This window comes from Thermosynechococcus sp. GLH187, from assembly GCF_031583395.1.
Lineage (GTDB): Bacteria > Cyanobacteriota > Cyanobacteriia > Thermosynechococcales > Thermosynechococcaceae > Thermosynechococcus.
Map to the genome: position 1 here is coordinate 171236 of NZ_CP134175.1, position 230686 is coordinate 401921.

The following is a 230686-nucleotide window of genomic DNA, read 5'->3' on the forward strand; positions in this document are numbered from 1 at the left end:
GGGCATTGCCGATCTGCGGGACGAAAGCGATCGCGAGGGGCTGCGGGTGGTCATTGAACTGAAGCGGGATGCCTCAGCGGCACAACTCTTGGAGCAACTCTACCGCCTGACGGCCCTACAAGTAACCTATGGCATCAACTTGATGGCACTGGTGGGCAATCAACCCCGCCAACTCTCCCTCAAGGAGATTCTCAGTGAGTTTCTGCAATTTCGCGAGCAGACCCTGCTACGGCAATATCGCCATGATCTCGAAACGGCTCAAGCCCGCCAGCATGTGGTGACGGGACTCTTAATCGGCCTCAATGCCGTGGATCAGGTGATTGAGATTTTGCGATCGGCAGCGGATGGCAGTACTGCTCAGCGGGAATTGATGACCCGCTTGGGTTTGAGCGATCGCCAAGCCAGTGCCCTGATTGCCATGCCCCTACGCCGCCTCACTCAACAGGAGCGCCAAGACCTAGAACGGGAACAGGCGGAGCTACAAGCGCGGATTGCCCAGTTGGCAACCCTGATTAGCCAGCGTCCTGAGCGCCTCAAGGCACTGAAGAAAGAATTGCGGCAGTTAAAGAAAGCCTTTGCCGATCGCCGCCGCACTCAAATCCTCACGGCAGCGCCGCCGCCCCCCACCCCCGTGGAGACCAATGATCGTGACGATACGTCCCTCTGGGTCGAAGTGAATCATCGCGGTTACGGGCGCTGTCTGTCCCAGCGCAGTCGGGGGAGTCTCCAGTGGCAAACGTGGCTACCGTGGTCAGAGCCATTGCCCTTGGCCTTCTCGGTACAGGCTAGGGATCGCCTGTGGGTGTTTACGGAAAGTGGCAAGGTCTATCCGCTGCCCGTAGAGCGATTACCCGTTACCAGCCGCCGTGAGAGCGATCGCGGTCAACCCCTACTGACTCTCTTGCCGGAGTCGGCGCAAGGGGAAACCCTCCTGACGGTCTTGCCCAGTCAAGCCCCAGCAGAGAAGCTGATTTTGCTGACGCGCCAAGGCCGCATTAAGGTCATTCCAATCTCAGATCTGCAAGACCTGAGCGGGCGGGGTCTGCAACTCACGAAACTCAAGGCGGGGGATGCCCTCGGTTGGGTACTGCCTGCAGATACGGATCACTTAGTGTTGGCCACCTCGCGGGGGCGGGTCTTTCACTTTTTCATCTCCAACATTCCCGCTTTAGGGCGGCTGAATCAAGGTCAAGCGGCGGTGCGCCTCAGTGTGCGAGAAACCTTGGTGGGGGCGATCGCCCTGTCGGAACTGGAGAATGTGATCCTCGTTACCGCTTCAGGCCTTGGTAAACAAGTGCCGCTGCCCCTAATGGAAGTTGTGCCCCTTGGTCATTTAGGCCAGTTGGCGATGCCTCTGCGGCAAAAAGCGGATCGCTTGGCGGGCATTGGCCGCGGCGGTAGCCCCCTGGCACTGGTGACGAACCAAGAGCGAGCCTGGATCACCAACGGCGAAGAGATCCCCATCCTCAATAAAGAGGCGGTAGGGGTGGCGATCGCTCCCCTTGATCCGCAGGAACAGATTCAGGCGGTGGTGCCGTTGGCCTGATCAGTTCAAGCCACTGACCACAGACCCGCAGGTGGTACCCCCCCGGCAGCGTTGAGGTTTGGCTGCCATTACCTGCCGTGATCAGAGGACGCACCGCTTCAATTAGGCTGAAATCAATGCCCCGTTTCAGGTGCTGACGCAAAAATCGCTGGATCAAGCGGCGTTGCAGCGCAAGGGGCAATTCCCGTAGGCGCAGCCGCTCCAAGGCAGGGGGATGCTCGCGGATCACGGTGGGGGCAAGACGCTCCACCTCAGCCTCGAAATAGGCGCGATCGCTAGCCAGCAGTTCAGCGGTTTGGGCAAGCACCTCTTCCACATTCGGATTAAAGTGCGCTTGCAGATAGGGAATTAACTCCAAACGCAGCCGATTGCGGCGATAGTTGAGATGGTGGTTCGTTGCATCCTGCCAGACGGGTAACCCGTAGGTTTGGCAAAAGGTAGCCGTTTCCGCTCGCGTCATCCCTAGGAGTGGACGTACTAACTGAATCGCACCCAAAGCACGGCTAGGTAAGAGGGTGGCTAGGCCATCGGGGCTGGTGCCGCGCAGTAGATGTAGTAGGAGACTTTCGGCGCGATCGCTCTGGGTGTGGGCGGTCACCACATGGGTGCAATCCAACGCCTTGGCCACGGTCTCAAAGACTTGGTAACGCCATGAACGGGCTGCCGCCTCCGTTTTGGACATCTCAGGGGCACTCACCACCTCACAGGGCAGGTGCCATTGCTGCGCTAGCGCTTGGACAAAATTTGCATTGGCAGCGCTATCTGCCCGCCAGCGGTGATCACAGTGGACAGCCGCCAAAAACCACCGCCAGTAGGGCTGTAGATCCAATAGCAGGCGCGTTAAACAAACGGAATCTTGCCCCCCCGATAGAGCAATCAGAATTCGTGCCCCCCTAGGGAGCCATTGTTGGGTTTTTAAGGTGGTATGCAGGCGGGCGTGGTAGATGCCCCACACGGGCAAAAAACCGCTAGAAAAACCAACCGTAGGAGTGCAGACCTTTCCCCAGCAGGTTCACCCCCAAGTAGCACACCCAGACCACCCCAAAGCCAACGGTGGCGAGAATCGCCGGCTTGCGCCCCTGCCAATCACGGGTCATGCGGGCATGGAGATAAGCAGCATACACCAGCCAGACAATCAGTGCCCAAGTTTCTTTGGGATCCCAACTCCAAGGCGCCCCCCAAGCCTCATTTGCCCAGACCGCACCAGAGATAATGCCGATGGTTAGCAGTGGGAAGCCAAGACCAATCATGCGGTAGCTCAAGTTATCGAGGGTCTCAGCCAAGGTGAGGCGTTGCAAACTCAATTGCAGGGTGGGTTGGGTCAGTACCGTGGTGCCGCCGCCCCCAGTCGAGGGTTCTAAGGAAGGTTCTGGCGCGCGACTGCGGAAGCTGCCTGTGCCCACAGAGCTGCCCTTAAGGCTGACGGGTTTGCCCCATGTGACCACTAGGAAGGCGATCGCCAGCAGTGACCCCACCATCAAGGTGGCATAGCTGAGCATCATCACACTGACGTGCATCATTAACCAGTTGGACTTCAGGGCAGGCACCAGAGGCGCTGACTGCTGCATTTCCGGGGGGAGCGAGAGAGCCGCAAAAGCCGTAATTCCCATGGCAACGGGTGCAGTAACAACCCCCACAAGGCGCTGGCCACTGATGGACTCGGCGACAAAGTGCATGGCTGTCAAACCCCAGCACAGGAAAAAGAGGGATTCATAGAGATTGCTGATGGGAAAGTAGCCCCCCTCAATCCAACGCGCCGCCAGCAGGCCCGTAATACAGAGATTGGCGATCGCCATCCCCGTGCGACCCGCAGCCGTGAGAACAGGCCATTGGGGAAACGCTGCCCCACACCAGTAGAGCAACATCGTGATCAAAAGCACCGCAAAGGCCGTGTTATCGAGCCAACCTTCTAGGGTTAATAAATCCATAGCTTTTTATTTTGCCAGCCTGCTACTCTTTTGTATTGTACTGTCCGAACCGTGCTTTTCTGGGATAGTGGCGCATCTCCCATTCTTGTGAAAAGGGCTGTACCACAATTTCAGCCTGAATCCCTATAATCAGGGGTGAAGAATCATCATGTTCTATTGTGCTGCTGCTGGAGCGAGAACCCCATGAACGAGCTACGGGCTGCGCTGGAATTGGCGACGGAGGAGGAGTTGCAAGACCTAACAGAAATTCTGTTTCGTCGTCGGCTCAATCCCTTGGACTATCTCACAACGCCGGATCCCATTGCCGTCCAAGCTCAGGATCGCCAAGCATGGCTCGATGATATTGAGGAGCGGTTTCGCTTTTTGGCGGCAGATGGTCTGACAGTACTCAAGGGCAAAGCACAGCAAATCAGCTATCGGCAAACGTTGATGCGGGTCTGTCGCTATCTGAAAATTAAGTTTTCCCCCAGTTGGACAGTCCCCGAACTGGAAATGGAAATCTTCTTGAATGTGTTGCAGCGGATGTGGAAAAAGCTGGGGGATGAGGATCGCAAGGTCTTGGCTGCCCAAATCCAAGATAGCTTGCCCGAACTGCGCAACGGCCACCCGATTTCTATGGAAACTGTACGCCTGATCCTAGAGGGAGGCGCGGCGATCGCCATCAGTTCTGTTGTCCGCTCCATGGTGGTGCAGCAGGTGGCTCGTCAATTTGCCATTCACTTTGCTGGGTACAAGCTCTCCATCACTCCCTTGGTGTCTCGGGGCGCTGCCGTGGGAGCCGCTAAATTTGCCCTCGGTCGCAGCGTCTTAGCCTTTGCCAGTACCGCCCTCTGGGTTTGGTTTATTGCTGACTTGGGTTGGCGTGCCATTTCCACCAACTATGCGCGCATTATTCCCACCATTTTCGCGATCGCCCAAATTCGCCTCCTACGCGGTGAGCAGGCATCCCAGTGGGCAATGGCCTAGAGTGTGATCACCCGCTCTTTGTCCAGGGTGAGCAGTTGCCGCAGTTGATCGAGGTTGAGTTCGGTTAACCACTGTTCGCCACTGCCCACAATCATGTCCGCAAGCGCTTTTTTCTGCTCAATTTGCTCGTGGATCTTTTCTTCAAGGGTACCCGTGCAGACAAATTTGTGGATTTGGACAGTGCGGGCTTGGCCAATGCGGAAGGCGCGATCGCTGGCCTGATTTTCAACGGCAGGGTTCCACCAGCGATCGTAGTGAAAGACATGATTGGCACGGGTGAGATTTAAGCCCACGCCCCCCGCTTTTAGGGAAAGAATAAAGACCGTGGGTGCCTCAGGATCGTGCTGAAAGCGTTCCACCATGAGTTCTCGCTGGGCTTTGGGGGTGCGTCCCGACAGGAAAAAGATCTCCTGCTGTAGCGCCTTTTCGAGATAGGTTTTCAGGTGGGTGCCAAATTCGGCAAATTGGGTAAAGACAAGGGCGCGATCGCCCACTTCCTGAAGCTCTTGGAGCATTTCTATCAGGCGTTGCAACTTGCCTGAGCGATCGGGGGCATAGTCTTCCTGCTTGAGATACTGCGCCGGGTGGTTACAGATTTGCTTCAGCTTGGTGAGGGTGGCTAAGATATTCCCCCGCCGCTGGATACCTTCACTATTTTCAATGGCAGCAAGAGAGTCTTCCACCACCGCACTGTAAAGCTGCATCTGCTCTAGGGTGAGACCGCAATAGACCAGCATCTCCTGTTTTTCGGGCAGGTCTTGGATAATGCTGCGGTCAGTTTTCAGGCGCCGTAGAATGAAGGGCTGAACATAGGTGCGCAGGGCGTTGAGGGAGGTAGTGTCACCATAGCGTTCAATGGGTCGCATATAGCGGTGCTGAAAGTAGGTGCGATTGCCCAAGTACCCCGGATGCAGAAAGTCCATAATCGACCAGAGTTCAAGGAGACGATTCTCTAGAGGGGTTCCCGTCAGGGCAATGCGAAACTGGGCGGAGAGTTCCCGTGCCGCTTGGGACTGCTGGGTGTTGGCATTTTTGATGTTTTGGGCTTCATCGAGGACCAGATGCTGCCATGACACCTGTTGCAAGGTGGCGCGATCGCGCTGGAGAAGGGCATAACTAGTGAGAATCAGATCGTGAGTTTCGACGTTTTTCAAAAACGCCTTGCCCTTGGGGCGATCGCTGCCGTGGTGGACGTAGGCACGCAATGTCGGTGCAAATTTTTGGCACTCCCGTAGCCAGTTGCCCAGTACCGAGGTGGGACAGATCAACAGTGTCGGTCGGTAGGCACGTCCTGCTTCCTTGAGGTGGAGCAAAAAGGCCAACAGTTGAATCGTTTTCCCTAAGCCCATATCATCGGCCAAGCAAGCCCCCAACCGCCAGCGTTCCAAGAAACTCAACCACGCCACCCCTCGCGCTTGGTAGGGACGCAGTTCACCACAAAATTCCTGCGGTGTCGGCACTGGATCAAGGGTTTGTTTACCCGTGAGGCCATCGAGTAGTGCCTGAAGGGCATCATTGGCGTCTAAACCAAGAATGGGTAACTTGGCCACCGTTACCGTATCCCCGGTGGCAATGCGTAGCGTATCGGCAAGGGAGAGCTGGGTCTTTTGGGGAGACTGGAGAAACTCTTGAGCGGCCTTGATCTCTTGGGGACGCAGCAGCACCCACTCACCATTGAGATAAACAAGGGGACTCTCTTGGCGGCGCAGTTGATCAAAATCTGCTTCCGAGAGGGGATGCTGCCCCAACTGTAATTGCCACTGAAACTGCATCAAGCTCTCAATACTCAAGCCGCTGGTGGCGGTGGGCGGCAATGAAGCAATCATCCTCAGACCCAAGCGATGCTGGGCGCTATTGCGGCGCAAACTCGGTGGCACAATAATTGCAACCCCCTGCTGCTCAAGGAGCGGAATGGCACTTTGCAAGAAGGCATAAACTTCCGTGGTTTGCAGCGTCAGACCCACAGGGGAGGGTTCTTGGAGACTGCGATCGAGGGGACGATAAATGCGTGAGGCCAAACCCAGTCCCCGCAGCAGGGTTTCTTGGGGCTGCCAGAGCACTTGTCCGTGATAGAGGAGGGACTCTTGCGTACATTGCCAAATCTCGGCCGCCGCCAGCATCGTTTCCGTTTCGCCCTCCGTTTGTAGGCCAAAGGCCAAGCGCCAATCACCCTCGGCAGTATCTGGGGGCACCAGTTGCAGTGCCAAGCGCCATTGGGGGCGCAGATCCAACTGCTCGCGGTAGGGTTCTTGCCAACGTTGGAGCCGTTCCACAAAAGAAGGCGGCAGTTCCGTTGCTTGCCCTGTTTTGAGGAAAGTCAGCCAGTGACTATGCTCCTTAGCCAAGCCCACTTTGGGTAACTCTAGGGCGGCAAGGGCAGTGTGGAGATAGCCCTGCAAGGTGTGGTGCAGAAAATCTGCCAATAGATCGGTGGCATGGGGCGGAAACCGCAGCGCCGTGGCATCAGTTTGATAACAGCGACATAAATGCGGCATCCGTTGGCTAAATTGGCGAAAGCGATCGCGATCGCCCCCGTGGGTGAGCAGAATCCGCCACCCTTCAGCCGTAGGCAAGTATTGGCCGCGCACAATTAAATCCAGTAACCAGCGACTAACGTGCAGCCAATAGCGCAGATCATCGCCAATAGCAGCGCTTTCGCGACCCTGAAGACCCAGTTGATGTAGTTGCTCTAAAACCCCTGAGGCAGGAATCGCCCAACCCGGCACCTGCCAGAGAAACAGCGGTTCGCCGTTGACTTCCGCTAGGGGAGGCGGTAATAGGTGATGCTCCTGAATCTGTGCGGGCAAAGCAGCATAGGCAACACTCGGACTGGCCTTGACAAGCGGAGGTGTCTTCAGTTGGGTGGCATAGGGATAAACAGGCACAGCAGTCGGAACCCAAGGCGTGATTGCCTGAGTGAGCGATCGCCATTCTTCTGCCCATGCAAAAAAGCGCGGCGTCGGCGTTGCCAGCCACGTCCCATGGAAAACAGCCATGCCAATATTTTAGTGGGCTTTCAAGAGGGATGCGAGTGCTTCAGCAGGCATGGGTCGGGCAAAGAGATACCCTTGCCCATAATCACACCCCAGTCGCTGCAGGATGTGCAGTTGGTCGCGGGTTTCAATCCCTTCGGCAATAACGCGGTAGCCCAACTCCTGAGCAAGGACTAAAATCATCTTGGTAATTTTGAGGTTGCGCTGGTTGTCTTCCAATTGCTGGACAAAGGCGCGATCCACCTTGAGGTGGTGAATCGGTAGGCTGTGGAGATAACTCAGGCAGGAATAGCCCGTTCCAAAATCGTCAATACTAATTTCAATGTGGCGCTCCCGCAGTGACTCTAGGAGACTCAGCATTTCACTGCCCAATTCAAGGGCGATGCTTTCGGTGAGTTCTAGAACCAACTGTCCTCTGCCCAAGGGATACTGTTGCTGAATGCGGCTAAGGTGGTGGAGGAAACTGGGGTGCTTCAGTGTCTTGGCCGAGACATTCACACTCAGGATCAAGTTGGCTGCCCCTTGGGACTGCTGTTGCCACAACCAAAACTGTCGACAAGCCTGCTCCAAAACCCACTTGTCAAGGTCAACAATCAGCCCTGTATCCTCAGCAATTGAGATGAAAGCACCCGGCAGAATCAGTCCGCGTTCAGGATGTTGCCAACGCACTAGGCTCTCCATGCCCACCAGTTGTTGATCTGCCAAATTAAAAAAGGGCTGATAAAACAGCTGCAGTTCTCCATGGCTGAGGGCATGGCGCAGATCGTGTTCAAGGTGGAGGCGCTCTAGCACCTGTTCGTACATCTGGGCGTTAAAGATGGCGTAGCGTCTTGTGGAGTGGGCTTTTGCTTGATACAGGGCAATATCGGCATCCCTGAGGACAGCAAAAGCCGTTTTATACTCATTTTGGGCAAAGACGACACCAATACTACTGCTGAGGAAAATTTGCCGCTCCTCTACGACCAAGGGTTCTTGGAGGCAACGGGTAATTTGCTCGCAAAGAGCAATGGCACTCTCCAAGTTGGGTAAAGCGGTTGCCAAAATCACAAACTCATCTCCGCCGAGGCGAGCCACAATATGCCTATTTTCGATGAGACGCCGCAGCAAAGTGGCAAAGGCAATGAGCAGGCGATCGCCCACTGCATGGCCGAGGCTGTCATTGATCACCTTAAAGCGATCCACATCCAAAAACAGCACGGCATAGTGAAGCTCAGGATTCCTTTGAGCTGCGGCAATTGTGGCTGCCAACTGCTCCATGAAGTAGAGGCGGTTGGGCAACCCTGTCAGGGGATCGTGATAGGCCTCATGCTCTAGCTGCAATTGCACCTGTACCCGACTGGTGACATCGCGGGAACTGGTCTGCAACTGTTGCAATTGTCCCTGACTGTCGTAGCGGGGCTTGAAGAGGGTTTCTAGCCAGAGCAACTCCTGATTCGCTGTACAGGCTCGATGGGTGATGGGCCAAAACCGCTGCTGCTGAAGCATCTGTTGCAGTTCCTGCTTGACCCGCGATCGCTCATCGGGATGGCACAACTGCGTAAAATGCTGACCAATGAGCCTCCCAGAAGACCAACCCAATAGGGTTTCATAGGAGGGACTAACATACAAACACCGGCCTTCCCGATCTAAAAGGCACACAATATCGGTCATGTTTTCCGCCAGCAGTCGATAGCGTTCTTCGCTTTCGCGCAGCGCCAGTTCAGCAGCTTTGCGGTCTGTAATATCAATATGGGTACCCACCACCTTAGAGGGGCGACCTTGGGCATCCCGAATTAACACGGCATTGCTGTGGAACCAGCGGTAGGTTCCATCGTGGTGGCGCAGGCGAAAATCAATGTCATAGTCCGCTTCACCGCGCAGAAATTGCTCGTAGGCCGCAAGGGCGCGATCGCGATCCTCGGGATGGAGTTGCTCCTGCCAATCTGCGCAACTGAACGCTTCAGTCCTAGGCAGGTCGCCCAGCTGGGCTCTGTGGGTTGGCGAAACAAGCATGGTTCCCGTAGAGAGGTCATGAAAATAAAAGCCAATCTTGGAAGCACGGATAGCCACCTCTAGCTGGGCCTGCTGCTCCTTGAGGCGCTCTTCGGCCAAATGGCGCTCAGTGACATCCAAGATCACGGTGTACCAGACCACGACCCCATTAGCTGCCAAGGTGGGCTGTCCGGCGCCCTCTAGCCAGCGCACTTCGCCGCTGGTGGGATGAATAATGCGCCATTGCCAAAGCCATGGCGTCAAATTTGCCGCAGAACAGAGAACCGATTGCCATGTGGCTTCCCGATCCTCTGGATGTACCAGCTGCCACAAACTTTCACCATCCTCAGCAGCCACCGCCGCCGGGATGCCCCAAAGACGTTCGCACATTGGATTCAGATAAAATACCCGATTGCGACCATCGGGGTACTGTTCATAGCGAAACAGGGCACCAGGTAGGTGAAGAGCTGTCAAACGAAACCGTTCTTCACTCTTGCGCAATGCCGCGGCAAGACGGGAACGTTTAGCCAGTTCTTTGCGGGCTTGGGCGTATAGATTGGCTTGGTAAACCGCCACCTCCAGTTGGGTGGCAATGGTACGCATAAAATTGATTTCCACTTCTGACCACGCATGGGTTTGGTGCGGCACAAACAAACTCAGGCTGCCCCAAGGGCGCTCTTTAACAATCAAAGGCACCAGTAACCATGCCCCCGGCAATTGTTCCGCAAAGGCTCGATTCACTGCATCGGTCAGTTGGCAGGTGTCGGCGATGGCAACCACTTCTCCTGCCTTCAGCCGTGTGGCCAAGGGATTGTCCTGATCTGGGATTTCAAAGCCAAGAAACCGCGGCGCATTGGCATCGCTGTGATATTCAGCAACCGGCTGCCACACCTGCCTTTCCGGAAGGTAGCGAACCACACAGGCATCCCATCCCAGCCCTATTTCCACAATTTCCCGCACCGCGGTGTCAAAGATGGTTTCAAGGTCAAGGGAGTTGCGGATGGCTTGGATGACACGATTGAGAGCCTGCTCGCGCAGTAGTTGATTTTTGAGCGTGGTCACATCTCGGCCAACGGATTGAATCCCACTGAGGGAACCATCAGCCGTAAAAACCCCTGAATTCAGCCACTGGATCCAGCGACTCCCTTTTTGGGGATGAGGTAGGCAACTTTCGCAGGTAAATAGGGGCGCAGCGGGCGTAAGCTGCATCACCTGCGCTTGGAGACAAACGGCATCTTCACAGCAGACCAACTCCCCTAAGGGGCGACCAATGACTTCAGCAGCAGAACAGTTAAAGAAGCGGCAAAAGGCCTCATTGGCAAATAGGATGGTGGTATCTGGGTACAGGGATAGAAGAAAATCACCTTGGTCTTGGAAGATGCCGGAGTCACACTGCCCAGAATCAGGCTGCTGCTGACGAGAACAGGCAAGCCCTTGGGGCTGTATTTTCTGAGGTTGGCGCCCAGTAATGTCCTGAAACGTGAGCACAATGCACTGCAGATTGCCGCTGGGATCAACAATGGGGCGGGCTTGGATTGCTAGGGTTAATCGCCGATCGCTCAACAGCAGATCTACGTCCACAGAACAGGGTTCTAAACGCTGGTGGACTTGCCTATTGGGCAACTCTTCCTTGGGATAGGGGCGATCGCTACCGCAGTAGTAAACCTGCAGATTTGCCCAAATGTCGGCTGCCGCCGCTTGGGGATCCGTCACCGTCAAGAGTCTTTGGCCAAAGGGGTTAATGTAGCTAATTTCCCCCGCGGGATCAGCAAGAGCCACAGCAATTGGTAACGCCCCTAGGATTGCTGTTAGGTAGTGCCCCCCATCACTTTTCCGCATTCCATCTGACCGGTCGATCACTGAATCTGCACCGCCACTGGCATTGGGGGTGGCAGGCCTTAGGAAAGTGGGGAACAAACTATCCATAGGATTAATCGTAGGAAGTTACTGGGGCTCCTGACTAAAGCTAAGCGCAGCAGCTTTCTGATTACATATTCGTAATAATTACGATGGTACTTGCTATTATTTTTTTTTTTTTTGACATATAACTGATTTATAACTGATTTTCTTAAGAAGTATAAAGTAATTTCCTATTCTCCTTCCTTGGTTTTGAGTGTGGCTTCCCGCTGAGCCAGCCAGCGCGCATACAGATCTGGGCGGCGTTGGCGAGTGCGTTCAATTTGCTGTGCCCGCCGCCAAGCAGCAATTTCCCCATGGTGACCAGAAAGTAAGACCGGCGGTACCGTCCACCCTCGAAACTCTGCGGGTCGAGTGTAGTGGGGATAGTCCAATAAACCGTCCTCAAAACTGTCTTGATGCAGGGAAGCCGCTTTGCCCACCGTGCCGGGCAGCAGTCGCAGCACACCATTGAGAATCACCAGAGCTGGAATTTCCCCACAAGTGAGAACAAAGTCGCCAATGGAGATCTCTTGGGTCACCAAATGCTGGACGACCCGCTCATCCACGCCCTCATAGTGACCACAGAGAATCACTAGTTGATCTCGCTCCTGCGACCAATGCCAGAGGTGCTGTTGGGTCAGGGGTTGCCCTTGGGGGGTGACATAGATCACTTCACGGCGGGGCAAGGAGGGCAGCGATTCCACCGCCGCAAAGAGGGGTTCAGGCTTCATCACCATGCCCACACCCCCCCCGTAGGGTTCATCATCCACCCGCTGGTGCTTATCAGTACTAAAGTCACGCGGATTCGTCAGGACGACCTCGGCAATCCCGCGTGCCAAGGCTTTGGCCATTAAGCCACTGCCGAGGGGGGAGGCAAAGAACTCTGGAAAGAGGGTAATAATATCGAAACGCATTACTGACGGTGGCAAGAGAGGGAACCATAGTAGGCAAGGGCGCGCAATTGGCTGAGGGCACACAGTTGCTCTTGTTTCCACATTTGCTGGGTTTCTGGTGCTGGGGGAGGTGACTGGACACCAAAGAGTTGATTGATCAAAGGGGAGCGATCGCGCCGAAAACGGACAAGGGCATATTCTCCTTCCTTGAGCTTGGCAGCACTAGCAAGGGCACTGAGGGTGTCTGGACGGCTGCGGGTGCCATCAATGAGGCGATAGCGCTGCGCCTGCTCGTTACTGAAAATCATCGCTCCCATGTCGTTGCGAATAACGTTGGGATCAATGCCCCGTGCCTGCGCCACATGATTAATAAACTTGCTGTACTCCTGTTCAAGGCCGGCTTGGAAGACTTCAATTTCTTGGGGAGTGAGGCGACGGAAGGGATTGCCAATATCTTTGCTACGACCGGCGCTCAGTGTCCGTTCTTCAATACGGTTGGCAGTAACGCCTCCCATCAATAGGCCATTATCGAGACTGGTGGGGCGATCGTAGTAGAAAACACTAGGGCCGAGAATGCCAATACTGCCAATCATGCTGCCGTGATCAGCGTAGATCCGATCCGCTGTCACCATAGCCCAAACGCCACCGGAGGCAGAAATGCCCTCAATAAAGGCATAGACCGGTTTTTGGGTGGCTGCGCGGTAGCTCCTAATGCCTTCGGCGATCGCCTGCGAGCCAAAGATCGTGCCGCCGGGAGTGCTGATATTGACAAAGACAGCCTTAATCGTTTCGTCCTTAGCCGCCTCTGCCAACTGCCGCTGCACTTCATAGCCGTAGGTGACACCGACAAGGGGCGCAAAGAAGCTATCTTCTTCGTTTTGCGGGCTGCCGAGAATTGGCCCAGTAATGTCAATTCTGAGAATGCGATCGCGACTGCCCTCCTTGCCACTGACGTGCTCGTAGGGACTGGTTTCACTGGCGGGCGCCAACAAGACCCCGAGGAGGGCAAAGAAGATCGTGGCACTGAAGCCCACCACCCCCAATGTGAAAAAAAAGGTTAGCGTGCCAAAAAAGATCACACCGCAGCGGTGAAACACACTGGGCCAAAAGGGGGGAAGGGAGCGCGTCATAGAGGAGGAAAGGGTTGAGTATAATCTGAAAAGTTTTCAGTCAAATGTTTTACTTATTTTAGCCGCCCCCTGCGGTTTTCTCCTGTTTTTGCCCCTCACAAGCCACCCTTGCCGTGTTGACCTATCACGATCCTTTTGCGAGGTAGATTCTCTCCACTAATGAAACCCTCGATGACCGCTGAGCAGTATCTCAATCACCCCACCTTTGGCTTGCTTTATGGGGTGTGCCCTATTGATGAGCATCGGCAACTTTTTACCACGTTGTATGCACAGCGGCTGTTCTTCATTGTCAGCCAACGGCCGGCAGGGATGGCGTTTGAGTCTATTAGTCGCACCGATGCGCGGATGCTCATTGAACAGCGGTTGCGATCGCTGCGCCGTCTTGGCAAAACTGCTGAATACCAAGCCCTACAAGCGATTCATCGCCAAGCCTTCATGTAACCCGATCCAAATTTCGCTAGACTGAGGCTAGGTTTTGGGGAGCAAGGATGAGCTACGACTATGACCTATTTGTGATTGGTGCCGGCTCCGGTGGCTTGGCGGCCTCAAAGCGGGCAGCTTCCTACGGCGCTAGGGTGGCCATTGCCGAAGGGGATAAAGTGGGTGGTACCTGTGTGATTCGGGGGTGTGTCCCTAAAAAGCTCATGGTCTATGGCTCCAAGTTTAGCCACCTCTTTGAAGACGCTGTCGGCTATGGCTGGCGCCCCGTTGCAGCCAAGTTGAACTGGGAGCGACTGATTCAAGCAGTGAACCAAGAGGTAAATCGCCTCAGTCAACTGCACATTAGCTACCTTGCCAAAGCCGGGGTCGAACTGCTGCCCTTTTTTGCCCGCTTTGCTGACCCCCACACCCTAGAACTCCTGGATCGCCAAGGACAGGTGCAACAGCGAGTGAGAGCGGCGAAAATCTTAATTGCTGTCGGGGGCGAAGCGATTAAGCCCAATGTGCCGGGCATTGAACACAGCATTACCTCGCGGGAGATGTTTTTGTTGCCCAAGCAGCCAAAGCGCATGGCTATCCTTGGGGGCGGCTACATCAGTGTTGAGTTTGCCGGCATTATGCAGGGACTCGGCACGGAAGTCATTCACTTTCTGCGGGGCGATCGCCCCCTGCGCGGCTTTGATCAAGACATTCAAGATGGTGTCTATGAGGGGATGATTCGCCACGGCATTGATGTCCGTCCCCAGTGCCACATTACGGGCTTGAAGCTCACCAAGAAGGGCAATATCCGCATTCGCTACGAACAGCAGGGGCAAGCCTGTGAAACTAAAGTTGATATGGTGCTGTGTGCCGTGGGGCGTGCGCCCAACTTGCAGGGGCTAGGTCTTGATCAGGCGGGGGTGCATCTTACGGCCAATAGTCAAGGGATTGTCGCCATTGCTGTGGATGAATACTACCGCACCAATCAAGAACACATTTTTGCTGTCGGGGACTGCACTAACCGCGTCAACCTCACTCCCGTAGCCATTGCCGAAGGACGCGCCTTTGCTGATACGCAATTTGGTAATCTACCGCGCACCCTCAGCTATGAGAATATTCCCTCGGCGGTGTTTTCCCAGCCGGAGGCGGCTTCGGTGGGGCTGTCTGAGGCGCAGGCCAAGGCGAAATTGGGGGAAGAGAATGTGACAATCTACCGTGCGGCCTTTCGCCCGATGTACCACAGTCTCACGGGTCGAGATGAAAAGGTGATCGTCAAATTGGTGGTGGAGAAAAATACGGAGTGGGTGCTCGGTGCCCACATGGTGGGGGATCATGCGGCTGAGATTATTCAAGGGATCGCGATCGCCCTCAAAATGGGCGCCACCAAGAAGGACTTTGATGCCACGATGGGCATTCATCCCTCGACGGCGGAGGAGTTTGTCACCCTGCGTTAGTGGCCACTTGCACCGGACTGTGGAGCAGCTCTAGGGCCGCCAGATATTGGGGATCTGCTGCTGTACCCATAGCCATGAGACTCTCGGGAGCATCGAGAACCCGCCGATCTGGCTCAATCCCCACTTTGTTGATGTTGTGGTGATTAGGGGTTTCGTAGTGGGCAATGGTAACCGCAAGGCCAGAGCCATCACTGAGGTTAAAGAGGGACTGAATCGAGCCTTTACCAAAGGTGCGATCGCCCACCAGTCGAGCACGGCCATGATCTTGCAGGGCACCGGCTAAAATCTCACTGGCACTGGCGGTTCCGCCATTCACGAGGACGACGAGCGGATCATGGGTGAGGGCACCGCCACTGGCATTGAGGCTATCCACAATCCCTTGGCGATCGACGGTATAGACAATGACCCCCGAATCCAACCACAGTTGAGCAATTTCCACCCCCGCCTGCAACAGTCCCCCCGGATTATTGCGCAGATCAAGAATGTACTCCTCCGCTCCCTGCTGCTCTAGCATTTGAATGGCTTTGCGCATTTCTGTGGCCGCCATAGCGCTAAATTGACCAAGGCGAATATAGCCAATGGTGTGTCCCTGCACTTGGCGAACCTCAGCCATAACCGGATTAATCTCAATGTGTCCCCGTTTCAGGGTGATTTCTTGAGGAGCTTCACTGCCCCGTTGTAACAACAAATGCACAGCAGAACCGGCGGCTCCCCGCATTCTTTCGGCGGCTTCATCAAGGCTGAGCTGGGTGGTGGAGACGCCATCAATGGCAAGAATGCGATCGCGGGGTTGAATCCCCACTTGGGCAGCAGGGGAGCCATCAATGGGAGCAATCACTTCGAGGACACCGGTTTCAGGGTCAGTGCTAATTTGCAAGCCGACACCAGTGAGTTCCCCAGCCGTGGTGGTTTGCAGGCTACGAAATTGGGCGGGGCGCAGTAGCCGTGTAAAGGGATCCTCTAGGCTCGCCAACATGGTTTGAATGGCCTCATAGGTCGCCTCGCGATTGGGTAGGGGACGTTTCAGCGCCTTTTCGCGCACCAGCCACCAGTTTTGGCCATTAAAAGAGGGATCCACGTAGGCTTGGTTGACAATGCGCCATGCCTCATTAAAGAGTTTTTGTTCCTCCGTTAGGGCGATCGCCGAGTCAGTGGGGAAAATGCCCCAGACTCCCACCAAGACCACCAAACAACAAATGAGACGTTGCAGCCAACGAACCCCCATTCCTTCACCTGCTGATTGCTTCTTTTTCCTAAGCTAGCACTAGAAAAATGTTTCGGAAGACACCGTTATGCCTTGAGAACCACCTTGGGATGCAGGCGATCGCCCCCACTCACTCCGATCCCCACACAGGTAGCGGCAAAGGTGACGCCCACGAACCTCTCCGCCGGCGGTAGCCCCTCACCAATCACGGCGCGGCCATGATACCAGTCGTTGAGTTGTACTTCATTGAGTTCAAGCCACGGTAGATGTGAGAGAACCGCTTGGGGCGGGCGCAGTGGTAAATGCTCTGGCGAAATGCTTTCTAGGGAATGGCTCTCCTCAATCCTCAGGCCACCACTTTCAATCCGTTGCAGGGCTGCCAGCGTTCCCCCTACCCCCAGTGCCGCCCCCAAATCGCGGGCAAGGGCGCGAATATAGGTGCCACCGCCACAGGTAATGCGCAGGGTCAATACTGGGTAGCATCCTGCTTGCCAATCTAAGACATCAATGCTGTACACCTCAACGATCCGCGGCGGCACGCTCACGACTTCACCCGCACGGGCACGGGCATAGAGCCGCTGGCCATCCACTTGAATCGCACTATAGGCGGGGGGATATTGCTCAATCTGGCCAATGAATTGGGGAAGCTGTTCCTCAATGGCCTCAACGGTGAGGTGACTGGCAGATTGTTCTTGGCAAATGTCACCCGTAATGTCATCCGTGGTTGTGGTGATGCCAAAGCGCACCGTGCCAATATAGGCCTTGCGATCGCTCAAATAGGGGAGGAGTCGCGTCGCTGCACCAAGGGCGATCGGCAGCACCCCTGTGGCCATTGGATCTAATGTGCCCCCATGACCAATGCGCTTGAGCCGCAGCCGCTTTCGCAGTTCGTTAATGCAGTCGTGGGAAGTGCAGCCGGGCGGTTTATTGAGATTCAAAAAACCAAACATCAAGGCGTTGCCGTCAAGGGTAAGCCACTCACAAAGCGTTGCAGGGCAGCGATCGCTCGGTTGTAGTCAATGGTAGAACTCAACAGGTTGCTCTGGGCTTGAATCAGAGCCGTTTCTGCATTGCTCACCTCCGCTTGGGTGCCAATCCCTGCTTGGAAGCGCAGACGGGCAAGGCGCAGTCCCTCGGTGGCTTGGCGCACTGCCACTTCATTGGTGCGGATATTTTCCTGACTGGATTTGAGCGTGTAGTAGGCCTGCTCCACTTGAAAGCGAATTAAGTTGCGAAAGGCGGCATACTGGGCTTCAGCGATCGCGGCAGCGCTTTCCTGCTGGGCGGCACTGGCACGGGAGACCCCGCCATCAAAGAGGGTCAGGTTCATTTGACCCCCAACCGTATATCCCCAACGGGGTGCCCTCCCATCTGTGAGGCTATCAAGGGTGTTAAAACTTCCGCCGGCCACCAACTGCGGCCCTAGATTCCCCAAGGCCACCCGGCGCTGCTGCAGTGCTGCATTTCGTTGTGTCAGTTGCTGTTCCAATTCCACACGATTCCGAAACGCCAAGGCAATGCTCTCCTCAAGGGAGAGTTTCCATTCCCCAACTACCCGAATGGGGTCAGCCGCCCGCACATTGGTTTTGTCATTGAGACTGAGCAGCTGTGCCAGTTGGCGTTGAGCCGTTTGCAGTTGGCTTTGGGCTTGCACGAGTTGCTGTTGGTTATTGGCCAGTTGTACCTGTGCTGTGAGGACATCGAATTGCGTGCCTAAGCCAGCCCGTTCGCGGGCGATCGCATCCCGTAGACTAATTTGCGAGTTTTGTACCGCTGCTTCACCAATGCGCACCAGCGCCTCCGCCTGTTGAATGTTGTAGTAGGCATTGGTGACATCCTGCCGCAGTTGTTCAAATTCTCGCTGCAGATCCAGTTCGGCATTGCGCACCTGTTCCTGTGCTGCTTTGATACTGCCATCCCGTTGGCCAGAGGTGAAAATGTTGTAGCCCAGTTGCACCGTGCTGGTCCAAGTATTGCTGGTGGGATTGGCCTGCAAGGGGGGTGGTAGTTGGGCATTTTGCAGGCGAATCGCCGCTGAATCCGTGCGACTAATCCCCAATTGCAAGGAGATGCTGGGATAGAGAGCCGCCTCCGCTTGGCGCAGAACCGCCCGACTTTGTTGCAGTTGCGCCTCAAGGATTTGCAGTTGGCGATTATTCCGCCGCGCCAGTTCAATCGCTTCGTTGAGGGTAATGGGGCGATCCAAATCAATTTTTACTTGATCGGGACGACTCGGGAGATAGAGGGGATCGGGATTGGGATTGAAGGGCAGGAGATCGGTGGCCGTAGGGTTGGGTTGGGCGATCGCCCCCCCGCTCATGGTGATCAAGACCGCCACAAGGCTCCCCAGCAGCAGACTGCTTTGTTGGCAGATGGATGGTTGACCCATGCTCACTCCCGACACCGTTACAACTACGGATTCTTGCTACCACATAAGACTATAACAGTCCTTTCTCAAGGAATCGTTGCCAAAAAGGCGGTACACTGACACTGAACTGGTTCCAATTCTGCAAAATTCAAGGCTTGATCCAGCGCTGTGGCAACCATTTTACGCACTTGGAGCTATCAATATCCGTGGCTCTACGACACCATTAGTGCCCTCGCAGCAATAACGGTGGGGGGGAGCGATCGCCTGCATCGGTTGGCTTGGCAAGATTTGGACTTACCCCGCAGTGCCGTGGTTTTAGACCTTTGCTGTGCCCATGGCGTGGTGACTCAAGCCTTAACTCAAGCCTTTGATCAGGTCACGGGACTAGATGCTTCCCCGAAGGCGATCGCCCGTGCTCGGCAGCGCGTGCCCCAAGCCACCTATGTGGAAGCCTTTGCGGAGAAGATGCCCTTTGCCGATGCCACCTTTGATCTGGTACACACCAGCATGGCGCTGCACGAAATGACTGCGGAACAACTGCGTGCCATTGTGGCGGAAGTGTGGCGGGTTCTCAAGCCCGGTGGCTGGTTTGCCCTGATTGATTTTCATCGTCCCCAAGTGCCTCTCTTTTGGCCGGGGATGGCTCTTTTTTTCTGGCTCTTTGAAACGGAAACCGCTTGGCAACTGCTGCAAACGGACTTAGCTGAGCAGCTACGGTTACAGGGCTTCACTGTCGAGCGGCAGACCTACCACCTCGGGCGCAGCTTGCAGGTTCTCCATGCCCGCAAACCCTGCCCAAAGAATTAAGATATATGAACGATTTGCAACACGAGTGCGATAGCGATGGTAAGTTCACTGCCCCAACTGGAGATCAACTTAGAGACCGATGCCGAATTTGTCGCGCGGCACATTGGCATTACGCCCACCGATCTACCCAAAATGTTGAGCCTGTTGGGGTATGGCAGCCTCAAGGAGCTGATCACTGCCGTCATTCCCCCGGAAATTCGCTTGCAACGCCCTCTCGCTCTGGGTGAAGGTCTCAGTGAAACAGCAGCCCTGCAAAAATTACGCACCCTTGCCCAGCAAAACCAAGTTTGGCGCAGCTACATCGGCATGGGCTATTACAACTGCATTACGCCAGCGGTGATTCAGCGCAACATTCTGGAAAACCCCGGCTGGTACACCCAGTACACCCCTTACCAAGCGGAAATTGCCCAAGGACGCCTCGAAGCCCTCCTCAACTTTCAAACCCTTGTCAGCGATCTAACGGGCTTGCCCATTGCCAATGCCTCTCTCCTTGATGAGGCGACGGCTGCCGCTGAAGCCATGACGCTGAGCTTGAATGCCTGCCGTCAAAAGGGAGCCAACCGCTTCTTGGTGGCGCAGGATAGCCATCCCCAAACCCTAGCAGTGCTGCGCACCCGTGCCCTGCCCCTTGGCATTGAGATTGTACCCATTGACCCGATCGCCAGTGAATTGCCTTGGGAGAATGCCTTTGGCCTGCTCTTGCAATATCCCGCCAGCGATGGTGCGGTGCGATCGCCCCAAGCCCTGATTGCCGCTGCCCATGAACGGGGACTCTTGGTGACGGTGGCCACTGATTTGCTGGCCTTGACATTGCTGACACCGCCGGGAGAATTGGGGGCAGATATTGCCGTCGGCAGCTCCCAGCGTTTTGGTGTGCCCTTGGGCTATGGGGGGCCTCACGCCGCCTTCTTTGCCATCCGGGAAGACTTTAAGCGGCAATTACCCGGCCGACTAGTGGGGGTTTCCCACGATGCTCTTGGTCAAAAAGCATTGCGCCTTGCCCTGCAAACCCGTGAGCAGCACATCCGCCGCGAAAAGGCCACCAGTAACATCTGCACTGCCCAAGTTCTCCTCGCAGTTGTTGCCAGTATGTACGCCGTCTATCATGGAGCCGCGGGGCTGCGGCAAATCGCTGAGCGCATCCATCAACGGGCAGTGACCCTAGCAGCAGGCTTAGCAGCAGCGGGCTATCCACTCTACCATTCTGAGTTTTTTGACACCCTACGCATTGGCTTGGGGAACCTGCCAGTACAGGTGCTCAAGGAGCGAGCAGCAGCGGCGCAAATCAACCTGCGTTACTTTGAGGATGGCAGTGTCGGCATCAGCCTCGATGAGACCACCACCGAGCAAGATGTGGCGGATTTACTGGCGCTCTTTGGCACAAGTCCTGCGGCAGTTGCCGCGGGCGATCGCCTACCGCCAACCCTAAAACGCCAATCTGCTTACCTGCAGCACCCCGTCTTTCAGGACTACCACAGCGAACACGCCCTGCTGCGCTACATTCACCGCCTTCAGGCCAAGGATCTCTCCCTCACCACCTCGATGATTCCCCTTGGCTCCTGCACCATGAAGCTCAATGCCACGGCGGAAATGCTGCCCATCAGTTGGCCAGAATTCAATCAACTGCATCCCTTTGCCCCGGCTGAGCAAGCCCAAGGCTATCAGCAGCTGTTCCGTGAGCTAGAGGCAATGCTGGCAGAAATTACCGGCTTTGATGCCATTTCCCTACAACCCAATGCCGGTTCCCAAGGGGAATATGCGGGACTCCTAGTGATTCGCCAGTACCACCACAGCCGCGGCGAAAGCCAGCGCAATGTGTGTTTGATTCCCACCTCTGCCCATGGCACCAACCCTGCCAGTGCGGTCATGGCTGGCATGCAGGTGGTGGCAGTCAATTGCGATGCCCAAGGCAATATTGATGTGGCAGATCTGGCGGCCAAGGCCGAAACCTATGGCGATCGCCTAGCAGCCTTGATGATCACCTATCCCTCGACCCACGGCGTCTTTGAAACGGGAATTCGCCAAATTTGTGAGATCATCCATCGCTACGGCGGTCAAGTCTATATGGATGGTGCCAATATGAATGCCCAAGTGGGGCTGTGCCGTCCGGCGGACTTTGGTGCCGATGTCTGCCATCTCAACCTCCACAAAACCTTTTGTATTCCCCACGGCGGCGGTGGGCCGGGGGTGGGACCCATCGGGGTCAAGGCGCATTTAGCCCCCTTCTTGCCAACCACGCAGCTGATTCCCCAAGGATCGGAAATTGGCCCGGTGACTGCCGCCCCTTGGGGCAGTGCCAGTATTTTGCCGATTTCGTGGATGTACATTACCCTGATGGGGGGGGTGGGGTTGACACGCGCCACCGCAATTGCCATCCTCAATGCTAACTACATTGCCAAACGCCTTGAACCCTACTACCCGGTTCTCTACAAAGGCGCCCACGGTTTGGTGGCTCACGAGTGTATTCTCGATCTGCGTCCGCTGAAAAAATCCGCGGGAATTGAGGTAGAAGATATTGCCAAGCGGCTGATGGACTATGGCTTCCATGCCCCCACCATTTCTTGGCCGGTGCCGGGCACGCTGATGATTGAACCGACAGAAAGTGAAACCAAGGCGGAATTGGATCGCTTTTGTGAGGCGATGATTGCCATTCGCGCCGAAATTGCTGAAATTGAGGCCGGCGTCAGCGATCGCCAGCAAAACCCCCTGAAAAATGCCCCCCATCCCGCCCTGATGCTGGCCACAGAGCCATGGCCTTACCCCTATTCACGGCAAGTGGCCGCCTACCCCGCCCCTTGGCTGCGGGAGTACAAATTTTGGCCAGCGGTTGCCCGCATTGACAATGCCTATGGCGATCGCCACCTCGTGTGTAGTTGCTCAGTGCCCATGACCCCGCCAGACTCTTAAGCAAAGCTGAAATTTTTGCAGCGGTTCGCCATTCTCCTTGTCACCGCTCAAAGGGGGTTGCTAAAAGTAAGGCAGATCAACCCCTAGGGTGGTGTTATGACCTTGGCTAGTCTCGATACCGTTGTTCTCTCCCGTTGGCAATTTGCCCTCACGGCCATTTTCCATATGCTCTGGCCGGTCTTGACGACGGGCATGAGTATTTACCTCGTGGTCATTGAGGGGCTATGGCTGAAAACCAAGAACCTGACCTACTATCACCATGCTCGCTTTTGGTCAAAGCTGTACATCCTCAACTTTGGTATTGGCGTGGCTTCGGGGTTGCCCATGGCCTTTCAATTTGGCCTCAACTGGGCACCCTTCTCGGAAGCAGTGGGGGATTTCTTCGGCACTGTCTTGGGGTTTGAGGGCACCATGGCCTTCATGCTGGAAGCCAGCTTCTTGGGCATTATGATTTTTGGCTGGCAACGGGTACCGCCAGTGATGCACTGGATTTCGACCATCTGTGTCGCCTTTGGTGCCAATCTCTCCACCTTCTGGATCCTCTCGGCCAACTCATGGCTCCAGACACCAGCGGGGGGCGTCTTTGTCGAGGGTAAGTTCCGCGTTCAAGACTACTTCCAAGCCATTGCCAACCCCTTCATGGTCAAGAGTTTTTTCCACATGTTCTTTGCCACCCTAGAAACCTCGCTGTTTGTTATTGGCGGCATTAGTGCTTGGTATCTACTGCAAAATCGCCTGCCCAATTTCTTCACGAAATCCCTGAAGGTGGTGTTGGTGATGGCCTTGGTGATTGCTCCCCTACAGGTGTTTGTTGGCCACCTCAGTGCTGAGCAGGTCTATCATTACCAACCCGCCAAATTAGCCGCCATGGAAGCCCTGTGGGAAACGATACCCGCAGGCACCCCTGCCGATTGGAGTGTGATTGCCTTACCCAATGAGGCCGCCCAAGCAAATACCTTGGAAGTGAAAATTCCCGGCCTGCTGAGCTACCTACTGGAGTTGAAACCGCAGTTAGACACACCGATCTTGGGCTTGAAGGAGTGGAACGCTAGCGATCGCCCCCATTTGATTGGCCTGATTTACTATTCTTTTCGCCTGATGGTGGCCATTGGTCTGTACCTCGCGGCTCTCGCGATCGTCACCGTTTTTGTCTGGTGGCGCACAGGCCTCGAGGGCGATCGCCTACGCAATTACCAGTGGCTCTGGTGGGGCTGGATCTTTGCAGGACCCTTGGGATACCTTGCCGTCGAAGCCGGTTGGATTGTCCGCTGTGTCGGGCGTCAACCGTGGATTGTCTATGGCCAGTTGCGGACGGCAGAAGCGGCCTCCAATTTACCGCCCCAAGTGGTGCTCTTTTCCCTTAGTGGCTTGGTTGCCCTGTACACCATTTTCTTCTTTGCTGCCCTCTTCTTTGGCAGTCGCATCATCCAAAAAGGCCCCAATGTTGCCTTGCCGGTGCCGGGGCTGCACAATGCAGAAGAACTGGAAATCCGCATCAAACTAGCGGAGCACCAACCGGATCGCCGTCCCCTAGAAACTCAACAATAAGGGAGTACACCATGGAACCGAATCCCCTTGCACCCTTGGAGCACTTTTTGCCGCAGGTATGGTTCTTTATCCTAGGGTTGTTTCTCTTTCTCTACATTCTCCTAGATGGGTTTGACCTGGGCATTGGCATTCTTTCTCTCACCAGCAGTAACGAACGGCGCCGCAATATCCTCATGACCAGCCTTGGCAATGTTTGGGATGCCAATGAGACGTGGTTGGTGCTGATGGGGGGGTCGCTGTTTGGTGCTTTTCCCTTGGCCTATGCCACCATCCTCAATGCCCTTTACCTACCCGCAGTGATTATGGTGGTGGGGCTAATTTTGCGGGCAGTGTCCTTTGAGTTTCGCGAGAATGCCAATAATAAACGGGTGTGGAACCTTGCCTTTGGCATTGGCAGTTTTTTGGCTGCCTTGGGGCAGGGCTTTGCGGTGGGCACTGTTTTTGAGGGCATCAAAGTAGATGCTGCGGGTCACTTTGCTGGAGGCATGTGGGATTGGTTGACGTGGCACTCGGTGTTAGTGGCACTGACGCTGATTCAGGGCTATGTGCTGATTGGGTCAACCTATCTGATTTACAAAACCACGGGTGAGTTGCAGCAAACCCACTACCGCACGGCCACGATTGCAGCTTGGACAACGTTTATCGGTGCTGTGTTGATTACCATTAGCGCCCCCATTTTCCATGAGCACCTGCGTGCCCAACTGTTTCAGCCACCGCTGTTCTACATTTTTGCCGCCATTCCCATTTTGGGTATCTTGCTGATTTTTCTATTGCTGCGTAGTTTACAAAAACGGGAAGAAGTCATGCCCTTAGTGTGGACGTTTTTACTGTTTCTCCTGTCATTTATTGGCTTGGGCTTTGTCATTTTTCCAAACATCATTCCCCCCAGCGTCACCATTTACGAAGCCGCCGCCTCTCCTAGCGCCCAAGTCTTTATGCTGATTTTCGTCGCTTTCTTAATTCCAATTATGCTGGCCTACAATCTCTACAATTACTTAGTGTTTCGTGGCAAAGTTGTGGCCTAGGTATTGAAAAAATTCAGGCCTAAAACACCCTAGCAGAGGAGGCAAAACAAGGCACAATAGCAACAGATAGCCTTTTTCTCTCGCTTGAGGACGCATCAGCAGAATTAGCGGCAAGCTTAGCGGCTTTCAATGGTTGTGAAAAGGCTGTTAACTTCCTTTGCTGCTCATTTCCGTCCATGTCCTGTTGGCAAGTTGATCTTTACCGCCGGCCGTTGCGTACCCCCAGTGGTCTTGATCTGTGGGAACTCGTGATTTGTGACCCTGAGGAAAATTTTTACTACACGGCTTTTTGCCCAGAACCCCTCGTGAGCAGTTCATGGCTGGCCACAGAGTTTAAAAGTTGCGGGCAGCCCCTACCGCAGCGAGTGCAGGTTTTTCGTCCCCAGAGTTTAGGCCTCGTGGAAGTGGCTTGCCAAGAACTCAACCTTCCCCTCGAAGCCACCCGCCGCACCCCGGCTCTAAAGCACTACCTGTGCCAACGCACTCAGGAATACCAAAGCCTGAAAACCTACACCGGTGAAGCCTACGATCCCTTGGCCATTGAGCAGCCGCCGCCATTGCCCCTGCCCGAGGATATTTGGGGAGATTCTTGGCAGTTTGCAGCAATTACTCCCCCCGACTTGGCACAACTGATGCAATATCCGCTACGGATTCTGGCCTTTGAAATGGCAATGTTGCCAGAGGCTTTGGGCTTGGCTCCCGATACGTTGATTCCGGGAATTATTCTCTATGGCGGTCGCAAATCCCTGAAGCTGGCGCGGTGGTTCCAAGAGCAACTGCCCTATCGCTTAGAGTTTGTGCCGGGGCAACCCTGTGGGGTGGTGTTGCACAGTGGCTTGCGCGATCGCTGGGTCTTTTTGACGTTTGACAATGCTGAGATTTCCCAAGCGGGAGAACTCTTTCGCGATCGCCTGCGCTCCACTCAGGGTCTGCACTTTCTCCTCATTCAACCGACTCCCAATGACACCACCTACACGGCTCTCTGGCTGCTCCAACCTCTTGAATAGCCTAAGGTTTGAGCCGTCCCTGTTCTAAGCTTTCCTGCAGGGCACGGGTTTCATCCAAAACCGTTTCAATGCCTTCAATGTGGGTCTGCCGCACAAAATTAATTTTGATTTCCTCTAGCCACATCACCAACAGATCTTGAATCACCTTGCCCACCTGTTCCTCTTGGAGTTCGGCAGTCAGGGTTTGGCCAAATTTTTGCGCCAGTTGACTCACCAGTAATGCGCCTTCGCGGGGTGGATTGCCTTGGTGTTTGCTCGCTTGCTCCAATAGCAGAAAGAGGCGATCGCTAATCTCCTTGGCAAGGGATTGGTGCCAGTGGCGCGGTAAGGCCTCAAGGGATGGAATTTCCAATAACCGCCGATAGGGGGGCGCTTGCCGTAGGACTTGATCGACACTGTAGGCCACTAAGCCTTCCACTTCTGGTCGCAGTTGGGGGATCACGCGGTAAATGACTACCTGCACAACTAAGGCTGCCAGTTCCCCCAGTTCATCAATGTCATTGAGCGTCTTGCTCCCTTGGCCGCCAGAGACACGCGGTAGCCAGCGACTCAATTGGCCGCGACGGATTGCTTTTTGCAGTTGGGTGAGGACTTGCAGGACAACCACTTCCGAAATATCGGTGGCGATCGCTGCCACTAAGCCCTGAGAGGCCTGTCGTTCAAGACTATCAAGGCAAATAATATCCGCTTGATCAAGGCGAATCGTGACCGGGATAATCCGTAGCCACGCCCAAGTGGGTGCCAGCCACCAAAAGGGGAAAAAGAGCAGCACATCGTACCAGCGCCAGAACATAGCATCCCGCCAGCGGGCACCGCGATATTGGCGACTCAGCCAAAACGTGCGTCCCAAGAATTCCACAAAGAAGAGGAGATTAAAGGGAATATCAATGGCATCAAAGCGGTCAATAAAATTCCCATCCTCACCGTAGCGGCGCCAATAGTTGGTAGCCATCAGGGGAATGATCTGCGCCTCAAACCAAGCAAGGCTGGTCTGCCAGTCCCGTTCATTGATGTACTCCGGACTCCAAAAGCGCTCAAAGGACTGTTTAGAGGAGGCATTGCGATCGCCAAAGACCCGCAACCGCATCAGGTTCTTGATTCGCTCAAGGGTGCCGGTTTTATTGGCAAGGGCAAAGGGGTCGGTGTCCACCATAGTTTTACTCTGCTCGCGCAACTGAGCTAGGAGTGCTTGCGTCGCCGCGGCATCCACCCCTTCAGTGGTAATCGTTTGCCGGAGTTGGTTGACCGTGTTGATGTACCGCTCCGTTGTCCGGTGGGGTTCGATTCCCTTAATGGGGTCATAAAGGGGAGTAATCGGCAAGGGCTGGGGCAGATAAATCACCCGCTGAATCAGGGGAATGCGGACCTTTCCCAAAAGCCAGAAGTCCCGTAGGGGAATATAGGTGAGATCAAAGAGCACCAACAGAAAATTGGCGCTGGCAATGGCCACCATGATCCGCTCATAGGTTCGATTCAATGGTTTATCAAACATCTGGCTCCCCTAGCGCAAGCGGACATAGCCGGCTTTTTCAATTGCGGCTTGACCCTGATCCGTTAATAACAGGGCTGCATAGGCACGACCGGCTTGGGCATCCGGGCTATTGTCATCCTTGGCAATGACAAACAGGCGACGGGTAATGGGGTAACTGCCCTCCTGAAAGGCACGATAGTTCAATGTATTCCGCCGCTGTGGACATTGGGCAGAATCCACATAGGGTTCCTGATAGGGAGGAACGTACTGATTGGGCTGCCGCCCCAAGGGCAAGGGTCGCACACTACACTGACCAACAATTTCCGGTGCCGAGGCATAGTAAATGCCGCCGGGGGTCGCCCCCACCCGCCGTAGGGCATCTGTGGTATCCCGCACCATCACCACCTTGGGACTGAATGGCTGGTTCCCCAAGACATCTTGGACGAAAAACTCTACCGTTCCGCCATCTTCCAGCCGCCGTGAAAAGGGAGTAATGGCTAGATTCGGACCGCCCACTTGGCTCCAGTTCGTGAGTTTTCCGGTATAAATATCAACCACTTGCTGTACCGTGAGGCCAGGAATCTGGAGGTTGGGATTGACAGCGATCGCGATGCCATCGATCGCCACTGGTAGTTCCAGCAATTTTATCCCTTGGCTCTGCGCCTGCTGCCGCTCCTGTGGATTGAGGGAGCGCGAGGACTGGGCAAAGGCAAGTTGATTATTGAGAACCATGCGAATGCCACTGCCCGAGCCTGGCGTGCCGGTGGGGGGATTGGTGTAGCGCAGGCGAAAATTGGGCCAAGCTAACTGAATCAGGGGATCGACATCGCGGCGAATCGGTGCCCACGTCGTACTGCCCCCGTATTGAAACGTACCACTGGGAACATTGCTGACATCGCTGAAATTCGCAGCCGCCATCTCTGGCGTACTCTGGGGCACCCCCAAGTTTTCAGTCACCTGTTCAAGGGGATTTTGATTGCCCAGTAACCGAATCACGAGCACCGCCCCCACCCCCAATAGACCACAGGTGAGGACAAGAGACACCAGCAAAGGCAGCAGGTTGCTATTGCGAGACATGGCAGAACCAGTCAAAACTCTGACCCTAGCCTAGCTCAAGGTTGTCCCCGCACGGATCTTTTTTTGGCCAATGTTTAGGTTTAGACGCCGTGGTGCACGGTTTTTACCCACTTGAGACGCTTCGCCCGTACGGCCATACGCAGCGTCGTCGTACTCACCACAGGCAACCAATGGAGCATATAGAGGGTTCCCCGCAAACTTTGCCAAAAGAGTTGCCAGATGCTCACCGATTGTGCCTGCGGAATGCCCCGCAACATCCCCATCATCGAAATCGTAAAGCTCAGTGTCGTCAGGGGTACTAGCATCGGGCTGCGGTGACGCAGTAGAGCCATCAGCAGGTCGGGAATTGTGGCCGTGGGAATGGCGTATTTGATCAAAAACCAGCAGAGCACATCCCAACTTTTTTGCCAGCCAAGGCGATTGCGCAGCAGCGGTTGCCAGTAGTCCAAGTAGCTTTGATAGCCCCCTTCAGCCCAGCGGTTGCGTTGGTGCCACAGCGCCACGAGTGTGGTCACCCCCTCCTCCTGTACCGCTGGATTCATCAGCACGTCAATCTGCCAGCCATGGAGATGCAGCTTCAGACTGAGATCCAGATCGTCAGTAATGGTTTCTTCATTCCAGCCGCCACAGCGCTCTAGAGCTTGCCGCCGCACAAATTGGCCATTGCCCCGCAATTCCCCCATACCCCCGCAGGCGACCCGCTGCTGTTGATAGTAGGCATCGAGGATCATTTCTGCCGCTTGGCCTTGGGTCAGCAAATTGATATTGGCATTACTGATGGCTTTGCGCACTTGCACCGCGCCAACGCTGGCCACCTGAAAGCGGTTGACCACCTCTTGCAATAAATCTTGGGGTACCGTGGCATCGGCATCAAAGACACCAATAATCTCCCCCCGCGTCAGGGGCAGGACTTGATTGAGGGCACCGGACTTACCCCCGCCCGCCCCCGGCAGCCGCCGCAGCACTTTGAGGTGAGGATATTGCTTTTGTAGTTCACTCAAAATATCGGGGGTGCGATCGCTACTGTTGTCATCAATAATCCACACCTCGTAGTGGGGATAATCCAAGCGGCAAAGGTTTTTGACGAGGCGACCAATCACCGCCTCTTCATTTTTGGCAGCCACCACTAGGGACACCATTGGCTGCACACTTTCTGTGGCCTCTAATGCAGGTAGCGTTTGTGGCTTGGCTCGCCAGTAGCGCAGTGTTTGCAAGCTCATTAGCAGCGTTAGGGCATAGATCAGCCAAATGCCACCCACAATCAGATGCAGGGCGATCGTGCTCCCCCAAATCAGAGAAAGCGCTAGGAAAGCCTTGCGACGGCGACCCTCAGAACGCGGTTGTAATGGAGGACTCTCTGGGGCATCAACCCACTCCGACAGGAGTTCGTCGAGGGGATCGGCTTCGTTGTAGAAACTGTTTTCGGGCCAGGAATTCTCCGGCATAGGTCACCTGATTGAGAAACCAGTACTTATCCACTCCCTTAAAGAAGCTGGGAATGAGATAACACCACACTGTGCAGCCTTCGCAGACGGAGAGTCGGCCTTGGGAGCGGCGATACTCCTCTACCACCTCGGAGGACTTGTACAGCTCGTACAGGCGACCGTTGATGGGGACTCCCTTCTGCGCAAAGTGGTAGCAGGGTAGAAGCAACTCATCATTGGGGGAAATGGCAATCACCGCATCCACCGCCTTGCAACGGGGATTTTGGGTATTGTTTCCCCCCGCACGGATGAGGGCTAATGCTGCCTTATTGTAACCAACATTGTTATACTTCTTCGCATTTTGTTCAATGTGGTCGGCAATTTCAGGGGTGGGGTTCTTCTTGTCGTTGTAGTGTTCATGGGCGGTAAAAGCGGGATTCAACCAAACCCGTACCCCTAGACTTTGGGCAAATTCGGCCACCTCACCAATCCGTTCATAATTTTGAGCAGTGACGGTGTGATTCAGCACTGGATATTCACCAAGCTCAAGGGCAATTTTGACGGACTCCACCAACGTGTCAAAAATTTTCACGCCCCGCGACTGATCATGGGTGGCCGCATCAGGCCCATCGAGGGAGAAGTTCAAGAAATCCACCAAGCCCTGAATTTCCCTAGCACGGCGGGGATAGAGAATCGTGTTGGTCGTCATGCTGGTGATGAAACCCAGACGCTTGGCTTCACGGTAGATGGCTGGGGCATCGGCACGCAGCAGCGGTTCACCCCCCGTAAAGTCCACATATTTGACCCCCAAACGTTTCAAATCGCGGAGATTGGTTTGGATGGCGCTAAAATCAGCTTCTTTGCCCGGTTCCAGTGCCCAAATGTCGCAAAAGTGGCAGCGGGCGTTACAGCGGTAGGTCAGGTAGTAGTTAGCAACCAGTGGACGCATTGAGTCTCTTCCTTAACGAATTCAAGCAAGGCCAAAATGAATAAAGCAGTCAATGAGTTTATGCAAGCAATTGAAAAATTTCTAGACAAAACTTCATCAGAGTTTGAGTTGCTGAACAGTTTAGCACTCTGCTGAGCTGAGGAATGGAGATCTATCCCTGAAGCGGCTGCAAGTTTAGCAATGCTTATTATTGATAAATATTTTTTATATTAAAAGCGTATTGCTATTTGCCTAGATTATCTTTTACCGTGAGGGTATGCGCAATTGTGAGGATAGCCCCATGAATCAACGCCTTGCCCAACGCACGTCTACTTCATTTAACGACCAAAATCCGTCAGTGGCTAATGACTTATCCGATCACAACGCCAGCGATCGCCCACCGCATTTGCCGCCTTATTCCAGCCCAATCTCCCTTTGCCCGCACCCTCTGCTTCTTGGGTCGGCCAGTCATCACCATTCCCCTCTGTGTAAACTCAATCCCTTTTATGAAGAAGTCGTGATGCTGCGGTTTCGTGCCCTCACCGACCTCAGCAATGTCTGGCAAGAGGACATCAGCCAATACGTCTAGGCAGCGAGGAACTTGCAGTTGCTATACGATTAAAATGTATAGCTTTGTATCCATGGTGCCCGTCCCATGCTGAAAGCCCTCTTTGGCGATCCCAATCAGCGCAAGATTAAAAAGTATCAGCCCCTTGTGGTCGAAATTAACCTGCTGGAGGAACAAGTTCAGGCTCTCAGCGATAGTGAGCTACAGGCAAAAACGGCTGAGTTTCGGCAGCGACTCGACAATGGCGAGACCCTCGATGATTTACTGCCCGAGGCCTTTGCCGTGGTGCGCGAAGCCTCACGACGGGTACTGGGGATGCGCCACTTTGATGTCCAGCTCATCGGTGGCATGATTCTCCACGATGGCCAGATTGCCGAAATGAAAACGGGGGAAGGGAAAACCCTCGTGGCCACGCTGCCGGCCTACCTGAATGCCCTGACGGGGAAAGGGGTGCACATTGTTACAGTCAACGACTATCTGGCACGGCGGGATGCGGAATGGATGGGGCAGGTGCATCGCTTTCTGGGTCTGACGGTCGGGCTGATTCAGCAGCACATGGCTCCCCAAGAGCGGCAGAAAAGCTATGCCTGCGATATCACCTATGCCACCAACAGCGAAATTGGCTTTGACTACCTGCGGGACAATATGGCTACGTCCATGGCTGAGGTGGTGCAGCGTCCCTTCAACTACTGCATCATTGACGAGGTGGATTCGGTACTGATTGACGAAGCCCGCACGCCCCTGATTATTTCAGGTCAAGTGGAGCGTCCCACCGAGAAGTACCTCAAGGCGGCTGAAGTTGCCCGCCTCCTGAAAAAGGACGAGCACTACGAGGTGGATGAAAAGGCTCGTAATGTCCTCATGACCGATGAGGGGTTTATCGAAGCTGAAAAACTATTGGGGGTGAGCGATCTCTATGACCCCCAAGACCCTTGGGCACACTATATCTTTAATGCCATCAAGGCCAAGGAACTCTTCCAGCGGGATGTGAACTACATCGTCCGCAATGGTGAAGTGGTGATTGTCGATGAATTCACGGGACGAGTCATGGTGGGTCGCCGCTGGAGTGATGGCCTGCATCAGGCGATTGAAGCCAAGGAAGGCCTAGAGATTCAAAATGAGTCCCAAACCCTCGCCACAATTACCTACCAAAATCTCTTTTTGCTCTATCCCAAGTTGGCGGGGATGACGGGGACAGCCAAGACGGAAGAGGCGGAATTTGAGAAAATTTACAAGCTGGAAGTGACGGTAGTGCCCACCAATCGCCCCAGCCAGCGGCGGGACTTTCCCGATGTGGTCTATAAAACGGAGCGGGGTAAATGGCTGGCCGTGGCCTCTGAATGTGCCGAGGTTCACGCTACGGGTCGCCCAGTGCTCGTGGGTACCACCAGTGTTGAAAAGTCCGAGCTATTGTCCCAACTGCTGCGGGAGTTGGACATTCCCCATAACCTGCTGAATGCCAAACCTGAAAATGTGGAGCGAGAGTCGGAGATCATTGCCCAAGCCGGCCGCAAGGGCGCAGTGACGATCTCAACCAATATGGCAGGCCGCGGCACCGACATTATCTTGGGGGGGAATGCCGACTACATGGCACGCCTCAAGGTGCGGGAATACTTTATGCCTCGCATTGTCATGCCCCCCAGTGACGACCCGATGATGCTGTTGGGGCTGAAAATGGATCGTGGCGGTGGCCAAGGCTTTAGTCAGGCGGCGCAGAAAAACTGGAAAGCTTCACCGGGACTCTTCCCCTGCGAAATTAGTAAGGAGGCGGAAAAGCTGCTGCGCCATGCGGTGGATGTGGCAGTTAAGACCTATGGTGAGCGCAGTCTGCCGGAGTTGCAGGCGGAGGATATGCTGGCGATCGCCTCGGAGAAAGCACCGACCCAAGACCCTGTGATTCAAGCCCTGCGGGATGCCTTTAACCGTATCCGCGAAGAATATGAGGTGGTCACCAAGAAAGAACATGAAGAAGTGGTCGCCCTCGGTGGTTTGCACGTGATTGGGACAGAACGCCATGAATCGCGGCGGATTGACAACCAGTTGCGGGGACGGGCAGGACGCCAAGGTGACCCCGGATCCACGCGCTTTTTCCTGAGCTTGGAGGATAACCTACTGCGCATCTTTGGGGGCGATCGCGTCGCCAGTATCATGAATGCCCTGCGCGTTGACGAGGATATGCCCATTGAGTCGGGACTCCTTACCCGCAGCTTGGAAAATGCCCAGCGCAAGGTGGAAACCTACTACTATGACATCCGTAAGCAGGTCTTTGAATACGACGAGGTGATGAATAACCAGCGGCGTGCCATCTATGCTGAGCGGCGGCGGGTGCTGGAAGGGGAAGACCTCAAGGATCGGGTGCTGGAGTACGCCGAAAAAACCATGGACGACATCATTGCCGCCTATGTCAATCCCGATCTGCCGCCAGAGGAATGGGATTTAGAGGGCTTGGTGGCCAAAGTACAGGAATTTGTCTATTTGCTGTCGGATCTGCGCCCTGAGCATCTGGCTCATCTCAGCGTACCGGAGATGCAGGCCTTTTTGCATGAGCAAGTGCGCACCGCCTATGAGCAAAAAGAGGCGGAAATTGAGCGCATTCAAAGGGGTCTGATGCGACAAGCGGAGCGGTTCTTTATCCTACAACAGATTGACCTGCTGTGGCGGGAGCACCTACAACAAATGGATGCCCTGCGGGAGTCGGTCGGCCTACGGGGCTATGGTCAAGAGGATCCCTTGGTGGAGTACAAACGGGAGGGCTATGAATTGTTCTTGGACATGATGGTGATGATTCGCCGCAATGTCGTGTATTCTCTCTTCCAGTTCCAGCCCCAAGTGGCACCGCCCCCAGAGGAGGTGTCCTCGTCCTCAGATCAGGCCTAGCCGAGTTGCCCAAAATTGATCCTTGTTGCTCTGGAGCAATCTGTAGCGCTACGGGGTCAACTATACTGGCAGAGTTTCAGTGGGCAGGGTGTGGCGTTAAGCGTGTTGGCAAGATCGGCTTCTCGGGTTGTTGGCAGTGGGATTGCACTTGCGATCGCTAGCTCCAGCGCCAATATCGCATTACCTCAGGAAATTCAAGGCGATCGCCTGAACTTAAATGGCCGCGACTACCCCGTGGCTTGGCAGCAGTGGCGCGATAACCAAAATCAACTGCGCACAGGGATTAGCGATGGTGGCCTTGCCAATCGCTTGGGGGTGCTCCTTGGGGATACTACAGACCCGTTTCAGCAACCAGTGGCTTGGTTTCAGCCGCAATTTAGCCCCTTGGCGGTGCGCTTTAGCCCCAACGGCATGTATCGCTACTTGGACATTACACCGTGGATTGAGCAATATCAGTGGCAGGTGCAACCCCAAGGGAATACGCTCCAGATCAGTACCCCCCCGGCACGGATTCTCAGTTGGCGGCAGGGACGACAACCGTGGGGCGATCGCTGGGTCTTTGAATTAGACCGCCCCACCCCTTGGCAAGTGAATCGGCTCACCTTTAGCCGCACAGGTCTTACCCCTCGCGATCTCAGCCTGACGATTGAGGCGACGGGACAATTGGCCACGATTCCCAATGTCAAAATTACCGCTACCCCCAATCGCACAGTACTGGAAACACAAATTCCCGGCACGGCTCGCCCAGTGGCCTCAATGCTGCTCAATCCACCGCGTCTGGTGATTGATTTTCGCAGGGATGCGCCCCCCCCGCGTACGATTCAATGGGCACCGGGGCTACGTTGGCAACAGCAAACCGTGACCCTCGGCAGTCGTCAGTTTCCTGTGGATCTGCTGATCATTAACCCTCAGCAGCCGGGGCTGCGTCTGCGTCCCCTCGGCATGACCCCCACAACCTTGGTGGGCTTAGCAACGGTGCCCGAACTGGCTCAACGCTGGCAAGCCGCCGCCGCCATTAATGGGGGATTTTTTAATCGCGATCGCCAAGCTCCCTTGGGGGCCATTCGCAGTGAGGGCAACTGGCTCTCAGGCCCGATTCTCAATCGCGGTGCCATTGGCTGGGACGATCGCGGCCAGATGGTTGTCGGTCGCCTGAGTTTGCAGCAGCGGGTGAGGACGCCGGCCGGTACGGTGCCCATTGTCACGTTCAATTCTGGCTATGTCCAAGCCGGTCTTGCCCTTTATACCCCCAGTTGGGGCGCGAGCTACCAAGGGAAAACGGGCAGCGAAGTGGTGATTACGGTGCGCAATCAGCAGGTGGTGGGGCAGCAACCGATCCATAACAATCAAGCGATTCCTATTCCCGCAGATGGCTTTCTACTGGTGGCGCGTAACTTTAATTCCGCCTTGGCCAACTTCCCACCGGGAGCTTCCGTGCAACTGGAAACCACGGCTGTGCCCGCTGTGTTTAATAGCATTCCCAATATTGTTGGTGCAGGTCCCCTACTGGTGGATCAGGGGCGAGTGGTCTTGAATGCGGCACTGGAGCAATTTGGAGCAGGTTTAGATGCGCAGGCAGCCCCCCGCAGTGCCATGGGCAACCGCAGTGATGGCAGCATTGTCTGGGTCACCACCCACAACCGTATTGGGGGTATGGGGCCAACCCTCGCCGAATGGGCACAAATTGTGCGGCAGTTGGGCTTGATCAATGCCGTCAATCTGGATGGTGGCAGTTCCACGGCTCTCTACATTGGTGGGGTCTTGGTGGATCGCCATTCGGTGACAACAACGCGGGTCAATAATGCCATTGGGGTCTTTTGGCAGCCAACCCCCTAAAGATAGGCCAAGGGATCGCTGGGTTCGCCATTGAGGCGCACTTCAAAGTGGAGGTGGGGGCCTGTTGAGAGTCCCGTCGAGCCAACTTCAGCAATGGGCTGCCCCTGTTGCACGAATTCACCTTCTCGTACGAGCAATCGCTGGGCATGGGCATAGAGGGTCGTCATGCCGCCGCCATGATCCAAAATCACGGTTTGGCCGTAGCCCCCTGACCAACCGGCAAAGATCACGGTGCCCGCTTCAGCAGCAAAGATGAGGGTGCCAAAATCTGCCCCAAAATCCACCCCAGCATGAAATCGCCGTGTGCCTAAAATTGGGTGAATCCGCCAACCAAAGGGACTGGTCAGCGGTGCTTGAATGGGGTAGGCAAGACGACCACTGCGGGGAAGGGGTGGGGCGCCCCTAGGGACATAACCGAGGCGTTGGTTAATGAGCTGCTGAATGGCGGCACTATCACGGGCGAGTTGGGCTTCAATGGAGGCAAGGGCTTGGCGATCGCTCCGTAGGCGAGCAATGAGTTGCCGTTGGTTTGCAGCTTCGCGCTCATAGATGGCCTGTTGCTGTTGCAGTTGTTGGCGTAGGGCTTGAATGAAGCGCTGTTGCACTTGAATTTGTCGCTCCTGCTGCTGAAGTCGCTGGCGATCGCGAACCAAGGCGGCCAAGTGCTGGCGATCGCGCTCATAGACCTGACGCAGACGCCCCTGCTGCTCAAACCAATCGTTAAGGGTTTCCGCCTCAAAGACCATTGCCCACTGCGGAATCTCGCGGTAGCGTTGGAGCCGCCGCAGGCGATCGCTAATCACGGCCACACTGGCTTCGTAGCGCTGGCTGAGGGTTTGTTGCTGTTCCTTGAGGTCTTTGAGCAGTTTTTCCGCTGCTTGCAGGCGATCGCTGGCCGCCATTAATTGCTGCGTTGTTGTGTCCACATTGGTTTCCAAACTCTCAAGGCGATCGCTCGCCGCTGCCTCAAGGCGTTCGAGTTGTTGACGCTGCTGACCCACCGCCTGCTGGTGCTGCTGATGTTGTTGGATCACCCGCTGCCAATACGCCAAGTTTTGGGAGGGCGCCGTTGCCCAAGCCACTAAAGTGGCGCTGAGGGTCACAAGTACCCCAAGGCAAACGTAGAGGCTATAGCGGTATCGCATCGGCATTGAGCGCCCTCAAATACTGCAAACATTACGTTGCCGTGAGTGGCATTATCCAACCTTTGCTGCCTGCTGCAGAAAGCGAATCGCCCACTGTGGATGGCCGCCCCAATGGAGATGGAGATAACTGGCGTGGAGTTGAGAACTGCCCCAGCCCTCGGCTTGACCGTCCAATTGCCACAGCGGCGTTGGCGGCGGCACACTCAAACAGGAATAGTGAAATTCATGGCCTTGAACCGTCTCTCCTGCCCGCAGACACACCGTTGTTTGTAAAGCCGTGGCTTGGCGATAGCCGAGGGTGAGTTTTTTACCCATGCGGGCAACCGTCGGCAAGTATCCCACCAAAGGATAGTAGTGTCCCTCGCAGGTTTGGATGCCTTGGCTGAGGTACATGAGGCCACCACACTCGGCATAGAGAGCTAAGCCCCCTTCAATGGCCTGCCGCAGTGATTCAAGAAACGAGTGATTCGCCGCTAGCTCTGGGGCAAACACCTCTGGAAAGCCACCCCCCAAGATCAACCCCTGTAGACCGGTGGGCAAGGGGGCATCCCGCAGGGGTGAGACCGGAATTAACGTTGCCCCTAAAGCGTGGAGCAGATCAAGAGTGTCAGTGTAGTAAAACTGAAAGGCGGCATCTTGGGCAACGCCAAGGGTGACTGGGGTCAGGGGGGAAACGCTAAAAGGGGGGGCTGCGGGGGTGGGGGCTGGGGCAAGGAGTGGCGTGAGGCGCTCCCAGTCAAAACAGGTGTTTCCTAAATGGGCAAGGCGATCGCCGAGGTGCTGAAATTCCCCTGATTCGTGGGGCGGCACTAAGCCGAGGTGGCGACTGGGGAGTGCCAAGGCCTGATCGCGATAGATGATGCCGAGAATGGGCACCCCAAGGGGGACAAGGGCAGCTTCTAACATTTGCCGATGGCGATCGCTGGCCACCCGATTCAAGACCACGCCGGCAATCTGGAGGGAGGGATTATAGTGGCAGAAGCCATAGACCAAGGCCGCCACGGAAGCCGCCTGTTTTTGCACATCCACAACCAGTAGGATGGGGGCCTGCAAGAGTTGGGCAATGTGTGCCGTACTGCCCTCATGGCTGCCCCCTCGGCCATCAAATAGCCCCATCACTCCCTCAATGAGCACTGCATCCATCCCCTGACTGTAATAGCCCACACAGGCGCGGACATAGTCAGCACTGGTCAAGACCACGTCAAGGTTACGGCAAGGCCGGCCACTGATAGCACTGTGAAACAGGGGATCAATGTAGTCAGGACCCACCTTAAATGTTTGGACGCGCTGCCCCCGTGCCGTTAAGGCTGCATTCAAGGCCAAAGCAACCGTTGTTTTGCCGACACCACTGCGATCGCCCGCTATCACCAATGCCATCGTTAATCCCGTTCCCCAAGAAAAATCAATCTATGGCCACAATCCATCGCAATGCCTGCATTCCAGGGAGATTCCCTGCCCCAGCCGCCGTGAGAGCGCCCCCCACCCCTGTAAGATAGGAGACTAAGCGTGCAGTCAACAGTTGGGTCAAGGTCTATGACAGCGGTAACTTCGGTGCCCAGTTTCTGTGAAGGAATCCAGTATTTTGGCGACGATTGGCCAGACTGGGATCGCTATGGCCAAACACCGCTTCTGAATGCCCAACAGCCTGCCCTTACCGACTTAGACGCCACCGAGGCCGCCTATCAAACGCTGCTCTATGCCGATGCCCTCCGCTATCTGATCTTACAGATGACCGGCAGTAAAGCCTCAGGTCACCCCGGCGGGTTTGCCAGCCAAGCGGAAGCCTATGCCGCCCTAGTGATGTTGGGGCACAAGAATATCATCACGGAAGTGGGGCACCATGCCCCCGGCTTCTATGCCGCCATGTTCTTGGATCGCTCCCTCGAAAAGATGGGCATTTATACGGTTCAAGACCTGCGCGATCGCTTCCGCGAAAAACATGGCCTTCTGGGTCATCTCTCTGGTTATATTCCGGGGATTCTAGCGCCCGCCGGTCCCCTCGGACAGGGACAGCACTTTGCCATGGCCGCTGCTTGGTTGCACCGCCAGACCCTCTTTCCCTTCACCTTAGGCGATGGCGGTCTGGGGGAACCCTACGTCATGAGCAGTATGGCCCACTTCCACACGGCTTTCCCAGAGGTGACCAACTTCCTGCCCGTCCTCGTATGGAATGGCTTTAGCCAAGAGCACCACAGCATGGTCTCCCGCAAAACCAATCCCGAAATGATGGCCTACTGGCACGGCAATGGCTTCCAAGAGGTGGTGCTGGTGGATGCCAAGGACTTTGATGATAGCGACCAAGAAGGGGATTACGTTGATAGCACGCTCTTTTCCTTTGGTCAGCGATTGGCCTTCATGCAGGCGGTGCTCAAGGGGGTACAGGAGGCGGCGCGATCGGCTCTCTCCGGCAAGTTAACGGTCTTTATCCTCAAGCAACTGAAAGGCGCCGGCGTGCATGCCAAGGGGGCAAAATCCCACAATCTCTACGCCCAGCACACCCTCGACAACCCTGATATTGTCAATGCTCTCAAAGCCCGTGCCCTTTCCCCCGCTGCTTGGGAACTGGTGCGCCAAAACTGTGTTGCTGCGGCCGGTGGGTCTGCGGCTGAGGTGGTGGTTACTGAGCAGGTCTTAGATTTACCGCCCCTTGGGGAGATTGCCCTTGAGGCCTATGCCTTGGGTGAAAACAAAGTAGCCACAACGGCGATGGGGCGCATGGTGGCAGAAGTGGGACAGCGCGATCGCCGCTATCTGGTCACGAATGCCGATGGCAATGAGGCCTCTGGCATTGGCAACATCAACCAAGCCCTGAAGATCATTCACCCGACCACCGATCCCCTCTACAATCAAGTGCCTAATGGCCAAGTCTATGAACCCCTCAGCGAAGATGCCTGTGCCGGTCTAGCGGCAGGGCTGTGCTTGATGGGCAGCCGCAGTCTTTGGTGCTCCTATGAGTCCTTTGCCATTAATGGTCTCCCCATTTGGCAAACCGTCACCCAAGCCATGGCAGAGCTGCGCCGTCCGACGCCAGCCACAGTAACCCTCTTTACCGCCGGTGCCCTTGAGCAGGGGCGCAATGGCTGGACGCACCAACGCCCAGAAATCGAAGCCTACTACGCTGCCCTATTGCGCAATGGCAATGTCTTTGTCCTCTTTCCGCCGGATGCAAACAGCATTCAAGTGTGCTACCGCTGGGCACTCACAGCACAAAACAAGGGGATTGCCATCTTTGCCAGTAAAACACCGCTGCCGGTGCGCACCACGTTTGCCCAAACCGAACAGGCCCTTGATGAGGGCGCAGTAACCCTCTACGAGTCTGCTAGTGGTCGTGCCACATTGGTGCTAGCGGTGCTAGGGGATATGATTTTGCAGCCCGTGTATAATGCCCTACCCCAGTTGGAACAGCTCGGCTATCGGGTGCGCATTGTCTCGGTCATTAACCCCCGCCGCCTATATCGGCCTATGGATGTGGCTTGGCAAACCTGTGCCGAACCCGATGGTGGCTTTGCCGATGAGGCCACCTTCCAACGACTTTTTGGTGGTGATGCCCTTTTGGGAGTCACGGGCGGGCCTGCGGCACTGTTGGAGCCAATTCTTTTGCGTGCCACCTGTCCCCGCGATGTCTTGGCTTGGCAACGGGGAGAAACGACGGCTAGCCCCGCCGAACTCATGGCCTACAATGGCCTCACTCCCGAAGCGATTTGCGATCGCGCCCGTTCACTGCTGAAGTAAGTGCCCATGACTGCTGCCCATCAAAAAGCCCGTGCCCTCAAGCCCGGCAGCCCTCGCCCCGCCAAAGCCCTCTGTAGCGAGTGTGGTCTTTGCGACACCTACTATATCCACTACGTCAAAGAGGCCTGTGCCTTCCTCAATCAGCAGTTTGAGACTCTCGAGCAGCAAAGTCATGGCCGTGCCCGTGATCTTGACAATTGGGATGAGTGCTACTTTGGCGTTCACCAGCAGATGATGGCGGCTCGCAAAACCGAACCCATTGCGGGGGCGCAGTGGACGGGCATCGTCAGCAGTATTGCCATTGCCATGCTGGAGTCGGGGCGGGTTGAAGGGGTGGTCTGCGTTCAAAATAGCGAGAGCGATCGCTTTACCCCCAAGCCCGTGATTGCCCGCAGCCGTGAAGAGATTCTCGCTGCTCGCGTCAATAAACCGACCCTGTCTCCCAATCTATCGGTTCTCGAGCAGGTGGAACAATCTGGACTCAGGCGGCTGTTGGTGATTGGGGTTGGCTGTCAAATTCAGGCGCTGCGAGCGGTACAGGACAAACTGGGTCTTGAAAAGCTCTACGTCCTAGGCACTCCCTGCGTGGACAATGTCACCCGTGCCGGTCTGCAAAAATTCCTAGAAACCACCAGCCGATCGCCCGCAACCGTCATTTACTACGAGTTCATGCAAGACTTTCGGGTGCATTTCAAGCACAGCGACGGCTCCACGGAAACCGTGCCCTTCTTTGGCCTCAAGACCAATCAACTCAAGGATGTCTTTGCCCCCTCCTGCATGAGTTGCTTTGACTACGTGAATGGCCTTGCCGATCTGGTCGTGGGCTACATGGGCGCCCCCTTTGGTTGGCAGTGGCTGGTGGTGCGCAACGAGCTTGGCCAAGAAATGCTTGACCTCGTGCGCGATCAGTTAGACATTCAGCCTGTTACGAGTGCCGGCGATCGCCACGCTGCCGTGCAACAAAGCATTCCTGCCTACGATAAAGGCGTCACGCTCCCCATGTGGGCGGCGAAACTGGTCGGCCTAGTAATTGAGCGCATTGGTCCCAAAGGGCTTGAATATGCCCGCTTTTCCATTGACTCCCACTTCACCCGCAACTATCTCTATGTGCGGCGCAACTATCCCCAAAAACTGGCCGCTCACGTGCCCGCCTTTGCCAAAAAAATTGTTGATCAGTATCAACTCCCTGCCCAATAATCCCGACAAAAAAAGCCCCCCCTGTGGGGAGCGATATTTGGACTTATCACTAGAGCGGTTTAGGAGCGACCTGTTTAGGCTTCAATGCTTGGGGCAATCATCGCCACAGGAGCCGATTCACCGCTTGCCAAGTCGAGGGGGAAGTTGTGGGCATTGCGTTCGTGCATCACCTCAATACCAATGTTGGCGCGGTTGATGATGTCGGCCCAAGTATTGATGACATTCCCTTGCGCATCCACAACGGAGTGGTTGAAGTTGAAGCCATTGAGGTTAAAGGCCATCGTGCTAATGCCAAGGGCAGCAAACCAGATGCCCACCACTGGCCAAGCAGCGAGGAAGAAGTGCAGCGAGCGGCTATTGTTGAAACTGGCGTATTGGAAGATCAGCCGACCAAAGTAACCGTGAGCTGCCACGATGTTGTAGGTTTCTTCCTCTTGACCAAACTTGTAGCCATAGTTGGTGGATTCGGTTTCGGTGGTTTCACGGATCAGGCTGGAGGTCACCAGAGAACCGTGCATAGCGGCAAACAGGGCACCACCAAAGACACCCGCCACACCCAGCATGTGGAAGGGGTGCATGAGGATGTTGTGCTCAGCTTGGAACACAATCATGAAGTTAAACGTACCGGAAATGCCCAGCATCAGGCCATCGGAAAAGCTGCCTTGACCAATGGGGTAGATCAACAGCACAGCCGTTGCCGCTGCCACGGGAGCTGAGAAGGCCACGGGAATCCAAGGCCGCATCCCCAGACGGTAGCTGAGTTCCCATTCCCGACCCATGTAGCAGAAAATGCCGATCAGGAAGTGGAAAACAATCAGTTGATAAGGACCACCGTTGTAGAGCCACTCATCGAGGGAAGCAGCATCCCAGATCGGGTAGAGGTGTAGCCCAATGGCATTAGAGGAGGGCACCACTGCCGCTGTAATGAGGTTGTTGCCATAGAGCAAGGAGCCAGAGACAGGCTCACGGATACCATCAATATCCACGGGGGGTGCCGCAATAAAAGCAATGACAAAGCAAATCGTTGCGGCAAGGAGCGTCGGGATCATGATCACCCCAAACCAGCCAATATAAAGGCGGTTTTCTGTGCTGGTAATCCAATCGCAAAAACGCTCCCACAGATTCGCTGTCTGACGACGTTGCAGAACTGTAGTCATAGTCGTTATGAATCTATGAATAACAACAGAACTTAAGCAGCAGCAACGAACGCTGCAAGCTCCTATTTATTGATTATATGGTTATATTTCTGAGCGGCAAGGGGTTTGAGGTCGGCTTTTATAGAATCAAAAGACCTTTGTCTATCCATTGACTTTTATCAATCTTTTAGATTGACGTTGGGCGGGTAGCAGCGTCTCTGAGACGTGGTTTCTTACCGTGTTGAGCGTGTTAATGCCTGTGGGCTATAACGCAATAAAAAACCGCCCCTAGGGCAGGAGCGGCTGTGTCAAAGTTCAGCAGATGAGTGTTGCTTAGCTGTTGATGCTGGGAGCAATCATGGCCACAGGAGCAGATTCAGCGCTAGCCAAGTCGAGGGGGAAGTTGTGAGCATTGCGCTCGTGCATCACTTCCATACCCAAGTTGGCACGGTTGATGATGTCTGCCCAAGTGTTGATCACGTTGCCCTTGGCATCAATGACCGAGTGGTTGAAGTTAAACCCGTTGAGGTTGAAGGCCATCGTGCTGATACCCAGAGCGGTGAACCAAACCCCGACCACCGGCCAAGCGGCGAGGAAGAAGTGCAGCGCACGGCTGTTGTTGAAGCTGGCGTATTGGAAGATCAAGCGACCAAAGTAACCGTGGGCAGCCACGATGTTGTAGGTTTCTTCCTCTTGACCGAATTTGTAGCCGTAGTTGGTGGATTCCGTTTCGGTGGTTTCACGGATCAGGCTGGAGGTCACCAGAGAACCGTGCATGGCGGAGAACAGTGCGCCACCAAAGACACCGGCCACACCCAATTGGTGGAAGGGGTGCATTAGGATGTTGTGCTCAGCTTGGAACACAATCATGAAGTTGAAGGTACCGGAGATACCGAGGGGCATCCCGTCAGAGAAGCTGCCTTGACCAATGGGGTAGATCAAGAAGACCGCAAAGGCAGAGGCCAAGGGAGCGGAGTAGGCCACGCAAATCCAAGGCCGCATACCGAGGCGGTAGCTGAGTTCCCACTGGCGCCCCATGTAGCAGGAGGCACCCAACAGGAAGTGGAAGACAATCAACTGGTAGGGGCCACCGTTGTAGAGCCACTCATCGAGGGAAGCAGCTTCCCAAATGGGGTAGAAGTGCAAGCCAATGGCGTTGCTGGTGGGCACCACTGCACCAGTGATGATGTTGTTGCCATAGAGCAAGGAGCCAGAAACAGGCTCACGGATGCCATCGATGTCCACAGGGGGAGCAGCGATGAAAGCAATCACAAAGCAAATGGTTGCGGCCAGCAGGGTGGGGATCATAATCACACCGAACCAGCCCACATAGAGGCGGTTATCGGTGCTGGTCACCCAGTTACAAAACCGCTCCCACAAATTCGCGCTTTCGCGACGTTGGAGAGTTGTGGTCATAGTCGTGATAAGTCCAAATATATTTCCCGTTACAAACCCTTGAAAACAGTTATAAACTGCAAGGGCTTAAGCATTAACTTAATATTTGCCCCAAGGGATCGGGGAGAGGCCTAAATTATTGTTAATAAAGCTAAATAAGCAGTTGTATTTATTTATTTTTCTTAATGATTTTATTTTCATTGATTGCGAGCGATCGCCCCCCCCTGAGGACAAGCTCAAGGGTTAAGATATTTTAAGCAACCGTGTTTAGGGCAGGGCCTTCCCATGCGCGTAATTTTAATGACTGGCAAAGGTGGCGTTGGTAAAACCTCAGTGGCGGCAGCAACGGGGTTACGCTGTGCTGAGTTGGGGTACAAAACGCTGGTGCTGAGCACCGATCCCGCCCACTCCCTTGCTGATAGTTTTGACCTTGAATTGGGGCATGTCCCTGTGCCCGTCGCCGAAAATCTCTGGGGAGCGGAACTCGATGCTCTCATGGAACTGGAGGACAACTGGGGTGCGGTGAAGCGCTACATTACCCAAGTCTTGCAGGCGCGCGGGCTAGAGGGCGTTCAAGCTGAAGAATTGGCGATTTTGCCGGGGATGGATGAAATTTTTGCCCTTGTGCGCATGAAACGCCACTATGACGAAGGCCAATACGATGTCTTAATTATTGACTCTGCCCCCACAGGTACGGCACTGCGGCTGTTGAGTCTACCCGAGGTGAGCGGCTGGTACATGCGCCGCTTCTATAAACCCCTACAGCGGATGTCCGTGGCCTTGCGACCGATTGTGGAGCCAATTTTCAAGCCCTTGGTGGGGTTCTCTTTGCCCGATCAAGAGGTGATGGATGCGCCCTATGAATTCTATGAGCAGATTGAAGCCCTCGAAAAAGTCCTCACCGACAACACGCAAACCTCAGTGCGCTTGGTCACCAATCCAGAAAAGATGGTGATTAAGGAGTCGCTGCGCGCCCATGCCTATCTTAGCCTCTATAACGTGGCCACCGACTTAGTCATTGCAAACCGTATTCTGCCGAACACGGTACAGGATCCCTTCTTTGCCCGCTGGAAAGAAATGCAGCAGCAATACCGTCAAGAAATTCACGACAATTTCCGCCCGCTACCGGTGAAGGAAGTGCCCCTGTTTGCTGAGGAACTCTGTGGTTTGGCGGCACTGCACCGCCTGAAGGAGACCCTCTACGCTGATGAAGATCCAGCTCAGGTTTATTACCAAGAGCAAACGATTCGGGTGGTGCCCAGTGATGGCCAGTACAGCCTTGAACTCTATCTACCGGGGGTACCCAAGGAAAAAATTGAACTGAACAAGACGGCAGATGAGTTGAATATCCGCATTGGTAACCATCGTCGTAATATGGTGCTCCCCCAAGGATTAGCAGCACTGCAACCGGTGGGCGCGAAAATGGAGGCGGACTACCTGAAAATCCGCTTTGCTAGTGCCACCAGTAGCTAATTCGGCTAATCAATGACTGATGAGACTTGCCACTGTGACAACAACTGGGCTGGCGATCGCCACCACCAATCTGACTAAAGTTTATCGTTCTGGCCATCACGAGACCCCTGTTCTTCAGGGCATTAACCTGCAAATCCAGCGCGGTCATATCCATCTGCTAATGGGACCTTCGGGGTCAGGGAAAACCACCCTGCTCTCGATTTTGGCTGGCATTCTTGCCCCCACCAGTGGCCAAGTGGCTGTCTTAGGCCAAGAGATTACGCAACTGTCCAAGACTGCACTGGCAAAATTTCGGCTGCAAAATATTGGCTTTGTCTTTCAGAGTTTTAATCTTTTCCCCGCCTTGACCGCACTGGAAAATGTGGAACTGGCGCTCAATCTCAAGGGAATCAAAGGCAAACAGGCCAAGGAACAGGCGGCAGCCCGTCTAGAGGAAGTGGGGTTGGGTCATCGCCTCGACTTTGTGCCCGCAAATCTTTCTGGGGGTCAGAAACAGCGGGTGGCCATTGCGCGTGCCCTAGCGGGTGAGCCGCAGATCATTTTTGCCGATGAACCGACGGCTTCCTTGGATTCCCAAAATGGCCAACAGGTGATCAAAATTCTCTACAAGCTAGCAAAGCAAAAAGGCTGCACAGTGTTGATTGTTACCCATGATCCACGGATTACAGCCATTGCCGATCGCATCACCAAAATCGAAGATGGCAAAATTAGCGACGGTTAAGCCTGCTCCCGTTGTACCCAGCGTTCCCAAAGCAGTTGCAGCGTCAGCGCCACCAGACCCACGGCAATAATGCTAAAGACCCCCGTTGCGAGGGTACACAAGCCCACCACAAGGGTGCGCACGGCCACGGCCAAGCTATAAACCAGTTGATTGTGGTAGCTCACTGCGTGAGTGGCAAAGACGTAGGCGATCGCCCCTGTTAGCCGATAAAGGAGAATCCCAAGCGTGCCAGCAATCAGCGCACCAGTTAAACAGCGTAATGGGTTAGTTTTTGGGGGGAGGAGGGTCATGGATGGTATTCACCTTTGTGAGCCGATGATTCCAGAATACGGTAGCCAATGTCACGACGATAGTAGCAGTCGGCAAATTCAATGGCGCTGACGCCCGCATAGGCCTTGGCTTGAGCCGTGGCAAAATCAGGAGCCAAAGCGGTAATGTTCAATACCCGACCGCCATTGGTGTACCATTGCCCCTCTTGCCAGCGCGTTCCAGCATGGAAAACGAGAACCCCTTGGGCGATCGCTGCGGGAATACCCTGAATCACATCCCCCTTGCGGTAACTCCCCGGATAGCCCCCCGCCGCCATCACGACGGATAGAGCTACCTCATTGCGCCATTGCAACGCTCCCAAACTGGCTAAGCGTCCCTCGACACAGGCCAAGAGCACCTCAATCAGAGGGGTTTCCAAGAGGGGGAGGACGACTTGGGTTTCAGGATCACCAAAGCGACAGTTAAATTCCACCACGTAGGGATCCCCTGCGGACGTCACCATCAGACCGGCATAGAGCACCCCACAGTAGTGGATTCCCCGATCCTGCAACGCCCCAAGGGCAGGTTCAAGAATCGTCTGTTGAATTCGTTGCATTAACTCTGGTGTCACCCAAGGGACAGGGGCATAGACCCCCATTCCTCCAGTATTTGGACCTGTGTCCCCTTCGCCAATGCGCTTGTGGTCTTGGGCGGGCAGCAGCGGCAGAATGGTTTTGCCATCCGTAACGGCGAGTGCGGAGACCTCTTGCCCCTCTAGTACTGATTCAATGACCACCTGTTGACCAGCGGCGCCAAATTCACCCCCAAAAATCCGCTCGAGGGCAGCGATCGCCTCCCCTTCGGTGGCCGCTACCGTCACTCCTTTACCTGCCGCTAAACCATCGGCCTTAATGACAATGGGTGCCCCTTGGGCTTGAACATAACGAGAGGCCGCCTCATAATTGTCAAACACTGCTGCTTTGGCCGTAGGAATCTGAGCCGCCTGCATGAGCGCCTTTGCCCAAGCTTTACTGGCTTCAATTTGTGCGCCGGCCTTGACCGGCCCAAACACAGGGATGTTCAACGCCTGTAGGTGATCGGCCAAACCCACTGCCAAGGGAACCTCTGGCCCGACAACCACTAAATCAACGTTATTCTCTTTGGCAAATTCACCAATACCCGTGAGGTCGGTGGCTGCAATGGCCACATTCTCACACCGCTCCAAGCAGGCTGTGCCCCCATTCCCCGGCAGACAATAGACCTGTGTCACGCGAGGAGAATCGAGTAATTTCCAAGTGATCGCGTGCTCTCGACCACCACTGCCAACGACAACGACCTTCACAGATGCACTCCAAAAAGATAAGCCATATTTTGAAATCAATCTTCAGGGGACTATCAAGTTTATCAGTCAATAGGCAACGTTCTCTCCAAAGGTAAAATGATTGGCTTATTCCTTTGCAGAAGTATTGAACAACAGTTTGAAGAGGTAGGAAAAAGAGAAGAAATATTGTATTCTTCCCTTAAAAGATTAAAAAACAGTCAATTTACTATGGCATCTTTTGGAGCTATTGTCAAGTCTATTCTCAGGCGCCTCAGCCCTTGCGACTATCCCGTCCTGAACTCACAACTGCTCTTCAAAATCTAGCTGACGTACATTTTGGACGCCAGCTTAAACAGTATGAGAGCCTTGTTTTATGGGCTCAATCAGTCAGGAATAACAGCCGTTTTCACAAGGATGACGAGAAACAGTAGTCTGGCTATGGCGTAAAGTTACGTCCTATCAAGATATTGACCCGAATAGGAAACGGCTGTTCAGGTAGATATAGCTATTTCGAACATCAAGCAAGGTGGCAAAATCAGTGAAGCGACTCAAATCTTTCAGGTCAGTCGCGCCACCATCCATCGCTGGCTGAAGCGAGAGGACTTAGCGCCCACGGTTGTCCCCCGTCGTCCTTGGAAACTGGATTGGGCGGCCTTAGCAGCGGATGTTGCTACCCATCCCGATGACCGTTTAATCGACCGTGCCCAGCGATCGAGTGGAGTCTGAGTATGGGTGGTCAGCGCGAGGCCAACGAATTTATGGAGAGCGAGCGGGGAAGCGTCAGAAAAGAGAGAGTTTAGTCGCAGGACGGTATAGACACCAGAAAGACTTCATCGCCCCAATGCTGTTTTCAGGATATTTGAATGCGTTATGTGAGTTGGTTGAGTCAGTACTGTTTGCCGGCGTTAAAGAGACCGTCGTTGTTGATGATGGATAATGCACCGATTCATCCGAAAGGGGCGATTCAGGCAGTGGTGAAAGCGGCGGGTCACGAGGTGTTATTTTTACCGAAATACTCTCCTGATTTGAATGTGATTGAGCACGACTTCAGTAATCTCACCGGGCGTCTTCGCTACTTCCGCGCGCCATCGCCCGAAGCCACCGTGCGCGTTCACAGCTTCGCACCACTCTGCAAGATACTGACGCTTCACCTCGTCCTGCTCCGCATCCTGACCCTTTGTTTCTAGAATCAGATGATCACCGTTCTTCAGCCGCACCAGGAAATCAGGCCGGTACTTGCGCACCACACCGCGATAAACGTAGAGCACTTCGAAGCCTAGGTGGTCATTCTTGGCCTAGGCAGCCACCGCGTCACTGTTGTCGAGCGCGAAGGCGTCGGACGCTTCCCATGTGCTGTCGTACACGCAGACGTTGATATGGGATTTCTTCGTGCGCTCGCAGGGCTTGCCCGTGTACCAAGTGCGCATCTCGCCTGTGGAGCGGATAGGATGATCGCGGTCGAAGACCGGCTCGATGCGATCGGTGTTCTCCTGCCGAACCGCCTCCCATATATGCTGCACCACCCGCGACAGGTTCAGCGTGATGATCAGCCGTCGGCGCAATTCGTCCTGATAAAAAAGCGGTGGCGTAATATGAATACGGTCGGAGCGGATGAATTGCTCGACGATGCGAATCAATTGCGCCAATAATACTTCGCGGCTGCCTTTCCAAGCGGTCTGCATTTGGTCAAAGACATCGCGCACCGTCTCAAATATGATGCGCTGGGTGCGGAATTTCCCCGCCAGCCGCTCCAACTTGATGCGGTTGATCCGGGTGACGTCTGGCTTGCCTTCGAGGATCGGCGCCAGCTCGGCGACCTTCGCTGTCTGCGCCGCGTCCAGTTCCAATGGTCGCACCTTCGACCAGTCCAAGGTCAGCGTCGGTTGAAAGACGCGCTCGATGCGCACCACATTCGGCCAGCGGATCTCGAGCTGTGCCTTGGCCGGGTCTGGCTCAACGGCGGTCTTGGGCGTGGGCGGCGGTGGCGGGTCGTTCTCGCCGCCTTCGTGGGGCAAGAAGGTGAAGGGCACGCCGAAGATGTTGACGTATTCCGGCTCGAACAGCCCCGTTTCCGGGTTGACTTCGTACGAAGTGCGCCGCAAGCCGCGACCGACCACCTGCTCGCACAGCAGCTGCGACGTGAACGCCCGCAGTCCCATGATGTGCGTCACCGTCTTGGCATCCCAGCCCTCGGAGAGCATGCCGACGGAGATGACGTTTTGGATTCTCTCGCCCGGCTGTCCCACCTTGCCCACCGTGTCCACCATCTGGCGCAAGCGCTGGCCTGCTGGGCCTTGGTGAGTTTTGCGTTTTGAGTTGCTGGTTTTGCGTTTTCTGCCGTTGCCTCGACCCCTTCTTCATCTTCGACAAACTGACCACTCGAAACGAAAAACTCTTCTTTCGCTTCCGCCTCATCGAGCACCTTCGAGTCGATATGCAGGATGCGCTCTGGGTCGCACAGTTCATCGATGTGGATGCGCCGCGAATCGAAGGCGTGCTTCACGCGCGCCGCGGTCTCGGTGCGGTTGCAGACGGTGATCATCACCGGCGGAACGGGCACTCCGGCTGTCTTCCATGCCTTCCACGTCTCGCACCAATCGTAGCCTAAAAGGTAGTAGGCGTTCAGCACTAGGTCGGGCAGCGGCTCCTCCGGCTGCGCCTTGCAGTTTAAGTCGTTCTTCACGTCCGGGTAGTTGTAGATGTGGTAAAGGTGCGACTTGTAGGTTTTAGCGTCGGGGACAGCATCGTCGCGCACCACCACGCGCGGGGTCTTGACTAGGCCAGACTCGATGGCGTCATTCAAGCCGAAGTCGCTAACGATCCAGTCGAAGAGCGCCTCTTCGCTGCTCTTTTTGCCCGAAGGCGTGAAGGGAGTAGCGGAAAAATCATAGCACCTGAGGATGCCCCGCGAGCGGTGCAGGCGATCCAGCCCACCGATCCACACCGTGGCCTCCGCGGCGCTATCCTTGAGATCCCGCTGCCGCAAATACTTTCCTTCCGCCTCCCAGTTCACACGCTAGGCGTGGTGAGCCTCGTCGTTGATGACCAGAAGGTTGCGCGCATTGGCCATCTCGCCCAGCACCTCGCGGGTATAGGCCTCGTCGCTTTTGACCCCGCGTTTGTCCACAGACTTGCGTTTCTTGATCTGTTCTTCGCTCTCCCAGGCGAGGGCGTGCCAGTTGCGCACCAGCACTTTGCCTTGGCGCAATTTCTCGAGCAAGGACGAGGGCTTCGTAGTAATTGCCGTCCGCGGCGGGGTAAAGCACTTCCAGACGCTTTTTGACCGTCAGCCCCGGGGCGATGACCAGCACGTTTTTGGAGAAACGGGCATCCTGCGGGTTGGCCACCTTGTTCAGGACCTGCCAGGCGATGACCAAGGCCATGACGATGGTCTTGCCCGAACCGGTGGCCATCTTGCAGCATTGGCGGATGTACTCGCCGCCATCGCCGGGGATTTCGATGCCGGTGCGCTCAGCGGGGGCGGCCTCGGTCAGCCAGATGAGCGTCTCCACCGCCTCCAGCTGGCAGAAGAAGAAGCGCCGCCGGTCAAAGTTTTCGGGGTCGGTCCAATGTTCCAGCAGCCGCTTGGTGATGCTGGTGACGCCCGGATAGCCCGCCTCGCGCCAGGCCTTGACGCGCGGGCGGATCTGGTTGACCAGCGGAATCTCGACGAAGATGCCCGGGTCATCGAAGGCTTTTGAGCCGGGCGTCGCCACCACGTACCCCGCCGGGCGGCGGCCCTCCACCAATTCGAAAATACGCGTCTCGCGGTCGTAACGCCAGTGCCGCTGCGGCTCCTCGTAGGGCGAGTTGATGATCAGGCGGTCAATGGTGGTGCTGGGCATCAATTTTCCTCTCTATTTTCATTCTTATTAGCAAACTCCATGATCTTATTGCAAAGCTTCTCGAGAGAATCCGATTTCTTGCCAGCATCCCAAGCTATCTGGAGTCTCGATGCAATGTGCAACGCGTTCTTCTGTAGATTCCCGGCAGACCCGTATTTAGCATCTGCCTCAGATCGAAACTCATCCCAGTTCTCTTTTCCAATCTCTTGCTCAACCACCTGCCCGATGTCTGAGGACCACATGACTACAGCGGCTCCCCAGAACGTACTGGTCGGGAACGGCTCAGGATCAGATACACCGCATAACTTGAGGATTGCGCTGTTGTCTCTGCGGTGTTGCTCCCTGCTTCCGTTTTTGTCCGGCTTGTCGCCGTCCGAATCCAGTACCGCGAGAGTCGGGATCTGCAGGCACCTGGCTACCGCGAGAGGTTGAAGCATCCGACTTTTTCCACCGGTGGGGACAATGTGACAGCCGAGTCGTCTGAACTCATCCCACCGGTTGAGCAAGTGAAGGTAGGTGGTCAAATATGCAGTATCCTCTAGCCCCTCGACGAATACGATCCTAGACGCGAAGAATATTTCGCTGAGCTCAGGCTGGAGTGCTTGATGGATCTTTGCCAACTGCTCGCTCGGTTCGACAGGTTGCTGGCCTTTCACAGCCGCAATTTGATTTGCCACCTCTTGATGGGTGGTCCTAGTAATAGACGAAGCACCATTGACCTTGCGGACCATCCGGACACTCTCGAATCTCTCACCTGATATGAAGTATGGACTGTGGGTTGTAACCAAGATTTGAGAGTTCTGTTCGCTCAGCTTCACGAGCACGTTATAAAGATGCCTTGCTTGTGGGGGATGCTGATAGAGCTCCGGCTCCTCACAGGCGAGAATCAGCCGTGGATCTGCGTCGTCTCTGTCAGAGAGTTCTTGGAGCAGTGCGAGAATAAACGAACGTTGAAGCCCGTGCCCGAAACGTGTAAGCTCCCCTTCAAACCCTGCCTCACCGAGAATGGCCTGAGCAAAAGGCTCATCAACACGTACCGCCTTTTCGGGGTCTTGGTACCATTGCACTCGAAGCGTTGCGTCTTGATGCGCCCACTGCACAAGCCGATTTCGCAGAGCTGTAGATATTTCGGTTAGCTGTGCCTGACTATCGGCAAGGAGTTGTCTGTACTTCTCCTGCATTTCCTTGCGGATGGGATCAAATGACTCCCTGAGGTTGACTTTGGACCGAACCGTGCGGCTCAAAAGCTTCCCTAGGGCTGTGTCCTTAGACTCTTTCTGCTCGCTAGCCGCTTCCTTCACTGCGGGCACGTACACCCACTGGATGTATTTCTCGAGAAGGTTTTTACCCTTTGATACACCATAGAACTCGTCCGCACTAGGGAGTTCTTCGCACAATTCCGGGTGCTTTTCTTCATACTCACGAAGTGCTTGGACCATTGCATCCTTTGTGCCAGGATGCGGAAGATCAGGGTACTTCTCTCGCACCCTGGTGTATATATCCTTCAGCTCAGCAACCTTTTTCCCAGCTTTTTCGGCTTCAAAAAACAGCGCGAAATCCTTGATAACCATCCGGCGACCGTACTGCTTTACTTCGGCTGTGTTTGCAACAGGATCAAATTGTGCCTCAACTGAGACAACCAATTGATCATGGCGCACATAATGCTGGAGTTCATTCTTAGCTTCCTCTGAGAAGTCTGTAAAAGTGATCGTTATCTCGATAGGATCCGTTGTGTTTTTGGCATGGAAATCCTCCTCACTGAGCGAACGCGTGTTGAGACCGGGTATCCCTGATTCACCAAAGAAGACGTTGAGGGCATGCAGGACACTTGACTTCCCTGAGCCGTTGGCTCCGACGAAGCACGTGTAGTCATCAAGTTCGATAGTCTGTTCCTTTATCGAGCGGAAGTTTCGAATGCGGACGGATTTGATCTTCATGTGTCAATCTCCATAATCTTCAAACTCTCGATCCCCCGGTCGTCCACGATCTTGACCGCGATGCGCTTGTGCTCGCCCGGCTCAAATGGCAGAGAAACCGTGCCGCGGTAGGCTTCGATCAGTTCCTCATCAATCTCGGCCTTGAGATTGCGCGCCAGTTTCGCCCAGCCTTCGCCCTCGCCCGCCATCGGGAAGAAGACTTGACGCGGGTAGAGGCTGCGCCCATCATAGTCGGTATCCAGCATCCAGACGGCAATCTTGTCCGCCCCGCCCCATTCGACCCCGCCCGTTTTCGTGTTGTAGTAGTCGAAGCCATGCACGGCTACGACGTACTTGCCGTCTTTCTCCTTGCGCACCTCCACATCCGGCTGGCCGATGAGCCAGAAGGAGTCGTTGCTGGCGCGCTTCTTCTTGAGATCGTCGGTGAGCAGATCGGCGTTCATCTGCACCTTGAGCAGCGTCACCCCTGGCCAGTGGGTCTCGTCAATGTCTTTGGCCGCCTCGGGGTCGAACTGGAAGGCGGCGAAGACGATGAGCTTCGGCCTGGGCACCAGCGTATGCGCTTCTTCGATGGCCTGGGCCACCTGCCGCTGCTCCAGCGGTGCGTGCTCGGAACCAAAGGAGACCACCACGCGCATCGGGCTGTCGGCCGGGCCGGTCTCGCGCACCGAATCGGCACCTTCGTCGCTGGGGCGCGTCTCGCCGTCGGCGTGCAAAAAGCGGCAGCCGGGCAGCGGCTCTAGGCGCGCGAAGCGGATGTACTGCCCCGCCTTGCCGCGGATGCCGGCGCGCAGCAGTTCGTCGCGCCATTCGGCCTGGCGCAGCGTCTCGCCCGAGCGGGCGATGGATGTGTCGGCGGGTTCCGGCTTGGGTTCTAGGATTTCATCTACCGATTTGACTGCCGGCGCGGGCACCGCCTCCACGGTGAACGGGCCAGTGACGCGCACCTTCTTGCGGTCCACCAAGGGCTGGTCGTAAAGGGTTTCCTGCGGCGCATGGCGGGCGATCGCCTCATTCATGGCCTTTTGCATCGCGCGGCGGGCGGCATAGAAGGCGTCAAAAGGCTTGCGGGCCGCTTCGGGCCAGTCGGCAGGGAACTCAAAGGGCACCTCCCACTCCACCAGCTCATTGACCTTGACCGCCTGGCCGGCGGGCATAGTGAAGGTGGCGCTGTCCGGCGCGGCAAAATCCACGAATTGCCCGGCGCGGCCGCCTTGCGTGACCTTGAAACGGGGATAGCCCTCACCCCCGGCCCACCTGCCCCCGTCAGGGGGTCTCCCAGCGGGAGAGGGGAGACGGAGCGCGGCGTTGAGGTCTGCCAGCGCCTGTTCGATGGCCGGGTGCATGCGGGCGTAGATGCCGTCGATCTCTGGGTTGTTGGCGATGGACTTGAGTGTCACATGCGGCACGGTCTTGTACTTGAAGCCGCTGCCCACCCCCTCTTCGGGATGCGCCAGCTCGTAGTAGTCGAAGGCCGCGGTCATCAGGCGCTGGCGGGCGAGGGTGAGCGCCACGCGCGAGGTGTCGCAGGTGATCCAGCGCCGGCCCCACTGCTCGGCCACATAGGCCGTCGTGCCGCTGCCGCAGTTGTGTACGGCGCAGACTTCCGTTATAAACGAGTGAGCGTCCTCTACTTCTAAATCGTAAACCTCTTCCTCGGACAAGTCTCTAACCACCTCCACAAGGCGCACGGGAACGCGGTCGGGACCGTGGAACAGGATGTCTCCCTCTTGTATCTGCTCTGCCTCCATCCACTGGGCATACTCTGGCGAAAGTTGCTCTTTACACGCCTGTTCAATAGCAGTGCAAACCCCTTCGAGATTATGCTCTACTTCTGCGGCGGGAACACGCAGCACTTTTAGATTCAGCGCGTGCATGAACTCATCGCGAACACGGTCATGTTCCATGGCGGCCGGAGTGCCATGAGCCATGGCGCCGTCCACTTCTACCACTAAGGCAGCTTCACGGCAATAGAAATCGGCGATATAGGGGCCAATAGGGTGCTGACGTCTGAAGGTAAAGCCCAACCCATTGCCTCGCAAGACTTTCCAAAGTTTCCGTTCAGGCGGAGTCATTTCCTTGCGGAGTATTTTGCTTCTGCCGCGCAGCGCTTTGGGAATACCTGACCAGTCGGAATGTCCACCCAGGCTGTGCGGTCGTCTGTGGGCCAACACCCTGTGATCGGGCGTAAGCCATAGGGTTTGCCCGCTAAGGTCGTGCCGGATGCCGATCATCACGCCGCGATACATTCGCCGTATCGTGCGCACGACGCGATGGGGCAAGCCATCATGCGCCAGCAGGTAGTCGCCGGGGTGGATGTCTTCGATGGCGATGAGGGTAGCCCCCCTGTCATCCCCCCGCACGCGGGGGGATAGGGCTTCTCCCTCCCCACGTGTGGGGAGGGTCGGGGAGGAGCCGCAAACCCACACCCTCGTCCCCTTCCGCACACAGGTCGGGTCGAACACCAGGTCGCCAAGGTCGGTGGTCAGCGGCAGTATCATTCCAAAGGTTGTCAATCTGCTGGAGAGGAAAATCATCAAAGCATTGCTTGTATCTTGGAATGTTGCCGGTGTCGTATAGTCTGCAAGCGGTAATAAGGCGTTGCATTCCCTCCCTATGTGTGCGCCAGCTTTTCCTTTGTGCGGATATGATCCTTCCTGAGAACTCAAAGTCATAGGTGCAAGACTCGGTGTAACCAGAAGACTTGAGGTCACCCAAAGCCAGCCTCTTTGATCCTTCAATTTGGTCAAGCTCGGTTGACAATGCACGAATTGGTTTTACCTCTCCACTCGGCAACTCTACGAATCCAAACCAGGATTCATCAAGACTCTTCTCCGTGTAAAGCTGCCTATATTTCACGCCCTCCCTGTTTTTCGCATACCAAATTAATGATATCGTGAACTCTCGGTAATTCTCCAAACCCAAGAGGCGATGTTTTGCGGAAAGATATTTGTCTTACAAAATTCCCCGCCCCGAACACCTCATCCATCAACTCCCGCACGTGGTGCACGTTCTCGTCACTGATCTGCACGAAGATGCTGCCGCTCTCGGTGAGCAGTTCCCGCGCCAGAAGCAGCCGGTCGCGAAGATACGTGAGGTAGGAGTGGATGCCCAGCTCCCAAGTATCGCGGAAGGCGCGGATCTGCTCCGGCTCGCTAGTTAAGTCCTCGTCCTTGCCGTCCTTCACGTCGCGTTTGTTGACGAAGGGCTGGAAGTTGGAGCCGTAGCGGATGCCGTAGGGCGGGTCAATGTAGGTCATCTGCACCTTGCCGGCCATGCCCTCCTTTTCCAGCAGCGAGTTCATCACCAGCAGCGAATCGCCGGCGATCAGGCGGTTGCTCCAGTCGTGCTTGTGTTGGTAGAACTCGACGGCCTTGTGCAAGGGTTCTTGGTGCTCGACCTCGAACAACCCCAGTTGCACCGGTTCCTGTTGCCCATTTTTCTTGCGCACCGCCTCGATAATTGTGCGCGGGTCAATGCGCTCGTGGACGTGCAGGGAGACGGTAGGAACTTCAAACGAGGTATGCTCGGCTTTGCCCGCCCAGACCAGTTGCGGGTCGAGGTGCGGGTCGTAGGCGTAGCGCTTTTTCTGCTGTCCGGTGTCGGGGTCGGTTTCGGGCGTGACCAGCCCAACGGGCGGGTTGTTGACGCGCGCTTTGTCCCGATGCTCGTAGGGTGCGATCGGACGCTTGGTCTCGGTCTTCTTTTTTCGGGCCATCAAGTCCTGTCTGCAGATTGGTGGTTTTGAAAGCTAAACAGTAATTAAACTGCAATAGTAGATACGTATGCAAGGACTTAATTTGTAACGATAAACAGCATAGAGACCCCATACTTAACCTGCTATCTAAGCAAAATACCCAAACAGAACAATGGCCTGAGTATCGAAAGTGAGTGCGCTTTTACCTGCATTTCTGCAACAAGTATGAGTCGGATTCTGGCAGCCTGCACTAGCTTCCAAGAGACAGACGGTGAAATAACAGGCTGAAGCCCAGCAGTCGATTGGTTATTACAGACCCCTCCTCTCGCCATTTAGTCAACCAAGGGGAAAAGCCCACTCCGAAACCATGGAATCTGTCACTGCTGATGAGAAATCAGGTGCTCCCATTACGGAAGTAATACCAATTAAACTATCTTTCAACGTTTCTGCGATGAAAGTTAATCAGGAAACAGTTTTTGCAAAGCCTCCTCTAGGGTAGGTGCCATCACAATCCGCTGGTTATCCATAACAATGACCCGTGCCAAGGTGGGCAGTTGATTTTGATCGGCTTCGAGGTAAATGGGTTCGACGTAGAGGAGCGATCGCTCGATGGGGATAATGAGGAGATTTCCCTGCACCGATCTTGACCCTTGGCGATTCCAGAGGGAAATTTGCTGTGAAATCATTGGGTCTTGATTGATCCGCGCCTCCATTTGTTCAGGGCCAAAGACCAGTTCTTGCTTGGGAAAGACGTACAGCAGGAGCTTGCCATAGTTTTGACCATCGGAGCGAGCCGCTAGCCAACCAATGAGGTTGGGACGATTCACGGGCGTAAAAGGAACAAGCAGAATAAACTCCTCAGTGTAGCCAATGGGCAGCTTGGTAATCAGATAGTAAGGGGCAACGGCTTGGGGCTTTTCGCGGTAAATCTCCTTGGGAATTTGCCAGAGGTCTTCGCGGTTGTAAAAGACCACGGGATCCGTCATGTGGTATTTCAGGAGTTGTTCCGACTGCACCTGCATCAAATCAATGGGATAGCGAATGTGGCGGTAGAGGCGGTGGGGCATGGCACTCAGGGGATGAAAGAGGGTTGGAAAAACCCGCTGCCACGTGCGAATTATGACATCGTCGGGTTCCACCACATAAAACGTGACATCGCCGTTATAGGCATCCACCACCACTTTGACAGAGTTGCGAATGTAATTAAAGGAGTGCTCGCCGGGATCGCCATAGGGATAGTAGCGACTGACGGTATAGGCATCAATAATCCAGTAGAGATAGCTCACCCCTGTGGCGCTAGGACTGGCGGCAATGTCCTGTTCAGAGCGTGGATCGGCGACCACAAGGTAGGGTTCACTGTCAAAACGTAAAAAGGGGGCGATCGCCCGCACCCGCTCTTGAATTAAGCGACGAAAAAGTACCCGTGAGTCCGGTCGTAAATTGGGGGTCAACAGCAGTTGCCAGTCACCAAAATAGACACCGTAGACCAAGCGCCGCCACCAACTGGCAATGGGAACCCCCCCCGTACCGTCGTAGTGGTTATAGACATTTTCGGCGCCACGGGGAAAATCCAGCTCTGGAACCGCCGAAGGGGCAAAGACATAGGTATGGGTAAGTTCACCGTAGTAGATCCGGGGGTAGAAAAAGGGAATGCTTTCACGGATTTGCGGCGGATCGACCAGTAGCTCACCCGTATCGCCAATATCGCGGACAAAGTATTTGGGCAGACCATTGGCTTCGGCGGTATTCACGGGACTCATGGTGAAGCCATAGCCGTGGGTAAAGACCAAGTGCTCGTTAATCCAAGTACGGGCAAAGCGCTGAACCGCACTGTAGTCCACTTCGCGAGCGGCAATGAGGACTTGGCGAATTTCTGATTGGTCTTGCTCAGGGGATAGTTTGAGATAGTAGCGATCCAAAAAGGCCGCTGGAAACCGATAGTAGGAGCGCAGTTGTTGCAGTTGCCGGTTCGTTTCTAAAAGGGGGCGGGTATCCCAAAGGCGGATATTGCGGGTGGTGGCGGCGTTGGCAGCAATGATCTCGGCGTTGAGGTTATTTTCCGGCTGAAAGGGTTCGACCCGCATTTTTTCAAGGTTAAAGCCTTCGCGGGTGTGGGTAATGGTGCGTTGAATGTAGGGGAGTTCCCGTTGCAGTTGATTGGGTTGAACAATGGCCGCTTCAATGGCTGTGGGCAGGAGCCAATCGGCAATCAGGATGACCACTAAATAGCCCAATGTAAAGCCAAAGAGGCCGGGGGCGATCGGTCCTAGCCGCCGCTGCCCTTCGCCGCCCCGTCGAATCGCTGACCAAGCCAGTAAACAGGCGACGCCAAAAGCCGAGGCTGAAAGCCAACCATAGAGGGGTAAGCGTACAGTGACGTCGGTATAGCCGGCGCCAAAGGCAGCCCCATTGGTCGAATAAAGAAGTTTGTAGCGTTCTAGCCAGAAGCTAAAGGCCACTGTGGCAAAGACAAAGGCACTTAAGCCCTGTAAATGCCGCCGTTGTGATCGCACGAAGCCGAGGAATTTGCCATGACTGAGACTTTCATTGGCAAGGAGATAACCCAAGGCCGTTCCCCCTAAGCCGACAACACTGAGGTTCACCAGCCATAGGCGCAACAATTCCCACAGGGGCAGCTGAAACAGGTAAAAGCTCATCGAATGGTGAAAGAGGGGCTCGGTGTGGGGATCACTGGCGGCAAACAGTCCCTTGAGCACCACCGGCCAGCTCAGGCAGGCGATCGCCCCCATCGCGAGGCTTAAGAGCATGCCCAATCCTTGAAAGAGGCGCACAGGCAACCACAGCCCCAGTAGCAATGCTGCCAAACTCGGCACTAATAGCCAAGGATTCTGCACCACTTGCAGTGATACCTCTGCCACCCGCCAGACACTCAATTGCGGCAGCAGAGGGCTGTTAAAGGTGATTTCTGAACGGTGTTGCCACAGTTGCAGCGCGATCGCCCCAATGTGGTAAGTAGCAACAATTAGCAGCCAAGTTAAACCGCTAGCACACAACAAAAGCCGCCACAGCCCCAGCCCCCGATAGGTACTCTGGGCGGTCAGGGTGGGCTCGAGGGTCACGGTGCGTTGCCGCAGGAGCCAGTGTTGCTGCCAGCCATAGAACAGTGCCGATGCCCCCGCAACCGCCAGAAACAGTACAGCTTGGACACTCCAGCGCTGCCAGACCACCGCCAAATAGCCCAGTTGATCAAACCAGAGACTTTCGGCAATGAAGCGACACAAGCCAACCCCAAGGGCGATCGCCAGCACGAGGCCAGAGAGCCAGCGCAACCAACGGGGCATAAACTGTACAGCGGAGAGGGACGGCATCAACCTCGAAAAATCGTTAAAACTACGGTACAGTGCAGCTAGATGCTTTCCTAAGGCCAGTTTAGCGATTTAGCCATGTTCTTGCGCTCACTACTTGTTGCCCTCTTGAGTTTGGTTCTGTTTCTGAGCCCATCAGTTCCCAGTTGGGCTCTCGGGGGTGAATTGCCGCCCCTCAATGCCCCAGCACCCGACTTTTCTCTTCCCAGCAGTGTCGATGGCCAGCCGATTTCCCTGAAGGATTATCGCGGCAAGTGGGTGGTGCTGTACTTCTACCCCAAGGACTTTACCTCTGGCTGTACCCTCGAAGCCCAACGCTTTCAGCGGGACATTGAGCAATTTCATGCCCACAATGCTGAAGTCATTGGCGTCAGTGCCGACTCCGTGGACTCCCACGAAGATTTCTGTGACAGTGAAGGCTTGACCTTTCCCCTCCTCTCTGACCCCGATGGCCGCGTCAGCAAGGCCTATGGCTCTTGGTTGGGGTTTGTCTCGCTGCGCCACAGTTTCATCATCGATCCTGAGGGCATCCTACGGGAGCGTTATGTCAAAGTGAATCCCGCGATCCACAGTCAGGAGATACTGGCTCGCCTAGAGGAACTGCAACAGCAAGTTTAGGCCTCTATTGCTGTGGCGGGGGTTCAGGGGTTGCTGGAGATTCATTTTGCACCTGCTGCGCCGCCTGCTGAATGGCATCTTTATACTTGGCGGGTGCAAGTTCCACGGCTTTGGCATACAGAGGCGCAGCTTCTGTCTTTTTCCCCTGTTCCGTCAGTGCCATCGCTTGGGCAAGCACCGGGCGAAAATCGTTGGGGTTTTCTTTGCCCAGATTTTGGAAGAGGGTCAGCGCCTCATCGTAGCGTTTTTGCGCCATATAGACATCGCCAAGGAGAAGTTGTACCGCCGTGACATCGACGCTCCCTGGTTGGACTTTGTTGGCTTGCTCTGCCCCTTGGAGGGTCTCTTCAATGAGGCCAATGGCCGCTTGGGGACGATTTTCCTTCAAGTAGAGATCCACTAAGGCCCGCAGGGCATTGAGATTGCCGGGGGATTTGGCCAGAACCCCTTGAAAGGTTTGGGCAGCTCCCTCGCGATCGCCCGTTTGCTGCTGTGCCTGTCCCAGCAGAATCGCATAATCTGTTTGTTCGGGACGCTGAGCAGCTAAGCGGCGCAGGGGGTCAATGACGCTAGCAATTTCTCCTTTGCCCAGTTGAATCAGTTGCAGCCGAGCCAGCACCAAGCCTTCCAGTGCTGTGGCATTGTTGGGTTCACGCTCCAGCACCAGTTGGTAGCCTTTTTCTTGGGCTTGCAGTTCGGCAACTTTGTCAGTGGCGGCAGGACTGGTCACGGGGCTTGGCGTGGGTTGCGCTGGGCTGAAGGCACTGCTGAGCAAGGGCATCACCGAAATGGCAATGAAAGGAACCACGCCCAACAGCAAAACCAAAAGGGTGAGCCACTTCTTGCGCATTGTGCCTCCTTGAGGGTGCCCAGCATTTCCAGTGCCAGTATGATTCTAGCCTAGGAGCCGAGGGGAATCACGGCCAATTTTCAGGTCGGCCACCTTCCCCCTGTTAAAATTTGAGCAATTCCTCGGAGAGCTGCCATGGGTGAACTAACGCCAGAAACCATCAATTGTGCAGAGGCCTGTGTCAATGGCTGTGTCTTGGGCGATCGCTGTCCCAACCGTGAGTACATTGCTGCCGCCAGCAAGTTTATGAATGATACGCCCCTCGATCAAATTCTGCAAATTGCAGCGGATAGCTATCCCAAACGTCTTTTGGCCTCGATTGAACGCGATCGCCAGCGAGCGGCGAACCCACCTCAAGAATAACTCGAGCAATTCATGTCTCGTCTGCGTGCATTGCAGGGGTACCTGCTCCTGCGGCTTTTACTTGCGCCGCTGATGCTGTGGACGATTGTCACCGTCGTCTTTTTGCTGCTGCGAGCCACGCCGGGGGATCCCGTGGATGCGATTTTAGGTCCCCGTGCCCCGGTGGCTGTCAAGGAAGCCTTGCGAGAACAATTGGGCTTGGCTCAACCCCTGTGGCAGCAATACTTGACTTACTTAGGGCAACTCCTGCGATTTGATCTGGGAACCTCCCTCACCAGTCAAGGGGAAGCCGTCACGAGTATCATTGCTCAGCATTTTCCTGCAACGGCAGAATTAGGCCTTGCGAGTCTGGCGATCGCCTTTGGTTTAGGGGTGCTCATTGGCAGTCTGGCTGCGGTCAAATCTGGCACTACTTGGGATATCGGAGGGCGTCTCTTTGGCATCATCACCTATGCCTTGCCCCTCTTTTGGCTGGGGATGCTCTTGCAACTGCTCTTTGCGGTGAATCTGCGTTGGCTTCCCTTGGGTACCCGCTACCCAATCACGGAAACACCCCCCCAAGGTCCCACAGGGCTGTACCTGCTGGATGCGCTCCTGAATGGTAATCTCCACCAACTGGGAACTGCTTTTAGTTACTTGCTCCTGCCTGCATTGACGCTGGCGATCGTCCTCAGTGGTATCTTTGAGCGCATTGTGCGGGTGAATCTCAAGCAAACCCTAGTGGCCGATTATGTGGAAGCCGCCCGTGCCCGTGGTATCCCTGAGCATCGGATTCTTATTCACCATGCCCTCAAGAATGCCTTGATTCCAGTGATCACGGTTTTGGGGCTGACCCTTGCGAGCCTCTTGGGGGGAGCCGTGTTGACAGAGGTGACGTTTTCTTGGCCGGGGCTGGGTCAGCGACTCTACGAGGCCATTGCTCTGCGGGACTATCCAACCGTACAGGGCATTGTGGTTTTCTTTGCCGTGATTGTCGTAGCGGCCAGTATTCTCATTGACTTGCTCAATGCTTGGATTGACCCCCGCATCCACTACTAATTTTTTGGCACCTGCCGATAAAATAAAGAACAAGCACGTAATAAAACTTAACATTAGGAGGTATCCCCCATGGCTTTAGCCGTTGGTACACCCGCCCCCACCTTTACTGCCAAAGACACCCATGGCAATACGGTGTCCCTCAGCGACTTTGCGGGCAAAACTGTGGTGCTCTACTTCTACCCTAAGGATGACACCCCCGGCTGCACCAAAGAGGCCTGTAGCTTCCGTGACAACTATGCCGCCTATCAGGGCAAAGAGATTGTGGTTTTGGGGGTGAGTACCGACGACGAAACCTCACACCAAAAGTTCACTGAAAAATACAACCTCCCCTTTCCCCTCTTGGCAGATGTGGATAAATCCATTATTAAAGCCTACGACGTGGATGGCGGCGGCTACGCCAAGCGAGTTACCTATGTCATTGACGGCAATGGCATCATTTCCCATGTCTATACCAGCGTCAAAACCGATACCCACGCCACCGACATTTTGGCGGATCTCGGCTTATAGGTGACTCTAAAAAGTCATCATTGGGTCAGGCGGCTGGAGAGGTTCTGGCTGCCTTTTTGTTGATTGAACGGAGAGAGAGGGATTCGAACCCTCGGTGACATCACTGCCACACTCGATTTCAAGTCGAGCGCATTCGACCACTCTGCCATCTCTCCCAGCATCCTATATTGTAACCTCAGCTAGGATAAGGTAGAGCCACAAGAAGTCGCTGCCGGAAATACTCCCATGAGTTTTAGTCCAGAGTACCTAATGACAACAGAAGCCTTAGCCCATAACCAGAAAAGAATGGACGGCTATTTTGGGGATTTTTTTGGCTTGATGCGGAAGGCACTCGTTGCTGGTGGCTCAGAACTGGGGTTGGGGATGACACTTTTTTCTCTGGCGGTGAGTATTCGTGCTACTCGCATCATTGAAATTGGCCGCTTTAAGGGATTTTCAACTCTCTGTCTAGCAAGTGCCCTACGATTCATTGATATTGGCTGGCAATAACCACAACAACATAAGCAGCGACCTGACATCAATTACAACGAATTTGAAGCGCCGAAAAAACGACAACTGCTTTCAATTGATCCATTTCCAACCAAGGAAGCTGAGGAATTAATTCTTGAAGCAAATCTTGAAAACTATGTTGAATTTATTAATACCCGCTCAGATGAAGTCACGATTGATGGTTTAGTTGATCTCATTTTCATTGATGGTGATCACAGTTATGAAGGGTGCAAAGCGGATGTCTTCAATTATGTACCGTGGTATTTACGACCGGGGGGATACTTTATTTCACACGACTACTATGGCTGGTATGATGCCGCAGGGAATAATAACTCACCCGTTAAGCAGGTCATTGATGAATTGATTGCAGAGGAACTATTTGAGCATATCTTAATTGATACTGGCTATCAATCTTTTACCGTTTTTAGAAACCCCAATCCTTAGTAGACCGCTTTCCTTAGCTTCTATGAGATCAACCCTAACTCTGAGATAGATATTCGTTAATGTTCAGTTCATCACTAACATTGATATTGGTATTTTCCTCATCGGGATAGAATACAATTTCTAATCGCACTCTACCCTTATGCCAACCCGTCTTATCGAGCATCATAACTCTTGCTGAGCAACCTCTAACTAATAGTGGAATCAATCTAGCATCATTAAAAATAAGATTTAGAAATTCTTCTGGATAAGTAATATCAGTATTGCGCTGTTTGTAAATAATCCTTGAGTTATCATCTTCATTCGGGATAAAACGAATGACCTCTTCGCGATCAAGAACATGGCAGTTTGTATTCATAAGTGCTGGTACAGATTTTATTGAGTCTTTCACTTAGTATAGCCTAATCCTTGTCAAAATTAGGTTTCCTGCCTCGCTGATGGCAACAATTTGGCGATCGCGCCCAAACAAGGCACATCCCACCTCTAATGACCGCCCCATGGGAGCAGCACAATGGGCATGGATATAGTTAATGGCGCGCTCATCAATGCGGTTGGCAATGTGGCTGAGAATCTCAGGTAAGGCTTGGGGAGCCATTGTTGCTAAAAATTTGAGGGCAGCCTCAACCGTTGGTGCTTGCCACACCTGATGCAGAATCTCTGGGTCTAAGCCTGCAAGGGCACAAAAGGCGGTGAGAATTTCTTGGCGAGCATCCGCAAGGTGGTGATGGGTATGGAAAATGCCGCCAGCGAGTTTAATTAATTTGCCGTGGTAGCCCAAGAGGAGCAACTGTTGAACCTTGTGTTGAGCAGCGGCCACCAGCATTGGCCCTAGCCAATTGGCAGTTTTTACACACAGGGAAGGGGGAATCTGGAGTTGCTGCGCCACCTGAAGGCCGTTCTCGCCAATACAAAAGACGAGGATGGGAGATTTTGCTGCTTTCTGGGCTAAGTCCTCGCGATAGCGATCCAGTTGCTCCGAGGCTGTGAGGGGTTGTGCTAAGGCAGTGGTTCCCAGTAGGGAGAGTCCCTCAACAATGCCAAAAGCCGCATTCGAGGTGCGCTCTGCCAAATCTCGCCCTTGGGGCAGGAGAATCGTGACGGCGATCGCCCGCTCCTTAGGACAATAGAGCAACAGGTTAGTGGTTAACAACAAGCGGGCATAGCGATAGATAGCTGCCTCGCCCGTGGCGCGATCGCGCCCCACCCCAAAGCCCCCCTCAATGTGAATTTTGGGAGCCGTTACAGGGTCTTGCCAGCGCACCCAAGCCCAGATCGGGGTATGGCGGGTGAGATCAAGGGGATCACTGGGTTCACTGTAGGTAATGGCTAAGGCCTGCTGATCATCTAAGGATGCCCCTTGGGCAATGGATAGGGTTGCACAGCGATTGGGGCGTAGCAGCGCAAGGGTGACTTCCTTAGGACAGGTTCCTTCCGTAAGGCAACGCAATGCCGCCACCGCCGCCGCCGCCGCAAAAACTGGTAGCGTATAACCCACGGGTGTTAAGTAGTTAACTGAGCCAAACTAGTGCGAGCCGCTTCGGCAACCGCTTCCGCAGAATCAGTGGTTAATTGTTCAAGCAGGGGGCGAGCCTCTGGAGTGCCAATTTGGCCAAGGGCGATCGCTAGCCGATGGCGGACTTGCCAATCGGGATACTCGACAAACTGCCGCAGGTGGACAATGCTTTCTGGTTGTTTCAGTTCACCCAAGGAACCAATGGCGGCTAATTTCACCAATTCTTGGGGATTATTGAGGGCTTCCGTGAGCAGCCCAACAGCAGCAGGATTGCCTAGGGCACCCAAGGCGGCAATGATACTAAACTGCAACAGCCAATCATCGGTACTGTGGTAGGCCGTTTCTAAATCTTCAAGGGCAAAGGGAACTTGTAGGGCAGCCATCGCATCCGCTGCGGCAGCACGGACATCCGTTTCGCTGTCATGGAGCAGGCGATCGCGCAACAGGTCATGGGCTTGATTGAGATTGACGTGCCCAAGGCTGGCAATTTGACTCACCGCAGCGTAGCGGACACGGGAATTTTCATCTTGGCTGAGGGGTTGAATGAGCCGAAAGGCATCGTTGGGGTCAAGGCTACGCAGTTGATTGATGCCCCGCAGGCGATCGCCCACATCCGCTGAGGTAATGAGTTCCTGAATTGCTGCTGTGTCCACGCCAATATTCTCCACCTGATTCCTTTGATCCTACTGGGTTGCGTCACCCACAGAAAAGGGCAGAGCGATCGCGGCTTCAATTCTCTGCCCTCAGCTTAGGCGTTGTCACTGGGTTGTGCACTCTAGGCCTGTTTTTCAGCCTCAGCAATTTGCAGCATCGTCCTCAGGACGGAGTCGGGGTTGAGGCTAATGGAGTCAATCCCTTGCGCTACCAAGAATTGAGCAAACTCAGGATAGTCACTGGGGGCTTGACCACAGATGCCAATTTTGCGCCCCTTGGCCTTCGCCGTTTGAATCGCTTGCGCCACCATGCGTTTGACCGCTTCATTGCGTTCATCAAACAGGTGCGCCACCAAGGCCGAATCGCGATCCAACCCCAGCGTGAGTTGCGTCAGGTCATTGGAGCCAATGGAGAAGCCATCAAAGACGTCGGCAAAGGCATCCGCCAACACCACATTGCTGGGGAGTTCGCACATCACATAGACTTGCAGACCATTTTCCCCTTGCTTCAGCCCATGTTTAGCCATCTCCGCCAGCACTCGCCGTCCTTCCTCTGGGGTACGACAGAAGGGAATCATCAGAATCACGTTCGTCAGCCCCATCTCATCGCGGACTTTCTTCATGGCGCGGCATTCAAGGGCAAAGCCTTCGGCATAGTTGGGGTCGTAGTAACGGGAAGCGCCCCGCCAGCCAATCATTGGGTTTTCTTCATGGGGTTCAAACTGGCGACCGCCCAAGAGGTTGGCGTACTCATTGCTCTTGAAGTCGGACATGCGCACGACCACAGGCTTGGGATAAAAGGCGGCAGCGATCGCCCCAATCCCCTGAGCCAACTTATCGACAAAGTATTCCGCCTTGTCGGTGTAGTTTTGAGTCAGCTCGGCAATTTTCAGCTTCGCCACCTCATCGGTCAACTCATCGTAGTGGAGCAATGCCAAGGGGTGCGCCTGAATGTGGTTGGCGATAATAAACTCCATGCGTGCCAACCCCACCCCATCATTGGGGATTGCCGCCAAGCTGAAGGCCTCTTCTGGGTTACCCACATTCATCAGGATTTGGGTGCGGGTTCGCGGCAGATTTTCCAGAGCCACTTCCTCCACATGGAAGGGCAGTAATCCTTGATAGACGTGCCCCTCTTCCCCTTCTGCACAGGAAACTGTGACCTCAACACCATTGGGGATGGTTTCGGTGGCATCGCCACAACCCACAATCGCAGGAATGCCCAACTCACGGGCAATAATCGCCGCATGGCAGGTGCGTCCCCCCTGATCGGTGACAATGGCACTGGCTTTTTTCATGATGGGCTCCCAATCAGGATCCGTGCGGTGGGTCACCAGCACTTCGCCCGCTTGGAACTGATCGATATTGCGGACATTGAGAATGACGCGGGCACGGCCTTGGCCAATCATTTCGCCAACTGCCCGACCTGTGGCAAGGAGCGTTCCTTTTGCTTCAAGATGGTAGCTGCGCAGCACGTTCGTGGCTTTTTGGGATTGGACGGTTTCGGGGCGCGCCTGCACGATAAAGAGTTCACCTGTGAGGCCATCCTTTGCCCACTCAATATCCATCGGGGTGTAGGTTCCCCGCAGAGCAGAGTAGTGCTCCTCAATGAGGCAGGCCCAGCGGGCTAGGGTGAGGATTTCTTCGTCGCTGAGGGCAAATTGTTTCCGCAGGGGCTCAGGCACGGGTTCATTGCGGGTGAGCTTCGTTCCGCCAAGGGCATAGACCATGCGGATTTCTTTGGTACCGAGGGCTTTTTTCAAGATTGGCTTATAGCCCGCCTTCAAGGTTGGCTTAAAGACCAAGTATTCATCGGGGTTGACGGCGCCTTGGACAACGTTTTCACCCAAGCCATAGGCGGCCGTGATCAGGGCAGTGTCCTTAAAGCCTGTTTCTGTGTCAATGGAGAACATCACCCCAGAGCAGGCCAAGTCGGAGCGCACCATTTTTTGCACCCCCACCGACAGGGCCACATTGAAGTGGTCAAAGCCTTTGATCTGGCGGTAGGAGATCGCCCGATCCGTAAAGAGTGAGGCAAAGCAGCGATGACAGGCATCGAGAACGCCCTTGAGACCATGGACATTGAGGTAGGTTTCCTGCTGACCGGCAAAGCTAGCATCGGGCAAATCTTCAGCGGTGGCACTGGAGCGAACCGCCACGTCCGTATTCGGGCCATAGCGATCGCACATTTTTTGGTAGGCGGCAGCAATCGCATCCGTCAATTCTTGGGGAAACGGCGTGTGCAAAATTAGCGAGCGAATCGCTTGCCCCACGCGGTGGAGTTCTGTGACATCCTCGACATCGAGACCTTCAAGGAGCCGCCGCAGTTGGGTATCAAGATTTCCCGCTTGGATAAAGTAACGGTAGGCATAGGCTGTGGTCGCAAAACCATCGGGGACATTAATGCCTTTGGGCGTCAGTTGTTGGAGCATTTCCCCCAAGGAAGCGTTTTTGCCCCCTACCAGTGGCAGGTCTTTGCAGCTCAAGGAATTCAGTTCTAAAACAAACGCTGTTTCCCGATGGGTCACTTCACTGGTTGGTCTAGGGATGGATTGAGTCATTGTTATGCTCCCAAACATTAAGTTTCATTGATTAAATTGCCGTTTGCTGTCCCTCTGGGGATGCAACAGCAGTGCTTGAGCCGTTAAAGTTTTGAGTGTCTTTGGCTCCCTTTGCTATCGTGAATCTGTGAATCACCTAACTGCACGCAATTCCCAAGTCAGACTTGTCCGTTGACAAACGCAGGCTGCTCCTTTGCTCAAACACTGGGTAAAGCACGCAACACATTTCCAACGGAGACTGGATAGGCAAAGTTTGCAGCGGTCATCATCTGCACGGTGGTTAAATCACTATTGCCCTATATCTCCATTCTGAAACAGAAAAATTGGCTTTGTTTGTTGCTTAACAATCCCTTAAAAACAATCCCTTAAATTCGTTAGGATTCCAAATCACGATGGGTAAAGGGTTTGGCATTGGCGCCGCTATAGGTTGCCACAATGTGGCCATTCCCCACCAGTTGGTATTTGTAGGTAACTAATCCCTCTAGCCCCACCGGGCCTCGCGGCGGTAGTTTGTGGGTACTGATACCGACTTCAGCGCCAAAGCCATAGCGGAAGCCATCGGCAAAGCGGGTGGAGCAATTGTGAAAAACGCCAGCGGCATCCACCTCTTGCAGAAAACGGGCGGCGGCGGCAGCATCCTCGGTAACAATGGCTTCAGTGTGCCCCGATCCATAGGTGGCAATGTGATCCAGCGCGGCATCGAGATCGGGAACAACTTTGATGGAGAGGATCAAATCGCAGTATTCTGTCGCCCAGTCGGCTTCACTGGCAGGGGTCATGGGCACAAGGTGGCAGGCGATCGCATCCCCCCGCAATTCCACCCCTGCTTTCTCAAGGGCAGCAGCCACTTTGGGTAAAAAGGCCTCGGCAATGCCCCGATGGACAAGAAGCGTCTCAATGGCGTTACAGGCAGCCGGGTACTGGGTTTTGGCGTCGAGGGTAATGGCGATCGCCTTCTCCAGATCCGCAGCGACATCCACATAGAGATGACACAGACCATCGGCGTGCCCCAGCACAGGAATCCGCGTGTTGTTCTGGATATAACGTACAAATTCATTGGAACCCCGCGGAATGATCAGATCAACCCATTGATCCAGTTGCAGCAATTCCGTAATTTCTGCCCGCCGCATCAGGAGGGCGATCGCCCCAGCGGGCACTGCCGACTTTTCTAGCCCTCTGTGAATGGCCTGCATAATCGCTTGGCACGAGCGACTCGCCTCCTGTCCTCCCTTGAGAATGGCGCCATTCCCCGATTTAATTGCCAAGGAAGCAATTTGCACGACGGCATCGGGACGCGCTTCAAAAATTACCCCCAGCACCCCCAAAGGGCAGGTGACGCGACTGAGAATTAAGCCTGTATCCAATTCGCGATGGAGTTGGCGCTGACCCAGAGGATCCGCAAGGGTCGCCACTTGACGCACCCCGGCGATCGCCGCCGCTAGTTTACTGGGACTCAGTTCCAACCGCGCATAGAGAGAAGGATTGAGCTGATTGGCCTTGGCCTGCTCACAGTCGGCAGCATTGGCCGCCAGAATCTCCTCCCGCGCCGCTTCAAGGGCACAGGCCACCTGCTCTAGGGCATCATTGCGGCCAGTGGCATCCAGCTGAGCCAACAGACGCGCCTGCTCATGAACTTCTTTGACCCGTTGCACGAGGGGAGAATCTGCCATAGGGGTTGCCAATTCCAAAGACGTATAAGAGCGATCGTACGCCAAATTGTCCCGCACTTGTGGTAGGTTAACGGCAATTGCGTTGCCCTAGAATTGGCCAAAAAACAGGTTCAGGAGGATCATGCGAATTCTATTTGTTGCTGCTGAGGCGGCACCGCTGGCGAAAGTGGGGGGCATGGGAGATGTGGTGGGTTCCCTGCCCAAGGTGTTACGCCGCATGGGACATGATGTGCGCATCTTTATGCCCTACTATGGCTTCTTGCCCGACAAGGTGGAGATTCCCAAGGATCCCATCTGGATTGGCCATGCCATGTTTCAGACGTTCCATGTCTATGAAACGGTGTTGCCGGGGTCGGACGTGCCCCTTTACCTGTTTGGCCATCCCTGCTTTAATCCCCGCCGCATCTACTACGGGGAGGATGAGGACTGGCGGTTCACCTTCTTTGCCAATGGGGCAGCGGAATTTGCTTGGAACTACTGGAAACCCCAGATTATCCATTGCCACGATTGGCACACGGGAATGATCCCAGTGTGGATGCATCAGGATCCCGACATCACCACTGTGTTCACCATTCACAACTTGGCCTATCAAGGGCCCTGGCGGTGGCGCCTCGAGCAAATTACTTGGTGTCCGTGGTACATGCAGGGGCACAATACGATGGCAGCAGCACTGCAGTATGCCGATCGCGTCAATACGGTTTCGCCCACCTACGCCGAACAGATTAAAACCCCCGAATATGGTGAGAAATTGGAAGGGCTGCTGTCGTTTATTAGTGGCAAGCTCTCCGGCATTCTCAATGGCATTGATACAGAGGTCTTTGATCCCAGTACCGATCGCGCCCTTGTGCAAAACTACACCGTAGATACCCTTGAGCGGCGTAAGGCCAACAAAATTGCGCTCCAAGAGGAACTGGGGTTGGAGGTGAATTCCGGTGCTTTCTTGGTGGGGATGGTCACCCGCTTGGTGGAGCAAAAGGGGTTGGATCTGTTGATTCAGGTGCTGGATCGCTTTTTGGCCTACACCGATAGCCAGTTTGTCCTCTTGGGAACGGGCGATCGCTACTACGAAACCCAAATGTGGCAAATTGCCTCACGGTTTCCGGGGCGCTGTAGTGTCCAGTTGCTCTACAGTGATGTCCTGTCGCGGCGGATCTATGGCGGTGCCGATGCCTTCATCATGCCGAGTCGCTTTGAACCCTGTGGCATTGCTCAGATGATTGCCCTGCGCTATGGCTGTGTACCAATTGTGCGCCGTACCGGTGGCCTTGTGGATACCGTCTTTCACCATGACCCCGAGAAGCAAACGGGAACGGGCTACTGCTTTGACCGCTATGAACCCCTTGACTTCTACACCTGTCTAGTGCGGGCGTGGGAAGGGTATCGCTACAAACGGGAGTGGCACACCCTCCAGCAGCGGGGTATGCGCGAGGACTTTAGCTGGACAAAATCAGCACTAGCCTACAATGCCCTCTATAACTCCATTTATGGCTTGCCGCCAGAGACCATGCCCAATCCTAGTCCAACCCTAGTACCGGCAACGACCTGATCCTCAGGACGATGTAATGTGTGGTCATTATTGCCTACGAGTACATTGATCCCCTCTGGCAGCCCCTCCCCGATCCCCAAGGGTGGGGGCAGGAGATTGACCACTGGGTACTGGATGTGGAGGCTGCTCGGCCGCAGTTGCGGTACTGGTTGCAGCGGTTAGCACCGGGCTATTGGCTGTTACACCAATTAAGTGCCCTTGGCCAAACGGTGATGGAAGTGAGCGATCGCCTGCGGCAACTGGAGGCAGCGGGTATTATGGTGATTGCCCTAGCCGAAGGCTACGTAAGCGATCGCCCCCCCAGCGGAGATCAGCTGCTATCCCTTTGGGATCAAGTAAAGCAGCAACTCCATCACCACACTCTCTGCCATGGCCATGCCCGCAATCGCCTCAAGCACCGTCCGCCGCCGGGTCGTGCTCCCTATGGCTATCGCCGGGGCAAAGAGCACTATGTCATTGATCGAGCGGCAGCCGTTGTCGTCAAGGATTTTGTCGAGCATTTTCTCCTCTATGGCTCCCTCAGTGCAGCGGTGCGCTTTATTGCCACCACCCACCACAAGCAGATTAGCGTAGCGACCGGTCGGCGCTGGTTGACCCACCCCGTCTATCGCGGCCATCTCTACTACCAAGGGAAAACGGTGATTCCTCAGACCCATGCCCCCCTGATTGCCCCCGATGAAGCGGCTCAGGTGGATCGGCTGTTGCGACGCCAACGCTCTCTGCCTCGTCGCAGTGCTAGTGCCCCCCATCCTCTGGCGGGATTGGTGATTTGCCGCCAATGTCAGCAACGCTTTGGCCGGACTCAGGTGCAGCCTTACCGCCAACCGAGCCAATATGCCTACTTGCGTCCCCTGCACTGTCCCCTCTCCCCCAAATGTCGCAGCATTCCCTACGACGCGGCCTTGGCTGCTGTGATTGATCAAATTGCTGAGCGCCTGCCGCCCGCGATCGCCCAACTGTCGCTGCCGCCGCCACCGTTGACGGCTCAACTGCAAGCAATTGAAACCCAACTGCACCGCCTTGCCGAACTAGAAGCCCAAGGCCTCTTGGATCCCGAAACCGCTCAACTGCGCCGCTATAAACTGGCTGGGGAACGGGCACAAATTGAGGCACAGCAGGCCCAATTGCCCCCTAGTAATCTTTTGCAACTGGCGGTGACCCTTGGTCAGCCGCAATTTTGGTACCAACTCTCGGCAGCAGAGCAACGGTTCTATCTACGGGAGTTTTTACATGCCATAGCGGTCACCAGCCGCCCGCCACAGCCTTGGTCGATCCATCTGCAATTTATTTGGGAATCCCCCATTGGCAGTACTGCTTAGCCATTTCTAGCTGAGTTTTTAGTCACAAAAGACCAATCGCCATAGCCGCAAGTTGCAACTCAGAATTGCTGAAATACAAAGGCTAGTTTATAGATAGATAAAAAACACAGATAACAAGTCACAGGTGTAAGGGGTTATGACGATTGAACTCAGCGATCGCCAAAAACAAATTCTTGGCGCCACGATTAACCATTACATTGCCACGGCAGAACCCGTCGGCTCAAAAGCGATCGCCACGGAATACAACCTCAACGTCAGCCCGGCCACGGTGCGCAATACGATGCTGCTCCTCGAAAAAAGTGGCCTGCTTTACCAACCCCACACCTCCGCAGGGCGGGTGCCCTCTGATTCTGGCTATCGCGTCTATGTGGATGAACTGATCCAGCCCATTCCCGATGTGGCTCGCAAAGCCGAGAGTCTCTTGAGTGAGCGGTTTATCTGGGGGCAACAACGCCTTGAGGTGATCTTGCGGCAAGCGGCGCAGTTGCTCTCGGATCTCAGTGGTTACATTACCCTGATTACGCTCCCCAATCGTTTGGAGCGGCAGATTCGGGTGATTCAACTGGTCGCCTTGGATTCCCAGCAGGTGATGGTGATTCTTGTGCTCGATACCTACGAAACCCAGTCGGCACTGATCCAATTGGGGCAAGGGGAAGAGGATCCTGAGCTGCGGGAGCGCACCCTCCAGGTACTGACCAACTTCCTCAATCATCAGTTGCAGGGGCGATCGCTGGTGGAACTCAGTGCCATTGACTGGCAAAAACTGGATTTGGAGTTTCAGACCTACAGTCAGCAGCTTCAGACCCTACTGCGGCAGTTGAGCGATCGCTACAGCCACCAAGGCACTTCCTTTGTCATCAGTGGTCTTGCCGATGTTCTCCAGCAGCCGGAGTTTTCCCAAGTGGAGCAGGTGCAAATGCTACTGCATCTTCTCGAAGACCAACAGGATCAACTGGCTCCCTTGATCAGTGGCGATAGCCAAGCCCCCTCGCAGGTGCAAATCCGCATTGGCAGTGAAAATACCTTAGCGCCGATGCAGTCCTGTACACTGGTTTATTCCTGCTATTGCTATGGGGACTCCCCCGTGGGCAGTATTGGCATTCTAGGGCCGACGCGGATGCCCTATGCACGGATTATTCCCCTAGTGGCCACAGCGGCAGATTATCTAACCGAACAGGTGAGTCGCCGCAAGTAAGAAAATCAAAACATCCGAGAATTCTTGTGCAGTCAACGGCCGGCTTTATCATGCACAATAAACTATTGGGCTTTCCCAGTTGGAGATATTGAAATGCCGACACCCGCCTTGCTGGTTCTTGCCGATGGTTCAGTCTTTCGCGGTTTTTCCTTTGGGGCACCGGGAACAGCCATTGGCGAAGTGGTCTTTAATACCGGCATGACGGGTTATCAAGAGGTACTCACTGACCCAAGCTATTGTGGTCAAATCGTGACATTCACCTACCCTGAGTTGGGCAATACTGGAACCACGCCCGAAGACGATGAATCCGATCGCCCCCAAGTGCGCGGTGCGGTTGCTCGCCATATCTGTGACATTCCCAGTAACTGGCGATCGCAACAATCCTTACCTGATTACCTCAAAGCCCATCGCATTCCCGCCATTTACGGGATTGACACCCGCGCCCTCACCCGCAAAATTCGTACTGTCGGTGCCATGAATGGCGGCATCTCCACGGAAATCCTTGATCCCATTGAACTGCTGCAAAAAGTCCTTGCCGCTCCCAGTATGCAGGGACAAAATCTAGCCAAGGTGGTGACCACCCGCACCCCCTATGAGTGGACAGAACCGACGCCCCCGGCTTGGGAATTTCGTCCCCAAACAGCCACTGAAGAGCCACCCTTGACGGTTGTGGCTATTGACTTTGGCGTGAAGCGCAACATTCTCCGTCGCTTGGCTAGTTATGGTTGCCGTGTGATTGTTGTGCCGGCGGATACCCCAGCGGAAACGATTCTCAGCTATGACCCCGATGGCATTTTCCTCTCCAATGGCCCCGGCGACCCTGCGGCAGTTCAGGAAGGCATTGAAACCGCACGCAAATTACTGGCGGCTCAGCGTCCCATGTTTGGCATTTGTCTGGGGCATCAGTTGTTGGGACTTTCTTTGGGGGCGGAAACCTTCAAACTGAAATTTGGTCACCGCGGGTTGAACCAGCCCGCTGGCCTGACCCGGCAAGTGGAAATTACCAGCCAAAACCACGGCTTTGCCATTACTGAAGAATCCCTTGCCCAAACCCCCGTTGAGATTACCCACTTTAACCTCAATGACAAAACCGTTGCCGGTCTGAAGCACCAAACATTGCCGATTTTCTCAGTGCAGTACCACCCTGAGGCCAGCCCCGGCCCCCACGATGCTGATTATCTCTTTGGCGACTTTGTGGCGCAAATGCGTGCCTATCGTCAACAACACCCCCGCAGCCAATGAAAGGGCGATTGCTCACCCCCTATCTCTTTCTTGCCCCGGCCTTGGGGTTACTCACACTGACGGTCTTTTGGCCAGCCCTACAGGCCTTTTTCCTGAGTTTCACCCGCTATGAGATGGATCTCCTGAGTCCGCCTGTGTGGGTGGGATGGGCCAACTTTGCGCAATTGTGGCGCGATGGTGTTTTCTGGAAAACCTTGGCCAATACTTTCCTCTATTTAGTGGTCGTGGTGCCGATTCTGGCGATCGCCCCCCTGCTGTTGGCGATTCTGGTCAATCAACCCCTGCGGGGCATCCACTGGTTTCGTGCTGCCTACTACAGCCCCGTGATTATCTCAATGGTGGTGGCGGGGATTGCTTGGCGCTGGCTCTATGCCCCCAATGGCCTCTTCAATCAACTGGTACAGGGTCTGCATCTGCGGGACACCCCGATTCCTTGGCTGACAAGTCCCCAACTCGCCCTCTTTAGTGTCATGGCCGTCACGATTTGGAAAGGCTTGGGCTACTACATGGTGATCTATCTGGCGGGACTTCAGGGGATTAGTGGTGAACTCTACGAAGCGGCAGCACTCGATGGCAGTGACGGCTGGCGACAGCATTGGGATATTACCCTACCGCTGATGCGTCCCTATATTCTTTTGGTGAGCATTATCTCAGCAATTTCTGCCACGAAGGTCTTTGAAGAGGTCTATGTCATGACCCAAGGGGGGCCCCTCAATAGCTCCAAGACCATTGTTTATTACATCTATGAGAATGCCTTTCAGCGCTTAGAGATCAACTACGCCTGTACGATGGGACTGGTCTTATTCCTATTTATCCTGTCGTTGTCTCTCTTGAATCTCAAGTTTGGCCGACAGGTGGAAATGCCCCTTAGCTAACCACCTGCATGCGTTGAATCAACCATTGATTGCCGCGACGGGTAAAGGTGTAAATGACGCGGTAGGGATCGCTATAGGAAATATCATTGCGTAGGGTTCCCTGTTCATAAAAACGGGCATCCTCATTGACTTCCACCAATACATCCACGCGATCGCTGCCTCGGGGACGGACTTCCTTCACTTCTAGGTTCCGCAGGGTATAGACCCAATGGCTACCCTCGGATTTTAAGCTCTGTGCCCGCGATCGCCAGCGGCTGAGTTCTGGCTCCGCCAAAATCGTTGCTAGTTTGTCCATCTCAAATGCTGTGCCAAGGGCTTGGGCTTTAATTTGCTGCCACCTGCGGAGGCGATCGCGTGCCATCTCCGGCGTTAAGGTGGTGGCTAAGGTCGTTGGTTGTGGCGTTGGGGTTGGCGTTGCCACAGGAGTTGGCGTCGGGGTCACTGGCGGTGGTGGTGGTGGGGCTTCAGCCGTTTTGGCTGGCCAATAGACTTTTGCCAAGGCGCCTAACCCAACAAGAACAACCCCTGCACCCATCCAAAACCAAGTCTGACGTTTTTTGTGGTGACTGGTTGGAGGGCGGCGCCGTTTGCGAGTGGATGCTGGGGGCGTGTCGGTCTGCGTGGCGGTTGAAGAGCGGGTAGCAGCCGCTGCCGAAAAGCCTTGACCCAGCCCAGTATGATACTCCAAGGGCAACGTTTCCGCTGTGAAGGAGACGGGCGGCGGCACGGCCACCGTTGGTCTAATGACTTCGGGGAGGGCAGAGGCAGTGGTGCTGGGCGGTTCAGGGGCAAAGGAGTCGTCACTGAGAGCCTCTAAGTAGGTTTGGATATTAGGATCTGCAAAGTAGGCATCCAAGGCCACCGGCGTTTCCCCCAAATCCCGAAAGGCAGGATAAATTTCTTCCCGTAGCCATTGCTCTGTGTAGTAGTACAGGCCTGGCAGCAGATCGCTGGAGTCATGGGAATGACGGCGGATAAAGGCGAGACTCTGCTGATCTTGAGATTTATCGAGAGCGGCCAAGGCCTCAGCAGGTTGTCCCAACAGCAGTAAACAACTGGCCAGTTCGAGGTAGATGTCTTGATTGGCAGAGAGCCGCTCTAGTAACTCCTTGGCACGGCGAATATAGCTTGGCTGAAGTTCCTGTACGCCCCGTGCCACCAGCGCATGCACTGCCAGATAGGTCGCTACTGCTGAGGGACGGCGGGATTCTCGTTCAAAGAGTTCCTGTTGCTCTGCTACGGTGAGATGGCTGCGCAGTTGCAAAATAAATTTGAGAAAATCCTCAACCCCTAGGCCAGAGTGATCATCATGACGACCTTCAATGCCCCCGCGATCGCTGAGCATCTCCCGCAGCAATAAAATACCCCGCTGCCGATTCACACTATCGGATAGAGGCAGTGCCAGTAACTCCAGAATGCGGTAGGGACGCAGCCGATGCAGTTCCGTCTGCAACTGCTCCTGGAGGTCGGGAAACAGGTTCGCCCGCTGAAGTACCTCTAGACCGGCTTCGAGGCGAGAGGCGGCGGCTTGGTAGGACTGCCGCTGCCATTCCTCGCGTCCCAACTCCAGATAGGCCAAAGCAACGGTGAGGGTAACGTCAGCAACGGCGGCAGAGAAAGTATAGGGGCGGTTGAGATCAAAGGCATCCCCTTTTAGGAATTGTTCTCCCAGTTTGACCACTTGGGAGTAGTTCCCCAGTTCATAGAGGAGAAGGAGCGCCCCCGAAAATTGCTGATCACTAATTTCAAGGTGGGGAGCGGTGGCATCGGGATCCAACTGGGCAATCAAATCATTGGGGTCAACGGCACGGCAGTGGCGATCGTAGGCATGGCGCTGCTCAGGTTCTCGCAAGACCGCATAGGCTTGCTCAATGAGTTCACGACGGGTGGCAACGGTGGTGGGGGAGTGTTGATGGGTGGGCAGTTGCAACAGCCGATCCTGAAACGCTTGCTCGATTTGCTCCGGCGTTGCCTGAATTGGCACACCCAGCACTTGGTAATAGTCGAGGGGAATGCGCACCTGAACCCAAACCTCTAGAGATAAACCAGTCCATCAACCGCAACACATGCCTTGATTTAGGAAGAACAGGGAACCCCTCCAAAAATGGCTAAGCGTTTAGAAATCACACCAGAACCCTTTGGGAATAACGCTACAGAGGATTCCCAGAAAAAGGGGAGCATCAAACGTTCTAGAGTATCACAATTTCTGCCCCTCAGTGCGAGTTTGCGCAGAGAGACTTGGTGGCTTAGCCGCGCACTTTTGCTGTAAAGCCAGAAGCCTTAAATTGCTCCAACTGCAAAGGTGTTGGTTGGTCGTAGGGCACGCTAATGCGGATTTCAAAATCGCTAATGCCGGGTGGAATCACATCAATTGCCCCAACCCGTGTGCGGTTTTGCAACACTGGATTGCCATTGGCATCGTAGATGCGGCCAAAGACATCGGCATCCACCACTGTTTTGCCGGATTTATTCTCTGCTTTGCCAGTAATCAGGTAGCAGTTGGCCTTGAGGGTCGTGCCCCCGGGTGTGACTGAACCTTCACCAATTTCTGGCGGGCATTCGTGGTAACTGAGGTCAAAGAGCCGCACTTGAATAGCGGCGATCGCCGGCAGCGGGGCGATACTTGACCAGCACAGGACACTCAGGAGCAAACACACCACTGTTCGACGCAGATATGCCACAAACCGATTCGCACTCATGGTCATCGCTCAGCACTTCAACACGCCCCTATTATCCCACAGTGGTCAAAATCCACAGATCAACCGCTCCCAATAGCAGCGTAAAGACGGCCAAAATACCGTACATCCAAGGCTGAGCAAGGGGCTTAATCACCTCTGTGGGCAATCCCGTATGAGCTTCAATGGCACGCATCATTTGGGCAAACCCCGCCACTCGCATTGGCAGAAGATACCCCTGACCTGTGGCAGTGACTAGATAATAGACCAAGCCCCCTTGGCTGGTACTGCGGGGCTGAAGCCCTTGAATCTCTGACCAAGCCAGTTGCCACTGCCGCCGCAGGAAGGGGGGCACCCAACCGGGATAGGTGAGGCGAATCCCTTGCGCGTCCAGTTCTACCCGCTGACTCAGTGCCCCCCAGAGCAAAATGCCCCCACAGGCGATCGCCCCCCAAAGCAGCAGGGGTGAAACAGGCGCCGCCGTCTGTGCCGCCAAAAAGGGGAGAGGAAGTGTGAGTGCGCCATAGAGGGCAATGAGCGTTCCAGAAATCAGGGGCGAGGTTTTGAAGCGCAGAGGTTCAGTCATGGTTGTTGCTGAGTTATTGCCTCAAGGGTTCATGATCATCCATCAATAGAATAGCCAAGTGGCAAAGGCATATTTAGTCCCCTGCACCACGGGCAAAGCCGTATGGGGATGGGTGTAGTAGGCGGGAAAGACAACGACATCACCGGTGCGGGGTGTGACCTTCACCCCTTGGCGATCGAAATAGGTTTCTCCCCCCTGAAAGTCCTCGTTGAGATAGCCCACTAAACTCACATCCCGTGTTGGGATACCTTGCGCCAGTTCCATTTGCCGACTGGCCAGCAGCAGGTTGTCCACATGGCGGCGATAGCCCTCGCCCACGCGATAGCGCAGGATCGAGAAGTTCTCAATTTCAGGAAAGCGAATGCCATAGTGCTGGTAGAGAACAATCTGAATCGTTTGTGTGGCTTGAAGCAGAATCTGCCGCATTGTCGCCTGTTGGGGATCTTGGGGATCAAAGCGGAGCAAACTGCCGCCGCGCACTGAGCGATCGACCGTTCCCATGAGAATTTGTGCATCCTCAAACCCCACCTTCTCAGCCGTAGCAATCACCTGCTGACACTGGTGAGCCGGAATCAAACGCTGAAAAAGGAGAATCTCACCCCCCAAGTCAAGAATTTGCAATGGTGCAGCACTCATAGGGCAAAGATTGTTGCTATCTCTACCATCGGTTTAGGGGAGGCGTAGTTGCAGCGGTACTTCACTTTGGACATTGCCACTGACAATCACCTCTTGGCGATCGAGCCACCCCTTTGCCCGCTGTCCCTGAATTTGAATGCGGGGATTGCGCTGGCGGTAAAAGACGCCCCCTTGGGCTTCCACTTCCTGTTGAGGAATCCGCCAAATCAGTTGAGCCGTGCGCAGGTGGGCATTGGGGCGCTGAATTTCCACTTGACCGCTGGCTTCCACCCGCTCTTGGGGAATCCACCAATTGAGGCGTTGGGCACGCAGTTGTGCCTGTTGAGGTTGGCTATTGATCTGGGCATTGTCAAAGATGGCGCGGTTTTCAGCCATCAGGAAGACACCACGATTGGCCTGCCCTTGAATGCCTTGAGTGGAGGACTGCACCCGCACCGGGCGATCGCTCACCAATTGCTGCTGCGGAATCAACCAGCGTACCGTTTCTCCTTCAACCCGTAGGGCAGGGTTGGGAAGCTGCACTTGAACACCCCCCTCAAGGGTAACTACCTGATCGCTAATCGACCAGATGGCCCTTTGGGCTTGCAGCCGCTGCCCTTGGCGATCGCCCGCCACACCGCGGACGGTGACCCCCCCTTGACCAATCACCCCTGCCAACAGTCGATTGGGTTGCTGCTGCCACACTAGACTCTCCGTACTGAGTCGCAAATCCTTGGCCTCCTTGGCTGACGAGGTCACCTGAACGGCATTGAGGGCACGCAGTTCTTGGCGTTGGCTATCGGCTTCGAGGCGCTTAGCAGTAACAGTGACTTGGGGATAGCGGGCTTGCAAGTTTTTCTGGGCAATGAGAACGCCGCGATCGCCCTGCCAGACCAATTGATCGGCCACAATCGTCCCCTTTTGCTGGAGATCAGTGACGGTGGTGCGGCCTGCAATCCAGAGTTGTCCATCCCGCTGCCGCACATTGACTGCCTTAGCTTGCACCTTGTAAGCAGTTTTGCCCTCTGCCTTTAATTCCCCCGTCAGGTTTTGAATCTCCAATTGCTGGCGATCGTCATCGCGATAGCGTGCTCCCGCCGCCTGCAATAACCAGAGGAGTTCACCTTTGGCGTTGGTCTGCCGTAGGGTCAGATTTTGCAGCTTGACACCCCCCGTGATTTCTGGTTCTGGTGAGGGCTCCTCGCCCACCCATTGATCCACCCAGCCACAGCCTGCCAAGGCCAGTACAAGGCAAAGGGGGAGGAGGGGCTTAGGCAGAGGCATTGTTGTCTAGGTTCTCTAGGGTCTCAGGTGACTCATGGCCAGCCGCTTCACCTTTCCTTTCGGCGGTATTCTGCTCCCAATGGGGAGTCACAATGGGGGGCGGCGTCAGGCTACCGGTGACGGGGCGATAGGTATAGGTTGGGCGGGGTGCTTTTTGGATTTCTTCGCGGATGCTTTCAAGATCAATGTAGCGATCGGCAACGTTAATCAGGCTATCGCTTGTCATCGATCGCAAGCTCACCACCTCGACCCGTGCCCCCCGATAACTCACAGCATCCACCGCATAGGCCAAATCCCCATCGCCGCTAACCAAGATGGCCGTATCATAGCAGCCCACCAGTGCCATCATATCGACGGCAATTTCTACATCAAGGTTGGCCTTTTTCGAGCCATCCGGCAGCTGCACCAGTTCCTTGGAGACGACACGGTAGCCATTGCGGCGCATCCACAGCAAAAACCCCTGCTGTTTTTCATTGGTGGGGTCAACCCCTGTATAGAAGAAGGAGCGAAAGAGACGGGAACCTTGGGTCAAGTAGCAGAGGAGTTTTGAATAGTCAATTTCAATGCCCAGTTGCAGTGCTGCATAGAAGAGGTTGGAGCCATCAATAAAAATGGCAACGCGCCCGCGATTTTGTAACACCTGTTCTGGCGTGTAAATAGCTGAAGACGAAGATGTAACCATGTAGAAATCATCTCAAAAAAAGTGTGTTATCGAAATATGAAGTCATACCTCTAGCGTATCGCGCGTCAAGGGGAATCGGCGACAGTTGCAGGCAGCGACAGTTTTTGGAAAATCGGCTCTGGATTGGCCAGAGGTTGTGACGCAGGTAAAACACCCCACTGGGCTTGGCGATCGCCCAAAAGGTCGGGGTCAACTGATCCGTTAAATTTAATACTATAGCCCAACTGCCCATAGATAGCCTCACTCAGTTGGGGGATAATCGGGGCAAGGACATAGGCCACAAGGCGCACTGACTCCAATACACAGTAGAGAATCTCCGCCACCGCTTGCGTTTCCCCAGCCTTATAGCGTTGCCACGGTGCCTCTTCATCAAGGAACTTATTCCCCGCCCGTGCCAGCGTCAGTGCCTGTTGACACACCTCATGGAAGGCCAGTTGCCGATACCCTTGGCCATAGGTTTGGCAGAGGTGCTCCGCCAGTTGCCGCAGGGGATGCTCGCGCGGAATCGCTGACCCTTGGACATTGGGTACTTTCCCATCGGTATATTTCCAAGCCATTTTCAGCGTGCGATTGAGCAAATTGCCCAGATCATTGGCCAGATCCGCATTGAGGATATTGACAAAGCGGGTCTCGCTAAAGTCACCATCGCGGCCAAACTCCACCTCTTTCATGAAGTAGTAACGCACGGCATCGGCACCGTATTGCGCCACCAAGGCAAAGGGATCAAGGGTATTCCCCAGACTTTTGCCCATTTTTTGACCATCCTTGGTGAGAAAGCCATGGACAAAGATCTGCTCTGGCAGTGGCAAACCCGCCGACATTAACATTGCCGGCCAAGAAATGGCATGGAAGCGAAGAATATCCTTGCCAATAATGTGCAGATCAATCGGCCACCAAGTTTTGAGGGCATTGGCTAAGGTTGGCTCATCTTCTGGTTCCAAGAGGGCAGTGACATAGCCCAAGAGGGCATCAAACCAGACATAGAGGGTCTGATCTGGATCCGTGGGCACGGGAAACCCCCATGCCAGATTCACCCGCGAAATGGAAAAGTCCTGCAGCCCCCGCTCAATAAAACTCAGCACCTCATTGCGACGGCTAGGGGGCTGGACAAAGTCAGGATGTTCAGCGTAGTAGTCCAAGAGCGCCGGCTGATACTTCGAGAGGCGGAAAAAATAGTTGCGCTCATCTCGCCATTCCACCGTCCGATTCACGTGGATCGGGCAGCGCCGACCCTCAAGCAGTTCGCGTTCCTCCTTGAATTCTTCGCACTCGACACAGTACCAACCCTGCTGCTGACCGAGGTAAATGTCGCCGTTGTCCCATACCCGCTGAAAAAACTCGTTGACAATGGCGTGGTGGCGAGGACTGGTGGTGCGGCTAAAGCGATCGTAGTGGATATTCAATTGTTGCCACAGGGCTTGAAAACCAGCGGCAATCTCATCGCAGTGGGCTTGGGGACTGAGACCCCGCTGTTGGGCGGTGCGCTCAATTTTTTGGCCATGCTCATCGGTACCGGTAATGAACCGCACCTGATAGCCCTGCAAACGATAGAAGCGAGCAAGCACATCGGCAGCAATGGTTGTGTAGGCACTGCCAATGTGGGGAAGGGCATTGACGTAGTACAGGGGGGTAGTGAGTGAAAAGTGCGGTGACAAGCAGTGTTTCTCCCTAGGAGGACGAGCAAATCGCGTTATTTATCATAGTGCCATCGGTAACAGCTTGGAGGCGATCGCCCACCGCCAGATCCACCCAAGGACTCAGGGGGCCTTCTTGCTCACTGCCATTGGCAGCCAAGTCACTGTGGCAAAGGAATAGGCGATCGCTCACCCGTGAACATAGATCCACCAGTAAATGCTCCAGACGTTCTGACTCCAATTGCCACACCCGTGCACTGGGACTCGCCGTTCCCTGCCGCAAAAAGATCGGCGCCTGCCAAAGGCATTGCAAGCCGCCATCCTGCCAACGCGGACTGCCGACATCTAACCAAAAATGCCAGCGATGAGCCAGTTGGGCACTGCGATATTGAAATGTGGTTGCCAGTAAGACCCCTTGGGGCTGCCGCAGGGGTGGAGCGGGATCAGCGGTTACAATTCCCCGCCGCAGTAGGGCGATCCATTCCCGTAGTCGCTCAGCCGTTGGCGTAGCTTGGTGTTCTGGGAGGTGATCATAAATTTGCCAGTAGGCGGCTGTGCCCTCAAGGAGCGATCGCAGGGGAGCCAATTCACTGGCTGTCAGGTTGTGTGGCCAGAGATAGCGTTGAATCGCCGCCTCTAGGAGATACACAGGCATTTGGCTAGGATCTAGTGTGCTCAGCCAATGACGCAAGTTCTCATAGGCGTCCGTGGCACGATGACCAAAGCGATCCCAATGGCTGTACTGGGTTGTACTCAGCAGTTCGGCTTTCTCCAGACCCGGCTGAAAACAATAGCAAGAGAGCAGGCCTGCCCGCACAGGATCAATCGCTCGCGGCAGCAAAACCGTTAACATCTCCGCAACCGCCGTTGCCTCTGGGATCATTCCCGTTCGCGGATAAACAAACAGCAACAGCGTCAAAAGGGCACGCACAAAGGGGGATTGAATCAGAGGGCGCTGCTCATTCCAGATCACCAAGGGAATGTCGCGTTTTTTTAACTCAGTGCTAAAGACATGGCGGGCAACGCTATCTAAACCGGGGGCAAGGATGGCGATCTCGTTTGGTTGCACCATCCCTTGATGAATGGCGGTGGCGATCGTTGCAACCACTTCCTGCAACAGTTGCATCCGCGAAGTGGTCTGAATAGCCGCGATGTTTTCGGGCAGCGTAGCTTGGGGCGTAGTGAGGCGTTCTTGAATCTCAGTTTGGAGAGGGGTGTTGCCAAAAATCGTTTCGGCAGGGCAGGGTTGCTCAATGACGGTGGCTTGGTTTTTCAGGCTGAGAAACGCATCGGGATCAGCTCCCAGACCGAGACGGACAGCGCCAATGGGTTGGTGAGTCAGGACAATTTTGATCCCCTGTTGGTTGAAGCGGGCGATCAAATCCGCCATCACCGCTGGATAGTTGTGGGTGTTGTCAGCCAAAAGACACTGAAACCGTTGCCCCAAGGAGGCTTGGTATCGAGGATGGTCAAGGAGAACTCGGCCAAATAAATCCGTGGTAATGCCGTAGGTGAGAAGGCTGTGGGCAGTACACCAACTTTGCCACTGTTTCAGGGCAGTGACGATCGCCCCCACGGTTTCTGAAGGCATCTCAAGCTGATGATCCCAAATGAGTTGGGGTAGATCATCGAGGCTGAGGCGGGCAAAGGCAGCCAATTGAAAAATATCAAGCAGATGGCGAGTGGCGCGATCGCGATTTTCACTGAGGACAGCAAACGTCTGGTTGGCAAGCCAAGGCTGCCACAACCGCTGTGCCCATACCAACTCCGTTTCTGGTTTCAGACGCAAAGGGGGATGCGGATCGACGGCCTTCGTCTGCACCAGAAGCGGCCAAAAAAGTTCCACCTCATCCTGCATGAAGCCCACTGGCGTGGTGATATAAGGTCTGTAGCCACTGCCCAACTGTGACTCAATTTCCCGTTGGATGACTTGGCGGCCTTCTACGCTATCCGTCAAAAAGAGGAGCGATCGCTCACGGGGAATCACGGACTTGTCCTGCCCGACCCACTGGGCAAATTCCCTTACCAGTGCACAGGTCTTGCCACTGCGACTACCGCCACTGATCCACTGCAACACCGCCAACAAAGCCCGCAAAGCCAATTTGCTACGATTCTATCTATCCTATCGATTTATTGCTGCTGCGGTAAGAGAACAATAGCAATGTCCAGCAACCCCTTTATTCGCCTCAGAGACTGGATCAAGCGTGCAGAGCAGTGGTATCGCACAACTCCGAACCGCGCCCTACAGGAAGCCTATGAAGCTGCGTTGAAAATTCGCGCCATTGAACTGGAACACTTTGACGGTCAACCGATTAGTCTCCTCAATCTACCCGTGGGAGAAGTCTCTAGCTACTTCGAGACAGAGCTAAAACAACTGCTAAAAACCATTCGTATGCGGATGACGGAGTTCCGCGCCAGCCGTCAAATTTTGCCCCTTGCTCCCCCCCAAAGCCCCCCCACTCCTGTCAACGATAGTGTCAATGGTGCAACGGCAACCTATACGGTGACGGCTACCGTCAGTAGCACGACTGAGGAACCCAGCGTTTATGAAAAGCTGCGGGTGATTGATGCCACCCTCAACCGCTATAAACGGCAGCGTGAAAAGGAACTCAATGCCCTTGCCCGTCCCAGCCTCAGTCGCCAAGATCCCCAACAACGCCAGCAGGCGGCTGCCCTCGACAAAATTGAGGATGATTCCCTTTATCTCTCGGAATATATCAGTGATGATCTCACCGATGATTCCAAGCTGGACAGCAGCAGCTTTATTCCGCGCTCGATTTTGCGCACCGCCGATCGCTTTCGCCGTGAACTCAATTCTGATGAAGCCACCGAAGCTGAAGTCGTTCGTGATTTTCGCACCTCAAAGCTGCGCACCCGTCTGGCGGTTCGTTTTATGCTCTTGCTGGTGATTTTGCCCCTGTTGACCCAGCAAATTTCCAAGGCGCTCATTGTCAGCCCCCTCGTCAACCACTTTAAGGCGGTAGGGCAGATTGAACGCATCATTAACTCCCAACTGGAGGACAACATTCTCGATGAACTGGCTCGCTTTGAAAATAAAATTCGCTTTGAAAGTCTGGTGAGCAATGTTCCTGTTTCTGCAGAGGAAATTCAAGCCCGCATCCGCGAGAAGGCGATCGAGCTATCCACGGAATACCAAAAGGAACTGATTGAACCCCTGAAAAACATCCTTTCCGATGCCTTGGGGTTTACCGTCTTTCTGGTGCTGGTTTTCACAGGTCAGCGGCAACTGGCCATTGTCAAGGTCTTTTTGGATGAAGTGGTTTATGGCCTCAGTGACAGTGCCAAAGCCTTTATCATTATCCTATTTACGGATGTCTTTGTCGGATACCACTCCCCCCACGGCTGGGAAGTGTTGGTGAACAATACCCTCGAGCACTTTGGCTTTCCGCGCAATGAGGACTTTATCAACATGTTTATTGCCACCTTTCCGGTGATGCTCGATACGGTATTTAAGTATTGGATTTTCCGCTATCTCAACCAGATTTCCCCTTCGGCAGTGGCCACCTACAAGAATATGAACGAGTAGTTAGGAGCACACCACTGGCTGGAGAATGGGACAGATCCTGCCCTTTTGGAGTTGCGCGGGCGATCGCCAGCCAGATAGGAGGCCTTGCAATTCCTGTTTAAGAATCTGCAACTGCTGAATTTGTGCCTCAATGGCCGCCAATTTTTCCTCTAACTTTTCCTTGATGTGATCACAGGGAATCTCACCGCGATCGTATACCTCAAGCAAGGCTTTGATGTCGCTCAGGGTGAGGCCAAGGGACTGGGCACGTTTGATAAAACTTAGGCGAGCAAAGACATCCTCAGCAAAGAGGCGATAGCCCCCACTGGTTCTGCCAACTGTTCGCAACAGCCCCAATTCCTCGTAATAGCGAATGGTCTTGACGGGCAGGCCACTACTGTGGGCAACGGTACCAATCAAGTAGGCAGCTGCATTCATGGCAGTTCTCCCAAGATCAGCGAGACAGCGATTTTAGAGAAGGGCACTTTAATTTTCTGCCATCGAGAGGCCAGATCACCACTTTCAGAAATTCAGCCATCTGCGCTATAATCATAAAGCTACGCGGATGTGGCGGAATTGGTATACGCGCACGTTTGAGGGGCGTGTGGCTTTGCCTTGCGAGTTCGAGTCTCGCCATCCGCATTTTTTATGGGTGAATAAAGAAGGCGATCGCTAGCACGAGGTAAGTCATTATCAGCAGGACGCCCTCTAGCCAATTGCTGCGCCCATCACTACTAATGGAGTTAGTGATCGCGACAGCAGCCACAACTGCCAGCAGCTCAAAGAGGTTAAAGCTCAGGTTCATCTCCCGTTGTCCCAAGAGCCAGCCCACCAGCACAAGCACCGGCGCCACAAAAAGAATAATCTGCAGGCTAGACCCAATCGCCACCGCCACTGCCCCTTCCATACGATTATTGAGGGCAAACTTGATACAGGTGATGAACTCAACCACACTGCTGAAAATGGGAATGAGAAACACGCCTGTAAACAATTGGGTCAACCCGATTTCACTAATGCTGTCCTGCAAACTATCCACGAGGATGTCGGAAACAAAGACTAGCAAAATCGTACCCACCAGCAGAATGGCAACGGGCACCTTGAGATTGACAGTGGGGGAGGGTTCCTGACCAGCGATCGTCTCATCCATCAGGTAGAGGTGACGATGGGTTTTCATGGAAAAGAGCAACATCAGACCGTAAAAAATCAGCAGCAAAATCGCCGACGCATAGGAGAAGTGATCAATCAAGTGAAGCGGCACACTGGGCGCCGCCGCCTGAATCGCGGTCGGGGTCATCAGCACAATCACCGATAGGGTGAGGGCAGAGGCATTAATGCGTGCCACAGGTGCTGAGAACTGCTGCTCTGGAAATCGGATGCCCCCAACAACAATGGCCAGACCCAATCCCAAAAGCAAATTGGCAATAATGGCACCGCTGAGACTGGCTTTTACCACCTCTGCCAGACCCTGACGCAGGGCGACAATGGCGATAATCATCTCAGTGACATTGCCAAAGGTGGCATTCAAGAGTCCGCCAAGGGCAGGGCCAATGACTTCGGCGATCGCCTCTGTGGAATTGGAAATCCCAGCCGCAAGGGGCACAATGGCGAGACCACTGAGGATAAAGCTCACCATTGGCGGCATTTTGACGATAAAGTTAAGGAGGGCAAGGGGCACAAAAATCAGTAAGCCCAGCAGAATTTTTTCCTGTGTTGTCATGGATCGATCCCCTTGAGCGAATCATCAACTGACTGTCTCCACCTCTCGGGAATTCGCTACTACGGCTATACGGGCGCCCTACCAGAGGAACAAATTCTCGGCCAGTGGTTTGAGATTGATATTAAGCTCTGGTTGGATATGGCACAAGCGGCGGCCAGCGATCGCCTTGAGGACACCCTTGACTATCGCCCCCTCTTGCAAGCCATCGAGCAGTTAATGCAGCAGCAACGCTTTCACTTAATTGAGACCCTAGCAGCAGCAATTATGAAACTGTGCCTAGCGCCCCCCCAAGTGCAGCGAGCTGCTGTGCGTGTAACCAAACTTGCCCCCCCCGTGCCCAATTTTACGGGTCAAATTAGTGTTGAAATGGTGCGCTGCCATGCCGAATCGCCTTAGCCAGTGCCAAAGTCTCTATTTGCGCAAGCATGCCGAAAACCCCATTGACTGGTGGCCGTGGTGTGATGAAGCCCTTGCCAAAGCAGCGGCAGAGGATCGGGTGATTTTTCTCTCGATTGGTTACTCCAGTTGCCACTGGTGCACTGTCATGGAGGGGGAAGCCTTTTCGGATCTGGAGATTGCCGCCTATCTCAATGCCCATTTCCTGCCGATTAAGGTGGATCGCGAGGAGCGACCCGATCTGGACAGTATTTACATGCAGGCACTGCAACTGATGACGGGTCAAGGAGGCTGGCCGCTCAATGTATTCCTGACGCCGCAGGATCGCCGTCCCTTTTATGGTGGTACCTACTTTCCTGTGCAGCCGCGCTATGGCCGTCCGGGCTTTTTACAGGTGTTGCAGGCGGTGCGCCGCTTCTATGACCAAGAAAAGGACAAGCTCGCTGCCCAACAGGCCACGCTCTGGCAATATCTCGCTCCCCCCCCTGAGATGGGAGAAGCCGTCCCCTTGACTGAAGAACTCCTAAGGGCAGGGATTCGCCAAGTGACGCCGATTTTGCGCGATCGCCCCCAAGGCACCTGCTTCCCCATGATGCCCTATGCCCAAATGCTCCTACAGGGGCTGGCGTTCAGTCCCGATCCCCCAGAACTGTTGCAGCTGTGTCAGTTGCGGGGACACAACCTCTTGCGGGGGGGGATCTATGACCATGTGGGCGGTGGTTGGCATCGCTACACCGTGGATCCCCAATGGACAGTGCCCCACTTTGAAAAAATGCTCTACGACAATGGCCAAATTGTGACCTATCTAGCGCGGCTGTGGCAGCAGGGCGATCGCGCCCCCCAGATTCCCGCTGCAATTGCCCAAACGATTCAATGGCTTGATCGCGAAATGACGGCCCCTGAGGGCTACTTCTATGCAGCACAGGATGCCGATAGCTTTATCAGTGCCAATGATCCTGAACCCGAGGAGGGCGCCTTTTATTGCTGGCAATATGCAGAGCTAGAGCAGACCCTAACCCCAACGGAATTGGCACAACTGCAAGCCCACTTTGACATCTCTCCCAGGGGCAACTTCGAGGGCAAGATTGTGCTCAAGCAAGTGCGCCCGCCGGCGAATCCTGAGGTGCTAGCACCGATTCTGCGTAAACTCTTTGCTCGCCGCTATGGTGCCGATACGCCCATGGATCAACCCTTTCCCGTGGCCACGGATAATGCAACCGCAAAGGGACAGGCTTGGCCGGGACGGATTCCGCCGGTCACTGATACAAAAATGATTTTGGCTTGGAATAGCCTGATGATCACTGGCTTAGCAACGGCAGCCCAAGTCTGGAGAGAGCGCACCTACTGGCAGCGAGCGGCTAAAGCGGCACAATGGCTCCACGAGCATCAATATCAAGAAGGCAAACTCTACCGCCTCAACTATGGCGGCACCGTGGCCGAAGTGGCGCAGGCCGAGGATTATGCCTACTGGATCCAAGCCCTGCTTGCCCTGCATCAAGCCAGTTTAGCGGTGGGGGAGGCGGCTCAGCCGTGGTTGGAATTGGCCACGCAGTATCAAACCCTCTTTGATCAGGAATTGGCGGCAACGGAGGGGGGCTACTACAATGCACCGGAGCGCGCCGATTTGATTGTGCGCCAGCGGGAAGGTCTCGATAATGCTACACCTTCTGCGAATGGGGTGGCGATCGCCAACTTGGTGCAACTCTTTTTGCTCACAGAGAATCCCGCCTACCTCGAACAGGCAGAAAAGGGATTGCGTTTCTTTAGCCCATTGATGAAGGAGTCTCCCCAGAGTTGTCCGAGCCTTTTGGCGGCGTTGCAGTGGTATCTGCGTCCTGTCTGTGTGCAAGCGCGGCCTGATCAGGTTACAACCCTCTGGGAGCGCTACTTGCCAACGGCTGTCCTCAAAGTTCGCGATGACCTCGAGCCAGTCGCCCTTGTCTGTGAAGGCTTGCGCTGCCGCGAACCGGCACTGACCCCCACCCAACTACAACAACAACTGGATAATCTCTATGGCTGAAGCGTTGCGTCGTACGCCCCTCTATTCCCTGCATCAAGGGGCACGGTTTACCCCCTTTGGCGAGTGGGAGATGCCCTTGCAGTACAGCAGCATTTTGCAGGAACACCAAGCGGTGCGGCAGCGGGTGGGGATGTTTGATATTTCCCACATGGGCAAGTTTCTGCTGCGCGGCTCTGAGGCGATCGCGGCACTCCAAGAACGGGTACCCACCAATCTCAGTCGTCTCCAGCCCGGCCAAGCGAAATACACCGTTCTCCTGAATGAGGCCGGGGGCATTGTCGATGATGTCATTCTCTACATAGGCGAGGGTCAAGTGCGTTGTATTGTCAATGCAGCCACCACTGCCAAGGACTGGGCATGGTTGCAGACCTATTTACCCGCCAGTATTGAGTTCATTGATGAGTCAGCGACACAGGTACTGATTGCCCTTCAAGGCCCTGCCGCGACAGCGACCTTAGCTCCCCTGTGCGATCGCCCCCTAAATGACCTCAAGGCCTATCGCCATGCTCAAGTGAACCTGCTGGAACAGCCCGCTTGGATTGCGCGTACGGGCTACACCGGCGAAGACGGTTGGGAAATTCTTGTGGCACCAGAATTGGGGCAACAGTTGTGGCAAACCCTGCTGGCGGCGGGTGTGACTCCCTGTGGCTTGGGGGCGCGGGATACCCTGCGCTTGGAGGCGGCCATGCTCCTTTACGGCCAAGACATGGATGAGCAAACCACCCCCCTAGAGGCGGGTCTCGATTGGCTGATTGATTGGCAAAAGCCCGATTTTGTGGGTCGTGCGGCCCTCTTAGCCCAAAAGCAGCAGGGGATTGAGCGGCAATTGGTGGGGTTAGAACTGGTGCGCAAAGGCATCGCTCGCCACGGCTATCCTATCTATGCGGGGGCACAGGCTGTGGGGGAGGTTACCAGTGGCACCCTATCTCCCACCTTGGGGAAGGCGATCGCCCTTGGCTATGTCTTTCTAGAGTTTGCCCACATCGGTCGGGAACTGGCGGTACAGGTGCGCGATCGCCAAGTCCCAGCCGTGGTGGTTCCTCGCCCGTTCTATCGCCGTCCTCGGTAGCCGCTGCAATTCCGCTAAAATTTGATTCATCAGTCGTAAAGTGCAACGAATGCTGGAAATTTGCCCTCGCTGTGGTGCTCGTTTAGGAAAGCCCTTGTCCTCTGGCCGCCAAGTGTGTAGTGCCTGCGGTTGGAGTACAGTGGTTATTGAGCGATCGCCGCCACCGCCCCCCACGGGATTGTCTCTCCTTCTCAGTCAAATCAGGCGGCTGATCAAGCGTTTTTTCCAGTATCTAGGAGGACAACTGCAACGCTTGTGGCGATCGCTGACCGCTCGTTCGCAGCAGCAAAAGCCCCGCCGCAATCTCTGGGAAAGCCTCGTCACCAAGCTCAAACACCTCGAGGAAAAAATTCCCACCGGTGATCCCAGTAAGGAGTGGCTGACTCCTGAAGAGGCCTTTCAACTCTTGGGCGGCAACCCAGATAACCCCAACTCCAAGGTGAGTACCCTCGATGGCAAGCGGCGGATTGGCTTATCGGCCTTTCGGCGACTGGTGAATACCGCCGAATATGCGGATTTTGGCTTTCAATACTCTAGCGATCGCCACCTGAAAAATTTACCCTATTTGCGCCGTCTGCCTCGCCAACCCTAGGGCGATCGCAAACCGAGAATAATCTGCCACTCCTGTTCGGTGACCGGTTGTACCGAGAGACGGCAGCCCTTTTGCAACAGCAGCATCCCCTCTAGGCCGGGCGTTTGCCGCAGTTCTGGAAGTGTAATTGGCGGTGAAAAATCGCGGCGATACTGAATATCCACCATGAACCAGCGGGGATGGTCAGGCGTACTTTTGGGGTCAAAGTAGCGACTGTCCGGATCCCAAGCAAAGTGGTCGGGATAGGCGGCCTTGACGACTTCGGCAATGCCCATGATGGCTGGTGGGTTGGCATTACTGTGGTAAAAGAGCACGCGATCGCCCACCTGCATGTGATCGCGGATAAAATTGCGAGCTTGGTAGTTGCGTACCCCTTCCCAACAGGTGGTTTGTTGTGGGGCTGCCTGCAAATCCTGCCAAGAAAAAACGCTTGGCTCCGACTTCAGTAACCAAATCCCTGCCATCAAAGATTCCGCAATGGTTAAGTTTAGAGGTCTGCCGTGCCCAAGCTACAGCGTAGCAAATCCTCAACGGTTGCACAGTAGGGAGTTAGCCCCAAGGTTTGAGGATTAAGCACGGTGTCATAGGTGAAGTTACGATAGTTCAAGCAAAAATAATCCCACGGCGACATTTGCACTCGAAATACCCGCACAAAGAAGTTGATCACTGGCAGCGTCAAGGGGACTTGCAAATAGATGGGCAGCTTTGCCGCAGCGCACAACTGCGCCAACATCTCATTGACAGTAATTGGCGGGTTACCCAGAGCCACCCGACGCGGTACGGGATACTCAGGATGCTGCAACAGGTAGAGAACCACTTGGGCAATATCGCGGGCATGGACAAAGTGAAAACTGGCATCAGCACGGAAAAAGCGAGCCAACCACAGCCACTTGAGCACTTCGCGCATGCCTTCGGTGATAAACGAGGGTCGCTTGCCATCGGCGCCACCACCAAAGACCATCGTGGGAAACAGTTCAATCACGCGATCGCCCACCGGCAACTGCTCAATGGCATGGAGACACTCATACTTAGAGCGAATATAATCCGTTCCCAAGGTGCCTGCTTCCGGCAGCGGTTCCATTTGATGATTGAGGATACTTGCCGTTGAAAAATAAAAGACCCGCTGGCAGCGTTGCGGATCCAGTTGCTTGAGGAGATGGCAGGTTTGCTCGTAGTTGATGGCAAAGACATTGTTCCCTCCCCAAGCGGTTGCCGTTAGGATTGCAAGATCGAGGGTGGGCAGTAGCGGTTCCAAGGGGGTCAAATCCATGAGATCCGCCTGAATCACGTTCACCCCGGCTCTTTGGTGAGGATCAATCTGCAACCGTGCTGGATGCCGCACCAGCAAAAAGAGTTCATGATCCGTCTCTTGGATCAGCGCCTCAGCGATGTACTGGCCAATGCAACCACTGGCACCCGTCATTAAGATGCGCATTAGCCGAGGGACTTCACCAGATCAAAGAGAAAACCCACATTCTCCTCAGGGGTTCCTTGGAGAACGCCATGGCCAAGGTTAAAGATATATTTGCCCTTGCGACCCGCTTCGATAATGGCTAGCGCTCGTTCCTTGAGCACTGGCTGGGGGGCAAAGAGCGTGACGGGGTCTAAATTCCCCTGCAGACCGACACTGGCAGGAAACTGCTGGCGAATCGTGCCGATGTCCACAGTCCAGTCAAGGCTGACAATATCTGCCCCAGTTGCTGCCATGCGATCGACCACTGCGGCACTGCCATTGATATAGAGGATGATTGGCACATCGGGATAGACGGCTTTGACCTGCTGAACCACCTGCTTTTGGTAGGGGAAGGCAAAGGTATCGTAGTCCTGACGGCTGAGTTGACCCGCCCACGAATCAAACAGTTGCACCACTTGGGCACCACAGTCAATTTGATAGCACAGGTAGTCGGCAATGGCAGTGGCCAAATGGTTTAAGAACTTGTGGAGCAACTCTGGCTCACGGTAGGCCATGGTTTTGATTTCAATGTAGTCCTTGGAGCTTTTGCCCTCAATGGCATAGGCGGCAAGTGTCCAAGGGGCACCGGCAAACCCCAGCACCGTGGCGCGATCGCCCACCTCTTGGCGCAGGGTCGAGAGAATTGGACGAATAAAAGGACAGGCCACTTCCGGTTCCAAGGGATGGAGTTGTTGCACCTGCTCAAGGGTACGGATGGGTGGATCAATGATCGGCCCTTTACTCTCGACAATGTCAAAGGGAATACCAATCCCCGGCAAGGGCGTGAGAATATCCGAAAAGAGAATCACACCGTCGGGGGCAAAGGCACGAAAGGGTTGGAGTGAAATTTCAATGGCCAGTTCGGGGATTTCCGATCGCTCACGAAACGAGGGATAGCGATCGCGCAGGTCACGGTAGACCTTCATGTAGCGTCCAGCTTGCCGCATCAACCAAATGGGGGGACGCTCAACGCTTTCACCACGGGCAGCACGTAGGAGTAAAGGGGTGGTCATCCTAAAATGTGTAATTCCAATCGTTTTCAATGGCTCTGGAAGACTCGCTCAGCAAGCCCTATTGAAGTCAGGTGTTGCCTGCGATTCACAGAGTTTAACCCTACAATCATACCCTAGGGGGCGATCGCTCCCACACCTCAGAGGAGAATTCCCTTGCTTTACCACGCGCGGGGCTGAAACTGCGGGTCGTTGAGAATTGCCACGCCATCTCCCGACTGTGCCAACACAAATAGACCCTGCCGATAGGCATAGCGAGCCACCTCAGGCGGCACAATCATCCCCGCCACGGCTCCCAAGAGTTTTGTACCCCGATACTGATGAGCCAAACGGCGAAATTTGGCAATCCGCTCTAGGTGTTCATCGACATCACTTTGGCTGAGCTTGGTTTTCACCTCAACGAGAACGGCTTCATCGGTGTTAACGACCAACAAATCAATCTCTAGGCTCTCATTCCCATCTTGGAGGATCACATCGCTGTAGAGTTGGGAGACAGCAATCCCCCGACTCTGAAATAAGCGCAGCACGGCTGGACGTACCTGCCATTCCACAAATTCTCCAAGACGGTTGCCCAGTTTGCCAATTTGTTGGTTAAGTTGGCGAGCTTCTTCTCGCAGTAACCGTTCAGTCTCTTGAAAACGCCGCTCAGTTTCTTGAAATCGGCGTTCTGTTTCCTTTTGAGCTTCCAGCAGCTCTCCCAATAACCGCCAAACATCCTCAGGGGTATGGGCTTGTGTCATGATCTGGGTCGGGTTTTCTAGGCTACAGCTAACCCTCTCATCATAGCCTAGGAGGCGCTCAGAGAATTTCCATCATAAACTGCGCAAGGGCACTGCCACTGTGCTTTACCACGCGCGGGGCTGAAACTGCGGGTCGTTGAGAATTGCCACGCCATCCCCCGACTGTGCCAACACAAATAGACCCTGCCGATAGGCATAGCGAGCCACCTCAGGCGGCACAATCATCCCCGCCACGGCTCCCAAGAGTTTTGTACCCCGATACTGATGAGCCAAACGGCGAAATTTGGCAATCCGCTCTAGGTGTTCATCGACATCACTTTGGCTGAGCTTGGTTTTCACCTCAACGAGAACGGCTTCATCGGTGTTAACGACCAACAAATCAATCTCTAGGCTCTCATTCCCATCTTGGAGGATCACATCGCTGTAGAGTTGGGAGACAGCAATCCCCCGACTCTGAAATAAGCGCAGCACGGCTGGACGTACTTGCCATTCCACAAATTCCCCAAGGCGGTTGCCCAATTTACCAATCTGTTGGTTGAGCTGCCGTGCTTCTTCCCGTAGTAAACGCTCAGTCTCTTGGAAACGTCGGTCAGTTTCTTGAAAACGCCGCTCAGTCTCCTGAAATCGACGTTCTGTTTCCTTTTGGGCTTCCAGTAACTCCCCCAATAACCGCCAAACATCTTCAGGGGTGTATGCTTGTGTCATTGAATTGATTATTGACTTGATTATTGACTTGATTGAGGATTGCCGCCAAGCTCAGGTATTTTCTATACGATCATAGCCTAGGGAATAGAACCCATGAATGATCCACTACTCGCACAATTTCTAAACCTCAGCCGCTGACAAACAGGAACCTGCATTCATGCCCAAACTATACTTACTGCGCCCAAGATGAGGCCACCCGTGTCATTTTTGGCATCCCCAAGCAGGCCATCGCCCTTGGCGCTGTGCAGGATGTTTTGCCCATTGGGCGCAGAGGTGCCTTTTTGCAGGCACTGGTCAATCCCTGATTAGCGTGATAGATTCGGGTAAATCCGCAGCCGCCGATTCGGCTCTTCACCAAAGCTACAGGAGGTCAACTGGTAGTGCTCAATCAACTCGTGTTGCATTCGCCGAATGTTGGCCGATCGCGGGAGTAGCTCCACTGCTTGCCCCTTGGGAATAACAATTTCTTCCACAGCTAAGCGCGCCTCCTCAAGGGCTTCCAATTCGTCATCACTGCCCGTTGGACTAAAGAGGGAAAGATCTGCTGACTCGGCTGGACTGGGGTCTTCAATGCCAAGCAAATGCCGTAACCCCCGCACAATTTGCGCCATACTATTTGTCTTAATGGCATGGACGGGGAGATGGTGAATATGGGCAAGGTGCCGCAGCTTGCTTTCCCCCTTGAGATGGGAGCGGAGCGTCAAAATCACATCCGCTTGATCAATATCCTTAGTGACAATAATGGGTAGGTTGAGAGTGCGAATGGCTTGCTCTAAATGATGGCGGCTGACGGCATAGGGAAAGACGTGGAGGGGGAGTTCTTCGCCATTCGGCCCAACCGTGGGGGCATCCAATGTGGCTTCGAGCAGTTGGGCAAAGTTGGCTCGCAGAGGTTCTTTGTTGGCATCGACGACGGGTAGCATCTGGCCACTCTCACGCCAAGAGGGACGCTGAGGCACAGATTTGACCTCCGATCGCTGGGAAGGAGGCTCAGGACGACTAATCACCACTGAGCCATCGGCAGCAACACTGCGAATTTCAGGTGAGGGTTGGCGACCCCGCAGTAGGAGATCCACACTGGCGGCCACATCGAGATGCACAACCCAGCGATCGCGCTCCAGCATTTCCACGGCTATTTGAAAAGTGGGTGGAGCTTTGCGTTCAAGAACACTCTTTTGGGTGCCCCGCCGCCGCGCTTCTTCATCCCCAAGGGTGACCGATTGAATGCCCCCCACCAAATCCGCGAGGGTCGGGTTTTTCATCAGGTTCTCAATTTGGTTGCCGTGGGCAGTACCAATCAGTTGTACGCCTCGCTCCGCAATGGTGCGTGCTGCTAGTGCCTCTAGTTCGGTGCCAATCTCATCAATGACAATCACTTGGGGCATGTGGTTTTCCACCGCCTCAATCATCACCTGATGCTGAAGTTCCGGGCGAGCCACCTGCATTCGTCGTGCCTTGCCAATCGCTGGATGGGGAATATCACCGTCGCCCGCAATTTCATTAGAGGTGTCAATAATCACTACCCGTTTGTGCAACTCATCGGCCAAGACGCGGGCAATTTCCCGTAGTGCCGTTGTTTTACCAACACCGGGGCGACCTAAAAGCAAAATAGACTGGCCACTTTCCACCAAGTCGCGAATCATACCAATCGTGCCAAAGACGGCTCGCCCCACCCGGCAGGTCAAGCCAATAATCGTTCCTTGGCGATTGCGCAGGGCACTAATGCGGTGCAGCGTACGCTCAATGCCAGCGCGATTGTCACCACTAAACTCACCCACCCGATCCACGGCATATTGCAACATCTCACGGCTGACGGGCGTCTCGGCAAGGTATTGGGTGCTGTGGATAAACCGTGCTTCCGGCAATCGCCCCAAATCGAGAACGATTTCTAAGAGTTCTTCCCGCTGTGGATGATCGGTGAGGGACTGTCCAAGGGGCGGCGGTAGGATCGCCAATAATTGATCGAGATCGTCAGTGACTTGGCGTTGTCCAGCAGTCAATTCAACCATAGGGTACAGAGGGTGACGGGACAGATTTCAAAGGAGACACAAGGGTAGCTGCTTCAGCAACAGCCGCTGCAAGGACGGCAGGAACAGTTTGCCAGGGTTGGTCGGCGATCGCGTGGAAAGGGGCAAGGCGTTTGCGAGCATAACTACCATAGGCAACACCAGCAATTCCCTGTGGATCTAGCAATCCCATTGCCCTGAGTTTAGCAACCGTATGGCCATTTGTGCCGCCCGCCAACTGCACAAATCCGGGTAAATTTGCCCCTAAAATGGCTTGACCCAATTGAATGGTGGCTCGTGTTGCACCATCGCCAATATCGCCACTCATGGGACGACCATCCGCCTGCCAAATGAGGGCACACTGCAACGGTTGAATCTGCCCATTGATCCAGCGCAAATAGTCAATTACTCCCTCGCCTTGGGGACAACTGATGGCTAGCACCTGCAAATATCGAACCCAGGGGCGGACGCGCTGCCAAAGCTGGGTAAAGTCATTGTAGCGCTGGGGTTGGGTGTGGATTTCTAGGGCTTGAATGGTGCCTTGGGCAATGAGGGGAGTGATCTGCTCAAACACCGCTGGCTGCTCATAGGTGGAAATCAAACCCAAGGGGCACAGGGGTAAACAGCGGCCACAACCATAACAGCGATCGCGCACCACCCCCTGCACCTGTTCATCAAAGCGAATGGCGGCAGCAGGACAAATGCGTTCACAGGGGCGATCGCACCTTGGGGGACAGCGACTCGGATCAAACGTGGCCTTACGAAAATGCGGGTCAGCCCCATCATTAATACTCACCATCAGCAGGGGGCGAGTGGCCCCAAGGCTTGCCGCAACTGTCAAAGCGTGATTAGCCGCGTAAATCACGGCAGGGTCGGCGGCCACATCAATACAATCAGCCCCTGCCAGTGCATAGGCCAACGTCAAGTTATAAATTTGGGCAACATCTTGGAAACTGGCACCGTTAATGAGTTTGAACCAACGATGTGCCGCTAAAGCCGCTAGGGGGGCAGCAAAATTAACCATAAATATATTTTATGCGTTTTCAGGATTCAGCGTCGTCGTGACTCATCATCCGTTGTAGGGCTTGCAGGCCTTTTTTAATCTGGCGAGAAACTGTGACCGCACTTAGACCCAAGAGTTCAGCAGTTTCTTTTTGACTCAAATCGTGCAAAAAGACAAATTCCAGAATCTGACAGGTGCGGGCTTCTAGTTTCTGCAGACACTGCTGCAAACGAATGCGATCTTCTTGGGCGAGTTGAAAACTTTGGTACCGTTGATCGGGCACGATGTCCCCTAGGCAAACACTGTCCTCTTCCCCTTCGAGGGCGGGGGCATCTAGGCTGACCGGGGTGGTGTGGTAGTTGGCAAATTTTGCCGCTTGCCATTCTTCAAGGGGAACATCGAGCGCTTGGGCAATTTCGTTATCGGTGGGGGGGCGATGCAGTTGTTGGCGGAGTTCTTGAATCACCCGCTTTCCTTGGCTTTGGAGGGCTTGCCAACGGCGGGGGACGCGAATTTGTGGACTTTTGTCGCGCAAATAATGTTGAATTTCACCGCGAATGTAGGGAATGGCAAAGGAACTAAAGGCCACGCCCTTACTGGGATCAAAGCGTTCAATGGCGTGAATGAGGCCAAGGGTGCCCACTTGCATCAGGTCGTCAAAGCTTTCTTGGGTGCACTGTACCCAGCGATGGGCTTCCTTGCGTACCAGTCCCATGTTCAACTCGACAAGGCGATTCCGCAATTCGCGTGCAGGGTTGTCTTGGTATGCCTGCAACAGCGAGAGGGTGGAATGCTTGAGGTCAGTATTGGCTGTCGTGCTGAACATAGAACACACCGTACCTTAAATCCCCCACAGCTTCAAAATGAGCAGATCAATGAGCACATCCTACGGTCTTCTTGGGTTATTGAACAACAACTTAAATAGATACCTGAACTAGATATCAACTGCGACTATGAAATCGCCTATTCTTACGATTCCACATCTAGTATGGCAAGGCATCCGTAGTTTCCCTGTGATCTCGACCACAGGTTAGATTAAATTTTGCTAAATGTTGTTCCTTAGGTTCGCAGACTACCGAGGGCGATCGCGCCCCACAATGCAGTTCCCAAGCCAATGCGATACCAGATAAAGACCCAAGTGGAATGGCGTTGCAGGAATCGCAGCAGCCAAGCGATCGCCAAATAGGAAAAAACCATGCTCGAGAGTGTGGCAATCACAAGAGGAATAAACAGCGTCCCCTCATCAAAAACATCTTTGGCTTGGACAAGGGTGGCGATCGTCAGTGTGGGAATGCCCAACAGAAAAGAAAAGCGCGCCGCTGTTTGCCGCTCCAGCCCTAAAAATAAAGCTGTCGTTAGCGTGGAGCCTGAACGCGAAGCCCCCGGCAGCAGGGCAATCATCTGGCCACAACCCACTAGAAAGCCATCTAAAATGCCAATGTCTTGATAGGTGCGTTTGCGGGAACCCCATTTTTCTGCGAATCCCAAAAGAATTGCCATGGCGATCGCCATCGTGGCAATGATCTGAGGCCGATCCAACTCAACTTTGGCCCATTTCAGAAGAAGTCCTGCCGCTAGTGCGGGAATCGTGCCCACCGTGATCCCAACCAACAGTTTCCATTCTTCCCGCTGCCAATCCCGCTGTTGCCATGCCTGCCAAGCCCCTTGGACAATTTGGCGAATATCCTGCCAGAAATAGCCAAAAACCGCGATCACGCTACCAAACTGCATCGCATCTAGGGCAGTTTTATGCCAGACACTTTTCCACCCCAAGAGGTCACTAAAGAGAATCAAGTGAGCGGTACTGCTAATGGGCAAGAACTCTGTAATACCTTGCACGAAGCCGAGGATGACTGCTTGCAGCCAGAGAATAATATCCACGTTTCTGTCTCACCTTTGCAACCCCACTATCTTGCCATGAGTCGGTGAACAGGCTATCCTCGCCAAGATGTTGTAATAGATTGTAGAAACAGTCTTCTTAAACGCAGCAGCACTGTTTTGCCAGTTAGGCGTGTATGTCGGGTAACTTAGAAGCCGTTGAGCGGGAAATTTTAGGGTTACAGGGGATGCTATTGGCCGCCTTGGCGGAAATGCGTCAGCTTTATGATGTTTATCTAGAAATGCTCGCCCCCATTGCCCGCCAGCAGTTGATCACCGTCAGTTATCAGGTGTGCACTCAAGTCTTTCCAGAGAAATTTTTGACCCTTGAAGACCCAGAGCGACAGGATCTTCAGCGTCAGATTGTTGAACTGGCGATCGCCTTGGAAACCACGATTTTAGGCCTACAGCCCCGTCGCCAAGAAGACTCAACTGCAAAGCAAGAGGCGACGAATGGGGAAGAAAACGCAACCAAGGAACAGGAACCCCCCTCCCTATCGGAGCAATTGAGCCAAGTTCTTTATCAAAGTTCGCTCAAGATAAACCATCTACTGCAACGGGCGGCTATCTTACCGCCTGCCCCAATCGCGGTCATTTTAGAGATTGCCAGTAAGGCGGAAAACCGTCCCCTTGGGCGGATTCCCCATTTGTTGACGATGATGCTAGATGAGCAGAAACTACAAGAGGAGGGCGAAGAGGAGCGAGACACCAGTGAGTCCCCAAGGGAATCTTCCAGTCATCACCCCATGGCAGCCATTTACCTGCAACTTGAGGAACTGGAGTTTCAGCATCCTCCCCTCGGCAATCAGCGCAGTCAAATTCGCCAACTGGAAGCACGTCTGGCCACCCTCCAGAAGCAACTGCATAAAAAACAGCGGCAATATCTGGTTCTCAAGGCCAGTCGGGCATGGTGGCAAACGTGGAAAGCCAATGAAGCCGCAGACGCGACCGCCAGTGTCCCCGAAGCAATGGATGGTGAGCAATAGGGAAGGAGGCCTGCTGTGTCCCTTGACTGGCCACGCCTACAACGCGCCCTTGCCATTGAAACGGAGCGGGGTTTTTGCAACCTTCAGGGCAATACCTATCGGTTTAATGAGTATTTACACGCAGCGTTAACGCAAGCCCCTCTGCAACAACTCCCCCTTCAGGTGCGCGATCGCTGGCAGGAAACGGCGGCAGCCTATGCCCACTACAACGATCTCTCCCCCAGCCAACGACAACACCTCGTGGTGAAAACGCGCCAACTGCTCCACGATGTCCACAAACAACTCACGAGTCCGCCCCCGCGCCCCCGTCCCCTCGATCAAGCGCTCAAAACAGTGAATGGGATTGGTGAGCGCACTGCGGCGAAACTGGAAAAACTTGGGCTTTATACGGTTGCGGATCTCATTTACTACTTCCCCCGCGATCACATTGACTATGCCCGCCAAGTGCCGATTCGGCAACTCCAAGCTGGGGAGACCGTCACCCTTGTGGGTAAAGTCCGCCGTTGCAACTGTTTTACCAGTCCCCGCAATGCCAAGCTGACGATCTTAGAAATTGTTCTTCAAGATCGCACCGGGCAAATTCGCCTGAGTCGCTTCTATGCGGGTGCCCGCTATGCCCAACGGGGGTGGCAAGAGCAGCAAAAACGCCTCTATGCCCCACAGACCATCGTTGCTGCCTCTGGCCTCGTGAAACTGACGAAGTATGGCCTTACCCTTGAAGATCCGCAGTTGGAAGTGCTGGATCATGCTGGGGCAGAAATAGACTCCCTCACGATTGGCCGTATTGTGCCGGTCTATCCCTTAACGGAGGGAGTATCTCCCGATGTGATTCGCCGTGCGGTCGATCGCGTTCTGCCCTTGGTGCAGGGCTATCCTGATCCCCTACCGCAGGCGCTGCGCCAACGTCATCAACTCATGCCCTTAGACATGGCGCTGCGGCACATTCACTTTCCCGCGGATCAAAGGCGACTGAGTCTGGCACGGCGGCGGCTGATTTTTGATGAATTTTTCTACCTGCAACTGGGATTGCTCCAACGGCGGCGCCAGCAGCAACAGCAGGCCAGTGCCCCCCTCAACCCCCAAGGGGAACTGATTGAGCAGTTTTACCAGGGGCTGCCCTTTCAACTCACAGGGGCGCAGCAGCGGGTGGTGGCGGAAATTTTGGCGGATTTAGAGCGCCCGATTCCCATGAATCGCCTTGTCCAAGGGGATGTGGGATCCGGCAAAACCGTTGTCGCTGTGATTGCGCTATTGGCGGCTGTGCAGTCGGGTTACCAAGCAGCTCTGATGGCACCCACAGAGGTTCTGGCGGAGCAGCACTACCGCAAGCTCTTGGAATGGCTCACCCCTTTGCATGTGCCGGTGGAATTGCTCACAGGATCGATACGTACAGCCAAGCGCCGCCAGATTCTGGATCAATTGGCAACGGGGGAATTGCCGGTGCTGGTGGGCACCCATGCTCTGATCCAAGAGGGGGTGACGTTTCAGCGCCTCGGTCTCGTGGTGATTGATGAACAGCACCGCTTTGGGGTGGCACAACGGGCAAAGCTGCAAGCCAAGGGACTCCTGCCCCACGTGTTGACTATGACGGCGACACCGATTCCCCGCACGCTTGCCTTGACCCTCCATGGGGATTTGGATGTGAGTCAAATTGATGAATTGCCCCCCGGTCGGCAGCCGATTCAAACAACCGTCTTGGGACGGGGCGATCGCTCCTGCGCCTATGATTTAATCCGCCGTGAAGTGGCCCAAGGGCGGCAAGCGTATATTGTCCTGCCTTTGGTTGAGGAATCGGAAAAACTAGATCTGAAATCCGCCATTGCCGAGCACGAGCGATTACAAACGGAGATTTTTCCCAATTTTCGCGTCGGGCTGCTCCACGGTCGCATGGCATCGAGTGACAAGGATGCCACGATTCAAGCCTTTGCCAAGGGGGAATTGGATATTCTGGTGGCTACCACGGTGGTCGAGGTGGGGGTGGATGTCCCCAATGCCACGGTGATGCTCATTGAACATGCTGAACGCTTTGGCCTATCCCAACTCCATCAACTGCGGGGGCGGGTGGGGCGGGGTGCCCAACAGTCCTATTGTCTGCTGCTCAATAGTTCTCGCAATGATGCTGCCAAGCAACGGCTGAATGTGCTGGCGCAGTCTCAGGATGGCTTCTTTATTGCAGAGATGGATCTGCGGCTGCGCGGTCCGGGGGAGGTTTTGGGGACGCGGCAATCGGGATTACCGGACTTTGCCCTCGCTAGCCTTGTTGAGGATCAAGATTGCCTAGAGGCGGCGCGATCGGCGGCCAGTGAACTGATCGCCCAGGATCCTGAGTTACGGGGCTATCCTCTGCTGCAAGCAGTTCTCCAGCAACGGCGCGATCGCCTGCTGGAGGGCATGATGAACTAATACTCCCCCTTTGGGAGGGATATGTTAAATTTAGTTAAGAACCTGATAAAAAGCGCCGCCAATGAAAGTCTCTTGGAAAACAGTTCTCCTTTGGTCAATCCCCCTACTGCTCATGGGGGTTCTCCTCTGGCAGGGGGCGAGCAACTTTATGCTCAATCAAAGTCAGCCTCCTCTGAATACTGCCAGTACGCGCATGAGCTATGGGCGATTCCTCAACTATTTAGATGCGGGTCGCATTAGTAAAGTGGACATTTTCGATAATGGTCGCACCGCCATTGTGGATGTCTCTGATCCAGAATTGATTAACGGTCGTCCCCTGCGGGTACGGGTAGATATGCCGGGGACGGCTCCAGAAGTCATTAGTAAACTGCGGGAGCAGCACGTAGAAATTGATGTCCATCCCGCTCGCAATGATGGTGCCCTGTGGGGACTCTTGGGTAATTTACTCTTCCCCGTCTTGCTCTTGGGGGGACTCTTTTTCCTCTTCCGCCGCTCCAGCAACGTGCCCGGAGGACCAGGTCAGGCGATGAACTTCGGTAAGTCTCGCGCCCGCTTCCAAATGGAGGCCAAAACGGGTGTCATGTTTGACGATGTTGCTGGTGTCGATGAAGCCAAGGAAGAACTACAAGAGGTGGTCACCTTCCTGAAGAAGCCCGAGAAATTTACAGCGGTGGGTGCTCGCATTCCCAAAGGGGTTCTCCTAGTAGGTCCCCCCGGCACGGGGAAAACGATGCTCGCCAAGGCGATCGCGGGTGAGGCAGGGGTACCCTTCTTCTCCATCTCGGGTTCAGAATTTGTCGAGATGTTTGTTGGTGTTGGTGCCTCCCGCGTCCGGGACTTGTTCCGCAAGGCCAAGGAAAATGCTCCCTGTCTCATCTTTATTGATGAAATTGATGCTGTGGGTCGCCAACGCGGGGCTGGCATTGGCGGCGGTAACGATGAGCGGGAGCAAACCCTCAACCAACTGCTGACCGAAATGGATGGCTTTGAGGGGAATACCGGCATCATTGTGATTGCGGCAACCAACCGTCCGGATGTCTTGGATGCGGCTCTCCTGCGTCCGGGTCGCTTTGACCGACAGGTGGTGGTGGATGCGCCGGATATTAAGGGTCGCTTGGCGATTCTCAAGGTGCATGCCCGCAACAAGAAATTGGCGCCCGAAGTTTCCCTTGAGGCGATCGCTCGCCGTACCCCCGGCTTTACGGGTGCCGATTTGGCCAACCTCCTCAATGAAGCGGCGATTCTCACGGCCCGGCGGCGGAAACCCGCCATCACCATGCTGGAAATTGACGATGCCGTGGACCGGGTTGTTGCTGGTATGGAGGGCACACCGCTGATTGACGGCAAGAGCAAGCGCCTCATCGCCTACCACGAAGTGGGTCATGCCATTGTCGGTACCCTCTTGAAGGATCACGATCCTGTGCAAAAAGTGACATTAGTGCCTCGTGGTCAAGCCCGTGGCCTGACTTGGTTCATGCCTTCAGAGGATTCCGGATTGATCTCGCGATCGCAACTGATGGCGCGGATGGCTGGTGCCTTGGGCGGTCGGGCTGCTGAATACGTCGTCTTTGGCGATGCTGAAGTCACGACTGGTGCTGGCAATGACCTGCAGCAAGTGACAGCGATGGCACGGCAAATGGTGACCCGCTTTGGTATGTCAGATCTAGGACCTCTCTCCTTGGAAACCCAAAACGGTGAAGTGTTCTTGGGGCGGGACTTGGTGTCTCGAACAGAATACTCCGAAGAAATTGCGGCTCGCATTGATGCCCAAGTGCGGGAGTTGGTGCAGCACAGCTACGAACTTGCCATCAAGATTATCCGGGACAATCGCGTGGTCATTGACCGCCTCGTCGATCTCCTAGTAGAGAAAGAAACCATTGATGGTGAAGAGTTCCGGCAAATTGTTGCTGAATACACCGTTGTTCCCGATAAAGAGCGCTTTGTACCGCAGCTTTAGATAAGCTAAATTAGTAGATTCAATCGCCCTAACCCCTCTCCCAGTGCGGATGAGGGGGATTTTATTTTGACTGCTTTTCCTCTGTAAATTCTATGCTCAACTAAACCGACTTTCATGTCAGTTTCCTTGACACCATTTCCACCAGTAAATAGAATGATAATCGTTATTATTTTTAGGTACCCTATGTCCCAGCAATCCCGTAACCAGTTGTTAACCGTGCAAAGCAGCCTTGAAAGTATACCCACCTGCGTCTCGACCCAGGTGTCAGATGCTGAGATGGAGCAGGCGGTTCGCACACTCCTCATCGGGCTAGGGGAAAATCCTGATCGCGAAGGCCTGCGGGATACCCCCAAACGGGTTGTTCAAGCCTTGAAGTTTTTAACCAGTGGCTACCGCCAATCCTTGGATGAGTTGCTGAATGGTGCCGTTTTTTACGAAGACACCAATGAGATGGTCTTGGTGCGCGACATCGATCTCTTTAGTTGTTGTGAGCACCATATTCTGCCAATCATTGGGCGAGCCCATGTCGCCTACATTCCCAATGGCAGGGTCATTGGCCTGTCAAAAATTGCCCGCATTTGCGAGATGTATGCGCGGCAGCTACAGGTGCAGGAGCGCCTGACCCAACAAATTGCAAATGCTTTGCAAGGACTCCTGAAACCGCAAGGGGTGGCTGTGGTTGTTGAGGCCACCCATATGTGTATGGTGATGCGAGGCGTACAAAAACCAGACTCTTGGACGGTCACCAGTTCAATGCAAGGGGTGTTTGCTGAAGATGCCCGCACCCGCCAAGAGTTCCTAGATCTGATCCGCCACCAACCCTCCTTCCGTTAGTCTGATTACCAGACGAGGGGGAGAGGACACCGTTCTGCTACCAGCGGTCGATAACGATCAGCTGAGTGCCGTAGCGCTTGCCCTTGTATGCCATTTGCCAGCGGCACAGACCAAAACCCACGTTGCTGATGGCGCGGGCAAGCCGCTCATTCGCCAGCATCCCCTTGATCCCCACCGCTGGGTTTTCGCGGCAGAGCCGGGGCGTGAGCTTGTGGCAGAAATCGGCTCGGACATTGGCGATGCGAGCATGCAGCCGTGCCAATGCTTCAGAGGACTTCCTGCGGTTGTTGGAAATGGGAAGCTTTTTCCCTTTTGGCAGTCTATCTTTCGGTGCACATCCAGCTGCGATTTTGGCCGACGCCATTTTGCGGCTCAAGCGCCTGCTCCGAATTCTGAGACGACGCAGCGCCCTTTTGAGAGGCTGCGGGGATTCGACGGTCTCACCCTTAGAAAGTGTTACCGCTGCTGTAACACCAAGGTCGACACCGGTTATTTCATCCGCTGTGCGCCAGCGATAAAACTGCGCATCGGGTACTTCCACTTGGATGGCCACATACCAGCGATGTGCTGTAGGGAAGACCGTTGCACCGAGAATCTTGCCGCTAAAGCGCAGTGCCTCAGCCATGGCAACCTCGCCGCTTGGGTAGGCGAATGGTTTTGCCCGAAACACAGAACTGGTTGTTGGCAACATCGAAGCTGTCGCGGCAACGCCCCTTCTTCTCATTCAGCTTCACCTTGCGTCAGTTCCTTTACTAAATTCCTAGGCCAGCTCTTGCTACCTGCCTCAATTATTTTCAGAATTTCTGCCTTTGAGTAAATTCAGCCATTCCTCAACTTGAGCCGCTGCAATTTGCCGGCATCCCAAGCCAAAGGCAAGGGCGATCGCCACCGCAATAGAACCAAAGAGCAAGCCAAAGGCTAAATTGACAATGCTCGTTGCAATGCCCATCTGCTGCAGAGCCATTGCCCCCACAAACGTCATCGTTGCTAGCCGTGCCGCCTGAGCGAGAAAACGCCCTTGGGAGGTGCCAGAACTAGCAACAAGCCGAAATACTAAATTGGCAAAGTACAACCCTACCGCTAAGATCAGCGTTCCGACCAACACCCGACCAATCACCACTACTAGGGCAGTGACAAAAGCACTGAGAGCAGGAATATCCAGTACATCAACGGCAGCGATCGCCCCAAATAACAAAACGCCAACAAGGGCAACGATGCCCATCACTTCTGAGGGCTGTCGCCAGCGCTGTTCGGGTGCCTCCGCAGGCTGAGACTCCTGAGAATCCACCATCGGACGCTCTAGACCTAGCCAGACCAACACTTGATCAAAGCCGATGGTTTGCAGGAAATTGGTAACCGTCTCCGCCACAAAGCGGCCAATTACATAGGCCAGCAGCAGAATAATGGCTGCAGTAAAAATTTTCGGCAATGCCGTCAGCACTTGGTTTAGCATTGCCGTTGCCGGTTCCGTAATGGCCACGATTTGTAGCGCATCAAGGCTAGCGATCGCCGTCGGAATCAAGATTAAGACATAGACAATCGTACCGATGACCGTTGCTAGGGATTCCCCTAAACTGGTTTGCCCTAGACCGAGGCGCTGACCAATGCGCTGAATTCCCATGGCCGTCATTAAGTTAATGACTAAACTGCGGACAATGCGGGCAATAAACCAACCGACAACCGCGATAATCACCGCCTTAAAGACAAAAGGCAGTGCGCCTAGAATATCATTCAAGAGATTTTGTACAGGCTGCAATGAGCCTTGCAGATCAAGCACCCCCAAAATTAGGGGCAGGAAGAAAAGAAAAACAAACCAATAGAGGGTATTTCCCAACATCTCAGCCACAGACATGGTGGCCGGCCCCTCTGAGGAACCATTCCCCTCAGATTCAAGGGGGAGTTGACGATCCAAATTCAAAGAACGGGCAGACTGAGTGACCACCATTTTCGATATAGTTGCTACTACCCAAGCTACATCCGCCAGCAGGATCGCTGCCCCCAGCTTTGGCAGGAAACTAAAAACTTGATTGAGAAACGCATTGAGGGGCTGTGACACTGTCGTCAAGCGCAGGGCATCTAAAAAGGCCACCACCGCCAGCAAAAGAATGACCCAGAAAACTACTGCTGCCAGAATCGCAGTCACTGATATGCTTTGGAGCGACTCATTTCCACCAAAGAATTGGGTCAATCGTTCATCAACCCGCATTCGTTTCAAAACCGAGCGTGTTATCTTTGCCAGAATAGTGGCAACAATCCAGCCAATGAGCAGCAAAGCAACTGCAATAATGACTTGCGCTAAAAGGCTCCCCAAATTGTTGAGATCAAAAGCTGGATTCACTGAATTTTCACCGACAATTTGGGAAGTTTCTTCAGTATTAACTTGAGCCAACAAGCCTTCAATAGGGTTCTTAGATGAAAACCTTAAAATAGCTAGGTTAAATGTATCACGCATTACAACCGTCCTCAATTCAGACACACCCTTATCAATGCAAAATTCAGTCCTAGGATATCTAAAAAGTAGCGTGATGTCATTGAAAAACGTTTTTAGGTACTGAGATATTGAGATATGTTAAAAAATCCTAACTGTGGTCACTAGCAAGGAATCAGTTGGCTCGCTCTAAAACAAGCAGCTACAACTTGTTATCAAACACAAAAATCCCCCACCTAGAGGCAGGGGAGCTGACAAAATTTAACTTAACTTAAGTAGATCAACCGAACTTGGCTGCGGTTGAGGCAATCAGGAAGGCCGCATAGGTCAAGATGTAGCCAACGCTGAAGTGTGCCAGACCCACCAAGCGGGCTTGCACAATCGACAGCGCCACCGGCTTGTCTTTCCAACGCACCAAGTTGGCCAAGGGAGTGCGCTCATGCGCCCACACCAAGGTTTCAATCAGCTCTTGCCAGTAACCACGCCAGCTAATCAGGAACATGAAGCCTGTTGCCCACACAAGGTGACCAAACAGGAACATCCATGCCCACACCGACAGGTTATTGGTGCCGAAGGGGTTGTAGCCATTGATGAGCTGGGAGGAGTTCAACCAGAGGTAATCCCGCAGCCAACCCATGAGGTAGGTAGAGTTTTCGTTGAACTGAGCCACATTGCCTTCCCAGACACCAAGGTGTTTCCAGTGCCAGTAGAAGGTAACCCAGCCAATGGTGTTCAGCATCCAGAACATGGCCAGATAGAAGGCATCCCATGCAGAAATATCGCAGGTACCGCCACGGCCGGGGCCATCGCAGGGGAAGGCATAGCCGAAGTCTTTCTTATCTGGCATCAGTTTGGAGCCACGGGCATCCAACGCACCTTTGACCAAAATCAAGGTGGTGGTGTGCAGACCCAAGGCAATGGCGTGGTGCACCAAGAAGTCCCCAGGGCCAATCGTCAAGAACAGAGAGTTGGTGCCACTGTTGATGGCATCGAGCCAGCCGGGTAGCCAGACATTGCCGTAGTTCGGCCAAGCGGTGCTAGCAATGCTATCGGGGTTCGACAGCAGCGTATCAAAGCCATAGAGCAGTTTGCCATGGGCCGCTTGAATGAACTGAGCAAACACCGGCTCAATGAGGATTTGCTTTTCGGGGGTACCAAAGGCGACCACGACATCGTTGTGGACATAGAGACCCAAGGTGTGGAAGCCCAAGAAGAGGGACACCCAGCTTAGGTGGGAAATGATCGCCTCTTTGTGTTGTAGTACCCGATCCAACACATTGCCTTTGTTTTGGGCTGGATCATAGTCCCGCACCAAGAAGATAGCCCCATGGGCAAAGGCACCCACCATCAAGAAGCCAGCAATGTACTGGTGATGGGTATAGAGGGCAGCCATCGTGGTGTGGTCTTGGGCAATGAAGGCATAGGGTGGCAGCGAGTACATGTGCTGTGCCACCAAGGAGGTGATCACGCCCAAGCAGGCCAAGTGCCAACCCAACTGGAAGTGTAGCGAGTTGTTATAGGTTTCATAAATGCCTTGGTGAGGCATGTTGAAGGGACCTTCCACCTTCGTGCCAAAGAAGTCCTTGGCATCCATCATCTCTTTAATGCTGTGGCCAATCCCAAACTGGGTGCGGTACATGTGACCCGCCACAATAAAGAGCACCGCAATGGCAAGGTGGTGGTGCGCCATATCCGTGAGCCACAGGGACTCCGTTTGGGGATGGAAGCCACCCAAGAAGGTGAGAATCGCCGTTCCAGCACCCTGTGCCGTGCCAAAGATGTGGCTAGCCGTGTCAGGGTTTTGGGCATAGACACCCCAGTTGCCCGTAAAGAAGGGCGCCAAACCAGCGGGGTGGGGCATGGTGCTCAGGAAATTATCCCAGCCCACGTGCTGACCACGGGACTCCGGAATGGCCACGTGAATCAGGTGACCCGCCCAAGCCAAGGAGCTAACGCCAAACAGACCGGCCAAGTGGTGGTTCAACCGCGATTCGGCATTTTTGAACCAAGAGAGGCTAGGACGGAATTTGGGTTGTAGGTGCAGCCAGCCGGCAAAGAGAGCCAGCGAAGCCAGAATCAGCAGGAAGATGGCACCTTGGTAGAGGTCACCGTTGGTGCGCATACCGATGGTGTACCACCAGTGATAGACACCGGAGTAGGCAATGTCCACAGGGTTAGCAGCCCCCGCTTGGGTAAAGGCATCCACTGCGGCTTTGCCAAATTGAGGATCCCAGATCGCATGGGCGATGGGACGGGTGTTGACAGGGTCTTGAATCCATTGTTCAAAGTTCCCCTGCCACGCAACGTGGAATAGGCTACCAGACACCCACAGGAAGATGATGGCCAGATGCCCAAAGTGGGAGGCAAAAATCTTCTGGTAAAGATTTTCCTCGGTCATGCCATCGTGGCTTTCGAAGTCGTGAGCCATGGCGATGGCGTACCAAATCCGGCGTGTGGTCGGATCCTGTGCGAGGTCTTGGCTAAACTTCGGAAATTTAGTTGCCATAGTTGGTTATCTCCTCCTCGCCCCTATCCTACAGAAATAATCCGAGCTAGGAAGAATGCCCAAGTAGTGGCAATCCCCCCTAGGAGGTAATGGGCTACACCGACGGCACGGCCTTGAATAATGCTCAGGGCACGGGGCTGAATGGCCGGTGCAACTTTCAGCTTGTTGTGGGCCCAAACAATGGACTCAATCAGCTCTTGCCAGTAGCCACGACCACTGAAGAGGAACATGAGGCTGAAGGCCCAAATGAAGTGAGCACCCAAGAACAACAAACCATAGGCGGATAGGGCTGAACCATAGGAGCCAATCACCTGAGAAGCTTGTGCCCACAGGAAGTCCCGTAGCCAGCCATTGATGGTGATGGCACTTTGGGCAAAGTTACCGCCCGTGATGTGAGATACCGTGCCATCGGGAGCAACAGTACCCCAGACATCCGACTGCATCTTCCAACTGAAGTGGAAAATCACAACAGAGATGCAGTTGTACATCCAGAACAGACCCAAGAAGACGTGATCCCAACCGGAGACTTGGCAGGTACCGCCACGACCGGGACCATCGCAGGGGAAGCGGAAGCCCAAGTTGGCTTTATCGGGAATGAGGCGAGAGCTGCGGGCAAAGAGGACGCCCTTCAGCAGAATCAGCACTGTCACGTGGATGGTGAAAGCGTGAATATGGTGCACCATGAAATCGGCCGTTCCCAGAACAATGGGCATCATGGCGACTTTGCCACCGACAGCAACCACATCACCACCAAAGGCAACACTAGCGGTGGCAGCAGCATTGGGAGCCGTACCACCGGGGGCTAGGGTGTGTAGGTGTTGTACCCATTGGGCAAAGACAGGCTGAAGCTGAATGCCAGTGTCGGAGAACATATCTTGGGGACGACCAAAGGCACGCATCGTGTCGTTGTGGACGTACAGACCAAAGCTGTGGAAGCCCAAGAAGATGCACACCCAGTTGAGGTGGGAAATGATGGCATCGCGATGGCGCAGTACCCGATCCAGAACGTTGTTTTGATTCATGGCCGGATCGTAATCACGCACCATGAAGATGGCACCGTGGGCAGCACCACCCACAATCAGGAAGCCGCCAATCCACATGTGGTGGGTAAACAGCGACAGTTGGGTTGGATAGTCGGTGGCCAAGTAAGGATAGGGGGGCATTGCATACATGTGCTGCGCCACAATAATGCTCAGCGAACCCATCATGGCTAGGTTGATCGCCAGTTGGGCATGCCAAGAGGTGGTCAGCACTTCGTACAGACCTTTGTGGCCGGCACCGGTGAAGGGGCCTTTGTGGGCTTCAAGAATCTCTTTGAGGCTGTGGCCAATCCCCCAATTGGTGCGGTACATGTGACCGGCAATGATGAAAAGGACAGCGATCGCCACGTGATGGTGAGCCGTATCCGACAGCCACAGGCCACCGGTAACAGGGTTCAAGCCGCCGTTAAAGGTCAGGAAATCCGAGTAGGCAGCCCAATTAAGGGTGAAGAAGGGAATGACGCCACTCAAAAAACCCCAATCCACTTTGGGATATAGGTCGGCCATCAAGCTGGGGTTAAGGATAAACTCGTGGGGCAAGGGAATATCCTTAGCAGCAACCCCTGCATCCAAGAGTTTGTTGATGGGTAGCGAGACGTGGATCTGGTGACCTGCCCAAGCCAAAGACCCCAAGCCAAGCAAGCCGGCGAGGTGGTGGTTGAGCATGGATTCCACGTTTTGGAACCATTCCAGCTTAGGAGCGCGCTTGTGATAGTGGAACCAGCCTGCAAAGAGCATTAAGCCAGCCATGACCAAGCCACCGATTGCGGTGCAGTAAAGCTGGAACTCATTGGTGATCCCAGAGGCACGCCACAGTTGGAATAGCCCCGAGGTGATTTGGATGCCGTGGAAACCACCGCCGACATCACCATTGAGAATGCCTTGACCCACAATGGGCCAGACCACTTGAGCACTGGGCTTGATACCGGTGGGATCGGCCAGCCAAGCCTCATAGTTTGAGAATTTTGCACCGTGGAAGTACATCCCACTCAGCCAGATGAACACCACAGCCAGATGGCCGAAGTGTGCACTGAAGATCTTGCGGGAAATATCTTCAAGGTCGCTCGTGTGTGTATCAAAATCGTGGGCAAGAGCGTGGAGGTTCCAAATCCATGTGGTGGTTTGGGGTCCTCTGGCCAAGGTGCGGTCAAAATGCCCGGGTTTTGCCCATTTTTCAAACGATGTGGACACCGGGTCATTGTCAACCACGACTCTGACCTTTGGCTCTCGCTCCGGTGGACTGATGGTCATCGAGTCTCTCCTCTCTCTTAGGCAAGGAAGGAACGAGGGCATTCACCTCGGCAATATAGAAAGATCTTTAGATCAATGATTGTGAAGAATCGTGAATCTAAAGACCCAGAATGGAACGATAAAGCCCGTTCAGGAGGCGAATGCTCAATTCAGCATTATAGAAGGGGAGTACAGACTTTGCCGATAATTAACATTATTTAAGATGCTTGAATTCTTGACATGATTGTGGGGGTATAAATGCATAATATATGCGCTATCATATCCATTGATTTAATACAGGTGGCCGTGGCTCAATTCCCTGTAGAATCGGCTTTTGGGGCGATCGCCCCCGACATGTAAATTGTTTTAAGTTTTATGACAAAAGTGATTATTTGTACCACTGATGCGCCTAGGCCGGTCGGCCCCTATAGCCAAGCCGTGCGGCAAGGGGAATGGGTCTTTCTCGCAGGGCAAATTGCCCTTGATCCAAAAACGGGTGAGATTGTTGGTGGCGAAGATGTCAAGGAGCAAACCCGCCAAGTGATGGATAATCTCAGTGCTGTCCTCAAGGCCGCCGGTAGCGATTGGTCACAGGTGGTGAAAACAACCGTGTATCTTGCAGACCTCAATGACTTCGCCGCCATGAATGAAATCTATGCTCAGTACATGGATGCTGAGACAGCGCCTGCCCGTGCCTGTGTGGAAGTATCGCGCCTGCCGAAGGGAGCCAAGGTCGAAATTGACTGCATTGCCTACTGTCCTACAACGGCCTAACGGCAATCACCGAGGCACGGAAATTATACTCTTTGCCCTCTAATTCTACGGGCGTTCCCACTTTGATGGCCATATTCCCTAGCACCGGGCCATTGTTCGTGATTTGGCCTCGGCCTTCGAGGGTCAGGAGCAAGTTGCTACTGTAGGCCATCTCTGGGCGGGGATCTGGCAGCGCTTTAACCGACCCATCGGGCTGGGAAACAGTAACTGTGCGCGGCAGAACCTGGACATTTTTCACAGTAATTTGGCCGTAGGGCTGGTTGCGAATAATAAAGTTGGCGGTACTGCTCTTGGGAATTAGGTCTTGGGGAGTGGGAGTACTCAGACCCAGAACGAGAACATCTACTTCAATAGGTTGGGCAGCGGTCATTTGTGCCAACGAGGTGCCCGATCGCCCCGGCAGGAGGAACAAGCCCGCCAAAACGCACAGGAGAACAAGCCCTGCCCCAAGGTCTAGAAGACTCAGTTTGCCAAAAAGACGGCCATAGCGATCAATGAGTTTCATCGGCACTCTAGCTTAAACCCGCAGCAACATCCTACCACACGGGTTCTCCCTAACCGGCTTGCCAAACCCAGAGTTCCCCTTGGGTGCCCCCGGCGGCTAAATACGATCCCTTGGGGTGCCAAGCAAGAGTTGTGAAGTATTCTTGGGCACCTTGCAGTAACTCCTGCGGTTGAGTTTGCTGCCAATAACACAGCCATCCCTCATCGCCACTGGACACGAAGCCTTGACCTTGGGGATGAATAGAGAGGGCGCGCACAGTGCCACGGTGCAGATCCAGCACTTGGGGTTGCCAGCCGCTTGCATCCTCGCTGAGGCGCCAGAGGATAATCCCCTCTTGGGAACTGCTCAGGAGCTGGGGGGCTTGGTTGGCGGTTTCCAACCAGTGAAGATGCCGCACTTTACCGGGAAAGCCCTGCATGTGCCACGGATACTGATCGCCCCAACGCCAGACAAAAAGGGTGTGATCCATGTTGCTGGCCGCGAAATATTCCCCTGTGGCGGACCAAGCTACGCCCACTGTCGCAGACATAAACCCTAATTCTTGGGGATCGGCATCCCAATCTTTAGCCGACCACACCCGCACACCGCCATAACCGGCAACGGCCAAAGCATCACCCGTAGGTTGCCAAGCCAAAGCGAGCACTGACGAGGCCGCAAAATCAAGGGTGGCAATGACATCGGCTTGAGCCGCATCCCAAATCTGGACGTAATGACCAAGACTAAAAGCAACCCAAGGCAATGTGGGATGCCAAGCCAGTTGATCAATCCAGTGGGAACCGTAGTGGAGCACCTGAAGATTCTCAGGGTGAGCTAAGGAACCCATGAGTACCCGTCCCTGCTCTCCCGCCGCTGCCCACCACTGGCGATCGCTGGCCACCGCGAGGATCGTTAAGCTTTGATCGGTCGCCGTTTGCAAGATGAGTTGCTCACCCACCTCTGGATCAATGTGATAGACCTCTCCTGCGGCGGAAGCGGCCAACAGATGGCGATCGCCCCACGCCAAGGCGGTGACGTACTCTTGAAGTTGGGTTTGTCCTAGTGGGATCAGAGAATTCACCAGTCACGCCCCTAGTGGAGGGTGTCGAAATAGATCTGAATGCCGACAATCATGGCAAACATGAGGACAATAAACAAGCTGATGATCAGCCAGTGCCCCGCCACATTCACGTCAAAGATCTCACCATAAATGCCGTAGAGCCGGTCAATAATGCCTTCCGCTTGGCCAATGGCTTTTTCCCGCTTCAGCATCCAGTTAGAATACCGTTCCTGCCAAATCTGCAGATCATCCTTGTAGTTGGTCATCTCCTCTTGGAAGGTGGCAAAGGCGGCTGGGGTGGTTGGCGTTGCTGGTTCCGTGGGCTTTTGCGGTTCGGCCTCATCAAGGGCTGGGGTGTAGTAGCCACGAACCCCCGGGAAGTAGCAGGTCTTAAAGAGTTGGGCACCCGTGCAACGACAGCTTTCGGGGGGATGGGTTTCATTGGGTTTCGTCCAGCAGGGATCCAAAGCGACATCCTTGCCCACTTTTGTAATTGTGACAAAGGCTTCAAAGGGCCACTTGGTTAAGGTAAAGACATTCATGACTTGGCCAATCGGATTCATCTGGGAGGGGGCAATAATCCCGCCCCCAAATGTGACTTGGGGAATAATAAAGAGAATTAACAACAGGGGGGCGATCGCTGTATTGGGTGACAGTGCCGACACCAACAGCCCCATCATCATGCCACTGAAGGAGGCCAAGAACATCGTCAGCCATAACTGCACTTGAGTGAGGCTATCGCCGGGAAAATCAATGGCAATGTTTTTGAATAGGAGAAAGGCCGAGGCCTGATAAAGTGACAGCAATAGCGCCACCGTTGTCTTAGAAAAGACATAGGCACCAATTTTCAGTCCTACGAGGTGTTCGCGGCGGTAAATCTCTCGCTCTTTGGCGATTTCGCGCATCGTAGTTAAATTACCCACCATCACCGCCACCAAGGCTGTGGCAAAGAGCATCGTAATCGCTGAGGCGGCATCCCCCTTGCGAATATCAAACAGGTGGCGATCCCAAACTATCAAGTCCAGTAAACCAATAAAGAAAGGGATCGAGAAATTCAAAATTAAGCTGACGCGATCGCGCATTAAAACGGCTGCTTCCCGCTGCAACAGGATCAGGTACTGCCGTAAGCCTGAGACAGGGTGGTACTGGGGAATTTTGCTGGCACGTTTCCCTTGGGCATCTGGCGTGCGTCCCTGATCGAGGTGGCAGACTACTGCCTTCTGGCGATCGAGAACATAGGTTTTGTACTGTTTCGACTGCAAATATAACTGCTGCCATTCTTCAGGGCTGCGCTCGCGCTCAACCAAGGGATAAATGTCATTAAAGGACTTGACACCAAAGTAGTCAGGAGCTTCATTGGGGAGGCCAAAATAGGCAATGCGACCGCCAGCGGCGAGAAACAAGACCAAATTACATAGCTTGATATTTTCTGTGACGTGAGTAATCAGGACAACAGTACAGCCACCATTGGCTAAGCGCCGCAATAGGGTCATGACATCTGCCTCGGTACCCGGATCCAGACCCGAAGTGGCCTCATCGAGAAAGAACAAACTGGGTTTGGTAATTAACTCAACACCTATGGAGACCCGCTTCAGTTGGCCGCCACTGAGATTTTTGATTGGCACATCCCGCCGTTGGCTCAGCCCCAAAATCTGCATCACCTCTTCCACGCGGCTGTGGCGTTCAGTAGGTGTAATATCAGCTGGCATCCGCAATTGGGCGGCAAAGTCGAGGGCTTCCTCAACGGTGAGTTCCTTGTGGACGATGTCTTCCTGAGGCACATAGGCAAACTGAGAGCGGTAGGCATCAAAGTTGTGGTAGAGATCGTTGCCATTCACCAGAACCGTGCCACTGGAGGCGGGGTTAAATCCCGTCAACGCCCGCAATAGGGTCGATTTGCCACACCCACTGACGCCAGCAATGACCACAAATTCACGGGGCAAAATGGATAGGGAGACATCGTGGAGGAGCTTTTTATTCCCTTTGACGACTTTCTCTAGGCCAAAGGCATCAAGGCGAATACTGCCCGTTTCATTATCAACGGTGATCGTTTCGTCAACATTGATTTGCAGGAGATAGGGGCCGATGCGAATTTTGTCGCCAATTCGTAGGGCATGGGGTTTGGTGAGGCGCTTGCCATTGCAAAAGACACCGTTGGAGGAATTGAGGTCTGTAATGACAATGGAGGTGCCTTGACGTTCAATCTTGGCATGGTGGCGGGAGACTTGGGGGTGATCAATTTGAATGTCATTGTCGTCACCCCGACCAATCCGCAGAACCGTCTTGCCCTGAAAGCTAATGGCTTTTTGCAGAAACTGAGCTTGGCTTTCACGGAAGGTGATCTTGACGTTGACACCGATGTAGAAGGTATCCTCGTCCTTGAGGTCTTTTTCCTTGATGGGGCGATCGCCATAGACCAGACCGAGCTTACTGTCCAAGTCACGGATGCGATAGCCAGTGTCCGTCTTAACAATTTCAAAGTGATGCCGCGAAATGGTCGGATAGGAAATCACAATTTCGTTGTGGGGCGATCGCCCTACCCGTACCGTGGGTTGCAAGAGTGGAAACTCCTCGACGGAAGCGGGCGTACTAATTTGCAGAAAGGGGGATGATTCTTGATCCGAGGCTAAAACCGTTGCCTCATTGCTATGGGATGCCATGGGACACAGGCTCAACACACCGACGGTTCCCCTTCACGATAACAAGTGCCCTTGAGTCTTGGGGAAGGCCTAGACTAAACCGTTACGAAGTGCAACAACCGCCGCCTGCACACGGTCATCCACCGCCAACTTGTTCAAAATACCCCGCACATGGGTCTTGATAGTATTTGGACTGAGAAACAGCTTACTGGCAATTTCAGGGTTACTATAGCCTTCCACCATCAGCTTCAGGACATCCAGTTCCCGCTGCGACAGGTGATAGTCCATTGTCGGTTGGGGCGGATGCAGGTGCTGGATCACATGGCGGGCAATCTGGGGATCAAGGTAGGTGGCTCCCTCTTGGGCAGCAGCGATCGCCATCAGTAATCGCTCAACGGTTTCTCCCTTGATACAGTAGGCATCGGCACCACTAGAAAGGGCAGCAACAGCTTCAAGAGCCGATTGGTGGGAGGTAAGCATCACCACATGAATGTCAGGAAATTCTCGCTTCAGCCGTTGGGTGGCGGCAATCCCGTCTAGCCTTGGTAGGCCAATGTCCATAATGACCACTTGCGGCTGCAACTGGCGTGTCATAATCAATGGCGCCATAGCCATCTTCGGCATAACCCACCACAGCAAACTGCTCTCCTAGGGCTTGTCCTAGCCCCAGTTGCATCATTGGATCATCTTCCACAATCAGGAGCCGCAGCTTGGGTGCCATGGTGGGCGGGGAAGTGCATTAACCGAGACCCGGAACGTTCAAGCCACCTGTTAACTCTTCCATCCGTTCCCGCATGGTAGCGGTGGATTTTTGGTAGGCATCGCGCATGGCGGCGGTCACCAAATCAGAGAGCACTTCAGCCCCTTCACTCAGGAGATCTGGGCTGATTTCGACGCGGCGGGGTTCTTGGGTACCACTCATAATCACTTTGACGGCACCCCCCGCTGCTTGACCCTCAATGTCCATTTTTTCGAGGTCTTCTTGCAGCTTCTTGGCGCCTTCTTGAACTTGTTGTGCTTTCTGGATGGCTGCGGCCAGCTCCTTCATTTTGCCAAGACCGAAGCCAAAACCCTGTCCCTGTGCCATAGTGTTCCTTCTATACAGTGCGGACTATTGACTGCTATCTTATCACTGTCTTGAGAAGGGATTAGCGCGCTGCACGGGCAAGGGCATTGTAGAGACCATTGAGGACGGGAGGGGAAGGGAGGGGGGGCGAGTTCTCAAAAATTTGCATTGGCGTCAGGTTAGGTCGGCCATAGAAGCGGGTACTGGCACTACGATCAAAACTAATATTGGCGCCCTCAAGGGCAACGCCGGCAAACAGACCCGCACTGCGTGTGTAGGAAAAGACTTGGGGACTCGGATCTGTAGGACTGACGACTTCGCCACCCACAGGGCCTGCCGCAACGGAGACATTGCCCCCTAGACGAAAGGACTGCGCCAAGCTGCGCATGACGACGGATTTATCCATGAAGGCCAGCACCACATCCGTGGATTGGGCACCAATTTGCAGGCCAAAGCTCCCGCCGGTCATTGTGATAAAGGCGGGCTTACTCCATTCATTATTTTCATTGCGCACAAGCAGAATACCGGCGCCACGGCGGCCCCCAAAGAGAAAGCCCGCTTGAACGACATTGGGAATAATGGCAATTCCTTGAGCGCGCTGGACAATCCTCGGTGGAATGCGGTTGTTGTTGTTAAATGTAAACTCGCCAAGGACAAATGTGGCATTCTCGACCCGTTGCACCATGCGAGAATCAGGGGCATTTTGGGCAAGGGTGGTATGGGGGATGAAAATCAGGGCGATCGCCCCTACAATTGCAGCGCCAGTTCGGTGAAATCGTGCCATAAGAAAACTCAATTCCATCGCAATTCCTCTTATTTGTGCGTCAATGTATTGTTAGACGAGCCAACCTTACCTGCCTGTTCCCTGACCTGTCATGCCTTGGTTGGTAGTAACAAACCTGAAGAAAACCTGTTTTTTGATTTTCTGCAACCGATTTCCGGCATCTGTTGTTAAAACGGATGTGGCAGAATGTAAAGGGTTTTGCCTGCACTAGTGATTCATACCTAGTTCGTTTTCCCAAGCAGGCAGCTCTCATGGAAAGTTAGGTGGCACGCATGGAACCCCTGTATCAATACGCTTGGCTGATTCCCGTTTTACCCCTCTTGGGAGCGCTGATTGTTGGCTTTGGCTTGATTGCCTTTTCAGAGACCACCTCGAAACTGCGGCGACCCAGTGCCATTTTCATCATGGCGTTGATGGCGATCGCCATGGTGCATTCTCTGAGCCTTTTCTGGAGTCAAGTCCAAGGCCACGCCCCCTATACGCAAATGATTGAATGGGCAGCGGCGGGCAATCTCCACATTGCCATGGGATACGTGATTGACCCCTTAGCGGCATTGATGTTGGTCATCGTCACAACGGTGGCCTTTTTAGTCATGCTCTACAGCGATGGCTACATGGCTCATGATGCGGGCTATGTTCGCTTTTTTGCCTATCTCAGCCTGTTTGGCTCCTCGATGCTGGGGTTGGTCGTCAGTCCCAACTTGGTGCAGGTCTATATCTTTTGGGAATTGGTGGGGATGTGCTCCTACCTGCTGATTGGCTTCTGGTATGACCGCAAAAGCGCGGCGGAAGCAGCACAGAAGGCATTTGTTACCAACCGTGTCGGTGATTTTGGCCTTTTGTTGGGCATGGTGGGGCTATTTTGGGCAACGGGTACCTTTGACTTTGGTGGCATGGGCGATCGCCTGACGGAACTGGTCAATACCGGCCTACTTTCCCCTAGTCTTGCCGCCATTCTTGCCATCTTGGTCTTTCTCGGTCCTGTGGCCAAATCTGCCCAGTTTCCCCTGCATGTGTGGCTACCAGATGCGATGGAAGGTCCGACCCCCATTTCTGCTCTGATTCACGCGGCAACCATGGTGGCAGCCGGGGTCTTCCTGATTGCGCGGATGTTCCCTGTGTTTGAGCAATTGCCCCAAGTGATGACGATCATTGCTTGGACGGGGGCCTTTACGGCCTTTATGGGGGCAACCATTGCCATCACCCAAAACGACATCAAAAAGAGCTTGGCCTATTCAACCATTTCCCAACTGGGCTATATGGTCATGGGGATGGGCGTGGGTGCCTACAGTGCTGGCCTTTTTCACCTGATGACCCATGCCTACTTCAAAGCGATGCTCTTTCTTGGATCGGGGTCAGTCATCCACAGCATGGAAGGGGTGGTTGGCCATAACCCAGACTTGGCTCAAGATATGCACTACATGGGGGGGCTGCGCAAGTACATGCCGATTACGGGGGCAACATTTCTAGTGGGGTGCTTGGCCATTTCTGGCGTGCCTCCCTTTGCTGGCTTTTGGTCAAAGGATGAAATTTTAGGCGCGGTTTTTCATGCCAACCCGGCAATGTGGCTGCTGACGTGGCTCACGGCGGGCTTAACCGCCTTTTACATGTTCCGCATGTACTTCATGACCTTTGAGGGCAAGTTCCGTAATGTGCCCCCAGAGTTACAGGAGCACTATGATCACAATGCCCACCACGATCAGCACGCTGCTGAACCCCATGAATCTCCTTGGACAATGACCCTACCCTTGGTGGTGCTAGCGATTCCCTCGACGTTGATTGGTTTTGTGGGTACCCCCTTCAACAATCTCTTTGAGGCCTTTATCCATGCTCCCGGTGAGGAGATGGTGGCGGAGCACGCGGTGGATTTGACAGAGTTTCTCATCCTTGGCGGTAGCTCTGTGGGCATTGGCCTGCTTGGCATTACCTTGGCCTCCCTGATGTATCTCAAGGGCACTCCCAGTCCGCAGGCGATCGCCAAAGCCATTCAACCGCTGTACCAGTTCTCACTGCATAAGTGGTATTTCGATGAACTCTATGAAGCGGTCTTCATTAAAGGCTGTCGTCGCTTGGCGCGTCAGGTCTTGGAAGTGGATTACAACGTGGTGGATGGCGTGGTCAACCTCACGGGCTTTGTCACGATGGTCACTGGTGAAGGACTGAAATACTTCCAAAATGGCCGTGCCCAATTCTACGCCCTCATTGTGCTGCTGGCGGTGTTGGGATTTGTCATCTTCTCGGTGCAAGCCTAACCCCGGTTATGGTTCTTTCCCAACTGCTGGAGGAGTAAACACGACTGCCATGAGTACGTTTCCTTGGCTGACAACGATTATCCTGTTCCCAATTGTGGCTTCCTTGGCGATTCCCTTCATTCCAGATGCCACAGGCAAAGGACGCCCAATCCGCTGGTATGCCCTGACGGTGGGGTTGATTGACTTTGCCTTGATTGTCTATGCCTTCACGAATTTCTATGACCTGAACACCCCCGGCATGCAACTGTGGGAAAGCTATGACTGGATTCCCGAAATTGGCCTGCGCTGGTCAGTGGGGGCAGATGGCCTCTCGATGCCGCTGATTTTACTCACGGGCTTTATTACCACGCTGGCGATTTTGGCGGCTTGGCCAGTGACCCTGAAGCCGCGACTGTTTTATTTCTTAATGCTGGCGATGTATGGTGGCCAGATTGCCGTTTTTGCCGTGCAGGATATGCTGGTCTTTTTCCTTGCGTGGGAACTGGAGCTGATTCCGGTGTACCTGCTACTGGCCATTTGGGGGGGGCACAAGCGTCAATACGCGGCAACAAAGTTCATTCTCTACACGGCTGGTAGCTCCCTCTTTATTTTGGTGGCGGGTTTGGCCATGGCCTTCTATGGCGACACGATTAGCTTTGATATGCAGACCTTGGCGGCCAAGGACTATGCCATTGGGTTTCAACTGCTGGTTTATGCCGGCTTTTTGGTGGCCTACGGCGTCAAGCTGCCGATTGTCCCCCTGCACACGTGGTTGCCGGATGCCCACGGTGAAGCAACAGCGCCGGTGCACATGCTGCTGGCGGGGATTCTCCTGAAGATGGGCGGCTATGCCCTGATTCGCATGAATGTCGATATGCTGCCGGCAGCCCATGCCAAGTTTGCCCCCGTTTTGGTGATTTTGGGGGTGGTCAACATCATCTATGCGGCGCTGACTTCCTACGCGCAGCGCAATCTCAAGCGCAAAATTGCCTACTCCTCGATTTCCCACATGGGCTTTGTGCTGATTGGGATTGCCTCGTTTACCAATTTGGGCATGAGTGGGGCAATGCTACAAATGGTCTCCCACGGCTTGATTGGGGCGAGTCTCTTCTTTTTGGTGGGAGCCACCTATGACCGTACCCACACGCTGATCCTTGAGGAAATGGGCGGTGTTGGCCAGAAAATGAAGAAGATCTTTGCCATGTTTACGGCCTGCTCCTTGGCCTCCCTTGCCCTGCCGGGGATGAGTGGCTTTGTGGCTGAACTCATGGTCTTTATTGGCTTTGCCACTAGTGATGCCTATTCGTTGCCCTTCCGCGTGATTGTGGTCTTTTTGGCGGCAGTGGGGGTGATCTTGACACCGATTTACCTGCTGTCGATGCTGCGGGAAATTTTCTACGGCCCTGAAAACAAGGAACTGGTGGAGCATGAAGCCCTTGTGGATGCTGAACCCCGCGAGGTGTTTATCATTGCCTGTCTTTTGGTACCAATTATTGGCATTGGCCTCTATCCCAAGCTATTGACGCAAATTTACGATGCCACCACGGGGCAGGTGATTGCGCGAGCGCGGGAAGTGGTACCGACGCTGGCTCAGCAGGTGGATCAACCCTTAGGGACACTGGTGGCACCGAGCCTGAACTCAAAGACTAAATGAGTTGGCTACAAGATTGGGTACTGGGGGAGTGGAGCTGGCTGCGCTTGGGGCGATCGGGACTCCTGATTTATCTGATCATTGCGGTCTATCTCTACTTTGGCGCCGATGCCCTGATCTTCCATCCACCCCGTCCTACCTACTCCCTTTCTGAGGAGATCCGGCTGATTCCAGTGGGGCAGGGCGATCGCCTTGCGGTGCGGTATGTTGCCAACCCAGACGCTCACTTTACGCTGCTGTTTAGTCACGGCAATGGGGAAGACCTCGGCATGGTGGAACCCTTTCTACAGACGCTGCGGCAGTGGGGGTTTTCCGTCCTCGCCTACGACTATCGTGGCTACGGCTTGAGTTCGAGTCGCCCTAGTGAGCGTCATGCCTACGCAGATGCTTTGGCGGCCTATACCTATCTCACAGAGGAACTGCGAGTCCCCCCAGAGCGGGTGATTCTCTATGGCCGTTCCCTTGGCGGTGGGGTGGCGACGGAACTGGCAACACAGGTTGCAATTGCGGGGTTGGTCTTAGAAAGTACCTTTACTTCCATCTTTCGGGTGGTGGTGCCTTTCCCGTTATTTCCCTTTGATCGCTTTATCAATCGAGATAAACTGCCGCAAGTCAAGGTGCCGCTGTTGATTCTCCACGGTACTGCCGATAGCATCGTGCCCTTTCGTCATGGCCAATACCTTTTTGCCATTGCCCGTGAGCCAAAATTTTCCCTCTGGGTCGAGGGTGCCGATCACAATGATTTTGTTGAGGTGGCGGGCGATCGCCTGCGGATAGCGTTAGAGGAATTTGCTGCTTTTCTGAAGGCACAATCTGCCTAGGGTGTTTATTAAGGGAAAGCTGATGTTCCCAGTAAGGGACAGTTGTTGAGGTACGCTGAGATCGTAGCGCGAAAAGATTTTCTTATGGATGCTTTGGCTCTTTGGCAGCATTACCAAGACTGGTTGTACTACCACCCTGAGTTAGAGTTCTATGTGGATGTCAGTCGTATGGGGCTGACCCTAGAAGTGGTACGTCGCCTAGAGCCAGCTTTTGAGCGCGCCTTTCAGCAAATGAAGGAATTGGAAGCAGGGGCGATCTCCAACCCCGATGAGGGCCGCATGGTGGGGCACTACTGGCTGCGGGATGCCGATTTGGCACCAACTCCAGAACTGCGTGCCGAAATTCGCGATGCCATTGCCCAAGTGAAGCAGTTTAGCCAGCAAGTCCACAGTGGCGCCATTGCTCCACCCCAAGGGGGTCGCTTTACCGAGATTCTCTCCATTGGCATTGGGGGGTCTGCCCTAGGTCCGCAGTTTGCGGCGGCTGCCCTTGCCCCTGTGAATCCGCCCCTGAACATTCACTTTTTGGACAACACCGACCCTGCCGGGTTTGAGCGGGTTTTTGCGGAACTAGGCGATCGCCTGCGGACGACATTGGTGATTGTCATTTCCAAATCGGGGGGGACACCGGAAACCCGCAATGGCATGCTAGAAGCCCAAGCCCGCTTCCAACGTGCCGGCCTTGCCTTTGCCGATCACGCCGTCGCCGTCACCCTGCCGGGCAGTGGCCTTGCCCAAGTGGCGGAGTCCAACGGTTGGCTGGCCATTTTCCCGATGTTTGACTGGGTGGGGGGGCGCACCTCGGAACTGTCAACGGTGGGTCTATTGCCCGCTGCCCTGCAAGGGATTGACATTGATGCCCTCCTCGCGGGAGCAAAATTGATGGATCAGGCAACCCGCGTGCCGAAGATTCGCCAAAATCCCGCTGCCCTACTCGCCTTGGCTTGGCACCATGCGGGCAATGGTCGGGGTGAAAAAGATATGGTTGTCCTGCCCTACAAAGATAGTCTGCTCCTGTTTAGCCGCTACTTGCAGCAGTTGGTAATGGAGTCCCTCGGCAAGGAAAAAGACCTCGACGGCAACATTGTCCACCAAGGGATTGCGGTCTATGGCAACAAGGGAACCACGGATCAGCATGCCTATGTGCAGCAGTTGCGGGATGGCCTACCTAACTTCTTTGTCACGTTTATTGAGGTGCTGCGGGATGGCCAAGAACCCGCCATTGACGTGGAGCCGGGGATTACTTCCGGGGATTACCTCAGTGGCCTACTCCTCGGCACGCGCCAAGCCCTCTATGAAAAGGATCGCCCTTCCCTGACGGTGACGATTCCAGAGGTGACGCCCAAAACGGTGGGTGCTCTGATTGCCCTTTATGAGCGAGCAGTGGGTCTTTATGGCTTCTTGGTGAATATCAATGCCTACCATCAGCCGGGGGTGGAAGCGGGGAAAAAAGCAGCAGCAGCGAATTTGGCGTTGCAACGGCAGATTGTTAAAGTCTTAGAACAAAGTGATGAACCCCTAGACTTGCAGGCGATCGCCGACGCTGTGAATGCGCCGGATCAACTGGAGCGGATTTACCTGATCCTACGGCACCTTGTGGCCAACGATCGCGGCATCGAGCAACTGGGGGATCCAGGGCAGCCAAGTCAATTGCAGTTTCGGTGGCAACGCTAATGCAGCGGCGGCAATTTTGTCAGGGGTTGTTTGCCTTGGGGGCGATCGCCCTCAGTGGTTGTCAAGCCACTGCCAATACAGGACTCACCGTCTATTTACTGCGAAAATCCTTACCCCCCCAATTGATTCAGCGCTTTCGTCAACAGGCCGGCGTGGGACTTCAGCTGCGGCTGCGGGAAACCCCCCAAGAGTTAGCCAACACCTTTGCAGCGGGAATCCTCGGGTCAGCCGTCCTCAGTCTCGGGGATGCTTGGATAGCTCAGGCCGTGGCGCAGCGACAGATTGCCCCTATTCCCAAACCACTGATTCAAAACCGGTGGGACTGGGCTGAACCGTGGCAGCCATTACTGCAACTCATTGGCAAAGACGATGCTCTCTGGGGTCTGCCCTATCGCTGGGGGGCAACAGTCCTCATTTATCGCCGCCAGTTCTTTGCCGATTTGGGCTGGGAACCCACAGATTGGGATGTCCTATGGCATCCAAGCGTTCAAGGCCACTATAGCCTGTTAAATCAGCCGCGGGAAGTGATTGGGTTGACGCTGAAATCCCTAGGGCTATCCTACAATGCCCCACCCACCCACCCCGAATTACGGCAACGCTTGCAGCGTCTCCGCCAAGGATGTCGTTTTTTTAGTTCTGACGCCTACCTGCAGCCACTGATGCTGGGCAGTACACAATTAGCAGTGGGTTGGTCAACGGATGTACTGCCGCTGCTGAAGCGAGATCCGCAGACCTATGCCGCCGTGTTTCCCGCCAGTGGGACAGCGCTGTGGGTGGATTTGTGGGTCTGTGGCCAAAACCCCGATGCGGCAGCCTTGGCTTGGTTGAACTACTGGTGGCAACCGGAAGTTGCTGAGCAACTCAGCCAGTTTAGTGATGCTCCCTCGCCGCTGGTGAGCGATTTAAGACGCACTCTCTTGCATCGCTATATTCCCCTAGCGACTCCCACCGCCTTTGCCAAGAGTGAACTCCTGCTCCCCCTCGATGTGGCTGCCCAAAAACGCTATGACACCCTTTGGCAGGAAATGTTTTTGCCCCTCTCCTAAGTGTGCCGCGGTTGCCTTGAACCACCTAGGATTTCTGCCACATAGGCGAGGGCTTGGGGGCGATCGCGAATTTCTCCCCGCGCTTGCGCCGCTTCCACAGCTCGCAACAATTCACCCACACGCGGCCCCGGCGAGACCTGAAACACTTCTACCAGATCGGCACCCCGCACCAATTGGGGGGGATGGGCAATGGCATCCTTGGGGTCTAACCACCCTTTGACCAAGGGCACTAGATGCGCTTTGGGGATGCCCCGGCTCAGGGCAAGGGCAACAAAGGCTGGAAAATAGCTACCCGCCGCGCGGAATAGATAGAAGGCTTGCTCGCGGTTCAGGGGGTGTTCGAGGGGGACTAGCCAGTGGTTGAGCAATCGGCACAGGACTTGGACAATGCGGATTTCATCGGTGGTGTAGGTGAGGGCAGTTAGTTCCTCGGCCGCTTGGCGATCGCTGGCATTCACGAGGCAGGTGAGCTTGGCCAAAGCCACTAGGGTTCGCCGTTGGGGTTCGCCGGGGGCAGTTGTTGCGGCAATAGATGTCGTTAGCGCCGGCCAAAGGGCTGGGAAGGGAAAATTCCCTAGGGTGGATTCAAGGGCATGGTAGTGGGTAATCCGCTCCTCGGTGACCGACGGCAGCCACACCGCCAACACGCCATCGCGAAAAGCAAGGGTGAGATAGGGGGCACTCTCAAGGGCACTGAGAAAATAACTGAGTTCCACCCGCACCCGTTCTGGGGCGACTCGTCGCAGTTGGGGGGCAAGGGTTTGGATCACCTGCCGCGTTTCGGGCGTAATCGTAAATTGCAGTTGGGCGGCTTGGCGATAGGCGCGTAGGAGTCGCAGGGGATCAGCAGCGAGATTTTCTGGTGCGACATAGTGAATTTGGCGGCGTTGCAAATCCAAAAGGCCACCGAGGGGATCGACAATGTGGTGGTGGTGAATGTCGTAGGCAATGGCATTGAGGCGAAAATCGCGATCGCTCAAATCGGTCAAGAGGGTTTCTCCGTGCCGCTGGGCAATATCCACCGTTGTATTAGCAAAGACTAAGCGGGCAATCTGCCGCTGCCGATCCAAAACCACTAAACCAGCCTTGTACTTATCCGCCAGTTTTTGGGTCAGGGCAATCGCATCCCTCGGCACAATAAAATCCAAGTCGGGGCACGAATTGATCCGGCCTAGGAGCGCATCCCGCACCGCTCCCCCCACGAGGTAGGTATCGGCCGGTAAATCACTGACCGCGATCGGCCAGCGACTAAAATCAAAGGGTTGAAGGGCGACCATTAGAGCTGGTTGAGAGCGATCGCTTGCCCCCCAAGGGTGACCCTCAAGTTTTCCCCCTGCACACAGACGAGCCCTGCGGCGGTTTCAATGGTGAGGCAGTTATTTTCAAATTTGAGTAAGCCGTTCCAAGGCGGGACTGCTGGGGCAGAGGTGGTGGGCAATCCAGACGGGACACTTTCTAGCCAAATCAGCGAGGCATCCCCAGAAAAGTGGCGATCGCCCATCGCCGTTTTGATTATCAGACCACCGCCCGCCGACGGTGAAAAGGCAATATCGCAAATGGGCTGCCACTCCTTGCCCACCAACAGTTGCAATTGCTGTGGCTCCTGAGGTGTGGCAGTGGACTTGAGCAGTAACCACCAAGTTTTCCAAAGTTGCCGTGCCGTTCCCCAACGCACCACCTGTCCCGACGGAATGGCGACCTGTTCGTAGTGCCACGCCGGTACGGGTTCACTGACGTATTGTGTGGGCAAGAAGGAATGGGCTTGGAGGACACTGGCCACCACATCGGCAAAGGGCGCCTCGGCAAAAAGGGTTACTTTTTCATTGGCCACACTCTCACCTTCTACCACCGCCACCACCGTTTCCGTGACCGTGCGCAATTGATAGCAGTGATTGCCGAGGCTAACCACCTTCAAATCAGCACTTTGGTAGGTACTGGGCAGGGGGTGTTGTTGCAGGATCAGCATTTGAATCACCTGCTCATTCGTCCACTCAATCACGGTGGTTTCGTTCGCAGTGGCCATTGGCTTAGCCATTGGCGTTGGGGCGGGCAACGGAACCTCTTCCATTTCCCCAGCCTCAAAGACCACTTCGCCATTGGGCAGGATAGTTCCTGAGAGCTTGGCTTCCTCTAAGTCTTGGCGGCGGGCGATCGCCCCGGTCAGATCCGCCTCTGACAGATCTGCCCCCACCACATTTGTATCCTTCAGATTACTGTCGTGGAGCACCGCCCCCTTGAGGATGGCACCACTGAGCACCGCCTGCTGTAAATTGGCGCGTGAGAGGTAGGCACCCACTAGGATGGCGCCACTGAGCATGGCTTCCTGCAAGTTGGCATCGGTCAGATTAGCACCACTCAGATCTGCACCAATCAGATTTGCCCCCCGCAGATTGGCATTGGCCAAGTTGGCCTTGATCAAATCCGCTCCACTCCAGTTGATGCCCTGAAGATCCGCCCCCGCTAGATCCACATGGCTCAGTTGCACCAGAGGGAACACACTGCCCGCCAAATTCACACCCCGGAAATTCCGCACCCCACGGGCAAATTCGCTTAACAAGGTTTCAAGGGTAATTGCTTTGCTCATAGCCGCTCACTAGCAGGGCACCACAGAGTTTTTCAAGCCCACTGCTATAGCTATTCTAGGTCTTGATTCCCATCCAGAGGAGCCAGTCAGCGATGCCATGGTTTGTCAAAATTGAACGCGGTATTGTGGACAAAGCCACCTTTGATCGCCACGTTCCTGCCCACCGTGCCTATGTGCGCGCCCTCATTGCCGCAGGGCATCAAGCCCGCACGGGATACTGGGCTGAGCGCGGGGGTGGCATGTTGTTGTTTCAGGCGGATTCCCGGCAAGCCGCTGAAGAAATTGTTGCCCGTGATCCCCTCGTCCAACACCAGTGTGTCCACTACGAACTCCACGAGTGGTGTATCGTCGAAGCCCCCGATTAGCCTTGGCGCAGTTTCTCCGCCCAGACACGGGTGGGTAGCCCCCACACGTAGATAAAGCCCTCGGCGGCCTTGTGATTAAATTGATCCTCGGCGCCATAGGTAGCCAAATCGGGCGTATAGAGGGAATAGGGAGAGCGTCGCCCCACCACCCGTGCGGTTCCCTTAAAGAGCTTGACGCGCACGGTACCCGTCACCCGCTTCTGGGTCTGTTGAATAAAAGCATCCAAGGCTTCCTTGAGGGGGCTATACCAAAGACCGTTATAGACCAAACGGCTGTAGGTCTCTTCAATCCCCCGTTTGTACTGCGTCACATCGGCGGTTAAGGTCAAGCTTTCCAAATCGCGGTGGGCGTCAATAAGCACCAAGAGGGCAGGGGCTTCGTAAATTTCGCGGGATTTAATGCCGACAAGGCGATTTTCAATCATGTCAATGCGACCAAAGCCGTGGCGCCCCACCCGCTCATTGAGTTCACTCACCAGCGTTACGGGATCGAGGGAGCGGCCATCGAGGCTAACGGGAATTCCGGCCTCAAAGCCAATATCCACATACTCCGGGGAGTTGGGGGTATTTTCAATGGCTTGGGTCATCAAATAGATTTCCTCAAGGGGTTCAATCCACGGATCCTCAAGGGGGCCGGCTTCAATACTGCGTCCCAAAAGATTGCGGTCAATGCTGTAGGGGGAAGATTTTTTCACAGGCGCAGGAATGCCAAAGCGTTCGCCATAGGCAATGGTTTCTTCGCGGCTCATGCCCCATTCGCGAGCGGGTGCCAGGACCTTGAGGTTGGGATTCAGGGCGGCGATCGCCACATCAAAGCGCACTTGATCATTGCCTTTCCCTGTACAGCCGTGGGCAACGGCATCGGCACCATACTCAGCAGCCGCATCCACCAAGAGCTTGGCAATCAGAGGGCGAGCAAGGGCCGTCGAGAGGGGATAGCGATTTTCGTAGAGAGCGTTGGCCTGAAGAGCGGGAAAGGCATAGTTGCGGATGAACTCAGCTTTGGCATCGACCACCAGCGAGGCACTGGCACCAGCATCAAGGGCTTTTTGGCGAATGGGTTCCAGTTCATCCCCCTGTCCTAAATCAGCGGCGAGGGTAATGACTTCCTTCACGCCCCACTCGTGCTTGAGATAGGGAATACACACGGAGGTATCCACTCCCCCCGAATAGGCCAAAATGACTTTTTCTGCACGCCCCATGATTCTTTCCTGAAATAAATGCGATCGCTACTATAGCGGATCTGTTTGCCAGAAACGTTATAGCAATAACCGTTTCGCCGAGCCTTACATCTGTTTCACTTCGTTTGCTAGGGGCAGGCCTTGCTCAAAACAGGTCAGATTTTCAATTGTCGTACGGGCAATATCTGTGAGGGCATTGCGGGTAAAGAAGGCTTGGTGAGCAGTAATCACCACATTGGGGAAGGATTGCAGGAGTTGGAAGGTGTCGTCTTGAATAATCGTGTCCGAAAGATCTTGGAAAAAGAGGGAGTCTTCCTCTTCATAGACATCAATGCCCAGATAACCAATTTGGCCACTTTTAATGCCCTCAATGACTGCTTTGGTGTCCACCAGCTTGCCACGACTAGTATTGATCAACATGACACCGCGCTTCATTTGGGCGATCGTGGTCGCATTGATCAGGTGTTCATTTTCGGGGACAAGGGGGCAATGAAGAGTGACAATGTCCGATTCAGCCAAGAGGGTTTCTAGGGTTGTGTAGGTGCCTATCTGCTCAAAGTCTTTGTTGGGGTAGGGATCATAGCCGTAGAGGTGACAGCCAAAACCATGCATAATCCGGGCAACAACACGCCCAATTTTGCCTGTGCCAATGATGCCGACCGTACAACCATACAGATCAAAGCCCATCAGCCCCTCTAGGGAAAAATTATCATCGCGCACGCGGTTGTAGGCACGGTGAAGTTTGCGGTTTAGCATCAAGATCAGCCCCACTGTATGCTCCGCTACCGAATAGGGGGAATAAGCACTGACGCGGGTAACTGTGATGCCCAAGCTGGCCGCTGTTGCCAAATCCACATTGTTGAAGCCCGTACAGCGCAGCGTCACCAGACGCACCCCCAACGCTGCCAGCCGTTTGAGGGTCTCTGCCCCCAGATCATCATTGACAAATACACAGACGGCCTCATGTCCCTCGGCAAGGGAAACTGTTTGAGGACGCAGTAGCACATCGTAGTAGGTGAGGAGATGGGGATGACCTTGAGCTTCATTGGCGGCATTCAGAAACTGGCGATCGTAGGATTTGGCACTGAAAACGGCAACTTTCATAGCATGGCTCTCCTAGCCCAAGTGACATTACAGCCCTTTTCACTAGGGTTGAACACTCTAGAATCCTGAGAACGTTAATGGCGGACAGCATGCCGATGTGTCCTGTCTGTTAACCCCATATTCCACAAAAGAGCTGTAGTTAGCTTAGCGAGTGTCAGCTTAAGGTTGTGTTAAGGGAGGACAAATACCCAGACAACTGCTTAGGGGATGCCCTTAGCGCTTGCGAAAAAACTGGCGAATGGTTGCGGCAATATGCTCAATGGTGGCATCGCTCAATTCAGGCCAAATGGGTAAGCTGAGAACCTCGCTGGCAAGGCGATCGCTCACAGGATTGGGTGGAGATTGCCCCTTATACATCGGAGAGTGATCTTGGGGAATGGGGTAGTAAATCATCGAACTAATACCAGCCGCCTTCAGGTAAGCCGCGAGCGCATCCCGCTGCCCATTGAGCACCCGAATGGTATATTGATGAAACACATGCCCTAGAGATACTGCTGGGGTCACCACCGCCTCAAGACCCGCCAAGGCTTGGTTATAGGTTTGGGCGACTCGCCGTCGCTCTTGATTCCAGCGATCGATATGGGGTAGCTTCACCCGCAGAATTGCCGCCTGTAGGCTGTCCAAGCGAGAATTGTAGCCAATCATTTCGTGGTGGTAGCGTTGACGGGAGCCGTGAACCCGCAGCATGCGCGATCGCTCGGCTAAATCATCATCATTGGTGGTAATCAGCCCCCCGTCGCCATAGGCACCGAGATTCTTGGTGGGAAAAAATGAAAAGGCTCCCATGGTACCGATCGCCCCCGTGAACCGATGAGCTAAAGCCTCTTGAGTTGCCGTTTCACATTGACAGTTCTCACAGGGCGGACAATAGCGGGCACCAAAGGACTGGGCACAATCCTCAAGAATGGCTAACCCATGGGCTTGGGCAATTTCAACAATTGCTCCCATAGCAGCTGGCCGCCCAAATAAATGAACCGGCAAAATCGCCTTGGTGCGGGGGGTAATGGCTGCGGCAACTTTATTGGGATCAAGGTTAAAAGAGTCCAGTTCCACATCCACAAAGACCGGGCGGGCACCCACCAAACTAATTGCCTCTGCCGTCGCAAAAAACGAAAAGGGGGTGGTAATCACCTCATCCCCAGCACCTATTCCCAAACTGCGCAGGGAAATCACCAGTGCATCTGTCCCTGAATTAACTGCTACCGCATGGCGCACCCCTAAATAGGCGGCTACCTCTTCCTCAAAGGCCTGTACCTCTGGCCCTAGAATGAACTGACCGGATGCCAGTACGCGGGCAACTGCGCGATCGATGTCTGCTTGCAGGAATTGATATTGGGCCTTGAGATCAAGAATAGGGATGGTATCCATGAGAGAGCGCAAGTCTTTATTATCATCCTCTCACGAGCGTAGTGTGGTTTTAGCGAATTAAGCTAGGCTTAGAGTGTAGAGCCGTTCTCAAGGGCGGGGTTCCAGACCCGTTTTTTTTGATGAATCCCCAAGAGTTGTTAAAACGCTATGCCAGCGGTGAACGGGACTTTAATCGTGCCAGTTTGACAAATGGCGAGTTTATCAACGCTGATCTACGGGGGATTATTCTCTCCCGTGCCGACATGGAGTGGGTCAACCTGAGCGGAGCCAATCTCAGTGGTGCAGTGCTGTGTGGCGCAGAAATTGTTAATGCCATGCTCATCAAGGCAGAATTGGTGGATGCCAACCTCGCTGGCGCAAACCTTAGCCGCAGTGATCTCAGTTGGGCAAACCTGACGCGAGCCAATCTCAGCCGCGCTGAACTTAGTGAAACCACCCTGCGGGGAACGGTGCTTCAGGGTGCCAATCTCTCTCGTGTGGACTTGGCGAATGCGGATCTACGGGGATTGACACTCGACGGCGTTAACCTTTCGGGGGCAAATTTACAGGGCGCGAATTTGCATGGCACGGATCTAAAGCAGGCGAACCTAACCCGTGTGGATTTAATTCAGGCGGATGTCAGCAATGCCAATCTCAGTGGTGCGAACCTCAGCGGTGCCAACCTGAGTGGCGCGAACTTAACGGCGGCGAATCTCACGGGAGCCAATCTCAGCCGCGTTGATCTCACGGAAGTCAAGCTCAGTGAAGCCAACCTTGCCAAGGCCAACCTTGTCGGCGCGGAACTGGCCAAGGCGGATCTGTCCTCCCTAGAACTTTCAGATGTCAACCTCAGTGGTGCCAATCTCAGTGGCGCGAACCTGAACCATACCAACCTTAGCCGTGCGGATCTCAGTGGGGCAAATTTACGGGGCGCCAACCTCAGCCATGCCAAACTGGTGGGCACCAATCTGCAGGGGGCGAATCTCCAAGGGGCAAACTTGCAGGGGGCATTGCTGGACAATGCGGATTTGAGTCAAACGGATCTACGCAGTGCCAATCTCAGTGGCCTCGTCTTTAATGGCGTGAAGCTGCGGGGTGCCAATCTCAGTGGTGCCAATCTTCGCGAAGTGGAGTTAACGGAAGCCAACTTTAGCCGTGCCGACTTGGTAGAAGCGAATCTCAGCCGTGCCCGCTTGGTGGGAGCCAACCTGAGTCGTGCTACTCTCTCAGAAGCGAATCTCAGCCGCGCCACCCTCAGTGGAGCTACCCTGAGCCGGGCAACGTTTAGTGGCAGCTTACTGGGAACTGTAGATCTCAGCGGTGTTAACTTGAGTGGGGCAGACTTAGGGGACGCCAACCTCTCAGGCTCTAACCTGTCGCGGGCGGATTTGACGCGGGTGAACCTGACTGCTGCGGATATGAGTGGTGCCAACCTCAGTGAAGTGGATTTGCGGGGTACGATTATGCCCGATGGCCGACGGCGAGCTTAGGCGGGGTCTTTTTCGGGGACGGTTTCTTCGGCAGCTTCAACCGGCTGGGGTCTCGGTGGTGCTTGACGGCCAAAGAGGTGCACCAAGTGCTTCAAATGAGCGGCAAGTTCAGGGGTAAGTTGACCCGCAGTTAGGCGCCACGCCCAGTTGCCTTCGCTCGTACCGGGGAAATTCATGCGGGCATGACTATCGAGACCGAGCAAATCTTGAACGGGAAGAATGGCTTGGTTGGCAACGGTTCCTAGGGCCATGCGAATCAAAGCCCAGTGGGGTTCGCTGGGGGTATAGCCCAAATAGTCAATGAGGCGCTGCTGTTCCCAGTCACTGAGGGTGCGGTACCAGCCGACAGTTGTGTCATTGTCATGGGTGCCAGTGTACACCACACAGTTGCGCTCTTGATTAAAGGGTAAAAAGGGATTATCCGAACCACCGCCGAAGGCAAACTGGAGAATTTTCATCCCCGGAAACTGAAACTGATCCCGTAGGGCAATGACATCGGGGGTAATATCCCCTAAATCCTCGGCGAGAATAGGCAGTCGTCCCAAAGCAGCTTGCAAGGTTTCAAAGAAGGCAGCACCAGGACCCAGTTGCCACTCACCGTTGACGGCTGTTTCCTCTCCTTCGGGCACTTGCCAGTAGCCCTGAAAGCCGCGAAAGTGATCCACACGGATAATGTCCATGTAGGAGAGCAGGGCACGGAAGCGCTCAATCCACCAAGAGTAGCCATCGGCAGCAAGGGCTTTCCAGTTGTAAATGGGGTTGCCCCAGAGTTGTCCTGTGGCACTGAAGTAATCTGGAGGCACACCGGCCATGAGGGCAGCCGCACCCGTTTCTGGATTGAGTTCAAAAAATTGGGGAAAGGCCCAGACATCGGCACTGTCGTGGGCAACATAAATGGGAATATCACCAATAATCTGAATCCCCTGTTGATTGGCGGCTTCCTTGAGGGCGTGCCACTGCTGGTAAAAGAGAAATTGCTGAAACTCGTACTCAAAAATGCGCTCTTTGAGAACGGCTTGGATCGCGGCAAGGGCGGTTGGTTCGCGATCGCGCAAAGGGGCGGGCCATTCATACCACGGCTGTCCCTCGTGGTGATCCTTCAGCGCCATAAAGAGGGCATAGGTGGGCAGCCAGTAGTGGGCAAGGGCTTGAAAGTCGCGAAAGGCCTGCCAGTCTTCTGGGGTGGCTTGATTCTGAAAGCGTTGAGCAGCAAGGCGGAGCAGGGGGAGTTTTTGGCTAATGACAGCCTCGAAATCAACGCGATCGCTATTCTCAAGCGTGAGTCCTGCCAAATCTGCTTCCGTTAACCAGCCCTCCTTGACCAGTTCATCCAAGCTGATCAGCAGTGGGTTGCCGGCCATCGCGGAGTAGCACATATAGGGGGAATTGCCAAAGCCCGTTGGCCCTAGGGGCAAGACCTGCCAGTACTGCTGATCACTGGCAACCAAAAATTCAAGGAACTCACGAGCTGCCGCACCCAAGTCACCAATGCCATGACCACCAGGCAGGGACGTGGGATGAAGCAGTAAACCACAGGAGCGGGGAAAGTGCATTATTAAGCCACGGGGAAACTTGAGCTAATTATCGCCCAATTCTGGATCGGCAATCTCGCTGGATTCCGCTAGAATTTCTGCTTCAAGGGCGGCTAGCTCCTCTGGCGACATCCGCGCAAGGCGATCGCTCATCACGGCCTCTTCATAGTCTTTAAGTTGCTGGTGGTAGGTCATCCGTCCTGTAAAGACCCGCAGGAGATAGGTGGAGAGCCAACCCAGAACCACCAAGACAAAAATGGCTTGACTCCAAATCCCGGCTTGAAGCGGCTCAACCCCCGCAATGCGCAACAGCAGATAAACCAAGCCGCCCGCAAGGAAAACACCAATACCAATCCCTAGAACATCAATGCGGCGCATAGCACCTAGGAATCGAGAGAGCGCGGTTGGGGACGAAAGTTAATAAAGGGAGCCAGCAGGAGTAATCCCGGAAAGAAGAACGTCACCAGAAAGTACATAAATGCCCGCTCAAAGGAGCCAGCCACATACCAGCGAGCATTCAAATAGGCATAGACGATCGCTGGCACCACCAGCAGATATAGCCCTGCCAAGGCGCCATAGACACCGAGTACCAAAAGCTCTGTTGAAACTGCCATCGATGACTACCTCTTCACCAAAACGACTAGATTATTCTGAAACGGTGCTGGTTTCCCTCACCGCTTCCCCAAGGGCAGGAACAGCAATTCCCATCGCTGCAGCAAGGGCAGGAGGAGGCGCTTGGCGACTGGGAGCATTGAGATATTGACCGGTGAGAATAGGGGGCACCGGCTTCATCTTGTGCTTGGCGGTAAAGAGGCGATGGGTTTGGGCAAGGTTGCCACGCTCACTGATATGCTCATTGGCAATTTTCTTGCGCAGCTTGACGATCGCATCCATGATCGCTTCTGGACGGGGCGGACAGCCGGGCAAATAGACATCCACGGGAATCAGCTTGTCCACACCACGCACGGCGGAATAAGAATCAGAGCTAAACATCCCCCCTGTGATCGTGCAGGCACCCATCGCAATCACGTACTTGGGATTGGGCATTTGATCGTAGAGGCGCACCAAGGCGGGTGCCATTTTCATCGTGATGGTGCCAGAGGTGATGATCAAATCCGCCTGACGGGGGCTGTTGCGGGGCACCAAGCCAAAGCGATCGAAATCGAAGCGCGAGCCAATCATGGCCGCAAACTCAATGAAGCAGCAGGCAGTGCCATACATGAGCGGCCAGAGGCTCGATAGCCGTGCCCAGTCATAAACATCGTTGAGGGAAGTAAGGATGATATTTTCCGCAAGTTCTTGGGGAACTTCAGGACGAGCAATTGGATTGAGGATGGCAGGCGAGGTCGTATTGGTCATAGGGTTCCCTCAAGGGACATCGGCCAAATGTAAAAACACTTAAAATTATAGGCCTTTACCCTAACAGATGCAGCCAATTGCATTGAGCTGGCAATAAAAAAACTTGACAGCAAGGATAAATTATTTTTGGCCGCCCACCTGCAGGCCGGGGGGTAGGTCTAAGGTGTCACCAATGGTGATGCCATTCCAGTAGGCCGCCAGCAGGACATCACAGGTTTTGCCCCAGGCGATCGCCCCTTGATGGTCGAGACCAATGGCGCCAAAATCCCGTTGCCGACTCGCGGCTTCCCGAAAGGATTTTTCAAAGGCCGCCTCAAGGGAAAGCCCATCGGTGACGCGCACCACAATCCGCGTGGCCAGCGCCTCATCCAGAATATCCTCACCAATGCCAGTACAACTGACTGCTGCTAAGCTGTTGGCATAGGTGCCGGCTGGCGTTGCGGAGTCACTGACCCGCCCAATACGCTCAAAGCCCTTGCCGCCAGTGGAAGTCCCCACGGCCAAGTGTCCCTGCTGATCTAAAACCACAACACCAATCGTGCCCCGCCTTGCCTCCTCGGCCACGACTCCGGCCATCGATGTTTGGAAATTGCCTTTGCGTTCCTCGAGCCACTCGTAGAGTCGCTGATCCGTGAGGGGTTGATACACAGGAAGCTGCAATTCACGAGCGAGCTCTGCTGCTCCCACATCGGACAGAATACGGTCAGGGCACTGTTGCAACCAATGCGCAAGGTCAATGGGATTTTTCACCCGTGAGACATTAATGACACCGCTGAGGCGCTGCCGCTGCCCATCCATGAGCGAGGCACTCATGCGAATTTGACCGTCGGATTGCAGCACAGACCCCGTGCCTGCATTAAAGCGCGGTTCATCCTCTAGGAGCCGACACCCCAAAACCACTGCCTCAATCGCCGTTGCCCCTTCTTTTAGGGTCTGAACCACTTGGCTGACAATGGTATGCAGGGATTGGCGGACGGAAATGAGACCGCCTTTGTCTTGGAGCGAGCTGCCGGCGCCGCCATGGAGAATCACAGTGGGTTGGGGCATCCTGAATAGGCGAGATAGAAATCAATAGACTAAATTCACGATACCCCGCGGCGAGGGTCTAAATCCACGGGCTGCCCTAAGCAACTGCTGCCGCTGGCATGGTCTCTGTCTGAGTCGTGGCTTCCTCAGTATCCAGTAGCGCTTGTAGTTCTTGGATGGCTTGTTGGGTATCCTCCACTTGACTGAGGAGCGATCGCGCGATTTTTTCCCCAGAGGCGGTGGACTCTACAACCTCGCGAATGTGATGGCGAAAATGATTGGCCATTTCCTCTACTTGTTGGTTGGCAAAGACCACTTGGTTGGCCAGTTTGTTAATTGCCTCACTGATAAAATCGAAACCAGCCATCTGCTGGCCACTGCGCCTGGCAATCAGCCCCGCCTGCACCGCAAGGTGTTTCACCTGACGGGTAATCTCAGCAATTTGATGGGTGGCTTGGTCGATAATTTCCACGTCCTGTTTCAGCCGTTCGCTGAGGCGATAAACCTCCGCTGTGTGACGGCTAATTTGGTTAACCCCGGTGAAGGTTTGCTGAAAGGCTTTGCGCCCCCGCTGGGAAAGAACTTGGCTAATGGAGACGAACCGTTGATTGAGTTGGGCAATCCGCTCCGCTTGCTCACGCACAGAGCGCTCCTGCTGCTCTAGGGCTTCGTTCATCTGTTGGGTGCGGGTCAGCTCGCTTTCAAGGCGCTTGGCATAGTCTTGGTTCCGCTCTTTTTCCAGCTTTAACTTCTCAAGGAGTTGCTGGGTGTGGAAGTGCTGCTGCTGAATGAAGAGATTTTTCTTGCTCAGCACTTGCGCTTGGGCAATCAGGATCAGCCGCATATCCACCAACACCAGTTGCTTGCCCTTACGCACGACCACGGGTTCGTAGACAAAGGCGGGGGGGCGACTCAAGGCCTGTTCCACAGTTTCTTCCACAGGAGTGCGTGCCATCAAAACAAGGGGAGGTACTTGGGGTGCAGCAACTTCTGGCAGCAATTTAATCGGGCGCGGCAAGTAGAGATCGCGACCAAACTGCTTGCTCATGCGCTCAAAAAACTTGACCTTGGAGATCATGCCGATGACGCGATCGCCTGCCACCACCAGTACCCCCGGTAGCTCAGGATAACGTTGAAATTCATCAGCCACTTTTTCAGAGATGGTTTCAGGGGAAACCTGATAGGAAAAATAGGGTAAGTCAGCCAACGTAGCGGCTGCAGACAGTTGGATATTGACTGTCTCATTCATTTGATTGTCCCCCAGAATGAGTATTCAATTGTTTTAGCGTGAAGACTGTACTCTGCTTTACCTCACTTAAATTATCTCGACTTAAGAGTAGGAGGAAATTATTTTTTGGTTATCTTTTGGTTAAGTTCGATTCCCACTAGATTTCAAAATACCCGAATTTTTCGTTTATTCCAGATTCACTGACTTCGGATTAAATTTAAGACGTATGGCAAATGAATGTTATGTAGAATACACTTTTTATTTTCGAGGCTATGAATTTTCAGCATACCACTGCTGCACCTGCTGTTGAATGGCTGCCGTTTCTGTGGCACTCAGTTTATCCAAATTTTTGAGGATAATGCTCATGCGTCCTTGGCGACTCAAGATTTTGCGGTGCCGGGCTAGAAAGTGCCAATAAAAAAAGTTAAAGGGACAGGCGCGATCGCCCACTCGTTGCTTGGGATCATAGGCGCACCCTTGGCAATAATTACTCATGCGCTGAATGTAGTTAGCAGACGCCGCATAGGGCTTGGAGGCCAAGCGTCCGCCATCGGCAAATAAGCCCATTCCCAAAACATTGGTTTGCATCACCCAGTCGTAGGCATCAATAAACACGCTGTGGAACCAGTTTTCCACTTCTTGCGGAGACAAGCCAGTAATCAGGGCAAAGTTGGCGAGGATCATCAGCCGTTGAATGTGGTGGGCATAGCCTGTGCGCTCAATTTGCTGCAGAACGTGGCGCAGACAGTTCATGGTGGTGCGATCGCTCTGCCAAAAGAACGTCGGTAAGGGGTGAGTGTGCTGAAAGAAATTATGCTGGCAGTAGTCAGCACCAAGGTAGTGATAGAGACCATACATATACTCACGCCAGCCGAGAATTTGGCGAATAAAGCCCTCCACACTGTTGAGGGGCAGCGGCCGTTCCCTATAGGCGGCTAAGACAGCATCGATCACTTCTTGGGGGTGCAATAGCCCTAGGTTCAAATAGGGGGACAGCAAACTGTGCCATAGGGTCTCTTCTCCCGCCACCATGGCATCTTGGTAGGGGCCAAACTGGGGCAAGCGGTATTCAATAAAGTTTTCCAAGACCTGCAGCGCTTGGGCGCGGGTGACTCCCCAGTCAAAGGGTTCGATGTGGCCGTAGGTGTCAAAGTTGCCTTGGCGCACTGTCTCAATGACTTCTTGGCTGATCTGATCGGGAGAAAAGCGCAGCGGTGGTGGCGGTTTGAGGCGAGTAGGCGGCGGTTGGCGATTTTCGGCATCGTAGTTCCACTTGCCACCCACGGGGGATTTACCGTCCATGAGAATTTGAAACCGTTGGCGACCGGCGCGGTAGAAATACTCCAAGACCAGCGTTTTGCGACCTTTCGCCCAGTCCTGAAATTCTGCTTCTGACCAGAGAAAGTGATTGTTGGGCAAGAACTTAATGGTACAGGGGAGATCGAGGGTAGCGATCAGATCCCGAAAGGGGCGATCGCTGGGTGCCATAATCCGTAGTTCGTGGATATGGTGAGCTTCAATCCACTGTCGCAAGGGGGTAGCAAAGTCGGGGGCGATCGCATAGGTCACCGGCCAACCGGCTGCCTCGAGTTCTTGGGCAAAGTGGCGCATGGCCGACCACACCAGCACGAGTTTTTGGGCATGGTAGCGGCGTTGTTGCACCCATTGGCGGGACTCAATGAGGATGACGGGCACAGGGGTTGGACAGCTTTGCAGGGCTGATTGCCCTTGCCACAGTTGATCGCCTAAAACCCAAACGCCAATGGCCATCCGAACTCAGATTGTAAATAAGGACTAAGGGAGAATGGTTTAGTACAGCCAATGTGATTTATCTTAGTGTTCAACTGTTGCAACTCCATACGACACTCATCATGCAAATTCGCCGGCGTCCCCCTAATCCCGCTGTAACCGTTCGCAACCTCCACTACCAAGTACCGGTGGCCGATGAGGCTCCCCGCAATATCCTTGAGAAAATCGTTTGGCACAAGGAACAGGAGGTAGAGCAACTGCGGGAAGTGCTCCCCCTGCCGGACTTGCAACGTCAGGTACTCGATGCACCACCCGTACGCTCCTTTTTCGCCGCGCTGCAAAACCCTGTCACCCAGCCAGCACTGATTGCCGAGGTCAAGAAGGCCTCTCCCAGTAAAGGGGTGATTCGCCCCAACTTTGACCCGGTGGCGATCGCCCAAGCCTATGTTGCCGCTGGCGCGACTTGCCTTTCCGTCCTAACGGACAGTGAGTTTTTCCAAGGCAGTTTTGAGTACCTGGCTCAAATTCGCCAAGTGGTGGACGTGCCACTGCTGTGCAAGGACTTTATCATTTACCCCTACCAAATGTTCTTAGCGCGGTTGCGGGGCGCTGATGCGGTTCTCTTAATCGCTGCCATTCTCTCGGATCGCGATCTGCGTTATTTCCTGCGCATTGCCCATGGCTTGGGGCTAACCGCATTAGTGGAGGTGCACAGCGCCGAGGAGATGGAACGGGTACTTGAGCTGGAGGACGTACAGTTGGTGGGCATCAACAATCGCAATTTGACGGATTTTAGTGTTGATCTAGCCACCACTGAACAGCTTTTGGCCACCTATGGGGCGCAACTGCGCGATCGCGACATCCTCGTGGTCAGTGAATCGGGCATTCATCAGCGCGCTGATGTTGAGCGGGTGACCCAAGCGGGAGCCAAGGCGATTTTGGTGGGAGAATCCCTCATGCGACCCCCAGCAGAGATGGCGCACCTCAGCGCTGCGGAGCAACTCCAAGCACGGATTCAGCAGTTATTCCCAGAGTTGGCACACAAGTAGCGCAGTTAACTATGCCCCTGAAGGCAGTCTTATTGGATTTCAATGGGGTGATCCTTGATGATGAGGCGATCCATGCCGCCCTCATTGATGAGATTCTGCTGCAAGAGAACTTGCGACCCCAGCGGGGGGAATACGATCTCTTTTGCTTGGGACGCAGCGATCGCGCCTGTTTGGATAATCTCCTCAGTCGCCGCGGCCGGGTAGTGACGCCGGCCTATCTCGACAAACTGGTGGCACAAAAGGCAGCTGCCTACCGCGCACGCCTAGCCAATATGGAGCCTTTTCCCTTCTTTGCGGGGGCGATCGCCCTGCTGGCGAAACTCCATGCTGCGCAATTGAAAATTGCCATTGTCACCGGTGCCCTGCAATCCGATGTGGACTTGGCTCTTGAGCGGGGAAACTTGACTGGCATTGTGGACTGCATTATCAGTGCCGAAAGCGTAGAACGCGGTAAACCCTATCCCGACCCCTATCTCCGTGCCATTGCAGCCTTGCAAGCCCTAGGGGGCGATCTCACAGCCGCTGATTGTCTGGCGATCGAGGACACCTTGGTGGGGGTGCAATCCGCCCGTGAAGCTGGTGTCAAAGTCTTGGGGGTCGCGCACACCTATCCCTTTCACATGCTCCAGCGTCGTTGTCAGTGGGTGCTCGATCGCCTTGATCAGTTTGACCTAGCAGAAATTGCCCCTGTTTTTGACCGTCGCGTGGCCAAGGCAACTGCCTAAAGGTGTTTGACCTCAGCAATGAGTTGATTGAGCACTTCCTTGGCATTGCCAAACAGCATTAGAGTTCTGTCCTTGTAGAACAACTCATTGTCAATACCGGCAAAGCCCGGATTGAGACTGCGCTTGATCACAATCGTGTGTCGTGCCCGATCCACATCGAGAATGGGCATCCCATAGACAGGGCTACCGGGGTTCGTGCGCGCGGCTGGATTCACGACATCATTGGCACCAATGACCAGTGCCACATCCACATGCTCAAACTCTGGATTAATGTCCTCCATGTCCTTGAGTTGGGGGTAGGGGACATTGGCTTCGGCAAGCAGCACATTCATGTGACCAGGCATGCGACCTGCCACCGGGTGGATCGCGTATTTGACATCCACACCCAGCCGCTCCAGTTGATCTGCCAGTTCTTTGACACTGTGCTGCGCTTGGGCAACCGCCATCCCATAGCCGGGAACAATGACCACAGATTTGGCATAACCCAGCATCATCGCACTTTCTTCGGGGTCAATGGTGCGCACTGACTTCGCGGTGGCATGAACACTACCCTCAGCACTGCCTGTGGTCGAGCTACCAAAGCCACTAAAGAGCACATTGGCCAAGGAGCGATTCATGGCCTTGCACATAATTTGGGTCAGAATCAGCCCCGCAGCTCCCACCAAGGCACCCGCGATAATCAGCATACTGTTGCCAACGATGAAGCCCGCAGCACTGGCAGCCAAGCCCGAAAGGGAGTTCAAAAGGGAAATCACAACCGGCATATCAGCACCGCCAATGGGCAGGACAAAGAGCACCCCCAAAATGCTGGCGATCGCCACTAGGCCCCAGAAAATCGGCATCTGACTTGGATGCAACCACACCCAGCCACTGGCCACCCAGAAAGCCACCAGCAAGCCGAGGTGAATCGCCTGCTGCATCGGGAAAATGATCGGGGTTCCCGAAATCAATCCCTGAAGCTTACCAAAAGCAACAAGGCTACCAGTAAGGGTGACACCCCCAATCAGCACCCCCAAAAGAATGGTGATCAGCGTACTGGGGGTCAGCGGTTCACCCAACGCAACGATGCGGCAAAATTCCCCAATGCCCACCAAGGCAGAGGCCGCCCCTCCTAAGCCATTGAGTAACCCCACCATCTGGGGCATGGCCGTCATTTCCACTTTGTAGGCAGCGATCGCGCCAATGACACTGCCGAGGCCAATGGCCGCTAGGATGCCCGTATAGCTAATAATCTGGCGATCGAGGAGCGTGACCACAATCGCAATCAACATCCCCAAGGCGGCAAGGCGATTTCCTTGACGGGCCGTGGCCGGAGACCCCAGTTTTTTCAAACCGAGGATAAAGAGCGCCGCAGCACCCAGATAGCTCAATTCTTCAATGCGTGTTAGCCAATCCATGGTTCCTACCGCTTAAACATCTGCAACATGCGATCCGTGACCAAAAAACCGCCCACCACATTAATCGTGGCGAGCACTGTCGCAATAAATCCCAAGACCACCGTTAAAGTGGTGTGCCCACTCCCCGCCATCAGTAGGGCACCAATTACGGCAATCCCCGAAATGGCATTGGAACCAGACATCAAGGGGGTATGCAGGGTGGGGGGAACTTTGTTAATCACCTCAAAGCCAATGAAACTGGCCAGCACAAAAATCATCAGACCGACAAGAATGGGATCTGTCATAGAACGAATCCTCTAGGGACATCTCTAAACCCTTGTTGCCAAGGTTGGGGCAGGATGCAGCAGTTGCAGTACCCGTGGGTTGCGAACCTGCCCTTCATGGGTGACACAGGCGGCATCAACAATGTCATCGCCAAAGTTCAAGACCAATTCCCCTTGGGGGGTGAGGTACTTCAGAAGGGTCGAAATGTTTTTGGCATACATTTGACTGGCATGCACCGCCATTGTCGAGGGCAGATTAATTGGGCCAATAATGGTGACCCGCTGATGACAAATAGAGCGCCCCGGTTCTGTGCAGGCACAGTTGCCCCCCTGCTCAGCGGCTAAATCCACAATCACCGAACCCGGTTTCATGCTGGCCACCATCCGTTCTGTCACCAAAAGAGGGGCAGGCTTGCCGGGAATTTGAGCAGTGGTAATGACCACATCGGCACTGTGGACATGGGCAGCGATCGCCTCTTGGGTTTTGTGCTTCGCCGCCTCAGAAACCTCTTTGGCATAGCCGCCGGCAGCAACCGTATCCTCCTCAAGGTTAACTTCGACAAATTTGGCACCGAGGCTTTGTACTTCCTCCTTGACCGCTGGGCGAATATCAAAGGCTTCAACCACGGCTCCCAAACGCCGCGCGGTGGCGATCGCCTGCAAGCCAGCCACCCCTGCCCCAATCACAAACACCTTGGCGGGGGGAATCGTACCCGCTGCCGTCGTCAACATCGGGAAAAAGCGCGGCAAATGGGAAGCGGCCAATAACACCGCCGCATACCCTGCCACTGCTGCTTGGGAAGACAAAGCATCCATACTCTGGGCGCGACTCGTGCGGGGAATACACTCGAGGGCAAAGGCAGTAATCTGCCGCTCTGCCAAGTGTTGCATCTGCCATGGATTGCCCAAGGGATTGAGAAAACTAATTAAGGTGGTGCCGGGTCGAATCCACTCCACCTCGCGATCGCGCAGCGGCGCCACTTTGAGCAGCACATCCACACCGCCCCAGACCTCTTCAATGGAGTAACCAATTTCCGCACCTGCTGCACGGTAGTCATCATCGCTGAAGTGAGCCATATCCCCTGCACCAGACTCCACACAGAGGTGATACCCCTGCTGCACCAGCTTGGCAACGACTTCGGGAATCAGGGCAACCCGTTGTTCACCCACTTCGCGTTCCTTAACGACCCCAACTTTCATAGGCACTCTTGGATAGGGTTTGCAGTCTTGACAGAACAATTCCTTGGTGTACTCATCCAGGCATTTTTATAACCGCCCGACACCGTCACAACACATTCACCTGCTGTCCTGTACTGATACTCAAGCTACTGCGATCCCCTTAGGAATGCGAGGAAATGTCAGCATTTGATGGGGATTCTCCACAAGTCTTATGATCCCCAGTAACGTTTGTAACAAATGTTGACATTATCATTGAGTACTTTTACTTAATTTCCCCTCGTCATCCTTTTGTATGCTCAAAGGAGCTATACCTCATTTGGGGTTGCCGATGGAATTTCCTAGTAATAGCGACTAATTGCCTTATCAAAGGGATTACGTTCAAAGCAAAACTTAAAGTAGTTATGCCAAATGTCGGGATTAATCGCGTTGTTAACTTCGGCAGCCGTGAAGTGATTGTTACACTTGCGCTTAGACCCCTGATAAAAGAGAGCGAGCCAGTCTGACAACCGATAGTCAACCAAGGGAGCACGAAAATTGCGAGGCTCTGGATAACCCAATTGACGACGGATGCGCTCATCCTGCCAGCGAATCGGTGTGATGACATCCTGACTACCACAAAACTGGGAGAGGGCAATTACTGGTGCCAGCAGTTTTACGAGTTTTCAGGAAAATAAACCGATAGGTGTGGTTAATAATCATTGCGAATAGCTATCCAGAAGGGCAGTTTGACCGCTACTTGCGCTCTTGTGGCAGACTAGGAGATTGCAAGTACAGAGTCACAGGCATGTTCAAAACAATTTTAGTGGCCCTCGATACCAGTGAGCTATCGGCACGGGTGATGGCAGCGGTGACCCAGTTAAATCTTGACCCAGATGCCCAAGTGATTCTCAGTCATGTGATCTCACCGGCAGAGGCGGGTTTTGGCGTCAGTGCCGATCGCCCCTCGTTGCATCCGCAAATGGGCACCTACCGCAGTATTGAACAGCATTTACAACAGTTCCAAAGCCACCTCCCCTGTGACTCGGAAATTGAAATTGTTACCGGTGACCCCGTCGAGGAAATTTTACGCTTGGCCAATATCTATGGGGCAGACCTGATTGTGCTGGGGAGTCGCGGCCTCACGGGGGTTGAGCGGGTTGTGCAAGGCTCAGTAAGTGGCGCCGTTGTGGCGGATGCCCCCTGTTCGGTGTTTGTGGTTAAATCAGCGGAAACTTAGGGTATGACAGCACCATTGACGGGTCTGACAGCGGCGGAAGTGGCGGAGCGGCAAGCCAGAGGTCGCATTAACCGTCAAGCGAGTGAAAGCAATCGCACCTATGGCGACATTTTGCGGGAAAACCTCTTCACGTTTATCAATGGGGTTTTTGCTTTTATTAGCGTCATTTTGCTCTTTTTAGGTCGTCCGGGAGATGTGGCCGCCATCATCGTGGTGGTGTTTCTCAATGCCATCATTAGCATCCTGCAAGAAATTCGCGCCAAACGGCAGTTGGATGAAATTAGCCTCCTCACCCGTCCCCGTGTCAAGGTGCTGCGCGATCGCCAAGAGGCCATTATTGATCCGGCAGAAGTCGTAGAAGGGGATATTCTCCTTTTGGAGCCGGGGGATCAAATCGTTGCCGATGGCACTGTCGTTGGTGATGGACAGATCCAAGTGGATGAGTCCTTGCTCACAGGGGAGTCGGATCTCATCTCCAAGCAAGCGGGCGATCGCCTGTACTCTGGGAGCTTTTGTGTGCGCGGCGCCGCTGCCTATGTCGCCGAACAGGTGGGGGAAGCCAGTACCGCCCATCAACTAACTGCTGCCGCCAAAACTTACCACCACAAACTGACCCCCCTGCAACGGGAAATTAACCTGATTATTCGCGTCATCCTTGCCCTTGCCATTTTCCTGTGGCTATTGGTGTTGCTTTCGCTGTTGGTACGCCTGACCACCCTACAAATGAGTGTGCAAACGGCGGCAGTGGTGGCGGGTCTTGTCCCCGTGGGCTTGTATCTCACCATTACCCTGACCTATGCCTTGGGGGCATTGCGCATCTCCCGTGCCAATGTCTTGGTGCAGCAGGTGAATGCCATTGAGTCCCTCAGTGGCGTCGATATTCTCTGCCTTGATAAAACAGGAACCCTTACAGCCAATGCCCTTGAACTCCATAGCTGGTACGCCCTCACCGAGACACAGGAAAAGACAAAAGCGGCTCTCGCCACGTTTACCGCCAGTGTTAGTGCTCCGAACCGCACCCTTGTTGCCCTCACAGAGGCCTTTGAGGGAACTCCCCAACCCCTACGCCTTGAGATTCCCTTTTCCTCGGTCTATAAGTGGAGTGCCGCAGCGTGGCAGGACTCGGAAACGTTTATCTTGGGGGCACCGGATGTTCTCTTCAAGGCTGAAGACCTCTCCCCTGAGGTGACTGAATTACTCCAGCGGGGACGGCAGCAGGGATTGCGAGTGCTTCTTTTTGCCCGTAGTCGCAGTGATCCGCAATGGGATGAGCGGCAGGAGACTGCCCTCTTGCCCCCAGACCTAGAACCCTTAGCAGTGATTTGGGTGGGCGATCGCCTGCGACCCCAATCCCGTGAGGTTCTAGAACGCTTTCAGCAAGCCGGAATTCAAATCAAAATTATCTCCGGCGACCACGCGGAAACCGTTGTTGCCCTTGCGAAACAAGTGGGTCTCGATGATGGGGCGATCGCCATCTCCGGCGCAGACTTGGCCGCCATGGATGATCCCAGCTTTGATCAAATGGCCGAGAAAGCCACGGTCTTTGGTCGCATTACCCCCGAGCAAAAGGCGAAACTCGTGACTCGACTACGCGCCCTTGGGCATCAGGTGGCCATGATTGGCGATGGTGTCAATGATGTGCTGTCCCTGAAGCAGGCCAACGTGGGAATTGCTATGGAAAGTGGCAGTGCCATTACCCGGAATGTGGCTGATATTGTATTGCTTGCGGATTCCTTTGCCGCCTTACCAGCCGCCTTTCGGGAAGGACAGCGCATCTACAACGGCATTCAAGATGTCACGAAGCTCTTTCTGGTGCGGGTGTTTAGCTTTAGTTTGCTTTGTCTAGTCACTGTCATGGCAGGGCGCGCCTTTCCGCTGTTGATTAAGCACAATAGCCTGCTCACCCTGTGGGGAGTGGGTCTGCCGACCTTGGCGGTGGCTTTTTGGGCAGTGCCGGGGCCGCGTCCCCATCGATCGCTGATTCGTTCATTGTTGCACTTTGTCATCCCCGCCACCCTAAGCCTCGCACTGTTGGCCATTTTCATGTACTTGGGGGTGTTAGCACGGGAACTGACGCCCCTTGTGGAATTGCTCCAAGGACGCTTTGATCCAACGCTGTTGAATGGCCGCGAGGTGCTCTTAGAACTGGGGCAGAGTGTGGCGATCGCCCGCACGGCCTTGGTGACGACCCTGATGCTGGCCTCCCTTTGTTTAGTCCTGTTTCTCAAACCTCCCCATCCCACATGGGTTGGCGGTTCGCCTTTAGTGGGCAACTGGCGTTATGTTGCTGTGGTTTTAGCTCTGCTGGCTGCCTTCCTGATCATCAGCTTCTCGCCGACCCTACGGGCAGTGGCCGAGTTGGAACCCCTGTCGTGGTCACTATGGGCATTGATTGTGCTGATTGTCTTGCTATGGGTGGTGGTCTTGCGGGCTTTTTGGCGCTATCGGCTTTTGGATCGCTTCCTTGGTGTCGATCTCAGTTAGGCATGGGGGGCGCGATCGCGCTGAATCGAGTAGAGATGGGCATACAACCCCCCTTGGGCGAGGAGTGTCTCATGGTCTCCCTGCTCGCGAATCGTCCCTTGATCCAAAACCACAATTTGATTGGCATCCCGAACCGTACTGAGGCGGTGGGCAATCACAATCATTGTGCGAGTGCCGGTAATGGAGCGCAGGGCCAGTTGAATTTCCCGCTCCGATTCATAATCCAGACTTGAGGTCGCTTCATCAAAAATCAACACATCGGGATCCGCCAAGAGGGCACGGGCAATCCCTAGGCGCTGCCGCTGTCCCCCCGAAAGCCGCAACCCCCGTTCACCGACAATTGTGCGATAGCCCAAAGGCAACTGCTGCACAAATTCATCCACCCGCGCAATGGCACAGGCCTCATAGACGGCGTCGGCACTGACCTCGGGGTTGGCATAGGTGAGGTTATCCCAGAGGGTGCCATTAAAGACATCCACCTCTTGGTGGACAATGGCCAAACGACGGCGATAGGCGCGGACATCGAGGGTTTGAATATCTTGGCCATCAATGAGAATCTGCCCCTGATCCGGCTGGAAGTAGCGAAAGAGCAGCTTGATCAAGGTGGATTTCCCGGAACCCGATCGCCCCACCAAGGCCACCGTTTGGCAGGGTTCAATGAGTAAGTTAATATCCCGCAGAATGGGACGCCCCGGCGTGTAGCTAAACCAAACGTGCTGAAAATCCACTTTGCCGGAAAACTTCAGGCTAGGAATCTCCTGTTGCTCCAGATCAATGGCATCGCGACCGGGGGGCAATTCCATAAATTCATGGAAGCGCAAAATGGAGGCATAGCGGCGGGCAAACACCTCCGACACCTGCGAGAGGGGGGTAATTTCGGCATAGGCCATACTGGCAAGGGTGTAAATCGTCATAAAGTGACCAATCGAGACCCGGCCGGCGATTGTGGCTGCTAGGGAAAACCCCAACAAACTGAAAAGACAGAACTGGACTACGGTTCCCTGCCAAGTAATCAGGTGCATATAGCCGCGATGGATGCGGTCAATGACCATCTTGAACTCACGATCGAGGCGCTGCTGTTGACGAGCGAGTTCACGGGCTTCCGTGGCAAAGGCCTTGACGGTTTTGATATTGGTAATGATTTCTGAGGTGCGGCTTTCTGTGCTTTCGATGTGGCTGTCGAGAATTTCTTCCTTTTGAATGATCCGTCGCAGGGTGCGCAGGGTCAGCACCAGAATCACAGTAAAGGAGGTCAACAACCCAAGGGCGATCGGCCAATCAAGCCACCAGACAATCACGCCAATCCCCAGCACCCGTACCAGTTTGGGAATCAGTTGACCGGCAATTTCGGGATAGCTCCACGTATGGTTGGAAATCCCTTTGCTAACACGATTGGCAATGCGACCCGGGTTGTTTTCCTCAAAGAATTCTAGGGGCAGCGTCAGAATTTTCTCGACGGCTTTGCGAGTGTGGTCGCGGCGGGCAGCCAAGGCAATCCACCAGTGGAACCATACCCCCAGCCACGGTTGAATTGGGGCACGCACCACAGTGGCCAAAAAGACAATACTGCCGAGAACGGTGAGATTGACGCCAAAGGCATTGTTCCAGCCCGTCCATGTTTGCAGCGTATGGGCGATCGCCACCACTGGCGGATCGAGGGGTTGTTGCGAGAGCAGGTTGAGAATTTGACCAATGGCATAGGGCACGAGCAAATCCACCAGTTCGCAGAGACTAGCTGCGGTCATACTGGCGATCGCCATCCCCCGATAGGCGCGATAGTAACCCAGAATGGAGCGAAACGTGGCCATAAAAACAGGACAAGCACTGTTCCTATTTTAAGATTTCTTAAAATTTTCTGCCGTCGCTCTTGGGTTGAGAATGCCCTTAGACCTTCACAGAGACTGGGGTGCGATTGAGGCGCGTTTCATAGGGGGCACTGGCAATCAGCGATCGCCCGGTCATCTCAGGGGGTTGAGGCAGCCCCAAAATTTCCAGAATTGTTGGCGCAATATCCGCCAGACACCCATCCTCTCGCAGGCTCACATCTGTAGCATGGCCGGGGATTTTGCGTTTCTCCCCTTCCACCAAGATGAAGGGAACGGGGTTAGTGGTGTGAGCCGTCCAAGGGTTACCGTCCTCGTCAATCATGTACTCAGCGTTGCCATGATCAGCGGTAATCAGCAGCGTGCCCCCCACCTTTGTTGTTGCTTCCACCAATACGCCTACACAGCGATCCACGGTTTCAATGGCTTGAATTGTTGCCACTAATTGCCCCGTGTGCCCCACCATATCGGGGTTAGCAAAGTTCACCACAATTAGGGCATATTCCTGTTTCTCAATGGCCTCCTTAACCGCTTCTGTGACGGCAAGGGCAGACATGGCTGGCGCTTGATCGTAGGTGGCCACCATTGGACTGGGGATGAGAATGCGATCTTCGCCGGGGAAGGGTTCCTCAAGGCCGCCATTGAAGAAATAGGTGACGTGGGCATATTTTTCTGTTTCCGCTGCCCGCAATTGCTTCAGGCCATGCTCGGCAATCACTTCCCCAAGGATATGATTGAGGTTTTGGGGCGGGAAGGCGACACCACAGTTAAAGTTGGCATCGTATTGGGTGAAGGTCACGTATTCCAAGGGCGTAATTAGCGTCCGCTCAAAGCCACTAAAGTCAGGGTCAATAAAGGCTTGGGTGAGCTGGCGGGCGCGATCGGGACGGAAATTAAAGAACACCACGCCATCGCCGGGTTCAACGGCTCCTTCAGCAATGCGCGTGGGGACAATAAATTCATCGCCAATATCTTGGGCATAGGACTTACTGGCGACATCCACCGCCTGCAGGGGTTGAATATTTTCATTGCTGGTCATGACGCGGTAGGCTGCCTCGGTACGATCCCAACGGCGATCGCGATCCATGGCATAGTAGCGACCACTCACCGTCACAATTCGTCCGCAGCCAATGGTTTTCAGGCGTTGCTCCAATTCCTCAAGGACACCTGCGGCATCGCGGGGGGGTGTATCGCGACCATCGGTAATGGCATGAATACAGGCCGGTAACTCATAGCGCTTGGCCAGTTCCACCAAGCCGTAGAGGTGATCAATGTGGGAATGCACCCCGCCTGCAGAACACAGACCGATAAAATGCAGCTTGCCCTTGCGCTCCTTCACAGTTTGGCAGAGCTTCACAAGGACGGGATTGCTAAAGAGGCTACCATCTTCAACGGCATCGGAAATGCGCACCAACTCTTGGGGCACAATGCGCCCAGCACCGATATTTAAATGCCCCACCTCGGAGTTACCCATTTGACCTTTGGGGAGTCCCACCGCCTTCCCAGAGGTATCAATCAACGTGTGGGGGTAGACTTGCCACAAACTATCCATCACTGGCGTATGAGCAAGGGCGATCGCATTACCGTAGGTCTCTTCGCGATAGCCCCAGCCATCCAAAATCATCAAAACAACGGGCGCAACAGGAGACGATGCCATGTGAATGCCCTACCTTAAACTTCTCTGGGAAATGGTGTAAATTGTACAACCTCGCAAATGATACCATTCTCCACCGCGAGAGACAAATTGGGTAGCTTCTGCTACAGTCCGCACGCTGGATCAATTCTGAATCCATAGATAGATCTATCCTAACGGATCAACGATGGCCAAATGTTGAAAACTGTTACAGATGCGGCTTTTCGGGATTAAATCCTTGAAGACAAAAAATTGCCGTGATAGTATCCAAACTGTTGTTTGTTAGCCAAAATTGGGAGTCGTCCGTTGTCACTTCGGGTAGCAGTGGTCGGTGGTGGTCCAGCGGGTTCCTCAGCCGCCGAAACCTTAGCCAAAGCCGGAATCCAGACCTATCTCTTTGAACGTAAATTAGACAATGCCAAGCCCTGTGGCGGTGCGATCCCCCTGTGCATGGTCAGTGAATTTGACTTGCCGCCGGAAATCATTGACCGCCGCGTGCGCAAAATGAAGATGATTTCCCCCTCCAATATCGAGGTGAACATTGGCCATACCCTCAAAGACCACGAGTATATCGGTATGTGTCGCCGCGAAGTCCTCGATAGCTTTATGCGCAATCGGGCGGCGGATTTGGGCGCCAACTTGATCAATGGCACCGTCTTTAAGCTGGAGCAGCCCGCCACCAGCGATCAGCCCTACACCCTCCACTATGTCCAAGAGGATGGCACAGCTCAGACCCTTGAAGTGGATGTGGTGATTGGTGCCGATGGGGCAAATTCCCGCATTGCCAAGGAAATTGATGCCGGCGATTACAACTACGCCATTGCCTATCAGGAGCGCATCCGCCTGCCTGAGGACAAAATGACCTACTACAACGAGTTGGCAGAAATGTACGTGGGGGATGACGTGTCCCCAGACTTCTATGCATGGGTTTTCCCGAAATATGACCATGTGGCCGTGGGCACCGGCACCATGAAGATTAACAAAGATCGCATTCGGGAGTTGCAAGCGGGAATCCGCGCCCGTGCTGCTGCCAAACTGGAAGGGGGGCAAATTATTAAAGTGGAGGCTCACCCCATTCCTGAGCATCCGCGGCCGCGACGGGTGGTCGGTCGCGTGGCTTTGGTGGGAGATGCAGCCGGTACGGTCACCAAGTCTTCTGGGGAAGGCATTTACTTTGCCGCCAAGTCAGCCCGCATGTGCGCTGAAACCATTGTCGAGACCTCCAACAGCGGTCGCCGTATCCCCACCGAAGCAGATCTCAAGCTCTACCTGAAGCGCTGGGACAAAGCCTACGGCATGACGTACCTAGTGTTAGATCTGCTGCAACGGGTCTTTTATCGCTCCGATGCCACCCGTGAGGCTTTTGTGGAGATGTGTAGCGATATTGATGTACAGAAGCTCACCTTCGATAGCTACCTCTACAAGACGGTGGTGCCGGCTAATCCCTTAGTGCAGTTGAAAATTACGGCAAAAACGATTGGTAGCCTGATGCGGGGCAATGCCCTTGCGCCCTAAGTGAGTTGCGGATCCGCCCTCGCCCCTAGAGGGCTTGGATCCACTCATGAATGCTGTACTCTATCCACACCTGATGCTGCCAGTAGGGGTCGTTTTCAATCAATTGGCGCACGGTCTCTTCGCTATCCGCCGCGTAAATGGCAAAAAAGTAGCGCAGGTCTTTCGTAGGACCAATGGTGATGAGCACCCCTTGGGCTTTTTGAGCCGCAAGGCCGTCGAGGTGTGCTTGGCGATGGGGGGCACGCCGTTCGAGGACATCCTCACAGTAGCGTCCCCAAGCCACAAATTTGGTCATTTGATCCTCCTAGGCTTGTTCGGCAGCCAGTTGTGCCAGTTGTTCCTGCTGATCACGGCTGATGCAGGCTTGAATAATGGGTTCTAGATCTCCTTCTAGGACACTGCTGAGGCTAAAGTTCTGTCCCAAACGGTGGTCGGTGACGCGATCGTCTTTGTAGTTGTAGGTGCGAATTTTTTCGGAGCGATCGCCCGTACCCACTTGGGAGCGACGCATTGAGGTAATGGCTTCCTGCTGTTCCCGCAGCTTCATTTCGTAGAGTTTTGCCCGTAGGATTTGGAACGCGCGCTCCTTGTTTTTCAGTTGGCTACGCTCTTCGGTGCAGAAGATGCGAATACCCGTCGGCTTGTGGAAGAGGTCAACGGCTGTTTCTACTTTGTTGACGTTTTGGCCACCAGCACCTCCGGATCGCGCTGTGGTGAGTTCAATATCCTTGGGATCAATTTCTACTTCCACTTCATCCACTTCGGGCATTACCGCCACGGTGGCCGTAGAGGTGTGAACTCGGCCCCCCGCTTCGGTGACAGGCACCCGCTGCACGCGATGGACACCGGATTCAAACTTCAGCTTGCTATAGACGCGATCGCCTTTGATTTCGAGGATGGCTTCCTTGAAGCCCCCCATTTCTGCAAGGGATTCACTGACTAAGCTCACCTGCCAGCCTTGGCTTTTGGCGTAGCGGGAGTACATTCGCACTAAATCCCCTGCCCAAATTCCCGCTTCATCGCCCCCAGCACCCGCTCGAATTTCGAGCATGATGTTTTTATCATCATTGGGGTCACGGGGCAGCAGCAGAATTTTTAGGCGTTCCTCCAGTTCGGTAATGCGGCGGCTGAGATCCGCGACTTCTTCTTCAGCCATCTGGCGTAGCTCGGGTTCATTGACTGCTTCTTTAAGCAGTTGGCGGGCATCCACCAGTTGCTGATTGAGGGACTGCCATTCGTGATAGGCGTTCACCGTCTCCTCTAGGGCAGCACGGGAGCGAGCCACCTTCTGAAATTCGGTTGGGTTGACCGCCACATCGGGATCCGCCAAGCGACGGGTAAGTTCTGTAAAGGTTTGCTCGACAGTGCGAAGTTTTTCCAGAAGATAGGCTTCTGCCATAGGAAGGGCGGCGATACTCTAGACTTTGCGGGAGTAGTACTCAACCACGAGGAGTTCATTGACTTGGAGAGCAACCCATTGCCGTTCGACAATACCAGTGACTCTGCCGGTGAGGGTGCTTTTATCCAGTTCCAAGTGGCTGGGAAGATTGGCAAGACCGGGATTTTGAAGGTTGGTTTCCACCAAGCGGCGCGATCGCTCATTATCGCGGACGGTAATCACGTCCCCCGGACGGCACTGATAGCTGGGAATAGATACACTGCGGCCATTGACCAGAATATGGCCATGATTCACCAGTTGGCGGGCTGCTGGAATCGTTGGTGCCATCCCAAGGCGGAAAACAGTGTTATCCAGCCGCATTTCCAACAACTGTAGAAGGGTTTGCCCCGTGGAACCACTGACCCGACGGGCTTTGCGCACATAGCGTACAAGTTGCCGCTCCGAGACCCCGTAGTTGAAGCGCAGTTTTTGCTTTTCGTCAAGGCGCAGGGCATATTCCGAACGCTTTTTGCGGGCTTGGCCGTGTTGACCGGGGGGATAGCTCCGCTTGGGGGCTTTGCGGGTGAGACCAGCCAGTTCACCCAGACGACGGACAATTCTCAAACGAGGGCCACGATATCGAGCCATGCAACTATACCCAACCTACAGTGATGATGGTGTCCAACCAAAAATGTGCAAAAAATACACTGATCTGCCGAGGGCAACTTAATCAGCTTGCCTAGTATATCAAGGGGATGGGCGCGATCGCAACCCTAGGACGAGGATTTCTAGGGCAAACGCATAGTAGAAAAGTAAGCCAATCGTTTGTGGGAATGCCACCATGCCAACCCTCTGCCCGTCTGCTCGACCACGTCAAAACCCTAGAAGACCCCCGCGCAGAACACTTGCTAGAGCATCAACTCCTTGACATCATTGGTCTGACCATCTGTGCCGTCCTCTGTGGTGCAGAGGTGTGGGTGGCGATTGAGGACTACATGACTGGACTGTAGTGTACGAAGTGTACGATAAAGACTTAATCTCGTCCCCATCGTAGCTGGCTTCCGCGTCGCGGTGGCGAATCGATAAGTGCGGGGAGTCCATGTAGCTCACCTTTTAGGTAGAGCGCGGGACTGATAGCTCCCTGAACCCCTCATTAAGTTAGAGCAACAGGTGTAACCCAATCTCTTCGATGGAACTGATCCAAGCTGCCCTGCCGGCCTTTTTGCGGGGAGCACTAAATACACTCATTTACTATTGTCAGTGTGATTGCCGGCGTGGACTTAACCTCAGTGATGCGGGTGTGGGTGATTCGCAACAGTAGCCAGCCATTTCCTCTGTATGCGCTGGCCTTAATTCTCTACCTGCTAATGAGTTTGCCGATCGCGTGGTGGGGACGGCGTTTGGAGCAGCAGCTAAAGGCTAGAATATCTTAAGGTTTGCACATTCTGGAGCCGCTTTCCCTGTGAGCGATCGCCTGCACCTGACCCACTTACCCAGTCTCGCCACAGAACGGGACGGCCAAGATGTTATCCGAGGTCTGACTCAGCAACCCAAGTCTCTTCCCTCCTACTACTTCTACGATGCTGCGGGATCACGCCTCTTTGAGCAAATCTGTGAGCTGCCGGAATACTACCCCACCCGTACAGAATTGGGCATTTTAGAGACCGCCGCCGGGGCGATCGCCCAACTCACGGGCGCCTGTGAACTGGTGGAACTGGGCAGTGGCAGCGATCGCAAGATTCGCCTTCTCCTATCGGCCTATGCCCACATACAACCTCGGCTGTACTATCGTCCCATTGATGTCAGTGGCTCGATCCTCAAAACCAGTGCCATGGCTCTTCTTGCCGACTATCCGCAGCTCAGTATTCATGGTCTTGTCGGTACCTATCAAGTGGGATTAGAGCACCTACCGCCCCCCTTGGCACCTCGGCGCTTGCTCTGCTTTCTCGGTAGCACCATTGGCAACCTCTCCCCCAGCGAATGCCAGACCCTTTTTCAACAGATTCATCGGGTTCTTAGGGACGGGGACTATTTCCTGCTGGGCGTGGATCTGATCAAAGACACGAGTATTTTGCTCCCTGCTTACAACGATGCCCAAGGGGTGACGGCTGCCTTTAACCGCAATCTCCTCCATCACCTCAACTGGCGCTTTCAAGGAAATTTTCAGCCCGCAGCCTTTGCCCATCGCGCCATCTATAACCCGATTGCCCAGCAAATTGAAATGTATCTCGATTCACAGCAGCGGCAAACCGTTACCTTGGCTGCCCTTGATTTTCAGTGCACTTTTACTGTGGGTGAACCGATTCTCACCGAAATTTCCCGCAAGTTTGATCTTGCTGCCCTCAAGGCGGCATTAACGGCTGCTGGATTTCGATGGATCAAGGCCTTTACCGACCCTCAGCAGTGGTTTGCCCTCTGCCTCTGCCAGGTTTAGAGCGAAGGCCTTTGGAATAGGTTAGAATCAGGGAGAAAAGCCGCCTTCATGGCTCAGGTTGCGGCATTGATAGCTCAGCGTGGAAGGATTCTATGCCCATCGGAGTACCCAAAGTCCCCTACCGGATGCCCGGTGAACCCTACACCCAGTGGATTGACATCTACAACCGTCTCTATCGCGAGCGGATTATTTTCCTTGGTAAAGAAGTCGATGATGAGATTGCCAACCAAATTGTGGCGGTGATGCTCTACCTTGACTCCGAAGATCCGGGCAAAGACATCATGCTCTACATCAACTCCCCCGGTGGCTCCGTCACCGCTGGCATGGCAATCTATGACACGATGCAACATATTAAATCCGATGTCGTCACCATTTGTGTGGGTCTGGCTGCCTCGATGGGGTCTTTCCTCCTTGCAGCCGGTACCAAAGGCAAACGGTTGGCATTACCCCACTCCCGCATCATGATTCACCAGCCCTCTGGTGGTACCCGTGGCCAAGCAACGGATATTGAGATCGAAGCTCGCGAAATTTTACGGGTACGGCGACAACTCAATGAGCTATACGCCCACCATACCGGCCAGCCCCTCGAAAAAATTGAGCGGGATATGGATCGTGACTTCTTCATGTCCGCCGAAGAGGCAAAAAACTACGGCTTGATTGATCGGGTGATTGAGGAGCGTCACAGCTAGTTTGCTGGCACATTGGCTGAGAGTTCAAATGAACATGAGGTTGAACATGTTGCAATTGCTCAAGTCGGCTATCGGCATTCCCCTTGTGATAGGTGGCATCCTTGTCCTAGGAGTAGGTCAACCAGCGCGTGCCCAAGGCGCCAGCCCGTTGCCTCCGGAAATGATGAAGACCATGGTTGAGCAGCTGAGTGATTCCTTGGCAAAATATGTGTCACGGGCAAGTTGTACAGATATCGCCCAGTTGCTCAAAATGCTACCCACCAATGGTACTAACCCAGCTCCCGATTCCGGTTCCATCATCGGTGCTGCTATCCTGTCAGTCAGAAATAATCCGGAGCTGCAAGGGATCATTGTCTCGCGAGTGGGGCCACCGCTGGTCAGTAAAGTTGTGGAATGCAACATGATTTCGGCGGATCTACTGCTGAAGGCCATGAGTCAATCCCCCTCCAACCCCTAAAAGGAGCAACCCATGACTTGGCGTGCCACAACCACTGCGTTAGATCGTATCTTTGCCAGCTTAGCGTATCTGCTGCCGCTCTTCTACGTCATGCCCTTTGGTGGCTTTTTGTTTGATTTGTTTCCACCACTGCAAGCACTGGTGTTAGTGGTTTTACCGGTAGCCTTGATCTACTCCATTCCCTTTGCTGGCCTAATCGTTTTTATGCTGTTGTACCTGCTGGTGGTGCGCAACAGTCGTATCAGCCTTTTTATTCGCTATAACACGATGCAGGCACTGTTGATGGGGATTGTGCTGTTTATTGTCCAACTACTGGTACAACTGCTGATCCGCGTTGCTAGTTTTGACCTGCTGATTAAAGTGCTCTTCAACTTTGTCTTTATTGCCACGGTGATTGGCGTCGTCTATGCGGTGGTGCAGTCTGTACGCGGCATCTATGCCGAAATTCCCACGCTGTCGGATGCCACAAAAAGCCAAGTGTTTTAGGGGATGCGAGGGAGTCCCTCATCCCGTATGATCAGAAGGTGACGCTACGAAAAACGACAACATCATGGAAACACTCAAAATTACCGTTTATATCGTTGTGACCTTCTTTGTCCTGCTCTTTGTTTTCGGGTTCCTTTCGGGTGACCCAGCTCGTAACCCCAAGCGTAAGGATCTCGAGTAATCCTCGCCAAAGGGGGTGGGCATCGGGTAACGTAACTAGGCAGTGGTCGTGAGGAAGTTTGGCCGTTGTTGTTTTTACCCCTTTTTGCTAGTCTGCCCCCCCCTGCACAACCCGCAGAAATGACTGAGGTCAGCGGCGCATCACCAGCGGAGCTACTTGGAACAACGGTAGCTCCTGATCTTAGCAGTACAACGCCGATCAGCCCTAGGCCAACACCGAATTTTACAGCCCCCCTCCGTCTTGGGGAGGCCAATGCTGAAACGCCCGTTGTCCGTGATCAACCCTTAGAGGTGACGGCCGATCGCCAAGAGTTCGATCTGATGCGGCGCTTGTTTAATGCCATTGGCAATGTTTTCCTCCGCTTCAAGGAAGCTGAACTCACCGCTGATCGCATTCAAACCGATATTGACGCCCAAATTCTGGTGGCGGAAGGTAATGTGACGATTACGCGCGGCGATCAAGTCTTGCAGGGCGATCGCTTGGAATATAACCTCAGACTCGATCAAGGCTCTCTCACCAATGCTCGCGGCGTCGTCAATACCGCTAGGGTGGATCAAGACCTGAGCCTGACCCGCTCTCCTAGCCCCCCACCCCTTAGCCCTCTCCCCGGTCTTGACGAACAGGGCACAGATCTCCAAGCAGAAGTGACAGAAACCTTTGATCGGTTGCGCTTTGAGGCCGATCGCCTAGAGTTTGATGGCCGCCGCTGGTTGGCGACAAACCTGCGAATCACGAATGATCCCTTTAGTCCGCCAGAGCTGGAGGCACGGGCTCAGGAAGCCACCGCCGAACCCCTCAGTGCCGATGAAACCCTGCTCAAGGTACGACGGGGTCGTGTGGTCTTTGATCAGCGGGTGGCCTTACCCATTGTGCTGCGGCGGTTTGTTGTAGGTCGTCCCTACGAAATTCTCCCCTTTGAGTTTGGCTATGATGAACAAGATCGCGGCGGCGTATTTCTCGCCTATCGGTACAGAGCAATCAATACCCCCAATACCCAAATCACCTTCCTGCCATCCATCTATTTAGAACGGATCATCAACAATGACTTTGATGTTTTTGATGCTAAAAGCTACGGGGCGGCGATCGAGCTAGGCCATCGGTTCACGCCGCAGACTCGTGTGCGCGGTTACGGCTTCTTGAATACGCTCAACCCTAACGACTGGCCGAGTACGTCACGCGCAGGGGTAGACTTGTTCCACAATTTTGATGCCCGCAATCTCCTAACGGTTTCTGCCCTTTATCGCCAACGGGTTTTTAATCGTTCCCTTGGGGAGCAGGAAATTACCAGTAGCTTTGGCGGCATGTTCAGTGGTACAGGTATTCCCTTAACTCAGGGCCTAACACTCAGTTATCTTCTGGGAGGTCAATACGTCACGGCAGCCAGTGATGATCCCTCCTTACCCCCTAAGCCAAGCCTAGGTCGTCTTCAAGCTGCCGCAAGTCTTAACTGGGTGATGCCCATTTGGCGGGGCACTCCCTTACCGCCGACGCGAACCCAAGGCCTGCGCTATAGCCCCCGTCCTGTACAACCCTTCTTGCAGTTCTATAGTCAGGTAGGCGGTGTAGCGAACTACTATACCAATGGCAGTACCCAACCCGCGTTAGTTGCAGGGGCAGGGTTTCGGGGTCAAGTGGGTCATTTTTCTCGTCATTGGTTTGACTACACCAGTTTTGATGTGGGATTTACACAGACATTGAGTGAGCCATCCTCGCCCTTTCTCTTTGATCGGATTACTGACTTTAGTGTGCTCAACGTGGGATTGTTGCAGCAGATTTACGGTCCGCTGCGAGCGGGTACCCAAATGCAAATTAATGTGGACACAGGGAGAGTTTTTGATACAAACATTATTGTTGAATATAGCCGTCGCACCTATGGGGTGGTGTTTCGCTATAACCTCGATCGCCAGTTGGCGACGATTCTTTTGCGCATTAATGGGTTTAACTGGCGCGGCAATGCTGATCCCTTTTCCAGTCCCGGACTGGGTACGGCGACCGATGGTGTGATTCGCTCCAATTAGGATGATGCTTCTATGCCAACACCCAATGTACGTGTTTTTCCAGATTTGGCTGCCCTGACGGCGGCGGCAAAGCAGTTTGTTCTTGAGCAGGCCACTGGGGCGATCGCCCAACGGGGGCAATTTATGCTTGCCCTTGCCGGCGGCAACACGCCTAAACCGTTGTATGAAAGCCTTGTTTGTGCGGATACTCCTTGGTCACGGTGGCACATTTTCTGGGGTGATGAACGCTATGTTCCCCTCGATCATCCCGACAGCAATGCGGGGATGGCCTTTCAGGCGTGGCTCAATCATGTACCGATTCCCAAAAATCAGATTCACCCAATGCCAACGGCGGATGCGGATCCGCAGACCGCTGCCGATCGCTATGAGCAAATCCTGCGCCAAACCTTTGGCATCCGTGAAGGAGAAGTTCCCAGCTTTGATCTGATTTTGCTCGGTATGGGACCCGATGGCCATACGGCCTCCCTGTTTCCCCACACAGCAGCCCTGACGGTGGGCGATCGCCTGATTACCGTGGGCAACAAGGATGGCCAGCCCCGCCTCACCTTCACGGTGCCCCTGATTAACCATGCCCGTCAAATTCTCTTTCTTGTGACGGGTGCCAATAAACAAACTGCTCTACGTCATATTTTCTCTGGGACGACTGATCCCCATCTCTATCCGGCACGGCTGATTACTGGCAATGCCCTTTGGTTTTTGGATGCGGCGGCGGCTGAGGGTGTCGTTGCAAACACCTAGGCTGTGGGTCTGCCCCGTTCGTGAATGGCCTGAATAATTGCAGTATTGGCTTTCGGAAAGGGAAACTGCTCCAATTCCTCAGGGGTCACCCAACGGATGGCATCGCACCCCAAGGGCTGAGGACTTCCTGAAAGATGCTGGCAGTAATAGACATGGAGCGTCACCCGAAAATGGGTGTAGGCATGATCAATGTCAATCAAATGCTCACCAACACTAATCTCAATGCCCAATTCCTCACGAATTTCCCGCTGAATACACTCCTGAACCGTCTCATTGGGTTCAATTTTGCCCCCCGGAAACTCCCATAGTCCCCCCAATAGACCTGTTGGTGGCCGCCGATCAATGAGAATCTGACCTGCCGCATTCCAAATCACCGCGACACCAATCTTTTTATGGGGTAAGGGGGAACGGTTCATTTTGCGAGGAATCTCATGGGTTAACTGCTGTTGGTAAGCGACGCAATGGTGTTGCCAAGGACAAGCATGACACAGGGGTTGGTGGGGTGTACAGATCGTTGCCCCCAGATCCATCAGGGCTTGATTAAAATCGCGGGGGGCTTGGGGACACAGCAGTTGCGCCGACCACTGCCAGAGTTGGGCTTCCGCTTGCTTGGGGGGGATCGTGAGTCCATAGAGACGGGCAAGCACCCGTTTGACATTGCCATCGAGAATCGGCTGGGGCTGATTAAAGGCAGCACTGAGGATCGCACCTGCGGTACTGCGACCAATTCCCGGTAATGCCACCACGGCCTCGTAGGTGCAGGGAAATTGCCCCCCATGATCGGCCATGATCTGTTGAGCCGCGCGGTGCAAATGGCGTGCCCGTGCATAGTAGCCCAATCCCTGCCACAGTTTCAAGACGGTTTCCAAATCGGCAATCGCTAAGTCGGCGATCGCGGGAAAGGTGGCTAGCCAACGCTGATAGTAGGGAATCACCGTGGCCACTTGGGTTTGCTGGAGCATGATTTCTGAGACCCAGATGGCATAGGGATCGCGCGTGTGCCGCCAAGGTAAATCCCGCCCCTGCTGCTGATACCACTGTAAAAGTGCAAAACGAAGGGCAGGTAGTGTATACCCGCCCCCACTGTCCTGTACCGTTGGCATGGGTTATTTGCTGTCTTCCGCTTGGGCAGCCGCTTGGAGCGATCGCTCGAATTCAAGACGTTGCTCGGCACCGCGCAAGAAGTAACCGCTCATCATTGCCGAAGCCAAGAGACGCCCAAGGTGCTCCCGATTCGTGGTAATGGAAACCTCAAACCCCTCCGGTGGCAAGTAGCCCAGCAGGTTACCAATGTGGCGTTCCATCACAATGGCCATTTCTGGCGACGCGGGACGGGACAGGCGAGCCACCACTTCTGCATCCAAACTTTGCAGATAGTTCCAGAGGGAATCAGCACTTTCTTGAAGATTGCGAGGGTTCATGGTTGGCTCCATAGAGTGTCCTCCCAAAAAGGTAGTCTGGCCAACAGGTCAGCGTGCCTGTGATAGCCTAGCTTTAATCTAGCAAGGGTGAATTTTAGGTGGGGGGTGGGAGAACCGATCTCCCAAGGTCTCATTTTCCGTCCCCGTTTTTATTATTATTTAGTTAATAAAAATAGGGTTGTTCTGGGTGAATTCCTATGACGGAACGTGATTTGTTTGACCTTGCGCCCTACATTGATCATACCCAGCTTGACCCCTTGGCAACCACAGCAGAGATTGAACGATGCTGTGCTGAAGCAGAACAATGGAAATTTACCGCCGTCTGTGTCATGCCCGTCTGGGTGAAGACGGCAGTCCAGTTGCTCCACCGCACACCCGTGAAAGTGTGTACCGTCATTGGCTTTCCCAGTGGTGCCCACACCAGTGCCACGAAACTCTATGAGGCGCAGGAGGCGGTTGACAGTGGTGCGACAGAGTTGGATGTGGTCATTAACTTGGGTTGGCTCAAGGAGGGCAACACCGAGGCCGTCTATCGCGATATTGCCCAAATCTGCGCGGAAACGGGGGTGACCGTCAAGGCAATTTTGGAAACCACGGTGCTGACAGAGGAAGAAAAACAACTGGCAGTGGATATTTGCTTGGATGCGGGGGTGGCTTTCCTGAAAACCAGCACGGGCTGGCGCGGTGGTGCCACGATTGCAGATGTGCGTCTGCTCAAGCGCCTGAGTCGCGATCGCGTGGGCATTAAGGCCTCTGGCGGCATTCGTACGCGGGAGCAAGCCCTTGAACTCATTGATGCCGGTGCCACCCGCTTGGGCACGTCCCGCAGCCTCGACTTGATGCAGGTCTAGCTATTCACCGGTAATCGCAAGGGGACTCACCCACACTGGCGGACAACAACCATAGGGGGTGACTTCAACTTCAGTGCCCAGATGGAGAATACCTTTCAGCAGGCTGCGAATATCGCCGGCCACGGTGGCCGCTTCAATGCTGATGGCTTCGCCGTTGCGCAACAGCCAACCGTCAAAAGGGAGGGAAAATGAGCCTTGAAGGGCTTTCACGCCCGCGTGGAGGGCATGGAGTTCGTCAATCCAGACAAGACCATCGGCGCGATCGCCCCCTTCACCCGCTGGGACATCGTAGAAGTGACCACTCACTGTCACCTTTGCCCCTAAGTTGGCATGCCCCGTGGGCTGGGTTTGAAAGCGACGCGCCGTACCGGCACTGTGGTAGAGACCCGTAAGAATCCCCTGCTCAATTAAAGGGGTGCGGCGGGTGGGGGTACCTTCGCCATCAAAGAGGGACTGACCCACATTCTGGGGATGGCGGGCGTCGTCGTACACGCTCAAAAGGGGGCTGGCGATCGCCTGATGGAGGGATTCTGGCGTCGAAAGGCTCTGGCGATCCAAAATGTTTTGGGCATTAAAGAGATTGCTAAAGGCACTGAGCAGGCTGAGGAATGCCGAGGGTGAAAAAAGCACTGGGTACTGGCCAGAGGCAATCGGTTCATAGGCCAAGTGGCGAATGGTTTTGTCGGCCACTTCATCAATACAGCCCGCAATGTCTAAGTGCTCAAGATCGGGACTGATGCGAATGGCACCCGCACTGCGGGGTTTGCGACCCGCCTCATCGGTTTTGCTGTAGAGATAGAGCGTGGTTGTGGTGCTGGTTTGCTGGCGATCGGCTCCCTCGCTGTTGAGATAAAACCGTTCTATGCGCCGCTGGCTGAGACCATTGTAGGGCACACTAGCGATCGCTGGATGTCGCCCCAACAGCTCCCGTTCAGCGGCAATCAGTTGATCTAGGAGGGTTTTTGCCGAGGCAAGGGGCAGATCCGCCGTTGTAAGTGTTGTGTCACCAAGGGGGGCGGTGGCCAAGGGACTAAAGTCGGGAATATCCTCTGTAACACCAAAAGCACTGGCTTCTTTGGCCATTTCTAGAGCCGTCTCTAAACCGCGATCGTCCAATTGGGTGGTGCTGGCAACCCCTAGGGGACCCGTTGAGTTCCACACCCGCACGGTAATCCCCGATCGCTGCGAGGCCTTCACCTGTTTGGGTTCCCCCTGCTGCACTTGGACACTCACCTCATCCACATGGGAGCCACCAAGGTCAAATTTTTCAATGCCAAGGCGGCGGGCGATCGTGGCTACCCGCTCATGGAGGGTTAAGGCAGGGGTCAGGGTTACCGTCATGGTGTTCGGATCAGTGCATTAACAAATCTTAAAACTATTCTAGCCCTATCCTCGGCGTGGTGGGCGATCGCCTAGGTGGGTTAAAAATCACATCGTTTCTCGCTAAGATTTTTGGAGCAATGTTGATCGCGAGAAGAAAGCCATGGTGCAACCATCCCTAGGGGTCGATGGTGACGGTGAATGGTTGGGGGGAAAATCGCCCCAGTGGTCTGAGCGCCGCGCCCGCCTTGAAGAATTAATTGTGACACTGCGGGTTGCCGATGAATTGGCGGCTGGTAAATACTTGATTACCAGTGGTGAATTGGCAGAATTGATGGATGTGCACGCCAGTGCCGTCACCAGTCGCGGTGAAGAATGGACATGGCGCAATTGGCAGATCTCGCGGGTGCGCCGTGAAAGCAACCAAATTCTCTGGCAATTGGAACGCATTGATGTCGCCAAAGAGCAGTCCTCAGAATTGCCCCCGACGTAGTTTGCGAGCGAATCATGGAGCTGGATTTTCCCCTTGAGTGTTTTGACCACGATTTAAGTGCGACGGCCTTAGCGCACTTTCTGAATGCGGATCAGTTGGCCGTGGATACGGAAACCATGGGCTTGAATATTCCCCGCGATCGCCTGTGCTTGGTGCAGGTGTGCGACCCAGAGGGACAAGTAGCAGTGATCAAGATTGCCCGTGGCCAGAAAGAGGCTCCCCACCTGCAGCAACTCCTCGAGCACCCCCGCATTACCAAAATCTTTCACTATGCCCGCTTTGATTTGGCCACGTTGCGCTACCACTTGGGGATTCGGGTTCACCCTGTCTTCTGCACCAAAATTGCCAGCAAGATTGCCCGTACCTATTCCCCCCGCCACGGCCTCAAGGACTTGGTCTTGGATTTGTTGGGCATAGAAATTGATAAATCCGCCCAAAGTTCCGACTGGGGCAATGCCATGGCCCTGCGGGAAGATCAACTGCGGTATGCGGCCAATGATGTGCGCTATCTGATTCCCCTGCGGCAGCAGCTCACAGCCATGCTGAAACGGGAAGAACGCTTTGAGTTAGTGCAAACGGCACTGAGTTGCCTGCCCGCGATTGTGGATCTGGATTTAGCGGGGTACACCCAAGTCTTTGAGCACGGCTAGGAACGGGTCAATGGTCGAAACAGAAGTTGGCTGGCCACGCTGACACCGTTCACAAAAGGGGCACTCATAGCAGTATTTCGACACTTGGGTCTCGGAAACTTGAGGGAGATTCTGCCCCTGCTCATAGGCTGGCAGCCATTGGCGCAGTTGGTTAAGGCACTGCTCTAGGGTGTGGTGGATTTGCTCGTGGATGGCCTCACTGTAGGGAAAGGCGTAGAAATTTGCTCCCTTCTCTCCTTGGGCAAACCAGTAGGTCATGGAAATCTGGCTGGGGGGGTAGGGACTAGTGGCTGCTAGGAGATAACAGTAAAGGCGAGTCTGCCAATGACGGGCTAAGGTGTCTGGGGCGGGTGGGTGGGCATAGGTTTTCCAATCGAGAATCTGCGCTTGCCCTTGGCCAAAAATCACGTAGTCATACACGCCCACAAGGGTGAATTCCTGCCAGCCCAGACTGCGGACATGCTCTGCTTCCCCTTGACCCTCAATCATGGGCGGTGGCATGGTTTGAAAGGCCGCAAACCACGGTTGTAATTCGGGCTGCGCCTCAAGAATTGGGCGGATATCGAGTCCTTGAAAGTGCTGTTGCATCAGGCGGTGGAAGTCGCGACCCTGCTTTTGGGCAGTGGTTTCCGTTAATTGTGTGGCCTCTGGCAGCATCAAGCTGTCAAGATAGCGGTACTGATATTGCCGTGCACAGGTTTGCAGGGTGCGCAGATGGGCTTGGGAAAGTTGCATCGTCTAGATCCAACCCAATAGTGTCATGAGGCCGTAGAGAATCCAGAGCGTGGCAATGGCGATCGCCCAATAGGGGGCAGCCCAAGATTGCTTTTGCTGTAAATCCGGGGAGTGCCACTCACTCAGCTCAACAAAGGGAACTGTCCCACGTCGAAACCAGCCGCGTACCACCAGCGATCGCCCCGCCAAGGTTTTCAGATAGGCTGGCTCAAGGATTGGCCAAATCGGCCCCCAAGCTCGATGGCAGCGCAGGGGAAACAAGCCCTGATCCGTCTCCAGCCACAGGTGCTGTCCTAGACCATTGCGCAAGCCCGTCACTGCCCGTAAATGCCCCTTTAGCTCGGCAACGGGACTATCAAGGGGCAAAAGACGATGAAGAAGCTGACCCAAGGTGTAGGTTTGCGGAGGCCGAGGCGGGTAGTAGGCATTCAGGCGTAAAAAGAGACCTAACCCAAGGCCAATGGGAATGAAGCCCCGTGCCAAGGTAGACCAATCCGCCAACCACCACAGAGGAAAGGCGATCGTCCCCGCCCGCAGTGCAAATTGACCAACGCCCGTGAGGATAATCGTCGTGATGACTCCCGCGATCGCCCCCCAGAAGGGAGCCAGTTGTTGCCCAGCCCGTTGACAGCGAAGGGAGGAAGTCGAGGGCAGGGAAAGCAGGGGTTCCAGTCGCCATTGCCGCGCATAGGTCATCAGGGCTTGCAGGCGTAGTCCAAGGGGACGATGGGAGGAGGTCAAGCGAAACCAATACCGCAGGGGATGGGCGGTATCCCAGCGGAGCAGCATTGGCCAATCGAGGGGTTGATTGCCCCACAGGGCAGCTTGGGTTGGATTTAGGGGTAGAAGCAGGCGCAAGGATTCTAGGGGGGCACCGATTTCCCCTTGGGCACACACCGTCGTTGCTGTGGCTGCCATGAGGCGAAACCAAGCCATCACAAGGGTATTGGGATTACCGATCAAGGCTGCCCCTTGGCGATCGCTATAATACTGCCGCAACTGATTGCTCCAGAAGCAGAGCATCTCCAGCCCACGAAAGAGAAGATAACTCCCCTGACCCACCATGGCGCAGAGGAGATAGAGGGTACCCCTGATGATCCGCCGTCTCCAGTGCTTGCCATAGGGAGGGGCAAAGCGATCGCCCCAACGGCTGCACCAACAGTACAAGTCATAGGGCAGTTGCAATAGCAGTACAAGGGGGGTCACTAGGGTATTCAGCCCCAGCCGTAGTTGGGCAATTTCACTGGCTATTAAAGCCAGCAGTTCCTCGCCAGAGAGCGATCGCAATAGACCTTCGCTGACAATAATGCGGCGCTGCCAGCGTCCATAGCTAAAAATGATCGGTGCTGCCGTCATCAAGCAGCCTATTTGGGGACGGGGTTGCCACCACGACCACGACAAACGCCCCAAGAGCATCACCGTTTCGGGGCTATACTCCTCAAGTTCGCCAAGACTCACAGGACGCAAACCATAGCCAGCTCGCAATCGCCATGACCACAGCCAACTGCCACCACTGAGTAACCCCAATCCCAAGCAGCCCAGCAAAAACCACGCCATCACCCCTTCCCAGCCCCGCAGGAGTGCCAGTGGATCATTGGCGTAGTTGAGGAGGCCTGCAATCAAAACCTGTAGCGGTTTTTGGAGTAGCCACGCGATCAGCAGCAGTGTTGCCCCCTGACTTAGCCAGAGATAAATGCGAGGCACCGGTCGCAGTTGCATAGGCGGCCTTGAACTCGGCGCTGAAACACACTCAAGGTAGGAGGAAGTGGGTTCCTCATCCAAATAGCGTTCTAACTCTGGCAGATGTTTTTGCGCCCAAGCCTGAATGGAGGGGAGGGGCGATCGCGCTAGGAGTTGACACAGATCAATGGCCTCTTGCCACTGGCGGGTGTGGGCATAGGCTTTAATCAGGTGCAGATGAGCCTTGAGACCTTCGCGGCGTTGACCGTGGCTGGCAATGACGGCTTTGAAGGCGGCGATCGCCAGTTGATAATCTCCGCGATTAAAGGCCGCTAAACCCGCAATATAGCGAGGATCTAAGCGAAAATCGGATTCTGGATCGGGCATACTTGAGTATTCCCCAGATCACGGTTGCTGGTTACCACCAAGGGCGTGGGCTTTCAAATCCTCTAGGGAGACATACTCAAGGGCACTGACATGGGTTGCTTCCAGAATTACTGGGGGAGCTACGTCAGCCTCTAGGGCTTCCCGCCAACGGGAGGCACACAGACACCAGCGATCGCCCGGTTTCAGCCCCGGAAATTGATAGGCGGGCACTGGCGTCGAAAGATCATTGCCCCGCGAACGGGTAAAGGTGAGAAATTCGGCGGTCATTTGCGCACAGACCACATGGGCACCGACATCTCCTGCCCCCGTCCGACAAAAACCATCGCGATAGAATCCTGTGAGTGGATTTTGACAGCAGCACACCAAGGGTGTTCCCAACACATTCATTGCCGTCATTATTGATGCCCCCAAGTTTTTCACCCTAAGTCTAGCTATAGCATAAGCCTGTGCCCAAGAGGCCTATTGCAGCCAGTCCCCGGCCAATGCGCTAAACTAAAACTCAGAAATAGTATTGTTGTTGTTTTGTTTGGCCTATGCCTAGCGTTGTTCCCCAAGAGCGGCAACAGGTTATTCGCAAGCACTACCCCAACTACAAAGTCATTGTCCTCAACGATGACTTCAATACCTTTCAGCACGTTGCTAACTGTTTAATGAAATATATTCCCAACATGACCAGCGATCGCGCGTGGGAATTAACGAATCAAGTTCATTACGAAGGCCAAGCCATTGTTTGGGTGGGGCCCCAAGAACAGGCGGAACTGTACCATGAGCAACTTTTGCGGGCGGGGCTGACAATGGCACCCCTTGAACCCGCATAGGCATTGCCCTTTGTAAAGCCTGTTATCACCGCTATTAAAAACTTTGAATCCTGTTACCTTTCTTCATGTGTCACTATAAAAGGTAGTTTCATAAGGTTGAGGAACTGCCAATGGCCGTCACGACTGCCAAGCGTCCGCCGCGCTTAACCCTGCAGGTGTTGGAGATCGCCGCTGATACGACGGCAATTCGCTGCCTAGATTGGGATCGCGATCGCTTTGATATTGAGTTTGCCCTTGAAAATGGCACCACCTACAATTCCTTTCTGATCAAAGGGGAACAGATTGCCCTCGTAGATACGTCCCATGCCAAGTTTGGCGATCGCTACCTCGAGCAACTTTGGCAACGGGTGAACCCCAGTGACTTGAACTATCTCATTGTCAGCCATACCGAACCTGACCACAGTGGCCTCGTCAAGGACGTATTGGCAAAAGCCCCCCATGTAACCGTGGTGGCCTCAAAGGTGGCGTTACAGTTTCTGGGGGATCTGATCCATCAGCCCTTTAGTCAGCGACAGGTGAAAAATGGCGATCGCCTTGACTTGGGGAAAGGGCATGTCCTTGAGTTTGTGATGGCTCCCAATCTCCACTGGCCCGACACCATCCTCACCTATGATCACGGCACCCAGACCCTCTTTACCTGTGATGTTTTTGGTGCCCACTTCTGCAATGATGATCCCTTTGACACAGAACCTGAACTGCTAGCGCCAGATTTCAAGTTTTACTACGACTGCCTCATGGGACCCAATGCCCGCTCCGTCCTCTCCGCCTTCAAGCGCTTGGAACCCCTGCCTCCCGTGCAACTAGTTGCCACAGGTCATGGCCCACTGCTGCGCCATCATCTCCCGCAGTGGCTAGATTCCTACCGCAACTGGAGTCAAGAGCAGGCCAAAGCAGCAACAACGGTGGCCATTTTCTATGCTGCTAACTATGGTTATGCCAATGCTCTGGCAGAGGCGATCGAACGGGGAGCCGCCAAAACTGGGGTTGTTGTTGAAAAAATGGATCTGCTCACCGCTGAACCCCAAGATATTCGCGAACTCACCGAGATTGCCGCTGGGATCATTATCGGTACACCGCCCACCACTGCCGTTGCTAAAACTGCCCTGAGTACGATTCGTGCGGCTGCCCATGCCAAACAGGCCATTGGGGTCTTTGAAAGTGGTGTGGCCGACGCTGAACCCGCCTATCCCCTGCTGAATCAGTTTCGGGATGCGGGACTGACGCCTTCATTTCCTGTGATTCGGGTCACAGCAGCGCCCACTGAGGCACTGTTCCAAGAGGCGGAAGAAGCGGGTACTGACATGGGTCAATGGCTGTTGCGCGATCGCACCGTCAAGCAGATGAAAGCCTTGGATACTGACCTCGATAAAGCCTTGGGTCGCCTGAGCGGTGGGCTATACATTATCACCGCCCAAAAAGGTGCCATTAACAGTGCCATGTTGGCCTCTTGGGTGGCCCAGGCCAGTACCGAACCTCTTGGGGTTTCCATTGCGGTGGCCAAGGATCGGGCCATTGAGTCCTTTCTACACGTGGGGGATACCTTTGTCCTCAATGTTCTTGAAGAAGGGAACTACCAGCCCCTGATGCGCCATTTCCTAAAGCGATTCCCACCGGGCGCCGATCGCTTTGCCCATGTGAAAACCTATCCAGCCAGTAATGGCAGTCCCATTTTGGCCGATGCCCTTGCCTATATGGAATGTACCGTTGTCAGCCGTCTGGATGCCCACGATCACTGGATTGTCTATAGTACTGTGGATAATGGTCGCGTCTCAAAGCCCGATGGCATGACTGCTGTGCACCATCGCAAAGTGGGGAACCATTACTAAACTTGGGCACTCCCTACCCAAAGTGCGCTAAACTAAGTTTGCTGCGGACGTGGCGGAATTGGCAGACGCGCTAGATTTAGGTTCTAGTACCGCAAGGTGTGTGGGTTCAAGTCCCTCCGTCCGCATTCAAAAGCTTAGCAATTGAGGGCACAGTTTGCAGTTCGCAGCCAAGAAAGCATTGGCAAAAACCTTTCCCTAGATCTTTTTGGGGACTTAACTGGGATGTTTTTCTTTGAAGTGAAGATTTTAGGAGGATGGACACAACTGGACTCGAACCAGTGACCCCCACGATGTCAACGTGGTGCTCTAACCAACTGAGCTATGCGTCCTCGGAATTCCTAATATAGCATACACAAGGCTAACCTTTAAGTAGTTTGACCGTCACATTTGTATCGGTGCGATCGCTCAACGAACGAGTGGCCACCCCTAAAACCACTGGCTCAGTCACCCCCGGTTCAGGATGTTCGATGGTTCGTGCAATCACGGTCAGGCGATCGCTCCCTCGGCCGAGCCGTCCCAAGGAAAATAAATCATTCGCTGCCTGTACCAGCGTTGCCTCAAGGGTACTGCTCTCAATGTCCGGGGGCACTGTGATCACAACTTGCGTTGCCCCGTTGTCATAGACGAGGGTGTATTTGCCGGCACCGGGCACTGGGGAGTGCACAATCGGTACAATACTCAGGGCAAAGAGTCCCACTGTCACAACACCGAGAAACCCCGTAATACCAACAAAGCGAAAGCGCACACCCCAGCGAAAAACAAATGTGAGTGCGGTTAAGCCAGCCATGACAAGGGTGGCAATGCCAGCCCAGCGGCTATAGGTGGCAAAATCGGCGGGGGTCAGCACTACTCTTCCTCCTCATTACTGACAAAACCATTCACAGGGGTTTGATCCTGCTGCAACCCTGCCCGGAGGGTATGCCATGTCAATGTCGCACACTTAATCCGCACCGGGAACTGAGCCACCCCCTGCATGACATTGAGCTTGCGAAACTCTCGAGGGAACTCAAACTGCCCCTTCATCATCGCTTGGAACTGCTCCACCATTTGGAGGGCACGACTCACGGGTTGCCCCCGCAGGGCATCGGCCATCAAATCCGCTGAGGCCATGGCGATCGCGCAGCCTTCCCCCTCAAACTGAATATCCTGAATGATTGTCTCCCCCTGCTCATTGGTGCCTAGGGCAACGGTTAAATCAATGGTGTCGCCACAGGAAGGGTTATGTCCCCGCTGCTGACGATCCACAGGCTGCGTGCGGCCACGGTGGCGAGGTTTCTTGTAGTGCTCTAGGATGACTTGCTGGTAGAGCGTGCGGAGATGATCAAGAGACATTTAGAATACTCTATGCTCAGTGCATTTCCTCAAGGATTTTATAAACTATATTAACGGCTAAGGGCGGTGAGACTTTGCCAAAAAAGCGTCAAGGTGGCTGCTGTGCCGACACCAAACATGAGGGAGCGACCAAGGGGAAAGTTGGCAATATAGCAGATGCTGTACAAAAAGCGAGCCGCGACAAAACTCAGGCTGGCGATCGCCACCGTTGCATTATCCACCCCGGCAAAAAGGGTCAGCAACACTGCTGCTGCAAAGGGCATAAAGGTTTCAAAGCTATTTTCGTGTGCCCACACTGCCCGCTGCGCAAAGGGGGGCAGTTTCTCAAAGAGGGCACGGGGAGCCGCCATATCAAAGCCCGCCTGCCAGCGCCCCACCACAACAAAAATGTAGGGGAAATAGATCAGCAGCGTTGCTGTCAGTAAACTGGCGGCTAGTAGCCAAGGGATATTGCTCAACATCACCTAGACTCGCTCCAACACTGGCAGCGCACCACTGAGCACCCCATCGCGAGGGGGCAATTCCTCACAGAGAATTTCGCAAGAGTTATTGGGACTTTCAATCAACTTCACCTTATGCAGCGTCGCCCCCAACTGGCGAATCGGTTCCTGTAACAACTGGGCAATGTAAATGGCGATGTTCTCTGCTGTGGGCACCACCGTCGCAAAATAGGGAATATCTTTATTCAAAAACGTGTGATCCAAAGGTTCAATCACCTGTTCCTTGAGCACCTCCTCGAGCTTGACCAAATCAACAATCATGCCCGTCCGCGGATGGATTGCCCCCTTGACCGTAATCTCCACGTGGTAGTTGTGGCCATGGCCGTGGGGGCGAGCACACTTGCCATAGATGCGGCAGTTTTCTTCGTAGCTGAGATCCTCAAGGGCTAGACGATGCGCCGCACTAAAGTGAGCACCAACAGAAAGATAGGCTTCCATAGGGTCTCCCGTGTAGTCCGCCCAAAGGCGGGGGTGTTCAAACAGTTGAATGCGCACAAGGGGTAAATGGGGAGAGAGTCGATCCCAAATCACCCGTGCAATATGTTCAGTCGTGGGTAATGTGGCTTGAAACTCTGGCCACACCTCATTGAGATAGGAAAAATTCAGGGGTTCAATGACTTCACGGCGAATGATGTGCTTGACATCCGATAGGTTCAACACCATGCCAAAGTCATCAACAACGCCGCCCATTGAAACAAACAACTCATAGTTATGACCGTGGCCGGGAAAGCGACTATTGGCACCAAACCGAGCCAAATTCTCTGCTTCAGACCATTCTGGCAACCAGTAGCGATGACTGGCGGCAAACTCAGCACGGCGGTGAATAATACAATTCATGTCAAGTTATGAAGATTTGCAACAATTCAGCAATCTCCCCCTATCCTAACGAATTCTGGTTCCCCCAACCATTGGCTTTTTTGGCACATTTCCCTAAAGTCCGCCAAGGATGAAAGGCTTTTGCCGTACTTGGCCAATCAGCCAGCGCAGACTGTGGTTACTGAGAATCGATAAAGGCCCCATGACCATCAGGGATTTCACCTCTGCACGGCTAATTTTAACTACCCCTCCCGGTTGCAGCATCGCCGTCGAGTGAGTGAGTTCCCGCAGGGTGGCATAGGCAAAGAGCAGCGGCAGCACGCAAAAGAGGCGAATCGGAATTGCCGCCTTGGGCACGGATAGCAAGTAGGCTTGAGCTTCATCGAGATCATGCCAAGCAAGGGCAATCAATTCCTTAATGGCGGCATGATTTTGCTGAAGATGCTCAGCACTGAGGATGGACTGGTGGCTACTGCCTTGGAGCAGCAGAGATTCATTGGGGATATAGATCGAGTTTTCGTGCTCCGCATCCCAAGCAATATCCTTGAGAATGTTCACCGTTTGCAGCGCTTCACCAAAGGCAGCGCAGCGCTTGAGGAGTACTTGGTATTCATCGGCACCAATGCTGGGGGAATGCTCGTACCACAAATCCGTCAGGAGATAGCCAACGGTACCCGCGACGTAATAACAGTACTCTTTATATTCATCGAGGGTTTGAATGCGAATGCCATTGGGATAGAGGTTAATAAACTTTTTCATCCCATGCACCATTTCGCTCACCCAGCGTTGGACGTGCTGTTGGGACGTGAGGGGCAAAGAACGGTAGAGGGCAAAGACGAGTCCCGTATTTTTCACCAGTTGCACATGGGCTGGCTCCCCCTGAACCCCCCGTGCGGTTTCACCATAGCTATTGGCTAGATCGGCACTGTCAAAACACTCCAGCAGGTGATCCAAGAGAGCGGTTTTTGCGGGGATACTGGCAACCGGATCATCCTCAACGGTATCGGCAATGCGACAGATGAGATAGGCCACCAGAACCGCCCGACCCAAATTTCCGGGGAGGAAGCGAATACTGAGGGCAAATGTGCGCGAGACTTGGGGGAGTATCTCTTGGCAAAAGCGCTCAGCATCCTTGACGGAAACTGGGTTCTCCAGCACCATTTGAATCATATGGGGGTTCACTCCTACACGCATTGATCGATAGTTGAGTCAATCCTCGACCGTTCCTCAGGCCAACACTCTAGGGCAGTCAATTCACGATTCTCCAAAAGGGTCTCGCGATCGCAACCCAGCAGGGGACGACTTCCACAAACAAGGATTGAGCAAAATCTATAGCTATCATACTCATTTTTGTTTGTCTAGGTGGCCTGTGACAGTTGCCGAGATTGCCTGAGGTAGAATGGTGGATAGCTCACAATTTGCCAGAACAATAACATAGCTTCAACAATTAACAACGGTATCAGATTTGGCGGAAAATGCCTCTCGTCCACCATAGCGGACGCTTGAGTGTGACACTCTTTCCATTGGTCAGTTTCTAAATTGCCCGCGATCGGTCTATCCAAAAGTTTAAGACGGTAATCAGCTCGAAAATGTGTACTCCCAGCGTAGCGGTTGTGTCAACAGGCCAGCACAGCAAAGTTCATTAACAATGACTCCATGCCTCGTCCTTGTGCCCCAAGGGGCAGAATATCAAGCGGTACAACGAGGGCTACAGGCGTCCAATGTGGTGATTATTCCGATCCGAGCGGGGGCAGCCACAGTGACCACACCGGCATTGATCAGTGCCCTTGAGGAATCGCCTGCCATGGTTCTCATTTTGGGGGTTTGTGGGGGCTTGCATCCCGATGATCGGGTGGGTGAAGTGGTTGTCTATACTACTTGTCAGGATGAAGCAGGGCAAATGTATTCTTTAGACCAGACGTTATCGGCAAAATTGGCGCCTGCGTGGCGACGGGTGAAAGGCATCACAACGGCGAAAACCGTTTCTAAGGCCCAGGAAAAACAAACCCTTGCGGCTCGCGGGGGGGTGGAGGTGGTGGATATGGAAGGGGTGCCACTCCTCAAGGCTTTAGCGGGAATGCCGGTGGTGATGGTGCGGGTGATCAGTGATGGTGGCGATCGCGACCTCCCCGATTTGAGTCAAGCCTTTGATGCTCAAGGCAATTTGCGGCCGGGGCCACTGGCTATCGCAATGCTCCGCAACCCCCGTGCGGCGGCACACTTGATTCAAGGTAGCCTCAAAGCCCTCAAGGTGCTCACAAGAATTGCCCCAGAGATTGTGCAGCAACTCAATGGCTAAGATAGGGGTAGCCAGCTTGGAGAACGCTGTGGCGCAGCTTATTGGTCAAATTTTGGGCGATCGCTATGAACTCCTGCGCGAACTGGGGTCTCATCCGGGGCGGCGCACCTATCTGGCGTTGGATCGGCGGCGCTATGAACAGGTGGTGCTGAAGCTGCTGCTTTTTGGTGGCGGCATGACATGGGACGACTTTAAGCTCTTTGAACGGGAAGCGGCTGTGCTGCAACCCTTGGATCATCCGGCCATTCCCCGCTATCTCGACTACTTTGAAATCAATACCCCTGATCTCAAGGGCTTTGCTTTGGTGCAAACCTACATTGAGGCAAAATCCCTCGCCACATGGCAAGCAGAAGGGAGAGTGTTTAGTGAAGAGGATTTGCGGTTACTGGCCGATCGCCTGCTGGATATTTTGATCTATCTCCATGGCCGTCAACCGCCGGTGATTCACCGCGATATTAAGCCGACAAATATTCTTTTGGGCGATCGCTCCGGTCATGATCTTGGCAAGGTCTATCTTGTGGACTTTGGGGCGGTACAAACGGCGATCGCAGGCAGCACCCGAACCGTGGTGGGTACCTATGGCTATATGCCCCCGGAACAATTCGGCGGTAAAACCCTACCCGCCAGTGATCTCTACGCCTTGGGCATGACCCTCATCTACTTAGCAACCGGCACTCCCCCCGATGAGCTGCCGCAAAAGGAACTGCGGGTTCAATTTCAACCCTTGGTCTCCTTGAGTCCCCCTTTTATCCGCTGGCTCGAAAAAATGGTCGCGCCCGCCCTTGAGGAGCGATTTGACTCCGCGACTGCGGCTCGCCAAGCCCTAAAGCAACTGGACACATCACCCCACGAGGCCTCACTCATAACAAAAACGCCGCCCTACGGTTCCCGCCTACAGGTGAGAGAAACACCCCAAGGGCTACTGGTGCAAATTCCCCCCGTTGGATTTAATGTCAGTCTCTTCTTCCTGATTCCCTTTGCAGTGGCTTGGAATGGGTTCTTGGTCGTCTGGTACAGTCTAGCGATTAGTTCTGGCTTTTGGCTGATGGCTGTTTTTGCTACTGGTCATCTTGCTGTCGGTTTAGGCCTCATTGGCGGCATTCTTTACATGCTATTGGGATGGCAGGTGTTGATGGTCACCCGTAAGGATCTGCGCTTCTATGAACATATCCTTGGTTTCCGCTGGCGTCGTCCTAAAGTCCTGCCGCTTGAAGTGATTGAACAGATTGAATTTCAGCCCCACAGCACGTACCGCGATCGCGAGGGCGATCGCCAAGAGCTATCGAGCAAACTGGTGATTCGTGCCGGTAGCCAAGCGATCGAACTGACTGAAAATGCCCTTAGCGTGACCTCAAGGGATCTGGAATGGTTGGCCTACACCCTTGGCCGCTATCTGGGGCGACGGGTCACACAGGCTTGTCAGGATGTCCGAAGTGCTTGAGAACATCACCACTGAGGCGGCAGATACGCCAGTCAGGTAGCACAGTCGCACCCATGCGCTCATAGAATTGAATCGCAGGAGTATTCCAGTCCAAGACGCTCCACTCGATACGGCCATAGTCGCGATCGCTGGCTAGCCGGGCTAATGCCTTCAGCAGAGCAGTGCCCACCCCTTGACGCCGATAGGCAGGAAGGACAAACAAATCCTCTAGCCAAAGGCCGGGGCGGGTGAGGAATGTGGAGTAGGTGGTGAAAAACAGGGCGTAGCCAATAACGTCTGTGGGGGTATGGGCAAGAAGTACCTCGGCGTAGGGGCGATCGCCAAACAAATGCTGCCGTAGCGCCTCCTCTGTGCCCGTTACTGCGTGGCTGAGCTTTTCATAGGCCGCAAGCGCTTGGATCAGTTGGAAGATGATTGGAACATCCGCCGGGGTCGCTGCACGAATCGCAAAGGAGAAAGACACGCTAACCCAAACTAAATTGAGCGCAGCCAACCGGCACTCAGAGCAACGGTAAGCGCCATAAACAACACTGTCAAAGTCCACGTGGCACGGTTTAAGGTCGCTTCTGCACTTTTGGTGCTGGTAAAGAGCTGGGCTTGACCGCCAATACCACCGAGGCCATCCCCCTTGGGACTGTGGAGCAAGACCAATACAATCAGGCCAACTGCTGAAAATGCCCACAGACCAATGGCAATTTTTTCAATCATCCTTAACCTCGCTGGCGATGCGAATCTATACAACTTGACCTCTCCCTCATCTTACCGCAAGCCTAGGAGCCAATGGCACAATACAAGATAGGCGTTTTGAACGTGCCCCATGAACCAGCAAAATCTGCTTCAGCAATTGCTTTTAATTGGTGTTGGCACCACCTCCCTTGTGGCCGAGAAGTTGCGTCAAGTGAGCGACCAATGGGTGAAAGAGGGACGCCTCAATGCCGATCAGGCCAAGGCAATGGTGGATGAAGTCCTTGCTCACCTCAAAGAAGATGCCGCCTCCCTCGATGAAGCGGTGCAACGACAAACGCGCCAGTTTCTAGAGAGCTTGGGTGTGCCACAACAGTCAGAAATTGATGAACTGCGGGGACGCATTGATCGCCTAGAACGGGATGTTAGGGAGTTAAAAAATCGCTCATGGTAAGACAACGGGTGCATCGAGCCTACGGCTGGCTCCTCTGTGGTATTGTCCTAGTAGTGGTATGGTTGGTGGCCGCTCCGATCGCGATCGCCAGTGTGCCGCTAGAGGCGTCAACGGAGGCTGCGGGACTTATGGGGAATCCAAAGGTGGTGACCACTCCTTCAGGTTTGCAATACGAAGATATGGTTGTCGGCTCAGGGGCGCAGCCTCAAGTGGGCGATCGGGTAACGGTGCACTACACAGGAATGCTCACCGATGGCCGCATTTTTGATAGCTCCCGCGATCGCGGTCAGCCCTTCCAATTTCAAATTGGTGTCGGTCAAGTCATCAAAGGCTGGGATGAAGGAGTTGGCTCAATGCACGTCGGGGGGCAGCGGCGGCTGATTATTCCCCCGAACCTAGGCTATGGTGCACGCGGTGCCGGCGGGGTCATTCCTCCCAATGCGACGCTGATTTTTGACGTTGAACTTTTGGGTGTGCAATAGGATTGAACTCGGCAAGGGATGCCCAAGGCCAAGGTACTGTACATCTGCCGCGAGTGTGGTGCCGAGTCTGTGCAATACTTTGGTCGCTGTCCCAACTGTGGTCAGTGGAATACCCTTGATGAGCAGGTGGTTAGCCCTGTAGAGACCGCTGCTCGACCCACAACCCCCCGAAAATCGACCACTCCCCACCCCCGCAGTGCCAAGGCTCTAGGAGAGATTAGCGAACAGACACAGAGCCGTTCTGCCTCCGGATTTGCCGAGTTGGATCGGGTTTTGGGAGGGGGGATTGTGGTTGGCTCCCTCGTGTTGGTGGCTGGCGAACCGGGAATTGGCAAGTCCACGCTTTTGTTGCAGATGGCAGCCACCTTAGGGCAACAGCAGCGGGTGCTCTATGTCTGTGCTGAGGAATCGGCGCAGCAGGTGAAATTGCGATCGCAACGCTTGGGCATTGCCGCCTCCCCCTCGCTCTATCTTTTGGCGGAGACGAATTTGGAGGTGATCCTGCAGGAGCTGACCCATCTGCAACCCCATCTGGCGATTATTGATAGCATCCAAGCGGTGTATCTGCCCCAATTGACGGCTGCCCCCGGCTCGGTGTCTCAGGTTCGTGAGGGCACAGCCGCCTTGATGCGCTTAGCCAAGCGGGAGCAGATGAGTCTCTTTATTGTGGGGCATGTTACAAAGGAGGGGGCGATCGCCGGTCCGAAGGTGCTGGAACATTTGGTGGATACCGTGCTCTACTTTGAGGGCGATCGCTTTGCCAGTCACCGCCTCGTACGCGCTGTCAAAAACCGCTTTGGTGCTAGTCAAGAAATTGGCGTTTTTGAAATGGGCGCGCAGGGCTTAGCCGAGGTCACAAATCCTTCGGCGCTGTTTTTGGGCGATCGCGAGCCAACCCCCGGTACCGCCACCATTGTGGCCTGTGAAGGCACCCGTCCGCTTGTGGTTGAGTTGCAAAGTTTAGTTAGCCCCACCAGTTATCCCTCTCCACGCCGCACGGCCACGGGCATTGAGTACAATCGCTTTTTGCAAATTCTCGCCGTCCTAGAAAAACGCCTAGGGGTGCCCCTCTCGAAGCTAGATGCCTATGTGGCGTCCGCTGGCGGGCTGAATGTGGCGGAACCCGCTGCTGATCTGGGGGTGGCAGTGGCTGTTGTGGCTAGTTTTCGCGATCGCTGGGTGCACCCCCAAACGGTGATCATTGGCGAAGTGGGCTTAGGGGGGCAAGTGCGAGCCGTCTCCCAGTTAGAAGTACGGCTGCGGGAGGCGCTGAAGTTGGGATTTCGCCGTGCCATTATTCCCGAAAACCAAGCCTGTGCGATCGCGGGGCTAGAGATTTATCCTGTACGTCGTGTCACCGATGCCATTGTGGCTGCCCTTGCCCCTATGACCACTGAGGAATCCCCCTGAGGGCTATCCTTGCGAGTCCAATTTATCCCTAAGATGTCTGAGACAGATACCCCATTGGTGGAGCGGCAGTGCAAAGCCAGTTGTGACAAGATACACTTCCGCCATCAACGGACTCAATTGCTGACACAGTTCGCCAAGGCGATCGCGAAAACAGCGACCACTGGCATAGGCAGGAACAACTCCCCAGCCCACCTCTTCAGCAACAAGAATGAGTTGAGCGGCACACCCTTGCACACTCGCTAGGAATTCAGTAACGGTTGCTTGCCATTGATCTTGAGATTGATCTAGGCAATTGGCCACCCATGTTCCCAAGGAATCCACAAGGGCGCAATGATCAGGCGGCAGGTCACGCAGCAGGGCAGCTAGTTCGAGGGGGCACTCCCGCAATTGCCACTCAGCGGGGCGGCGAGCACGGTGCTGTTCAATCCGCTGCAACCATTCTGTATCCTCTGGGGGGGCGATCGCCGTCGCAATATAAATCACCGGTTGCTCGCTTTGGGCGGCAACGGCTTCTGCCCATTCACTCTTGCCACTGCGACTCGGACCGGTCACCAAGACATGAGCAGGCATGATTAGGCACTGTTGGTTAACTCAACTGTCGGGGATCAAGACGTTCTCCCAAGCCCTCACCAAGGAGCGACAGACCCACGACCAGCAATGTCATGGCTAGACCCGGAAAGAGCGTCGTCCACCAGATGCCCACCGACAACCCATCCAAGGCCTGTCGTAGATCCTGCCCCCATTCGGGTACCTGCGGCGGCAACCCTAAGCCCAAGAACCCCAGCCCTGCCAAGGTCAGGATGGCATCGGCAGCATTGAGGGTAAAGAGCACGGGGATACTGGGAAGCACATTCACCAAAAGATACCGCTGTAGAATGCGGGGGGTCGAGGCACCAAGGGCGCGGGCAGCTTCGATAAAGACCTCATTTTTTAGGCTCACCGTGTGGTTGCGCACAACGCGATAGTACTGGGGAATATAGGCGACACTAAGGGCGATCGCGGCATTGAGCACCCCCTTGCCGACCACAAAGGCCACCGTCACCGCTAGGAGTAGCCCCGGCAACGTGTAAATCGTATCCATCAAAAAGAGCAACCCGCGATCGAGCCAGCCCCCGCGGTAGCCACTCAATAATCCCAAGGGCACCCCCACCACCAAGCTCAACAGCGTTGCCACCAAGACCACCTGCAAGGCTGCTTGGGCACCAAAAATCGTGCGGGAAAAGACATCATAGCCCAAGCGATTCGTGCCAAACCAGTGCTGCGGCGAAGGCGGCGCGTGAATCGGAAAGTCAAGAAATTCTTGGGGATTGGCAATCCAACCAAGAGCCTGAGCAAGGGGAGCAAGAACCGCCAGCAGCAGAAACCCCCCACAAATAATTGCCCCCACCAGCAACAGCCGATCCGAGAGGCTATTCATGCATGCCCTATCCCAACAAACTGGCTAGCAAAGCTTTCTGCGCATGGAGACGATTTTCCGCCTGCTCCCAAACGCGAGACTGCGGCCCTTCAAGGACACTGGCGGTAATTTCCTCCCCACGGTGAGCCGGCAGACAGTGAAGAACGATCGCCCGTGGATCCGCAAGGGCTAGCAGTTGATCATTAATTTGGTAGGGCTGAAAAATGGGCTGGCGATCGCCCGCTTCTGCTTCCTGTCCCATACTCGCCCAGACATCCGTGTAAAGCGCATGGGCACCCTTAGCCGCGGCCTGCGGATCCGTGAGAACAGTCACTTCACTCTTACCGCCACTCAATGCCTTGGCTTGCGTCACAATATCGGGCAAAGGCGCAAACGGCGGTGGCGAAGCCACACGAATATTCACCCCCAAGAGGGCACAGCCCAGTAGTAAGGAATGCGCCACATTATTGCCATCGCCAATGTAGCAGAGGGTCAGTCCCGCCAATGTGCCAAAGGATTCCCGTAGCGTCAGCAGATCCGCCAAAATCTGACAGGGATGCTCGCGATCAGTGAGGGCATTAATCACCGGTATTCGTGCATAGTCAGCAAACAGTTGCAGTTCTGCCTGGCCATAGGTGCGAATCGCCACCGCATCCAAATAGCGATCCAATACCCGTGCTGTATCGGGCAACGGTTCACCACGCCCCACCTGTGTGGATTGGGGATTCAGGTCAATGACTTGACCGCCCAGTTGGTACATCGCCACCGTAAAGCTGACACGGGTACGGGTCGAAGCCTTCTGAAACAGCAGCCCCAAGACCTTAGGACACTGGGGAGCCACCTTGCCGATTTTCATCTGTGCTGCTAAATCCAGCAGATATTCCGCCTCTGCCCGTGAGAGGTCGGCAATGCTCAGCAAATCACGCCCCCGCAGTGTTTCCATCACAAATCTCCCCACCAAAACTGGTATCCACTCATGGTAGCAACCTCAGAGGCCTTCCAAATGTACAAATACAACCCTTTTCTAAAATATGGGGGGCATTAAGGAACGCCGAACCCGTCCAAAAGTCACCTTCTAAGAGGTCTATCCTTCCGAGGCGCCCAACCGTGGCTCTGTCCCTGCAAGGAGGCGTTGGATATTACTCTGGTGTCGCCAAATCACAAAAGCACCTGCAATCACACTAAAACCGACAAACGGCCACGACTGCGTAAAGAGCCAAAACCAGAAGGGCAAGGAGATAGCAGCAGTGATTGAACTCAGGGAGACAATGCGGCTGGCCGCCAAGACCGACAGAAACACCGCAAAGGTGGCTAAGGCAGTGGGGGCATTGAGGGCAAGGAGCACCCCTAAACCAGTGGCAACGGATTTGCCGCCGCGCCAGCCCAACCAAATCGGCTTACTGTGAGCCAAAACCGCAATGAAGGCGATCGCCAGCAGGACAAATTCCAACCAAATGGTCGGTACTGTACTCCAAGATTGCCCCAGAACCCATCGCGCCAAAAGAACTGCCCCTAGTCCCTTGCCCACATCGACTAAAAACGTCACCAGTCCGGGGCCTTTGCCCACCACCCGCAGCACATTGGTCGCCCCTGTTGAGCCAGAGCCATGCTCACGAATATCAATCCCCCGCAGCGCTTTGGCCAAGAGGTAGCCCGTGGGAATTGAGCCGAGCAGGTAGCTAGCGAGCGCCAGCAGTCCAAGGATGAGTGCAGTGGTCACAGGAGCCTCCCTACTCAAAGAAATCAGAACTACGGCTAGGACGCAACTGGGGTTCAGGGGCAAAGCCCAAGAGCAAGGGATATTGCAGTAGTGAAAGGCTGACTTGGGGTTGGGAATCATCAATAAGAATCAGAGGGATGTAGTCCTCCTGCTCGAGGCGATCGGCACGAAAGGCCAAGGCATCCGCAGATTCAAAGAGCGCCACCCCCTGATCAGGGCCAAAATCTTGACGGCTAATCCCTAAGCAGTCCTGCAATCCCCGTCGCCAGTCCCCCAGTCGCTCAGGGGAATCAGCCAAAACCAAAACTCGCAACATATCGCCATAGAAGTCCCGTAGAATCGAGATGATTGCCGAGGCAACAAGGATATTTTGCAACCGACTGGGGAGCGATCGCAGGGCACCCCGTCCCCCGAGATCAAAGAACCAACTTTCTACCCGCTCAGCATGAACTTGCTCAAACGTACGTCGCAACTGCCAAGGAGGGCCATAGTAGTTGGGGCTACTCCGATATTGCTCTAGCAAACGGCGAATCCGATCCGCTTCCTCCTGAAATCCCTCATCAAGAACTAACTTGGGCGGCGTTGTCGCTGTTGCTGCTGGGGCAGAGGCAGTTTCCACGACAGCGGGCGTCGGGGGCAGCAATTCCATTTCCTCAACGGTGGCTGCCAACTCCTGCATGCTCTTGACGAGAAATTCCTTGAACCCCTGCACTCGAATCGCGAGTTCTTGGGAGGCACCCACAAAGTTGCGGCGGAGCTCCTGTTCGATGCGTTCCTTGCGCCGTTCTAGTTGCTCAATGGTGAGTTGCAGACTTTGTTGCCGCTCTTCAAGGGACTTGAGGCGATCGTGCACAAGACGATGAAACTCAGCATCAAGGGCTTGAATTTCAGCTTTGAGGGCATCCCGTTGAGCTTTGAGGGCAGTTAGTTCCTCTGGGGTAGGTTCAGAGGCATCAGTCACCGTAGGGTCATCCGTCATTGCGAACCGTGGAAATAAAGGCTGTGCGTGGGCAGCGTTCTTGGAGGCATTGTACTAAAGTTTTGGCGTCAAACAGAATCGGCAGAAAGTGGATATTCTTGACCTCCCGAAAATAAAAGAGCACGGGAAAGGCTGGCCAAAAGACCTCCCAATGCTGCCATTGCTGATAGGGAAAGTGGCGAATTTGTCGGCTGCCGCGATAGACATCTAGTGCTGTTGCCGTAAATTCTAGTCGCAGGGTAGCCGCCTGCACAGCCAAGAATAGCGCAAACAGGGAGATGGGCAAGCCCAGCCACCAGCGCAGCCACCACAGGGGCAGACTTAACAGCAGAACCCCCAGAGGAACAGCAAATGAGGGTTGAAGACGTACTGTGGCCAGTGAGGTTCCTTGCATGGTTTTACTCTACTCCTGAGGGGTCGTCGGTTCTTCTAATTGTGGCAAATCCTCTGGAGTGGGAGCAGCCTCCGGTTCAGTGACCTCAGGTGCAGTGGTCTCTAGAGTCGGTTGCTCCAAAGGTGGGGACGGCTTGGATGGAACTCGCGGGCTAACGAGAACAGAACGAGTCGGGCTTTCTGCTTTCTTGAAGGGATTCAGGCGCTGCCAGAAGGGCTTTTGCGGCGTGGGGGGCGGTGTCTCTTCAGCTGCTTTGACGGTGGGTTCTGGGGTTGGCTCTGGTGCAACGGGCGTTTCCTCTACAGGTTCAACGGTGCGTGTTGGTGCCTCTACTGCCGACGTTGGTGTAGGTTCCTCAGCAACGGAGGTCTGAGCGGCAGATTCTTCAACAACAGCTGTTGGCTCTGGGGTCGGCTCGGAGGGAGCGGCGGATTCCTCAACGACAGGTGTTGGCTCTGGGGTCGGTTCAGGAGGGAGGTTGCTGGGGAGATCCGGACTGAGGCTACTTTGAAGATTTTTGGCGGCCAGTTCTCCCCGCAGCAGGCGCGAGAGGACATCCTTGCCATTGGGTTGATAGGTCACGAGGCGGGTAATGGGATTGTAGGGAGAGGGAATACGCTGACCATTGCCATCCAGAAGTTCGAGCCGTACCCAGTTATCCCCCGGCTGGAGTCCAGTGAGATAGTAGGCCTGCCAGCGATCGACCGTGAAGGATTGACCATTGATCGTGCAGCGCACCTGCCAGACTTTCTCATTGTTTAATTGTTGATCCAACGGCAGGTTGCTGAGATAAAAATCAAGGAGCACTGGTTCAGCGCCATAGGTGCCGCTGGGCTGATTGTAGGTGATCAGGGGAAGACTAGCAGATCGAGTGTCCTCATCTGCAGTATAGAGATGAAAGGCCGTTTGAGCATAGGCAAGGGGATGTTTCAGACTTTCACCCCAAGGGTACACAACAAAAGCACGGAGAAGGTGCGTTCCCGGCTCAAGGTTCGTAAATTCAATGGGGGTGTTCAGGTCATAGACACTGCGGCTGGGCAGATCATCGAGCACCACCTCCACATGGGGGCCTAACCCTGTGCGCTGATCTTGAAACAGGCGTAGCCCTTGGACACTTAGCTTGACGGTGACGTTGCGGCTTTGGAGGGTTTGGTTGGCTTCGGGGGTGAGAATTTTCAGCCGCGGTTCATAGCGATCGAACCAATCCTTCATATCCTCAATGGCCACAGGAGCCGCCACCTCTGCCAGCGAGCCACTGGCTTTTGCCGCGGCGATGTCCCCCACTGACCACAGGAGAGCAATGCTGAGAACGAAAGCGATCGCCCGTTGCCAACAGACCTGCCAACCCTTCATGCACACCTCAGATGGTTGTAGTACCAAGGACAATTTTCGCAGATGGGCTACCCACTTCAGCAATCCAGATCTAGGGAGCACGATCGCTGCTGTAGAGGACATGGCCACTGCTAAATTCTCGCAACTCCCCATTGTTCAGACGTACTTGCAACGTCCCGCGATCGCTAATGCCCACACCGATGCCCTGCCACCTTTGTTCTCCTTGGACAAGAGTGAGCGATCGCCCCCGCAAAAAATCCTGCTGCGCCGTGATCTGAACCCCCTGGGACTGTTGCCAACACCACAGAAGCTCAGCGCGAATCGCCGCTAGCAGTTCCAGATCCGTAGGCACCGCTTGGGGAGAATGAAGCAGCGTGTGGAGGCTAATGGCTTGGGGAAGACCCATTGCCTCAACGTCAACACAGCGGTTCAGTCCCAGCCCCACCACCAGCCAAGGGGAACGGCCTTCACAGAGAATTCCCGCCAGTTTCTTGCCCTGAGCCATCACATCATTGGGCCACTTCAATTGCAGATGGCGTTCCACCGTTGGTCGCAGCCCACTCAACGCCCGCATCACGGCTATCCCGGCTTGGACACTGGGCGCAACGATCGCTGGCGACTGCGGCAGGATAAAGGAGGCTGTCAACACCCCCTTTGGGGATTGCCAAGTACGGTTGTACTGACCTCGCCCCCGTGTTTGTGCCTGAGTGTAGATGACTTGACCCCCATAGAGTTGATCGGCATGGTGCAATGCCCAGGTATTCGTGCTCTCACAGGTCTCTAGCCACACCAACCAAGGAAACTCCATGGCGATCGCTTACTTGGGTACAGAAACAGATGGCTCAACGAGTGCCCGCAACAGTTCTGGTTTCGGATGCGCCCCTACCCGTTCAAAAAACACCTGAAGGGTCTGATCTAGCCACTGCGCCAGTGCTGCATAGCTTGCGGGAAGGGTTGTGATTTTCGCAGCAACGAAATAGCGATCGCCACTGTGGGGAGCTGGCACAAGAATATTGGCCGCTTGGCAGTTATTCAAGGCACTTTCAATTTGACTGCGACCAATCTCCGCTGGGGCGGTTTGCTCAATCATGGCGGCCAGTTCTTCTAGGGTGGCAGCGCAATCGCGATGGTCAAGGAGCCACGCTAAAACATAGGCTAAGGCTGGGGGTTGGGCGATCGCCACCCGTTCGTGACTGAGCAAAGCGCGATAGGTTGCCAGACTATGGAGGGGACGCTTTTCAAAATTGGCCATCACCACAGCACTGGGGGGAAGATGCTCCCGTAGGCCAAGACGCAGTTGATTGGCACTGCCCTGCCGATGAAAGACGCAGAAGATCGTGTTTTTACAGACGTAGCGCAAGTATTCCGAGAACTTGACCATCCCCAACTGCAAAATGTCAAAGTTGGGCAGCAGGGCTTGTACCGCCCCTTGGACTTTACTAATGGGTAGCCCTTCCTCCCGCAGGAGCTTGCCACACTCCGAATCACGGCGGTACCAATCGAGAATCTGCCGCGTTTTGGCGATCGCCCCCTCGGCATGGCGAGCCAAACTGACACTCAAGTCCGCACACAAACGACGATTATCAGGATCTAAGGGAATGGCGGAGGGTGGGATGCTGGGCGGCGGCGCTTCAATGGGGGGAGCGGGACTGGCGACAGGTGGGCGGGGTTTTACGGTTGGATCAGGGATGTGGACAAAGGCATCACAAATGGCCTGAAAACTCTTGCCAGCCGCATCTTCGTAGGCGCAGCCAATGACTGTTTTGCCGTACTGCCGTAACTTCTTGGCAAGGGAGCCAAAGCCACCATCGCCGGAGACAATCACAAACGTATCAAAGCGGTCATCTTGAAAAATCAAATCCACCACATCAATCGCCAATTGAATATCAGCAGCATTTTTGCGATTTTCGTAGGAAAAACCAAAGACCTGTACAGGCTCAATGCCCAATTGGTGCATTTCCCGGCGCAGTGACCCAAGGCGAGCATCACTCCAGTTGGCATAGGCACGTTGCAGCAGCACCCGCTCGATGGGGTAGGCTTGGCGAATATGGGCTTGGATGGCAGCGAGGGAAATTTTGGCCACATCTGCGGCTTTGATGTTGTAGCCTTTGATCAGGTTTTCAATGTCGTAGAAAATAGCGGTACGACGCGAGCCATTCCCAGAAGTGCGGGTTTCAAGGTGTTGCAGTCTTTCCTCTAAACGTTGGAGGAGGTCTTCGATCTGGGGCGTTAGGGAATGACGTTGACGATCTTGTACCCAAGTGCCCACCAATGCCCCCGCAGAACTGACCGCCACCACAGGAAGCGGTTCACGGGTAAGGGCGACGGCGAGGGAACCCGCCACAATCGCTCCTAAAGGAGGTATGCACCAGTTCTGCCATGCCATAACTTATTTTACGAATTCTTGGAAAACTCCCTCTCAAACGCTGGTTTCTTGCAACAGTGCCATCCCGCGATCGCAAATCGTTTTTGCATAGTCTGTCCAGCGGCCACTGCCCCAATAGCGAAAACAACTGGTTTGCGATGTCAGCACATAGAGGAGCGCTTCGCGGTAGGCAGGGCTTTGGGTCACTTGCGGGTCAGCCGCCACCAAAGGATCATAGATGCGGTGAAACTCGGCACTCAGGCGTTCCATCGGTTGCAGAACGGTCTCATAGCCCTTGACCCAACTGAGGTGATTCGTCCAAGAGGCACCCTCCATGGAGAAGTGGGGATTGGTTTGTTCAAGGTGGGCGATCGCTGCCGCAACCCTTTCTGGCGTTATCGGGCTATCCCCTAAGGTCTGCCAGAGTAGATGTTGGTGTACCGCTTGACAGCGAGGAAAGCGATCGCTAGTCACTCCCTGAGCCGCCAAGAGGGCAAGGTACTCACTGCCATTGAGACCCACCACCCCCGCCTGCGGATTCGCTTTTATCTCATGCCACACCGGCATAAAATCGCGGGGATATTCATTCATCATCACACCACCGTTTTCACCATCGGCAATTTGACTCACACAGGGGGGACCGAGGGGAGCCTGCCAGTGAGTGGCCAGATGCTTAGCTTCGTGATAAGGCTGCATTTGCGCCACAAGTTTCGTATCCGAGCCTTGGGTTTTAATCAGCACCGTTATTTCCGCCACCTCTCCTTGGGAGTTGCGCGCCACAAGGACATTCGGTACATACTTGGCAGCGTAGGGTAGCGGCGACCCATCCAACTGTTCAACACTGTGCTCCTGTACCAGCAACCAACTGTATCCACAGCGTTTGAGGCAGGTCACCAAGGTAAAGAGCGTATCCGGATGGTTGGGCAAATGCATTTCTGGCAGTGAAAAGCCCTGTACCCTTTGCAGCGCTTCAACGCCAAAGAGGGCCACAAATTGATGCTGCCAAGCGCGAATATGCAACTCAATGTCAGCGATTGGAGTGGAGGGAATCACCGCATGTCCCCAGCAGGTGCCCAGCCATTCCACGTAGGGAGCATAGGCATCCACAGTAATCCGCCGCAGGGCGTCCAGTACCTCCTCCTGTCCCATCTGCTCCAGCCCCCAGAGGAGGTTGCCGGAGTAATCGAGCATAATCCGCGGTTGACAGCCCTCAGCCACCAACTGGGGAATCCAGTCCCCCATGCGCCGATAACACCAGAGAAATTGGGTCGCGTTGTGATTGTCCCCCTCGTGGGGATGCATCAGCATATACTGCAAGTGACTGATGAGGCTGCCGCCCTCCCCCGCTGGAATGGTCGGCTGGTGCATATGGAGGGCACAGGCAAAGGCGGCGCGAATAGAGGGGAGCATTTGGGGGGGCAAGGGGGGGCAACGGGGCACTTCACTCAACGCCTGTTCCCAACCACTGAGGACAGGTTCTCCTTGAGGCGGACAGGTTGACCAAGGGAGGGTAGGGCGGGGCATGATTCAAGCTCGAAAAACTTGGGCGGGATCAAGGCGCATCACTTTTTGAATCGCCAATAGGGAAGCACTGACACACATGGCGACGGTGGCACTAAAAACGGCGAGGGCAAGTTGGGGAGTAATGATAATTTGGATGGCACGGGCTTGCATGGTCCACATCCCCAGTCCCCAGCACAGGCCTAAACCGGGCAGATAACCCAGTACGGCCATCCACAGGGCTTGCTCAATAATAATGCGATACAAGTACCCGTCAGAAGCCCCCATTGCTTTGAGGGTGCCATACTCCTGTAGGCGATCGCTCACCGAAGAATAGAGAATTTGACTGACAATGACCACCCCTACAACCACGCCAACCCCTGCCCCCAGTCCTAAGATAAACCCCACACTGGTACTGGCTAGCCAATAGCGCCGCGTCATTTCAGTCAGGGCAGCACGACTGAGCACTTGATAGTTGGGAAAGGCTGCCCGTAAGCGTTCCTGCACCTTTGCTAAATCCTCCCCCGACTTGGCTTTCACCATGACATAGGTGATGCGGGTACTGGGGGACACCAACGGCAGAAATTCGGGTACCGGCTCACTGGTATCAAACCGAGGGAAGTTTAAGTAAAGGTTCGCAGTTTCCAGCGAAGTCAAGACATAGGGGCTAGAGACAATGGATTTGACACCGCGCGTCCAGCCAATGACCGTCGCTGGGTAGTTATTCACGCGACCTTGCTCCCCTAGAGCCGTAAGGGAAAGGGCATTGAGGTCAATGCGATCCACGATGACACTGTAGGGTTCTTCTAGCTCCGTCAGGGTTGCACCAGCAACTGTCGTCAAGGGCAGCAAGGTGCCTGTCGGTTCAATACCCACCACCTGCACTGGATCGATCGCCTCTGTCTCTGAACGGCGCCACATCGCTGACTGGATCAACAGAGGTTCTGCGGCTGCAACCCCTGCAACTGCCTGGGCATCGAGGACAACTTGATACTCAATAGGCAACGTTAAGCCAAAATAGCGCAACTCACTGGAGGCAATCCAGAAATCCGCTTGACTTTTGTTCACCAAGAGTGTGGCCGATCGCCCAAAGCCCTCAAGGAGTCCAGTTTGAACTGTGACCAGACTGACGGCAAACGTGATGCCTAGTTGAGCCACGAGAAAGCGGCTAAAGTCTTCTAAGAGATTTTTGCGGGCAAGGGAAACCATTTTTCTATCTTAAGTTTGCGATGGGGGCATGTCTAGACCGTGCTAGGCAGTTGGGGAAAAAACGGCCACCTTAGGCGGCTAGTAAAAAATCCCTAGTTAAAAACTCTGCTGGTACCTCTTGTTCTTGGGGCAAGTAAATAGCCACTTGAATCTGCATTTGTGAAAGATAACGACACATCAGTGGTCCTATTTCCCTCCAGTCTAGACCCCCCAAGCCACAGCCAAGAGCGGGAACAGCAAGAGATTGAATGCCTTCTGCTTGATAGCTATCCACTAACCATTGCAAACCTCGCTCAATTCCTGTAATGTCAGACGATTGTTTCCAGTGAGTTTTAGTCGGAAAGAGTAAAAACCATTTATTGGCATTCAAGTTGGGTAAGCTCAAAGGTTCATCCGCTAGATCGCTGTCTAGAGAAGCTTCACGTTTATACAAATATGGTTTCCCCATTGTAAGTTGCTTTTTCTTGCAGACATCTTGATAGACGACGTACATATCCGGAAATTGATATTTTGCCCGTGAGGCTAATCCCTTACCCATTACACCGACGGTATTGACACTGATTGTTAAGGTTTGCATTTGGGAGAAGAACATATCTCCATCCACCCAAGATAGATGACTCGTAATTGCAGCACGTCGTCGGGGTTGGAAAAACATGTGGGGTTCAACTACGACTTCAACAGAACTGAACTGTTGTCGAAGGCGCTCTGCCATCTCCTGACTTGCAACATAGATAGAATGAATCTCAGTGGGGGGAACCACTTTTGGAACCAAGCATTCCGCCATAATTTTTCGCTTTGTACCATCTTCAGTTTTCCACCAGTCATTATTGAGAATGCTCCAATAATCGCGATGGATGATTTGTAGTCCAGTTTTAGCATCGCGGATTTCAGTAACGGAGTGGGCTGCATTCCCTAAAGCAATGAAGGTTCCTTTGATATCTAGGACACGGGGTTTAATTCCTAAAATGACAACATTGTTTTTATTGATTTCACTTAATACTTTATAAAGCATGGGATTTCGGGGTTGAAAATAGAGGTTGGCATATTGCCATAGACTCTGACCATTTGGTGCGAGGCGGTGTTGCCGACGCACAACGATGTCTGCGTTATAGATAGGTGTCGGGGAAAGACCGCGTTCTACGACTTGCTCATGTGCAAGAATGCCGTGTTGGAATATAGAGGAGAGGTTGTTCACATGGGTAATGTAATATAAGCTTTTGATCTTGGGTTCAGGCATTCTTAACCTCTAGAGATTTTTTGAGTTTGTTCTTTGACCCAACTCAAGTAAGCAGGAGAACCGGCAATAATGGGTAGGGCAATGATTTCTGGAACTTCATAACTGTGTAATGCCAGCAGGCGATCGCGCACTTGCTCAAACAGGGCAGTGCGGGTTTTAATGAGCAGTTGCCATTCGGGATCGCGATGTACGGTTCCTTGCCAGCGGTATATTGATTGAATAGGCAGAATTTGCACACAGGCAGCGAGGTGCTCAGCCACGAGTTGATCGGCTAAAGAGAGTGCTTCAGTTTCCGTAGCAGTGGTAACCATCACCACACAGTACTCTGTTGCCGTTTCCAAGCCCGCTGTCCTCACGTCACGCTTGATGATGTCGATCATATCCTGAACAAATCTTGAATAAAATCGTGCAGTGAATGTTGTTATTACCGGTATTGGGCTGTGGACAGCTCTGGGGGAGAGCGCGATCGCCACGTGGCAGCGCTACTGTCAGGGGAAAACGGCACTCATCGCCACGCCTGACGGACTGGTGGGAGCAACGACCTTGCCAGTCGAGAAAATTATTGCAACGACAACGACTCAAGCGCTCAACGATGCAAAATTAACCCCTCCTCTAGACAGTGCTGGGGTAGTGGTCGGGTCAAGCCGTGGCTTTCAAGCACAGTGGGAAACATGGTTACGGCAGCCTTCTCTTTCGCGACAAACATGGTTACAAACCTTACCCGCCACTGTATCCCAGCAAGTGGCACAAATTGCCGGCACCCAAGGGATAGTTCTCAACCCCACAGCGGCCTGCGCGACGGGACTATGGGCGATCGCCCAAGGGGCACTGTTGATTGAGCAGGGTTATTGTGATCTGGTGTTGGCGGGAGGGGTCGAGTCCGCCGTCTCGCCCTTAACCTTGGCCGGGTTCCGCCAGTTAGGGGTGTTGGCTCAGGCGCGGGCGGCTCCCTTTGATCGCCAGCGGCAGGGATTTGGCTTAGCGGCCGGTGGTGCCATTGTCGTCCTAGAATCCGAGGCACGGGCGCGATCGCGGGCTGTTACACCCTATGCGCGAATTGCTGGGGTAGGTCTCAGTGCCGATGCCGAGCATATGGCTGCCCCCAGTGTCCAGCAAACCGGTGCTCTCCTAGCCATTCAAAAGGCCTTGGCTCAGGCGGGGCTAACACCGCACCAGATCGACTGTATCCATAGTCACGGTACGGGCACACGGCGTAACGATGCCGCTGAAGCCACTTGGATTCAAACCCTTTTTGGTCAAGGGGTTGCGGTCACCAGTCACAAAGGTGCCCTTGGGCATACCCTAGGTGCTGCTGGCGCGATCGCGATCGCCCTCTCCTGTCTGTCATTACGGGCACAGGAGATTCCCCCCTGTGTTGGCTGTGAGACTCCCGACTTTGACCTCGACATTGTCCAACACAGCCGCACTGCCCCTTTAGGCCACATTCTCTGCTGTAGCTACGGCTTTGGTGGTCAGAATGCCGTGATTGTTCTAGCGCATCCCTAGGAGGCAGTGACCACCCTTGGTTGAGCAACCCCAAACTTTTGCATGATCGTTTTAGCCATTTGTGGGGGTGTGAGTCCTAAGTCAGCTTTTGATTCCTCAGGACTAGCGTGCTCAACCAAGATATCCGGTACCCCCAAACGCAACACAGGCAGCAGAATATCCGCCTCTTGGAGTGCCTCGAGTACCGCCGAGCCAAAGCCCCCCATCAGGCAGCCTTCTTCTAAGGTGACCACGCGGCCAATTTGTTTCGCCAAAGGCAGAATCAACTCAGTATCTAGCGGTTTGGCAAAGCGGGCATTGATCACTGCGGCACTCATGCCGTGTTCCTTGAGGATTTCTGCCACTTGCATCGCCGGATAAACCATTGAGCCGTAGGCCACCAAGAGAATATCTTCACCGGGGCGCAGGAGTTCCCCTTTGCCGATTTCGAGGGGTTCCCAGCCTTCCTCCATGAGGGCGACACCATAGCCATTGCCCCGGGGATAGCGTAGGGCGATCGGGCCATCGGTGTAGTTGATGCCCGTTACAATCATGCGTTGCAATTCCGCTTCATCCTTGGGTGCCATCAGCACCATATTGGGTAGGCAGCGCAAATAGGCAATGTCGTACATCCCTTGGTGGGTCGGGCCATCAGCACCGACAATCCCCGCTCGATCCATGCAGAAGAAGACGGGTAGCTTTTGGATGCAGACATCGTGAACAATTTGGTCGTAGGCGCGCTGCAAGAAGGTGGAGTAAATCGCCGCTACGGGGCGCATGCCTTGGGTGGCCATGCCGGCGGCCATTGTTACGGCGTGCTGCTCGGCAATCCCGACATCAATGTATTGGTTGGGCACCCGTTTTTGGAGGATATCTAGCCCTGTACCCGTGGCCATCGCCGCTGTAATGCCAACAATGCGCGGATCGTTTTCTGCGAGTTTAGTCAGGGTTTCGCCAAAGACTTTGGAGTAGCTGGGGGGCTTGGGTTTGCTGGAGGGTTTGGCCTTACCAGTGACGAGATCAAAGGGGTTTTGCGCATGGTAGCCCACTTGGTCTTTCTCGGCGATCGCGTAGCCTTTGCCCTTAACCGTTGCCACATGAACCAAGACAGGACCGGGAATCGTATGGGCATGTTGGAATGTGGTAATGAGTTCTTCCAAATTGTGGCCATCCACCGGACCAACGTAAGTAAAGCCCAGTTCCTCAAAGACGGCGCCCACCTTAGGAACCGCAAGGCGTTTCATGCCCTCCTTGATGCGCTGCATCTCCGGGGTTAGGTTTTCACCAAAGAAGGGGATATGTTTGAACTGCTCTTCGAGGTTATCAGTAATAAATTGCACCTGCGGTGAGAGGCGGATTTTATTCAGATAGCGGGGAATCGCGCCCACATTGGGGGAAATGGACATCTCATTGTCGTTCAGCACCACCATCAGGTTGGTGTGGGGCAAGTGGCCGGCGTGGTTAATCGCTTCTAGCGCCATCCCCCCAGTTAGGGCACCATCACCAATAATGGCCACGACTTTGAACTTCTCTCCCTTGAGATCGCGGGCGATCGCCATCCCCAAAGCTGCCGAAATACTCGTGGAGGCATGACCAGCGCCAAAGTGATCAAAGGGACTTTCGCGGAGGTTGAGATAGCCAGCAATTCCTCCCTTTTGCCGTAGGGTATGGAAGTTGTTGTAGCGACCCGTCAACATTTTGTGGGGGTAGGCTTGGTGCCCCACATCCCAAATCACGCGATCTTTATCTAAGTCAAGGGTTTGGTAGAGTGCGAGGGTGAGTTCGACAACCCCCAAGCCTGGCCCAAGGTGTCCTCCCGTGGCCGCCACCGTTTCCAAATGTTTGTCGCGGATTTGGGCGGCAATTTGACTCAATTGGGCAATGGACAACCCATGCAACTGGTTGGGATGGGTGAGTTCACTTAAGTGCATAGAAACCCGACCTCGCAAGATACCTAGGAGCGATAGCCTACCGCTGACCACAGAAAAACTATCTGTTGACTGATTCTAGCAAAGTCCCCGACCGAAGTTGGGCATTATTTCGCCCCTAGACGCGGTGAAAAGCCGCAATAATCCCGAAACAGTTGATCATAAATTTCTAACGCTGTTTCATAGAGTTCGCTCAATTCACGAATTTCTTCCGTGGATTCATTGGTGTAATTTTCCACCAACCAAATCACCCATTGGTAAAATCGCTCCCGACCCCACTGTTGCCAATAGTTGGCGAGAATTCCCCGCGCAAGGTCAGTTCCCAACCGTTTGGGGTAACCGTGGCTTGTGGCCAAGTCTTGGAGATCCCCTAGGAAGCATTCGGTCATCGCACTGAGGTGACTCAGGGACATCTGAGCACATTGACAAGCCCGCTCAAAGGCGGCGTTGGTCTCTAGGGAACTGGGCTTGACCGTTTCAGCCATCAAGCGACCATGACTATCTACCTGACGCTCGACAGCGCAGTGGGGAACTTTAGTGAGGGGGTAGCCTTCACAGGCGAGATACACCCGAAAGTTTTTCTCTAAACAATCCACTTCCTTGGGACTGAGGTGGATGTCGAGTTCAAGCAGGAGTTGACCAAAGGTACGCTCATCAGTGGTGGTGGTGGTTTGCGAGTAGGTCATCGCGAAGTCCCTCACAGGTCGTCAAAAGATTATCCTGTGATCTTTTTTCCGTTATGCACCTCAGCCAAGAAGGCAGCCTACAAAGCTCCCAACACCGTGTCCTCGAAAGTCATTAGTTCATCGCGGTGTCCCTCTAGGGTGACTTGGGTACCGATCGCATGGGGTTGCAAAGAGAGTTTGACGGTTTCGAGCCGCTGGGCACCTCGCCAATAGAACCAAGGGGCAATGGGGGTTAGACCAATGAGACCAAAGGCCAAAATACCGCGATCGGGAAAGAGGACGGTCAACACAAGGGCGATCGCTGTGGCACCGGAGACGGCAAGGCCAAAAAGCAATGCGGCCAAAAAGGGACTAGCAGCAACATTTCCCTGAAACGTCACTTCACTGCCATCAGCACTGACACTGTGCAGGCGGTAGCCCCGCTGCTGGAAATACTGCTTGAGGCGGGGAGCCAGTTCGGCAATGGGCTGGGCAATGAGCCATTCTTTGGTTTCAATGCGTTCTTTGGTGGAGGCACGAATAAAAAACACAAAGCCGACGGCCAAGAGACTCGTGAGTAAGAGAGTGGAAGGATAAGTTAAATCGCTGGACATGTTGAGGGGGTCTGAACGGATGGGCTTGCTACCCTCATTGTCGAGGATTTGTTGTGGTCTGCAAAGAGATATTGCACCGCGATCGCCCCTTGGGGTTCTGCGGAATACTAAACCCTAGCCATTGTTGTTGTGTTGCGCCATGATGCGGTCTCACACGTCTCCCCGCGATATTCGGGCACCCCGCTGCCGTCGGATGTGGTTGCGCTCAGAAACGGTCTTTGCCCTGCTGCTATTGACCAGTGACCTCGTGGGGTTGGTGTTGGCTTGGAAGTTGGGCTTACAACTCAATCGCTTCTATGCGCCGTTGCCCCCTGATTTAGCAGCGTGGTACTGGCTGGGATTGCCCAGTGTCTTTTGGCTCTTTGCCACTGGTCTATTGTTTTTGATTGCTGTGAGTGGGCTGTATCACCCGCGCGGCCATTGGAAAAATTATCTGCGCCTTGCCAAGGTGCTGAGCTTGGGCTATTTGTTGGCGCTGGCGATCGCCTACTTCTATGACCCCACCGTAGATTTACCCCGCTCGCTGTTTTTTAGTGCTTGGGGTCTCAGTGTGGTTTTCGCGGTGATCTTGCGCTTAGCCGTGAGTCTGGCGTTCAAAATTTGCACCCTACGGCAACCGATTCGCGCTTTTCTGGTGGCGCCCCCGGAGCGACAGGAGCATCTCAGCCGCCTACTAGAGCAACGCTCGAACTATAAGATTGTCGGCAGGGCGATCGCCACCATGGCCAATGAACCCGAAACCGTGACCGAGATTCTCAACTGTCAAGCCCAAGAGGTGATTGTAGAAGGCCTCCCTCCAGCCCATCTCGCTTCAGCCCTCTATTGGCAACTACGCCAACATGGCATTGCCCTACGGTTGATCCCCTCCAGCTTGGAAATGCTCTACCGCCGCGGCACTCCGGAAATTGTGGCGGCTTTGCCCACCCTGCGGGTAGATATGACGTATCTCAATGGTTGGGAATATCGGCTGAAGCGCTATTTGGACGTGATTTTGGCACTCTTTGGCATCGTGGTGCTGGCACCCCTCTTTATTGTGGTGGCGATCGCCATCAAACTCACCTCCCCAGGGCCTGTCTTTTTCCGCCAAGAGCGGGTAGGACTCCACGGCCAAGTCTTTCAGATGTGGAAATTTCGCACCATGCGTGCCGATGCCCCGCAACTCCAAGCGCAGTTGGAAGCACAAAATGAATCCGCCGATGGTATTCTCTTCAAGCTAAAAAACGACCCTCGCCGCACGCGCCTCGGCAGTTTCCTGCGCAAGACCAGCATTGATGAACTGCCGCAACTGTTTAATGTCCTTTGGGGAGATATGAGCTTAGTGGGGCCGCGTCCGCTACCCCTGCGGGATGTTGCCCGTTTTCATTCTTGGCACCATATTCGCCATCAGGTGATGCCGGGGATTACCGGCCTGTGGCAAATTTCTGGCCGCTCTCAAATTGGCAATTTTGATGAAGCCGCCCGCCTTGACCTTTACTACATCGATAACTGGTCTTTGAATCTGGATTTGGAAATTCTAGTGGAGACCGTGCACATTGTGCTCTTTGGTAGTGGGGCGTATTAGGTGCGGCAACAATTGGCTGGCAAATAACTGTTCCACCTGTTGAGCTGAGAGGGGGCGGGCAAAGAAATAACCTTGGCCATAGTTACAGCCGAGGGCTTGGAGCACACGATATTGTTGACGGGTTTCGATGCCCTCCGCCACCACCTTTAGTCGCAAAGAATGCGCCAGCATGAGAATCGTGTGCACAATTGTCGCCGAAGATTTCTCACTATTGAGGGCGGAAATAAACGTGCGATCAATTTTTAGTGTATCAATGGGAAAACGGTGCAAATAACTCAGGGAAGAATAGCCCGTGCCAAAATCATCCATATACAGGCCAATGCCCATGGCGCGAATTTCCTCAAGGGTGGCGATCGCCACCTCCTTGTTGTCAATCAAGATGCCCTCGGTCACCTCAAGGCGCAGTCGCTCAGCGGGAAATTCTGTTTCTGACAAAATTGATCTTAAGTTGAGCAGCAGATCCGCTTGCTGGAAATGACGACCGCTGAGGTTGACACTAATGCTTAAACTGCGACTGCGGGGAAACACCTTTGACCAGCGTTGCATTTGCCGACAGGCTTCTGCCATCACCCACCAACTAATGGGTAGGATCAGACCCGTTTCTTCGGCGACAGTCATGAATTCACCGGGGGAGACGATTCCCCGTTCGGGATGTTGCCAGCGCAGCAGCGTTTCAAAGCCGACAATATTGAGCGTTGATAGATCAACAATCGGTTGATAGTACACCAAAAATTCATCGCGCTCTGCCGCCCGTCGCAGATCAGTTTCCATTTGCATCAGGGCAATGCTCTGGGCACGCATCGTCATGCTAAAGACTTCATAGCGAGCTTTGCCCAAGGATTTCGCGCGGTACATGGCGGTATCCGCATCCCGCAATAAGTCCTCAGCCGTTTTGCTTTCCTCGCTGGGGAAGGCGATGCCAATACTGGCACTGGTAAAGACTTCATGCCCCTCAAGGAGAAAAGGACGGCTCAGAGCCACTAGCACTCGTTCTGCCACTTCGATCGCTTGGGTGGGAGTCGTTAACTCCTCCAAGAGAATGGCAAATTCATCACCCCCAAGGCGGGCGATCGTGTCCTCAGCGCGGGTACAGGCCGTCAGTCGCTGGCCAATGCCAATCAGGAGTTGATCCCCAGCTAAGTGCCCCAAGCTATCGTTGATCACCTTAAAGCGATCCACATCTAAAAACAGCACCGCAAAGAGGGAGTTGGGACGCCGCACGTGGCGGGTAATGGCTTGCGTCAGCCGATCCATAAAGAGCACCCGGTTGGGTAGCCCCGTCATGGCATCGTGGAGGGCATCGTGGAGAATTTGCTCCTGAATCAAGTGGTACTCTGTGACATCGGTCATCGAACCGGCCATGCGATAGGGCTGCCCCTCTTCATTGCGCAGGGCTTTGCCCCGCGATCGCATCCAACGGTAACTGCCATCGGCGTGTTTAATCCGAAACTCACACTCAAAATGGGGACGGGTACCGAGAAGATGCTCCTTCATGCTCTGGCGTAGCCGCTCTAGGTCATCGGGGTGGACACGCCGCCACCATTCCTCGATGGTGGGTTGTAGGGTACCGGGGGTTTCGCCAACCAGCAGTTCCCAGCGGGGAGAATAATACATCGAGCGATCGCTAATCTGCCAATCCCAAAGGCCATCATTGGCGCCCTCAGCTGCCAGAGCATAGCGTTCTTCACTAATGCGCAGGGCGAGTTCAGAACGTTTGCGTTCAGTAATGTCAGTAATGTAGCAGCGAATTAATTGGCTCTCCCGCAGCAGATGGATTGTCACTTCGTAGGTGCGATCGCCAACGTTGATTTCTTCAACAGAAAATCGCTTTTCCTGCAACGACCAGCTTTTGAGGCGCGATAGCAGCGGATGCTGCACATCTGGTTCCCCAAGATCGGGAAATTCCTGAATGGCCGCTGGGTTGAGATAGGTAATTTGGCCATTGGGAGCCAGTTCAATGATCGGATAGGGACTTAACTCTGGAAAGGAGGACAACCGCAGCAGTTGGATTTCGGTCACCTCAGACATTTCACTGCTGACGAAGGCACCCCCCCAAGAGGCCACGTCTTGATCTGAGATACTTGATGCTTCGAGGGCGCGGGTGTAGCGATTGAACCCGGAGTCAGAAATATTGGCGATCGCGTGGTAGCGGGCGCGCACATCACCGCCAAAGACGATCAAATCCTTATGCTGAAGAATGTGGGATTGACAGGGCTTGCCATTGACCGTCAGACCATTGACACTGCGCTTCCCTTGTAAATCGCCATCAATGAGGCGAAAGAAAAAATTACCACTGCTGGGATCCAAAACCCGTAGCAAAACAGCGTGCTGACGGGAAACCATTGGCGACTTAAGAACAATCGTATTGCTAGGATGTCGCCCAATTGTATAGGTACTGGCTTCCAAGGGAATGGTACGCCGACCCTCCTGATCCTCAATAACGAGGAGATGGCGCCACTTCTTCGGCGGATCAGACTTCACATCAATGGCCTCGGCAAATTGTCATGAGGAAACGGTTTTCACTAGAAACTCCTCAATCAAACCGGTATTGATGAAGAGACTCACTTGCTATTCTAGGACGTGAGATTTTATCCTGTTTACAGAAAATTTACTGGGTTGCAGTGCAGTCTTTATCCTGACAATACTTAGAATAAGTTAAGGATTTCTTAACAGTGTAATGTGATTTTCATGGGTGGCAGTCTTTTTCACATCGATGGAACACACTTAAAACTGTGAAAGCTGCTCTGGGAGAGGATGATATCCCCCTCACATATCCCATAATTTGGAAAACCGTTATATGTTGGCTTCATCCTATCGGATTATTTTTATTCTTTTTCTCTCGATGGCTGTCTGGCTCCAAAGACGCCGTCCAGTGGGGCGATCGCTTTGCCTTGGACTCGTAGCGGCTCTCCTGCTATGGTTGATCCCACCCTCTTTGGCAGCAGCCATGACCCCCAAGCACTACACTGAGCTGACATTTCCCCCCTTACCGGAAATTCAAGTGCCGGCCTATGAACGCCGTCAGTTGGCCAATGGGATGGTGGTCTATCTCCTAGAGGATCACGAGTGGCCCTTGGTGCGAGGCACCTTAATCTTTCGGGCAGGTAGTCGTTGGGATCCGCCGGCTCAGGTGGGTTTGGCAGAAGTCAGTGGCGACCTGATTCGCACGGGTGGCACCCAAGTTCATCGTGCCGCTGAAATTGACCAATGGCTTGAGGATCGAGCAGCAGCCATTGAATCGGGTGTCGGCAAAAGTTTAGGGCGGATTAATTTCAACAGCCTCAAGGAACACAGTGAAGCGGTTCTAAGCCAACTAGCGGAGATGCTCCAAGCGCCAGCAGTAGAACCAGAGCGATTTGAACTGGCGATTCGGCGCCGACAGGGGATCATTCAACGCCGCGATGATCAACCCAATGCCCAAGCAGAACGGGAATTTTACAAGCTGATCTACGGTGCGGAGAGTCCCTATGCCCGCACCCAAGAGTTAGAAACCCTTGCCAAGATCACACCGGCGGATGTGCAGCAGTTTTACCGCAGGTACCTCGCTCCCTCCCGCTGTATTTTGGGCTTGGTGGGCGACTTTGATGCCTCACAAATGGGCGATCGCCTTGAAGCAATTTTTGGCTCATGGCAAGATCCACCGAACTTACCTCCTTTGCCCCCCTTACCTAGGGTAACAGTTGATACGTCGCCAACAACGGTGGTGATTAATCGCCCCCATCTCTCCCAAAGCTACATCTACACGGGGCAATTGGGGGGGACGCTCAAAGATCCGGACGTGTTTAACCTCTATGTTCTCAATGGGGTTCTCAATGGCTTTGGCGGGCGTCTTTTCAATGAAGTGCGATCGCGCCAAGGCTTGGCCTATAGTGTTTATGCCGCTTGGAGTCCCGAATTTGACTATCCAGGGGTCTTCTATGGGGTGGGACAAACCCAAACCCAGACTACAGCCAAGTTTCTCAGCGCCCTACGGCAGGAAATCCAGCGACTGCAACAGGAACCCGTTAGTGCCGCAGAACTGAACTACGCCAAAGACAGTATTCTCAACTCCTTTGTCTTTAATTTTCGCGATCGCCTGCAAATTCTCAATCGTCTCCTGCGCTACGAATACTACGATTTGCCCAAGGATTTTATCTTCCGCTATCAGCGAGCCGTTAAAGCCGCAACGGCAGCAGATCTGCAACGGGTGGCACAAACCCGCCTAAAACCAGAACAGTGGCGTACCCTGATTGTGGGCGATCGCATCCCCTGCCCTACGACAAATTGCCAGCAACGACAATCTCAATCCTAAGAGCAAGATGAGCTTTCGCATTCAGAATATTGCGCGGCTGCGCCAAATCAAGCAATCATCGTTAGACTAGCGATACAGACCTTTTCCAAAATCAAGTAACAAGTTGTGAGGAAACCCTATGTCAGCTTTGCGTCTCGCTCTTTTAGTCAGCCCTACCTCTTTGGCATCCGTCCTGAGCTTGGTCCCATTGATTGCACCTGCCCATGCCCAACTCAGTACCCCCATTCCCGTGCCACCTCCAGAAAGCAGTGAGTGTGTCACTAATCCCCACCAGAAGTTTCAACTGGTCTGTACTCGCCTAGGCGCTCAGGAAACGAAACTGCAAGCTAGCCGTGATAATGGTTCGCTGCCCCCTCCTGTACTAGAGTTTACTGAGGAAGAAAGTAATACCGCGATCGCGCTATTTGGCTGTGATTGTCCCCTGTGTCTAAATGCCCTACGGCAAATGCGTGGCCAGCCTCCCCTCAATCAACTGGGTTAATACTGGATACAAGGGAGTAGGATCCAAGTATGAGCCGCTGGATTAACCTGCTTGCCCTACTCCCTAATACCATCCTCACAATTTTATTTAGTCATCCCTCGCCCCACAATCGAGAAGTGAGGTTGAGAACCGTAGGGTCAGCGTCGGGAGGATGTCACACAATCCCAATTTGGGTCTGTTGATCATTCCATATTTTCCATTTTTCGTAGATGCGGCGTAATGTGCCGTCCTTCTTGAGGATGTCGATGGCTTGATCAACTTCTGTTTTGAGGGTTTCTCCTTTGGGGTTGTTCTTATTAAAGGCAATCACATAGTTATCCAAAAAGATCGGGACACCAATTGGGCGCAGGCTATTGTTCACTGTGCCCCCCGGACCGGCACCAAGAACGTAGTAGGCCACTATCGGGAAGTCGACGAGCAGAGCATCAACATGCCCGATGGCTAGAGCATTCATCAACCCCGTTGCATCATCATAGAGACGGGTTTTGATGCGGGGGTCTTTCTCTAGAATTTCCTGCGCCTTGTAGCTCATACCAGTGCCAACGGTCATGCCAGCCAGATTGGCTAGGGTAACTTCACTGGTGGCAGTGTATTTTTCGAAGCGGGGGTCATCTGCTCGCACTACAATCTGTTGGCCGTAGCGGTAGTAGGGCTGGGAAAACCATTGGATGCGCTTGCGATCAGTGGTGATTTCCCAACCGTTAAGAATCATGTCAAAGCGATTGGCGGCAAGGGCAGCGAACAGTTGATCATAGGACACCTCAAAAAAAAATGCCCTGACTCCCATCAGGCGTGCGATTGCTTCAGCAATTTCCACCTCAAAGCCAATCAACCTGCGGCGATCCGCTGGATCGTAAAAAACGTAGGGGGCACCCTCAATCGGATCCGCCCCCCAAGTCAATGTACCGGGACTGAGCAGGCCATTGCTTGAGATGATCCCTGTCGCCGTAGATCCAGACAAGGAATCCGCCTTCCCGCCACAGGCCGTCAGCAGGCTCTTGCTGGCTGTGGCAATTATAGATATCGCGATTCCTTGAGAGACATGGCGCAAAAAGGTACGACGCTGCCATCCCATACCGACTTTCATCTTTGCAGTTGATCGGGCTTGAGGCTACCCATTGCTCAACCCCAACTCAGTTTAGCACATCGGCAGGCAGCACCCCCCGCCAGAGAATCCATGGAGGCTAAGGGGTGCTACTTTTTATCGCTACTGCCGCCAAGACTACGACGTTTTGTTACTGTTTGGAAGGCGTAAATAATATCTCCTTCCTGCCATTGTTGAAAATCATCCAAGCGCACACCACATTCGTAGCCCGCCGCAACTTCGCGGACATCGTCCTTCATGCGTTTTAGCGAACTCAAGATGCCTGTGTGAATGACACTTTGCTGGCGCAGCACCCGTACTTTGCAGTTGCGCACGAGCTTGCCATTGAGGACATAACAACCGGCCACAGCTCCTTTGCTGAGGGGGAAGATAGCTCGCACTTCGGCTTGACCCAGTTCTTCCTCGACCAGTTCGGGTTCCAGCATCCCCTCCATTGCCCCTTGAATATCATCGAGGAGCTTATAGATGATGTTGTATTCGCGAACATCAACGTTGTGCTGCTCAGCCGCTTGGCGTGCCCCTGAGGCAAGGGTGGTATTAAAGCCAATGATGACGGCACTACTGGCGGCGGCAAGGTCAACATCGGTTTCAGTAATTTCGCCGGGGGCAGCCAACAAGACTCGCAACTGTACTTGATCTTGGGGCAGTTGGTTGAGGGCCGCCAAAATCGCCTCGACGGAACCTTGAACGTCGGCTTTGAGAATGAGATTGAGTTCTTTGAGTTCCCCTTCGCGGGCTTGACTGGACAACGAGGTAAGGGAGACCCGCCGGGCGGCTGCGGCTTGGGCAAGGCGGGATTGGCGTTGAGCGGCGGCTCGCTCCTCCGCAAGGGCACGGGCGGCTTTTTCATCGCTGAGGACTTCAAATTCATCCCCGGCAGCAGGGACATCCGCCAGACCCAAGACTTCGACAGCAAAGGAGGGGGTTGCTGCCTCGACACGCTGCCCGCGATCGTCAATCATGGCGCGAACCCGACCAAAACAGGCACCTGCCACCAGAATATCGCCGACCCGCAGGGTACCGTTTTGTACCAGCAATGTGGCCACAGGTCCCCGTGCCCGATCCAAGTGGGCTTCAATGACGGTGCCTTTGGCAGGGCGATCGGGATTGGCGTAGAGATCCTCCACCTCAGCCACCAGCAGGATCATTTCTAGGAGCGTATCGAGATTTTGCTGTTGCAGGGCACTGACAGGTACCATAATCGTGTCGCCGCCCCACTCTTCGGGCACCAAGCCGTATTCAGTGAGTTCCTGCTTGACCCGCTCCGGTTGGGCAGACTCTTTGTCAATTTTGTTAATGGCGACAATGATCGGCACTTTAGCTGCTTTGGCGTGGCTAATGGCTTCAATGGTTTGAGGTTGCACCCCATCATCGGCAGCAACCACGAGAACAGCAATATCGGTGACCCGTGCCCCCCGTGCCCGCATGGCGGTAAAGGCTTCGTGACCGGGGGTATCGAGAAAGACTACCTGATGTTTTTCGCCGTTGTGTTCGACATCCACGTGGTAGGCGCCAATGTGTTGGGTGATGCCGCCTGCTTCCCCTTGAGCCACTTTGGCATTGCGAATGGCATCGAGAAGGCTGGTTTTGCCATGATCCACGTGACCCATAATCGTGACCACGGGTGGACGCCGTTGCAGGTGATCGAGGTCGCTCGACTCCAGCATTTCGGTGACTTTTGTGGCCTCGGCTTTCTGCTGTGCCGTTTCCACCGTAATCCCCAATTCCTTGGCCACGAGTTCAATTGTTTCCACCTCAAGGGTTTGGTTGATGGTGGCGGCAATTCCCTTAAAGAAGAGAATTTTAATGATTTCCGCTTCGGGGCGACGCACTAAACTGGCCAACTCCTGCACTGACATCGGGCCTTCAATCGTAATGTGATCGGGCGGTGGTGCTTCGGCTGGCTCTTCGTGACGGCGATCGCGATGCCGGGGTTGTTTTTTCTCGCTGCTTTTTTCGGTTTTCGCCGCTGGTGTAACGGGACGGGCGGGACGAGGCGCCTTGGGCTTGGGTGGCCGTTGCAGCGATTGGCTGACATCAACGGTTACTTGGTGTACCCCGACCAAACGGCTGGTGAGTTCTAGTTCTTCCTCTTCGTCAATGACTTCTTCACGCAACTTGACGACGCGGGAGGATTTCCGTTTGTTCTCCTCATCATCAAAGTCTTTGTGACGGTGGCGGTCTTTGATGACTTTGCTAACGGACTTGTCATCGAGTACCTCAACGGTTTCGGTGACGGGCTTGGGTGGATTGGGTGCCCGCAGGACTGGCGCAACGGGTTTGGGTGGCGGTTGTAGCTCTGGTAAAGCTGGCTTGGGCGCCATTTCCGGGGGGTTGACGGGTGCCGGGGGAACTGCCCGCTGGACAATTTCAATGCGATCTTGACTGCTGGGTTTCGCAGGAGCGATCGCCACCTTTTCTTTTTTGGGGGGTTCCTTTAGCTCTTTGCGGGGTGGGGGAGCCGCAGCGACTTTTTCCACTTTCTTGGTGGGGCGGGCGGGCGGAGGGACTAAAGTAGGCGCTGGACGCGGTGGTGTCGGTTCGGGTTTTGCGGGAGGTGTAGGGGGTTTGGGCGCCACAGGTTCCACTGCCTTGGTGGCAACTGGTGCAGGGGGTGTGGGTCGCGCAGGGGGCTGCGGTGCTTGGGGACGAGCGGGAGGTTGTTGTAATTGAGGCTTGGGCGCTTCTGGCGTCTCAGAGCGGGGTTGAGTGTGGACAGCAACAATTTGCTGCGTTTTTGGAGGGGCTGGGGCTTTCTTCACAGGAGGAGGTGTTTTTGAAACTTTACGGGGTGAGGCACTATGGGGTTGATAGGTTTTGGCCGCTTCGCGAATGCGATCGGCATCGGCATCGGAAATTGTGCTGCTGTGACTTTTATAGGCAATTCCCAACTGTTCACAGATCGCCAATAAATCTCGATTATCTAGGTTGAGTTCTTTTGATAGGTCATAAATGCGAACTTTACCAATGCTCATGCTGTCTCTCAAAGGCTCTGAAATCTCTACGAAGGGGCAAACGGTAGGGCGATCGCGATCGCTCAGGTAAAGGCTACCGTCAAGGTGGAATTAATGGGTTTTAAGGGATGGGTTGGGGCAACTCACTCAACAACAATCTCAAGAGTCAGGGCTAAAAAAATAGAAGTATCCCTATTATTAACGATTTTGGTAGGGATTGATCAGGGCAACAGCCCCAAGGGGGGATCAATTTCAATTCTGCGGGCTGCTAGATCAACCACCGGCACGATGGCTGGCACAAAGGGAATATACACTGATCGGCGGGCTTCTTGCGCTGGGTCGAGTAACTGCACTTCTAGTAAGTCATTGCCGGCATTGACCAAGCCCACCACTTCGCCAACTCGCTCACCTTGGTGATACACGGCAAGTCCAATCAAGTCCATGAGGTGGTATTCATTTGCGGCAAGGGGTGGGCGATCGCTGGCGGGGACTAAAATTTCTGCCCCCTTGAGTGCCTCCGCTGCGGTGCGATCGCTGACTTCGGCAAAGGTAACCACAAACTGTTCGGCACGGGGTAAAAATCGCCCGCGCACGAGGGTAACCGCATGGGGTTGGGGCTGCCGGGGCGATCGCAACCAACGAGAACCCGCCACGGTAAAGCGTTCGGGAAAATCGCTAAAGGGCTTGACCTTAACCTCCCCCCGCAGGCCGTGGGCACCGACAATTTGGCCGATACAGAGCCATTCACTTGTCTCAGGGAAGGGGGTCACCATAGGCCGTCCAAGCCAACTTGAGTAAACCGTTCATAATTGCTGTGGCAACGCTCACGCCCCCCTTGCAACCCTTAATGGAGATGTGGGGCACCCAAGACTTTTGCAGGCGATCCAAAATGGGGGGGAGAAAATTGGGGGCAGCGTCAATAATCAAGGCAGGGCGAATTTCCTGAGCCTCCACTAAAGTCAGGAGGGGTTCTAGGGCTGAATGATCACTACTGAGGACAAAAATAGCCGTGGGATGGCGTCGTGCCAAGGTTTCTATGCCAAAAGCAATGCGGGACTTTTCCTGCTGCGGACGGGTGAAGGTTTCTGCCCCACAGTAAATGGGATTGCCAAAGGTGTTTTGGGTGTAGGAGAGCACCCCCACCTGCACCATCGTCACATCCACCACAATCGGGGTATGAGCGGCAAGGGCAGCCACACCGGATTGCAGGGCCTGCTCTGAGTAAATAATCAAATTCAGATACTCTAAATCCCCCGTCGCATAAATCACACGGCGCGTAATATCGTACTGTGCTGGACTCAGGTTGTGCCCGGCCAGCAACTGGTCAATAACCCGTAGTTGTGCAACGTCAGACTGGTGCCATTCCATCAAAGGTGCCGCAAGGGAGCTAGGGAATAATCAATATACCAACAAAATTTCTGCCCCACTAGGCGAGGTGGAGCCGTGACATCCTCTAGTGTACGAGGCGATCGCCCGATTTCATGCATGGTGTGGCGATCCACGATTTCAGCGAGACTGGTATGCTGGAAACAGCGTCCTTGAACTTGTGCCACTGTGTCTCAGATTCTCTGTCCTGTCCCGGCAGATCAACGACCGATCAACGAATATCGTGACCTCAAAGCCTCTTGGTTTTTTGAATGGTCGAGTTGGCCGCGGCCGCGTTTTCAAAGGCGTTTGCTACTGCTGTGGGGGATGGCTTGGCTCATTAGTGGTCCGGTGGCGATCGCCAGCTTTTCAGTGCAAGAGGCACCCCTACATGTTTTCTTCGCTGGGGTGCTAGGAGCAAACTTCCTGCTGTTGCTGATTCTTTTGCGCCTTGTACTCGGTTGGGCTTATGTGGGCGATCGGCTGCACCGTCCCACGGTCATTTATGAGGAAACGGGCTGGTACGACGGTCAGGAGTGGCAAAAACCCGAAACTGAATTGGCTCAAGATCGCCTGATCTATACCTACGAGTTGCGCCCGATTTTACAACGGTTACAGGTAACCCTTTTGGCGCTCGTGATCTTTTCTTTGGGACTGACCCTTGCTTGGGCACTCCTGTAGCTGCTGCTGATATTGTTGCTCATTGACCTGCATGACCGAACCTATGTCCAAACGCACCCAAGCCCCTCTGCTCGATGTTTGCTTACTGCGGGAAGGGATTGTTGAGTCGCGCCACCATGCCCATGCCGTGGTCTGTGATGCCCGGGGGCGAATTCTTGCCCTTGCAGGAAACGCGGAAACCGCTGCTTTTATCCGCTCTGCCCTGAAGCCCTTTCAAGCCTTGGCAGTGACCACCACGGGAACGATGGAGCGGTTTGACTTGAGCGATCGCGACCTCGCGATTATCTGTAGTTCCCACCAAGGGCGTATTGAGCAAGTCCGCCAAGTCTTTAACATCCTCTGGCGTGCCGATGTGGATCCCACTGCCTTGCAATGTCCCGTTCCCCCCGGCCGCCAAGGGGCACTGCAGCACAACTGTTCGGGTAAACATGCGGGGATGCTGGCGGTTTGTCAACAGCGCAATTGGCCATTGGCAAGTTATCTGCACAAAAATCACCCCGTTCAGGCTCTGATCCTCTCCAAGGTGGCGGAACTACTGAAGATGCCCGCCGCAGAATTTATCTGTGCCCACGACGACTGTGGGGCGCCCACGTATTTGATGCAACTGGTGCAGATGGCCACCCTTTACGGCCAACTGGCCTCGGGCAATGACTGGGCAATGGAGCGCGTCGTTCGTGCCATGACCCACCACCCTGATTTTGTTGCCGGTCCCGGTGCCTTTGATAGCGAGCTGATGCGCCTCACGGAGGGGGAAATCCTCAGTAAGTCCGGAGCTGAGGGGATTCAGTGTGTGGGTCGTGTGGGCGAAGGGATGGGATTGGCGATTAAGGTGAGTGATGGTGCGAAGCGTGCTAAATATGCCGTTGCTATTCAATTGTTGAAGCAACTGGGCTGGATTACTCCCAGTGTGGCGGAAGCTTTGGGGGAGCAGTTTCTGATTCCCAACCAATTTACCCGTCTCGAGGTGAATGGTGAACTGACCTTTGCCTAGGGGGCTAAATTCTAGCCTGAATAGGTTCTCCCTTGGGTTATGATTTGTATTCAATTTTAGTGAGCACGGAGGCTGTTGTGGCTGTCACAGCAAATGTCGGAACCATCTTTCCTGTGGTGTGGGCGGGCGATCGCGTGCAGTTAATTGACCAAACCCGCTTGCCAGAACAGTATGAACTCAAGGACATCACCACCGCAGCGGAGATGGCCACCGCCATTCGGACAATGGTTGTGCGCGGTGCGCCAGCGATTGGGGTTGCCGCTGCCTTTGGCATGGTCTTGGGGGCACGGGAATACACAGGGAGCGATCGCAAGGGCTTCTTGGCTCACCTAGAGAATGTCGCTTCCGAATTGCGGCAAACCCGCCCAACGGCAGTGAATTTATTTTGGGCCATCGATCGCATGCTTGGGGCAGCCCAGCAAGCCACAGCCAGCCTTGAGGAACTGCAGCAGCACCTTCTTGAAACCGCCCAAACCATTGCCCGTGAAGATGTGCAAACCTGTCAAGCCATTGGTGAAAACGGCCTTAGTGTCCTGCCGAAAACGCCCGAGAAGTTGCGCCTGCTTACCCACTGCAATGCCGGTGCCCTAGCGACAGCAGGCTATGGAACAGCGTTAGGGGTGGTTCGTGCGGCTTGGGCGGCGGGTCGCTTGGAGCGAGTCTATGCCGATGAAACTCGTCCTCGTCTTCAGGGAGCGAAATTAACCGCTTGGGAATGTGTGCAAGAGGGCATTCCTGTCACCCTGCTGGCGGATACGATGGCGGCGCACTGTATGCAGCGGGGGATGATTGATGCGGTGGTGGTGGGCGCCGATCGCATTGCCTTGAATGGGGACACCGCCAACAAAATTGGTACCTATAGTGTTGCCCTCGCCGCCAAAGCCCACAACATTCCCTTCTTTGTCGCCGCCCCCCTTTCTACAATTGATACTAAAATTGCTACTGGGGCGGAAATTCCCATTGAGGAGCGCCACCCCCAAGAAATTTATCAGGTGGGGTTTAGCCGCATTACACCCGCTGGGGTAGATTTTTACAATCCGGCTTTTGATGTCACCCCTGCCCATTTAATTAGTGGCATTATTACAGAGCTAGGGGTTTTTGCTCCTGCTGACCTTGCACAGGGTATTGGTGCAGCAGCAGGTTAACGGCGGCAGACTGCACGGGCAATATCACCCGCTATCGTACCGGGAGGATAGCTTTTGGTTCCCGTCCAATCCCAACCGTAATAATCACTCTTAACATCGTAGGGATTACAGGACGCCGTTGCCCGATGCCAGTAATCGTCGCCAAGGGTCGAGAGGCTAAAATCCACTTGGATAATGCCATTCCTATTTCTATAAAAGCGACGGGAATCCATATCCACAGTGTAAACACGGCCTCTACTGTCGCGAGCCACTTCCACTTCCATTTCTGCGAAACTAGGCGGGGCGATCGCCAGACTGAGGCTCAACGTTGCTGCCCCCACAAGGGCAACAGGTGTCCGAAACATGGTCACAAAACCTCTTTTTTTGCTAACACGATCGTAGCAACTGTGGTAGAAAATCGTTATTCCCAATTCAAAAAGCTTTATAGAAAAGATGATTTCCTCGCCATCCTCTTTAAGTACAACCGACCTCAACGCCCTTGCTGAACGGATCCGTATCGCGGCTGAGCGAGCCAATGGAAATGTCCATGACCTGTTGGCATTGCTGCGGCTTTTAGAGCAATTGCATCGCGAAATTTGTGACAATCAGTTTCAAGCGGCCTTGCCCACCAACCGCCAAGCGCTCTATCAACTACTGCGGGATATTGAAACCAATGGCGGCTGGCCCTACATTCCCCGCAAACGCCTAGAGTCTTTTTTGGGGGCAATTCAAGAGGAATCGGATAGTCATGAATTTTGAACGCTGGCTGATCCGCCAAGAGCCGCAGTGGCTAGAGCTAGAACACCTCCTCAACCGTGCTGAGACACAGGGGATTCAAGCGCTATCGGCAACGGAGATTTGCCGCCTCAGTCAGTTGTACCGCTTGGTTAGTGCGGATTTAGCGCGGGCAAAAACTCGCCGCTTGGGCAGTAGCATCGTCAACTATTTGCAGGGTCTCACCTTGCGGAGCTACAGCCAAGTCTATCAGGGTCAGCGCTCCCAAGATTGGCGCAAGGTCTGGGGGTTTTTCCAGCGGGGCTTCCCAGCGGTTGTCCAGCAAACATGGATCTATACGGCCTTTGCCTTGGGAGTGTTTCTGGTGGCGGCGGCGATCGCTTGGTGGTATGCGTGGAGCGATCGCCAGTTTTTGGAACTAGTGGTACCCGCAGACATCCTTTCCCTCGTGGAAGAGGAGGGCAAGCTCTGGATGGGATCGATCGTGGGGGTTGAACCCCTAGCCTCCAGTGCCATTATGACCAATAACCTGAGTGTGGCTTTTGCAATGCTAGCGGGAGGTATCCTAGGGGGACTAGGAACCCTCTATATCCTCTGGAACAACGGTCTGCACATGGGGGCGATCGCTGCCTTGGTGGCTCAAAACAATCTAGGGTATCCCTTTTGGGCTTTTGTCAGTCCCCATGGTGCTTTGGAGCTGCCTGCAATTTTTCTGGCCGGCGCTGCGGGTCTGTTGTTGGGGCAAGCGATTCTCTTGCCGGGGCGTTACCGTCGCCTGAGCGCACTCAAAGGCAATGGCGCCTTGGCAGCACAACTGATGTTTGGCATTGTTCCCCTCTTGGTGATTGCCGGTATTATCGAGGGCTTTTGGTCGCCCAATCCGCTAATTCCCAACAGCGTTAAATATCTTTCTGGCTTAGGGTTATTTGCGGCTTTAGTGCTCTATTTGGCTTGGCCGCTAGAGCGATCGCCCACGGGTGAGGGAAAATAGAAGGATGCTTTATTGACGTTTAGGCCGATCGCGAGAACACTATGGCAGAAAACTGGCGCAGTCGCATCATTACAGAAGGCGTTCAACGCACCCCCAACCGAGCCATGCTGCGAGCCGTGGGCTTTGGCGATGAGGATTTCAACAAGCCGATTGTTGGGGTGGCCAGTGCCCACAGTACGATTACCCCCTGCAATATGGGGATTGCTGCCCTTGCCAGTCGTGCCGAAGCAGGCATTCGGGCAGCGGGGGGAATGCCGCAGTTGTTTGGCACAATTACGGTCAGCGATGGTATTTCCATGGGCACGGAGGGGATGAAATACTCTCTCGTCTCGCGGGATGTGATTGCTGATTCGATTGAGACCGCCTGTAATGCCCAAAGTATGGATGGGGTGCTGGCGATTGGTGGCTGCGACAAAAATATGCCCGGCGCGATGATTGCCATGGCACGGATGAACATTCCCGCCATTTTTGTCTATGGGGGCACGATTAAGCCCGGTCATTGGCAGGGTCAAGACCTGACGGTGGTTAGCGCCTTTGAAGCGGTGGGTCAGTTTAGTGCCGGCAAAATGGATGAGGCGACGCTCCATGCCATCGAGCACCATGCTTGTCCGGGGGCGGGTTCCTGCGGCGGTATGTTCACGGCCAACACAATGTCCTCAGCCTTTGAAGCCATGGGCATGAGCCTAATGTACTCGTCAACAATGACAGCGGAGGATGCTGAAAAAGCCGACAATACAGAGTTGGCGGGCAAGGTGCTGGTGGAGGCGATTCGTAAGAATATTCGACCCCGTGATATTATCACCCGCAAATCCATTGAAAATGCCCTCAGTGTGATTATGGCGATCGGTGGCTCGACAAATGCCGTGCTGCACTTTCTGGCGATCGCCCACAGTGCCGAGGTTCCCCTCACCATTGATGACTTTGAAACCATTCGCCAGCGGGTGCCCGTCCTCTGCGATCTCAAGCCCTCGGGTAAATACGTGACTGCGGATCTACATCGGGCAGGGGGCATTCCCCAAGTAATGAAAATGCTCCTCAATGCTGGCCTACTCCACGGGGATTGCCTCACGATTACGGGGGAAACCATTGCCGAGCGGCTGCGGGATGTGCCCGATACCCCCGACCCCAACCAAGAGGTGATTCGTCCGTTTGACAAGCCTCTCTACGCCACCGGCCACCTGACCATTCTCAAAGGGAATTTAGCCACTGAGGGCGCTGTCGCCAAAATCTCTGGGGTAAAAAATCCGCAGATTACCGGTCCGGCGCGGGTCTTTGACTCTGAGGAGGCCTGTTTAGAGGCCATTTTGGCCGGTAAGATCAACCGCGGCGATGTCATTGTCATTCGCTATGAAGGCCCTGTGGGTGGTCCGGGGATGCGAGAAATGCTGGCTCCCACCTCTGCCATTATTGGTGCCGGTTTAGGGGATAGTGTTGGCCTCATTACCGATGGTCGCTTCTCTGGTGGAACCTATGGCATGGTCGTGGGTCACGTTGCCCCAGAGGCGGCAGTAGGTGGCACGATCGCCCTTGTGGAAGAAGGAGACTCGATCACCATTGATGCCCATCGGCGGCTGCTGCAACTGAATGTCAGTGAGGAAGAACTGGCAGCGCGGCGGTCTAAATGGCAGCCCCCGGCACCTCGCTATACCCGTGGGGTATTGGCCAAGTATGCCAAACTCGTGTCTTCTAGTAGTCTGGGGGCAGTGACTGATCGCTTTGTTTAGAGGTGGCTAATTCCTGCAAAAAGGCCTCGATACCGGCGCGATCGCTCGTTTGGCGCGGATAGACCAGAGCAGGGCGTTGCAGGGTAATCAGCTTCACCCCCAGCTCACGGGCAAGGGTCTGCTTGATCTGCTCACTCTCGGTACCCGAGGCCTTGGTCACCACCGTTGTAATCTGCCACTGTTGCCAGAGGGCACGCTCTAACTCTCGCGATACGGGGGGGAAAATGGCAATTAAGCGCTGGCGATCGAACCCCGCCGCCAAGGCAGCCTCCAGTGCGCTTGTTGTGGGCAAAATCCGTGCAAAGAGGGTAGCCTGACGCTGGAGGGGCGCAAAAGCTGCCAAATGTTTGACTCCTAGGGTCAGCAACACCCGCTCACCCATGAGGAGATCCCCTTGCAGCAGTGTTGGCAAATCAGTATAGATGCCAAGAGCTGGCGGAAATGCTGGGCGTTCAAAGCGCAGGTAGGGCAAGCCAAATTCTTGGCTGATGGCAATGGCAAGGGCAGAGATTGCCACCGCAAAGGGATGGGACGCATCCACCACGGCTTGAATCGAATGTTGCTCGATAAACTCACGGGCACGCTCAGGGGTCAAGCGCTCGATATGGCAACTCAACAACGGATGCGCGTCATAAAGATGGCAGGCCGCCGCTGTGGTCACGCTCACCCAGCAGGGAAACCCTTGGCAGACAATTAATTGGGCAATCCAGCGACTCTCTTGGGTGCCGCCAATCAGCCAAATCGCTCCAGTCACCTAGCCCAGCAACGCTCGGCGAAAGTTTTCTCGATAGGACTTATTCATCAGTAGCGGTAGCCACAGCACGCTGAGAACAAAGCGCGATTGTGTGTAGTAGGTGCGGTGAAACCCTTGCCAAAAGCGCAGCGCAATCAAGAAGTAGAGAACAATTGCACCCAGACCGAGGAGTTCCATAAAGACGTTAGTGGATCTGAACTACCACTTCCACATTACTGGATTCTCCGGATCAAGGGTAGCAATGACCGGCCGGCTAATTTCATCGAGCATGGCCAAAATGGACTTATCTAACTGAAGGTCAGCCGCTTTGATATTTTCTAGCACTTGTTCCGGATGGCGGGCACCAACAATGGCACAGGTTTGCGGTTGATGCAGTAGCCAAGCCAACGCCAAATTCCCGACACTGCTGCCCAAGCTCTGGGCAATCGGTTTCATCAACTCAATCGCTTCAAGGGCACGGTCGTAGGTTTCTCCCTGAAAGAGCTGGTTTTTAGCACGGTTATCCTCAGGGTCAAACTGGTGGCCGGGACCAAAGCGACCCGTGAGCAACCCTTGGGCGAGAGAGGAGTAGGCCAAAACGGTAATCTCATGCTCAATACAGAAGGGGATGAGTTCTGTTTCTGCCCAGCGCCAAAAGAGGGAATAGGGGGGCTGGACACTCTCAATGCGTCCGTACTGCATCGCCTCCGCCAGTTGAGCACGGGAAAAGTTGGAGACCCCAATGGCACGGATTTTGCCCGCCACTTGCAACTCCACCATGGCTTGCATGGTTTCCTCGATGGGCACGATTTCTGAGCCAAAGGAGCCGGCAGGCCAGTGAATTTGGTAGAGGTCAATGTAATCAGTGTTCAGGTTGCGCAGCGATCGCTCGCAGGCGGCAATGACCTCCTTGTAGCGCAAGTGGTTAGCAAACACCTTTGTTGCATAGACACAGCGATCGCGCAAATCACCGACCGCTGCGGCCACAATCCGCTCTGAATGCCCATCGCCATAGACCTCAGCCGTATCAATGGTAGTCATCCCTGCTTCCACAGCCGTGCGGATCGTGCGAATGGACATCTCATCTTCTATACCGACCCACCAACGCTTGCCCGCTTGCCACGTGCCAAGAATGAGTGGCGTAATTTGGATATCTGTACGACCAAGGGGACGAGTTTGCATACAATCCTTCTCTTAAAGGAACAGCTAGGGGGGATGGTGGGAGACTGCACAATGGGTTTGACGATGACGTGATTGCGCTCTTGGTGCTTGGCTTCATAAAGCGCCTAATCCGCTGCATTAAACAGCTCTAAGGGGGAATCATTTCCCCGCGGAATCAGTAAGGCCACCCCAAAGCTCAGTCTCCCACAGCAACCCGCTGAAGAATATTCATGGACAATGTATCTCGCTTGAATCGCCTCCTGCAACTGCCACGCCACCAACTCCGCACCACCAATGTCTGTAAATGTCAATTTTTGTGACAAACCAAGAAGAGTACTGTCGTGCTGCCATAGATTTTAATGCGTTGCTGCTGCCAGCCGATCGCCAAGATCGCCTCTAAATCTGGTGGATTTTTTGTGCGACACTCAACAGCAATTTCTCCCTCAGGGCTAAGACACTTTTGCTGCCAAATTAACTGGAGAACGGGTAGATATAAGTCACTATTATAGGGAGGATCAAAGTAGATGAAGTCAAACTGAGGCACAGGGACTTGGGTCAATTTCTGGCGCACATCTCCCCGCAAAACTAAAGTGTGCTGATGGGGCTGGGCAAGGGTTGACCAGTTTTGGCGGATGACTTGACAGGCTTGGGGAGACTGTTCGATCGCCACCACCCACTGGGCACCCCGCAGCAGGGCTTCTGCTCCCATGGCACCGGTACCAGCACACAAATCCAGCCAGCAACATCCTTGGAGGCGACCTTGCCAAATATTGAAAATGGCTTGGCGAACTTTGGCACGGGTGGGACGGGTACTGTGACCGGAAAGGGTTTTGAGCGATCGCTGGCCAGAAATTCGCAGAGGCATACGCTTAAGGTAACGGCTTTCGCCCAAAATAAAAAGCCCCGGGAGTCTTGCCGTGTTTCGACCCCAGGACTTTTGTTTGCGAATCACTCCTCACTACCTACAAGATACTCTGAGTCCTTGGGAACTCCTGTAGCGACACATGACACTTTCTGAAGCGGCACCCTTTTGGCTTTAGGCTGCGGGCGTTGACTGCATTGTCGTGGTTCCTTTGGTTTGGGCAAGCCTGCCAATTTCCTGATCAATAAAGAAGAGTCCTTGCCCCTCCGTGCCAATCAGTTCAATCTTGTCAAGGATACTCTTGAACAAAAACTCTTCTTGGTGCTGCTCGGCCACATACCACTGCAAAAATTGCAACGTCGCATAGTCAGGCTCCGTATCCGCTAACTGCACTAACTCATTAATTTTGTGAGTTACAAACTGTTCATGCTCATAAACTTTACTGAACATCTCCCGCAGGGACTGAAATGTGTGTGGGGGAGCTTCCATACCGCCTAGGATTGCCAAGGCACCGGTTTCATGCATGTAGTTCAAAAGCCGCCGCATGTGTGCCATTTCTTCATCAGCATGTTGACTGAGGAACGCCGCACAACCCTCAAGGGCTTTGTGGGCACACCAGGAACTCATCTGCAAGTAGAGATGTGCTGAATAAATCTCAAGGTTGATTTGCTCATTGAGCCGGTTGGTCATTGCTTGGGATAGCATTGTTGATTCTCCATTCGTAAAGTTCAAGAGGGTAAAAACCACACTGATGACAGCCGCCACAGTGGCTAGGGATGATTTTTTTCACCCGTCCTTTGCGGATGAGTTGGCTAAGGATCAGTTCAATCATCGCTGGCGGTACCTGAAAATGGGCAACCAATTCTTCCAAGGAAACCACGTGGTGCTTCTGAATATAGTCCTGCAGTTGCAAGAGCATAATTATGTCCCCTGTGGCGAGGAAAACCGCTGGCGATCGCCCCAATATTTCAAGGCCATGATTACCATCCCCATCACTGCCCCTAGAGCCAGTAACCAAATCAGCGAGAACATCGGATGCGCCGCAAAGGTCATGAGTTGGTAGTAAGCAGTGGCGACCCAGTAGGCCAATCCCGTTGTCCAAGCCGCTACAAAGATGGTCCAGCCCAAATTGGTTTCTCGATAGACGGCAGCAGTGGCCGATACACAGGGAAAGTAGAGCAAAACAAAGAGCAGGAAGGCGATCGCTGCCGTTGTCGTGCCAAACCGTTGTGCCATCTGGCCAAATGTTGTGTAGTGCACGCTCTGAAGTTCAGCTGCGGCTTCGGGGTTATCTGCCTCTTGCAACACATGGAACCCTAAAGGATCAAGCACCCGTTGCCCTAGCTCACTGAGATTTTTGGGAATGCTGAGCACTGCTTCCTTTAATCCCCCCCAAACTGAAAAGGGTTCTTCTGGTGTATCCCCAGCTTCAGTGCTTTGGGCTTCTTGGCGAGCTAACTCTGTATAGAGGGCATCCATCGTTCCCACCATCACTTCCTTGGCAAAGATCCCCGTAAAGAGTCCTACGGTTGCTGGCCAGTTGTCGGACTGAATCCCCATTGGCGAGAAAATCGGCGTAATTTGGCGACTAAAGGCGCTCAAAATCGATTGAGTACTATCCTTTTGGCCAAAGCGACCATCGGTGCCGACAGAGTTGAGCAGTCCGAGAATGACCACAAGGACGACAATCATCTTGCCCGCTCGACTAATAAAGGTTTTTAGCCGCTCCCAAGCCCGCAGGAGTACCCCTCTGAAGGTGGGTAAACGGTAGGGGGGCAATTCCATTACAAACGGAGCAATCTCTCCTTGAAAGAGGGTGCGCTTCATCAAGAATCCCGTGAAGATGGCTGCGGCAATTCCCACCATATAAAGCAAAAACACGATATTTTGGCCGCTGCGGGGGAAGAAAGCAGCAACAAACAGGGCATAGACCGGTAGGCGGGCACCACAGGACATAAAGGGATTCATCAAAATCGTCATCAGGCGATCGCGCCGATTCTCGAGTGTGCGGGTGGCCATAATGCCGGGGATATTGCAGCCAAAGGAAACCATCATCGGTACAAAGGACTTACCGGGTAAGCCCAGCCAGCGCATCAACCGATCCATGACAAAGGCTGCCCGTGCTAAATAACCAGAGTCTTCAAGAAGTGTGAGAAAAATAAAGAGCAAGCCAATTTGAGGAATAAATGTTGCCGTTGTTTGGATACCGCCCCCCACTCCCTCTGCCAGAAGACCAATGAGCCAACCGGGGGCATTAAATGTTTCCAGCACTTGGGTCGGCCAACCCACGACCAGCGTTCCGACACCAATATCAAAAAAGTCAATAAAGGCACCCCCCACGTTAATTGAGATGAGAAATATCAAGTACATGACGGCCAAGAAAATGGGAATTCCCAACCAGCGGTTGAGTGCAATGCGGTCAATGCGATCAGAGACTGTTGTTGTCAGGCGATCGCCCTGTTCCAGAACCTCAGCCATTAGGTGCTGAATCCAGCAATAGCGACTATCGGCAATCACAAGGTCTATGTCTTCTCCTAGGGTCTGGTGAATCCGCTCTCGCCATTGGCGCAGTGGTGCTACAACATCATTGGGAACTGATTCAATATATTGCAGCCAAGCCAAGGCCTGTGCCCGATTTTTGAGGCCTTGAGTCAGCAAATCAGCAATAGCCTCTTCAATCACAGGGGGTTGGGGCACACTAACGCTAGAAACAGGTGGTGCTGCCAAGGCAGTGCGAATAGTTTGCCGCAGTTGAGCAAAATGCTGTTGTTGTTTGGCACAAAAAGGCAGCACCGGTAGACCTAAGCGCTGGCTCAAGGCTGGGATATCCATCTTGATTTTGGTGGCACGAGCCACATCCATCATGTTGAGGACAAGGATGAGGGGGACTCCTAGATCAAGCAATTGTGATGTGAGGTAAAAATTGCGCTCTAAGTTAGCGGCATCCAGAATATTCACTACCAAGTCATATTCCCCCGCCAATAGAAACTTGCGGGCAATCTGCTCGTCTAAGCCAGTGCTATCCTCAGCATCGAGGGCATAGACCCCCGGTAGATCCACAACTTGGACAGTGATGTCGCGATCCCGATAGCGGCCTTCCTTGCGCTCAACAGTAACTCCTGGCCAGTTCCCTACCCGCTGATTTGCCCCCGTAAGACCATTGAAAATTGTTGTTTTGCCACAATTTGGGTTACCAATTAACGCAATTGTTGCTGCCATGTCACACTCCTTTGCTAGAGCAGATGGACTTTGAGGGCATCAGCTTCATCCTTACGCAAGCTCAAATGAAAGCCTCGCACCTTAATATCTGTGGGATCACCCAAGGGGGCATGGCGGACAACCTCAACTTCGGTGCCGGGGGTTAAACCCATGGCTAATAATTTGCGTTTGTAACTGGGGGTGGTAGGGGCATAGCCGATAATGCGCAGGCGAGCACCAAGGGGGGCACTGCGTAGGTTTACAGCTGCCAATTCCAGCTCTTTGAGCAAGATGTTTTGGGCTAGCTCGTGGTTCACACAAAACCGCTTTGAGTCAAGAGCCACCATGACTGCCCCGCGATCGCCCCGATGTAAGATGCTAATTATCGCCCCCGGTGCCAGACCCATCCCCAACAGTTGCTGGGTATTGCTGCACATTAACTTCACAATGCAGTAGCGATCGCCCACCTTAGCTTCAGCAAGGGAAATCAGATTAGACATGCCTCGTCTCCATCGCTGTCTTCGAGAATGGGGGTCGGCGATATAGGTAAAGGGTGGCCACAAAGGTGATGACATATTGCATTTAATGATTTTTTGAAAGCTAGTTATTGCATATAATTCTCAATTTATAGCACAGCTTTGCAGTGGCACCGTGACTTTAGCAAGTCTTAACCTATCTCCAATCATCCTAAGAGCTGAGCCTATTTGAAAGTTTTGGTGTGAATTTTGTCTTAAGTGAGATATTGAGACTTGCAATAAGTCTTTTATTAAGATATTTAATCTCATAAGAGATTTTACAAAGAGCGTTTTTTATGGATGCGCAAAGCTCCTGCAAGTCACGGCGATCAAATCCGCTCAAAACGACGAAAGTCCCTATGGGTTTAGAAATCACCCTTGCTCATAAAGGCAGCTTGAAAATTTGCCTAAGTTTTGTCGTTAGCCAAGTTTTGATGCTGTTTTTCTACGATTGGGTCATCTCCGCCTCGATAAAACAAATAAACAGGCCAGCGAGGTCAGAGCTTGTGATGTCCAAGTAGCGTTTGAACTCATTGGGTTTTTCAGGTCAGTGGGGTAAGGTGTCATCCCCCGTTCCCAGCGCTTTGGCAGCAACGATTAAATCGTAGTAATCGGTGTACCACACCTGCGGATCGTCCATGTCGGGAAAAAGCCGAGCGTTGTCAATCAGGTAAAGAAGAGCGACTAGGATCCTTTTTCTGGTGCGGTAGAGCTGTCTCGGCGGGCAATGTTCTGCTGTGAGCAGATGAACAAGACGAATCAGGGCAAACACGCGACTTAAGGTGATCTCGAAGTCTGACCGTACTTGAGAGGGGGGATGTTCTTCTCCTTAAGGTTTACAGTTGCCATCCCCAGAGACAAGCGTTGCTATTAAACCCTTGGAAAACGGCTCTACCTGACTGGTTCTGTTTGACCGATTGTGGGTGCCGCAATAGAGCAGATTTTTCAAACTCCCTTTTGAAGAGGGTTTTTACTGCCATAGTTTGAACTATGGACTAAAACTGGACTAAATTTCCTAGGTTGTGCCAACCGCTCCATCGCCATTGAGGAAAACCCCAGCAAGTGTTATCTTAGATAAGTTGTCGGGATGTAGCGCAGCTTGGTAGCGCACTTCGTTCGGGACGAAGGGGTCGCAGGTTCAAATCCTGTCATCCCGATTGGTTAGCCTTAAACTGTTAAGATAGGTAAGAAATACCCTTGGATTTTCTTGTGCTATGACCTCGGCTGCATCCTCAGTTGCCCGTTCTGACTTAGCAGAATTGCGTCGTCTCAAGTCTCTCTTGCCACCAGAGCTGCAAAGCTGGGTGACGATCGAACCGGCCAGTGGGGTGAATCCTCCCCTCATTACCTGCGAAGAAATTGGCAAAGATGAGGTGGAGATTCAAATTGATTTAGCCCGTTGGGATCAATTGGCCAAGGATCAGCGCAATCTCCTCTTTTGGCATGAGGTCGCCCGCATTCAAAATGACACGGTTCCCCGCGATGGCTGGGAGATGGCAGCACTAGCGATTGGTTTAGGGGGTGCTGTGGGAGAACTTTGGGTGCAGGATGGCCTGTTGCTGCTGCTTGCCCTTGGGCTGTGTGGCTTTTCGGGCTGGCGGCTCTACCAGCGCAATAATGGTGAAAAGGTTCTCAAGGAAGCCATTGCTGCTGATGAG

Annotated in this window: 202 protein-coding genes, 5 tRNA genes and 3 pseudogenes (2 of these 210 cut by a window edge); 84 read left to right on the forward strand and 126 right to left on the reverse strand. The window is 54.2% G+C overall.

Annotated features, from left to right (window positions below; all coding sequences use genetic code 11):
• On the forward strand, positions 1 to 1546 hold the 3' portion of the coding sequence (locus tag RHI63_RS00820) for a DNA topoisomerase (ATP-hydrolyzing) (protein WP_310821711.1). The gene continues 890 nt to the left of window position 1, outside the view; the window shows 1546 of its 2436 coding nt (coding positions 891–2436); its start codon lies off the left edge, out of view; the stop codon is at positions 1544 to 1546.
• Here the strand turns inward: RHI63_RS00820 and tilS are convergent.
• Together tilS and ccsB are read right to left on the reverse strand one after the other, a co-directional pair.
• A complete protein-coding gene (gene tilS / locus RHI63_RS00825; RefSeq protein ID WP_206200652.1) occupies positions 1467 to 2501 on the reverse strand; it encodes a tRNA lysidine(34) synthetase TilS in 1035 nt (344 codons plus the stop codon). The genes RHI63_RS00820 and tilS overlap by 80 nt on opposite strands.
• A gap of 13 nt (positions 2502 to 2514) precedes the next feature.
• Complete coding sequence (gene ccsB / locus RHI63_RS00830; RefSeq protein ID WP_310453114.1) at positions 2515 to 3474, reverse strand: c-type cytochrome biogenesis protein CcsB; 960 nt, start codon at positions 3472 to 3474, stop codon at positions 2515 to 2517.
• A gap of 183 nt (positions 3475 to 3657) precedes the next feature.
• Between ccsB and RHI63_RS00835 the strand changes: the two genes are divergently transcribed.
• On the forward strand, positions 3658 to 4440 hold the full coding sequence (locus RHI63_RS00835) for a YaaW family protein (protein ID WP_190278036.1): 783 nt from the start codon (positions 3658 to 3660) through the stop codon (positions 4438 to 4440).
• On the opposite strand, the gene RHI63_RS00840 is transcribed toward RHI63_RS00835, so the two are convergent.
• From RHI63_RS00840 to RHI63_RS00855, 4 genes are all read right to left on the reverse strand, one after another.
• Positions 4437 to 7436, reverse strand: a complete 3000-nt coding sequence (locus tag RHI63_RS00840) for a DEAD/DEAH box helicase (protein WP_310821712.1) — start codon at positions 7434 to 7436, stop codon at positions 4437 to 4439. The two genes, RHI63_RS00835 and RHI63_RS00840, sit on opposite strands and share 4 nt — an antisense overlap.
• Positions 7437 to 7445: 9 nt before the next feature.
• The gene (locus tag RHI63_RS00845; RefSeq protein WP_310821713.1) at positions 7446 to 11243 is read right to left on the reverse strand and encodes an EAL domain-containing protein; all 3798 of its coding nucleotides are present in this window, start codon (positions 11241 to 11243) and stop codon (positions 7446 to 7448) included.
• 251 nt (positions 11244 to 11494) lie between these two features.
• Positions 11495 to 12217, reverse strand: coding sequence for a tRNA (guanosine(37)-N1)-methyltransferase TrmD (trmD, locus tag RHI63_RS00850; protein ID WP_206200656.1), 723 nt, complete (start codon positions 12215 to 12217; stop codon positions 11495 to 11497).
• Positions 12217 to 13326 carry a S49 family peptidase gene (locus RHI63_RS00855; protein ID WP_310801278.1) on the reverse strand — a complete coding sequence of 370 codons (1110 nt, stop codon included), beginning with the start codon at positions 13324 to 13326 and terminating at the stop codon, positions 12217 to 12219. Before RHI63_RS00855 ends, trmD begins: the two co-directional genes overlap by 1 nt.
• Positions 13327 to 13485: 159 nt before the next feature.
• Here RHI63_RS00855 and pipX point away from each other — a divergent pair, with 159 nt between their 5' ends.
• Positions 13486 to 13767: a transcriptional coactivator PipX gene (gene pipX, locus RHI63_RS00860; protein ID WP_225901608.1), complete on the forward strand. Its 282-nt coding sequence runs from the start codon at positions 13486 to 13488 to the stop codon at positions 13765 to 13767.
• A 47-nt stretch (positions 13768 to 13814) separates the two neighbouring features.
• On the forward strand, positions 13815 to 15200 hold the full coding sequence (gor, locus tag RHI63_RS00865; RefSeq protein ID WP_310453881.1) for a glutathione-disulfide reductase: 1386 nt from the start codon (positions 13815 to 13817) through the stop codon (positions 15198 to 15200).
• Here the strand turns inward: gor and ctpA are convergent.
• The 3 genes from ctpA to RHI63_RS00880 all read right to left on the reverse strand — a co-directional run bounded on the left by ctpA (position 15187) and on the right by RHI63_RS00880 (position 18793).
• Positions 15187 to 16425: a carboxyl-terminal processing protease CtpA gene (ctpA, locus tag RHI63_RS00870; RefSeq protein ID WP_302678605.1), complete on the reverse strand. Its 1239-nt coding sequence runs from the start codon at positions 16423 to 16425 to the stop codon at positions 15187 to 15189. The genes gor and ctpA overlap by 14 nt on opposite strands.
• A 65-nt stretch (positions 16426 to 16490) precedes the next feature.
• The gene (truB, locus tag RHI63_RS00875; protein ID WP_310743233.1) at positions 16491 to 17354 is read right to left on the reverse strand and encodes a tRNA pseudouridine(55) synthase TruB; all 864 of its coding nucleotides are present in this window, start codon (positions 17352 to 17354) and stop codon (positions 16491 to 16493) included.
• Positions 17354 to 18793 carry a TolC family protein gene (locus tag RHI63_RS00880; RefSeq protein WP_310743234.1) on the reverse strand — a complete coding sequence of 480 codons (1440 nt, stop codon included), beginning with the start codon at positions 18791 to 18793 and terminating at the stop codon, positions 17354 to 17356. The genes truB and RHI63_RS00880 overlap by 1 nt, the downstream gene beginning before the upstream one ends.
• Before the next feature lie 147 nt (positions 18794 to 18940).
• Here RHI63_RS00880 and RHI63_RS00885 point away from each other — a divergent pair, with 147 nt between their 5' ends.
• The 5 genes from RHI63_RS00885 (at position 18941) to RHI63_RS00905 (ending at position 26066) form a co-directional block, all read left to right on the forward strand.
• Positions 18941 to 19579, forward strand: coding sequence for a class I SAM-dependent methyltransferase (locus RHI63_RS00885; protein ID WP_206200662.1), 639 nt, complete (start codon positions 18941 to 18943; stop codon positions 19577 to 19579).
• Positions 19580 to 19615: 36 nt separating this feature from the next.
• Positions 19616 to 22486: an aminomethyl-transferring glycine dehydrogenase gene (gene gcvP / locus RHI63_RS00890; protein WP_310821715.1), complete on the forward strand. Its 2871-nt coding sequence runs from the start codon at positions 19616 to 19618 to the stop codon at positions 22484 to 22486.
• Between the two features lie 96 nt (positions 22487 to 22582).
• Positions 22583 to 24034, forward strand: coding sequence for a cytochrome ubiquinol oxidase subunit I (locus tag RHI63_RS00895; RefSeq protein ID WP_310821717.1), 1452 nt, complete (start codon positions 22583 to 22585; stop codon positions 24032 to 24034).
• 11 nt (positions 24035 to 24045) lie between these two features.
• Positions 24046 to 25059 carry a cytochrome d ubiquinol oxidase subunit II gene (gene cydB, locus RHI63_RS00900; RefSeq protein ID WP_206200665.1) on the forward strand — a complete coding sequence of 338 codons (1014 nt, stop codon included), beginning with the start codon at positions 24046 to 24048 and terminating at the stop codon, positions 25057 to 25059.
• A 176-nt stretch (positions 25060 to 25235) separates the two neighbouring features.
• Positions 25236 to 26066: a Tab2/Atab2 family RNA-binding protein gene (locus tag RHI63_RS00905; RefSeq protein ID WP_310821718.1), complete on the forward strand. Its 831-nt coding sequence runs from the start codon at positions 25236 to 25238 to the stop codon at positions 26064 to 26066.
• A 1-nt stretch (position 26067) separates the two neighbouring features.
• Here RHI63_RS00905 and RHI63_RS00910 read toward each other — a convergent pair whose 3' ends face one another.
• From RHI63_RS00910 to RHI63_RS00925, 4 genes are all read right to left on the reverse strand, one after another.
• A complete protein-coding gene (locus RHI63_RS00910; protein WP_310821719.1) occupies positions 26068 to 27558 on the reverse strand; it encodes a hypothetical protein in 1491 nt (496 codons plus the stop codon).
• 9 nt (positions 27559 to 27567) lie between these two features.
• Complete coding sequence (locus tag RHI63_RS00915; protein ID WP_310821720.1) at positions 27568 to 28614, reverse strand: PstS family phosphate ABC transporter substrate-binding protein; 1047 nt, start codon at positions 28612 to 28614, stop codon at positions 27568 to 27570.
• Between the two features lie 80 nt (positions 28615 to 28694).
• Positions 28695 to 30059 (reverse strand): glycosyltransferase family 2 protein, encoded by a 1365-nt coding sequence (locus RHI63_RS00920; protein WP_310821721.1) that lies wholly within the window; start codon positions 30057 to 30059, stop codon positions 28695 to 28697.
• Entirely contained in the window at positions 29980 to 30987 is a 1008-nt protein-coding gene (locus RHI63_RS00925; RefSeq protein WP_206200669.1) for a radical SAM protein, read from the reverse strand. Before RHI63_RS00925 ends, RHI63_RS00920 begins: the two co-directional genes overlap by 80 nt.
• 344 nt (positions 30988 to 31331) lie before the next feature.
• On the opposite strand from RHI63_RS00925, the gene RHI63_RS00930 reads away from it, so the two are divergent.
• The 4 genes from RHI63_RS00930 (at position 31332) to RHI63_RS00945 (ending at position 36247) form a co-directional block, all read left to right on the forward strand.
• Positions 31332 to 31487, forward strand: a complete 156-nt coding sequence (locus RHI63_RS00930) for a Mo-dependent nitrogenase C-terminal domain-containing protein (protein WP_255521475.1) — start codon at positions 31332 to 31334, stop codon at positions 31485 to 31487.
• Positions 31451 to 31555, forward strand: coding sequence for a Mo-dependent nitrogenase C-terminal domain-containing protein (locus RHI63_RS00935; protein ID WP_255521522.1), 105 nt, complete (start codon positions 31451 to 31453; stop codon positions 31553 to 31555). The genes RHI63_RS00930 and RHI63_RS00935 overlap by 37 nt, the downstream gene beginning before the upstream one ends.
• 66 nt (positions 31556 to 31621) lie before the next feature.
• Positions 31622 to 34411 carry a preprotein translocase subunit SecA gene (gene secA, locus RHI63_RS00940; RefSeq protein ID WP_310744703.1) on the forward strand — a complete coding sequence of 930 codons (2790 nt, stop codon included), beginning with the start codon at positions 31622 to 31624 and terminating at the stop codon, positions 34409 to 34411.
• A gap of 102 nt (positions 34412 to 34513) precedes the next feature.
• Positions 34514 to 36247 (forward strand): phosphodiester glycosidase family protein, encoded by a 1734-nt coding sequence (locus RHI63_RS00945; protein ID WP_310821722.1) that lies wholly within the window; start codon positions 34514 to 34516, stop codon positions 36245 to 36247.
• Here the strand turns inward: RHI63_RS00945 and RHI63_RS00950 are convergent.
• Together RHI63_RS00950 and RHI63_RS00955 are read right to left on the reverse strand one after the other, a co-directional pair.
• The gene (locus RHI63_RS00950; RefSeq protein WP_206200672.1) at positions 36244 to 37398 is read right to left on the reverse strand and encodes a M23 family metallopeptidase; all 1155 of its coding nucleotides are present in this window, start codon (positions 37396 to 37398) and stop codon (positions 36244 to 36246) included. The genes RHI63_RS00945 and RHI63_RS00950 overlap by 4 nt on opposite strands.
• A 45-nt stretch (positions 37399 to 37443) precedes the next feature.
• A complete protein-coding gene (locus RHI63_RS00955) occupies positions 37444 to 38769 on the reverse strand; it encodes a cobyrinate a,c-diamide synthase (RefSeq protein ID WP_310821723.1) in 1326 nt (441 codons plus the stop codon).
• A gap of 156 nt (positions 38770 to 38925) precedes the next feature.
• Here RHI63_RS00955 and RHI63_RS00960 point away from each other — a divergent pair, with 156 nt between their 5' ends.
• Both RHI63_RS00960 and RHI63_RS00965 read left to right on the forward strand, forming a co-directional pair.
• Positions 38926 to 41124: a phosphoketolase gene (locus tag RHI63_RS00960; RefSeq protein ID WP_310821724.1), complete on the forward strand. Its 2199-nt coding sequence runs from the start codon at positions 38926 to 38928 to the stop codon at positions 41122 to 41124.
• Positions 41125 to 41130: 6 nt separating this feature from the next.
• Positions 41131 to 42321, forward strand: coding sequence for a Coenzyme F420 hydrogenase/dehydrogenase, beta subunit C-terminal domain (locus tag RHI63_RS00965; RefSeq protein ID WP_206200675.1), 1191 nt, complete (start codon positions 41131 to 41133; stop codon positions 42319 to 42321).
• A 74-nt stretch (positions 42322 to 42395) separates the two neighbouring features.
• On the opposite strand, the gene psbA (RHI63_RS00970) is transcribed toward RHI63_RS00965, so the two are convergent.
• Together psbA (RHI63_RS00970) and psbA (RHI63_RS00975) are read right to left on the reverse strand one after the other, a co-directional pair.
• On the reverse strand, positions 42396 to 43478 hold the full coding sequence (gene psbA / locus RHI63_RS00970; RefSeq protein ID WP_206200676.1) for a photosystem II q(b) protein: 1083 nt from the start codon (positions 43476 to 43478) through the stop codon (positions 42396 to 42398).
• 312 nt (positions 43479 to 43790) lie between these two features.
• Complete coding sequence (gene psbA / locus RHI63_RS00975; protein ID WP_206200677.1) at positions 43791 to 44873, reverse strand: photosystem II q(b) protein; 1083 nt, start codon at positions 44871 to 44873, stop codon at positions 43791 to 43793.
• Positions 44874 to 45137: 264 nt separating this feature from the next.
• Between psbA (RHI63_RS00975) and RHI63_RS00980 the strand changes: the two genes are divergently transcribed.
• Positions 45138 to 46325 carry a TRC40/GET3/ArsA family transport-energizing ATPase gene (locus tag RHI63_RS00980; protein ID WP_206200678.1) on the forward strand — a complete coding sequence of 396 codons (1188 nt, stop codon included), beginning with the start codon at positions 45138 to 45140 and terminating at the stop codon, positions 46323 to 46325.
• A gap of 19 nt (positions 46326 to 46344) precedes the next feature.
• Positions 46345 to 47046, forward strand: a complete 702-nt coding sequence (locus tag RHI63_RS00985) for an ABC transporter ATP-binding protein (protein ID WP_206200679.1) — start codon at positions 46345 to 46347, stop codon at positions 47044 to 47046.
• Here RHI63_RS00985 and RHI63_RS00990 read toward each other — a convergent pair.
• Together RHI63_RS00990 and purD are read right to left on the reverse strand one after the other, a co-directional pair.
• On the reverse strand, positions 47043 to 47336 hold the full coding sequence (locus RHI63_RS00990) for a DUF3082 domain-containing protein (RefSeq protein WP_206200680.1): 294 nt from the start codon (positions 47334 to 47336) through the stop codon (positions 47043 to 47045). The two genes, RHI63_RS00985 and RHI63_RS00990, sit on opposite strands and share 4 nt — an antisense overlap.
• Positions 47333 to 48637, reverse strand: a complete 1305-nt coding sequence (gene purD, locus RHI63_RS00995; protein WP_206200681.1) for a phosphoribosylamine--glycine ligase — start codon at positions 48635 to 48637, stop codon at positions 47333 to 47335. The genes RHI63_RS00990 and purD overlap by 4 nt, the downstream gene beginning before the upstream one ends.
• A 480-nt stretch (positions 48638 to 49117) precedes the next feature.
• On the opposite strand from purD, the pseudogene RHI63_RS13135 reads away from it, so the two are divergent.
• A pseudogene (locus RHI63_RS13135) lies at positions 49118 to 49710 on the forward strand (transposase); the annotation flags it as partial.
• Here RHI63_RS13135 and RHI63_RS13140 read toward each other — a convergent pair.
• The 5 genes and pseudogenes from RHI63_RS13140 to RHI63_RS01035 form a co-directional block, all read right to left on the reverse strand.
• Positions 49621 to 52461: pseudogene (locus RHI63_RS13140) on the reverse strand (BPTD_3080 family restriction endonuclease). The pseudogenes RHI63_RS13135 and RHI63_RS13140 sit on opposite strands and share 90 nt — an antisense overlap.
• A complete protein-coding gene (locus RHI63_RS01020) occupies positions 52461 to 54398 on the reverse strand; it encodes an AAA family ATPase (RefSeq protein ID WP_310453136.1) in 1938 nt (645 codons plus the stop codon). The pseudogene RHI63_RS13140 and the gene RHI63_RS01020 overlap by 1 nt, the downstream one beginning before the upstream one ends.
• Positions 54395 to 56935 carry a DUF559 domain-containing protein gene (locus tag RHI63_RS01025; protein ID WP_310821727.1) on the reverse strand — a complete coding sequence of 847 codons (2541 nt, stop codon included), beginning with the start codon at positions 56933 to 56935 and terminating at the stop codon, positions 54395 to 54397. Before RHI63_RS01025 ends, RHI63_RS01020 begins: the two co-directional genes overlap by 4 nt.
• A 311-nt stretch (positions 56936 to 57246) precedes the next feature.
• The gene (locus RHI63_RS01030) at positions 57247 to 58116 is read right to left on the reverse strand and encodes a DNA methyltransferase (RefSeq protein ID WP_206200688.1); all 870 of its coding nucleotides are present in this window, start codon (positions 58114 to 58116) and stop codon (positions 57247 to 57249) included.
• A 437-nt stretch (positions 58117 to 58553) separates the two neighbouring features.
• A complete protein-coding gene (locus tag RHI63_RS01035; RefSeq protein ID WP_310821728.1) occupies positions 58554 to 61424 on the reverse strand; it encodes a UPF0182 family protein in 2871 nt (956 codons plus the stop codon).
• Positions 61425 to 61499: 75 nt separating this feature from the next.
• Between RHI63_RS01035 and RHI63_RS01040 the strand changes: the two genes are divergently transcribed.
• Complete coding sequence (locus RHI63_RS01040) at positions 61500 to 62039, forward strand: peroxiredoxin (protein ID WP_310821729.1); 540 nt, start codon at positions 61500 to 61502, stop codon at positions 62037 to 62039.
• Between the two features lie 4 nt (positions 62040 to 62043).
• Here the strand turns inward: RHI63_RS01040 and RHI63_RS01045 are convergent, their stop codons facing one another.
• Positions 62044 to 62889 carry a tetratricopeptide repeat protein gene (locus RHI63_RS01045; protein WP_310821730.1) on the reverse strand — a complete coding sequence of 282 codons (846 nt, stop codon included), beginning with the start codon at positions 62887 to 62889 and terminating at the stop codon, positions 62044 to 62046.
• A 135-nt stretch (positions 62890 to 63024) separates the two neighbouring features.
• On the opposite strand from RHI63_RS01045, the gene RHI63_RS01050 reads away from it, so the two are divergent.
• The 3 genes from RHI63_RS01050 to RHI63_RS01060 all read left to right on the forward strand — a co-directional run bounded on the left by RHI63_RS01050 (position 63025) and on the right by RHI63_RS01060 (position 64797).
• Positions 63025 to 63252, forward strand: coding sequence for a hypothetical protein (locus RHI63_RS01050; RefSeq protein WP_310821731.1), 228 nt, complete (start codon positions 63025 to 63027; stop codon positions 63250 to 63252).
• A 12-nt stretch (positions 63253 to 63264) separates the two neighbouring features.
• The gene (locus RHI63_RS01055) at positions 63265 to 64290 is read left to right on the forward strand and encodes an ABC transporter permease (RefSeq protein WP_310821732.1); all 1026 of its coding nucleotides are present in this window, start codon (positions 63265 to 63267) and stop codon (positions 64288 to 64290) included.
• A 69-nt stretch (positions 64291 to 64359) separates the two neighbouring features.
• Positions 64360 to 64797: a peroxiredoxin gene (locus tag RHI63_RS01060; protein WP_310821733.1), complete on the forward strand. Its 438-nt coding sequence runs from the start codon at positions 64360 to 64362 to the stop codon at positions 64795 to 64797.
• Positions 64798 to 64865: 68 nt separating this feature from the next.
• Here the strand turns inward: RHI63_RS01060 and RHI63_RS01065 are convergent.
• Positions 64866 to 64952: transfer RNA gene (locus RHI63_RS01065), tRNA-Ser, on the reverse strand.
• A 163-nt stretch (positions 64953 to 65115) separates the two neighbouring features.
• Between RHI63_RS01065 and RHI63_RS01070 the strand changes: the two genes are divergently transcribed.
• Positions 65116 to 65286, forward strand: coding sequence for a hypothetical protein (locus RHI63_RS01070; protein WP_310828265.1), 171 nt, complete (start codon positions 65116 to 65118; stop codon positions 65284 to 65286).
• Positions 65287 to 65397: 111 nt separating this feature from the next.
• Entirely contained in the window at positions 65398 to 65730 is a 333-nt protein-coding gene (locus tag RHI63_RS13145) for a class I SAM-dependent methyltransferase (protein WP_399383712.1), read from the forward strand.
• A 34-nt stretch (positions 65731 to 65764) separates the two neighbouring features.
• Here the strand turns inward: RHI63_RS13145 and RHI63_RS01075 are convergent, their stop codons facing one another.
• From RHI63_RS01075 to RHI63_RS01095, 5 genes are all read right to left on the reverse strand, one after another.
• Positions 65765 to 66118, reverse strand: coding sequence for a hypothetical protein (locus tag RHI63_RS01075; RefSeq protein WP_310821735.1), 354 nt, complete (start codon positions 66116 to 66118; stop codon positions 65765 to 65767).
• Positions 66119 to 67222, reverse strand: a complete 1104-nt coding sequence (cbiD, locus tag RHI63_RS01080) for a cobalt-precorrin-5B (C(1))-methyltransferase CbiD (protein ID WP_310821736.1) — start codon at positions 67220 to 67222, stop codon at positions 66119 to 66121. It lies immediately after the preceding gene.
• A 5-nt stretch (positions 67223 to 67227) separates the two neighbouring features.
• Complete coding sequence (locus RHI63_RS01085) at positions 67228 to 67908, reverse strand: HEAT repeat domain-containing protein (RefSeq protein WP_206200698.1); 681 nt, start codon at positions 67906 to 67908, stop codon at positions 67228 to 67230.
• A gap of 107 nt (positions 67909 to 68015) precedes the next feature.
• A complete protein-coding gene (gene ppsA, locus RHI63_RS01090) occupies positions 68016 to 70454 on the reverse strand; it encodes a phosphoenolpyruvate synthase (protein WP_310821737.1) in 2439 nt (812 codons plus the stop codon).
• 374 nt (positions 70455 to 70828) lie between these two features.
• Positions 70829 to 72124, reverse strand: coding sequence for a glutamate-5-semialdehyde dehydrogenase (locus RHI63_RS01095; RefSeq protein WP_310821738.1), 1296 nt, complete (start codon positions 72122 to 72124; stop codon positions 70829 to 70831).
• 121 nt (positions 72125 to 72245) lie between these two features.
• Here RHI63_RS01095 and glgA point away from each other — a divergent pair, with 121 nt between their 5' ends.
• From glgA to RHI63_RS01120, 5 genes are all read left to right on the forward strand, one after another.
• Positions 72246 to 73670, forward strand: coding sequence for a glycogen synthase GlgA (glgA, locus tag RHI63_RS01100; protein ID WP_206200701.1), 1425 nt, complete (start codon positions 72246 to 72248; stop codon positions 73668 to 73670).
• 20 nt (positions 73671 to 73690) lie between these two features.
• Positions 73691 to 74989 carry a recombinase family protein gene (locus RHI63_RS01105; protein ID WP_206200702.1) on the forward strand — a complete coding sequence of 433 codons (1299 nt, stop codon included), beginning with the start codon at positions 73691 to 73693 and terminating at the stop codon, positions 74987 to 74989.
• 136 nt (positions 74990 to 75125) lie between these two features.
• Entirely contained in the window at positions 75126 to 76184 is a 1059-nt protein-coding gene (gene hrcA, locus RHI63_RS01110; protein ID WP_206200703.1) for a heat-inducible transcriptional repressor HrcA, read from the forward strand.
• A gap of 93 nt (positions 76185 to 76277) precedes the next feature.
• Complete coding sequence (gene carA / locus RHI63_RS01115) at positions 76278 to 77426, forward strand: glutamine-hydrolyzing carbamoyl-phosphate synthase small subunit (RefSeq protein ID WP_310821739.1); 1149 nt, start codon at positions 76278 to 76280, stop codon at positions 77424 to 77426.
• A complete protein-coding gene (locus RHI63_RS01120; protein WP_310744712.1) occupies positions 77423 to 78301 on the forward strand; it encodes a sugar ABC transporter permease in 879 nt (292 codons plus the stop codon). Before carA ends, RHI63_RS01120 begins: the two co-directional genes overlap by 4 nt.
• Here the strand turns inward: RHI63_RS01120 and RHI63_RS01125 are convergent.
• The 8 genes from RHI63_RS01125 to RHI63_RS01160 all read right to left on the reverse strand — a co-directional run bounded on the left by RHI63_RS01125 (position 78294) and on the right by RHI63_RS01160 (position 87878).
• A complete protein-coding gene (locus RHI63_RS01125) occupies positions 78294 to 80321 on the reverse strand; it encodes an IMS domain-containing protein (protein ID WP_310821740.1) in 2028 nt (675 codons plus the stop codon). The genes RHI63_RS01120 and RHI63_RS01125 overlap by 8 nt on opposite strands.
• A 226-nt stretch (positions 80322 to 80547) precedes the next feature.
• Positions 80548 to 81006, reverse strand: coding sequence for a hypothetical protein (locus tag RHI63_RS01130; protein WP_315863472.1), 459 nt, complete (start codon positions 81004 to 81006; stop codon positions 80548 to 80550).
• A 25-nt stretch (positions 81007 to 81031) separates the two neighbouring features.
• Positions 81032 to 81562: a hypothetical protein gene (locus tag RHI63_RS01135; protein WP_310743255.1), complete on the reverse strand. Its 531-nt coding sequence runs from the start codon at positions 81560 to 81562 to the stop codon at positions 81032 to 81034.
• 42 nt (positions 81563 to 81604) lie between these two features.
• Positions 81605 to 82198, reverse strand: a complete 594-nt coding sequence (locus tag RHI63_RS01140; RefSeq protein WP_206200709.1) for a 2OG-Fe(II) oxygenase — start codon at positions 82196 to 82198, stop codon at positions 81605 to 81607.
• Between the two features lie 33 nt (positions 82199 to 82231).
• Entirely contained in the window at positions 82232 to 83461 is a 1230-nt protein-coding gene (gene lptC, locus RHI63_RS01145) for an LPS export ABC transporter periplasmic protein LptC (RefSeq protein ID WP_310821742.1), read from the reverse strand.
• A complete protein-coding gene (locus tag RHI63_RS01150) occupies positions 83448 to 84143 on the reverse strand; it encodes an NYN domain-containing protein (protein ID WP_206200711.1) in 696 nt (231 codons plus the stop codon). The genes lptC and RHI63_RS01150 overlap by 14 nt, the downstream gene beginning before the upstream one ends.
• Positions 84144 to 84208: 65 nt before the next feature.
• On the reverse strand, positions 84209 to 85798 hold the full coding sequence (gene metG / locus RHI63_RS01155) for a methionine--tRNA ligase (protein WP_206200712.1): 1590 nt from the start codon (positions 85796 to 85798) through the stop codon (positions 84209 to 84211).
• Positions 85799 to 85811: 13 nt separating this feature from the next.
• Complete coding sequence (locus RHI63_RS01160) at positions 85812 to 87878, reverse strand: hypothetical protein (protein WP_310743258.1); 2067 nt, start codon at positions 87876 to 87878, stop codon at positions 85812 to 85814.
• A gap of 60 nt (positions 87879 to 87938) precedes the next feature.
• Here RHI63_RS01160 and pxcA point away from each other — a divergent pair, with 60 nt between their 5' ends.
• Entirely contained in the window at positions 87939 to 89324 is a 1386-nt protein-coding gene (gene pxcA / locus RHI63_RS01165; protein WP_310821743.1) for a proton extrusion protein PcxA, read from the forward strand.
• Here the strand turns inward: pxcA and RHI63_RS01170 are convergent, their stop codons facing one another.
• Positions 89325 to 89741 carry a heavy metal-responsive transcriptional regulator gene (locus tag RHI63_RS01170; protein ID WP_149821266.1) on the reverse strand — a complete coding sequence of 139 codons (417 nt, stop codon included), beginning with the start codon at positions 89739 to 89741 and terminating at the stop codon, positions 89325 to 89327. It abuts the gene before it with no gap.
• Between the two features lie 123 nt (positions 89742 to 89864).
• Between RHI63_RS01170 and RHI63_RS01175 the strand changes: the two genes are divergently transcribed.
• Positions 89865 to 89945, forward strand: a tRNA-Leu gene (locus RHI63_RS01175).
• Between the two features lie 4 nt (positions 89946 to 89949).
• Here the strand turns inward: RHI63_RS01175 and cax are convergent.
• Positions 89950 to 91020, reverse strand: coding sequence for a calcium/proton exchanger (cax, locus tag RHI63_RS01180; RefSeq protein WP_310821744.1), 1071 nt, complete (start codon positions 91018 to 91020; stop codon positions 89950 to 89952).
• A 12-nt stretch (positions 91021 to 91032) separates the two neighbouring features.
• Here cax and folB point away from each other — a divergent pair, with 12 nt between their 5' ends.
• From folB to RHI63_RS01200, 4 genes are read left to right on the forward strand one after another with little or no spacing between them, the layout of a single operon-like run.
• A complete protein-coding gene (folB, locus tag RHI63_RS01185; RefSeq protein WP_255521478.1) occupies positions 91033 to 91416 on the forward strand; it encodes a dihydroneopterin aldolase in 384 nt (127 codons plus the stop codon).
• A complete protein-coding gene (locus tag RHI63_RS01190; RefSeq protein WP_206200716.1) occupies positions 91400 to 93436 on the forward strand; it encodes a thioredoxin domain-containing protein in 2037 nt (678 codons plus the stop codon). Before folB ends, RHI63_RS01190 begins: the two co-directional genes overlap by 17 nt.
• The gene (gcvT, locus tag RHI63_RS01195) at positions 93429 to 94505 is read left to right on the forward strand and encodes a glycine cleavage system aminomethyltransferase GcvT (protein WP_310821745.1); all 1077 of its coding nucleotides are present in this window, start codon (positions 93429 to 93431) and stop codon (positions 94503 to 94505) included. Before RHI63_RS01190 ends, gcvT begins: the two co-directional genes overlap by 8 nt.
• A 49-nt stretch (positions 94506 to 94554) precedes the next feature.
• Positions 94555 to 95097, forward strand: coding sequence for a hypothetical protein (locus RHI63_RS01200; protein WP_206200717.1), 543 nt, complete (start codon positions 94555 to 94557; stop codon positions 95095 to 95097).
• Here RHI63_RS01200 and RHI63_RS01205 read toward each other — a convergent pair.
• The 9 genes from RHI63_RS01205 to RHI63_RS01245 all read right to left on the reverse strand — a co-directional run bounded on the left by RHI63_RS01205 (position 95094) and on the right by RHI63_RS01245 (position 103895).
• Entirely contained in the window at positions 95094 to 95561 is a 468-nt protein-coding gene (locus RHI63_RS01205; protein ID WP_206200718.1) for an EVE domain-containing protein, read from the reverse strand. The genes RHI63_RS01200 and RHI63_RS01205 overlap by 4 nt on opposite strands.
• 23 nt (positions 95562 to 95584) lie before the next feature.
• On the reverse strand, positions 95585 to 96532 hold the full coding sequence (locus tag RHI63_RS01210) for an NAD(P)-dependent oxidoreductase (protein WP_206200719.1): 948 nt from the start codon (positions 96530 to 96532) through the stop codon (positions 95585 to 95587).
• A complete protein-coding gene (gene hemE, locus RHI63_RS01215; RefSeq protein ID WP_206200720.1) occupies positions 96532 to 97563 on the reverse strand; it encodes a uroporphyrinogen decarboxylase in 1032 nt (343 codons plus the stop codon). Before hemE ends, RHI63_RS01210 begins: the two co-directional genes overlap by 1 nt.
• 158 nt (positions 97564 to 97721) lie before the next feature.
• A complete protein-coding gene (locus RHI63_RS01220) occupies positions 97722 to 98300 on the reverse strand; it encodes a hypothetical protein (protein WP_206200721.1) in 579 nt (192 codons plus the stop codon).
• 105 nt (positions 98301 to 98405) lie between these two features.
• On the reverse strand, positions 98406 to 99005 hold the full coding sequence (locus tag RHI63_RS01225) for a hypothetical protein (protein ID WP_206200722.1): 600 nt from the start codon (positions 99003 to 99005) through the stop codon (positions 98406 to 98408).
• Positions 99006 to 99310: 305 nt separating this feature from the next.
• Positions 99311 to 101014 carry a R3H domain-containing nucleic acid-binding protein gene (locus tag RHI63_RS01230; protein WP_206200723.1) on the reverse strand — a complete coding sequence of 568 codons (1704 nt, stop codon included), beginning with the start codon at positions 101012 to 101014 and terminating at the stop codon, positions 99311 to 99313.
• A complete protein-coding gene (gene ldpA / locus RHI63_RS01235) occupies positions 101007 to 102035 on the reverse strand; it encodes a circadian clock protein LdpA (protein ID WP_302678644.1) in 1029 nt (342 codons plus the stop codon). Before ldpA ends, RHI63_RS01230 begins: the two co-directional genes overlap by 8 nt.
• Positions 102036 to 102054: 19 nt before the next feature.
• Positions 102055 to 102840, reverse strand: a complete 786-nt coding sequence (locus tag RHI63_RS01240; protein WP_310743990.1) for an RNA polymerase sigma factor SigF — start codon at positions 102838 to 102840, stop codon at positions 102055 to 102057.
• 233 nt (positions 102841 to 103073) lie between these two features.
• Entirely contained in the window at positions 103074 to 103895 is an 822-nt protein-coding gene (locus RHI63_RS01245; RefSeq protein WP_206200726.1) for an undecaprenyl-diphosphate phosphatase, read from the reverse strand.
• A 134-nt stretch (positions 103896 to 104029) separates the two neighbouring features.
• Between RHI63_RS01245 and RHI63_RS01250 the strand changes: the two genes are divergently transcribed.
• The 4 genes from RHI63_RS01250 (at position 104030) to folE (ending at position 110072) form a co-directional block, all read left to right on the forward strand.
• Complete coding sequence (locus RHI63_RS01250) at positions 104030 to 104878, forward strand: hypothetical protein (protein ID WP_206200727.1); 849 nt, start codon at positions 104030 to 104032, stop codon at positions 104876 to 104878.
• Positions 104879 to 104893: 15 nt separating this feature from the next.
• Entirely contained in the window at positions 104894 to 107281 is a 2388-nt protein-coding gene (recG, locus tag RHI63_RS01255; protein ID WP_310453152.1) for an ATP-dependent DNA helicase RecG, read from the forward strand.
• Positions 107282 to 107342: 61 nt separating this feature from the next.
• The gene (ftsH2, locus tag RHI63_RS01260) at positions 107343 to 109238 is read left to right on the forward strand and encodes an ATP-dependent zinc metalloprotease FtsH2 (RefSeq protein ID WP_302677071.1); all 1896 of its coding nucleotides are present in this window, start codon (positions 107343 to 107345) and stop codon (positions 109236 to 109238) included.
• A gap of 183 nt (positions 109239 to 109421) precedes the next feature.
• Positions 109422 to 110072: a GTP cyclohydrolase I FolE gene (gene folE / locus RHI63_RS01265; protein ID WP_206200730.1), complete on the forward strand. Its 651-nt coding sequence runs from the start codon at positions 109422 to 109424 to the stop codon at positions 110070 to 110072.
• 37 nt (positions 110073 to 110109) lie between these two features.
• Here folE and RHI63_RS01270 read toward each other — a convergent pair whose 3' ends face one another.
• From RHI63_RS01270 to psaA, 4 genes are all read right to left on the reverse strand, one after another.
• Positions 110110 to 110697 carry an RNA-guided endonuclease TnpB family protein gene (locus RHI63_RS01270; protein ID WP_206200731.1) on the reverse strand — a complete coding sequence of 196 codons (588 nt, stop codon included), beginning with the start codon at positions 110695 to 110697 and terminating at the stop codon, positions 110110 to 110112.
• Positions 110698 to 110856: 159 nt separating this feature from the next.
• The gene (locus RHI63_RS01275; RefSeq protein ID WP_310821747.1) at positions 110857 to 112461 is read right to left on the reverse strand and encodes a mechanosensitive ion channel; all 1605 of its coding nucleotides are present in this window, start codon (positions 112459 to 112461) and stop codon (positions 110857 to 110859) included.
• 319 nt (positions 112462 to 112780) lie between these two features.
• Positions 112781 to 115006 (reverse strand): photosystem I core protein PsaB, encoded by a 2226-nt coding sequence (psaB, locus tag RHI63_RS01280; protein WP_206200733.1) that lies wholly within the window; start codon positions 115004 to 115006, stop codon positions 112781 to 112783.
• Between the two features lie 23 nt (positions 115007 to 115029).
• The gene (gene psaA / locus RHI63_RS01285) at positions 115030 to 117237 is read right to left on the reverse strand and encodes a photosystem I core protein PsaA (RefSeq protein ID WP_399373354.1); all 2208 of its coding nucleotides are present in this window, start codon (positions 117235 to 117237) and stop codon (positions 115030 to 115032) included.
• Between the two features lie 414 nt (positions 117238 to 117651).
• Between psaA and RHI63_RS01290 the strand changes: the two genes are divergently transcribed.
• A complete protein-coding gene (locus tag RHI63_RS01290) occupies positions 117652 to 118050 on the forward strand; it encodes a RidA family protein (RefSeq protein ID WP_302678649.1) in 399 nt (132 codons plus the stop codon).
• Here RHI63_RS01290 and RHI63_RS01295 read toward each other — a convergent pair.
• From RHI63_RS01295 to RHI63_RS01320, 6 genes and pseudogenes are all read right to left on the reverse strand, one after another.
• Complete coding sequence (locus RHI63_RS01295; RefSeq protein ID WP_206200736.1) at positions 118037 to 118555, reverse strand: DUF4330 domain-containing protein; 519 nt, start codon at positions 118553 to 118555, stop codon at positions 118037 to 118039. The two genes, RHI63_RS01290 and RHI63_RS01295, sit on opposite strands and share 14 nt — an antisense overlap.
• A gap of 49 nt (positions 118556 to 118604) precedes the next feature.
• Positions 118605 to 119612: a WD40 repeat domain-containing protein gene (locus tag RHI63_RS01300; RefSeq protein ID WP_225901612.1), complete on the reverse strand. Its 1008-nt coding sequence runs from the start codon at positions 119610 to 119612 to the stop codon at positions 118605 to 118607.
• Positions 119613 to 119623: 11 nt separating this feature from the next.
• Entirely contained in the window at positions 119624 to 122251 is a 2628-nt protein-coding gene (locus RHI63_RS01305; RefSeq protein ID WP_206200737.1) for an FHA domain-containing protein, read from the reverse strand.
• A gap of 69 nt (positions 122252 to 122320) precedes the next feature.
• Positions 122321 to 122951 (reverse strand): annotated as a pseudogene (locus RHI63_RS01310) (response regulator).
• 18 nt (positions 122952 to 122969) lie between these two features.
• Positions 122970 to 123317 (reverse strand): YbaB/EbfC family nucleoid-associated protein, encoded by a 348-nt coding sequence (locus RHI63_RS01315; protein ID WP_206200739.1) that lies wholly within the window; start codon positions 123315 to 123317, stop codon positions 122970 to 122972.
• Between the two features lie 61 nt (positions 123318 to 123378).
• Complete coding sequence (locus RHI63_RS01320; RefSeq protein ID WP_310744718.1) at positions 123379 to 124080, reverse strand: lipid-binding SYLF domain-containing protein; 702 nt, start codon at positions 124078 to 124080, stop codon at positions 123379 to 123381.
• A gap of 272 nt (positions 124081 to 124352) precedes the next feature.
• Between RHI63_RS01320 and RHI63_RS01325 the strand changes: the two genes are divergently transcribed.
• The 5 genes from RHI63_RS01325 to RHI63_RS01345 all read left to right on the forward strand — a co-directional run bounded on the left by RHI63_RS01325 (position 124353) and on the right by RHI63_RS01345 (position 131503).
• The gene (locus tag RHI63_RS01325) at positions 124353 to 126332 is read left to right on the forward strand and encodes an NAD(P)H-quinone oxidoreductase subunit 5 (RefSeq protein ID WP_310821748.1); all 1980 of its coding nucleotides are present in this window, start codon (positions 124353 to 124355) and stop codon (positions 126330 to 126332) included.
• Positions 126333 to 126381: 49 nt separating this feature from the next.
• On the forward strand, positions 126382 to 127965 hold the full coding sequence (ndhD1, locus tag RHI63_RS01330) for a photosynthetic/respiratory NAD(P)H-quinone oxidoreductase subunit D1 (RefSeq protein ID WP_206200741.1): 1584 nt from the start codon (positions 126382 to 126384) through the stop codon (positions 127963 to 127965).
• Positions 127962 to 128783 carry an alpha/beta hydrolase gene (locus RHI63_RS01335; RefSeq protein ID WP_310821749.1) on the forward strand — a complete coding sequence of 274 codons (822 nt, stop codon included), beginning with the start codon at positions 127962 to 127964 and terminating at the stop codon, positions 128781 to 128783. Before ndhD1 ends, RHI63_RS01335 begins: the two co-directional genes overlap by 4 nt.
• A gap of 84 nt (positions 128784 to 128867) precedes the next feature.
• Positions 128868 to 130457 (forward strand): glucose-6-phosphate isomerase, encoded by a 1590-nt coding sequence (locus RHI63_RS01340; RefSeq protein ID WP_310744721.1) that lies wholly within the window; start codon positions 128868 to 128870, stop codon positions 130455 to 130457.
• A complete protein-coding gene (locus RHI63_RS01345) occupies positions 130445 to 131503 on the forward strand; it encodes an extracellular solute-binding protein (RefSeq protein ID WP_286668755.1) in 1059 nt (352 codons plus the stop codon). The genes RHI63_RS01340 and RHI63_RS01345 overlap by 13 nt, the downstream gene beginning before the upstream one ends.
• Here the strand turns inward: RHI63_RS01345 and RHI63_RS01350 are convergent.
• On the reverse strand, positions 131500 to 132780 hold the full coding sequence (locus RHI63_RS01350) for a CCA tRNA nucleotidyltransferase (RefSeq protein ID WP_310743267.1): 1281 nt from the start codon (positions 132778 to 132780) through the stop codon (positions 131500 to 131502). The two genes, RHI63_RS01345 and RHI63_RS01350, sit on opposite strands and share 4 nt — an antisense overlap.
• Positions 132780 to 134087, reverse strand: coding sequence for a pentapeptide repeat-containing protein (locus RHI63_RS01355; protein ID WP_206200746.1), 1308 nt, complete (start codon positions 134085 to 134087; stop codon positions 132780 to 132782). Before RHI63_RS01355 ends, RHI63_RS01350 begins: the two co-directional genes overlap by 1 nt.
• A 92-nt stretch (positions 134088 to 134179) precedes the next feature.
• Here RHI63_RS01355 and RHI63_RS01360 point away from each other — a divergent pair, with 92 nt between their 5' ends.
• Positions 134180 to 134452, forward strand: coding sequence for a YciI family protein (locus RHI63_RS01360; protein ID WP_302677089.1), 273 nt, complete (start codon positions 134180 to 134182; stop codon positions 134450 to 134452).
• Here the strand turns inward: RHI63_RS01360 and RHI63_RS01365 are convergent.
• From RHI63_RS01365 to RHI63_RS01375, 3 genes are all read right to left on the reverse strand, one after another.
• On the reverse strand, positions 134449 to 135654 hold the full coding sequence (locus tag RHI63_RS01365) for an argininosuccinate synthase (RefSeq protein ID WP_206200748.1): 1206 nt from the start codon (positions 135652 to 135654) through the stop codon (positions 134449 to 134451). The genes RHI63_RS01360 and RHI63_RS01365 overlap by 4 nt on opposite strands.
• An 84-nt stretch (positions 135655 to 135738) precedes the next feature.
• Positions 135739 to 136737, reverse strand: coding sequence for a 2-hydroxyacid dehydrogenase (locus RHI63_RS01370; protein ID WP_206200749.1), 999 nt, complete (start codon positions 136735 to 136737; stop codon positions 135739 to 135741).
• Positions 136738 to 136950: 213 nt separating this feature from the next.
• Positions 136951 to 138105: a DegT/DnrJ/EryC1/StrS family aminotransferase gene (locus RHI63_RS01375; RefSeq protein ID WP_310437915.1), complete on the reverse strand. Its 1155-nt coding sequence runs from the start codon at positions 138103 to 138105 to the stop codon at positions 136951 to 136953.
• Positions 138106 to 138224: 119 nt separating this feature from the next.
• On the opposite strand from RHI63_RS01375, the gene RHI63_RS01380 reads away from it, so the two are divergent.
• Positions 138225 to 139574, forward strand: coding sequence for a pentapeptide repeat-containing protein (locus tag RHI63_RS01380; protein ID WP_206200751.1), 1350 nt, complete (start codon positions 138225 to 138227; stop codon positions 139572 to 139574).
• Here the strand turns inward: RHI63_RS01380 and malQ are convergent.
• From malQ to RHI63_RS01415, 7 genes are all read right to left on the reverse strand, one after another.
• Positions 139571 to 141127 (reverse strand): 4-alpha-glucanotransferase, encoded by a 1557-nt coding sequence (gene malQ, locus RHI63_RS01385; RefSeq protein WP_206200752.1) that lies wholly within the window; start codon positions 141125 to 141127, stop codon positions 139571 to 139573. The genes RHI63_RS01380 and malQ overlap by 4 nt on opposite strands.
• A 24-nt stretch (positions 141128 to 141151) precedes the next feature.
• Positions 141152 to 141484 (reverse strand): DUF3007 family protein, encoded by a 333-nt coding sequence (locus RHI63_RS01390; protein WP_206200753.1) that lies wholly within the window; start codon positions 141482 to 141484, stop codon positions 141152 to 141154.
• Positions 141485 to 141489: 5 nt separating this feature from the next.
• Positions 141490 to 141720 (reverse strand): photosynthetic/respiratory NAD(P)H-quinone oxidoreductase subunit L, encoded by a 231-nt coding sequence (gene ndhL, locus RHI63_RS01395; RefSeq protein WP_181495109.1) that lies wholly within the window; start codon positions 141718 to 141720, stop codon positions 141490 to 141492.
• 31 nt (positions 141721 to 141751) lie between these two features.
• A complete protein-coding gene (gene ndhK / locus RHI63_RS01400; protein ID WP_206200754.1) occupies positions 141752 to 142465 on the reverse strand; it encodes a photosynthetic/respiratory NAD(P)H-quinone oxidoreductase subunit K in 714 nt (237 codons plus the stop codon).
• 120 nt (positions 142466 to 142585) lie between these two features.
• Positions 142586 to 143512, reverse strand: coding sequence for an isoaspartyl peptidase/L-asparaginase (locus tag RHI63_RS01405; RefSeq protein WP_206200755.1), 927 nt, complete (start codon positions 143510 to 143512; stop codon positions 142586 to 142588).
• Positions 143513 to 143588: 76 nt separating this feature from the next.
• Positions 143589 to 144740: a hypothetical protein gene (locus RHI63_RS01410; protein ID WP_310821750.1), complete on the reverse strand. Its 1152-nt coding sequence runs from the start codon at positions 144738 to 144740 to the stop codon at positions 143589 to 143591.
• Between the two features lie 249 nt (positions 144741 to 144989).
• A complete protein-coding gene (locus RHI63_RS01415; protein WP_310743268.1) occupies positions 144990 to 146489 on the reverse strand; it encodes a cryptochrome/photolyase family protein in 1500 nt (499 codons plus the stop codon).
• A 101-nt stretch (positions 146490 to 146590) separates the two neighbouring features.
• On the opposite strand from RHI63_RS01415, the gene trpC reads away from it, so the two are divergent.
• A complete protein-coding gene (gene trpC, locus RHI63_RS01420; protein WP_206200758.1) occupies positions 146591 to 147517 on the forward strand; it encodes an indole-3-glycerol phosphate synthase TrpC in 927 nt (308 codons plus the stop codon).
• An 11-nt stretch (positions 147518 to 147528) separates the two neighbouring features.
• Complete coding sequence (locus RHI63_RS01425; protein WP_310821751.1) at positions 147529 to 148242, forward strand: HAD family phosphatase; 714 nt, start codon at positions 147529 to 147531, stop codon at positions 148240 to 148242.
• Here the strand turns inward: RHI63_RS01425 and RHI63_RS01430 are convergent.
• The 3 genes from RHI63_RS01430 to RHI63_RS01440 are packed head-to-tail and all read right to left on the reverse strand — an operon-like array spanning position 148239 to position 151102.
• Positions 148239 to 149639, reverse strand: a complete 1401-nt coding sequence (locus RHI63_RS01430; RefSeq protein WP_302677100.1) for an NAD(P)(+) transhydrogenase (Re/Si-specific) subunit beta — start codon at positions 149637 to 149639, stop codon at positions 148239 to 148241. The two genes, RHI63_RS01425 and RHI63_RS01430, sit on opposite strands and share 4 nt — an antisense overlap.
• Before the next feature lie 5 nt (positions 149640 to 149644).
• The gene (locus RHI63_RS01435; RefSeq protein ID WP_206200761.1) at positions 149645 to 149923 is read right to left on the reverse strand and encodes an NAD(P) transhydrogenase subunit alpha; all 279 of its coding nucleotides are present in this window, start codon (positions 149921 to 149923) and stop codon (positions 149645 to 149647) included.
• Between the two features lie 24 nt (positions 149924 to 149947).
• Positions 149948 to 151102 carry a Re/Si-specific NAD(P)(+) transhydrogenase subunit alpha gene (locus RHI63_RS01440; RefSeq protein WP_310821752.1) on the reverse strand — a complete coding sequence of 385 codons (1155 nt, stop codon included), beginning with the start codon at positions 151100 to 151102 and terminating at the stop codon, positions 149948 to 149950.
• Positions 151103 to 151865: 763 nt separating this feature from the next.
• Here RHI63_RS01440 and RHI63_RS01445 point away from each other — a divergent pair.
• Positions 151866 to 152297 carry a universal stress protein gene (locus RHI63_RS01445; RefSeq protein WP_310743271.1) on the forward strand — a complete coding sequence of 144 codons (432 nt, stop codon included), beginning with the start codon at positions 151866 to 151868 and terminating at the stop codon, positions 152295 to 152297.
• 3 nt (positions 152298 to 152300) lie between these two features.
• A complete protein-coding gene (locus RHI63_RS01450) occupies positions 152301 to 154781 on the forward strand; it encodes an HAD-IC family P-type ATPase (RefSeq protein ID WP_206200765.1) in 2481 nt (826 codons plus the stop codon).
• Here the strand turns inward: RHI63_RS01450 and RHI63_RS01455 are convergent.
• Positions 154778 to 156589, reverse strand: a complete 1812-nt coding sequence (locus RHI63_RS01455) for an ABC transporter ATP-binding protein (protein WP_310437919.1) — start codon at positions 156587 to 156589, stop codon at positions 154778 to 154780. The genes RHI63_RS01450 and RHI63_RS01455 overlap by 4 nt on opposite strands.
• A gap of 76 nt (positions 156590 to 156665) precedes the next feature.
• Complete coding sequence (gpmI, locus tag RHI63_RS01460; RefSeq protein ID WP_310821753.1) at positions 156666 to 158261, reverse strand: 2,3-bisphosphoglycerate-independent phosphoglycerate mutase; 1596 nt, start codon at positions 158259 to 158261, stop codon at positions 156666 to 156668.
• Positions 158262 to 158543: 282 nt separating this feature from the next.
• On the opposite strand from gpmI, the gene chlP reads away from it, so the two are divergent.
• Positions 158544 to 159752, forward strand: coding sequence for a geranylgeranyl reductase (gene chlP, locus RHI63_RS01465; protein ID WP_206200768.1), 1209 nt, complete (start codon positions 158544 to 158546; stop codon positions 159750 to 159752).
• Positions 159753 to 159777: 25 nt separating this feature from the next.
• Here chlP and RHI63_RS01470 read toward each other — a convergent pair whose 3' ends face one another.
• From RHI63_RS01470 to rpsD, 3 genes are read right to left on the reverse strand one after another with little or no spacing between them, the layout of a single operon-like run.
• A complete protein-coding gene (locus RHI63_RS01470; RefSeq protein WP_302677106.1) occupies positions 159778 to 160047 on the reverse strand; it encodes a YciI family protein in 270 nt (89 codons plus the stop codon).
• Positions 160048 to 160056: 9 nt separating this feature from the next.
• The gene (gene prfA / locus RHI63_RS01475) at positions 160057 to 161151 is read right to left on the reverse strand and encodes a peptide chain release factor 1 (RefSeq protein WP_206200770.1); all 1095 of its coding nucleotides are present in this window, start codon (positions 161149 to 161151) and stop codon (positions 160057 to 160059) included.
• 18 nt (positions 161152 to 161169) lie between these two features.
• Positions 161170 to 161778 carry a 30S ribosomal protein S4 gene (gene rpsD, locus RHI63_RS01480; protein WP_181495092.1) on the reverse strand — a complete coding sequence of 203 codons (609 nt, stop codon included), beginning with the start codon at positions 161776 to 161778 and terminating at the stop codon, positions 161170 to 161172.
• A gap of 185 nt (positions 161779 to 161963) precedes the next feature.
• Here rpsD and RHI63_RS01485 point away from each other — a divergent pair, with 185 nt between their 5' ends.
• The 9 genes from RHI63_RS01485 to pgl all read left to right on the forward strand — a co-directional run bounded on the left by RHI63_RS01485 (position 161964) and on the right by pgl (position 168133).
• A complete protein-coding gene (locus tag RHI63_RS01485; protein WP_225901682.1) occupies positions 161964 to 162140 on the forward strand; it encodes a transposase family protein in 177 nt (58 codons plus the stop codon).
• A 264-nt stretch (positions 162141 to 162404) separates the two neighbouring features.
• Complete coding sequence (locus RHI63_RS01490; RefSeq protein WP_206200772.1) at positions 162405 to 162563, forward strand: hypothetical protein; 159 nt, start codon at positions 162405 to 162407, stop codon at positions 162561 to 162563.
• A gap of 29 nt (positions 162564 to 162592) precedes the next feature.
• On the forward strand, positions 162593 to 163564 hold the full coding sequence (egtD, locus tag RHI63_RS01495) for an L-histidine N(alpha)-methyltransferase (protein ID WP_206200773.1): 972 nt from the start codon (positions 162593 to 162595) through the stop codon (positions 163562 to 163564).
• A 92-nt stretch (positions 163565 to 163656) separates the two neighbouring features.
• A complete protein-coding gene (locus tag RHI63_RS01500) occupies positions 163657 to 164253 on the forward strand; it encodes an ATP-dependent Clp protease proteolytic subunit (protein WP_225901614.1) in 597 nt (198 codons plus the stop codon).
• Between the two features lie 46 nt (positions 164254 to 164299).
• Complete coding sequence (locus RHI63_RS01505) at positions 164300 to 164710, forward strand: hypothetical protein (protein ID WP_302677109.1); 411 nt, start codon at positions 164300 to 164302, stop codon at positions 164708 to 164710.
• A 12-nt stretch (positions 164711 to 164722) separates the two neighbouring features.
• Entirely contained in the window at positions 164723 to 165196 is a 474-nt protein-coding gene (locus tag RHI63_RS01510) for a Tic20 family protein (protein WP_206200775.1), read from the forward strand.
• Between the two features lie 64 nt (positions 165197 to 165260).
• Positions 165261 to 165377 (forward strand): photosystem II reaction center protein I, encoded by a 117-nt coding sequence (locus RHI63_RS01515; RefSeq protein WP_011056917.1) that lies wholly within the window; start codon positions 165261 to 165263, stop codon positions 165375 to 165377.
• Positions 165378 to 165445: 68 nt separating this feature from the next.
• Positions 165446 to 167395, forward strand: coding sequence for a DUF3769 domain-containing protein (locus RHI63_RS01520; protein ID WP_310437922.1), 1950 nt, complete (start codon positions 165446 to 165448; stop codon positions 167393 to 167395).
• A gap of 12 nt (positions 167396 to 167407) precedes the next feature.
• A complete protein-coding gene (gene pgl / locus RHI63_RS01525; RefSeq protein ID WP_310821754.1) occupies positions 167408 to 168133 on the forward strand; it encodes a 6-phosphogluconolactonase in 726 nt (241 codons plus the stop codon).
• On the opposite strand, the gene mutY is transcribed toward pgl, so the two are convergent.
• Together mutY and RHI63_RS01535 are read right to left on the reverse strand one after the other, a co-directional pair.
• A complete protein-coding gene (gene mutY / locus RHI63_RS01530) occupies positions 168130 to 169236 on the reverse strand; it encodes an A/G-specific adenine glycosylase (RefSeq protein ID WP_302677112.1) in 1107 nt (368 codons plus the stop codon). The two genes, pgl and mutY, sit on opposite strands and share 4 nt — an antisense overlap.
• 3 nt (positions 169237 to 169239) lie before the next feature.
• Positions 169240 to 169566: a DUF760 domain-containing protein gene (locus RHI63_RS01535; protein WP_024124133.1), complete on the reverse strand. Its 327-nt coding sequence runs from the start codon at positions 169564 to 169566 to the stop codon at positions 169240 to 169242.
• Positions 169567 to 169751: 185 nt separating this feature from the next.
• Here RHI63_RS01535 and deoC point away from each other — a divergent pair, with 185 nt between their 5' ends.
• Entirely contained in the window at positions 169752 to 170405 is a 654-nt protein-coding gene (gene deoC, locus RHI63_RS01540; RefSeq protein WP_206200778.1) for a deoxyribose-phosphate aldolase, read from the forward strand.
• On the opposite strand, the gene RHI63_RS01545 is transcribed toward deoC, so the two are convergent.
• Positions 170406 to 171746, reverse strand: a complete 1341-nt coding sequence (locus tag RHI63_RS01545; RefSeq protein ID WP_310821755.1) for a TldD/PmbA family protein — start codon at positions 171744 to 171746, stop codon at positions 170406 to 170408.
• Between the two features lie 142 nt (positions 171747 to 171888).
• Between RHI63_RS01545 and RHI63_RS01550 the strand changes: the two genes are divergently transcribed.
• The gene (locus tag RHI63_RS01550; protein WP_310743277.1) at positions 171889 to 172218 is read left to right on the forward strand and encodes a hypothetical protein; all 330 of its coding nucleotides are present in this window, start codon (positions 171889 to 171891) and stop codon (positions 172216 to 172218) included.
• Positions 172219 to 172232: 14 nt separating this feature from the next.
• Positions 172233 to 172868 (forward strand): ribonuclease H-like domain-containing protein, encoded by a 636-nt coding sequence (locus tag RHI63_RS01555; RefSeq protein ID WP_310744730.1) that lies wholly within the window; start codon positions 172233 to 172235, stop codon positions 172866 to 172868.
• Here RHI63_RS01555 and RHI63_RS01560 read toward each other — a convergent pair.
• Genes RHI63_RS01560 through RHI63_RS01570 form a run of 3 tightly spaced genes read right to left on the reverse strand, consistent with a single transcriptional unit; the run spans position 172833 to position 176069 of the window.
• Entirely contained in the window at positions 172833 to 173603 is a 771-nt protein-coding gene (locus RHI63_RS01560) for a PD-(D/E)XK nuclease family protein (protein ID WP_310743279.1), read from the reverse strand. The two genes, RHI63_RS01555 and RHI63_RS01560, sit on opposite strands and share 36 nt — an antisense overlap.
• A gap of 3 nt (positions 173604 to 173606) precedes the next feature.
• Positions 173607 to 175670: a zinc metalloprotease HtpX gene (locus tag RHI63_RS01565; RefSeq protein WP_310821756.1), complete on the reverse strand. Its 2064-nt coding sequence runs from the start codon at positions 175668 to 175670 to the stop codon at positions 173607 to 173609.
• Positions 175671 to 175688: 18 nt separating this feature from the next.
• A complete protein-coding gene (locus RHI63_RS01570) occupies positions 175689 to 176069 on the reverse strand; it encodes a DUF2237 family protein (RefSeq protein ID WP_225901683.1) in 381 nt (126 codons plus the stop codon).
• A gap of 134 nt (positions 176070 to 176203) precedes the next feature.
• On the opposite strand from RHI63_RS01570, the gene clpS reads away from it, so the two are divergent.
• The 3 genes from clpS (at position 176204) to RHI63_RS01585 (ending at position 178439) form a co-directional block, all read left to right on the forward strand.
• Positions 176204 to 176488: an ATP-dependent Clp protease adapter ClpS gene (gene clpS, locus RHI63_RS01575; protein ID WP_206200784.1), complete on the forward strand. Its 285-nt coding sequence runs from the start codon at positions 176204 to 176206 to the stop codon at positions 176486 to 176488.
• A gap of 110 nt (positions 176489 to 176598) precedes the next feature.
• Positions 176599 to 178314: a diflavin flavoprotein gene (locus RHI63_RS01580; protein WP_302678679.1), complete on the forward strand. Its 1716-nt coding sequence runs from the start codon at positions 176599 to 176601 to the stop codon at positions 178312 to 178314.
• A 43-nt stretch (positions 178315 to 178357) separates the two neighbouring features.
• A tRNA-Leu gene (locus RHI63_RS01585) sits at positions 178358 to 178439 on the forward strand.
• Between the two features lie 130 nt (positions 178440 to 178569).
• Here the strand turns inward: RHI63_RS01585 and RHI63_RS01590 are convergent.
• The 6 genes from RHI63_RS01590 to RHI63_RS01615 all read right to left on the reverse strand — a co-directional run bounded on the left by RHI63_RS01590 (position 178570) and on the right by RHI63_RS01615 (position 182132).
• Positions 178570 to 178643, reverse strand: a tRNA-Val gene (locus tag RHI63_RS01590).
• Between the two features lie 29 nt (positions 178644 to 178672).
• On the reverse strand, positions 178673 to 179161 hold the full coding sequence (locus RHI63_RS01595; RefSeq protein ID WP_206200786.1) for a Ycf51 family protein: 489 nt from the start codon (positions 179159 to 179161) through the stop codon (positions 178673 to 178675).
• Positions 179161 to 179646 (reverse strand): Fe-S cluster assembly sulfur transfer protein SufU, encoded by a 486-nt coding sequence (sufU, locus tag RHI63_RS01600; protein WP_310821757.1) that lies wholly within the window; start codon positions 179644 to 179646, stop codon positions 179161 to 179163. Before sufU ends, RHI63_RS01595 begins: the two co-directional genes overlap by 1 nt.
• Before the next feature lie 50 nt (positions 179647 to 179696).
• A complete protein-coding gene (locus tag RHI63_RS01605; protein ID WP_302677119.1) occupies positions 179697 to 180107 on the reverse strand; it encodes an MAPEG family protein in 411 nt (136 codons plus the stop codon).
• 3 nt (positions 180108 to 180110) lie between these two features.
• Positions 180111 to 180983 carry a 6-carboxytetrahydropterin synthase gene (locus tag RHI63_RS01610; protein WP_206200789.1) on the reverse strand — a complete coding sequence of 291 codons (873 nt, stop codon included), beginning with the start codon at positions 180981 to 180983 and terminating at the stop codon, positions 180111 to 180113.
• Between the two features lie 93 nt (positions 180984 to 181076).
• On the reverse strand, positions 181077 to 182132 hold the full coding sequence (locus RHI63_RS01615; protein ID WP_206200790.1) for a phytoene/squalene synthase family protein: 1056 nt from the start codon (positions 182130 to 182132) through the stop codon (positions 181077 to 181079).
• Positions 182133 to 182610: 478 nt separating this feature from the next.
• Here RHI63_RS01615 and RHI63_RS01620 point away from each other — a divergent pair, with 478 nt between their 5' ends.
• Together RHI63_RS01620 and RHI63_RS01625 are read left to right on the forward strand one after the other, a co-directional pair.
• On the forward strand, positions 182611 to 183261 hold the full coding sequence (locus tag RHI63_RS01620) for a phosphorylase (RefSeq protein WP_206200791.1): 651 nt from the start codon (positions 182611 to 182613) through the stop codon (positions 183259 to 183261).
• A gap of 28 nt (positions 183262 to 183289) precedes the next feature.
• Positions 183290 to 184702: a serine/threonine-protein kinase gene (locus RHI63_RS01625; RefSeq protein WP_225901616.1), complete on the forward strand. Its 1413-nt coding sequence runs from the start codon at positions 183290 to 183292 to the stop codon at positions 184700 to 184702.
• On the opposite strand, the gene RHI63_RS01630 is transcribed toward RHI63_RS01625, so the two are convergent.
• The gene (locus RHI63_RS01630) at positions 184668 to 185165 is read right to left on the reverse strand and encodes a GNAT family N-acetyltransferase (protein ID WP_206200793.1); all 498 of its coding nucleotides are present in this window, start codon (positions 185163 to 185165) and stop codon (positions 184668 to 184670) included. The two genes, RHI63_RS01625 and RHI63_RS01630, sit on opposite strands and share 35 nt — an antisense overlap.
• A gap of 11 nt (positions 185166 to 185176) precedes the next feature.
• Positions 185177 to 185410 (reverse strand): preprotein translocase subunit SecG, encoded by a 234-nt coding sequence (gene secG / locus RHI63_RS01635; RefSeq protein ID WP_149821094.1) that lies wholly within the window; start codon positions 185408 to 185410, stop codon positions 185177 to 185179.
• Positions 185411 to 185519: 109 nt separating this feature from the next.
• On the opposite strand from secG, the gene RHI63_RS01640 reads away from it, so the two are divergent.
• Genes RHI63_RS01640 through radA form a run of 3 tightly spaced genes read left to right on the forward strand, consistent with a single transcriptional unit; the run spans position 185520 to position 187732 of the window.
• Complete coding sequence (locus RHI63_RS01640) at positions 185520 to 185840, forward strand: phasin family protein (RefSeq protein WP_149821092.1); 321 nt, start codon at positions 185520 to 185522, stop codon at positions 185838 to 185840.
• The gene (locus RHI63_RS01645) at positions 185834 to 186322 is read left to right on the forward strand and encodes an FKBP-type peptidyl-prolyl cis-trans isomerase (RefSeq protein WP_149821090.1); all 489 of its coding nucleotides are present in this window, start codon (positions 185834 to 185836) and stop codon (positions 186320 to 186322) included. The genes RHI63_RS01640 and RHI63_RS01645 overlap by 7 nt, the downstream gene beginning before the upstream one ends.
• Before the next feature lie 18 nt (positions 186323 to 186340).
• Positions 186341 to 187732: a DNA repair protein RadA gene (radA, locus tag RHI63_RS01650; RefSeq protein ID WP_310744733.1), complete on the forward strand. Its 1392-nt coding sequence runs from the start codon at positions 186341 to 186343 to the stop codon at positions 187730 to 187732.
• Between the two features lie 3 nt (positions 187733 to 187735).
• Here radA and cobU read toward each other — a convergent pair whose 3' ends face one another.
• The 13 genes from cobU to cutA all read right to left on the reverse strand — a co-directional run bounded on the left by cobU (position 187736) and on the right by cutA (position 200244).
• Positions 187736 to 188302 (reverse strand): bifunctional adenosylcobinamide kinase/adenosylcobinamide-phosphate guanylyltransferase, encoded by a 567-nt coding sequence (gene cobU, locus RHI63_RS01655; RefSeq protein WP_206200795.1) that lies wholly within the window; start codon positions 188300 to 188302, stop codon positions 187736 to 187738.
• A 16-nt stretch (positions 188303 to 188318) separates the two neighbouring features.
• On the reverse strand, positions 188319 to 189149 hold the full coding sequence (locus RHI63_RS01660; RefSeq protein WP_302678686.1) for an ABC transporter permease: 831 nt from the start codon (positions 189147 to 189149) through the stop codon (positions 188319 to 188321).
• Between the two features lie 7 nt (positions 189150 to 189156).
• Positions 189157 to 190071, reverse strand: coding sequence for an ornithine carbamoyltransferase (argF, locus tag RHI63_RS01665; protein WP_206200797.1), 915 nt, complete (start codon positions 190069 to 190071; stop codon positions 189157 to 189159).
• A gap of 141 nt (positions 190072 to 190212) precedes the next feature.
• The gene (plsY, locus tag RHI63_RS01670; protein WP_206200798.1) at positions 190213 to 190848 is read right to left on the reverse strand and encodes a glycerol-3-phosphate 1-O-acyltransferase PlsY; all 636 of its coding nucleotides are present in this window, start codon (positions 190846 to 190848) and stop codon (positions 190213 to 190215) included.
• Between the two features lie 10 nt (positions 190849 to 190858).
• Positions 190859 to 191827: a DUF3086 domain-containing protein gene (locus RHI63_RS01675; protein ID WP_206200799.1), complete on the reverse strand. Its 969-nt coding sequence runs from the start codon at positions 191825 to 191827 to the stop codon at positions 190859 to 190861.
• Complete coding sequence (locus RHI63_RS01680) at positions 191817 to 192221, reverse strand: DUF3119 family protein (RefSeq protein ID WP_206200800.1); 405 nt, start codon at positions 192219 to 192221, stop codon at positions 191817 to 191819. The genes RHI63_RS01675 and RHI63_RS01680 overlap by 11 nt, the downstream gene beginning before the upstream one ends.
• Positions 192222 to 192230: 9 nt before the next feature.
• The gene (locus RHI63_RS01685; RefSeq protein ID WP_206200801.1) at positions 192231 to 193574 is read right to left on the reverse strand and encodes a hypothetical protein; all 1344 of its coding nucleotides are present in this window, start codon (positions 193572 to 193574) and stop codon (positions 192231 to 192233) included.
• A 70-nt stretch (positions 193575 to 193644) separates the two neighbouring features.
• Entirely contained in the window at positions 193645 to 194361 is a 717-nt protein-coding gene (locus RHI63_RS01690; protein ID WP_206200802.1) for a biotin--[acetyl-CoA-carboxylase] ligase, read from the reverse strand.
• Positions 194362 to 194370: 9 nt separating this feature from the next.
• Positions 194371 to 195897: an NYN domain-containing protein gene (locus RHI63_RS01695; protein WP_206200803.1), complete on the reverse strand. Its 1527-nt coding sequence runs from the start codon at positions 195895 to 195897 to the stop codon at positions 194371 to 194373.
• A gap of 75 nt (positions 195898 to 195972) precedes the next feature.
• Entirely contained in the window at positions 195973 to 197442 is a 1470-nt protein-coding gene (locus RHI63_RS01700; protein WP_310453177.1) for a glycosyl hydrolase family 57, read from the reverse strand.
• 3 nt (positions 197443 to 197445) lie between these two features.
• Positions 197446 to 198627 (reverse strand): ABC transporter permease, encoded by a 1182-nt coding sequence (locus tag RHI63_RS01705; protein ID WP_310743284.1) that lies wholly within the window; start codon positions 198625 to 198627, stop codon positions 197446 to 197448.
• Between the two features lie 70 nt (positions 198628 to 198697).
• Positions 198698 to 199864, reverse strand: coding sequence for a DarT ssDNA thymidine ADP-ribosyltransferase family protein (locus RHI63_RS01710; RefSeq protein ID WP_310800388.1), 1167 nt, complete (start codon positions 199862 to 199864; stop codon positions 198698 to 198700).
• A 2-nt stretch (positions 199865 to 199866) separates the two neighbouring features.
• Complete coding sequence (cutA, locus tag RHI63_RS01715; RefSeq protein ID WP_206200807.1) at positions 199867 to 200244, reverse strand: divalent-cation tolerance protein CutA; 378 nt, start codon at positions 200242 to 200244, stop codon at positions 199867 to 199869.
• A gap of 31 nt (positions 200245 to 200275) precedes the next feature.
• On the opposite strand from cutA, the gene RHI63_RS01720 reads away from it, so the two are divergent.
• The gene (locus RHI63_RS01720) at positions 200276 to 201370 is read left to right on the forward strand and encodes a beta-ketoacyl-ACP synthase (RefSeq protein ID WP_206200808.1); all 1095 of its coding nucleotides are present in this window, start codon (positions 200276 to 200278) and stop codon (positions 201368 to 201370) included.
• Here RHI63_RS01720 and dxs read toward each other — a convergent pair.
• The 3 genes from dxs to RHI63_RS01735 form a co-directional block, all read right to left on the reverse strand.
• A complete protein-coding gene (gene dxs, locus RHI63_RS01725) occupies positions 201367 to 203280 on the reverse strand; it encodes a 1-deoxy-D-xylulose-5-phosphate synthase (RefSeq protein WP_206200809.1) in 1914 nt (637 codons plus the stop codon). The genes RHI63_RS01720 and dxs overlap by 4 nt on opposite strands.
• A 104-nt stretch (positions 203281 to 203384) precedes the next feature.
• Positions 203385 to 203963 (reverse strand): hypothetical protein, encoded by a 579-nt coding sequence (locus tag RHI63_RS01730; protein ID WP_310800389.1) that lies wholly within the window; start codon positions 203961 to 203963, stop codon positions 203385 to 203387.
• 77 nt (positions 203964 to 204040) lie between these two features.
• Positions 204041 to 204556, reverse strand: a complete 516-nt coding sequence (locus RHI63_RS01735) for a cofactor assembly of complex C subunit B (protein ID WP_206200811.1) — start codon at positions 204554 to 204556, stop codon at positions 204041 to 204043.
• A gap of 142 nt (positions 204557 to 204698) precedes the next feature.
• Here RHI63_RS01735 and RHI63_RS01740 point away from each other — a divergent pair, with 142 nt between their 5' ends.
• The gene (locus RHI63_RS01740; protein ID WP_399377912.1) at positions 204699 to 206117 is read left to right on the forward strand and encodes a sugar transferase; all 1419 of its coding nucleotides are present in this window, start codon (positions 204699 to 204701) and stop codon (positions 206115 to 206117) included.
• On the opposite strand, the gene RHI63_RS01745 is transcribed toward RHI63_RS01740, so the two are convergent.
• Positions 206070 to 208598 carry an EAL domain-containing protein gene (locus RHI63_RS01745; RefSeq protein WP_310821759.1) on the reverse strand — a complete coding sequence of 843 codons (2529 nt, stop codon included), beginning with the start codon at positions 208596 to 208598 and terminating at the stop codon, positions 206070 to 206072. The genes RHI63_RS01740 and RHI63_RS01745 overlap by 48 nt on opposite strands.
• Positions 208599 to 208914: 316 nt before the next feature.
• Between RHI63_RS01745 and RHI63_RS01750 the strand changes: the two genes are divergently transcribed.
• Positions 208915 to 210408, forward strand: a complete 1494-nt coding sequence (locus tag RHI63_RS01750) for a pitrilysin family protein (protein ID WP_225901617.1) — start codon at positions 208915 to 208917, stop codon at positions 210406 to 210408.
• Between the two features lie 178 nt (positions 210409 to 210586).
• Entirely contained in the window at positions 210587 to 210889 is a 303-nt protein-coding gene (locus RHI63_RS01755; protein WP_310800391.1) for a hypothetical protein, read from the forward strand.
• A gap of 154 nt (positions 210890 to 211043) precedes the next feature.
• Here the strand turns inward: RHI63_RS01755 and RHI63_RS01760 are convergent, their stop codons facing one another.
• The 5 genes from RHI63_RS01760 to RHI63_RS01780 form a co-directional block, all read right to left on the reverse strand.
• Complete coding sequence (locus RHI63_RS01760) at positions 211044 to 211964, reverse strand: ABC transporter substrate-binding protein (protein ID WP_310821760.1); 921 nt, start codon at positions 211962 to 211964, stop codon at positions 211044 to 211046.
• Positions 211965 to 212083: 119 nt separating this feature from the next.
• Positions 212084 to 214969 carry a translation initiation factor IF-2 gene (gene infB / locus RHI63_RS01765; protein ID WP_310743286.1) on the reverse strand — a complete coding sequence of 962 codons (2886 nt, stop codon included), beginning with the start codon at positions 214967 to 214969 and terminating at the stop codon, positions 212084 to 212086.
• Between the two features lie 200 nt (positions 214970 to 215169).
• Positions 215170 to 215721 (reverse strand): ribosome maturation factor RimM, encoded by a 552-nt coding sequence (gene rimM, locus RHI63_RS01770; protein ID WP_310800393.1) that lies wholly within the window; start codon positions 215719 to 215721, stop codon positions 215170 to 215172.
• Entirely contained in the window at positions 215702 to 216316 is a 615-nt protein-coding gene (locus RHI63_RS01775) for a precorrin-8X methylmutase (protein WP_302677778.1), read from the reverse strand. Before RHI63_RS01775 ends, rimM begins: the two co-directional genes overlap by 20 nt.
• On the reverse strand, positions 216316 to 216501 hold the full coding sequence (locus tag RHI63_RS01780) for a hypothetical protein (protein ID WP_302677145.1): 186 nt from the start codon (positions 216499 to 216501) through the stop codon (positions 216316 to 216318). The genes RHI63_RS01775 and RHI63_RS01780 overlap by 1 nt, the downstream gene beginning before the upstream one ends.
• A gap of 1 nt (position 216502) precedes the next feature.
• Between RHI63_RS01780 and RHI63_RS01785 the strand changes: the two genes are divergently transcribed.
• The 3 genes from RHI63_RS01785 (at position 216503) to mtnA (ending at position 219130) form a co-directional block, all read left to right on the forward strand.
• A complete protein-coding gene (locus RHI63_RS01785; protein ID WP_206200818.1) occupies positions 216503 to 216994 on the forward strand; it encodes a CGLD27 family protein in 492 nt (163 codons plus the stop codon).
• A 43-nt stretch (positions 216995 to 217037) separates the two neighbouring features.
• Entirely contained in the window at positions 217038 to 217985 is a 948-nt protein-coding gene (locus RHI63_RS01790; RefSeq protein WP_255451666.1) for an asparaginase, read from the forward strand.
• 77 nt (positions 217986 to 218062) lie between these two features.
• Positions 218063 to 219130, forward strand: a complete 1068-nt coding sequence (gene mtnA / locus RHI63_RS01795) for an S-methyl-5-thioribose-1-phosphate isomerase (RefSeq protein ID WP_310743287.1) — start codon at positions 218063 to 218065, stop codon at positions 219128 to 219130.
• Here mtnA and RHI63_RS01800 read toward each other — a convergent pair.
• Positions 219127 to 219474, reverse strand: a complete 348-nt coding sequence (locus RHI63_RS01800; RefSeq protein WP_206200820.1) for a hypothetical protein — start codon at positions 219472 to 219474, stop codon at positions 219127 to 219129. The two genes, mtnA and RHI63_RS01800, sit on opposite strands and share 4 nt — an antisense overlap.
• 88 nt (positions 219475 to 219562) lie before the next feature.
• Between RHI63_RS01800 and RHI63_RS01805 the strand changes: the two genes are divergently transcribed.
• Genes RHI63_RS01805 through ilvD form a run of 3 tightly spaced genes read left to right on the forward strand, consistent with a single transcriptional unit; the run spans position 219563 to position 222559 of the window.
• Complete coding sequence (locus RHI63_RS01805) at positions 219563 to 219868, forward strand: hypothetical protein (RefSeq protein ID WP_310821761.1); 306 nt, start codon at positions 219563 to 219565, stop codon at positions 219866 to 219868.
• Entirely contained in the window at positions 219858 to 220835 is a 978-nt protein-coding gene (locus tag RHI63_RS01810; RefSeq protein WP_310821762.1) for a stage II sporulation protein M, read from the forward strand. The genes RHI63_RS01805 and RHI63_RS01810 overlap by 11 nt, the downstream gene beginning before the upstream one ends.
• A gap of 41 nt (positions 220836 to 220876) precedes the next feature.
• On the forward strand, positions 220877 to 222559 hold the full coding sequence (gene ilvD / locus RHI63_RS01815; protein ID WP_310453184.1) for a dihydroxy-acid dehydratase: 1683 nt from the start codon (positions 220877 to 220879) through the stop codon (positions 222557 to 222559).
• Here ilvD and RHI63_RS01820 read toward each other — a convergent pair.
• The 9 genes from RHI63_RS01820 to RHI63_RS01860 form a co-directional block, all read right to left on the reverse strand.
• Positions 222522 to 223313: a cobalt-precorrin-6A reductase gene (locus RHI63_RS01820; RefSeq protein ID WP_206200824.1), complete on the reverse strand. Its 792-nt coding sequence runs from the start codon at positions 223311 to 223313 to the stop codon at positions 222522 to 222524. The genes ilvD and RHI63_RS01820 overlap by 38 nt on opposite strands.
• Positions 223314 to 223490 (reverse strand): hypothetical protein, encoded by a 177-nt coding sequence (locus RHI63_RS01825; RefSeq protein ID WP_206200825.1) that lies wholly within the window; start codon positions 223488 to 223490, stop codon positions 223314 to 223316.
• 21 nt (positions 223491 to 223511) lie between these two features.
• Positions 223512 to 224474: an aldo/keto reductase gene (locus tag RHI63_RS01830; protein ID WP_206200826.1), complete on the reverse strand. Its 963-nt coding sequence runs from the start codon at positions 224472 to 224474 to the stop codon at positions 223512 to 223514.
• A 104-nt stretch (positions 224475 to 224578) separates the two neighbouring features.
• Positions 224579 to 224764 (reverse strand): hypothetical protein, encoded by a 186-nt coding sequence (locus tag RHI63_RS01835; RefSeq protein WP_206200827.1) that lies wholly within the window; start codon positions 224762 to 224764, stop codon positions 224579 to 224581.
• Positions 224761 to 225318: a 16S rRNA (guanine(966)-N(2))-methyltransferase RsmD gene (gene rsmD, locus RHI63_RS01840; protein WP_310453186.1), complete on the reverse strand. Its 558-nt coding sequence runs from the start codon at positions 225316 to 225318 to the stop codon at positions 224761 to 224763. Before rsmD ends, RHI63_RS01835 begins: the two co-directional genes overlap by 4 nt.
• 171 nt (positions 225319 to 225489) lie before the next feature.
• Positions 225490 to 226020: a non-heme ferritin gene (ftnA, locus tag RHI63_RS01845; RefSeq protein WP_206200829.1), complete on the reverse strand. Its 531-nt coding sequence runs from the start codon at positions 226018 to 226020 to the stop codon at positions 225490 to 225492.
• The gene (locus RHI63_RS01850; RefSeq protein ID WP_206200830.1) at positions 225986 to 226234 is read right to left on the reverse strand and encodes a FeoC-like transcriptional regulator; all 249 of its coding nucleotides are present in this window, start codon (positions 226232 to 226234) and stop codon (positions 225986 to 225988) included. The genes ftnA and RHI63_RS01850 overlap by 35 nt, the downstream gene beginning before the upstream one ends.
• A 2-nt stretch (positions 226235 to 226236) precedes the next feature.
• Positions 226237 to 228534: a Fe(2+) transporter permease subunit FeoB gene (feoB, locus tag RHI63_RS01855; RefSeq protein ID WP_310821763.1), complete on the reverse strand. Its 2298-nt coding sequence runs from the start codon at positions 228532 to 228534 to the stop codon at positions 226237 to 226239.
• Positions 228535 to 228548: 14 nt separating this feature from the next.
• Positions 228549 to 229088, reverse strand: a complete 540-nt coding sequence (locus RHI63_RS01860) for a ferrous iron transport protein A (protein ID WP_399364497.1) — start codon at positions 229086 to 229088, stop codon at positions 228549 to 228551.
• A gap of 1023 nt (positions 229089 to 230111) precedes the next feature.
• On the opposite strand from RHI63_RS01860, the gene RHI63_RS01865 reads away from it, so the two are divergent.
• Together RHI63_RS01865 and RHI63_RS01870 are read left to right on the forward strand one after the other, a co-directional pair.
• Positions 230112 to 230185: transfer RNA gene (locus RHI63_RS01865), tRNA-Pro, on the forward strand.
• A gap of 57 nt (positions 230186 to 230242) precedes the next feature.
• Positions 230243 to 230686, forward strand: partial view of a DUF3318 domain-containing protein gene (locus RHI63_RS01870; RefSeq protein WP_206200832.1) — the 5' portion only. The gene runs 210 nt beyond the window's last position; only the first 444 of its 654 coding nucleotides appear in the window; its start codon is at positions 230243 to 230245; the stop codon falls past the right edge of the window.

Bases quoted from the DNA above. Each gene is read 5' to 3' on its own strand.
- ccsB (WP_310453114.1), bottom strand. From the start codon at position 3,474: ATGGATTTATTAACCCTAGAAGGTTGGCTCGATAACACGGCCTTTGCG.
- RHI63_RS00835 (WP_190278036.1), top strand. From the start codon at position 3,658: ATGAACGAGCTACGGGCTGCGCTGGAATTGGCGACGGAGGAGGAGTTG.
- RHI63_RS00840 (WP_310821712.1), bottom strand. From the start codon at position 7,436: ATGGCTGTTTTCCATGGGACGTGGCTGGCAACGCCGACGCCGCGCTTT.
- RHI63_RS00845 (WP_310821713.1), bottom strand. From the start codon at position 11,243: ATGCGGAAAAGTGATGGGGGGCACTACCTAACAGCAATCCTAGGGGCG.
- trmD (WP_206200656.1), bottom strand. From the start codon at position 12,217: ATGCGTTTCGATATTATTACCCTCTTTCCAGAGTTCTTTGCCTCCCCC.
- RHI63_RS00855 (WP_310801278.1), bottom strand. From the start codon at position 13,326: ATGACGCGCTCCCTTCCCCCCTTTTGGCCCAGTGTGTTTCACCGCTGC.
- pipX (WP_225901608.1), top strand. From the start codon at position 13,486: ATGAAACCCTCGATGACCGCTGAGCAGTATCTCAATCACCCCACCTTT.
- gor (WP_310453881.1), top strand. From the start codon at position 13,815: ATGAGCTACGACTATGACCTATTTGTGATTGGTGCCGGCTCCGGTGGC.
- ctpA (WP_302678605.1), bottom strand. From the start codon at position 16,425: ATGGGGGTTCGTTGGCTGCAACGTCTCATTTGTTGTTTGGTGGTCTTG.
- truB (WP_310743233.1), bottom strand. From the start codon at position 17,354: ATGTTTGGTTTTTTGAATCTCAATAAACCGCCCGGCTGCACTTCCCAC.
- RHI63_RS00880 (WP_310743234.1), bottom strand. From the start codon at position 18,793: ATGGGTCAACCATCCATCTGCCAACAAAGCAGTCTGCTGCTGGGGAGC.
- gcvP (WP_310821715.1), top strand. From the start codon at position 19,616: ATGGTAAGTTCACTGCCCCAACTGGAGATCAACTTAGAGACCGATGCC.
- RHI63_RS00895 (WP_310821717.1), top strand. From the start codon at position 22,583: ATGACCTTGGCTAGTCTCGATACCGTTGTTCTCTCCCGTTGGCAATTT.
- cydB (WP_206200665.1), top strand. From the start codon at position 24,046: ATGGAACCGAATCCCCTTGCACCCTTGGAGCACTTTTTGCCGCAGGTA.
- RHI63_RS00905 (WP_310821718.1), top strand. From the start codon at position 25,236: ATGTCCTGTTGGCAAGTTGATCTTTACCGCCGGCCGTTGCGTACCCCC.
- RHI63_RS00910 (WP_310821719.1), bottom strand. From the start codon at position 27,558: ATGTTTGATAAACCATTGAATCGAACCTATGAGCGGATCATGGTGGCC.
- RHI63_RS00915 (WP_310821720.1), bottom strand. From the start codon at position 28,614: ATGTCTCGCAATAGCAACCTGCTGCCTTTGCTGGTGTCTCTTGTCCTC.
- RHI63_RS00920 (WP_310821721.1), bottom strand. From the start codon at position 30,059: ATGCCGGAGAATTCCTGGCCCGAAAACAGTTTCTACAACGAAGCCGAT.
- RHI63_RS00925 (WP_206200669.1), bottom strand. From the start codon at position 30,987: ATGCGTCCACTGGTTGCTAACTACTACCTGACCTACCGCTGTAACGCC.
- RHI63_RS00930 (WP_255521475.1), top strand. From the start codon at position 31,332: ATGACTTATCCGATCACAACGCCAGCGATCGCCCACCGCATTTGCCGC.
- secA (WP_310744703.1), top strand. From the start codon at position 31,622: ATGCTGAAAGCCCTCTTTGGCGATCCCAATCAGCGCAAGATTAAAAAG.
- RHI63_RS00950 (WP_206200672.1), bottom strand. From the start codon at position 37,398: ATGCCGATGCGATACCGCTATAGCCTCTACGTTTGCCTTGGGGTACTT.
- RHI63_RS00955 (WP_310821723.1), bottom strand. From the start codon at position 38,769: ATGGCATTGGTGATAGCGGGCGATCGCAGTGGTGTCGGCAAAACAACG.
- RHI63_RS00960 (WP_310821724.1), top strand. From the start codon at position 38,926: ATGACAGCGGTAACTTCGGTGCCCAGTTTCTGTGAAGGAATCCAGTAT.
- RHI63_RS00965 (WP_206200675.1), top strand. From the start codon at position 41,131: ATGACTGCTGCCCATCAAAAAGCCCGTGCCCTCAAGCCCGGCAGCCCT.
- psbA (WP_206200676.1), bottom strand. From the start codon at position 43,478: ATGACTACAGTTCTGCAACGTCGTCAGACAGCGAATCTGTGGGAGCGT.
- psbA (WP_206200677.1), bottom strand. From the start codon at position 44,873: ATGACCACAACTCTCCAACGTCGCGAAAGCGCGAATTTGTGGGAGCGG.
- RHI63_RS00980 (WP_206200678.1), top strand. From the start codon at position 45,138: ATGCGCGTAATTTTAATGACTGGCAAAGGTGGCGTTGGTAAAACCTCA.
- RHI63_RS00985 (WP_206200679.1), top strand. From the start codon at position 46,345: ATGAGACTTGCCACTGTGACAACAACTGGGCTGGCGATCGCCACCACC.
- RHI63_RS00990 (WP_206200680.1), bottom strand. From the start codon at position 47,336: ATGACCCTCCTCCCCCCAAAAACTAACCCATTACGCTGTTTAACTGGT.
- RHI63_RS01020 (WP_310453136.1), bottom strand. From the start codon at position 54,398: ATGAAGATCAAATCCGTCCGCATTCGAAACTTCCGCTCGATAAAGGAA.
- RHI63_RS01025 (WP_310821727.1), bottom strand. From the start codon at position 56,935: ATGATTTTCCTCTCCAGCAGATTGACAACCTTTGGAATGATACTGCCG.
- RHI63_RS01030 (WP_206200688.1), bottom strand. From the start codon at position 58,116: ATGGCCCGAAAAAAGAAGACCGAGACCAAGCGTCCGATCGCACCCTAC.
- RHI63_RS01035 (WP_310821728.1), bottom strand. From the start codon at position 61,424: ATGCCGTCCCTCTCCGCTGTACAGTTTATGCCCCGTTGGTTGCGCTGG.
- RHI63_RS01040 (WP_310821729.1), top strand. From the start codon at position 61,500: ATGTTCTTGCGCTCACTACTTGTTGCCCTCTTGAGTTTGGTTCTGTTT.
- RHI63_RS01045 (WP_310821730.1), bottom strand. From the start codon at position 62,889: ATGCGCAAGAAGTGGCTCACCCTTTTGGTTTTGCTGTTGGGCGTGGTT.
- RHI63_RS01050 (WP_310821731.1), top strand. From the start codon at position 63,025: ATGGGTGAACTAACGCCAGAAACCATCAATTGTGCAGAGGCCTGTGTC.
- RHI63_RS01055 (WP_310821732.1), top strand. From the start codon at position 63,265: ATGTCTCGTCTGCGTGCATTGCAGGGGTACCTGCTCCTGCGGCTTTTA.
- RHI63_RS01060 (WP_310821733.1), top strand. From the start codon at position 64,360: ATGGCTTTAGCCGTTGGTACACCCGCCCCCACCTTTACTGCCAAAGAC.
- RHI63_RS01070 (WP_310828265.1), top strand. From the start codon at position 65,116: ATGCGGAAGGCACTCGTTGCTGGTGGCTCAGAACTGGGGTTGGGGATG.
- ppsA (WP_310821737.1), bottom strand. From the start codon at position 70,454: ATGACTCAATCCATCCCTAGACCAACCAGTGAAGTGACCCATCGGGAA.
- RHI63_RS01095 (WP_310821738.1), bottom strand. From the start codon at position 72,124: ATGGCAGATTCTCCCCTCGTGCAACGGGTCAAAGAAGTTCATGAGCAG.
- glgA (WP_206200701.1), top strand. From the start codon at position 72,246: ATGCGAATTCTATTTGTTGCTGCTGAGGCGGCACCGCTGGCGAAAGTG.
- hrcA (WP_206200703.1), top strand. From the start codon at position 75,126: ATGACGATTGAACTCAGCGATCGCCAAAAACAAATTCTTGGCGCCACG.
- carA (WP_310821739.1), top strand. From the start codon at position 76,278: ATGCCGACACCCGCCTTGCTGGTTCTTGCCGATGGTTCAGTCTTTCGC.
- RHI63_RS01120 (WP_310744712.1), top strand. From the start codon at position 77,423: ATGAAAGGGCGATTGCTCACCCCCTATCTCTTTCTTGCCCCGGCCTTG.
- RHI63_RS01130 (WP_315863472.1), bottom strand. From the start codon at position 81,006: ATGACCATGAGTGCGAATCGGTTTGTGGCATATCTGCGTCGAACAGTG.
- RHI63_RS01135 (WP_310743255.1), bottom strand. From the start codon at position 81,562: ATGACTGAACCTCTGCGCTTCAAAACCTCGCCCCTGATTTCTGGAACG.
- RHI63_RS01140 (WP_206200709.1), bottom strand. From the start codon at position 82,198: ATGAGTGCTGCACCATTGCAAATTCTTGACTTGGGGGGTGAGATTCTC.
- lptC (WP_310821742.1), bottom strand. From the start codon at position 83,461: ATGCCTCTGCCTAAGCCCCTCCTCCCCCTTTGCCTTGTACTGGCCTTG.
- RHI63_RS01150 (WP_206200711.1), bottom strand. From the start codon at position 84,143: ATGGTTACATCTTCGTCTTCAGCTATTTACACGCCAGAACAGGTGTTA.
- pxcA (WP_310821743.1), top strand. From the start codon at position 87,939: ATGTCCAGCAACCCCTTTATTCGCCTCAGAGACTGGATCAAGCGTGCA.
- RHI63_RS01170 (WP_149821266.1), bottom strand. From the start codon at position 89,741: ATGAATGCAGCTGCCTACTTGATTGGTACCGTTGCCCACAGTAGTGGC.
- cax (WP_310821744.1), bottom strand. From the start codon at position 91,020: ATGACAACACAGGAAAAAATTCTGCTGGGCTTACTGATTTTTGTGCCC.
- RHI63_RS01190 (WP_206200716.1), top strand. From the start codon at position 91,400: ATGCCGAATCGCCTTAGCCAGTGCCAAAGTCTCTATTTGCGCAAGCAT.
- gcvT (WP_310821745.1), top strand. From the start codon at position 93,429: ATGGCTGAAGCGTTGCGTCGTACGCCCCTCTATTCCCTGCATCAAGGG.
- RHI63_RS01200 (WP_206200717.1), top strand. From the start codon at position 94,555: ATGCTGGAAATTTGCCCTCGCTGTGGTGCTCGTTTAGGAAAGCCCTTG.
- RHI63_RS01205 (WP_206200718.1), bottom strand. From the start codon at position 95,561: ATGGCAGGGATTTGGTTACTGAAGTCGGAGCCAAGCGTTTTTTCTTGG.
- RHI63_RS01210 (WP_206200719.1), bottom strand. From the start codon at position 96,532: ATGCGCATCTTAATGACGGGTGCCAGTGGTTGCATTGGCCAGTACATC.
- hemE (WP_206200720.1), bottom strand. From the start codon at position 97,563: ATGACCACCCCTTTACTCCTACGTGCTGCCCGTGGTGAAAGCGTTGAG.
- RHI63_RS01220 (WP_206200721.1), bottom strand. From the start codon at position 98,300: ATGACACAAGCCCATACCCCTGAGGATGTTTGGCGGTTATTGGGAGAG.
- RHI63_RS01225 (WP_206200722.1), bottom strand. From the start codon at position 99,005: ATGACACAAGCATACACCCCTGAAGATGTTTGGCGGTTATTGGGGGAG.
- RHI63_RS01230 (WP_206200723.1), bottom strand. From the start codon at position 101,014: ATGGTTGAATTGACTGCTGGACAACGCCAAGTCACTGACGATCTCGAT.
- ldpA (WP_302678644.1), bottom strand. From the start codon at position 102,035: ATGGTTAATTTTGCTGCCCCCCTAGCGGCTTTAGCGGCACATCGTTGG.
- RHI63_RS01240 (WP_310743990.1), bottom strand. From the start codon at position 102,840: ATGTTCAGCACGACAGCCAATACTGACCTCAAGCATTCCACCCTCTCG.
- RHI63_RS01250 (WP_206200727.1), top strand. From the start codon at position 104,030: ATGTCGGGTAACTTAGAAGCCGTTGAGCGGGAAATTTTAGGGTTACAG.
- ftsH2 (WP_302677071.1), top strand. From the start codon at position 107,343: ATGAAAGTCTCTTGGAAAACAGTTCTCCTTTGGTCAATCCCCCTACTG.
- folE (WP_206200730.1), top strand. From the start codon at position 109,422: ATGTCCCAGCAATCCCGTAACCAGTTGTTAACCGTGCAAAGCAGCCTT.
- RHI63_RS01270 (WP_206200731.1), bottom strand. From the start codon at position 110,697: ATGGCTGAGGCACTGCGCTTTAGCGGCAAGATTCTCGGTGCAACGGTC.
- psaB (WP_206200733.1), bottom strand. From the start codon at position 115,006: ATGGCAACTAAATTTCCGAAGTTTAGCCAAGACCTCGCACAGGATCCG.
- RHI63_RS01290 (WP_302678649.1), top strand. From the start codon at position 117,652: ATGACAAAAGTGATTATTTGTACCACTGATGCGCCTAGGCCGGTCGGC.
- RHI63_RS01295 (WP_206200736.1), bottom strand. From the start codon at position 118,555: ATGAAACTCATTGATCGCTATGGCCGTCTTTTTGGCAAACTGAGTCTT.
- RHI63_RS01305 (WP_206200737.1), bottom strand. From the start codon at position 122,251: ATGGCATCCCATAGCAATGAGGCAACGGTTTTAGCCTCGGATCAAGAA.
- RHI63_RS01315 (WP_206200739.1), bottom strand. From the start codon at position 123,317: ATGGCACAGGGACAGGGTTTTGGCTTCGGTCTTGGCAAAATGAAGGAG.
- RHI63_RS01320 (WP_310744718.1), bottom strand. From the start codon at position 124,080: ATGGCACGATTTCACCGAACTGGCGCTGCAATTGTAGGGGCGATCGCC.
- RHI63_RS01325 (WP_310821748.1), top strand. From the start codon at position 124,353: ATGGAACCCCTGTATCAATACGCTTGGCTGATTCCCGTTTTACCCCTC.
- ndhD1 (WP_206200741.1), top strand. From the start codon at position 126,382: ATGAGTACGTTTCCTTGGCTGACAACGATTATCCTGTTCCCAATTGTG.
- RHI63_RS01335 (WP_310821749.1), top strand. From the start codon at position 127,962: ATGAGTTGGCTACAAGATTGGGTACTGGGGGAGTGGAGCTGGCTGCGC.
- RHI63_RS01340 (WP_310744721.1), top strand. From the start codon at position 128,868: ATGGATGCTTTGGCTCTTTGGCAGCATTACCAAGACTGGTTGTACTAC.
- RHI63_RS01350 (WP_310743267.1), bottom strand. From the start codon at position 132,780: ATGGTCGCCCTTCAACCCTTTGATTTTAGTCGCTGGCCGATCGCGGTC.
- RHI63_RS01355 (WP_206200746.1), bottom strand. From the start codon at position 134,087: ATGAGCAAAGCAATTACCCTTGAAACCTTGTTAAGCGAATTTGCCCGT.
- RHI63_RS01360 (WP_302677089.1), top strand. From the start codon at position 134,180: ATGCCATGGTTTGTCAAAATTGAACGCGGTATTGTGGACAAAGCCACC.
- RHI63_RS01365 (WP_206200748.1), bottom strand. From the start codon at position 135,654: ATGGGGCGTGCAGAAAAAGTCATTTTGGCCTATTCGGGGGGAGTGGAT.
- RHI63_RS01370 (WP_206200749.1), bottom strand. From the start codon at position 136,737: ATGAAAGTTGCCGTTTTCAGTGCCAAATCCTACGATCGCCAGTTTCTG.
- RHI63_RS01375 (WP_310437915.1), bottom strand. From the start codon at position 138,105: ATGGATACCATCCCTATTCTTGATCTCAAGGCCCAATATCAATTCCTG.
- RHI63_RS01380 (WP_206200751.1), top strand. From the start codon at position 138,225: ATGAATCCCCAAGAGTTGTTAAAACGCTATGCCAGCGGTGAACGGGAC.
- malQ (WP_206200752.1), bottom strand. From the start codon at position 141,127: ATGCACTTTCCCCGCTCCTGTGGTTTACTGCTTCATCCCACGTCCCTG.
- RHI63_RS01390 (WP_206200753.1), bottom strand. From the start codon at position 141,484: ATGCGCCGCATTGATGTTCTAGGGATTGGTATTGGTGTTTTCCTTGCG.
- ndhL (WP_181495109.1), bottom strand. From the start codon at position 141,720: ATGGCAGTTTCAACAGAGCTTTTGGTACTCGGTGTCTATGGCGCCTTG.
- ndhK (WP_206200754.1), bottom strand. From the start codon at position 142,465: ATGACCAATACGACCTCGCCTGCCATCCTCAATCCAATTGCTCGTCCT.
- RHI63_RS01405 (WP_206200755.1), bottom strand. From the start codon at position 143,512: ATGCCCCAACCCACTGTGATTCTCCATGGCGGCGCCGGCAGCTCGCTC.
- RHI63_RS01410 (WP_310821750.1), bottom strand. From the start codon at position 144,740: ATGAATGAGACAGTCAATATCCAACTGTCTGCAGCCGCTACGTTGGCT.
- RHI63_RS01415 (WP_310743268.1), bottom strand. From the start codon at position 146,489: ATGGCCATTGGCGTTTGGGTTTTAGGCGATCAACTGTGGCAAGGGCAA.
- trpC (WP_206200758.1), top strand. From the start codon at position 146,591: ATGCAAATTCGCCGGCGTCCCCCTAATCCCGCTGTAACCGTTCGCAAC.
- RHI63_RS01425 (WP_310821751.1), top strand. From the start codon at position 147,529: ATGCCCCTGAAGGCAGTCTTATTGGATTTCAATGGGGTGATCCTTGAT.
- RHI63_RS01430 (WP_302677100.1), bottom strand. From the start codon at position 149,639: ATGGATTGGCTAACACGCATTGAAGAATTGAGCTATCTGGGTGCTGCG.
- RHI63_RS01435 (WP_206200761.1), bottom strand. From the start codon at position 149,923: ATGACAGATCCCATTCTTGTCGGTCTGATGATTTTTGTGCTGGCCAGT.
- RHI63_RS01440 (WP_310821752.1), bottom strand. From the start codon at position 151,102: ATGAAAGTTGGGGTCGTTAAGGAACGCGAAGTGGGTGAACAACGGGTT.
- RHI63_RS01445 (WP_310743271.1), top strand. From the start codon at position 151,866: ATGTTCAAAACAATTTTAGTGGCCCTCGATACCAGTGAGCTATCGGCA.
- RHI63_RS01450 (WP_206200765.1), top strand. From the start codon at position 152,301: ATGACAGCACCATTGACGGGTCTGACAGCGGCGGAAGTGGCGGAGCGG.
- RHI63_RS01455 (WP_310437919.1), bottom strand. From the start codon at position 156,589: ATGGCCACGTTTCGCTCCATTCTGGGTTACTATCGCGCCTATCGGGGG.
- gpmI (WP_310821753.1), bottom strand. From the start codon at position 158,261: ATGGCATCGTCTCCTGTTGCGCCCGTTGTTTTGATGATTTTGGATGGC.
- RHI63_RS01470 (WP_302677106.1), bottom strand. From the start codon at position 160,047: ATGACCAAATTTGTGGCTTGGGGACGCTACTGTGAGGATGTCCTCGAA.
- prfA (WP_206200770.1), bottom strand. From the start codon at position 161,151: ATGGCAGAAGCCTATCTTCTGGAAAAACTTCGCACTGTCGAGCAAACC.
- rpsD (WP_181495092.1), bottom strand. From the start codon at position 161,778: ATGGCTCGATATCGTGGCCCTCGTTTGAGAATTGTCCGTCGTCTGGGT.
- RHI63_RS01485 (WP_225901682.1), top strand. From the start codon at position 161,964: ATGCCACCATGCCAACCCTCTGCCCGTCTGCTCGACCACGTCAAAACC.
- RHI63_RS01500 (WP_225901614.1), top strand. From the start codon at position 163,657: ATGCCCATCGGAGTACCCAAAGTCCCCTACCGGATGCCCGGTGAACCC.
- RHI63_RS01505 (WP_302677109.1), top strand. From the start codon at position 164,300: ATGTTGCAATTGCTCAAGTCGGCTATCGGCATTCCCCTTGTGATAGGT.
- RHI63_RS01510 (WP_206200775.1), top strand. From the start codon at position 164,723: ATGACTTGGCGTGCCACAACCACTGCGTTAGATCGTATCTTTGCCAGC.
- RHI63_RS01515 (WP_011056917.1), top strand. From the start codon at position 165,261: ATGGAAACACTCAAAATTACCGTTTATATCGTTGTGACCTTCTTTGTC.
- pgl (WP_310821754.1), top strand. From the start codon at position 167,408: ATGCCAACACCCAATGTACGTGTTTTTCCAGATTTGGCTGCCCTGACG.
- mutY (WP_302677112.1), bottom strand. From the start codon at position 169,236: ATGCCAACGGTACAGGACAGTGGGGGCGGGTATACACTACCTGCCCTT.
- RHI63_RS01535 (WP_024124133.1), bottom strand. From the start codon at position 169,566: ATGGAGCCAACCATGAACCCTCGCAATCTTCAAGAAAGTGCTGATTCC.
- deoC (WP_206200778.1), top strand. From the start codon at position 169,752: ATGACGGAACGTGATTTGTTTGACCTTGCGCCCTACATTGATCATACC.
- RHI63_RS01545 (WP_310821755.1), bottom strand. From the start codon at position 171,746: ATGACGGTAACCCTGACCCCTGCCTTAACCCTCCATGAGCGGGTAGCC.
- RHI63_RS01550 (WP_310743277.1), top strand. From the start codon at position 171,889: ATGGTGCAACCATCCCTAGGGGTCGATGGTGACGGTGAATGGTTGGGG.
- RHI63_RS01555 (WP_310744730.1), top strand. From the start codon at position 172,233: ATGGAGCTGGATTTTCCCCTTGAGTGTTTTGACCACGATTTAAGTGCG.
- RHI63_RS01560 (WP_310743279.1), bottom strand. From the start codon at position 173,603: ATGCAACTTTCCCAAGCCCATCTGCGCACCCTGCAAACCTGTGCACGG.
- RHI63_RS01565 (WP_310821756.1), bottom strand. From the start codon at position 175,670: ATGCCCGATCCAGAATCCGATTTTCGCTTAGATCCTCGCTATATTGCG.
- clpS (WP_206200784.1), top strand. From the start codon at position 176,204: ATGCCTAGCGTTGTTCCCCAAGAGCGGCAACAGGTTATTCGCAAGCAC.
- RHI63_RS01580 (WP_302678679.1), top strand. From the start codon at position 176,599: ATGGCCGTCACGACTGCCAAGCGTCCGCCGCGCTTAACCCTGCAGGTG.
- sufU (WP_310821757.1), bottom strand. From the start codon at position 179,646: ATGTCTCTTGATCATCTCCGCACGCTCTACCAGCAAGTCATCCTAGAG.
- RHI63_RS01605 (WP_302677119.1), bottom strand. From the start codon at position 180,107: ATGTTGAGCAATATCCCTTGGCTACTAGCCGCCAGTTTACTGACAGCA.
- RHI63_RS01610 (WP_206200789.1), bottom strand. From the start codon at position 180,983: ATGAATTGTATTATTCACCGCCGTGCTGAGTTTGCCGCCAGTCATCGC.
- RHI63_RS01615 (WP_206200790.1), bottom strand. From the start codon at position 182,132: ATGATTCAAATGGTGCTGGAGAACCCAGTTTCCGTCAAGGATGCTGAG.
- RHI63_RS01620 (WP_206200791.1), top strand. From the start codon at position 182,611: ATGACTCCATGCCTCGTCCTTGTGCCCCAAGGGGCAGAATATCAAGCG.
- secG (WP_149821094.1), bottom strand. From the start codon at position 185,410: ATGATTGAAAAAATTGCCATTGGTCTGTGGGCATTTTCAGCAGTTGGC.
- RHI63_RS01640 (WP_149821092.1), top strand. From the start codon at position 185,520: ATGAACCAGCAAAATCTGCTTCAGCAATTGCTTTTAATTGGTGTTGGC.
- RHI63_RS01645 (WP_149821090.1), top strand. From the start codon at position 185,834: ATGGTAAGACAACGGGTGCATCGAGCCTACGGCTGGCTCCTCTGTGGT.
- radA (WP_310744733.1), top strand. From the start codon at position 186,341: ATGCCCAAGGCCAAGGTACTGTACATCTGCCGCGAGTGTGGTGCCGAG.
- cobU (WP_206200795.1), bottom strand. From the start codon at position 188,302: ATGCCTGCTCATGTCTTGGTGACCGGTCCGAGTCGCAGTGGCAAGAGT.
- RHI63_RS01660 (WP_302678686.1), bottom strand. From the start codon at position 189,149: ATGAATAGCCTCTCGGATCGGCTGTTGCTGGTGGGGGCAATTATTTGT.
- argF (WP_206200797.1), bottom strand. From the start codon at position 190,071: ATGGAAACACTGCGGGGGCGTGATTTGCTGAGCATTGCCGACCTCTCA.
- RHI63_RS01675 (WP_206200799.1), bottom strand. From the start codon at position 191,827: ATGACGGATGACCCTACGGTGACTGATGCCTCTGAACCTACCCCAGAG.
- RHI63_RS01680 (WP_206200800.1), bottom strand. From the start codon at position 192,221: ATGCAAGGAACCTCACTGGCCACAGTACGTCTTCAACCCTCATTTGCT.
- RHI63_RS01685 (WP_206200801.1), bottom strand. From the start codon at position 193,574: ATGAAGGGTTGGCAGGTCTGTTGGCAACGGGCGATCGCTTTCGTTCTC.
- RHI63_RS01690 (WP_206200802.1), bottom strand. From the start codon at position 194,361: ATGGAGTTTCCTTGGTTGGTGTGGCTAGAGACCTGTGAGAGCACGAAT.
- RHI63_RS01700 (WP_310453177.1), bottom strand. From the start codon at position 197,442: ATGCCCCGCCCTACCCTCCCTTGGTCAACCTGTCCGCCTCAAGGAGAA.
- RHI63_RS01705 (WP_310743284.1), bottom strand. From the start codon at position 198,627: ATGGTTTCCCTTGCCCGCAAAAATCTCTTAGAAGACTTTAGCCGCTTT.
- RHI63_RS01710 (WP_310800388.1), bottom strand. From the start codon at position 199,864: ATGCCTGAACCCAAGATCAAAAGCTTATATTACATTACCCATGTGAAC.
- cutA (WP_206200807.1), bottom strand. From the start codon at position 200,244: ATGATCGACATCATCAAGCGTGACGTGAGGACAGCGGGCTTGGAAACG.
- dxs (WP_206200809.1), bottom strand. From the start codon at position 203,280: ATGCACTTAAGTGAACTCACCCATCCCAACCAGTTGCATGGGTTGTCC.
- RHI63_RS01730 (WP_310800389.1), bottom strand. From the start codon at position 203,963: ATGACCTACTCGCAAACCACCACCACCACTGATGAGCGTACCTTTGGT.
- RHI63_RS01735 (WP_206200811.1), bottom strand. From the start codon at position 204,556: ATGTCCAGCGATTTAACTTATCCTTCCACTCTCTTACTCACGAGTCTC.
- RHI63_RS01740 (WP_399377912.1), top strand. From the start codon at position 204,699: ATGCGGTCTCACACGTCTCCCCGCGATATTCGGGCACCCCGCTGCCGT.
- RHI63_RS01750 (WP_225901617.1), top strand. From the start codon at position 208,915: ATGTTGGCTTCATCCTATCGGATTATTTTTATTCTTTTTCTCTCGATG.
- RHI63_RS01760 (WP_310821760.1), bottom strand. From the start codon at position 211,964: ATGGGATGGCAGCGTCGTACCTTTTTGCGCCATGTCTCTCAAGGAATC.
- infB (WP_310743286.1), bottom strand. From the start codon at position 214,969: ATGAGCATTGGTAAAGTTCGCATTTATGACCTATCAAAAGAACTCAAC.
- rimM (WP_310800393.1), bottom strand. From the start codon at position 215,721: ATGGTGACCCCCTTCCCTGAGACAAGTGAATGGCTCTGTATCGGCCAA.
- RHI63_RS01775 (WP_302677778.1), bottom strand. From the start codon at position 216,316: ATGGAATGGCACCAGTCTGACGTTGCACAACTACGGGTTATTGACCAG.
- RHI63_RS01790 (WP_255451666.1), top strand. From the start codon at position 217,038: ATGTCCAAACGCACCCAAGCCCCTCTGCTCGATGTTTGCTTACTGCGG.
- RHI63_RS01800 (WP_206200820.1), bottom strand. From the start codon at position 219,474: ATGTTTCGGACACCTGTTGCCCTTGTGGGGGCAGCAACGTTGAGCCTC.
- RHI63_RS01805 (WP_310821761.1), top strand. From the start codon at position 219,563: ATGATTTCCTCGCCATCCTCTTTAAGTACAACCGACCTCAACGCCCTT.
- RHI63_RS01810 (WP_310821762.1), top strand. From the start codon at position 219,858: ATGAATTTTGAACGCTGGCTGATCCGCCAAGAGCCGCAGTGGCTAGAG.
- ilvD (WP_310453184.1), top strand. From the start codon at position 220,877: ATGGCAGAAAACTGGCGCAGTCGCATCATTACAGAAGGCGTTCAACGC.
- RHI63_RS01825 (WP_206200825.1), bottom strand. From the start codon at position 223,490: ATGGAACTCCTCGGTCTGGGTGCAATTGTTCTCTACTTCTTGATTGCG.
- RHI63_RS01830 (WP_206200826.1), bottom strand. From the start codon at position 224,474: ATGCAAACTCGTCCCCTTGGTCGTACAGATATCCAAATTACGCCACTC.
- rsmD (WP_310453186.1), bottom strand. From the start codon at position 225,318: ATGCCTCTGCGAATTTCTGGCCAGCGATCGCTCAAAACCCTTTCCGGT.
- ftnA (WP_206200829.1), bottom strand. From the start codon at position 226,020: ATGCTATCCCAAGCAATGACCAACCGGCTCAATGAGCAAATCAACCTT.
- RHI63_RS01850 (WP_206200830.1), bottom strand. From the start codon at position 226,234: ATGCTCTTGCAACTGCAGGACTATATTCAGAAGCACCACGTGGTTTCC.
- feoB (WP_310821763.1), bottom strand. From the start codon at position 228,534: ATGGCAGCAACAATTGCGTTAATTGGTAACCCAAATTGTGGCAAAACA.
- RHI63_RS01860 (WP_399364497.1), bottom strand. From the start codon at position 229,088: ATGTCATCACCTTTGTGGCCACCCTTTACCTATATCGCCGACCCCCAT.